This is a genomic window from Pedococcus aerophilus (assembly GCF_039532215.1).
Lineage (GTDB): Bacteria > Actinomycetota > Actinomycetes > Actinomycetales > Dermatophilaceae > Pedococcus > Pedococcus aerophilus.
The window spans coordinates 272539-498930 of sequence record NZ_BAAARN010000001.1 but is presented as its reverse complement, the minus strand read 5'-3'; the positions used below and the strand labels follow the sequence as shown (position 1 = coordinate 498930).

Sequence of the window (226392 nt, the reverse complement as noted above, 5' to 3'; positions counted from 1 at the left end):
TTCTTGAGCCGTACTTCGCATCTCGCCCAGACAAGCGGCAGCTGGGCCATGCGTCGAAGCACACCTGCCGGAGCAGCCGATCCCAACGAAAAGAGGCAACCGAAAGCATTTGCCGGTCCGCCGAACGCTGGTGCGAATAGCCCGAAAGGACTACACGGTGACTATTTCCGGACGAAGTACTTACGGAAGTTTGACTATTTCGTTACCTTCGCGGCATTGGGGGTCCGCACCTCACCACGTAGTAGAGCCCGTTGGAGGCCACCTTGTCCCGAACAGCTACTCGCGCGTCAGCGCTCGCCGCGAGCTGTTTGCTCGTTCTCTTCGCCGGATCCGCTCCGGCTTGGGCAGACGACATCGTCAACAACCTCGACGCCACCATCGACTCAGCCGCGGAGGTGATGAGCCTGACCGTCGGAGGCGCCTCCGGGTCCACCGTCCTTCGTGTGGTCACCACCGACAGCGACGGCAAGAACGGCTGCAACCTTACGGGCCAGACCACTGCCACCTTCACGGTGAGGTCGTCGTCCCCGGCCGTGGCGACGGTGTCCCCCTCGACTGTCACGTTCACGACGTGTGGTGAGACCAAGGCCCTGACGCTGAGCGCCGTGGCTGCTGGTTCCACCTCCGTCAGCCTCGTCCAGACTCAGAACAACAGCCAGGGGACGTTCAACGTCGCCCCGGCGACGTTCACCGTCAACGTCGCCTCAGCCGCTCCGAGCAACACCGCTCCGACGGTCAACGTCGTCGGCGCAGTCTCGGGACAGCACTACACCTGGGGCACGCAACCGTCCCCGACCTGCTCGGTCAACGACAAGGAGGACGGCGCCACAACGTTCGCTGCCACCCTCAACCACCCAGAGAGCACCTGGATCGGCCCGCAGACCGCGACCTGCTCCTACACCGACGCCGGCGGGCTGACCGCCTCCTCGAGCGTCACGTACACCGTGGACAAGGCCCAGGCCGTGATCACGCTCGACTGCCCGACCAGCGTCACGTTCTCCGGCTCGGCGCAGACGCCGTGCACCGCAACGGTGACCGGCACCGGTGGCCTGGATCAGCCCCTGACGGTCACCTACGCGAACAACATCAACGCAGGCACAGCCACAGCCAGTGCCTCCTACGCCGGTGACGCCACGCACACCGCCGTCGGCACACAGTCGACCAGCTTCGCGATCAACAAGGCCGCGTCGCAGACGAAGCTGGACTGCCTGACCGGTGTCGTGTTCTCCGGCACGGCCCAGGACATCTGCACGGCACACGTCACCGGCGTCGCCGGACTCGACCAGTCGGTCCCTGTGGTCTACGCACCGGACAACACCAACGCCACGTCCGCCGGCACCGCGACCGCCACCTTCACCGGCGACGCCAACCACACCGGAAGCAACGCCCAGGCCACCTTCGAGATCGGCAAGGCCACGTCGGTCATCACCATCAGCTGCACCGCCGGTTCGGTGTTCGACACCACCGCCAAGACGCCTTGCACCGCGGTCGTCACCGGCGCCGGCGGCCTCGACCGGCCGGTCGCAGTGAACTACACCGACAACGTCCACGCCGGCCAGGCCACCGTCACCGCCAGCTACGCCGGCGACGACAACCACGGCAGCACCGACGCGACGGACCACTTCGACATCGCGAAGGCTGCGACCACCACCACCCTGACCTGCCCGGAGCAGGTCACCTACGACGGCACCTCACAAACGCCGTGCACAGCACACGTCACCGGTCCCGGCCTTGACTCGGCTCTCGCACCGACCTACTCCGAGGACACCGTCAACGCGGGTGTCGTCCCGGTCACGGCGGACTACGCAGGCGGCAGTGACTACCTGGCCAGCTCCGACGCCGCACAGTTCACCATCGCTCAGGCACCATCCTCGGTCACCGTCAACTGCCCGACCTCGCTGACCTACACCGCAAGCGCGCTCACTCCGTGCACCTCCACCGTCAGCGGAGCCGGGACGTTCGAGACCACCTCCACCACACTGGAGTACGCGAACAACGTCGCCGCCGGCACCGCCACGGTCACCGCCACCTACGGCGGGGACCGCAACCACAGCAGCAGCAACGGCTCAGGCACCTTCACGATCGACAAGGCACCGACCACGACCAAGGTCACCTGCACGCTCCCGGCGACCTACACCGGCAGTCCGCTGACTCCCTGCTCGGCAAAGGTCACCGGTGCAGGCACCCTCGACCAGGCCATGGACGTCAGCTACGTCAACAACATCAACGCTGGAACTGGGACAGCGTCGGCCAGCTACGCAGGCGACGCCAACCACACCGCAAGCATGGACACGGCCACGTTCACCATCGACAGGGCTGCATCAGCGGTCGCAGTCAGCTGCCCCACCTCCGTGGACGCAACCGGCAGCGCCATCACCCCCTGCACCGCCCAAGTGACCGGACCCGGCGCCCTGAACCAGACGTTGCCGGTGTCCTACACCGGCAACACGTTGGCTGGAACAGCCATGGCGACCGCCACCTGGGCCGGCGACGCGAACCACACGGGCTCCACCGGTTCGGCGACCTTCAAGATCAACCCGTTCCGCCTCGGTGGCTTCTACCAACCGGTCGACATGAACGGAGTGCTCAACACGGTCAAGGCCGGGTCGACTGTCCCGCTGAAGTTCGAGCTGTTCTCCGGCTCAACTGAACTCACCAGCACCACCGCGGTCAAGAGCTTCAGCGCGGTGTCGGTGAACTGCTCCACCACGGCAACAGTGGACGACGTGGAGGTCACCACGACCGGCGGCACGAGCCTGCGGTACGACACGACCGGTGGCCAGTTCATCCAGAACTGGCAAACGCCGAAGACGGTCGGCGCCTGCATCAAGGTCACCATGACCGCAGCCGACGGCAGCGCCTTGAATGCACTTTTCAAGCTGAAGTGAGGTCCTGACCGACCGCACGCCCAGAGGTCCGCCCCCACCGGCTACCCGCCGACGGGGGCGGACCTGCTCATTCCAAGGCCTGAGCGTGACCACGCGGGGAGCCCCTACCAGAGCCGCGTGACCTGAGCGCCACGAGCGGGCGCGGTGAGCTCCTCAGCAGCGCGCGAATCCAACCACCCAAACATGTTCGCCCAACGATGCGAGCGGACGGCCGGCGGCAGGGTTCACGCTTGTAGCACTGGGGGATACCAGCCGTGCCGCACGGGACGACGTGGGACTTGGTGGGTGCTCGTCGCTGCGGGCGGCGCGTTCGTGTTCCGCGAAAGGCAGCGGGGCCAAGCTGGCCCGGACCAGCCCCGACTCCACGCGGGGTGGTCTGCCAGCTGTTGGGTGTGGCGTGGTCACGGTCTATGGCAACCGCTGTCGGCGGGAGGGGCAGCTCGATGGTGAAGGTGGAACCACCCCCGGGGGTCGCGGAATGGTGTGCCTGGCCGTCGTGGCGCCAGACCTTCGACCATCAGGCGAAGGGCCTCCGGCAACCTACGACTGAATGACCCGCTCTGCTTCGCCCCTTACACCGCCACCAACCCGGCGGTGCGCGCATATCGCCCCATGCTCAAGGCCATCGGGATGACGTAGGACCGGCGACGGCGACGGCGACGCTGCATGCGACTCACGCGACTGCGTGTGGACAACGGCACGCGATCCGGCGCGACGTGAGTCGCGCACTCGTTACCGGTCAGCGAGGCTGATGACAGCGTCATCGGGTGCGCCGGGAACGTCACATGCTTGGCTCAGCGGTGCCGTCGGCGACAGTTCTTGTCAGCGCATGCGGACGGTGTACGTCGCCACCGTGGTGAAGGACCGGTTGCCGACCGGGTCGACTGCTTCGAACCGGAGCCGCAGCGTCTCGCGTTGTCCGGTGACGACGCCTTGCGCCGCGAGGTAGGCGCGGTCCAGCGTCATCGACCATGTCCCGTCGGCTGCTACGGGTGCTGTCAGCACGACGTCGCCCCGTGTGGTGACGAGCTCGACGTTCGCCCCGGATTCTGCGGTGCCTGTCACCGTCACCGGGGCCGAGCGGATCGTCGCCCCTGACGCTGGGGATAGGACCGTTGGCGGGGCTGGTGCGAGGGTGTCCACGACGACGGATGCACTCACGGACGCGATGGGCGACCCGTCCCACGACATGGTCACGCTGACGACGTGTGGCCCGTCAGCGACGTAGGGGATGGATCCGCCGAAGTGGTCGTAGTAGCAGGTGTCGTCTTGGTACAGGGCGCCGTCGAGTTCGATGCGTAGCTGGGTCCCGGTGAAGCAGCTGCCTTCGTAGTAGATGAAGGTGCCTGATGCGCCGCCGTCGGTGGGTCGGGTGAGTGTCAGCGTGGTGGGGTCGATGGCGAACCTGATGGTGACGCAGTCCCGGTCGCTGGTGCCGTAGATGTCGTTGGAGGTGGCGCAGATGATGTTGTCGCCGTATGTCAGTGGTGCGCCGCCGGACCAGGTGCCGTCTGCGTCGAAGTACGTCTCTCGTGGGTCGCCGCCATTCACCGTCAGCACCACGGGGGTGCTGGGGCTGTTCGACGTCCCGGCGACGTACACGAAGCTCGACGACACCGTCGACGCATCCGCCGGTGTCGTGATGTTCACGTCCACTGCCGGTGGTGCCTTCGTTGAGAACGACCGGGTCACCGTCGACAGCACTCTGCCTTGGTAGGCCAGCGACACCACCACGGAATGGGTTCCTTCGCTGGTCAGGTACTGGCTGTAGTACGAGCCGCCCGAGCAGGACTCCGTGCGCGTCGCGCCGCCGTCCAGCGACACCAGCACGTCCGTGCCGTCCTGGCAGGAACCCTGTACCTGGAACAGCGTTGCCGTCGTGCCACCGGCCAGCGGCCAGTCCACGTCGAACGCTGAGGGGTCGGGCACGACCGTGTAGGTCACGCAGTCCACCGCGAGCTGCACGTCGACGTCGGAGCGGACCTCGGCGCAGATCTGGTGGGTTCCCAACGACAGGTAGAACACGGCCGTGGACCACGTGCCCCGTGAGCCGACTGTGGCCGGGAAGTCTGTCTGGGTTCCGTCCACGCTCAGCAGCACCTGGCCTGTGGGTGCAGTGGCTTTGCCACTGACCGTCGGGGACATCTGCGTCCCGGACGAACCGTCGGCCGGCGACACGATGTCGACGGTGCCGCGGGCTGGTCGCGCAGCTTGGGCCGGCGACGCCGCACCCAACGCCAGGACGAGAGTCACGGCGACACCCAGGGCGCGCCAGAGCGGACGAACTGCGGACATGATGGCCCCCTGCTTGACCGTTGCGAGCAGCCCCTTCGCTGCGCGCTGACGCGAATCATGCACCCGCGCGCCCCACCTGACAAGACCCGTGCAGCCTCCTGACCTGCGCAATCACGCGGGACGGGATGCTTGCGCCAAGTGGTGCGCTGCCGATCGACAGCGTGCAAGATGTCTGTTCGTGCCCGATGAGTCCTTCCCGACGCTGGAGTCCCGTCTGGCGGCGATGGGCTCGGTCGAGCAACGTCGGACGGCGACCCAGCTCGCGTTCGTCGTACTTCCCCTTGGGGAGCTGGGTTCGCTCGCACTTCCCTCGGGCGGGCTTGGTCCTGTCGCGGAGGTGATTGCGGCGAGGACCAGCATCACGTCAGTTGACGAGCCAGGCACGCTCTGTTGGCCATGCCGGAGATGGGCTGGGACGAGGAGCCGCAAGACGTTCCCTCCTGGTATGCGTTCGGAGCGGTCGTCGCGTGGGTCTACGCGGCCGATGCGAACACGACCTCACCGTCGGACGGGGTCGTCCACACCTTCAACCGTGTGTCCGAACTGCTGGACGAGATCGACAACAACCTTGGAGACACCCAGCTGCTGAACGAGCTGCTGGGTGTGATGAACGGCCTGAGCGGTGCAACCAACCCGTGGGCCGCGTTGACCCAGGGCGTGCGGGATGCCGCCGAGCGGCTGCGCGCGTTCGAGGTTGGCCACTCCTTGGAGTGAGGGCGCGAAGCTACTTGGCTGTTTCCGAGTTCTGAGGCGCTCGACCTTCGGGAGCCCCGCAGTCACCCTTCGTGCATCCAAGGCGTGAAGCAGACGCCGACCAGGAGGCCATCAGCAGACTGAAATCGAGCGACTACCTGCTGCCAAGGCTCGGTTCGCGTCTCATGGACGAGGCGGAATCCGCGGTCAACCAGTTCCTGGGCGGCACTCTCGACATCGTCAACCTCGAACTCGATGGTCGCCTGAGGCACCAGATGCGTGTCCGGCCACGTCTGCTGGCCGAAGCACGTCTGTGCCGCCTCGTTGAGGGGCCAGACTCCGAAGTGCTTTGCTCCCGCCACATTCTCCGAATAGACGTACTCGGAGTCCGGGACGCTGACCGGAGGTTGCAGCGGCAAACCGAGGGTCTTGACGAAGAGGTTCTTGTCGAGCGCTGGGTCGGTGGTGATGACGGCAAAGCCCGCGACGAATCGGACGTCCATGCCGCCAGTATCGGCCCACGCTGCCACTGCGGATGGTTTGGCCCGCCGCGCGGAGACCGTCCGGCCTTTCTTGACACGAAGACCCGAAGTGCTGGCATCTGGGCCGTCGGCGCGTGACAAGTGCCATACCGCAGCAGCGAGCGGTGTTCAAGGATGGAAGGCGATTGCTGCGAGACGTCCTGTCCTCCTCTGCCGTAATGCACCGACGCAGCTTGCGACAGCCTTGGGTGCCGGGTTCAGCGTCGGGGGTCGGACACCCGTCGGGTCAGGGCAATCAGCGCGTCGTACAGCGGTGCTGCCGACGGCAGGGCTGCTGTTGCCCGACGGGCCGCTGGAGCCCATCGGTGTGCTGTGTTGGTTGCTGTGACGAACGACGAACGCTCAACGCCAGCGACCTTGCCAAGCTGAACCCCTTGGTCGAGTCCGGGCGTGTTCCCATGCAGGTCGCCGAACCACCAGCCGGTGGCGTCAGGCCGCACGCCATCTCCGGCCGCCCCCGAATTCGCCTTCTTCATGCACACGTCGCAAACATCGCACACGCGCCTGCTCGCTCCGGCGCGAACAAGCGCGCTCTCAGCCAGACGGACAGACTTGCGCGAAACCCGGCCGCGCCTGCCGCCGTTGAAACGCTCAAGTGCGGACCCGTCCCGCCGATGAGGTGGGTGTCGCACCAGCACTCGGAACGCTCGCACCCCCTGCAACGTGAGCCGACCCCGGCTGAGGTGACTCCACCCCAGCCAACGTCGGCGTGGCCGTGTTCAACGGGCCCGGCCCGGCCGGCACAGGTTGCGGGTGCACCATGGGGTAGCAGCGCGCCACCTCCCCGACCCCCTCGGGTTGAGGAGGCGCGCTGCACCTTCGTGCTTGCGAGCCTATGCGTCGATGCTCTCGGGTTACGCGATGGCGGCGAAGGATGGGCACCATGCCCAAGGCATATTCCCAAGAAGTGCCGTCAGTGCGCGATCCGGGTCTACCGCCACTCCGTTTCTTCGGTGGCCCAAGTCGCGAAGGACTTCGGCACCTCGGCGTCGTGTTGGAAGCGGTGGCTGACGATCGATGAGCGCAGAAGCTGGGTCGACGGAGTGGTTATTCCATACTGGCTGCTTGCGCGCAGGGGGCCGAGGGCGCCGGCTGGCGGCATGGGCTAGTCACACGACAGGCAAGAGCGCGGACGCGTCGAGCGTCTTGGCGGGCGAAGTGGCTGCTTGACTAACTGTTTGACAACGAGAGCAAGTCTGGGTGCATGCCGACGCACGTCGGGGACTGGTGTCGAACTCAGATGGACGTCTGGGCGCGCCCGCGGATGGCATGAGAATGCTTGACACGGAAGAGGTCACTGGTTCAAACCCAGTATCGCCCACCAATACGAAACAGCCCCTGACCTGCGGAGACGCAGGTCAGGGGCTGTTTCGTCGTCCCGGTCCGAATGGCCGATCCCGACAATCTCCGTTCAGGGGTCCGGCAACGGTCGGCGGGGAGTCCACTCGTGGGGCAGGTCAAGGAGAACCCGTGACGCCCCCCGGGAGGGGGCCACGAGTGTGTTAGACAGTGGACCCACTCGAAGGGGTACTCGTGCAGCAGCTCAGGCTTGGAATCGTCTCCCGCTCACGCAAGGAGAACGAACGCCGACTTCCCATCCACCCGCGGCACCTCGAACGCCTCGACCCGGAACTGAGGGGTCGGGTCTTCCTCGAGCAGGGGTATGGCGAGAGCTTCGGGATCTCGGACGAGCAGCTGCTCCCGTTCGTCGGCGGGATCCTCTCCCGCCGGCAGCTGGTGGACGAGTGCGAGGTCGTCATGCTGCCCAAGCCGCTCGCGGCCGACGTCGCAGAGCTGCGGGAGGGCCAGGTCCTCTGGGGGTGGCCACACTGCGTCCAAGACGCCGAGATCACCCAGCTGGCCATCGACAAGCGGCTGACGCTCATCGCGTTCGAGGCCATGAACCACTGGCGCCCGGACGGCAGCTTCGGCCTGCACGTGCTGCACAAGAACAACGAGCTCGCCGGCTATGCGTCCGTGCTCCACGCCCTCTCGCTGGTGGGATCGACAGGTGACTACGGGCGTCGACTGAGTGCCGCCGTCATCGGCTTCGGTGCCACGGCTCGTGGCGCAGTGACCGCCCTCAGTGCGCTGGGCCTCAACCAGGTGGACGTCCTCAGCCTGCGCGAGGTCACCGAGATCGCGTCGCCCATCCACTCGGCGAACATCGTCAACTTCGACCGGCCCGACGGTGGGAGCGGCAGCGTCGCCTACACCGAGGACGGACCGGTGCCGTTGGCGGCCTACCTGGCCGAGCACGACATCATCGTCAACTGCGTGCTGCAGGACCCGAACGCGCCGATGGTGTTCCTCCACGAGACGGACCTGCCGACCTTGGCACCCGGCACGCTGGTCATCGACGTCTCGTGCGACGTGGGCATGGGTTTCAGCTGGGCCGTTCCGACGACGTTCGAGGAGCCGATGTTCACCGTGGGCGAGCACGTCCGCTACTACGCCGTCGACCACAGCCCGTCCTACCTCTGGGACTCCGCGACGTGGGAGATCAGCGAGGCGCTCCTTCCCCACGTGGCGACGGTGTTGGCGGGGCCCGGCGCCTGGGACTCGGACGAGACCATCAAGCGCGCCATCGAGATCCGGGATGGCGTGGTACGCAACCCCGCGATCCTCGCCTTCCAGTCCCGCGACGAGGAGTATCCGCACGTCAGGGCCCCGGAGCGGACCTGAGTCACCGTCCCCTTGCGCAACAGGTCACGATTCGGGGTTGCCTGAAGCCAAGGCGGTGCATGCCGCCCACCGCTGGGTACTGTCGGCGGCAGTCAGACGTGGGTCGACCACGTTCACTACCGCCTAGGAGTACCCCGGTGACCACCTCACGCACCCGCCGCGCCAGCGCCCTCGCTGTCGTCGCGCTCACGTCCACCCTGGCCCTCGCTGCGTGCGGTTCCGGTGATGATGCTGCCCCGGCTGCCACGAACTCCAACGGCGTCGCGCTGATCACGGACGGCAAGCTCAAGGCCTGCACCCACCTGTCCTACAAGCCGTTCGAGTTCAAGGAAGGGTCGAAGGTCGTCGGCTTCGACGTCGACCTCATGGACCTCGTCGCCAAGAAGCTGGGCGTCGAGCAGGAGGTCGTCGACATCGAGTTCGCGACCATCACCTCGGGTGCGGCCTTCGCGGCCAAGAAGTGCGACGCAGGCTTCGGCGCGACCACGATCAACGACAAGCGCAAGCAGGCCATCAGCTTCTCGGACCCGTACTTCGACTCGACCGCGGCGCTCATCACCAAGAAGGACTCCGGCGTCACCGACCTCGCCAGCCTCAAGGGCAAGAAGATCGGCGTGCAGACCGACACCACCGGCCAGGAGTTCGCCGAGAAGGAGAAGGCAGCCAACGGCTTCACGCCGGTGGTCTTCGACGACCTGCCGACCCAGCTCGCGGCCGTCCTCGCCGGTCGCGTCGACGCTGCGATCAACGACAACGGTCCCCTCCTGGACTACGTGAAGGACAACCCGACGACCGCGGTCGTCAAGGAGTTCGACACCGGCGAGCAGTACGGCCTGATGTTCAAGAAGGACGCCAACGGCCAGAAGCTGACGGACCTGACGAACGAGGTCCTCAAGGCTGCGGTCGCAGACGGCACCTACAACACGATCTACAAGAAGTGGTTCGGAGTCGACGCCCCGAAGTGATCTTCCGCGTCGTTCGAGGGCGGCGGTACGGTTTCGACCGGCCGCCGCCCCTCGGCGTGGTGACCCTTGACCCCGCAGGTCGGCAGGAGAGCTGATGAGCGACACCACCACCGAAGCCCCACCGAAGAAGAAGCTGTCCCCGCGCAGGCGCGCCCAGCGGATCCGGTGGGTTCAGTACGCAGTCCTTGCCGTCGTGGCACTGGTCGTCGCACTCGTCGCGGACTGGGGCCAGATCCAGCAGCAGTTCTTCCGCAGCGACCTGATCAAGACCACCCTCACCGAGGGAGTCGGGGGTGCCCTCAGGAACACGGTCGTCTACACGGCCGGAGCCTTCGTCATCGGCCTCCTGCTGGGGACGGTGCTGGCCCTCATGCGGCTGTCGTCGGTGGCCCCCTACCGGTGGATCGCGACGGTCTGGATCGAGTTCTTCCGAGGCCTGCCGGCGATCATCGTCTTCATCGCCTTCGGCCTCATGTCACTGGCCTTCGAGGGTTTCGTCATCCCCTACGACCCCTACGGAACGGTGTGGGTCGCCCTCGGCCTCGTCGCCTCCGCCTACATGGCCGAGACGATCCGGGCCGGAATCCAGGCCGTGCCGCCGGGCCAGGTCGAAGCTGCTCGTTCGCTCGGTATGCCGTCCGGCGTCGCCACGCGGAAGATCGTCCTGCCGCAGGCCTTCCGGGTCATCACCCCACCGTTGACGAACGAGCTCATCCTCCTGGTCAAGGACTCCTCGCTCGTCTACGTCCTGGGGCTCTCGGCCTCGGGCTACGAGCTGACCAAGTACGGGCGCCAGCTGTCCAGCGACAACGCCAGCCTGACACCCCTCGTGGTCGCCGGTTTCTGCTACCTGATCATCACCCTCCCGCTGTCCATCGTCGTGCGCCGCATGGAGGCCCGACAGAAGAAGGAGCGCTGAGCCTTGACCGCCCCCACCACGGCCGCTCCCGTCGTCGAGGTCACTGACCTCCACAAGTCGTTCGGTGCCAACCACGTCCTGCAGGGCCTCGACGCCACCATCCACCAGGGCGAGGTCGTCTGCGTCATCGGTCCATCAGGTTCCGGCAAGTCGACGTTCCTGCGCTGCATCAACCTCCTCGAGCAGCCGACGAGCGGGTCGATCAAGGTGGGAGGGGACGAGGTCAACGACCCGGACTGCGACATCGACGCCATCCGTCGCAACATGGGCATGGTCTTCCAGCAGTTCAACCTCTTCCCGCACCTGTCCGTGCTCGAGAACTGCACGATCGCCCAGACCACGGTGCTCAAGCGGAGCAAGGACGAGGCGCGGGCCAAGGCCCGCGAGAACCTCGAGAAGGTCGGCCTCTCCGAGAAGGAGGATGCCTTCCCGGCGCAGCTCTCGGGTGGTCAGCAGCAACGCGTCGCCATCGCCCGGGCGCTGTCGATGGACCCGAAGCTCATGCTGTTCGACGAGCCGACCTCCGCGCTGGACCCCGAGCTGGTGGGGGACGTCCTCTCGGTCATGCGCCGGCTCGCCACCGAGGGGATGACGATGTTCGTCGTGACCCACGAGATGGCCTTCGCACGCGATGTCGCCGATCGCGTGATCTTCATGGACGGGGGCGTCATCGTCGAGGAAGGTGTGCCCGAGCAGGTCATCGGAGCGCCCACCGAGGAGCGGACCAAGGTCTTCCTGCAGCGCGTGCTCGACCCGACGCACGTCGAAGCGGGTGCCGAGGACGCGGCATACGCCAGGCGTCACGTCGGCGAGGCGGCGACGGGCCACGCCGATGAGCGACACGGGAGCACGCACGGTCGTGGCGAGGGCAGCACCGGGCCGGCAAGCTCGTAGACGTCCGTGTCGATGCGGTCCTGCGACCCACCCGCAGGAAGGAGGGTCGCAGGGTGCCCGGACCCCCCACGTCGAGGGGCAGGATGGGCCCATGACCCGACTCCTCGACACGACCTCCCCCCTCGACCTGGAGCCCCTGCCGGACGCCGACGTGCTCCACGGCGCGCCACGGGCAGGGGCGCGGGCGCTCGCGACGTTCGGCACCGTCGAGGTCGGGGTGTGGGAGATGACGGACGGGACGGCGACCGACACCGAGGTCGACGAGGTGTTCGTCGTCATCAGCGGATCGGGGAGCGTCACCTTCGACGACGGCGAGGTCGTCGAGCTCGGCCCCGGGGTCACCGTGCGGCTGCACGCCGGCGACCGCACCACGTGGACGGTCCGTGAGCCGCTGCGCAAGGTCTACGTCGCCGACGCCTGAGACCCCGGACCCGGCCACGACGAGGTATGGGGCGGGCTCCAGGACGGTGCCCGGCGACCCCGTGCCAGTGGCGAAGGCGTGGCCCCGGACGCCCTCCTGTGGTAGCCATCACCCATGAGCCACAACGCCGTGGACACCCTCAGCGATCGCAGGCCGGTCGTCCTCGTCGTGGACGACGACGCCGCGATCCGGACCGTGGTGCGCTGGCAGCTCGACGACGCCGGCTACCGCGTGGTGGAGGCCGACGACGGGGACTCGGCACTGCGACGCATCCGCGACGACCACCCGACGCTCGTGGTCCTCGACCTGTCGCTTCCGCGACTGGGGGGACTCGAGGTCCTTCGCGCCGTCCGCGGTGGCCGGGCCGGGCGGTCCGACACCCCGGTGATCGTTCTGTCCGGACGCAACGGGGAGTCCGACCGGATCGTCGGGCTGGACCTCGGCGCCGACGACTACCTCGTCAAGCCCTTCTCGCCCGGTGAGCTGGCGGCCCGTGTGCGGTCCGTCCTGCGGCGCAGCTCGCCCGAGCTGTCGGTGGAGGCGGTCGTCGTGGGGGACCTGCGGATCGAGCCGGGCAGCCGGCGGGTGCGGCTCGGCGACGGCGACGTCGACCTCACCCCGAAGGAGTTCGACCTGCTGCTCTACCTGGCCACCCACCCCAACCACGTCCACAGCCGCAGCCAGCTCGTGGACAAGGTCTGGAACACCTCCTCGGAGTGGCTCGGTGAGGCGACCGTCACCGAGCACGTCCACCGGTTGCGGCTCAAGCTCGAGCAGGACCCGTCCAGACCCCGGCTGCTGCGCACCGTGCGGGGCGTGGGCTACCAGCTCGTGGACGAGTCATGAGCCTCGACCAGGAGGTCCCGCTCGACGATGCACCGGTGCTGCTGGACCGGCAGGCGGAGGTGCTGGAGCTGATCGCCCGGGCGGCGCCGCTGCCGGAGGTGCTGGCCGAGATCCTCAGCTCCCTCGAGCACCTCATGCCCGGGGCGCATTGCTCGGTGCTGCTGCTCGACCGCGAGCACCGCACCCTGCACCACGGTGCTGCGCCCAGCCTCCCCCAGAGCTACGTCGCCGCGATCGACGGCATGGCGATCGGGGAGCGGGCCGGGTCCTGCGGCACAGCCGCATCGATCAATGCCGCGGTCGTCGCCATGGATGTGCTGACCGACCACCGCTGGGTCGACTTCCGGGACATCGCCGCGGCGGCGGGGGTGCGCAGCTGCTGGTCCACCCCGATCGAGGGGCGCGACGGCCTCCCGGTCGGGACGTTCGCCGTCTACCACCAGGAGCCGCACCGCCCGACACCCCGCGAGCAGCGCCTGGTCGACCGGTTCACCCACCTCACCTCGGTCGCGATCGACCACGCCGGCCTGGTCGCCGACCTCGTGGAGAGCGAGGAGCGCTTCCGTAGGTCCTTCGACGACAACTCGCTCGGCATGGCCATCCTCGGCCCGGACCGCACCATCGCCACCAGCAACACCGCGCTGACCGCCCTGTGCAGCCGCGAGCTCGGCGGCGCCCGCCTCGCGGACGTCCTGCGGCCCAAGGGGCGCTCGCTCGATTCGTGGCTCGACGACCTCAGCCGCAACAGGGCGCGCACCGTGGCGTTCGAGGCGCACGTGCGGCGTGCGGACCACCCGGACGTGGAGGTGGAGGTGACCGTCTCGCTGCTGCGGAGTCGCGACGGTGCCCCCGCGCAGTACGTCGTCAACGTCCTCGACCTCACCGAGCGTCGCGCCGTCGAGCAGGAGCGCCGCACCGTGGAGCGGGAGCGTCGGGCGCGGTCGGAGGCGGAGGCGGCACAGCGCACCGCCGAGGAGCTCTCGCACGCCAAGTCCGAGCTGCTCGCGGCCGTCGGGCACGAGGCACGGACACCCATCCAGGCCATCGTCGGGTTCGCGGAGCTGCTGGGCACGATGGACCTGGGGGAGGACCGCCGTCGCGAGGCGCTCGCCCACATCGACGCCGCTGCAAACCACGTCATGGACCTGCTCGCCGACGTCCTCGACCTGAGCCGGCTCGAGGCCAACGCCCTGCCCCTGGCCCTCGAACCGGTCCGGCTGCGTGACGTGGTGGAGGAGGCGCTGGCGATGCTGGCTGGTGCCGCGAGCCGTCGTGAGGTGGGGCTCGGCCACGACCTGGCGGACGAGGTGGTGCGGGTCGACCGGCGGCGCCTGCGCCAGGTGTTCGTCAACCTCGTCACCAATGCCATCCGGCACGGCTCGGCCGGCGGCCACGTCCGGGTCTGCACCGAACCTGCACCTCGCGAAGGCCAGCCGCAGGAACCCCGGGTGCTGGTGTCCGTGGTCGACGACGGCCCGGGGATACCGGCGGACCTGCTGCCGAGGATCTTCACACCGTTCGCGCGGGCCGACCCCGGGTCACCCACCCTCGACGCGCGGACGGAGGCCGGTCCACCGCACGGCACCTACGACGAGAGCATCGGTCTCGGTCTTGGTCTGGCGCACGGACTGATGCGTGCCATGGGTGGTGACCTCACCGTCGGCGAGTCGGGGCCATCGGGAACCTCGATGCGCCTGATGCTGCCTGCGCCGATCTCGTTGCAGGACAACGAGCTCCGCCCCTGATCGGCACGACCACCGGGAGGGGCGTGGAGGTCAGTCCTCGCTCGCCGCCCACCCGGTGACCGCGACGATGCGGCAGACGAGCACGCGGTGGAAGGGCTTGTCGGCGTACTGCGGCACCGTGCCCGCGAGGCGGTCCGCCAGCTCATCGGTCAGTGACGCGGGTGGGTCCGGCACGTGCTCGAGCTGGGCGCGCACCCACCACAACCTCGACCAGTCCTCGGCGTCCCACCGTTCGATGAGCAGTGAGCCCCGCGGGTCGGCGTCGAGGTTGTCCTCGCGCTGCAGCCGTGAGGACGTCTTGGGCTTGACCTTGTCGATCGGCACACCGACGTGCCCGTCCCCGCTCACGGCATACACGACTGGTTGGGGGTCGGGGCCGCGCCGCGGGTGCAGGGTGCACAGCACCCCGTGGACGTGCTCGCCCAGCCGTGCTCGTGCGGTGTCCTCGTCCAGCTTCATGGCTCAGGCTCCTCCGGGGTGCTCTCGGGCGCGGGGTGCTTGCGTGCGTGCCCTGCCAGCCTCACCCATCCCGGCCGCGCGAACAATCACGCCTTCCTCAACGCTGCCGGGAGGACCTTGACGCACCGACGACCGCCGGAGAGGTTGTCAGCATGAACCTCGCCAGCTGGGTGGAGCGGCACGGACGCGACCTGCGGGACCGACCGGCGATCGCCGTGGGCGACCGGACCCACGCGACGTGGGCAGAGTTCGCCGCCACCGTCGCCGCCGTCGCGACGGGGTTCCGCGAGCAGCTCGGCCTGGAGCCGGGGGACCGGGTCGCCATCGTCATGGCGAACCGTCCGGAGTACCTCGAGGCGATGTATGGGGCGTGGCGCGCCGGGCTGGTCGCCGTGCCCGTCAACGCGCGCCTGCACCGCGACGAGATCGCCTACATCCTCGAGCACAGCGGGACCAGGGCCGTGATCACGGACGAGGCGCACGCCGGTGACGTCGAGTCCCTCGTCTCGCAGGTCGACCGCGTCGAGACCTCGGTGCGGGTCCCCGGCCCGCAGTGGGACGAGCTCACCGGTATGGCGCCGTCGGCGCAGGTGGACCGTGCGCCGGACGACGCGGCGTGGCTCTTCTACACGAGCGGCACCACCGGGCGCCCCAAGGGAGCGACACTCACGCACCGCAACCTCCTCATGGCGTCGTTGAGCTACTTCGCCGACATCGACCCGGTGTCGTCCCGGGACAGCGTCCTGCTCGCGGCGCCCCTGTCGCACGGCGCGGGCCTCTACGGACTGCCGCACGTCGCCCGCGGTGCGGTCAGCGTCTTCCCGACGGAGAGCACCCTCGACGGCGCAGAGCTGGTGTCCCTGCTGACGCGCTGGCCGGGGATGTCCTTCTTCGCCGCGCCCATCATGGTGCGACGGCTCGCGGGCGACCCCTCGGTGGTGGGCGCCGACCTGTCGGGCCTCAAGACCATCGTCTACGGCGGCGCGCCGATGTACCTCACCGACCTCGAGGACGCCCTGACGACCTTCGGGCCGCGCCTGGCCCAGATCTACGGGCAGGGCGAGACCCCGATGACCATCACCGGGCTGTCCAAGGCCGACCACGCCGACCGAGCCCATCCCCGGTGGCACGAACGCCTGCAGAGCGTGGGCTTCCCGCGCACCGACGTGGAGGTGCGCGTCGTGGACGCGGACGACCGCGAGGTGCCGGCGGGGGAGGTGGGCGAGGTGCTCGTCCGGGGCGACGTGGTGATGTCGGGCTACTGGAACCAGCCCGACGAGACCGCCGAGACGCTGCGCGGCGGCTGGCTGCACACCGGTGACATGGGCAGCTTCGACGACGACGGCTACCTCACGCTGCGCGACCGCTCCAAGGACCTCATCATCAGCGGTGGCCTGAACATCTACCCCCGTGAGGTGGAGGAGGCCCTGCTCACCCACCCCGGCGTCCAGGCCGTCGCCGTCGTCGGACGCCAGGACCCGGACTGGGGGGAGGCGGTGGTGGCGTTCGTCGTCGTCGATGGTGACCAGCCGCCGACCGAGGAGCTCGACCGGGCGTGCCTGGACCGCATCGCCAGGTTCAAGCGGCCCAAGGAGTACCACTTCGTCGAGTCGTTGCCGACGAACAACTACGGCAAGGTGCTCAAGCGCGAGCTCCGCTCGCGACTCGCGGAGGACGTCGCCGGGCAGCGTTGAGCAAACCATGAGCAGCGTTGGCCTTGTGGGTCGTTCGGCAGATTCGGTTAGGTCGACACAAGGGCCAGGCCGGGCGTGTCGCCCACTCCCGGTCGCCGCCGGCCGTGACCGCACCCGAGGAGATGTGTGACCGATGAAGCTCGCCCTCTACCTGCCCACCTTCCGCGACCACGTGACGGTCAAGGAGCTCGCCGACCTCACCGACCTGGCCGAGGAGCTCGAGTTCGACTCCGTCTGGACCCTGGACCGGGTCATCGTGCCCGAGGCCTCGGACCGCGGTGAGCTGCAGTACCCGTTCGGGATGATGGAGCAGTTCCCCCTGCAGATGCCGGTGCAGTCCAAGGGCAAGTGGTTCCAGGGCTGGCCGCTGCTGCCATGGCTCGCCGCCCGCACCGAGAAGGTGCGCATCGGCATGAGCATCACGGACACGCCCTACCGGTCCCCGGGCGTCTTCGCCGCGGAGTGCGCGACCATCGACCACCTCTCCAACGGCCGGCTCAACGTCGGGGTGGGTGCGGGGTGGATGCCCGAGGAGTTCGCCGCCGCCAGCGCCACCCACCTGTTCCCGCGCCGGCACGCCCACGTGCGCGAGACGATCGAGATCTGCCAGGGCATCTGGCAGAACGAGATCTTCGAGTACCACGGTGAGTTCGCCGACTTCGGACCGTCCGGCTTCGGCCACCAGCCCGTGCAGAAGCCCGGGCCGCCGATCTTCTTCAGCGGACTCAAGGACCCCAAGCGGTCAGCGCGACGCGTGGCGAAGTACGGCCTGGCCGGCTGGATCGGCATCCAGGACACGCCCCGCGAGCTCGCCGAGTGGCGCGCAGCCATCGCCGAGGAGCTCGAGGCGCTCGGCAAGTCCATCGACGACCTCGAGATGAGCAGCATGATCTGGTTCACCATCACCGACACCGAGGTCGACCAGACCGACAACCGCAAGCTCACCAACATCCTCGTCGGCACCGAGCAGCAGATCACCGACCGGCTCAAGAGCTACAAGGAGGCCGGCCTCACGATGCCGCTCATCTGGCCGCCGTTCGCCGACGTGCCGGTGTCGAAGACGCTCGACGACCTCAAGCGGCTGAAGAACGACATCATGCCCAAGGTCGAGGCCTCCTGAGGCCCACCAGACCCGTCACCAGGTGGCCGGGGCCAGCGCGTCCATGACGCGATCGGCCTCGGCCACCGCCGTGCCTGCGTCGACGTCCGGCGAGCCGACCCGGGGCGAGAAGTTCAGGTCGACGAAGACCTCGGTGACGCCCCGGCCCCGCAGCGCGGCGAGGTCCTCGAGGACCTGGTCCCGCGTGCCGTGGAACGGTCTGCGTCCCGGGCCGGGGTCGACGTCGACGAGGTCCACGAGGGCCCGCACGAGGACCCGCACCGCGTCGGCGTCACGGCCTGCGTCACGGGCGCCCTCGCGCACGAGCTCGATCGACCGGGACACCTGGTCGAGGTCCTGGCGACTGCTGCTGATCCACCCCTGCGCCAGGCGTCCCGCGCGGCGCAGGGCCGCCGGTGCGGAGCCGCCCAGGAGCACGGGCGGATGGGGACTCTGGAGCGGTCTGGGGCCGAACCGCGAACGAGGCACCGTGTAGAACTCGCCGTCGAACTCGACGGGGTCCTGGGTCCACAGTGCGTGCAGGCAGCCCAGGTACTCCTCCATCCGCGGGCCGCGCCGCTCCCGCGGCACTCCCGCGGCGGCATACTCCTCCGGCATCCAGCCGATGCCGAGACCGACGGTGAGCCGCCCACCGGCGAGGTGGTCGAGCGTGGCCATCGCCTTGGCGAGCACCGCCGGCGGGGTGAACGGTGCGCACACCGTCGCCGTGCCGAGCCCGATCCGTGCGGTGTGGCCCGCGACGAGGGCGAGGGGGAGGAGCGGGTCGTGCACGGACCGGTATGCCGCGTCGTCGGCCGGGCGCGCCCCCGGGTTGTTCGCGGCATCGAATGACGGGTCGTGCGGAGCGACCGGTGACAGGACCCGCTGGAACGTCCACAGCGACGCGTAGCCGAGCTCCTCCGCCCGGCGGGCGACGTGCAGCATCGTCGTCGGGGCGGCCCAGCTGCCCGACACCGGCAGCCCGAACCCGAGCAGCGGCATACCCTCGTCCACGCCCTCACCCTGCCACCAGCCGGGTCACCGCGCCCGTGGTTGGATCGCAGCATGCGGATCTTCTTCACCGGCGGCAGCGGCAAGGCCGGTCGGCACGTGGCACCCTTCCTCGCGGCCCAGGGGCACGAGGTCACCAACGCCGACCTCGTCCCGCTCGGTGACCCGACGGTCGCGGACCTCCAGGTCGACCTCACCGACCTCGGCGAGACGTACTCCGCCATGGCGGGCCTCGCGACGATGGACGAGCTGGAGCACCGGGGGACCCCGCGCTACGACGCCGTCGTCCACTTCGCTGCGGTGCCGCGGATCCTGCTCACCTCGGACGCGAAGACCTACGCCACCAACGTGCTCAGCACCTACAACGTCATCGAGGCCGCGACCCGCCTCGGCATCGGCAAGGTCGTGTTCGCGTCGTCCGAGACGACCTACGGCATCTGCTTCGCCCAGGGGGAGCGGCGGCCCGAGTACCTGCCGGTGGACGAGGAGCACCCGACGGTGCCCGAGGACTCGTACGCCATGTCGAAGGTGGCGGGCGAGGTCACGGCGCGGTCGTTCCAGGCCCGCACCGGGGCGGACGTGTACGGCCTGCGGATCAACAACGTCATCGAGCCGCACGAGTACGCCGAGCTGTTCCCCGACTTCCTCGCCGACCCGGCGCTGCGACGACGGAACATCTTCGCCTACATCGATGCCCGTGACCTCGGCCAGATGGTGCAGCGGTGCCTCGAGGTCGACGGGCTGGGGTACGAGGTGTTCAACGTCGCGAACGCCGACCTCTCCGTCGCCGCGACGACCGATGACGTCCGCGCACAGTTCTACGACGGGGTGCCGGTGCGCCGCGAGCTCGGCCGGGACGAGACGTTCTACTCGATCCAAAAGGCCCGGGCGCTGCTCGGCTTCGAGCCCGCGCACTCCTGGCGCGACGTGCTGCCCGACCCGGGACGGGCGTAGCGGTCGAGCCGCGAGCGAGGGGTCGGTGAGCGCGCGGCGGTCGCGGCTCGGCGCGATGAGACGCCTGCTGCCCGAGTTGCCGCCCCTGCCGGCGCCACCAAGGATGGAGCCATGTGGGTTCTCATCAGCCGTCGGCTGCGTCTCTGGGTCATTGCGACCATCGCCGTTCCCGTGATCGGCTGGGCCCTCGGCACCGCCGGTCGCCAGCTCGAGCATCGGCGCGGTCAGTCCCGTGCCTCGCGGCTGCTCCTCAGCGGGAGCGAGCGGCTGCGTCGGCACCGCCGCCGCTGACCCAACTGGGTCTGGACACGCGGCCGGGGACGTCGCACGCTTGAGCCATGAGCTGGTGGATGGTGCTGGCGTGGGTGGCGGTCCTCGTGGGCGTCGTGGGTTTCGCCCTCGGGCTGCGGGACAGTCGTCGCAACGACGACGTCGAACGTGGTCTGGTCGTCTGGATGGCACTCGCGTGGCTCGGGGTCGCCGCTCTCGTGGGGACCGAGATCGCCTGACCCCGCCTGCGCGGCAGGCTCAGGCGGAGACCGGGGTCCGACGGGTCCGTGGTCGGGTCGGCTCGGCGATCACCGGGAGCGAGCGGAGCCGGTCGGTGCTGGCCCGCTGCACGAGGAGCGGGACGTAGTCGCGGACAGGCCCGTCGAACGTCTGGTGGACCTCGTCGACGACCGCGCGCACCATCGCCGGGTCGATGGAGGGGAACTTCGCCAGGAGGCTGTCGATGACCTGCTCGAGCGCGTGTGCCTCGTCGATGGTGGACATGACAGAAGCGTGCTCCTGGGTGGTGCCCTCCGCAAGGGTGGGGAGAGGGATCTCGCCAGTCGGCGCCACCCGGTCCGCGGACCGCGACCCCGCGGGCCGGTAGGCAGGTCAGGCTCCGTCGCTCAGTGGTGGGCGCCGCGGTGCCGGGCCAGCACGTCGAGACCGAAGTCGGACGCGGGGTCGCGCCACACCGAGTGGGCGTGGTTGGCGTCCCGCTGGGTGTTGTCCCACTCGATGAGCAGGCGGGGGCCCTGCACCCGGTAGTAGTGCGGCCGTCCCGGCTCTGTCGGCCCCGCCCACGCGAAGTGCACCTCGTCGAGGGCTGCGTCGTCGTAGTCGGACAGCGGCGAGGCGCTCTCCGGCACGCGGTCGAAGTAGGTGCCGAGCAGCGCGGTCAGCAGCTCGCGCTGCCCGTGGTCGAGGTCGCGCCCGGAGACACCCTTGGGCGCGGTCGTGTACTCCACGGTGCGGTGGTCGTCCGGCGTCAGCCCGGCTGCGTCGTCGATGCGGTCGCTCAGTGCCTGCAGTTTGGCCTGCTCGGTCTCGTCGGAGAAGCGTTCGTCGCGCCAGACACTGGCGAGTGGGATGACCTGGTCACCCTCGGCGACGGTGCTGCGGTTGGCCGTGACGAAGTCCGACGGTGCCTTGTCGAGCAGGACGGCCCGAGCCCGCAGCTCTGCCGGCAGGGAGCGGACCAGCTCGCGGCCGAGGTCCTCCACCCGAGCGAGCGGTCGGGCCACGGCGCCACCGAGCAGCGGTGCGGACGCCGGGTCGGCGCCCATGAAGCACGGGGTGGTCGCGACGAGCTCACCGTCCACGACGAGGTTGTTGAGCGAGACGTGGTGGCCCCCGAATCGCCACCCCCACGGTGCGTCGCCGTCGGGCTCGCCGAAGACGCGCAGGTAGTACAGGCCGGGATCGCGCCCGCGCTCCCGGTCGAACCGGGTCACGAAACCCTCGACCCGGTCGAGGATGTTCTCCAGCCCCATCGTCGTCGCGATGGTGACGTAGCCGGCCATCGAGAGCCCGGTCGCGACCAGCGCCATGGCCGCGCGCTGCTGCGCGGGACGCTGCTCGTGGACCGTGAGGCCACCGTGGTCGGTGGGGGTGTAGAACCAGCGCCGCCGCTCGGCGTCGACCTGGTCGTCGTCGTCCGGGGCGGCCCACTGGGCGACGGCTCGCTGCTCAGAAGTCAATGACCCCAACCAGTTAGACGCGGCCTCGGCCATCTCGGCGGCTGTCTGGTGGCGAGGACCCATAGGACTTATCGTGACTGAACCACCGACCCTCGTCCACCGGGAGAGACCATGACCACGCCCACCGATGACAACCGCGACCTGCTGACGGTCGTCGCGTACATGAGGGCCGCGGAGGGGAAGACCGAGGAGCTCCGAGCGGCGCTGGAGGCCCTGGTCGAGCCGACCAGCAAGGAGGAGGGCTACGTCAACTACGACCTCCACCAAGGGGTCGAGGACCCGAGCTTCTTCACCTTCTACGAGAACTGGCACTCCGGTGAGCACCTCGACGCCCACCTCGGGGCACCCCACCTCGTCGACTTCGCCGGCCGGATGGGCGACCTCCTCGACGAGAACGGCCTGACCGTCAACCGCGTGCGCCGGATTGCCTGAGCCGGTCTCCCGGACCGGTCCCCGCGCAGCGGCGACCGGTCCGGCGGACCTGGTCCTGCGCGACGCACCCCTCTACCGCCGGGGTGCCTGGGACGGCGACCGGGTCGCCGTCCGAGACGGCGTCATCGTCGGTGTGGGCGACGAACGCAGCATCGAGCACCTCGTCGGACCCCGCACCGAGGTGCGGAGCCTGGCGGGTCGCTGGCTGCTGCCCGCCTTCCACGACGCCCACGTCCACCCGGTCGCCGGTGGGCTGGAGATGGGGCAGTGCAACCTCACCGAGGTCACCACCCTCGCCGACTACCAACGGCTCGTCGGGGCGTATGCGGCCGAGCACCCGGACCTCGAGTGGGTCACCGGTGGTGGGTGGTCCATGACGTCGTTCCCGGGCGGGGTGCCACGGGCGGCGGACCTCGACGCGGTCGTCGCCGACCGCCCGGTGTACCTCCCCAACCGCGACCACCACTCGGCGTGGGTCAACAGCCGCGCCCTCGAGCTCGCGGGGATCGACGAGCACACCCCCGATCCCGGCGACGGCCGCATCGAACGTGACGCGCGGGGGCGGCCCACCGGTGCGCTCCACGAGGGAGCCATGGCCCTGGTCGGTCGGCTGGTCCCCGCCCCGACCTCGCACGAGCTGCGCGAGGGCCTGCGCACCGCTCAGCGCCACCTCGCGTCGCTCGGCATCGTCGGCTGGCAGGACGCGCTCGTGGGCGAGGCGCTGGGCATGCAGGACACCCTCGACACCTACGTCGACGCGGTGGCCCGGGGAGAGCTGCACGCCAAGGTGGTGCTGGCGCTGTGGTGGGACCGGTCGCGTGGCCTCGAACAGCTCCCCGACCTGCTGCACCGACGTGAGCTCGCTGCGTCCGCCGGCTTGCGTGCCACGAGCATCAAGATCATGCAGGACGGTGTCTGCGAGACGCACACGGCGGCCTTGCTCGAGTCCTACCTCGGCACCGACGGCCGTCCCACGGGCAACCACGGGCTGTCCTTCATCGACCGCGGTGACCTCGCGGCATACGTCACGGCCTTGGATGCGCAGGACTTCCAGGTGCACCTGCACGCGCTCGGGGACCGGGCCGTCCGGGACAGCCTCGACGCGATCGCCCACGCCGCAGACGTCAACGGACGCAGGGGCAACCGCCACCACCTCGCCCACCTCCAGGTCGTCCACGAGGACGACGTGCCGCGCTTCGCGGACCTCGACGTCACCGCCAACGCCCAGCCGTTGTGGGCCTGCCGCGACGAGGCCGTCGAGGAGCTCACCCTGCCGTTCCTCCCGACGTCGATGTGGGACCGGCAGTACGTCTTCGGCTCGCTGCTGCGGGCCGGTGCCCGGCTGGCCTGCGGCAGCGACTGGCCGATCAGCTCGGCCGACCCGCTCGAGGGGATGCACGTGGCCGTCAACCGCCGTGAGCCCGGCGATCCCGGTGCCGATACGCTCCTGCCAGCGGAGGCACTGACGATCCAGCAGGCCATCGCCGGCTACACCACGGGGGCCGCCCGCGTGAACGGGCTCGAGGACGTGACGGGTCGGATCGAGGTGGGGTACGCCGCAGACCTCGTTGCCCTGGACGGTGACATCCTCGGTGGGGACGGGAGCGCGATCGCGGACCTGAGCGTCACCCACACCTTCGCGGACGGCCGCGAGGTCCACCCAGGGTGACGCCCTGCTCACGATCCGCACCGGCACGGCATGATGGGCGCGCAACGGTGCACGGCGCGGTCAGGACCTCGCCGGAAAGGAGCGCAATGGAGCGTGGACCGATCCCGGTGTTCTTCCTGTCCGACAGCACGGGGATCAGCGCGGAGACGATGGGCAACGCCCTGCTCATCCAGTTCCCCGACCTGATCTTCGAGCGCCGGCTCATCCCCTTCATCGCCACCGCCGAGGAGGCGCGCAAGGTCGTCGCCGTCCTCGACGAGGCCATGGACGGACCGGTGACCCCGCTGGCCTTCACGACCGCCGCGACCGACGAAGTCCGGGAGGTCCTGCGCACGTCGCGGGTCCCGATCATCGACTTCTTCGAGATGCACATGGAGAAGGTCGAGTCGATCCTCGGCGCCTCGGGCGCCCGGGTCGCCGCCCGGCTGCACGGCGTCGGCGACATCAAGCGCTACAACTCCCGCATGCAGGCCATCGAGTTCGCCATCGAGCACGACGACGGCCAGAGCCTGCGTGCGCTCGACCGCGCCGAGGTGATCCTCGTGGCGCCCTCGCGGTGCGGCAAGACCCCGACGACGATGTACCTCGCGCTCCAGCACGGTGTCTTCGTCGCCAACTACCCGCTGCTCGACGAGGACCTCGAGACGACCAACCTGCCCCGGCCCATCGCCGAGCTCGGCGACCGCTGCTTCGGCCTGATCGCCACCCCCGCGCGGCTGAGCGAGGTCCGCCAGCAGCGCCGTCCGAACTCGCCGTACGCGTCGCTCGAGCAGTGCACCAAAGAGCTCCGGCGAGCCGACGCGCTCTACAAGGCGAACGGCATACCCGTCATCAACTCCACCACCCGCTCGGTGGAGGAGATGTCCACCCTCATCCTGCAGACCCTCGGATCTCGCCCCTCCCTCGAAGGAAGTCGCCCATGACCAACGTGCTGTGGTTCTCCACCCTCGGAATGAAGGACATCGACCAGGTGGGCGGCAAGAACGCCTCGCTCGGAGAGATGGTGAGCAACCTGTCGGAGGCAGGCGTGCGCGTGCCGGACGGCTTCGCGACGACCGCGGACGCGTACCGGCGCTTCATCGAGCAGAAGGGCCTCGCGCAGACCATCGTCGGGCTGATGAAGGACCTCGACAGCGAGGACGTCATCGCGCTGTCCGACGTGGGTCGGAAGGTCCGCGAGGCGATCATCGAGCAGGCGCTGCCGGAGGACGTGGAGGCCGACATCCGGGCGGCGTACGACCAGCTCGTGGCCGACAACGACGAGGCGTCCTTCGCCGTGCGCTCGAGCGCCACCGCCGAGGACCTGCCCGACGCGTCGTTCGCCGGCCAGCAGGAGACCTTCCTCAACATCCGCGGGATCGACGCCGTCCTCCAGGCGGTCAAGGAGGTGTATGCGTCGCTGTACAACGACCGCGCCATCGCCTACCGCGTGCACCACGGTTTCGAGCACGAGGACGTGGCCCTGTCTGCCGGTGTGCAGCGCATGGTGCGCTCCGACGTCGGTGCCTCGGGCGTGATGTTCACCATGGACACCGAGTCCGGCTTCGACGACGCCGTCTTCATCACCTCGTCCTACGGTCTCGGTGAGGCCGTCGTCCAGGGCGCGGTCAACCCCGACGAGTTCTACGTCTACAAGCCCGGACTGCGCGCCGGTCGCCCGGCCATCCTCAAACGCGGCGTCGGCGGTAAGGCGACCAAGATGGTCTACACCTCCGACGCGGCGGTGGGGCGCACGACGGAGTTCGTCGACGTGGACCCGGCCGATCAGCCGCTGCTCAGCCTCACCGACGCCGAGGTCGAGGAGCTGGCCCGGCACGCGCTGGTCATCGAGGACCACTACGGCCGGCCCATGGACATCGAGTGGGGCAAGGACGGCACCGACGGCCAGCTCTACATCCTCCAGGCACGCCCGGAGACGGTGAAGTCGCGGCAGTCGGCCACGACGATCTCGCGCTACCGCATCAACGAGAAGGGACCGCTGCTCGTCGAGGGCAGGGCGATCGGGCAGAAGGTCGGCGCCGGGGCCGTGCGAGTGCTCAAGTCGGCGGACCAGATGCGCGACTTCAACGCCGGTGAGGTCCTCGTCGCCGACATGACCGACCCCGACTGGGAGCCGATCATGAAGCGGGCCAGCGCGATCGTCACGAACCGCGGTGGCCGCACCTGCCACGCGGCGATCATCGCGCGTGAGCTCGGGATCCCCGCCGTCGTCGGTGCCGGCAACGCCACCAAGGAGCTCGCCGACGGCCGCGAGGTCACCGTGTCCTGCGCCGAGGGCGACACCGGGTACGTCTACGAGGGCCTGCTCGACTTCGCCGTCGAGGAGACCGACATGCAGGCCATGCCCGAGGTGCCGGTCGGGATCATGATGAACGTCGGGACGCCGGACCAGGCGTTCTCCTTCTCGCGCCTGCCGAACGAGGGCGTCGGCCTGGCCCGGCTGGAGTTCATCATCAACCGCCAGATCGGCATCCACCCCAAGGCGCTGCTCGACCACGAGAAGCTGACGGGTGAGGTGCGCGAGAAGGTCGACGCCGCCGTGGCGCCGTACGCGTCGCCGCGGGAGTACTTCGTCCAGCGGGTCGCCGAGGGCGTGGCCACCATCGCCGCGGCGTTCGCGCCCAAGCCGGTCATCGTGCGCATGTCCGACTTCAAGTCGAACGAGTACGCGAACCTCATCGGGGGCGAGCTCTACGAGCCGCACGAGGAGAACCCGATGATCGGGTACCGCGGTGCCTCGCGGTACCTCTCGGAGGAGTTCCGCGAGTGCTTCGCCATGGAGTGCGAGGCGCTGCGCTTCGTCCGCGACGACATGGGCCTCTCCAACGTCAAGGTGATGATCCCGTTCGTCCGCACCGTCACCGAGGCCGAGGGCGTCATCAACCTGCTGGGGGAGAACGGCCTGGTCCGCGGGGAGAACGACCTGTCGGTGATCATGATGTGCGAGCTGCCGTCCAACGCCGTCATCGCCGACCAGTTCCTCGACCACTTCGACGGGTTCTCCATCGGCTCCAACGACATGACGCAGCTGACCCTCGGCCTGGACCGGGACTCGAGCCTCGTGGCTGCCGGCTTCGACGAACGCGACCCTGCCGTGAAGTTCATGCTCGGCACCGCGATCGCGGCCTGCAAGGCGCGGGGCAAGTACGTCGGCATCTGCGGCCAGGGCCCGAGCGACCACCCCGACCTCGCCGACTGGTTGCTCGAGCAGGGGATCGACACGATGTCGCTCAACCCGGACACCGTCGTCGAGACCTGGACCCGTCTCGGGAAGCTGGCCAAGGAGCGGGCATGAGTCGGATCTTCGGGGTCAGCGTCGCCTCGGTGTACCCCCACTACGTCGCCAAGGCGGAGCGCAAGGGCCGCACCAGGGCGGAGGTGGACCAGGTGATCGAGTGGCTCACGGGCTTCGACGGGTCGTCGCTGCAGCACCACCTCGACTCCGGGACGACCTTCGAGGACTTCTTCGCCCAGGCGCGGCTGAACCCGAACGCCTCGCTGATCACGGGGTCGGTCTGCGGCGTGCGCGTGCAGGACGTCGAGGACCCGCTCATGCAGAAGATCCGCTACCTCGACAAGCTCGTCGACGAGCTGGCCAAGGGGAAGGCGATGGACAAGGTCCTGAGATCCAGCTGAACACTCACCAGAGGAGCAGACATGGCCGGCAAGACCACGGAGACCGACGGCTTCACGGCGCAGGAGCGTGCCGCGATGAAGGAGCGGGCCGCCGAGCTGCGCGCGGAGGGCAGGAAGGGGGCCAAGAAGGCAGACGGGTTGCAGGACCTGCTCGAGAAGATCGCGGCGATGGCCCCGGCGGACCGCGCCCTGGCCGAGCGGGTCCACGTCACGGTGAGCGCCACGGCACCAGAGCTGTCGCCGAAGACCTGGTACGGCATGCCCGCGTACGCCAACGACGAGGGGAAGGTCGTGCTGTTCTTCCAGGACTCCGGGAAGTTCAACTACCGGTACTCCACGTTGGGTTTCCAGGACGCTGCGCACCTCGACGACGGCGACATGTGGGCCGCGTCCTTCGCCCTGCTGCGGTGGAGCCCGGCCGTGGAGGAGAAGGTGGTCGAGCTGGTCCGCGCTGCGGTGTCGTGACGCCGTACCCGTAGGTTGTTCCCCTCGGGGCAGACCGCCCCAGGAGAGGACGGGGTCATGAGGAGTCGGCTGGCCAGGGTGGTGCTGCGGCTCGCGCGGTGGACCGCCGTGGGCGACGTGCCCAGGAGCGGGATCCTCGTGGGCGCGCCGCACACCTCCAACTGGGACTTCGTGATGATGCTGCTCATCATGTGGCGCGGCGGGGTCACCCCACGGGTGCTCATCAAGCACTCCCTCTTCAAGGGCCCCTTCGGGTGGCTGCTCACCCGGCTCGGCGGAGTGTCGCTCGACCGCGACAACCCCGGCGCGGTGGTCCGCGACCTCGTGCGCGAGGCGCGCAGCGGCGAGCCCTTCCTGCTGATCCTCGCCGCCGAGGGCACGCGCACCAAGGGTGAGTACTGGAAGTCCGGGTTCTGGCGGATCGCCCGCGAGGCCCACCTCCCGATCGCCCTCGCGTTCATCGACGGTCCGTCGCGCACCGCCGGCTTCGGTCCGACCATCGAGGCGAGCGCCGACGTCGTGGCCGTCATGGACCAGGTGCGCGACTTCTACCGGGACAAAAGGGGCATCCACCCCGAACGGCGCACCGAGCCCAGGCTGCGCGAGGAACGCCGGTCGGGCGGCGGGACGCCTGCCGTCTGAGGGCCGCACCGGGACCCTCCCCACGGCTCCCTCTTGGTCAGGTCGGGAGTCGTCAAGGAGATGGCAAAGGTCCGGCACAACCGCAGGTGGGAGTGCCTGTGGATGTGCCACCGTCGGTCCATGGAGCTGAGAGTCATGGCCGACTGGGACGCCGACCCGGTCTGGAGCAAGCACGGCATGGTCGACCTCGAGACGCTGCCTCTCTCGCCGCGGCTGACGGCCGACCTGCTGGCCTGGGCGCGGCGCTGGGAACACCTGCACGACAAGGGCTTCCGCATCCGTGAGCAGGACTCGTACGCCGCGTGGGTCACCTCGGGTCGTCGACTGTCCCGCGACCTCCAGCTCGAGCTCGGACCGGCCTACGACGTGGAGTACGCCCACGACCACGAGGGCTGACCTCAGACCTGCGCGGCGACCTCGCCGGCGGTGTCGAGGAAGGTCGTGGCCTCGTCCGGGTACCCGTGCCAAGCGAGGTAGAGCCCGGTGGTGACGCGCTCGACGTAGCCCCAGCGCCAGATCCGTTCGGCGTCGGTCCCGGTCACCTCAGCGAGGAAGGTGCAGGCGTCGCGCAGGAGATCGGCACCGGAGCCGACACCCCCGACCTGGTGCTCGTCCTCGGCCGCGCGGTACTCCCGGCAGGCGTCCCGCACGACCACGCCGAGGTCGTAGGCCCGCTCGCCCACGAACCCGTCGGGGTCGATGAGGGCCCACCCCGGACCACGGCGCAGGACATTGCCGGCGTGCGGGTCGCCGTGACAGACCACCTCGGGCTGTTCGGTCGACGCCAGGTCCTGCGCGTAGGACCGGGCCAGGCGCAGGGCGTCCTCATGGCCCTCCCCGTAGCGAGGGCCGAGTTCGTCGAGGATCGCCACGAGGCCGGATGCCTTGCGCGCCAACGGCTTCCCCGACCCGAGCGGAACCTGCCACGCGTCCCGGAGGAGCGGCGCCACCACCGCGGCCTGCTGGCGGAGGCCGGGGTGCTCGCTCCACAGGTCCCCACCGAGCCGCTCGGTCAGCAGCGCACCGACAGACGGGTCCCACGCGAGGACCTCCGCGTACCCGTGACCCGATGCCGCCACCATGACGCCTGCGGCGGCCTCGAGGCCCGGGGGGAGCGGCGACCTTGAGGACGGCGGCACTGCCGTCCGCGCGCACGACGTCGACCGTCGGCATACCGGCTCCGCCGTCGAACCACCCGCGTGGGGTGAGGCCCCAGGCTTCGCACACCGGGCCCAGGTGGGCGGCGAAGTGGGCCACGTCCCCCGACAGGTCCCGGTCGGACAGCTGCCCGCGTCGTCGCGCCTCGTCGAGGGCGTCAGCGACCACGAGGGCGGGGGTCCGGTCGGTGGTCACGGCGTCAGGCTACTGAGCGACACCGTGCCGACCGCCGCGGCGGCTGGTTGGATGAGCAGATGCCTCCCGTCGTGAAGACCACCGGTGGACTCGTGCGCGGCGCCGCCCGCGACGGTGTCGACGCCTACCTCGGAGTCCCGTATGCCGCGCCGGCCGTCGGCGCCGCGCGGTACCGCCTGCCCGAGCCCGTCGTGCCGTGGGAGGGGGAGCGTGACGCGAGCGTCCACGGACCGACGGCGGCCCAGTCGGCCTACCCCAGCCCCATGGACCAGTTCCTGCCGAGCTCGGTCGACCCAGGCGACGACTACCTCAACGTCAGCATCTGGACCCCGTCCGACCGCGGTGAGGCGCTCCCGGTCATGGTCTGGATCCATGGAGGAGCGTTCGTCCGTGGTGCGAACAGCGTTGCCACGTATGACGGTTCGGGGTTTGCCCGGGACGGGGTGGTCCTGGTCTCGGTCAACTACCGGCTCGGGGCGCCGGGGTTCGCGGCGCTCGACGGCGCCCCGACCAACCTCGGGCTGCGGGACCAGGTCGCCGCGCTGGAGTGGGTGCGCGACAACATCGCGGCCTTCGGTGGCCACCCCAAGGACGTGACGATCTTCGGGGAGTCGGCTGGCGGGATGAGCGTCGCGACGCTCATGGCGTCCCCCGCCGCAACCGGTCTGTTCCACCGCGCCATCGTCCAGTCCGGCGGTGGCACGGCTGTGTGCAGCCTGGAGGACGCGCGCCGCGTGGCAGCCGAGCTCGCCGAGCTCCTCGGCGTGCCTCCCACCGCGGAGGCGTTCTCCGCCCTCGACCCGCAGGTCGTGGCTGCGGCGCAGGGGGCCCTCACCCTCGCTGTCCAGTCCGACCCGGACCCGCAGCGCTGGGGACCCTCGGTGCTGCGCGGCGGGCTGGGGATCATGAGCCTGTTCCCGGTCGTCGACGGCGACCTCGTCCCCGGCGTGCCGGCAGACCGTCTTGCGGACGGGGCCGCCGCCGGGGTGCCACTGCTCATCGGTACGACGACCGAGGAGATGCGTCTGTTCATGGTGCCGACGGGGGTCGCCGCGAAGATCACCGCACCGGCGCTGCCATTCCTCGCGACCCGCTACGGCTGGCCCGCCGGTGTCGTCGAGACATACTCCGCGAACCGCCCGGGTGACGCCGCCGGGGACGTCGCCGCAGCCATCCTCACGGACGCAGGCTTTCGCGCCCCCACAGCGCAGGTCGCCTCGGCTCAGCACGCGCAGGGGGCCAGGGTCCACGTGTACGAGTTCGGTTGGCAGACACGGGTGGCCGATCTCGGCGCGTGTCACGCCCTCGAGCTGCCGTTCGTCTTCGACACCCTCGGCGGCGGGTCCGGCATGGTGGGTGAAGGGGCACCGCAGGACGTGGCCGACACGATGCACCGGGCCTGGGTCGACTTCGCCACCACGGGTGACCCGGGCTGGTCGGCCTGGACGCCGGACGAGCCGGTGGTGATGACCTTCGGGGGTTCGTCCAGAGCCTCGTCCTCGGTGGACGGGTGGCCTCGTCAGGACGAGCTCGCGCTCTGGGGGTGACCTGCTGAGACGGTGTCGTGGAGCGCTGCGGCAGCTCCGGCGGAAGCGGGAGTGGTGTCCGGCGCGGGGCTGCCGGCGGCGACGAGGCGCTGGCCGACCGCCCTGGCGACCTCCTGGAGCTCGGTGCAGCCGACGATCGAGAACGGCACCCGCAGGACGGCGAGCTGCTCGGCATACCACCACGGGTTGCTCGTGCTCCCGACCAGACGGGTGGTGTGGCCGTCGACCTCCTCGAGTCGTCCGAGGGCGCGGGGGAGCCAGTGCTCGGCGGTGGCGAGCGGTGCCTCGATGAGGACGTCGGCGGCATACTCCCAACCGGTCGCGAGGTTCTCCTCGAGGAGGGCCACCGCGTCGAGGTCTGCTGGTGGGGTGAAGGCGGCGTCCAGGACCTCGACGCGGGACACCCGGTCCACGCGGTAGGTCCGCACCGCGGACTCTGCGGTCTCGGGGCGGGCCCGGCACAGGAGGTACCAGCGACCGTGCCGCACCACGACGGCCCACGGGTCCACCTCCACGTCCCAGGTTCTCCCCGACTCCGAGTGGTAGGTCACGCGCACCCGTCGGCGGTCGGCGCTGGCGTTCACCAGGGTCGCAGCGGTGGAGGGGTCGGGTCGAGCCGCTGCCCGGTCCGGCGCGGAAGATGCAGTACGTCGTACCGAATCAGCCTGCGCTGCAACCGACTCGGGAAGCGCGCGCACGATCTTGGCCAAGGCGCTGCCCACGGGGTCCGCAGCGTTGCCGGCGTCGTGGTGACCGTCGAGCACCGCCATGACCAGACCAAGGGCCTCGGCCGAGCTGAACGTCAGGGGAGGCAGCCGCAGCCCTCGTCCGACCCGGTAGCCGCCGTACGGACCCCTCGTGGACTCGACGGGGATGCCGGCCTCGCGCAGGGTGCCCACGTACCGGCGGGCTGCGCGTGAGGTGACGCCGAGCCGTTCCCCGAGGCGATCGGCGGTGATGCCGGGGGAGTCGTGCAGCAGCTCGAGGCACAACAGGGCGCGGGCCGTCGGGTTGGTGGTGTCCACCGGCCCAGATTGGCACACGATGCGGAAGTGATCCGTCCGGAACCGTCCCTACCCTCGACACCATGAGCACCGAAGACAGCACCGGGCAGCCGCCGTTGGAGCGGCCATTGGAGTCGGCCGACTGGGAGCCGCCCGCTTGGGAGCCGCCCGCCTGGGAGCCTCCGATGGCCGGGACCGAGGTCGAGCACCTCACCGGGGCGCTCGAGAGACTCCGGACGACGTTCCGGTGGAAGGCGGGCGGTCTCGACGCCGCCGGCCTCGACACCCGCGTGGGGGCGTCGTCGCTCACCCTGGGCGCGCTCCTCAAGCACCTCGCCGCGTGCGAGGACCACATCTTCTCGACCAAGATGAAGGGCGAGCCGATGGGGTCGCCGTGGACCGAGATGGAGCGCAGCGGCGAGGGGTGGGACTTCACCTCGGCGGCCGACGACTCGCCGCAGGAGCTGTACGCCCTGTGGGACGGGGCGGTCGCCCGGTCGCGGGCGACCCTCGCGGCGGCGGTGGCGGAGGGCGGCCTCGAGCAGGAGGTGCACGTGACAGCGCCGGATGGTCGGCACGCCAGTCTCCGTCGCCTCGTCTTCGACCTCGTGGAGGAGTACGGCCGGCACACCGGCCACGCGGACCTGATCCGCGAGTCCGTGGACGGCCTCGTGGGAGAGGACCCGCCGGACGACTGGCGCCCCTGAGCATGGTGATCGTCGACGGTGCCCATCCTGCTGCGATGGAGCTCGAGCTCACCGGCCCGGTGTGGTTCTGGAGAGGACCTTCGCCGTGGCACTTCGTCACCGTGCCCGAGGAGGAGTGCGGGGCGCTGGAGGCGGTGGCCCCACAGGTGAGCTACGGCTGGGGCATGATCCCCGTGCGCGCCCGGATCGGGCCGACGGCCTGGACCACCTCGCTGTTCCCCAAGGATGGTGCGTATGCGGTGCCGTTGAAGTTCGCGGTCCTGCGCGCCGAGGAGATCGAGGTCGGAGACGTCGTGACGATCCACATCGCCGTCGGGGCGTGAGCAGAGCTCTCCTGACCTGGCAGCGATGACTTCCGGCCCCGGCGGCGGTCTACGCCCGTGAGACCGCCACCGATGGCGTGCCATCCCCACAGCAAGGAGCACCAGATGACCAGCACCACCACCGCAGCAGACACTGCGGCGAACACGGCGACGCACAGCGCTGGGTCGAAGGGCGCCGGCACCATCGCCGAGGTCAACGGGCTGCAGATGTACTACGAGCTGCACGGCGAGGGGTCCCCGGTGGTGCTGCTGCACGGCGGGCTGGGTTCGGGGGAGATGTTCGGACCCGTCCTCACCCTGCTCGCCGAGCAGCACCGCGTCGTGCTCGTGGACCTCCAGGGCCACGGCCGCACCGCTGACATCGACCGACCGCTGGACCTGCACGCGATGGCCGACGACGTCGCGGCTCTGATCGACCACCTCGGGATCGTCGGAGCCGATGTGGTGGGCTACTCGCTGGGTGGGGGTGTGGCGCTCCAGACGGCGGTGCGGCACCCGGAGAAGTTCGGCCGCCTCGTCATGGCCAGCGCCAACATCAACTCCCGGGCCATCTACCCCGAGATGCGCGAGCAGCAGCGGCAGGTCAGCTCGGCCGCGCTGCCGTTCATGAAGGACACCCCGATGTTCGAGCTGTACCAGCGGGTGGCCCCGCGGCCGGAGGACTTCGGGCGGCTGCTCGACAAGGTCGGCGAGGCGATGCTTCCCGAGTTCGACTTCACCGAGCAGGTGCGCGGGCTGCAGGTCCCCACCCTGGTCGTGTGCGCCGACGCCGACATGGCGCCGCCGAGCCACTACGTCGAGGTGTTCACGCTCCTCGACGGAGGACAGCGCGACGGTGGGTGGATGGGCGAGGGGCGCCCGTCCGGCGGTCACGCGCTGGCGATCCTGCCGGGGCTGACGCACTACTCCCTGTGCAGCTCACCGTTGTTCGCGGCCGCCACCCTGGCATTCCTGGGCGACGACCGAGAGCCCGGACAGCCCGGCTGACCCGAGGAGGTCGTTGCGAGGGCCGAGGTCAGACCTCCGGGGTCAGACCTCCGAGGTCAGACCCCGGTGGAGATCTCGGCCCAGACGACCTTGCCGTCGGAGACGGCGTCGCAGCCCCAGCGCTCGGCGACCGCCTCGACGATGCTGACCCCACGCCCGTTCACCTCGGCGTCGGTGGGGCGGCCCTGCTCGAACCACCCGCGCTGGGCGTCGCGCACCGAGAGGTGCAGGACGCCGGGGGAGTGGTGGATGAAGACGCGGAACGGTGAGCCGGCGTGCAGGACCGCGTTGGTCGCCATCTCGGAGACGACGAGCAGGGCGTCGGCGGCGATGTGGTCGAGCTCCCAGTGCTCGAGGGTGGCGCCGACGAAACGGCGTGCTGCGGTGACCGCGGCCGTCGTCGGCACGAACACCTCGGTGCGCTGAGCCGTGGCGAGGTCGGCGACGTGCTCGCCGGGGTCGGCCGGGAGCGGCCGCGTCGACCCGTAGGTCGTGGGCGCCAGCACCTCCGAGTGCAGGGCGCAGGTCTCACGGATCTCGGCGAGCCCGGCGGAGGCGAGCAACGCCGTGGGGTAGCTGCACAGCAGGCCGACGTCGTGGTCGGCGATGACGTCGTTCCAGATGGTCTCGAGGTGCACGGCACCACCGACGTCTCCCTCCTGCCAGAGCAGGGTGACCATCTCGCCGAAGAGGCGCACGCGGCGGCCTCCGCCGGTCGCTGCGCCGACCTCGGTCCGCATCTCGTCCTCGAACCGTTCGAGGTCGAGCCGGCCCTCAGGACGGAAGTCGTCGAGCACGGTCTGGGCGTCCCGCAGGTCCAGCCGACCGCTCTCGACGAGGGCCGCGACGTCGGTGCCCAGGTCCTCGAGCGCGGCACTGATCGCGCTGCGGTGCGCCGGGGTGGCGACGAGCAGGACACCGTCCCCAGCCTGCAGACCCTCGTGCGCGTATGCGGCCACCGCCGAGACGATCTCGGAGTCGTGGTCGTAGAAGATCACCGCGTGGTCATGGGGTGCGGCCACCGGGGTCGCTGGCACTTCTGCACTGTACGCCGGAATGCACGGGCGACGGCAGGTTTCGGACGACTTGTCTCGGCGGTCGGCGAGGTGGACGCCCCACCGCCGACGGCACCAGAATGAGGCGGCGCCGAGCGAGGCGAACCGGCCCACGCCGCGCACGGTCCGGCGCCCGGCGCGCACCTCGTGCGACCAGTCCCGTTCCGTCCCACCGAGAGGCCTTTCCTCGTGCTGCAGACCGACCACTTCATCCGCTTCGAGAAGGTCGGGACGGTCACGGGGACCGACCGCGGGCTGCTGGCCGAGGTGGAGTCGGAGCAGCTGCGCGTCGACCTGGTCAGCGACGACGTGGTGCGCGTCAAGATGAGTCGCGGAGGGGTCTTCGACGAGTCCCCGACGTTCGCGGTCTGCGTCGACCCGATGGCAGGACCGGTCGAGTTCGCGCTGGCCCGGGACGAGGAACGGGTGACGCTCACGACGTCGGCCATGGTCGTGTCGCTGTGGCTCGCACCGTTCCGGCTCGACGTGCACCGCACCGACGGCAGCGCCGTCGTGGAGACCGCCGCCGACGAGCAGGGCCGCTACTGGGCCTACGCCACGCTCAACGACACGTTCACCGTGCGCCGTCGGTGCCGCCAGGAGGACGCGGTCTTCGGCCTCGGCGAGAAGTCGGGGAGGCACAACCGCAAGGGCCGCGACTTCACCATGTGGAACACCGACGTCCTCAGCCCCGACGCCGCCGGCGAGTTCACCGCGGGCAAGGCGGAGGGCGACCCCCGCGGCGACCGGACGAGCGTCGAGTTCGACCCGTTCTACGTGACGATCCCGTTCTTCTACCACCAGACCTACCCCGCCGGTTCGATGGCGGCCTCGTTCATGGACAACGGCTACCGGGGCGAGTACGAGTTCTCGGCGCACGACGAGTACCGCGTGACGTTCCGCGGTGGACAGTGGACCGAGTACATCTTCGCCGGGCCGGACATGCCGCAGATCCTGACGCGGTACACCGCCCTCACCGGGCGAACCCAGCTGCCGCCGCTCTGGTCGTTGGGCTACCACCAGTGCCGCTGGTTCGACTACACCGAGGACGCGGTCGAGGCGCTGGGCAGGCGCCACCGCGACGACGAGATCCCCTGCGACGCACTGTGGCTCGACATCGACTACATGGACGGCTACCGCGTCTTCACCTGGGACACCGAGAAGTTCCCCGATGCCCCGGGGATGCTCGAGCGGCTCTCCGACCAGGGGTTCAAGGTCATCACGATCATCGACCCCGGCGTGAAGTGGGACCCCGGCTACGCCGTCTTCGACGAGGGTGTGGAGCGCGACGTCTTCTGCCGCACCGCCGGGGGCGACACCTACATCGGCCAGGTCTGGCCGGGCAACACCGCGTTCCCGGACTTCGTCACCGAGGAGGCGCGCGAGTGGTGGGGCGGGCTCAACGCCAAGCACGTGCAGTCCGGGATCGCAGGCATCTGGAACGACATGAACGAGCCGGCCACCGGCTCCATCGCCCCCGACGGGATGCGTTTCGGCAGAGGCGAGTTCGCCCATGAGCGCTACCGCAACCAGTACGCCCTGCTCATGGCGATGGGCACGACGCAGGGGCTCCAGGACGCCATGCCGGAGCTGCGGACCTTCATCTTGTCGCGCGCCGGGTTCGCCGGGATCCAGCGGTACGCCGCGAACTGGATGGGGGACAACCTCTCCCGTTGGGACCACCTGTGGCTGAGCATCGCGATGGGTTCGGGCTTCGGGGTGTCCGGGCAGGCCTTCGTCGGCGCCGACGTGGGCGGCTTCGCGGGCAGCTCCGACCCGGAGCTGTTCACGCGGTGGATGCAGTACGGGGTGCTCACGCCGTTCTGCCGCAACCACTCGATGATCGGCAACGTCGACCAGTACGCCTGGGCGTTCGGGCCGGTCGTGGAGGACATCGTCCGCGACGCGATCCGGCTGCGTTACCGACTGATGCCGTACATCTACAGCGCGTTCGTGCGGGCGTCCCTGACCGGGGAGCCGGTGCAGCGGCCGATGGTCTTCGACCACCAGTACGACGGAACGGTCCGCGACATCGACGACCAGTACCTCTTCGGGACCGACCTCCTCGTCGCCCCGGTGACCGAGGCCGGGACGACCTCGCGGCAGGTCCACCTGCCCGACGGTGACTGGTACGACTGGCACTCCGCCGAGCTGCACCGCGGTCGGTCCTTCGTCGTGGCGTCGACCCCGATGGACCGGATCCCGGTGTACGCCCGTGGTGGGGCGGTCATCCCGATGTGGGAGACAGCGCCTGCCTCGACCGACGGGTTCCACCCGGACGCGATCGAGCTGCACGTGTTCGTCCCGCACTCGGACGGTGCGCACACGTCGAGGTTGGTGGAGGACGACGGCCTCACCACCGCCTCCGTCGACGGGGCTGCCTGGCGCACGACCTTCACCCTGACGCGCTCGGGGTCGCAGGTCACGGTCGCGGCACAGGTCGAGGGTGACGGCTACCCGCAGTTCCGTCGGGAGGTCTTCCACCTCGTCGTGCACGGGGCGCAGCCGACCGCGGTGGACCTCGGCGACGTCAGCGTGGCGCCCGGCCCGCAGGCGGGTGGGGCCACCTTCGTGCTGCCCGTCGCCGCAGAGGACTTCACCGCCACCTTCCACGTCTGAGCCAGAGCGCGGCGGGCCAGCGTTGGGCCTCAGTGGGGGCGGAGTCAGGTCTGCGCGTCGCGGTCCCACGTCGCTGCCGTGACCGCCCGGGTGCGCAGCTCCTGCTTGCGCACCTTGGCGGTCGGCGTCCTCGGCAGCTCGGCGAGGATCTCGACGTACCGCGGTCGGGCGAACCGCGGCAGCACCCGGTCGGCATGCCCTGCAACGGCTTCCGGCGTGAGGCAGATCCCGTCCTCGGGGACGACGGCGAGCATCACCTCGTCCTCGGTGCCCTCGGCACCGGCCGGCACGGCATACGCGGCGACCTCGGCGACACCGGCGAGATCGGCGACGGCCGACTCCACCTCGTAGGAGGAGATGTTCTCGCCGCGGCGACGGATGCAGTCCTTGGTGCGGTCCACGAATGTCACCCAACCGTCCTCGTCCATCGTCCCGGAGTCCCCGGTGTGGAACCAGAAGCTGCGCCACGCGGCCACGGTTGCCTCCGGCTGGCCGAGGTAGCCGGACATGAAGCCGGAAGGAATCCGTGGGCGGACCATGATCTCGCCGACATCACCAGTGGCGACGGGGAGGTCGGTGTCGGGCTCGCGGACCGACACCTCGAAGAAGCGGTCGAGGGCGACGCCGGCGGTGCCGGGTCGAGTGGTGCCGAGCCGTCCGTAGAGCGGGATGTTGACCTCGGTCATGCCGTACGCCGTCACGACCTCGGCGACGCCGAACCGCTCGCGCCAGGCGGCCTCGTGGGCGGGTGGGTTGGGGACGGGGCAGATGACGCGCAGGGCGTGGTCGGTGTCGGTGTCCGCGGGCGGTTGGGCGATGACGAACTGCGACATCGCCCCGAGGGTGTTGGTCACCGTGCAGCGGTGCTCGCGGATGTCGGCCAGCCAGGCGCTGGCGCTGAAGCGGGGACGCAGGACCGCGTGCGCCCCGGCGATGAGGGTCGCGTAGAGCTGCATGAACAAGCCGTTGGCGTGGAACAGCGGCATCGTGACGTAGTAGCGGTCCGCGCTCGTGAGCCCCAGCCCTTCGATCGTGCCGCGTCCGAACAGGTAGCAGTGCGCGTGCGGCATCAGGACGCCCTTGGAGGGTCCGGTAGTGCCGGACGTGAAGATGACGCACGCGGTGTCGGACGCCGTCGGCAGCGGCCCGTCCCAGCCCTCCTCGTCACCAGGCTCGTCACCCGGCTCGTCACCCGACTCGTCGAACCCCTCGTGCGTCACCAGCCGGACGCCCGGCAGGTCCGGGAGGACCTCCCGCACGGCCGCCAGTGCGTCGCCGCCGGCGACGACCACGCGGGCCCCGGACTGTCGCAGCTGGTGGGCCAGGAAGTCGCCGGTCAGCGCGGTGTTGACCGGGACGAGGACCGCGCCGAGCCGCCCCAACCCGAGCCACAGCCGGACGAAGTCCAGACCGCTCGGGAGGAGGACGGCCACGGCGTCACCGGGGCGCACGCCGAGGGCGGACCAGCGCGCGGCGACGGATCGCGCCTCACGGGCGGCCGCGGCATACGTGAGCTCGCCCTCACCCAGCACCGTGAGGAAGGTGTCCTCGCCGCGCGCGGCGGCCTGGGCGTCCACCACCTCGGGGAGGGTCCAGTGACGCGGGTCGTCGAGGTGCTCGTACACAGCCGCTACCCCACCACGGCACGGCCGTCGGCTCCGTGTGCGCTACCGCCACTTCCGTGGGCGAGAGGGGTGGGCCACCACCATGGCTCGTCAGCAGGGCGCGGCTAACCTGCTGGACATGAGCCTGCAGGAGAAGTTCGGAACCGATGTCCTGCTCACCGGATGGGGGCACACGCCGTTCGGCCGCCTGGAGGGGGAGAGCGTCGAGTCGCTCGTGGTGACCGCGGCGACGCAGGCCCTCGAGGCCGCCGGCGTGGAGCCGGGCGCGGTGGACGAGATCTACCTGGGCCAGTTCAACTCGGGGATGGTGCCGCTCGGCTTCCCGTCGTCCTTGGCCCTGCAGGTCTCGCCGGACCTCGCCAACACCCCGTCGACCCGGGTCGAGAACGCCTGCGCCTCGGGGTCGGCCGCGTTCCAGCAGGGCGTCAAGGCGCTGCTCGCGGGGACGGCCCGGACCGTGCTGGTCGTCGGGGCCGAGAAGATGACGCACGCCACCCCGGACGTCGTGGGGGCTGCGCTGCTCGGCGCCGACTACGAGCTCGCGGGGACGGCATCCTCGACGGGGTTCGCCGGCATCTTCGCCGAGGTCGCCCGGCACTACGAGAAGCAGTACGGCCCCGTCTCGGACACCCTCGGCCTCATCGCGGCCAAGAACCACCGCAACGGCGTCCGCAACCCCTGGGCGCAGCTGCGCAAGGACCTCGGCGAGGAGTTCTGCCAGACCACGTCCGAGCGCAACCCCGTCGTGGCCGAGCCGTTGCGGCGCACCGACTGCTCGCCGATCTCCGACGGTGCTGCGGCGGTCGTGCTCAGCACCTCGCCGACGGACGGCGCCGCCACAGATCCGGTGCGGCTCAAGGGGTTCGGCCACGCCAACGACTTCCTCCCCACGACCTCACGCGACCCGCTGGAGCTCGCGGGCAGCGTCGCGGCCTGGGCCCGAGCGCTGGAGATGGCCGGGGTCGGGCTGGACGACCTCGACCTCGCCGAGGTGCACGACTGCTTCACCATCGCCGAGCTCGTGCTCTACGAGGTGATGGGGCTGACGCCGCGCGGCGAGGGCCGCCGCGCGCTGGACGAGGGGTGGGTCGTCCCCGGGGGCCGGCTCCCGGTGAACGTCTCCGGTGGGCTCAAGTCCAAGGGCCACCCCGTGGGGGCCACCGGGGTGTCGCAGCACGTGCTTGCCGCGATGCAACTGACCGGCACCGCGGGTGACATGCAGCTGGACTCCCCGCGCATCGCCGCCGTCCACAACATGGGTGGGTTGGCCGTCGCCAACTATGTGAGCGTGCTCGCCGCCGTCTGACGTCAGCGCCATCCCGGGGTGTGCACGGGGCACCGGCCCTCGGTGTGCGTGCTGCGACGGCGTACCGCGGTGCGCACGGCCCAGCGGATCCGCCGACGCGCCAGCACGAGCAGCACCCCCGCCCACAGGGCGATCGCCCACCCCCGCGGCCCGACAGGAGGGTCCGGCACGGGCGGGTAGCCGCCCTCGTCCAGCCCGGCGGACTGCTCGAAGTGGTTCTCGGACACCGGGAACAACGTCTCGTCCACGAGGTAGGCCAGGGGCAGCAGTGCCACGCCGCCGACCAGCGTCAGCACCGCCCACTGGTCGACGTGGCGCGACTCGTGCCGGGCGAGCAGCTCGGCGCGGATCGGGTTCATCCGCGGGGTCGGCGAGGCGAGGAACACCTCCCCGACGACCCCACCGTTGAGGTCCTTGGCCGCCGGGATGAAGACCAGCGTGATCTGGGGGTCGCCCACGCTGCACAGGCCACGCCCCTGGAGCTCGGCGAAGCCGAGAGCGAGACCGCTGGCGGGGGCGGTCAGCAGCGACCGCACCCTGGAGCGCAGTGGGGCCGGTGCAGGCATGAGCGGGTCGGTGACGCTGCGCCCCTCGGCGATGGACGTGGGGGCGAGGCAGGCGGGCAGGGCGCGGGCCCGCTGGGAGACGCGCAGGCCGACGCCGACGACGGAGAGCAGCGCCAGCACGACCATGGCGGCGAGGAGGCGTCGGTGACGGCGCTGGCACAGGTCGCACGCCAGCACCCGTCGAGGCCGCAGGTGTCGGGACCGGGGGAGGACGAGCAGGAGGCCGAGGACGCCGGCGCCCGCGAACGCGACCAGCGCCCACACGACCCGCATCGGGCCGGAGGTGGGCCGTCGTCGCGGTCCTGCGCCGTCGTCCACGAGGCCATTCTGCGGCTCGCGGAGCGGGGTGCGCCAGCGAGTGGAGGGCATCGGGATCCGCTTGTCCCGGTTCGCGCTCAGAAGGCCGATTCGTTCTGGCTCAAGTAGTTTCGAGACATGGCAACCACCGCTGACAAGGCCCGCGAACTCCTCCGACTCCACACCGACCCCGAGCTCCTGCTCGTCGTCAACGTCTGGGACGTCATCACGGCGACGGTCGTCGCGGACACCCCCGGCACCAAGGCGCTGGCCACGGCCAGCCACTCCATCGCCGCCTCCCACGGGTACCCCGACGGCGAGCAGATCCCGCGCGACCTCATGATCGAGGCCGTCGGCCGGATCGCCGCAGCGGTCGACCTCCCCGTGACCGCAGACCTCGAGGGGGGCTACGGCGACGCCGGCGAGACGATCAGCCGGGCGATCGACGTCGGCATCGTCGGGGCGAACCTCGAGGACCAGATGAAGCCGCTCGCCGACTCGGTGAAGGCCGTCGAGGCCGCGGTGGCCGCGGGCGAGAAGGCCGGGATCCCGTTCGTCCTCAACGCCCGCACGGACGCCTACGTCAAGGCCGGTGACCGCGACCCGCAGGACGTCCTGGCCGACGCCATCGAGCGCGGCCGGGCCTACCTCGACGCCGGTGCCTCGACGTTCTTCGTCCCCGGAAAGCTCGACGAGGCTGCCGTCACCGCCCTCGTCGACGCCCTCGGCCCCCAGAAGGTCAACCTCATCGGTGTCCCCGGCTCGCTGCCCCTCGCCAAGCTCCAGGAGCTCGGCGTCGCCCGCGTCTCCTACGGCCCGTGGAGCCAGAACGTCGCGCTCACGGCCCTGGCCACCCTCGCCGAGGACGTCTACGCCGGTGGTGGGCTCCCGGAGGGGACCCGCAAGCTCAACTGATCCCGCGCAGGGTCACCCGCGCCGTACGGCGTCGTGCCCGAGGGAGGCGTGCACGCCCCAGGTCTGGTTGGCGACCTGGGTGACGTGCAGGTCGACCGCGGCGCTCGCCAGGGCCAGCGCCTCGGCGCGGGTGACCTCCAGCAGGACCTCCATCCACGTGACCATGGCATCCAGCGCCGCAGCGGTGGCGGTGTTGAGATCGGGGTCGAACCCCAGGGTGAGCCGGGCCGTCGGCGTGACGGCGTGCACCGAGCGCAGCGGCGGGTCGCTGACGAGGTCGAGGACCATGGTCGTCGTCATCGGGCACTCGATGGCGGTGCCGCCCACCTCGCCGTGGCCCTGCGCCGCGTGGCCGTCCCCGGCGGTGAGCAGGGCGCCGGGGACGTTCACCGGCAGGAACAGCGTCGACCCGGCGACGAGGTCACGGCAGTCGATGTTGCCGCCGCTCTCGGGCCGTGGCGGGACGGTCGACAGCTCCTCGTCGACGTCGCACGCCACCCCGACGACGCCGAGGAACGGAGCCAGCGGCACGGCATACCCGAGGTGGCTGCGGGCGAGGCCCGCAGCGGGGTCGACCTCCCACAGCAGGTGACCACCACGGCCCTCCCCGAGACCGAGCTGGTGGTTGAGCCAGGAGTCGGCGCCACCCGAGGCGGTCCACCCCCACGGGCCGGGCTCGATCGCCGTGAAGTGGACGGACAGCACGTCACCGGGCTCCGCGCCCCGAACGGCCACCGGGCCGGTGAGGCAGTGCCCGCGGCGGGGGCTGAACATCCGGGGTCGCTCCTCGCCGGGCACCTGCTGCCGCTCGAGGTGGCCACCCGAGTCCAACGACTCGAGGACCACCGTGTCGCCGGGCTGCACCGTGAGCACGGGAGTGCTGTCGCGGGAGATCGTCTCGACGACGGTGTGGGGGCTGACGGCCAGCTGGTGGATCACGAGGTTCCTTGGGGTGGCGGGGGACGCACGACGAGGTGACGATGGGGACGAACCCAGCCACCCTCGCACGTGAGGGTGGTCCCTGCAGAGAGGACCCCATGGAGTACGTGAAGCTCGGAGCGACAGGACTGGACGTCTCGCGGATCGTGCTGGGGTGCATGAGCTTCGGGGGGCCGGACCGGGGCAACCACGCCTGGACGCTCGACGAGGACGCCAGCCGGCCGCTGCTCCGGCAGGCCGTCGACGCCGGCATCACGTTCTTCGACACGGCGAACGTGTACTCCGCCGGGAGCAGCGAGGAGATCGTCGGTCGGGCCCTCGCGGAGCACGGGCGGCGGGACGAGTTCGTCATCGCGACCAAGGTGCACGGACGGATGCACGACGGTCCGAACGGGGCGGGCCTGTCCCGCAAGGCGATCCTCGCCGCCATCGATGCGAGCCTGACCCGCCTCGGGACCGACTTCGTCGACCTCTACCAGATCCACCGGTGGGACCCGCACACGCCGATCGAGGAGACGATGGAGGCGCTGCACGACGTCGTCCGCTCCGGCAAGGTCCGCTACCTCGGCGCGTCCTCGATGTGGGCGTGGCAGTTCGCCAAGGCGCAGGAGACCGCGCGGGCGAACGGCTGGACGCCGTTCGTGTCGATGCAGGACCACTACAACCTCCTCAACCGCGAGGAGGAACGCGAGATGCTGCCGCTCTGCGCCGACCAGGGGGTCGGGGTCATCCCGTGGAGCCCGCTCGCGCGGGGCCTGCTCACCCGTGAGTGGGGTGAGCAGACCAGCCGCAGCCAGACCGACGAGTTCGGCGCCACCCTGTACGGCGACGCCGACCGTGCCGTCGTCGACGCCGTCGGTGAGGTGGCCGCGGCCCGGGGGATCCCCCGCGCGCAGGTCGCCCTCGCGTGGGTGCTGCGCAACCCGGCGGTCACCGCGCCGATCGTGGGCGCGACCCGGGCCGGCCACCTCGAGGACGCCGTGGCCGCGCTGGACGTCGAGCTCACCGACGACGAGGTGGCTGCGCTCGAGGCGCCGTACGTGCCGCACGCCCCCGCCGGCTTCTAGTCGCGCGACCCGGCGGGCCCTCGGTCAGGCGGGTACCGGCGACGCGTCGGGCTCGGGCATCAGGCGCTGGAGGATGTCCGGGACGCCGACCACCCCGAGCGCCGGTCCACCGGGCTCGGCGACGACGACGAGCTGGGTGCTCGTCTGCTTCATCCGGGTGAGCGCCTGGTGCACCAGGGCGGCCGGCGGCATGGTCTCGGGTCGACGCATCAGCTCGGTGACCGGTTGCTCCGGCGCGCTGGTGAGGGCGTCACGGACGTGGACCACGCCGCGTACGTGCCGTCCCTCCCGCACGAGCACGCGGAGGTGACCGGTGCGTCGCGAGGTCTCCCACAGGTCGGCTGCGGTCGCGTCGACCCCCACCTCCGTGAGCGTGCGGTCGTCCTCGACGAGGTCGGCCAGCGTCAGGGTCTGCAGGTCGAGGGCGCCGGCGAGCTGTGAGGAGTAGGACGTGTCGAGCGCGCCGACGTTCGTCGAGTGCTCGAGCAGCGAACGAAGGTCCTCCGGGCTGCGACCGGAGGCGACCTGGTCGGTCGGCTCGACACCCACGCGGTGCAGGCACCAGTTCGCCGCAGCGTTGAGCGAGCGCAGCAGCGGCCGGGTCAGGAACATGAAGCCGCGCATCGGCAGGGCCAGCATCGTCGCCGAGCGCTCGGGGTGCGCGATCGCCCACGACTTGGGGGCCATCTCGCCGACCACGAGGTGCAGGAACGTCACGATGACCAGCGCGAGGACGAAGGCGACCACGTCGGCGCCCCACGTCGGCAGGCCGGCGGCCTCGAGCGGGGGCATCAGCCAGTGGTGCACCGCGGGCTTGGTGATCGCACCGAGGGCCAGCGTGCAGACGGTGATGCCGAGCTGGGACCCGGCCAGCAGCAGGGTCAGCTCGTGCGAGCTCCGCAGGGCCGCCCGGGCGGCGCGGCTGGTGTGCGCGGCGTCCTGGAGGCGGTGCCGCTTGGCCGACATGAGCGCGAACTCGATGGCGACGAAGAAGGCGGAGAGCCCGATGATGGCGATGGTGGCAACGATGACCACCCAGGGGCTGCTCACGACTGCTCCTCAAGCTGGTGGCCCGCGGACCGTTCCGCAGGGACCGGGGGTTCGGCCTGGTCGACCCGCAGCCGGACGCTGGCGGGGACGTAGCGTTCGACCTCGAGCACCTCGACGGTCATGACGTACGGCGTGGGCTCACCGTCCTCGGCCAGCTCGGCCGGGTCGATGGGCAGCTCCACGGTGACGACGTCACCGGGGTCGGGCAGGGCGCCGTGGTGGGCGATGACGAACCCGGACACCGTCTCGTAGTCGCCGATCGGCAGCGTGTGGCCCAGCACCCGCTCGGCCTCGTCGAGGGGCAGGTCGCCCGACATCACCCACGAGCCGTCGGCGGCAGGTTCGTGGACGGGTTCGACGACATCGCCGTCGTGCTCGTCGGTGAGCTCGCCGACGAGCTCCTCGGCCATGTCCTCCAGCGTCAGGATGCCGGCGAAGGAGCCGTACTCGTCGATGACGCAGGCGAGCTCGCGCCGGCGGCCGACGAGCTCGCGGACCGCGTCGGGCAGCGCCATCGTCGTCGGCACGACGACCGGCTCCTGCATGAGCTCGGTGACCGACCGGGCCCCGAGACCGGAGGTGGCGAGCACGTCGTAGAGCTCGACGACGCCGAGGACGCTGTTGCCGTCGTCGGCGAGCACGGGGTAGCGCGAGTGGCCGCCGGCCATCAGGGCGCGGACATCGTCGACGGTCTGGCGCGGGTCCACGGTGTCGACCCGCGGACGGGGCACCATCGCGTGCTCCACGTCGCGGCGCGGGAAGTCGAGGATGCGCTCGAGCAGCAGCGAGAGCTCGGGGGAGAGGTCACCGCTGTCGCGGGACTCGGCGACGATGTGCTCGAGGTCGCGGGCGCTCGCCGAGTGCTCGACGTCGTGCACGGGCTCGATGCCCAGGGCCTTGAGCAGGAGGTTGGACGCCCGGTCGAAGACCTGGATCAGCCAGCCGAAGACCTTGAGGTAGATCGTCGTCGAGCGGGACAGCCAGCGGGCGATCGGCTCGGGGCGGGCGATGGCGAGGTTCTTCGGGAAGAGCTCGCCGAACAGCATCTGCACCACCGTCGAGAAGCCGAGGGCGATGACGGTGCCGACGGCCAGGCCCACCCCGGTCGGCACGGGGGTGCCCCCGAGCAGGTCGGAGATCGACTCACCGATGAGGGGCTCGGCGACATAGCCGACGACGAGGCCGGTCACGGTGATGCCGAGCTGGGCGCCGGAGAGCATGAAGGAGGTGCGCCGGGTGACGGCCAGGGCGCGGGCGGCGACGGGGTCGCCGGCCTCGGCGCGGGCGGCGAGGCGGGACCGGTCGACCGCCATGTAGGCGAACTCCTGGGCCACGAAGTAGCCGGTCAGGCCGGTGATGAGCAGGACGACGAGGATTCCGAGCAGGAGGGACAGGACCGCGGTCACGCGTCAGCTCCACCGTGGGTTCGGGTGCGGACGGGCGCGCCGGGCTGTCCCGGCGTACTGGGGGGTTCCATGGTTCTCCGTGGTCGGGTGCTCTGGTGCGGGCAGGATCACTCGTGGTGCGCAACGACGTCGGGGCCCGTGGGGTTCCGACGTCGGCGCACACCATGGTGCCGCACACCGGGCCCAGGCACCCACTCGCGACGAGCCGGAGGTGCCGGGGCGGAACCATCGACGCGAAGCCCTCCGCGGTCGTACCGTGGTCGGGTGCGCCTCACCGACGGCGGCCTCGAGACCTCCCTGATCTTCGGCCAGGGCCTCGACCTGCCGGACTTCGCCGCCTTCCCGCTGCTCGACAACGAGCAGGGCAGGACCGCGATCCGGACCTACTGGGCGCCCTACCTCGAGACGGCCCGCGCCCACGGGGTGCCCTTCCTCGTGGACACCGTCACGTGGCGGGCGAACCCGGACTGGGGCCGGCGGCTGGGTTACGACGCCGCCGCGCTGCGCGACGTCCACACCGAGTCGGTGCAGCTGGCGCGCGAGATCGCGGGCGAGCTGCCTGACGCGACCGTCAACGGTGTGCTGGGCCCTCGCGGCGACGGCTACGTCGTGGGTCACGAGATGACGGCCGCCGAGGCGGCGCAGTACCACCGGCCCCAGGTGGCGGCGCTCGCCGAGGCGGGTGCCGACCAGGTGTCGCTGCTGACCATCACCTATGTCGCCGAGGCGGTCGGGTTCGTCCGCGCTGCGGCCGAGGTCGGGGTCCCGTGCGTGGTGTCGTTCACCGTGGAGACCGACGGCCGGGTGCCGAGCGGGGTCACCCTGCGCGACGCCGTGGAGGTCGTCGACCACGAGACGGACGGGTCGGCTGCCGGGTTCATGGTCAACTGCGCCCATCCCGACCACGTGGCCCCGGCGTTCGACGACGGGGCGTGGGTGCAGCGCGTGGTGGGCTTCCGTGGCAACGCGTCCCGGATGAGCCATGCCGAGCTGGACGCGGCGGAGGAGCTCGACGCCGGTGACCCGGACGAGCTCGCGCAGGGGTATGCCGCGCTGCTGGGTCGGCTGCCCGCCCTCGACGTGGTGGGTGGGTGCTGCGGCACCGACGACCGGCACGTGCGGGCCATCGCGGCTACCGTGCTGGAGCATGGGCGCACCGACCACTGACTTCTACGGGCTCGAGGGCCTCCTCGACGACGACGAGCGGCAGATCCTGCTCGGGATGCGGGAGTTCCTCGCCCGCGAGGTGGCGCCGATCATCACCGACCACTGGGTGCGGGCGACCTTCCCGTTCGAGATCGTCCCCGGGCTGGCCGCGCTGGGCACCGCCGGACTCGCCTTCGACGGACCCGGCGGGGGCAGGCGTCGGTTCCTGCTCGACGGCATGCTCGCCATGGAGATGGCCCGCGTCGACCCGTCCATCGCCACCTTCCACGGCGTGCACAGCGGACTCGCGATGGGTTCGATCCAGCTCTGCGGCTCCGAGGAGCAGAAGGAGCGCTGGCTCCCCGCGATGGCACGGTGGGAGAAGATCGGCGCGTTCGGGCTCACCGAGCCCGACGCCGGGTCCGGGGCGGCCGGGGGACTGACCACCACCGCCACGCGGGACGGGGACGAGTGGGTGCTCGACGGCGAGAAGAAGTGGATCGGCAACGCCACCTTCGCCGATCTCACCATCATCTGGGCCCGCGACACCGCGAGCGACGAGGTTCTCGGCTTCGTCGTGGAGAAGGACACGCCGGGCTTCAGCACCGAGCCCATCGGCGACAAGATCGCGCTGCGCGTCGTCCAGAACGCCCACATCACCCTCGACGGGGTCCGGGTGCCCGAGGCCAACCGCCTCCAGGGCGCCAACTCCTTCGAGGACACCGGCCGGGTGCTGCTCATGACACGCGCCGGGGTGGCGTGGATGGCGGTCGGCTGTGCGCTCGGGGCCTACGAGCACGCGCTCGCGTACGCCACCGAGCGGGAGCAGTTCGGCCAGAAGATCGCCGGGTTCCAGCTCATCCAGGACCTGCTCGTCCAGATGCTCGGCAACACCACGGCCTCTGCCACCCTCTGCGTCCAGCTCAGCCAGCTCCAGGACGCCGGGAAGGCCACCGACGCGCAGGCCTCGCTGGCCAAGGCGTTCTGCACCGTGCGGATGCGCGAGACGGTCGGCTACGCGCGGGAGCTGTTGGGCGGCAACGGGATCCTGCTCGACCACCAGGTCGGGCGGTTCGTCGCGGACGCCGAGGCGATCTACTCCTACGAGGGCACGCGGGAGATCAACACCCTCATCGTGGGCAGGGACATCACCGGCATCGGGGCGTTCGTCTAGGGGCCGGTGAGGCCGACCCCGGCAGACCAGGTGCGACTCGTCAGGAGGTGGCGCCGTCGCCGCCGGCAGGGACGGGGACGCCATGGGTCTGCAGGAGGGGCAGGGTGAGGGTGAACACCGACCCACCCCCGCTGCGTGGGGCGTAGCCGACGTCCCCGTGGTGCGCGTGCGCGATGGAGCTGACGATGGTCAGCCCGAGCCCGGTGCCCTGGATCGCCTCGGCCTGGGCGGTGCTGGAGCGGAAGAAGCGTTCGAAGAGGCGGTGCGCCTCGGCCTCAGGCACTCCCATCCCGCTGTCCTCCACCGCGATCCGGACGACGTCATCCGCGGCGACGGTGACCCGCACCGTCACCCGGCCACCGGCCGGCGTGAACTTCAGCGCGTTCGACCCGAGGTTGAGCAGGGCGCGCTCGAGCTGGGCGAAGTCGCCCGCGACGAGCACCGGGTCGTGCGGAGCGACGACCGTGAGGGTCACCTCGGCGTCGCTGGACATCTTCTCCAAGGCCTCGGCCGCCTGCCACGCGCAGTGCACGACATCGACCTCCGACGCGGTGAACGAGAAGCTGCCGGCGTCCACGCGCGAGACCGCCAGCACGTCCTCGATGAGCGCCAGCAGGCGCTCGGCGTTGCGCTCGACCTTCTCCACCATGCCGCGCTGGAGCCGGTTGAGGTCACCGGCGTCTCCCTCGGTCAGCATCTCGGCGTAGCCGATGACACTGGTGATGGGGGTGCGCAGCTCGTGGCTGATGTTGGAGACGAAGTCGTCCTTGGCCTGGTCGAGCTCGGTCAGCCGCTCGACGGCGCGACGTTCCTTCTCCAGCGCCGACCTCAGCTGGGCCTCGGCCTCGCGGCGCTCGGTGATGTCGACGAGCTGCGCGGTGTAGAGGTCGCCGCCGTACTCCTCCAAGGGGGACAGCGTCACCTCGAGCCAGGCGCGGGAGGGCCGGGCCACCTGGACCTCGCCCTGCCACCCCTGGGCCGGGTCGTCCTCGCGGACGGCCGAGACGGGGGACCCCGGCACCACCCCGTCGACGTCGAGGGCGCTGAGGGGGTCGAGCAGGCCGGACCAGCTCTGGCCGAGCACGTCGCGCTCGGTGCGGCCGTCGCCCCCGGTGAGCAGGCGCAGCGCGACACCGTTGAGCTCGACGATCCGCAGCGCCCCGTGGTCGCGCTGGAGGAGCAGCATCCCGACCCGGGCGCCGTTGAAGCCGTGGCGGAACAACGCCTCGCTGCGCTGGAGCTCGGTCATCGCCTCCTGGCGCTGGCGGATCGCGACCGACAAGGGGAGGACCAGGAGGGCGGAGCAGACGACGAAGGTCTGGACGAGCGCGATGACGACCTCGGGTGGGTACCCGGCCGAGACGTGCGCGAACGGTCCACCCCCGATGGCGCTCAGGAGGGTGACGATCACCCCGGACAGGACGAGCTGGGCGTAGACGGTCCGCTGGCCCATGCGGACCGCACCCCACATGAGCGCCACGAAGGGGACGAACGACAGGGGGAGGCTCTGCCGCGGGCCGAACACCGCAGCCACGACGACGAGCAGGGTCAACCACTGGGCCACCCGCTCGCTAGGTCGCCGTTGCGGCGGTGCCGAGGCGCCGAGGAACCACGGCAGGACGAGCAGGAGTGCTGCGCCGTGCGAGGCCCCGACCGCACGGGCCACGGCCACGAAGTCACCGGTGCCCGTGAGCTGGACGGTGGCCCCCGCACCGACGGCGATCACGACGGCGCCCACGCCACAGGCGCGCAGGAACGCGCCGAGTCCGGCCATGCTCGACAGGGCCGACCGGGCGCCACCGGAGCGCAGCAGCAGGAGGGTGACGACCACCGTCTCGGCGAGGTTCGCCAGGGCGAAGCCCACGGACACGGCGAGCGGACGGTCGCCGACGAGGTTGCCCAGGACCGAGACGGCGAACAGCCCTGCACCGAGGACCCAGCGGTTGCGCCCGCGCATCCACAGCAGCGCCGCGACGGACACCCCGGCGGCCGGCCACCACGCCGCGACGCTCGAGCCGGGCGGTGCGAGGACGACCGACGTCAAGGTCAGCGCGAGCACGGTGAGCAGGACGCCCACGATCGCCACGACCGGTCGCGTCGAGCGGGGCAGCTGCTCGAACCATGCGCGGAGCGCCCCGTCGGGTCCCACCCGCGACGGCGCCGGCTCGGTGTGCGTGCGGGTCGCCCCCGCGCGTGGGTGCCCGTCGGCGGACCGTCGCGGCAGCGGGTCCCGGTGCCTGCCCGTCATGGCGTGGGCAGCCCTGAGGGCAGGCTTCGACCTTCGCGCGCAACGGACACGCGGACACCTGACTCTCGGGCGGGGGGAGGGACGGGGCAATTCTGCACGACGGGGGCCCCGGGTCCGGTCAGCGCGCGCCGACGAACCCCGATCGCCGGTGGGGGACAGGGGTATGGCGCCGGCGCCATACCCCTGTCCGCGGGGGTGCCGCGCCCACTAGGTTCGGTCCCGCACGCGCGGCGTCCGCGCCACCGTCCGTCCACCGTCGCCTTCCAGGAGCATCCCCATGAGCAGCGTCACGGACCACACCGACGGCCCCGGGTCGCCCGACGGGACGGGGCCGGAGGCTGGGGAGGCGACCACGTGGTGGCGCAGCGCCGTGATGTACCAGGTGTACCCGCGCAGCTTCGCCGACGGGAACGGCGACGGCGAGGGTGACCTCCCAGGTCTGCGCACCCGCCTGCCGTACCTCGCCGACCTCGGTGTCGACGGTCTGTGGATCTCGCCGTGGTTCCCGTCGCCGATGGCCGACGGCGGCTACGACGTCAGCGACTTCACCGACATCCACCCGATGTTCGGGACCCTCGAGGACGCCGACGCGGTGCTGCGCGAGGCGCGCGCTCTCGGCCTGCGCGTGATCATCGACCTCGTCCCCAACCACACCTCCGACCAGCACCCGTGGTTCCTCGCGGCGCTCGCAGGCGGCCCGCAGGCGCCGGAGCGGGCGCGGTACTTCTTCCGCGACGGTCGCGGGGAGGGTGGGGACGAACCGCCGAACAACTGGATCAGCGCCTTCGGCGGCCCGGCGTGGAGCCGCGTCACCGAGCCGGACGGGACCCCGGGCCAGTGGTACCTGCACCTCTTCGCCCCGGAGCAGCCGGACCTCGACTGGGGCAACCCCGACGTCCTCGACGACTTCGACGACGTCCTGCGGTTCTGGTTCGACCGCGGGGTCGACGGCCTGCGCATCGACGCCGCTCCGGCCATGGCGAAGAAGGCGGGCCTGCCGGACGCCGACTACGGCGGGGTGCTCCAGTTCCGCACCGTCGACTGGGACGACAACCCGCACTGGGACGTCGAGGCCGTGCACGACATCTTCCGCCGGTGGCGGGCGATCGCCGACACCTACGAGGGGGAGCGGGTCTTCGTGGCCGAGGCGGTGGTGAGCACCCCGGAGCGGCTCAGCAAGTACCTGCGTCCCGACGAGATGCACACCGCGTTCAACTTCCCCTACCTCAAGGGGCCGTGGGAGGCGGGCGCGCTGCGTGCCGTCATCGACGACACCCTGGCGTCCTTCGCCCCGACCGGCACCCCGTCCACGTGGGTGCTCACGAGCCACGACGAGATCCGTCCGGTGACCCGCTACGGCCGGACGACCACCAGCTCGTACTTCATCACCGACGGCGAGGGCGAGGTCCCCGACCTCGAGCTCGGCACCCGACGGGCCCGCGCCGCGGCGATGCTCATGCTGGCGCTGCCCGGGGGTGCGTACATCTACCAGGGCGAGGAGCTCGGGCTGCCCAACGTCGACGACCTGCCCGACGAGGTGCTCCAGGACCCGATGTTCCTGCGCAGCGGCGGGCAGATGCGGGGCCGCGACGGCTGCCGGGTGCCCCTGCCGTGGTCGGGGACCGTGCCGCCGTTCGGCTTCTCGCCGGACGGGGTGCAGCCGTGGCTGCCCCAGCCGTCGACGTGGCGCGACCTCACCGTCGAGGCCGAGCTCGCCGACCCCGACTCGATGCTGTCGCTGCACCGGACGGTCCTGCGCCTGCGCCGGCAGACCCCTGGTCTCGCCGAGGCCGGGCTGGCGTGGCGCAAGTCGGCCGAGTCCGTCCTCGACTTCGACCGCGGGCAGGCGCTGCGCTGCGTCGTGAACCTGTCCGACAACCCGGTGCCGCTCGAGGGTGCGACCGTCCTGGTGTCCAGCGTGCCGCTGGAGGACGGTGCCCTGCCGCCGGACGCCGCGGTGTGGCTCGACCCGCGGTGACCACGGACGGGTGGTGGTCGATAGGGCGCAATACCGGACGGTGCGTCCGCAAATGCCTCCCGGACATCCTGGGACCAGTTCACCGTCGGCTGCTCCGCCGAGGTACTGTCGCCCCGTGGATGCACGCACGGACCATGTAAGCGCAGGTCAGGACCTTGGACTGGCTGTCACCGACGACAGCGCCGAGGACACCGCCGACGTGGCCGCCGTCCCCGCCGTCGATGCTGCCGCCGATGCTGCGGTCGGGTCGCTGGCGACCGTCCGCGACGTGTTCGACCAGCTGAACGTCATGGTCGTCGCCTGGGAGGGGCCGGACCACATCGCCGTCGCCGCCAACGAGGAGTACCGCCGCTACGTCGGTCGTGACGCCTTCATCGGCCAGCCGTGGAACGAGGTGATGCCCGAGATCAAGGGGCAGCAGTTCCTCGAGATCCTCGACCGGGTCTACGCCTCGGGGGAGACCCATGTGGGCACCGAGTGGCGGTTCCAGATCCGTCGCGACGAGACCGACCAGCTCCACGAGATCTTCGTCGACTTCACCGTCACCCCGCGCCGGGACGCCGACGGGGCGACCATCGGGGCGGTCTGCTCCGTCGTCGACGTGACCGACCGCGTGCACGAGCGCCACGAGGCGGCGCTGCGCACCGCGCACGTGCAGGAGAGGTACGAGGCCGTGCACGACGTGGTCGTGGAGCTCCAGCGTGCCCTGCTGTCCATGTCCCTGCCCGTGCTGCCGACCGCGACGGTCGCCGCCCGCTACCTCGTCGCCGCCCACGACCAGGCCGCCGGTGGCGACTGGTTCGACGCCTTCGTCCTCGACGACGGCCGGCTCGCCCTCGTCGTCGGCGACGTGGTCGGCCACGGGGTCGTCGCCTCGGCGGCGATGGGCCAGCTGCGCGCCGTCCTCGAGGAGCTGCTGCGCACCGAACGTGAGCTCGAGACCGTGCTCGCCCGCCTCGACACGTATGCCGCCCACAGCCCGAGCATGCGTGCTGCGACGGTGGTCGTGGTCCTGCTCGACCCCGACACCGGGCAGGTCGTCTACGGCCGCTGCGGCCACCCCGCCCCCTTGGTGCTGTCCGAGGACGGCACCAGCCGCCTGCTCGACGCCGGCGTCGGCGGACCGCTCGGCACCGGCGCGGTCCAGTCCCTCGCCCACACGACCCTCGCCCCCGGCGAGGTCGTCCTGCTCTACAGCGACGGCCTGGTCGAGCGCAGTGGGCACTCCCTCGACGAGGGCGTCCGGGAGCTGGCCAGGGTGGCTGGTGACGCCGTGGCCAACCGCGCTCTCCCCGTCGGTGCAGCGGCCTCTGCCGCAGACCGGGTGGCCGAGCTCACCATGGAGCTCATGACCCGTGCGGGGCACGAGGACGACGTGACGGTGCTGGTCGCCCAGCGGCTGCGCCAGCGGGTCGAGGACCTCGACCTGCGGCTGACCGCGACCCGCGAGAGCCTGCACCAGGTCAATGCGTCCTTCGGTGCCTGGCTGGCTGGTCTGGGTCCGTCGGCCGCAGACCGGTTCGCCCTCGAGCTCGCCGTGACGGAGGCGGTGACCAACGTGATCGAGCACGCCTACCCCGTCGGTCGCCCCGGGGTCCTCAACGTGGTCGCGTCCGTCCTGCCCACCGGGGGCATCTCGGTGCGCATCGGTGACGAGGGGCGCTGGCGGGCACCGGTGCCCGCTGCGACCACCGGTGGCCGCGGCCTTCTGCTGATGTCTCAGGTCGTCGACGAGGCCGAGGTCCTGCACCCGCCGCAGTCGGCGAACGCCCCGGAGGGCGACCGGGGGACCACGGTCGTCCTGCGCCACCGGGCGCACCGCGACGCCGTGATGGCCTCCGGTCGCAGTCTCCTGCACGACGAGACGAAGGAGGGCGACATCCCGGACGCCGACTTCGACGTCTCCGTCGAGGACGACGACTCAGGTCCGCTGGTGCTGCTCACCGGCACCGTCGACCTCGACAGCGCCGAGCGGGCCCGGGCCGCCCTGCTCGGCGCGGCACGCGGTGGTGTCCGGTCCCTCACCATCGACCTCACCGGTGTCACCCAGCTGGCCAGTGCCGGGGTGCGGGCGCTGTTCGAGGTGCGCGAGCAGCTCGTCGCCAACCGCAAGCAGCTCGTTCTCGTGGCCGAGCCGGGCAGCCCGGCGGCGGTGGTGCTCGAGCTGGTCTCGTTGACCTACCACCACCCGGTCGTCGAGCCGCCACCCATCGCCTGACGGCACCGCGCCTGCAGGGCTCCGGCCGTCCCTGCGGTGGTGGCCCGCTGTCCCTGCGGTGGTGGCCCGGCTCGGGTGGTGTGTTCCTGAGCCGGTGGGCCGGGGTCAGGGGGTGCGCTGCGCCAGCAGGACCGTCGCCATCTGGTCCGCCAGCAGCACCGCGGTGCGGCGCTGGTCCCGCGTGGGTCGGGTGACCCTGGAGGCGCTCGTCAGCAGGAACGACCCGAGCACCTCACCCGACACCCTCACCTCGATCGCGACCTCGGTGTCGACCGGGAGGCCGTCGCGGTCGACGTCGTGGCTGCTGCCGCGCCCGACCAGTGCGCCGGCACGGGTCAGCCGGGGCAGCCCGGAGCCGACCGGACCGGCCGCGAAGCGGCAGCGGTCGAGCCCGAGCACCTCCGTGATGCGACGGCAGGTGTCCTCGACGAGCTCCTGCGGCGAGCGGTCGGGACCTTGGGCGGCGTCGGCACTGAGGACGAGGCCGTCGAGGAAGCCCGAGGCGCGGCTGGCCCGGGCCTGCTGGCGTCGCCCCCACAGGGACAGCTCGGTGACCGCCACCCCCACGACCACGAGCAGCGCCATCGCCTCGAGGTCCTCGGGGTCGTGGATCGCGAGCTGCCCGTACGGCGCGGTGAGGACGACGTCGAACCAGACGGCTGACGAGGCCGCCGTGACCAGACCTGCCGAGCGCGACCCGCTGGACGCCGCCGCCACGACGAGGACGACGAGGACGAGGACGGCAGGGGCGTTGCCCACCTCGTCGCGCAGGCCGGACAGGGCCAGGCAGGTCAGCAGGGGCAGCGCCGCAGCACCACACAGGACGACCGGGCGGCGGTGGAGCACGGTGGTGAGGGACATGCCTCCATCACGCCGCGTCGTGGCGCGGCGGTCAAGGTGCCTTGACGCGATCCATACGACGAACTCGCGTGCAGGTGTGCTGGGAGCCGTCGGCGTGGGCTCCTTCCCCGCGTTGCAGGCACCACCAGCGCGTGTGAGTGTGGGGAGATGCCACTAGCCGTCGAAGGATTCGCCCATGTCCGCCTCACCGTCACCGACATCGCCCGCTCCCGGGAGTTCTACGACTCCGTCTTCGGGTGGGACGTCGCCTTCGAGGTCCCCGAGGGAGCCGACGAGCAGACCCGCGAACAGCTCGGGTTCCTCTTCGGTGGCGTGATCTACAAGTTCGGCGGGGGCCTGTTCGGGCTCCGCCCGGTCGCGCCGGGGTCCGACGAGTTCTCGGAGGACCGGGTCGGCCTGGACCACGTGTCCTTCGCGGTCGCGTCGGTGGATGCGCTGACCGCCGCTGCGGCGACGCTGGACTCGCTCGGCGTCGCGCACGAGGAGATCAAGGACCTCGGGGAGATGGCCATCCTGGAGTTCCGTGACCCCGACGGGGTCGCCCTCGAGCTCACCGCACCGACCTCCTGAGGCTCGGCAGCGCCACCTGAGGCTCCCCACGGTCCCGCCGTGGGGAGCCTCCTCATCGGTGGGGCTCAGAGCCGTTCGCGCACCGGTGGCACCGGCAGGTGGAAGCCCTTGTGGTCACGACCTCGACGTGGGTGGTGCTCCGCAGGATCGGGCTCGGGAGGGTGGACCACCGCCACGGGACAGTGCGCCGCCCGGACGATGGCCTGGGACACCGAGCCCTTGACCCAGCCGGAGACGACGCCGCGGCCACGGGTCCCGACGACGAGCAGACAGGCGTTCTCGCTCTGGCGGGCGAGTTCCTCGACGGGGTGTCCCTGCGCCACGTCGCGCCGGACGTCGACCGTCGGGTACTGCTCGCCGAACCCGGCGAGTGCCTCGGCGACGACCGAGCGCTCCTGCTCGCCCACCTGCTCCCAGTCGACGGTCCAGGCCATGGAGGCCGCGGTCCCGTCCACGGCGTCGAGCTGCCAGGTGTGCACCACGGTGAGGCCCACGCCGCGCGACGACGCCTGCTCGAACGCGAAGGCGAGCGCCTCGGTCGAGGTCTGCGTGCCGTCGACGCCGACGACGACGCGCGCACCGGCGACCGAGCGCGTCGGGGCCTCGTGCACCACGACGACCGGGCAGTGGGCGTGGGCGCAGACGTGGGTCGACACCGACCCCAGCAGCATCCCTCGGAACGCGCCGAGACCGCGCGCCCCGACGACGACGAGGGCGGCCTCGCGCGAGGCCCGCACCAGCGCCTCGGCAGGGGAGCCGGCGCCGGTCTGCATCCGCACGTCGAGCTCGGGGTGCGAGGCGCGGACCCGGCCCACGGCCGCGGTGGTCGCCTGGACCGACGACTCACGCACGGAGTCGTCGAGGTCGGTCACGACGGTGCCTCCGGGGACGCCGGCACGGACGGCGGGGTACGTCGGCAGCGAGTAGGTGTGCACGACCAGGAGGTGGCAGCGGCGTCGTGCCGCTTCCTGCGCTGCCCACTCCAGGGCGAGGTCGCTGGTGTCCGACAGGTCGATGCCGACGACGACGGTGCGGGTGCTGGTGTCCATGGTGTGCTCCTGGTGGCTCGGTGCTGTCCACCTCCACGGTTGCCGCGAGATCGCTTCAGGCACAGGGCACTTGGTCCCTGTGCCCCGTGTCGTGCCGCGGCGAGGGTGGGTCCAGGACGTCCGCGACACCGAGGAGTTGCCATGCTGGTCCGCGAGATCATGACGGTGCCTGCCTACAGCCTCCCCACCGGGAGCACCCTCGAGGTCGCCATCCAGCTCCTGGCGAGGGCCAGGCTGTCGGCCCTCCCGGTGGTCGACGCGGACCACCACGTCGTCGGCATCGTCAGCGAGGCGGACGTCCTGCGCCTGCACCTCACCCCCGACCCGAGGGCGCACCTGCGTCCCGTCGAACCGTCGGAGTCGTCGGAGGCGTCGTGGCCTCGGCTCGTCGACGAGGTGATGACCCCGGACCCGGTGACCGTGCTGGAGTCGGCGGACGTCGCCGAGCTCGGTCAGATGCTGGCCGACACCGGGTGGAAGAGCGTGCCGGTGACCCGGGATCGGGTCCTGGTCGGCATCGTCAGCCGCAGCGACATCCTGCGGGCGATGACGACCTCCGACAGCGCCATCCGCCGCCACCTGACGCACGAGTTCGCCTCGCTCGGGCGGGCTGGCTGGTCGGTGAGCGTCACCGAGGGCGAGGTCACCGTCGCTGGGACACGCGGGGGTCGCGAGGCACGCCTCGCCCAGGTGATGGCCTCCGCCGTCCCGGGGGTACGGCGTGTGGTGCTCGCAGGCGCGACGGTGCCGGACGGGGACCCCTCGGTCGTGTCGGTGCCGAGCGAGGCCGTCGACGCGTCCGACTGAGGCGTCGTCAGGAGCTGACCGGCAGCACGCAGAACTCGTTGCCGGACGGGTCGGCGTAGAGGCGCCACGGCAACCCCTCGGCCAGGGGAGGGAGGGCTCGTCCGCCGTGCTCGACGACCTGGGCGCCGACCACGTCGGGGTCGTCACCGGTCTCGAGCCTGACGTCGAGGTGGAGCCGGTTCTTCGGCGAGCCCTTCGCGGCTGCCTCGGGACAGAGCTCGAGGAGGGGGCCCTTGCCGGACGGGTGCCGTAGGACGGTCGGGGAGTCCCCGGGGACCACGGTCCACCCCGTGAGCCAGGCCCAGAACCGAGCATCCCTCCCAGGGTCTGCCGAGTCGAGGGGCAGCGCCGCGATCGGTCCGGTGTCGGAGTAGGCCGCCCGGTCCTCCATCACGCAGAAGGCGTTGCCCTCCGGGTCGGCGAGCACCACCCACGGGACGTCGTCCTGACCGATGTCGAGGTGGCGTGCACCCAGACCGAGGAGCCGCTCGACCACCTCGGCCTGGCGTTCCCCACCCCGGAGGTCGAGGTGGAGCCGCAGCGGGTCGGTCGGGGCGTCTGGGACGCGCTGGAGGCACAGGTCGAGGACGGGTCCACCCTCGAGGCCGAGCCGGGTCTCGAAGCCGTCGGGCTCGTCGGTCAGGCGTTCGCCGCCGAGCGCCGCCTCCCAGAACCGGCCCAGCTCCTGGGGGCGGACGGCATCCAGCACGAGGTTCTCCAGGTACATGTCCCCACCGTAGAGCCGTCTGCCGACACCGAGGGGTGGCCCACGCGAGCCCGTCCCCACCGGATGGTGGGGACGGGCTCGCGTGGGCCACCCGACCGACGGCTACCGGAGCCAGTGGTGGTGGCGCACGACGGACAGACGCTCCCACGTGCTGCCCAGACCGAGGTGGTGGCCGGCACCGGCTCCGAGCAGGACCGCCAGGGCCAGCGCGTAGACGATGTGGTCGTCCATGAAGGGGTTGTTCGCCGGGGGCAGGGCCGCGCTCCACATCATGACCAGCAGGGCAGCGCCGGCCACGGTGGCGATCCGCATCCCGATGCCGAGCATGAGGGCCACACCGATTCCGAGGAGGCCGATCATGAACAGCCAGTCGGCCCAGGCCTGCCCGGCCATGCTGCCGTAGAAGTCCTTGAGCGGGCCGTCGGTGCCGAAGGACAGGAAGCCCTTGGTGGGCGACCCGCCGTTGACCCACGCGGCATCACCGAAGCGGTCCACCACGCCGGTCTCGGCGTCACGGCCGGTGGCGAAGCCCAGGGCGAAGGACTTGTCGAGGAAGGCCCAGAGGAAGACCCACCCCAGCGAGAGGCGCAGGAGTCCGAGAGCCGTGCCGAAACCGTGCGGCCTCGTCGCCTCGAGGGGCGCATCGGAGGTGGTGTCGGCCGATCCGCGGTGGCGCGAGATGGTGGTCATCGTCTTCTCCTTGTCATGCGGTGGTGAGCTCCGGGTCAGGTGGCCCGTTCCCTCAGTGCGATGTCGTCACCGGGGGCTCGACTGCAACGCTAGGCGCGGATTCCTCTGTGCCCCAGTGGCTTTGGTCCCTACTTGCCTGATCATTGCTGGCGCCGGTCCCGTCGCGCGGCACGATGTGGACCGGGCACCGGGCGTGGGCGCTGCAGTAGGCGCCGACCTCGCGGTCGCCTGTCGCGGCCTCGACCCGGTCGCGATCCTCGCCGACGACGAGACCGACGGCCTTGGCGCTGCGGGCGACGAGGACCGCGGCGGGGTCCCCGCCCGGGGACTCGAACGTCGCGCCGCGGTGCCTGCCGTGGCGCAGGGCCCTGAGCCCCGCAGCGAACGTCGCACTCTCCGCCTCGGCCCGCTCGCCCGGGTCGAGGCCCGACGGGACCACCTGCACGAAGTGGACCGAGGCCCCGAGGCTGCCCGCGAGCTCGACACCACGGAGGGCGACGCCCAGCGCCATACCGTCGTTGACCAGGCCCACGACCACCTCCCGGCCGGGGGCGTCGAGGGGGTGGGACCGTGCCGAGTGCGTCATGCACCCCAGTGTCCGCAGGCCGCCGCGTCCCGGCCACGGGCGAAGGTCCCGACCGAGGTCCTGTCGGTCGGCGGCGTCGGGCCCCTATCCTCGGCCCATGGAGCCCGGTGCAGGTCCCGAAGTGCACGTCCGGTCGTCACCCCAGACGGAGGGCCTCCTCGACGCGGTGCTGGCGGTCAGTGCGGGCCTGGAGCTGTCCGAGGTGCTGGCGCGCATCGTCCGCTCCGCCTGCACCCTCGTCGGCGCGCGGTACGGCGCCCTCGGGGTGCTGGCGCCGGACCGCGACCACCTCATGGAGTTCATCACCCACGGCCTGAGCGCCGAGCAGCGGGCGGCGATCGGCGACCCGCCCCGAGGACACGGCGTGCTCGGCCTGCTGATCCGGGACCCGCGCCCCCGGCGCATCGCCGACATCAACGCCCACCCGGACTCGTACGGGTTCCCCCCGAACCACCCGCCGATGACCAGCTTCCTGGGTGCTCCGGTGCGGGTGCGTGACGAGGTGTTCGGCAACCTCTACCTGGCGGTGAAGGAGGGCGCGGCGGAGTTCTCGGACGAGGACCAGGAGCTCGTCGTCGCGCTGGCCGCCGCGGCAGGTGTGGCCATCGAGAACGCGCGCCTGTACGAGCGAAGCCAGGTGCAGCGCCGCTGGGCGCAGGCCGTTGCCGACGTCACCCAGGCGCTGCTCGAAGGCGAGACCGAGGTCGCCGCCCTCGGGGTGATGGCCGAGCAGGTGTGCCGCGTCTCCGGTGCACGGGCCTGCGCGGTCGCCCTGGAGCGCGAGGGGCAGCCTCCCGTCGTCGACGTGGTGCACCGGCGGGACGGCGGCGCCGCGGTGCCGTGGCCGGGGCAGGACGGGTTCGGCGAGCTTGCGGGGCCGCACTGGGAGAGCGTCCGGGACGTGCGCCAACCCCTGCTCCTGATCCCGGGGGAGCAAGAGGGCGCAGTGGCCGAGATCGTCGACGACGTCGTGGCCATCACCGGGGTCGAGAGCTCGGGACCGACGGCGCTCGTGCCGATCGTCGCCGGTGCCACCGCCGTCGGGGCGCTGCTGGTCTGCTGGGAGTCGGCTGACGAGGACGTCGCCTCCGGCGTGCTGGGGCCGCTCCACGAGTTCGCGCAGCACGTGGGTCTGGCTCTGGTCGCCGCCAGCGCCCAGCAGGACCGGGCGGTCGTGGCCCTGCTCGAGGACCGCGAACGCATCGCCCGCGACATGCACGACCACGTGATCCAGCGCCTGTTCGCGACCGGGTTGTCCCTGCAGGCCAGCGGCCGGCTGGCCCAGCACCCGGTCGTGCGTTCGCGGATCGAGGAGGCGGTGGTCGAGCTCGACCTCGCCATCAAGGACATCCGGCAGGCGATCTACCAGCTCACACCGTTGCAGGCGCCGAGCGGCCTGCGCAGCCGGGTCGAGGAGCTCGTCGAGAGCTACTCCGACGTCCTGGGCTTCACCGCGACCCTCGAGCTCTTCGGCGAGGCGACCGGCATCACGGCCGAGCAGGAGCAGGACGTGTTCGCCGTGGTCCGCGAAGGCCTCGCGAACGTCGCCCGGCACGCCCGGGCGACCTCGGCGTCGGTCCGGGTCTCCATGGGACCGCGGATCGAGGTGGTGATCGTCGACGACGGGGTCGGCGCGCCGTCGACGGGTCGCCGCAGCGGCCTGACCAACCTCGCCGAACGAGCTGCTGCCAGGGGTGGTCAGTGCGAGGTCGCGGCGGCGCACCCGAAGGGGACCCGGCTCACGTGGACGGTCCCGACGGGCGGCGGTGCTGCCCCGGCCGGACGAGCGGGGCGGGCGGCGGGACCATGGTCCTCGGACTGAGCCCGCGGTCGTGCCATCGTGGAGCGGCGAGCGTCACCGCCGCCCGGCCCGGAGCCACACCCGAAGGAGCACCATGACGACGATCTTCCTCCTCGACGACCACGAGATCGTCCGACGCGGACTGCGCGAGCTGCTCGAGGGCACACCGGGATTCAGCGTCATCGGGGAGTCCGGGTCCGCGCAGGAGGCCGCCCGCCGCATACCGGCCCTGCGCCCCGACGTCGCGATCTTCGACGCGCGGCTCCCGGACGGGTCCGGCATCGAGGCGTGCCGACAAGTGAGGTCGGTCGACCCCTCCATCGCCGGGCTCATCCTCACCTCCTTCGACGACGACACGGCCCTCACCGCCGCGATCCTCGCGGGGGCGGCCGGGTACCTCCTCAAGGACATCCGCGGCAACGGCCTCGTCGAGGCCATCGCCCGCGTCGCCCGCGGTGAGAACCTGCTGGACCCCGAGCGGGCCCGACGGGTGCGCTCGGACTGGGCCGACGACCGTGACGCCGACCCGCGGATGCGGTCGCTGAGCCCCCAGGAACGCCGGATCCTCGACCACATCGCTGCCGGCCTGACGAACCGGCAGATCGGGGAGGCGATGTCGTTGGCCGAGAAGACCGTGAAGAACTACGTCACCTCGGTCCTGGCCAAGATGGGTATGGAGCGGCGCACCCAGGCGGCGGTGTACGTCGCCACCCACGGCGGGGACGGTCGGGCCGGACGTCCGGTCCCGTAGGCAGCAGGCAGGCTCCGGTCCCCCTCGGCGAGTGGGTCGTCCGACGCTGGGGCCGGGTGGTCGCCGGAGCCGGGTCCGGGTGTCCCGGACCGTGTCCCCGAGGCTCACCGGTCAGCGCGGGAGGATCGCGCGGCCCGTCACCTGGCGGGTCGAGACGCGCACCCACCTCGCGTCCGCGTCCAGCGGCACCCAGGGGCGGCGGGCGGTACCCACGAGGCGGGCCACCTCGTCCTCGTCGGTGACGACCGAGGCGGTCCCGTGGACCAGCACCGACCAACCCGTGCGCGACTCGGCATCCCAGTCGTCGACCTGGAACGACACCGCGTCGCCGTCGACCGCAGCCTGGACCTTCGAGCCACCCGAGGTGCGGAAGCAGACGTCGACCCCGTCGAGGACGTGGTTGACCGGGAGGACGGCGATCTCGCCGTCGAGCGGGAAGGCGAGGCGGCCCACCGGTGCCTCGCCCAGCCGCAGCAGGGACTCGTCCAGACCCATGACGCGCAACCCTGTGTGGTCGGTGGCCGGGACCGGTTCGGTCCTGGCGGTGTCGAGGTCGGGCATGGCGAGCTCCTGGGTGCTGGGTCGGGCGTCGGATCCGGTGCTGGGTGGGGTGCTGGGTTCTGGGTTCTGGTGGTGGTTCTCGGCGGTGGCCGAGGGTGTCGGCTCAGTCGACGGGGCGGTGCGTGGAGGGGACGACCGTCAGGGGGCACCGGGTGTGCGTGATGAGCGAGGCGCTGACCGACCCGAGCAGCAGGCCGGTGAAGCCACCCCGGCCGCGGCTGCCGACGACGAGCAGCTGCCCGTCGCGCGACTCCTCGGCCAGGACCGTCGCGGCGTGACCGCGGACGAGGGTCGTCGAGACCTGCACGTCGGGGTACTTCTCCTGCCACCCGGCGAGCATCTCGGCCACCTCCAGCCGTTGGGTCTCGGCGACGTCGCGCCAGGCACCCTCCCAGTCGCGTCCGGAGAGGAACGGGTCCGGCTCCTCCCACCACCAGGTGTGCACGGCGAGGAGGGCGGTGCCCCGGGCCGAGGCCTCGGCGAACGCCCAGGCGACGGCCGGGACGGAGTGCTCGGACGCGTCGACGCCCACGACCACCGGGCCGTGGGTGCTCCAGTCGCCCGCATGGGGCGTCAGCAGGACGGGGCAGCCGGCGTGGGCCGCCACCGCCCGGCTCGTCGAGCCGAGCAGGATGCCGCTGGCCCGGCCGAGCCCTCCCGCGTCGACCACCACGAGGTCCGCGGTCCGGCTGGCTGCCACGAGGGCTGCCGCAGGGTCGGCGACGACGGTCTCCCGGGTCACCTCGAGATCCGGCGCCGCCTCCCGGGCGCGCTGGGCGGCGGCCTCGGAGACGAGGTCCTGGACCCCGAGCCGTTCGGTGGTCCACGGCACGATCCCCACGCCGGTGGCGTGCAGCACGTGCAGCGGACGGTGCAGTCGACGCGCCTCGTCCACCGCGACGTCCAGGGCCCGGTGCGCCGCCGCCGAACCGTCGACGCCGACAACCACAGCGTGCCGCGGCTGCGTGTCCAACCTCGTCATGACCTGCTCCTCTCGCTGGGTGCTCTCCACCACGGTCGCGCCGGCCGGGCGGGCCGGGGAGGGGCGAAGGTCCCGTCGCCGCGCACCACCCGGGCCGTGCGGACGGGGACGGGACCTTGGCCCCATACGGGGGGCGCACTCAGGGGGGACGCTGCTTCCATGACCACCAGCACGGAACAAGGCACGCACGAGATCCCCCTGCACGAGTGCTGGGCACTCCTGCGGGACGCCGTCGTCGGACGGCTGGCGACGGCCATCGACGGGCATCCGGAGATCTTCCCGGTCAACCACGTGGTCGACCACGCGACGATCGTCATCCGCACCGCCGCCGGGACCAAGCTCGAGAGCGCCGCTGGCCAGCCGGTCGCCTTCGAGGTCGACGGGTACGACGTCGGGTCCGCCTCGGCCTGGAGCGTGGTCGTCAAGGGCCGCGCCACCGAGGTGTCTCAGCTGCACGACGTCCTCGACGCGATGTCCCTGCCGCTCTTCCCCTGGCACGACTCGGTCAAGCCGCACTTCCTGCGCGTCGGCGCGGACGAGGTCACCGGTCGTCGATTCTCCGTCAGCGGAGGAGCCCATCGCCCGCCCATCGACCACGCGCCGACGTCATGAACCGCGAGGACGGCGAGGAGGGACAGGACCGGCCCGCCGCGACGCCCCTCGTGCTCGTGGGGTGCGACGGCTCGTGGGAGTCGATGGAGGCGGTCGACGTCGCCGTCGAGGAGGCGCGGTGGCACGCAGCGCCCCTCGTGCTCGTGACCGTCCAGGACGAGACCGGGCACGGGGCCCGGACCCTCGGTGACTGGACGAGGAACACCGCCGCCGTGGCGGACGAGGCACGGTCGATCGGGGAGCGGTCCCTCGAACGCGTCGGTGGGCGCGTCCCCGACGTCACGGTCCTGTCCGTCCCGTCGACGGCGGCTGCCGAACTTCGCGAGATCGCCTGCAGGGCAACGGTTCTCGTGCTGGGTCGACACGGTGCGTCGGGCCGGGTCGCCTTCACCTCCGGCTCCACGAGCGACCAGCTGACCCGCTTGGTGCGGTGTCCCGTCCTCGTCACCGGATCCCGCGGCTCCTCCGTCCGGGAGCCGGTGCACCTGGCCGCCGGACACCACCGCCCCGCGGTCGTGGTCGGTGTCGACGACTCGCCGGCGGCAGAGGTCGTCCTCTCCGTGGCGGTGCGTGAGGCGCAGCACCGCGGGTGGCCCCTCACCGTCATCCACTCCCTCGGCCACCGGGCGCAGGAGGTGCACGTCGAGGCGGCGGCGATCTGGGCGCGGCACGGCGACCTGCTGCTGGCCGGACGCAGCCCCGACCACTCCCTCGCGCGGGTCGTGGTGGAGGCGGGGCCGCCGGTGGGCGCCCTGCTCGACCACGCCGAGTCGGGCGACCTGCTCGTCGTCGGCACCCGCGGCGAGGGACGGCTGGCTGGTTTCACCCCCGGGTCCGTCGCGCACGGGGTGCTCGAGGCGATGCGGTGCGACGTCCTGGTCGTGCCCCCAGCCGCAGTGACGGTCGCGGTGACGGCCGCTGGCGACCCCGACCGCAGCGACCCCTGGCCGGGGCGGTGACGGACGGGACCTCGCCCTGAGGTGCTCCGGTCGCCCTAGGGCCGGTCGATCTCGGCGAAGACCGGTCGACCGAGGGTCGGCTCGGCCAGCAGGCGGCCGAAGTCGGTGGTGTTGCGTGAGATCGAGATGAGCAGCCTGCCGTCGGCGAGGCGGATGCCGGGGTGGGCCAGGGGGGCGTAGCGCAGCTGGCCCGACGGGTCCCGGAACTGCGCCCGCACCCCGCGCCTCGGCGTCCAGGGCCCGGTGGGGGAGTCGGAGGTCCACGAGTAGACGGTGCTGCCGAGGTCGCCGTCGCGCTTGGAGACGACGACGAACCGTCCGTCCACGACGTCCACCGACAGGGTCTGCGACACCCCGCCCTGCGCGGGGAGCACGGGAGCGGCAGCCTCTGGGGTGCTCGTCCACCGCGAGCCGTCCCAGAACTCCCACGTCCTGCGGTCGCGAGCCTCCGCGGCGGGGGCGCGGGCGACGTGCAGGGACCGTCCGAAGGAGTCGGGGGAGGGCAGCCGGGTGCCGTAGACGTAGATCCACGGCCCGGCCACGGTCATCGCCGAACCCCAGTTGACCTGGGTCGGATCGGGGTCGTCCGGGGTGATGTCCAGCTGGCTGTCCAGACGGGGCGCACCGTCACCCGTCGCGTCGAAAACTGTTGCGCTGCTTCCGAGATAGGTGAAGTCGAACGCTCCCGAGGTCCCGCGTCGGATGCGCGCCGAGATGACGACGAGCACCGTCTGCCCACCCCGCTCGAGGGTGGCCACGGACATCGGCCAGTGCACGGTCCCGTCCGCCCGGTCGGGGATGACCGGTCCGCTGTCCCGGGTCTGCACCTGCGAGGTGCACAACCCGGTCGTGACGAGCATCGAGTTGGCCACCACGCGCGGACGCACGCCGTCCGCGCGGACCGTGTCGCCGAAAACCCAGACGATGCGACCGTCGGGAAGCCTCGTGCTGGCCCCGATGTCGCCGGCCTGCCACAGGGGCAGGTCGAGACCGGCGACGACGCGGTTGAGCTCGGCCACCGTGACGGTCCGGTTCGACGCGACGGCGGGCATGGTCGGGCAGGCCGGGGTGAGCAACGGGTATGCCGCCGCACCGGCCGGTGTGCCCGGCTCCACCGTGGTGCGGCGCTGCGCGCCGGGCCCCGCGCCCTCCCGGGCCGGGCTGCACCCGGCTGCCGCGCCGAGGGCGGTGGTCGCCGCCAGAGCCCAGGCCGCGACGACGCGGCGCGCGCGGCGGGTGGCGACGACGCGGGTCAAGCTGCCGGGGCGCTGGGACAGGGGCACGGGTGAATCGTAGGGACGCGACACGCGGACCCCACATGTGGTGCTGTGCATCCCTGCCACTGCCCGCATATGGTGTGTCTCGCTGGTCCGGGATCTGTGCACACGGGTTCCGGGGCAAGAGGGAACCCGGTGCGATTCCGGGACTGCCCCGCAGCGGTAAGCGGAAACGACAGCCGTCACCAAGCACTGCACGCCTCGGCGTGTGGGAAGCGACGGCCAGTAGGTGTCACCCCGGAGCCACGGCCCGTCCCCGGACGGTCCGCCGGTAGGGACGGGTCCGCGAGTCCGAAGACCTGCCAGCGGCCGCGCACACCGTGCGCGGTTGAGTCGTGGCCTCGAGGGTGGGTCACCCGGCTTCTGCAGTCCCGTGACGGTGCGCCGGCACGGCTGCGTCGTCGTCCCCTCCTTGCGCCCACGGCACCGAATCGCTCGCGAGGAGAGAGCAGGATGACCCAGACCCCCGTGGCCGAACCCTCGGCCACCAGCACCACCACACCGCCCCGTCGCACCACCATGGCCGTGCGGAAGCGCAACGGCGACAGCGAGCCCGTCGACGTGATGAAGATCGTGCGAGCCGTCGAGCGCTGGTGCGACGACCTCGGCGAGGTCGACCCGATGGCGATCGCCACCCGGACCATCAGCGGCCTCTACGACGGGGCGACGACGGCCGAGCTCGACCGCCTGTCGATCCAGACCGCCGCCGAGATGACCGCGGCCGAGCCGGAGTACTCCCGGCTCGCGGCGCGCCTGCTGTCGAACTACATCGACAAGGAGGTGCGCGGTCAGCAGATCGCGTCGTTCAGCCAGGCCGTGCGGCTGGGCCACCTCGAGGGTCTCATCGGTGACGAGACGGCGGCGTTCGTCGAGGCGAACGCCCGCAAGCTCGACCACGCCGTCGACGTGACCAACGACCGGCGCTTCGAGTACTTCGGCCTCCGGACCGTCTACGACCGCTACCTGCTGCGCCACCCCGAGACCCGCAGCGTCATCGAGACCCCGCAGTACTTCCTGCTGCGCGTCGCCTGCGGCCTGTCGCGGACCCCGCAGGAGGCGATCGCCTTCTACCGCCTGATGGCCTCGCTGGCCTACCTGCCCAGCTCGCCGACCCTGTTCAACTCCGGCACGCGGCACACCCAGATGTCGTCGTGCTACCTCGTGGACTCCCCGCAGGACCAGCTCGAGTCGATCTACGACCGCTACGCACAGGTGGCCAAGCTGTCGAAGTTCGCTGGTGGCATCGGCATCTCGTGGTCGCGGGTGCGATCGCGCGGTGCCCTGATCCGTGGCACGAACGGCCACTCCAACGGCATCGTCCCGTGGCTGCGCACCCTCGACTCCTCGGTGTCCGCGGTCAACCAGGGCGGCCGCCGCAAGGGTGCCGCCTGCGTCTACCTCGAGCCGTGGCACCCCGACATCGAGGAGTTCCTCGAGCTGCGCGACAACACCGGCGAGGACGCCCGTCGCACCCACAACCTCAACCTCGCCAACTGGATCCCCGACGAGTTCATGCGACGGGTGGAGGCCGACGAGCAGTGGAGCCTCATCGACCCGGACCAGGTGCCCGAGCTCCCGGACCTGTGGGGCCCCGCGTTCGAGGAGGCGTATGCCGCCGCGGAGCGGGACGGGCGCGTCGTGCGCACCGTCGGTGCGCGTGAGCTCTACGGCAAGATGATGCGGACCCTGGCCCAGACCGGCAACGGCTGGATGACGTTCAAGGACGCCAGCAACCGCACCTGCAACCAGACCAGCGACGAGCAGCGTCCGGGGGCCCCGGTCGTGCACCTGTCGAACCTGTGCACCGAGATCATCGAGGTCTCCAGCAACGACGAGACGGCTGTCTGCAACCTCGGCTCGGTCAACCTCGCCCAGCACCTCACGCCCGGCCGCGACGCCGTCGACTGGGAGAAGCTGCGGGCAACCGTGCGCACCGCCGTGACCTACCTCGACCGGGTCATCGACATCAACTACTACCCGAGCGAGGAGTCGGCAGCCTCCAACCCGCGCTGGCGTCCCGTCGGCCTCGGCGTGATGGGCCTGCAGGACGTCTTCTTCGCGCTGCACCTGCCGTTCGACTCCGACGAGGCCAAGGAGCTGTCGACGCGGATCGCGGAGGAGGTCTACCTCTCGGCCCTGGAGCGGTCGACCGAGCTGGCGTCCGAGCACGGCCCGCACCCGGCATACGAGCAGACCCGGGCCGCGCGCGGCCACCTGCAGCCCGACCTCTGGGACGTCACGCCGACCCAGACCGAGCGTTGGGAGAGCCTCCGGAAGGCCATCGAGGAGAACGGACTCCGCAACTCCCTGCTCATCGCCATCGCGCCGACGGCGACGATCGCCTCGATCGCCGGGGTGTACGAGTGCATCGAGCCGCAGGTGTCGACGCTGTTCAAGCGCGAGACGCTGTCGGGGGAGTTCCTCCAGGTCAACACGGCGCTGGTCCGCGAGCTCAAGGCTCGCGGGCTCTGGACGCCGGAGGTGCGTGAGTCGATCAAGCGCAGCGAGGGCTCGGTGCAGGGGATCGCGGCGATCCCGGCCGACCTGCGGCACCTGTTCCGAACGGCCTGGGAGCTGCCGCAGAAGGCGCTCATCGAGCTGGCTGCAGCGCGACAGCCCTACATCGACCAGAGCCAGTCGCTCAACCTGTTCCTCGCCTCGCCGACCATCGGGAAGCTCAGCTCGATGTACCTCTACGCGTGGAAGGCCGGGCTCAAGACGACGTACTACCTGCGGTCCAGGCCGGCCACCCGCATCCAGCAGGCGACGATCGGCCTGACCGCCGCGACGCCCGCGGCTCCTGACACGATCCCCACCCCCACCGTGACCGACGAGGCCGCCATCGCGTGCTCCCTCGAGAACCCCGAGACCTGCGAGGCCTGCGAATGACGACCACGACCGACACCACCCACACCACCGCGGACGCCGTGCCGACCGCCGAGAAGATGCTGCTCGACCCGGGCATGAACCTCACGCTGCGGCCGATGCGCTACCCGCACTTCTACGAGCGGTACCGCGATGCCATCAAGAACACCTGGACCGTCGAGGAGGTCGACCTGCACAGCGACCTCAAGGACCTCCAGCGGCTGACGGCCGCCGAGCGGCACCTCGTCAGCCGGCTCGTCGCGTTCTTCGCGACCGGCGACACGATCGTCGCGAACAACCTGGTGCTCAACCTCTACCAGCACGTGAACTCCCCGGAGGGGCGGCTCTACCTCAGTCGGCAGCTGTTCGAGGAGGCCGTGCACGTCCAGTTCTACCTGACTCTGCTCGACACCTACGTGCCCGACGAGAAGGAGCGGCACGAGGCCTTCGCCGCCGTCGACAACATCCCGTCGATCAAGGCCAAGGCGGACTTCTGCTTCGAGTGGATCGACTCGGTCTTCGAGCTCGACCGGCTCGAGACCCGTGAGCACCGACGCGCCTTCCTGCTCAACCTGATCTGCTTCGCGGCGTGCATCGAGGGGCTGTTCTTCTACGGCGCCTTCGCCTACGTGTACTTCCTGCGGTCGCGAGGGCTGCTCAACGGCTTGGCCAGTGGCACCAACTGGGTGTTCCGGGACGAGTCGATGCACATGGCGTTCGCCTTCGACGTCGTGGAGACGGTTCGGGCGGAGGAGCCGGACCTGTTCGACGACGAGCTCGCTGCCCAGGTGCGCGCGATGATGCGTGCCGCCGTCGACGCCGAGGCGCTGTTCGCCGAGGACCTGCTGGGCGGGGGAGTCGCGGGCCTGTCCACCGCCGACATGAGGACGTACCTCGAGTCGGTGGCCGACCGCCGGCTCGAGCAGCTCGGTCTCGAGCCGGAGTACGGCTCGAAGAACCCCCTCGCGTTCATGGAGCTCCAGGACGTGCAGGAGCTGTCGAACTTCTTCGAGCGGCGGGTGTCGGCCTACCAGATGGGCGTCAGCGGGGCCGTGGGCTTCGACGAGGACTTCTGAGCCTCGCCCGGCGCAGCGACGGGTCCCCTCCCACGAGGGAGGGGACCCGTCGTGCGTGCCCGGGACGTCAGTCGCCGTAGGGGTTCTGGATCGACACGTGCACGTGGTCGTAGTGACCGCCGGTCACACCCGACCCTCCGGTGTACGTGCGCCAGCCCTCCGAGGACCGGGCGACGCTCCAGATCTTGCCGTCCCAGATCACGTACCGGACCTGGAGGCGGACGGCGTACTGCCGCAGCCAGTTCGCCAGCTTCCACCCCTGGTCCCGCTGGGCCGCGGAGGGGTAGGACCCGATCGCGTTCGAGATGGTGCAGTCCAGCGCGTTGCCGGTGTTGTGGTTGCTCGTCGACGGCTGGTAGTCGCGGTAGCCGCCGACGTAGCACTCACGTTCCCCGGTGAGGCGGGCGATCTCGTCGTCGACGAACTTGGTCCGCGCTGTCGCGTTGGGGGCCACCGTCGTCGCCGAGGGGTACGGGTTGGTGTTCGGCGCGCCATACGTGCCACCCGTGCCGCCACCGGAACCGAACCGGTGCGAAGCATTCTCGTTCTTGAGAGCGGCCTTGAGGTTCACCTTGGCGCCGGCGGCGAAGGTCTGGCTGTCGCCGGCGTACCCGCTGTTGTAGAACACCGTGACCGAGCCGCCCGTGCGGTTCCAGACCGACGCCGCGTTGTTCTTGACGCACTGGCCCTGGCCGGCGCCCGCGCCCTTGAACTCGTAGCACTCGGGCTGAGTGGCACCGTAGTCGTCGATGGAGCCGGCGAAGTCGGACACCGACCCGGCGTGGTCGCTGTTGTAGTAGAGGCAGAACTCCCCGGACTGACAGACGCCGTCGCGGGCGGCGGCCTGCGCCGGTGGCGCCGTGACCAGCAGCGCCGCGGTGATGCCGACGGCGGCCAGCAGGGCCTGGCCGGGGCGCCCAGTGGACCGGATTCGCGTGGTGAGGGTGCTCATCGGACGTTGTACCCCCGGGCCTGCCAGAACGAGTTCGGGTTCGGGTTGTCGAGCACCGGGTCGTTGACGCTCTTGGCCGCCAGCGTCTTGCGGCCCAGGCGCATCTCGACGTGGGTGTGCGTCGCCGAGGTGCCACGGGCGGCCTCGGTCGCGATCTGCTGGCCCTTGCTGATGCTGTCGCCGGTGTCCACGCTGTCGAGCGGGTTGGTGTGCAGGTAGATGATCGTCTTGTCGAAGGTCGCGTTGTAGACGGCGATGGTGGACAAGCTGCTGCCGCCCTCGACGACGTTCGTCACGGTGCCTCCGAGCAGGGCCTTGACCCCCGAGCCGCTGCCCTTGGCGAAGTCGATGCCCTCGTGGCGGCCGGGAGTGCTCTCGTAGCCGTCGAAGCCGGTGGTGAGCCGTCCGCCGCCGCCGGTGTAGAGCGCGTCGGACATGTCGACCTTGGTCGTCGTGCCGCCGCCACCGAGCTGGTGGGAGGCGTTCTCGTTCTTCAGCGTCGCGTTGAGGTTGACCTTGGCGCCGGAGGCGAAGGTCTGGCTGTCGCCGGAGTAGCCGCTGTTGTAGTAGACGGTCACCGAGCCGCTGGTGCGGTTCCAGACCGACGCGGCGTTGTTCTTGACGCACTGGCCCTGGCCGGCGCCCGCGCCCTTGAACTCGTAGCACTCCGGCTGCGTCGCGCCGTAGTCGCTGATCGACCCGGTGAAGTCGGAGACCGACCCGGCGTGGTCGCTGTTGTAATAGAGGCAGAACTCCCCGGACTGACAGATGCCGTCCCGGGCGGCCGCCTGCGCCGTGGGCGCAGCCAGCAGGACGGTGGCACCGAGCACGGCACCGGTGAGCGTGGCGTGGACGAGTTTCCTGGACAAGACAGATCTCCTGATCTCCTGTGGCAGCCCGCCGTCTTCCCCGACGGGCCGTCCCCCTGCGAACGTGTCCGCGCCGTACGGCCCGCCCCCGCGGGTCCTGTGGACATGTCCACCGGCTCGGCCAGTTCGATCTGTCCTGATAGTTCTTGGTCTGAGGTGGTTTGTCCATCTGCGAATGGTCAAGAACTGCACCGGGATTCGTCGGCGCCCCGGTAGGTGGCTCCGTGTTGCACGGTTCGCCGCCGAACGTTCAGTGCGCGTTCATCCGGGTTAGGGTCGATCCATGAAGCCTGTGCGCGTGGCCCTGGGTGCCTTCCTCGTCCTGATCGGGGTGGTCTGGTTCCTCCAGGGCATCGACGTGCTCGGGGGCAGCGTGATGAGCGGGGTGACCCTGTGGGCCGTCATCGGCCCCCTCGTCGCGGTCGTCGGGGCGGTCCTCGCCGCGAGCGGGCTGCGCGGTGGACGCCACCGCCCGCTGGACCAGGACTGACCGACTGACTGACCGACTGACCGACCGACCGACCGACCGGCTCGCGGAGCCGGTCGGCCTGGTGGCGGTTCAGCCCTCGAAGGTGACCTCGAGCGTGATCGGCACCGCCGAGAGTGCCTGGCTCACCGGGCACCCGGCCTTGGCCGCCTGGGCGGCCTCGTCGAACTGCTCGGCGGACAGGCCCGGCACCACGCCGTTGACGGACAGGGCGATCCCCGTGATGCCGGTGCCGGGCTGGAACGTCACCGCTGCCTTGGTGTCGATGGACGTGGCCGGGGTGCCCGCCTGGGCCAGCCCGTGGGACAGCGCCATCGAGAAGCAGGTCGAGTGGGCGGCGGCGATGAGCTCCTCGGGGCTCGTGCGCCCGTTGGCCTCCTCGGCCCGGGAGGGCCAGGTGACGTCGTAGGTCCCGAGGCCCGAGGAGTCGAAGGTGACCTGGCCGGCACCCTCCATGAGGGAGCCTTCCCAGTGGGCAGAGGCGTTGCGGGTGGTGGCCATGGTTTCTCCTGGTGGTGGTGGGGGTGGTGGACGCGGTGGGTGGGGACCGTGGTTCAGAACGCGGTGTAGCCGCCGTCGGCGACCAGGACCGACCCGGTGACGAAGGACGAGGCGTCGCTGGCGAGGAAGACCACGGCGGGGGCGAGCTCCTCGACCGTGCCGTAGCGCTGCATCGGGGCGTCCTCGATCCAGTGCTGGCGGAACTGCGGGTCGTCGACGGGGGACATGTCGGTCTTGATGTAGCCGGGGGCGAGGGCGTTCACGCGCACCCCGTGCGGCGCCCACTCCGCGGCGAGGCTGCGGGTCAGGTGGTGCACCGCAGCCTTCGAGGCGTTGTAGGCGGGCTGCCACTGCGGCCGGTTGACGATGAAGCCCGACATCGAGCCGATGTTGACGATGGACCCCGACCGCTCGGCCACGAAGTGCCGGCCGAAGGTCTGTGAACACGTCCAGACCGCGTCGACGTTCACCGCCATCACCGCACGCCAGTCCTCGGGGGTGACGTCGAGGGCCGGGGCGTGGACGCAGGCACCTGCGTTGTTCACGAGGATGTCGACCTGCCCGAACGTGGACAGGGTCGTGTCGAGGACGCGTTGGACGTCGTCGGCCACGGTGACGTCCGCGGCGATGAACTCGGTCCGGATCCCCTTGGACCGCAGCGTGTCCAGCACACCCTGTGCGGCGTCGACATCACGCCCGACGAGGACGACCGAGGCGCCGGCGTCCCCGAGCGCCTCGGCGAACCCCGCCCCCAGTCCCCGGGTCCCTCCCGTCACGACAGCGACGCGGCCAGCGAGGGAGAAACGCTCCAGTGCACCCATGCGAGCCAATCTAGGGCGCGACGTGCGGCGGGGCGAGGGCTGGCGGGGCCGAAACCTGCGCGACAGCGCCGCGCGGGCGCCATACCCTCGCGGCATGGCGGGACGACCGGAGGGGTTCGCGTTCGAGCAGCGGGGCGAGGACGTGGTGGTGACGCACCACGGCCGCCCGGCCACGGTGCTGCGCGGGCGCCGCGCGGCCGAGTTCCTCGAGGACGTGGAACGCACCGACCCCCAGGAGGTGATGGCGAGGGTGACCGGCAACTACCGACGGGGCAACGAGCGCCAGGCGCGTCAGCACCCCCGGAACCGCGGTCGCTGAGCCACTTCACGCAGGGTTCAGGGCGCGAGGAACTGGACGCGTGTGGCGTCGTTCCACCGCACGACGAGGGTCGCGCTGCCACTGCGGTGCGGGCACGGCGAGAGCTTCTCGGTGCAGGGGACGAGGAACATGCGGTCGCCGTTCTGCACGAGCAGGCGCAGGCCGCGGTACCGGTACCGGAAGGTCTGGCCCTCCTCGAACGGCAGGGCCGTCTCGGTGACGTCCGGGCTGCGCAGGTAGAGCCGCTCCCGGGTGTCGACCACGACGCGGGGCAGGTCCTCGAGGTGGCCGGCCTGCTCCTGGGCCAGCCCGGTGCCGGACCACTGGGCCAAGGTGGCGTTGGCCCAGAACACCGCGGCCGCCACCGTGATCCAGAGCGCGGCGCGCAGGCGCACCGAGGCGGCACGCAACCCGAGTGTGTATGCCGTGAGGCTGCCTCCCAGCGCCATCAGGGATGGCGTGACCAACGGGTAGTAGGTCCAGCCGCCGACCACCGCGTACCCGAGCAGCAGGACGAGCCCGGCGGCCAGCAGGCCGAGCCCGACGCCGAGCGCGACGGCGGCGTGCCGCGTGAGGCGGGGCGCCAGCCAGCGGTGGACCGCGAGGGCGGCGGCGACGAGCAGGACGAGCACGAGCAGGGGCACGAGCAGCGGACCGGGACTGCGCATGACGAAGCCCTGGGTCGACAGGCCGATCGAGTCCACGTCGAGGCCGAAGTAGAGGTACTGCGCCCGCGTCGAGACGTAGCCGAAGTAGAAGAGCAGGGTGGACAGGGCGGTGGCGGGGGCGACGATGTTGCCGGCGACGCTGTAGACGCGGTCCCACGACACCCCGGGTCCCGCGCGCTCCTGCGCCATCACCCGCCTTCGGTGGGCACGGTCGGCGGGTCGGAAGTGGGCTCGGTGGCGGGGTCCGTCGTCGGCTCGGTGGTCGGCTCGGTGGCGGGTTCGGGCGGCGCGGGAACCTCGAGGGTCACCTGTTGCTGCTCCTGGTCCCCGAGGGCCTCGACGAACCGGCGGCACGACTCGGACTGGTCGTCCGGGCAGAACACCAGGCCGCTGAACCCGACCGTGGGCCGGGTGTCCGGCGGCACGTCACCGGTGACGCGGACGGCGAGGTCGCACTGGAGCGCAGACGCCCGGAAGACGTAGCCGAGGCAGCTCGGTCGCTCGGACCCGCAGCCGTCGCCCGAGGTCTCGAAGACCGCGGGGTCGAAGGCGACGCCGATCAGCTCGACACCGGTGCCCTGCGGGATCTCGCCGCCGTTGCTCCCGACCCAGTTCACCTGCGCGCACTGGAGGGTGGGGTCGCCCGGGTCGAGCACGGAGCCGCCGCCGACCGGCAGCCTCGCGACCTGGATGGCGGGGTTGTCGTCGGTGCTCTCGCCCTCGGGCACGTCTGGGGTGGTGGGTTCGGGCTCCGGGTCGGCGAACGTCTCGGTGTCACCGGACGACGACGAGATCGCGGTGTCGCCGTCGCCGCTCGTCGGGGTGCCGTCGCTGGCAGCGCACGCCGTGAGCAGCGACGTGGCGAGCAGCAGCACGAGCAGCAGCCTGCGCACCTCCACCACCTCCGTCGCCCTACGTCACCGGGGCGGTCCAGAGCGCGGACCAGGTCTTGGGTCCCACCTCGCCGTCCACCTCGAGGCCCTTGTCCGCCTGGAACCCGCGCACGACCTTGTCCGTGGCCGGTCCGAAGTCGCCGTCGATGTCGATCGTCCAACCGCGCTCGGCGAGCCGGCGTTGCAGGAGGAGCACCCCGGCCCCGGTGGACCCCTTCTGCAGCTGGCCGGGGAAGGGCGGGGGAGGGCCGACGGCGGCGCGGACCGTGGAGCGGGAGGCCTTCCCGTCCCGGCCACGATCGCGAGCGACGGGCTTGACCGACGGGACGCCACCCGCATAGGTCGGGTAGCCGTACCCGACGATGAACTTCGTGGCGCGCTCGTGGACCCAGACGCCGTCGCTCCTGCCCGGGATCGCGGCGTTGCCCTCGATGGTGCGGACCCGGCCGTTGCCCAGGGGTTCGAGAACGAGCCCGATGTGGTCGATCGCGTCGATGCCGCGACCGCCGTTCCAGTCGAAGAACACCGCGGCACCCGGACGTGGCTCCCGGCCGAACCGTCCTCGTCCCTCCCACCACCGGGCGCAGGCGATGGTCGAGGCGAACTTGCCCAGCAGGTCGTAGTCACCGGCGACCGCGAACCCCACGCGGGACACGAAGATGTTGCACCAGGCGACGCCGTTCCAGCCGTACTGCTCGCCGAACTTCTGCCGGTTGCTCCCCACCGGGTCCTCGATGGTGCCCCGGTGCCGCAGGGCCTCCGCCAGGACCGCGCCGAGCAGACCGGCCCCCTCGTGCGAGCCGGGGGAGGGCGGCTCGACGGCGTCCTGGTCGAGGACCTCGCCGTCACCCTCCTTCGGCCCGTTGTCGGTCTGCGCCGGCTCGGCCTCCGGCTCCCCGAGGCTGTTGGTGTGCGTGTCCCGCCCGTCGTCGGTGGTGGTCATCGAGGTCACCCCGCGTCGGCCCGCAGCGCGTCGATCACGGCGGCTGCGACGTCGGGGTCGGAGAGATAGTCCTGGATGGAGTGTGGGTCGGACGGGTTCTGGGCCCGCTCGTCGCGCATCGCGTCGTCACCGGGGGCGAACAACGGTCCGAGCGGGTGGACGAGCGCGACGACATCGTGCTCGTCATAGGTGTTCAGCCACTTCAGCGAGTCGTGGGCCGGTTCGATCACCCCCGGTATGCCGCGGTTGCCGTCCCCCTCGGGACCGCCCCAAAGGTTCCGCTTCACCACGGCATACCCGTCGGGAGAGCCGGCGGTGACGAGGAGGCGCACGCGCGGGCCGGGTGAGTAGCGCTGCAACGCGTCGTAGGCCACGCAGCTGCCGAGGCTGTGCCCCACGACGACCAGGTCGCTGTGGCCGTCGGCGGCAGCCCGCGCGACGGAGGCGGAGACGACCTCTTGGACCGCGTCCCGCATGGCGTCGTCCTCGAGGTAGTAGGCGACGTCGGCGAGGAACCGCGTGATGATCGCCTCGGGTGCCCCCGTCTTGTCACTGAGGAACCGCAGGGCCGCTCGGACGACCTTGGGCTTGAGGAGGTCGCCCCACGACGCCTCCTCGCCGCTGGCTCGCGCCTTCTCGACGTCGCGCGCGGCGCCGGCCAGCTCGGGGTCGGTCTGCTCGAGCCGGCGCGACGCCACGAAACCGATCTCGGCCGCACCGTCCAGCAGGATGTCGTCGCTGGTGGCGGCGGACTGTGCAGCGACGTCCAGCCCCTCGAGCTGCGGCGCCCTTCCCCCGGCCCGCTCGTGGGCCGCGATCCGGTCGGCGAGGAGGTTCCCGTAGTAGGGCAGGTAGACGGCGTCCGGGTCAGGGGCGGGCCGCCCGGCGAGGACGGCTCCCTTGGCGAGACCGGCCAGCCACTCGCGCTTCTTGCGGGCGACGTAGTCGGCCACGGCGCTCTCGCCGTGGTCGGTCCCCGCGGGCATCTGCTGGCTGCGTCCGTGGATGAGGAGCAGGGCTGTGCTCATATGTTTCCTCCGAGTCCGAGCAGCTGGCCGACGAGGTCCTTGGCCTCGCTGCCGTTGCTCTCGTCGAGGGCCCGCGCACGCAGGTCGGCGACCAGGGCCGAGACGCGGATTCCCTTGTTGGCGACCCAGACCCGTTTCGACTCCGGTGTCTCGTCGGTGGCGAGGTTGCCCTCGGCGTCGACGTACTGGTGCTGCTCGTTGCGCTTCTGCTCGCTCGCGTGGTGCAGGGCGACCAGCTCCCAGGTGTCACTGAGGACGGGGGAGCCGGAGGACCCCGGTTCGGTGTCGGCGCCGTAGAGGACGAACGTCTCGTCGACCACCTCGAGGAGCAGGTTGTTGCGGACGCAGATCTCACGCGTCCGGCCGGAGGGGTGCTGGATGACGTTGACGTTCTGGCCGACGACGATCTTCCCCACGCCGCCGTGCAGGGGGATGGTCCCGAACTCGTCGCCGGGAGCCTTGTCCTCCAAGGGCGCCACGGCCACGACGGTGTAGTCCAGCGCCTCCCGGGGACTGGTCACGAAGCAGCGTTCGGGCTGCAGGGTGAGCTTGCGCGGGCTGATGTTGCCGTCGGCGTCCTCGACGTACCTGAACCAGGCGACGGCCCCGCTGGCCGTGTCGGGGCTGTCGATGACGTGGTTGTTGGTCATGAGCAGCCACGGGGAGACGAGGAACCCGGTGCCGAGCTCGCTCGTGGTGTTGATCCTCGCGACCGCGTCGGCGCGCTGGGCGCCCGTGCTCAGCCAGGCACCGGCGAGGAAGTCGGCGTTCTGGAAGATCCGCTCCAGGGCTGCATCGACGACGGGGGCCGCGGCGTCCTTGGGCATGGGTTCACCCCTGCGGCGGGCGAAGGCCTTCTTCCGGGCGAGCGGCTCGGCCCGCCAGGCCTGGCCCGGGCGGGCGGCGACCGCGCTGATGCGTGCCAGGGTGTCGGCTCCGAGCCGGAGCTCGGGTTCGCTGCGCGCTCCCTGCCGGTCGCCCTCGTTCGGCTCCGGCAGCGCACTGACGACGGCCATTGTTGCCCACCTCCGTTGGTGACCCGGTCCACGGCACGAGTCGGAGGAAATTCGCTGCGGATGATTCAGGGTGCGCCCGGTAGCAGCGCCGGGGCATCAGCAATCTGACGTATCGGAAAGGGCGCGATCGCTGTGCTAGCAGGGCAAAGCGGACGGTCCGGGGCAACCAGCGGACCGTCCGGGGGCGGTGCCGGTCAGCGCGAGACGGTGACCAGCGCGTCGATGAAGGACTGTGCGCCTGCCTTGACTCGTTCGGTGTGCCGGGCCTGGTTCCAGGCGTCCCAACCGATGCGGGCCGTGGCGGTGCCGCCGGCACCGGCGTCGACGACGACACCGATGTCCTGCACCTTCACCCCGACGGGCTCACCGTTCCTGGGCACCACCGCGGTCTTCGAGGAGGGGTCGCCGAGCCCGAGCATGGCCCACGGCAGGCGGAGGGTGAGCGTGCTGCCGTCGAGCTGCCACGTCGACCGGTCGTCGAACGCAGGGGAGGCGGGGTCCCACGAACCGCGCCTGAGCTTCCCGATCTCCAGGAACTCCGCCGGCGTGCGCTGCTGGGTGAGCGGCAGGAGGTAGGAGCGGTTCGTCGTGAGGCGCTGCACGGACCATCCGTCGGGGCCGGCCTCCGGGACGTAGGCCTTGAGGCGATCGAGCTTCACCGGGTCGATCGCACCGTCGACGACCATGGTCGCGGTCTGCTTCGAGGGGTCGACGGTGAGGGCGTAGTCGTTGACGCCACCGGCCTTGCCCGCGCCGGCGGGGAGCGCGAGCCCACCGGGGACGACGTCGAAGCCGACCCGCACCGGCGCCACGGGTGCCCGGTCGAGCGCGATCGTGAGGTGCACCCAGGACTCGTCGTGGTCGACGGTGACCCGCTGCACCCCGGTCCGGCTCTCCCAGGCCACACGCGCACCCGTCCTCGTCGGGTCCTGCGCGACGAGGCCGAAGTGCTGCTCGTTCGTCAGGGCATCGTGCCACAGCGACCGGCGCTCACCGTCGACGACGGCGTGGCGCGGCAGGGTGTTCCAGGTGAACTTGAACCACTCGTCGACCCAGGAGAACAGCAGCCCGCCGGCGAGGCCGATCTCCTTGAACTGCTCGAGCATGGCGGCGTCCATGGCCAGCGCCTCCTGCTCGCTGTGGTCGCCCTGGTCGCGGCCCTTGGTGCCGAGGTGGGCGGAGCCGAGCGAGGAGGGCACACCGAACTCGGTGACCATGAGCGGCATGTGCGGGGCGAAGTGCTTCTTCAGGTCGAGCAGGTAGGCGAGGTAGGGGTCGGCGGCCTTCTTGTAGGAGGGCTGGTGCCGCAGGAAGTCGGGGTAGTACGGGTAGGCGTGGAAGCTCGCGAAGGTGCCGCCGGGCCAGGCCTTGGTCGGCAGGACGTGGTTGGCGTCGACACCGGCGAGGTCCTCGAGGTCCAGCGGCTCGGCCGGATGGCGCAGCGGGTCGGCCGTGGGCCAGTTGACGAACGCGACGGGAGCGCTGAGCCCGCGTCGGGCCTCAGCGCCAGCGAGCTCGTCCATGCGGGCCGCGACCCACCGCTCCGTGGGGCTGGCGTCCGCGGTGTTCGCGAAGTGCTTCCCGCGGTGCAGGGGCTGGTCCGCGTTGCGGGCGTCGGAGGCCTTGACGGCCTCGCCGTCCCACTCGACACCCACGATCCACGCAGCGACCCACTGCGAGACGTCGGCGGTCCAAGTGCCGCTGGAGCGTCCCGTCCTCGGCGCGCGAGTCAGGTCCCCGTGGACGGCGGCGGAGGCGTCCCTGACCTCCTCGACCATGGCCTTGGTCGATTCCGCCTCGAACAGGTCGTGCGTCTCGATGTACGACTCGTCGGGCAGGTAGATGCCCTGGACGAGGTAGATGGGGGCGTCGGGGTGGGCCTCGTTGTGGGCCTTGAGCTCCTCGTACATCACGGGCGAGTGGATCGTGTAGATCCGTAGCGTGTGGATGCCCATCTGGCCCATCTGGGTGAACCAGCGGCGGTACTCCTCACGGCTGATCGCGAGCTCACCCGGGCTGTGGCCCGGCGTGGTGCTGCCGAGGTTGACCCCCGACCAGAAGTCCACGTCGCCGTGCTCGGTGTGCAGGACGAGCTTGCCGTCCTTCTGCTCGGCGATCGTCGACAGCCCGTTGCGCGTCGTCGGCGCCGGCGCCCAGGACCGTGGGTCGGCGGGTGCGGGCTTCCACGACGCGACTGCGGCGCTGCTCGCCGCCGACGCCGCTGCGGGAGTGGCGTCGCCACCGTCGCTGGTGCAGGCGGCCAGGGCGCCGACGGCGACCGCCACCACGAGGGCGAGGGACCGGGACTGCGAACGTCGCAGGGCGGGCGTCATGGTGCGGTTTCCTTCGTGCCGGCAGAAGTGACCCTCAGGCTATGCCGCCCCTGGTGCCGGAACGGTCCGGTCGCCGCCGGGTGCCCCCGTTTCGACCCGTTCGGCTGAGGCTGGGTCCGCGCTCAGCGGGCCAGCAGGTCCTCGAACGGCACGGGGTCGGCCAGCTCGTCGAGCACGGCTCGGGGCGCGGCCGTCGCCACCCGCCCCGTCACCAGGTCGGCCAGCTCGTCGGCAGCGACCTCGATGCGGCTGGACAGACCCTGGGCCGGGTCGCCGCCGCCCCAGTCCTCGGACGCCGCGAAGACCCCCGTCGGGACGGTGACCGCCTTGAGGTAGGCGAACATCGGACGCATCGCGTGCTCGAGGACCAGCGAGTGCCGGGCGGTGCCGGCGGTCGCCGCCATCAGCACGGGCGTCCCGCGCAGGGCGCCCTCGTCGAGGACGTCGAAGAACATCTTGAACAGCCCGCTGTACGACGCCTGGAACACCGGGGTGACCACGACGACGCCGTCCGCCGCGGCGACGGTGTCGACGGCGTCGCGGAGCCCTCCGCTGGGGAATCCGGTGAGCAGCGCGTTGGCCAGCTCGTGGGCGTGCTCACGCAGGTCCACGACCTCGACGGTGGCCTCCTGCCCGCGCTCGAGGAGCGCGTCACGCGTGGCGGCGGCGATGCGGTCGCCGAGCAGCCGGCTCGACGAGGGCTGTCCCAACCCGGCCTGCACGACGACGACCCGTCGCGAATCCCGCTGTCCTGCGGTGTCGTTCGTCATCGGGCCACCTCCAGGGTGCGGGCCGCGGCGAGGCGGCTGGCGTGCGTCGGGGCGTCCGGCACGTGGGCCGGCTTGCGAGCGGCGGCGATCTTGCGCAGCTCCGGCACGACCTGCGTGCCGAGGATCTCGACCTGCTCCATCACGGTCCGGTGGGGGAGGCCTGCGTGGTCGATGAGGAAGAGCTGGCGCTGGTAGTCGCCGACGGAGTCGGCCATGGCGGCATACCGCTCGATGACCTGCTGGGGCGATCCCACGGTGAGCGGGGTCTCCCGGCTGAAGTCCTCCAGCGACGGGCCGTGGCCGTACACGGGCGCGTTGTCGAAGTAGGGCCGGAACTCGCGCACCGCGTCCTGGCTGTTGGCCCGCATGAAGACCTGGCCACCGAGGCCGACGATGGCCTGGTCGGCCGAGCCGTGGCCGTAGTGCTCGAAGCGGCGGCGGTAGAGCGCGACCATCTGCCGGGTGTGGGTCATGGGCCAGAAGATGTTGTTGTGGAAGAAGCCGTCGCCGTAGTAGGCCGCCTGCTCGGCGATCTCGGGGCTGCGGATCGAGCCGTGCCAGACGAACGGCGCGATGCCGTCGAGCGGGCGCGGGGTCGAGGTGAAGGCCTGCAGCGGTGTGCGGTGCTTGCCCTCCCACGTCACGACGTCCTCGGTCCACAGGCGACGCAGCAGGGCGTAGTTCTCGACGGCGAGCGAGATGCCGTCGCGGATGTCCTTGCCGAACCACGGGTAGACCGGGCCGGTGTTGCCGCGACCCATCATCAGGTCGACGCGACCTCCGGAGAGGTGCTGAAGCGTCGCGTAGTCCTCGGCGATCTTCACGGGGTCGTTGGTGGTGATGAGCGTGGTCGACGTCGACAGCAGGAGCTTCGAGGTCTGGGCGGCGATGAAGCCGAGGGTCGTCGTCGGGGACGAGGCCACGAACGGCGGGTTGTGGTGCTCTCCCAGGGCCACGACGTCGAGACCGACCTGCTCGGCGTGCTTCGCCAGCTCGACGGTGTTCGTGATGCGCTCGTGCTCGCTGACGGTGGTGCCCGTGGTGGGGTCGGTGGTCAGGTCGCCGACGGTGAAGATCCCGAACTGCATCAGTCTCGCCTCTCGTGTAGTTAGTTGCGAATTCAACTACATCAACCGGCGGCCTGTCACATCCATTCCCGGAGCAGGCGCGGGGATCAGCTGGGTGCGGCTTCGAGGCCGGTGCAGGCACCCGCCTGCTCCCACAGTCCGGTGAGCCGCTTCGTGTCGGCAGCTCCCGGGCGGCGGGGTATGCCGTCGGTCCCGATGAGCATCGGCGTCCAGGCCGCGGTGCGCACCACGCTGTGGCCGTCGGACCCGGTGCCCCTGGCCTTCTCCACGTCGAGGGAGAGGGTGAGCACCCCGGAGCGCGAGTCCGGCTCCTTGCTGCGCCACCAGACGAAGTTGCCCAGGCCGTAGGCGACGTACGACTTCCCGAGCCACCCGGCGCCGTTGACCCGGTGGGAGTGGCCGCCGACGATGACGTCGGCACCTGCCTCCTCCAGCACCTGGGCCGTCTCGGCCGACAGCGGGTCGGGGCACTTCTGGTAGTCCAGCCCCCAGTGGAGGAAGACCACGACGACGTCGTACTTCTTGGAGGCGGCCGAGACCGCCTTGCGCAGGCGGGTGACGGGGGCCGCGCTGGCGATGCCACCCTTCTCCGGTCCTGCGGAGTAGCGCGACAACGTCATCTCGAAGACCTCGGACGCCCCGAAGACCGCCACCTCGAGCCCCTTGGCGGACAGGATGGCCGGGGCGTAGGCCTCGTCCTCGTCGGCGCCGATGCCCACGATGGGGATCGGGCTGTCCTTCTTGGCGGCGAGGGTGTCCTTGAGCCCGACGGGGCCGTAGTCGACGCCGTGGTTGTTGGCCATGCTCACCACGTCGACACCGGCGCCCTGCACCGTCCTCAGCGCCGAGGCGGGCGCGCGGAAGTGGAACTCCTTGCCGATCTTCGTGCCGCGGGTGGTGATGGCCGTCTCGAGGTTGACCATGGCCAGGTCGGCCGCCCCGAGCGAGTCCTGGAGCTCGGCGAGGCCGTCGGGTCGTGAGGCCAGCGGTGCGAGGTACTCCTCGAAGTGGACGTCGCCGGCGAACGCCATCGTCAGGGTTCCAGGGTCGCTGGGGGCCGCAGTGGCGGTGGTCGACGCCGTCCCCGACGTGGTCGACGGCGCAGGGGTCGTGGAAGGAGTCGATGCGGTCGACGAGGAGGAGCTGGTGGCAGAGGCCGTCGCGGAGGTCGTGCCGCCCTCACCGCTCGCCGTGGCGTCCTCGTCCCGAGCGCCCGCGGAGCAGGAGGCCGTGAGGGTGACGGCGAGGGCGGCGGCGGTGACCGCTGCGAGTGGGCGCATGAGCGCCGAGTGTAGGTCGCCCTAGGATCGCCATCGTGGAGGCGGCCGCATCGGGACACGGGCGGTTCGGGTCGCTCGTCGCGGCCGGGCCCGTCGAGGTGCGCCACGACCTGACCGGGCTCGACGAGCTGGACGGGCTGGGGTCGGGTTTCTGGGCCGTCGTCGCCGACTTCGAGGGCGCTGTGACCGCGGTGCGTTTCGCCCACGTCGAGCGCGACACCGCCCCTGCGCCCGCCGTGGGCTGGACCCCGCTCGACGGGGAGTGGGCCACGAGCCTGGACGAACCGGCCTACCTGGCAGGCGTCCGGGAGATCCGGGAACGCATCGCCGCAGGCACGGTCTACCAGGTGAACCTCTGTCGGGTGCTGTCGCACGAGCTGACCGAGGAGGCCGACCTCGACGGGTTGGCGCAGCTGCTGGCGCGGGGCAATCCCGCGCCGTACGCCTCGCGCATCCAGGTGCCCGACGCCGGACTCGACGTCGTGTGCGCGAGCCCGGAGGCGTTCCTCCTGCGCGCGGCCGGCCGGCTCGAGTCCCGGCCGATCAAGGGCACGGCGACGCACCTCGACGCGATACTCCCCAAGGACTACGCAGAGAACGTCATGATCGTCGACCTCGTCCGCAACGACCTGTCGCACGTCAGCGTCCCCGGCACCGTGCGCGTCGACCACCTCTGCGCGCCGGAGGAGCACCCCGGTCTCGTGCACCTGGTGTCGACGGTGTCCGGGGAGCTGCGGCCGGGGGCCCGCTGGGGCGAGATCATGGCGGCGACGTTCCCGCCCGGCTCGGTGTCAGGTGCGCCGAAACACACTGCCCTGCAAGCGATCTCAGACCTCGAACCCGTGCCACGCGGTCCCTACTGCGGGGCCATCGGCTGGGTCGACGTCGACGCGGGCACCGCAGAGCTGGCCGTGGGCATCCGGACGTTCTGGGCGGAGCGGGGCACCGACGGGCGGCGATGGTTGCGCTTCGGCACCGGGGCCGGCATCACTTGGGGGTCCGACCCCCACGGTGAGTGGGAGGAGACACGGGTCAAGGCTGCCCGGCTGGTCGGGCTCGCATCTGGGAAGGTGGATGCATGAGCAGCGTGAAGGTGTGGGTCAACGGTCGGCTGACAGGGGTGGACGAGCCGTCCATCGCGGCGCTCGACCACGGGGTGACCGTCGGGGACGGGGCCTTCGAGACGGCGAAGGTCGACCGCGGCCAGGTCTTCGCGGCCACGCGCCACGCGCGCCGTCTCGACCGGACCATGGAGGGGCTGGGGCTGCCGCAGGCCGACCACGACTACCTCGCCGAGGGCATCAAGGCGGTCCTGGCGGCGGGTGACCCCATCGAGTTCGGGCGGCTGCGCTACTCGGTGACCGGGGGAGCCGGACCGCTGGGATCGGACCGCGACGACAGCCCGCTCACGTACATCGTCACGGCCGGCGCCCAGCCGCGGCCGCCGGCGAGCGCGTCCGTCGCCGTCACCCCCTGGACGCGCAACGAGCGCTCCGCCGTGGCCGGCCTGAAGACGACCTCGTATGCGGAGAACGTCGTGGCGCTGGCGTACGCCAAGGAGCGCGGGGCGATCGAGGCGGTCTTCGCCAACACCCGGGGCGAGCTGTGCGAGTGCACGGGCTCCAACATCTTCGTCGTCACCGACGGGGTGCTGCGCACGCCGCCGCTGGACTCGGGCTGCCTCGCCGGCATCACCCGCGAGGTCACCCTCGAGTGGTGCCGTGAGGACGGCATGGAGGTCGTCGAGGAGGCGCTGCCGCTCGACGTCCTGCAGTCGGCCGACGAGGTGTTCATCACGAGCAGCACCAAGGACGTCCTGCCGATCCACGCCGTCGACGACCGCACCCTCGAGGTCGGACCGGTGACCCGTCGCGCCGCCGAGGTGTTCGCGCGGCTGTGTCAGGAGAGGATGGACCCGTGACCGACCAGACGCGGGGCCGCACCCCCCAGGCCAGCCAGGACCAGCAGCACGCCCAGACCGGTGCCCAGTCCGACTCGAGGACCGACACGCAGGGTGGACGTCGTCGCGAGGGCGAGAAGGACTGGGAGTGGCGCCGCAAGATCCGCTCGAACCCCCACAGCCACCGGATCTACAAGTGGGTCGTCGGCATCGTCGGCACCATCGTCACGGTCGGGGGTCTCGTGGCCGTGCCGGCCCCCGGGCCGGGCTGGCTCATCGTGTTCGTCGGCATCGGCATCCTCGCCTCGGAGTTCGAGTGGGCCCAACGGCTGCTCGACTGGGGCAAGGCGCGGCTCGAGGACTGGAACGACTGGATCGGCCCGAAGCCACTGTGGGTCAAGGGCCTGGTCGGGCTGGCGACCGCGGCGCTCGTCGCACTGCTGTTCTACGGCCTGTTCCTGCTGACCGGCGTCCCCGGTTTCCTGCCCGACGTCGTCGAGGACTGGCTGGCCACCCTGCCCGGTCTCTGACGGGCGACGGGCGCACCGGCAGACCCCCGGATTTCGCCCATCGCACCCCGTCCCGCTATTCTTCGGCAGGCCCGCAAGGGCACCTGGACGTGTAGCTCAGTTGGTTAGAGCGTTCGCTTCACACGCGAGAGGCCATGGGTTCGAGTCCCTTCACGTCCACCAGGTCGGCCACGGCCGCACAGCGAAGCCCCTCCCCGGAGGGGCTTTCGGCGTTTGGGGGACCGCCCGCGGTGGGCGCGCGCCATACTCGTCCGCACCGCACACGGCGGCGCACGAGTCACGGGGGGAACCATGTCCGAGCCAGGCACGCCCGAAGCCCAGCCCACGCAACCCCAGCAGTCCGAGCCGCCGGTGCGGACGATGGACCTCGGGTCGCCGAAGTCCCCGACGCTGCGCCTCCCGGTCTGGGTGGTGGTCGCGCTCATCCTCATCCTGTTCTCCTCGTGCTCGGCCGCGAACGACGCCAGGAACGCCGCAGACGCCGCTGAGCGGGCGACCGGGGGGAGCGGGTCCGTCGCCTCGGCGGAGGAGGTGCAGGCCATGTGCCGGCTCCTCGGCGCAGTGGCCACCAAGGAGGGGATCGACGTCTCCACGGTCTTCGCGGACGGGAGCTCCAGCGGGACGCAGTGCCAGGAGGAGGCGCTGGCGGCCGCCCGCCCCTGAGCCGTCCCGGGGCATAGCATCGGAAGGGTGAGCGACTCCCCCGACCAGACCGCCCGCCCCGTGCCGGCCACCGTGCAGGGGCTGCACGTCTACCCGGTCAAGGGAGAGCCCGGACGAGACCTCACCGACGTCCTGGTCGAGGCGGAGGGCCTCGAGGGCGACCGCCGCAAGAAGGCCCCGGTCCAGGTGGTCGCTGCGCAGGACGTCCGGGACGACACCCGCGCCAACCTCGTCGTCACCTTGACCTCCGAGGCGCTGGCCCGGTCGGTCGGCGCCGTGCTGCGGGTGGGCGATGTCGAGCTCGACGTCACCGGCCCCGCGGGTGGCTGTCCGGGGGTGTATGCCGCGGTGCGACGACCGGGGACCGTGCGGCTGGGTGACCCGGTCGCGACCGAGACCGATCCCGACTGACGCCGGGACGCCACCGGCCGTACGCCGTCGAGCCCGGCCGCCCGGTCAGGCGTCGGTGCTCTCCTCGCCGATCCGGTGCAGCCACTCCTCGAGGAGCCGGCGCTCGGCCGCGGACAGGGCACTCGAGCGGGGCAGCAGGGCCAGGAGCTGGGTGACGGTCCGAGTCAGGGCAAGGCCATGACCGGCGTCGGGGACCCCACCCGTGTCCACGCCCGTGACCTTCCCGGCTGCTGCGTCTGTCCCGACCAGGGCGACGACGACGGCCTCCCGCGCCAGCACGGAGAGCCCGAGGTCGCGCTCGTCCTCGGGGGTGTGGAGCAGGGACAGGGTCACGCCGCGCCCGGTGGCGAGCACGAGCTGGACCGCGCGGTGCTCGGGGACCCGGAGGAGACCGTGCTCGGCCAGGCGGTGGACGCGGGCAGCGAGGAGGGCGACGGCCTCGGTGGCGGGCTGCGGCGGTGCGGCGTTCGTGCCCTCGCCCTGGGCCAAGGTGTAGAGGCGGGGGTCCGACAGCCCGAACCGCACGTGCGCGTCCCATCCTGCGCGAAGGTCGTCGACCGGGTCGGTGCTGGGTGCCACCGACTGCTGGACCCTCAGGTGGTCGCGGTGCCAGTCGTGGACGACGGCGTCGACGAGCCCCTGCTTGTCCCCGAACAACCGGTAGAGGGTCGGGGTCTGGAGCCCGGCGCGCTGCGCGACCATCCGGGTGGACAGTCCGTGCAGCCCGTCGCGGCTGAGGATCTCGCTCGCCACGGACACGGCACGGGAACGGCGCGGATCGTCCTCCGAGGGCTCATCACTGGTCACCGTAGCGATGTTAACGCTTCGATGTTACCGATGTCCCACCCCGGTGTTAGCGTCGTCGTGCTGCCGGCTCGGGCAGCAGTGGCGCGGGGACTGAGCTGCGGTGATGCCCCGTCATCGACGAATCGGGGACCACGATGCAGATCGACCGACGACAGTTCCTCGGGGGCGTGGCCGCGCTCTCCACCCCGCTGATCCTCGGGGCGTGCAGCGGCTTCTCGACCTCCTCCGGGACGGCGGCCTCCACCGCCTCGGGCACCCTCTCGTTCACGACGTGGGGCACCGACAGCGAGCTCGCCGGCTTCCGTGCGGCCATCGCCGGCTTCGAGAAGGCCAACCCCGGTGCGAAGATCGCGCTCAACGCCGTCCCGTACGAGCAGATGTTCACCAACATCGACGCCCAGATCCAGGCGGGCAACCCCCCGGACGTCTTCCGTGTCCCGTACTACACGTTCGGTGGGTACGCCGGTCGTGGACAGCTCCTCGACCTCACCCCCCACCTCGATGCCGGGTTCGGTGACCGCTTCTCCCCGCAGGCGTGGAAGGCGGTGCAGAACGCGGGCAAGCCGTTCGGCGTCCCGCACCACACCGACACCTCCGTCATCCTCTACAACCGCAAGGTCCTCGAGGACGCCGGTGTCGGCGCGGTCCCCACGCGGCTCGAGGACGCCTGGACCTGGCAGGAGTTCGAGCAGGTCGCCCAGAAGCTGCGGTCCGCCCTGCCGTCCAGCAAGTACCCGTTCGCCTACAACTGGCAGGGCAACGGAGTGACGCGTTGGCTCAGCTGGCTGTTCGAGGCCGACGGCCGGTTCCTCGCCGAGGACCTGACCACACCCGCCATCGACTCGCCCGCAGGCGCCAGGGCCGTCGACTTCACGTCCGGCTTCTTCGACCGCAAGTTCGTCCCGCCGAACAGCTCGGTCAAGTCCACGACGTACGCGAGCGACCTCTGGTACTCCCAGACCGTCGCCATGACCTTCGGGGGAGCGTTCCTCATCCCGGACGCCGACGCCACGCTCGACTTCGAGTGGGGTGCCACGTTCTCGCCACGCCTCGAGCGGTCGGCGGGCGACTTCGGGGGCAACGCCCTCGTCGCGACGGCGGGGACGAAGCAGCCCGAGCTCGCGGCGCGCTTCCTCGACTTCGTCACCGGCGCGCAGCCCATGCGCGAGTTCTGCGCCGGCTCCTCGCTGCTGCCCACCCGGGCGGACCTCATCGACAGCGGCATCGAGTTCAAGGTGCGACCCGAGCTGTCGCCGGTGTTCCTCGGTCAGGCGAGCTCGGTGCTGCCGCAGGACTCCGGGCAGGTCGCCTCACCTGACATGAGCACGATCATCACCGTCCTCAAGGACGAGCTGGAGAAGGCGTTCGTCGGCACGCAGGACACGGCGACGACCCTCGCCGCCCTGGCCAAGGGCATCAAGGCGGCGACCGGTTGACCGCGCTCACCGGGACGGACCGGCAGCAGCCACCACGGTCCGCGCCCGACGGCACGGCCAGGAGGCTGCGACGTCCGAAACCGGGACGGCGGGGTGAGGCGCGCACCGCCTACGGCTTCCTCACCCCCAACCTGCTCCTGCTCTCCGTCTTCGTCTTCCTGCCCCTCGCCGGCGCCGTCGTCATCTCCCTCCAGGAGACCAACGGGTTCGGTGACGGTCGTTTCGTCGGCCTCGACAACTACGCGCGCCTCGTCGCGGACGGCGTGTTCTGGAGGTCGGCGCTCAACACCGCCCTGTTCACCCTGATCGTCACCCCGGTGTCGATGGCCCTGGGCCTCGGCGTCGCGGTCCTGCTCAACTCGGTGCTCCCTGCGCGGGGGGTGTTCAGGTCCATCCTCATCCTCCCGATGGCGGTGTCCGGTGTGGCCACGGCCCTCATCGGCACCCTCGTCTTCGACGAGAACAGCGGCATCCTCGACAAGCTGCTGCGCTTCGTCGGGCTGCCGGCGATCCAGTGGCAGTCCGGCGGGGCCGAGGCGTTCGCGTCGGTCGTCCTCGTCACGCTCTGGTGGCGTGTGGGCTTCAACATGCTCATCTACCTGGCCGGGCTGCAGGGGATCAACCCTCTCCTGCACGAGGCGGCGCGGCTCGACGGGGCGAACGGCTGGCAGCGGTTCCGTCACGTCACCGTGCCGATGCTCGGACCCTCGTCGTTCTTCCTCCTCGTCATGAACGTCATCTACTCGTTCCAGGTCTTCGACATCGTCTTCGTCCTCACCGGGGGCGGTCCCCAGAACGCGACCTCGGTGCTCGTGACCTACGCGTACGACACGGGGTTCGTCACGCGCGACCAGGGGTATGCCGCCGCCATCGGCGTGGTGCTCCTGCTCGTCACCCTGCTCTTCACCGCCGTCCAGTGGCGGGCGAGCCGTTCGAGGGACCTCGTCGAATGAGGGCCTCGAGGACCGCTCGGCTGGCACGCACCGCTGCCGCCACCGTGATCGCCCTGGTGATGCTGGCGCCGCTCTACTGGATGGTCGTGGTCGCCTTCTCCTCGCGGCGCGAGCTGCTCGGTGGCGACCTGAGGGTCTGGCCGCGCGAGCTGACGACGGAGAACTTCGACCGCGTGCTGTCGGCGTTCCCGGTGGTGACGTGGTTCGGCAACTCCTTGGCGATCGCCCTGGTCGCGTCATTGATCACCGTCGTGGTCAGCCTCCTCGGCGGGTATGCCTTCGCGCACCTGCGTTTCCGCGGCTCCACGTTCGTGTTCATCCTGTCGCTGGCCACGCTGATGATCCCGGTGCAGGTGATCATGGTGCCGTTATTCAAGATCGTGACCTCGCTGGGGATCTACGGCAGCTACTGGGCGGTGATCCTGCCCACCGCGGCGTCGGCCTTCGGCGTCTTCCTCGCGCGCCAGTTCATCCTCGCCATCCCGCGCGAGCTCATCGAGGCCGCCCAGATCGACGGGGCGGGCCACCTGCGCACCTTCCTGCAGGTGGTGCTCCCGTTGTGCCGACCCCTGGTCGCCGTGCTCTTCTTCATGAGCCTGCTCCAGACGTGGAACGACTTCGCCTGGCCGCTGATCGCCCTCAAGGACAACGCGCTGTTCACGCTGCCGATCGGGCTGCTGTACCTCCAGGGCCAGTTCGGCTCCGACTACGGCGGCACCATGGCCTTCGCCCTGATCAGCGTGACGCCGATGGTGGTGCTGTTCCTCGTGTTCCAGCGCTACTTCGTCCAGGGTCTGTCGCGCAGCGGGATGCGCTGACCCGCCCCTTCGACGGTCGTCCACACCCGTCGTGACCACGACGTGGTAACCCGCGTGACGGCTGTCCGAGGCGCGGCATAAGGTCGGAACGTGCCTGGGTTCGTGACGGCAGCAGGGCAGGGACGGTCCACACCGCCCCGGTTCGCCGCTGCCGGTCGGGCGAGGACGCCGGGGTCCTGGACGCCGGTCTCGTGGGCCGACCACGAGGCCGCGGTGGCGCGCCTCGAGGCGAGCTACCGCGCCATACCTGACGGGTCGCCGGTGCGCCTGGCCAAGAAGACGTCCAACCTCTTCCGCGCACGGGCCCGGACCGACGTGCCCGGTCTCGACGTCTCGGGCCTCGCCGGCGTGCTGTCCGTGGACCCCGTGGCCCGCACCGCCGACGTGCAGGGCATGTGCACCTACGCCGACGTGGTCGACGCCACCCTGGCGCACGGGCTCGTGCCGTTGGTCGTGCCGCAGCTGCGGACGATCACATTGGGTGGGGCGGTGACGGGCCTGGGCATCGAGTCGACGTCGTTCCGCAACGGCTTGCCGCACGAGTCGGTCGTGGAGATGGACATCCTCACCGGCAGCGGCGAGATCGTCACGGCCCGTCCCGAGGGCGAGCACGCCGACCTGTTCCACGGCTTCCCCAACTCCTACGGCACGCTCGGGTACGCGACCCGGCTGCGCATCACGCTCGAGGAGGTGGACGCTGCCGTGGCGCTGCGACACGTCCGGTTCCACGACGTGCAGTCGCTCGTCGAGGTGATCGGCCGCATCGTCGACACCGGTGAGCACGACGGCGAGGTGGTCGAGCAGCTCGACGGTGTCGTGTTCTCGGCGACCGAGGCGTACCTCACGCTCGGACACCGGGCTCCGCTGACCGGGCCACCGAGCGACTACACCGGCAGCGAGATCTACTACCGCTCCATCCAGCACGATCGCAGCCGTCCCCGGACCGACCTGCTGACCACCCACGACTACCTCTGGCGCTGGGACACCGACTGGTTCTGGTGCAGCAGGGCCTTCGGGGCGCAGCAACCGCTCGTGCGCCGGCTGTGGCCGAAGCGCCTGCGCAACAGCGCCTTCTACTGGAAGCTCATCGCCCTCGACCACCGCTTCGACGTGGCCGACCGGCTCGAGGTCCGGCACGGGCGTCCGCCTCGCGAGCGGGTGGTCCAGGACATCGAGGTGCCGCTGGACCGCACGACCGAGTTCGTCGGGTGGTTCCTGCGCGAGGTGCCGATCGAGCCGATCTGGCTGTGCCCCGTGCGCAGCAGCGGCACCTGGCCGCTCTACCCGCTCCGCCCGGGGGAGACCTACGTCAACGTCGGCTTCTGGTCCAGCGTCCCGCGTGACCCGGGCGACCCCGGCGCGACCAACCGCCTCATCGAGGCCAAGGTCACCGAGCTCGAAGGCCACAAGTCCCTCTACTCCGACTCCTTCTACGACGAGGGTGAGTTCTGGCAGCACTACGGCGGCGACGCGTACGCCGCCCTCAAGGCCAGGTACGACCCCGGATCCCGACTGCTCGATCTCTACTCCAAGGCGGTGCGACGCACGTGACGATCCTCAAGAACCACCGGAACGACTCCGGCCCCCACCACGACCACTCCCCGAAGCTCACGATGGCCCAGATCCTCGACGCCGTCACGACGGGGGAGATGCCGCTGCGCTTCGAGGCGTACGACGGCTCGCGGACGGGTCCGGACGACGCGCAGTTCGGGCTCGACCTGCGGACCCCGCGCGGCGCGAGCTACCTCGCGACGGCTCCCGGCGACCTCGGTATGGCACGCGCCTACGTCGCGGGCGACCTCGACCTGCTGGGCGTGCACCCCGGCGACCCGTACCCCCTGCTCGCGGCGATGGGTGAGGTGCACTTCCAGATGCCTGCGCCGAAAACTGCTGCCACCATTGCGCGTTCGCTCGGCGTCGAGTTGCTCAAGCCGCCGCCACCCCCGCCGCAGGAGTCGCTGCCGCGCTGGCGCCGGGTGGCCGAGGGGCTGCGGCACACCCGCACCCGCGACGCCGAGGCGATCCACCACCACTACGACGTCTCCAACGCCTTCTACGAGCGGGTCCTCGGGCCGTCGATGACCTACACCTGCGCGGCCTACCCCGAGCCGACCTCGACGCTGGAGGAGGCGCAGGAGAACAAGTACCGCCTCGTCTTCGACAAGCTGCGGCTCGAGCCGGGTGACCGGCTGCTCGACATCGGCTGTGGCTGGGGCGGCATGGTCCGGTATGCCGCGCGGCGAGGGGTCCGTGTCATCGGTGCCACCCTGTCGGCCGAGCAGGCGCAGTGGGCCCAGGAGGCGATCGAGCGTGAGGGTCTCGGCCACCTCGCCGAGGTCCGACACACGGACTACCGCGACGTCACAGAAACCGGCTTCGACGCGATCTCGTCGATCGGCCTGACCGAGCACATCGGCGTGCGCAACTACCCGTCCTACTTCCGGTTCATGGAGGACCGGCTGCGCCCCGGCGGGCTGCTGCTCAACCACTGCATCACCCGCCCGGACAACAAGCGGACGTCGACCGGCGCCTTCATCGACCGCTACGTCTTCCCCGACGGCGAGCTCACGGGGTCCGGCACGATCATCGCCGCGATCCAGGACGTCGGTGGGCTCGAGGTGCGCCACGAGGAGAACCTCCGCGAGCACTACGCGCGCACGCTCGCCGGGTGGTGCGTCAACCTCCGCGACAACTGGGACGCCTGCGTCGCCGAGGTCGGTGAGGCGACGGCGAGGGTGTGGGGGCTCTACATGGCGGGGTCGCGACTCGGGTTCGAGCGCAACGTCGTCCAGCTCCACCAGGTGCTCGCGGTCAAGCTGGGCGACAAGGGTGACGCGGGCCTGCCGCTGCGCCCGTGGTGGCAGGGCTGATGGACCAGCGGGTCTCGTTGGTCACCCTCGGCGTGGGCGACCTCGCCCGGGCCGAGGCGTTCTACACCGCCCTCGGCTGGCGTCGTGGCAACGCCGAGGACGAGGTGGCGTTCTTCCAGTGCGGCGGCCTGGTCGTCGCCCTGTGGGACCGTGGACTGCTGGCCGAGGACTCGGCTGTCACCGACTCCGGGGGGTGGGGTGGCGTGACGCTGGCCCTCAACGTCGCCGGCCCTGCCGAGGTCGACGCCGTGCTCGACGAGGCCCGGGCGGCCGGAGCGGTGATCGGTCGCGAGGGGGCCGAGACCGCCTGAGGCGGGTACTCGGGGATCTTCGTCGACCCCGACGGCCGTCCCTGGGAGGTCGCGCACAACCCGTTCTGGTCGGTGACCGAGGACGGTCGCACCCTGCTGCGCAGTCCCTGAGGACGTTCCGCTCAGTCGAGGGGCGCGAGCAGCTCGGTCCCGAGCCACGCCTTCGGGATGCCGAACGCGTCGACGAGGTCCTGGGCGTGCGGTCGCAGCGAGGCGCACAGGTCGTTGACCGCGGCGGTCACCTGCTTGCTGCGGGCCGGCGTGATGCGGCCGTGCTCGAGGTACCAGCCCTTGTCGGCCTCGATCGTGCTCAGCGCGTAGAGGTCGCACACGCTGGAGAGCATCGCGGCCGCAGCGCGGTCCTCGCACGCATCGATCGCCGCGACGAAGGCCTCGAGGATGGTCCGGTCCACGTGGGCCCGGGCAGCGTCGACGACGTGGTCCTGTGCGAGGTTGAACACCTCGAAGAGATCGGCGCCGGGCTTGCCCGCCTTGCGCAGCCGCAGGGCCAGGGTCTCCAGGAGGTGCCGCTCGTGGTCCTCGAACAGCGACAGCTGCCAACCGCGGTCGGTCGGACCCTTCTCGCTGTCGCGTCCCGGTGCCGCCGCGACGAGCCGCTCGATGAGCCCCCGGGCCGCGGTCCGCTCGACGACGGCACCGGCGAGCTGGCGGGCGCCGAAGCGCACCATGCCGAGCGTGTCGAGGTTGCCGAAGCTGTCGCGGTAGTCGGTGAGCAGTCCCTTGGCGACGAGCTGGAGCAGCACCGTGTTGTCGCCCTCGAACGTCGTGAAGACGTCGGTGTCGGCCTTGAGGGCCGGCAGCCGGTTGACCGCGAGGTACCCCGCGCCACCACAGGCTTCCCGGCACATCTGGATCGTCGCGGTGGCGTGCGCCGTCGAGACGGCCTTGATGCCGGCGGCGCGGGCCTCGAGCTCGCGCTGGCGGTGCTCGTCCACCTCGTCACCGGCGCTCTGGATGTCGTGCATGAGCGAGACGAGCTGGTTCTGCGCGAGCTGCAGGGCGTAGGACCTCGCCAGGGCAGGCAGCAGCTTGCGTTGGTGGGCGCGGTAGTCGAGCAGGACGACCTCGTCCTTCGCCCCCGGCGGCGTGAACTGGCGACGGTGGCCGGCGTACGTCACCGCGAGGGTGAGGGCGGTCCGGGTGGCCGCACCCGCGGCGCCCGCCACGCTGACGCGACCACGGACGAGCGTGCCGAGCATGGTGAAGAACCGACGCGTCGAGTTCTCGATGGGCGAGGTGTAGCGCCCCTGCTCGTCGATGTCGCCGTACCGGTTCAGCAGGTTGGTCCGAGGCACGCGGACGTGGTCGAAGGACAGGCGACCGTTGTCCACGCCGGCGAGCCCGGCCTTCGGGCCGCAGTCGCCGATCGTGACGCCGGGCACGGGCGCGCCGTCCTCGTCGCGAATCGGCACGAGGACGCAGTGCACTCCGTGGCTCTCGCCGTCGGTGACCAGCTGCGCGAAGACGGCCGCCAGCCGTCCGTCACGCGCGGCGCCGCCGATGTAGTCCTTGCGGCTTCGGAGGTCGGGCGTGTGCACGACCAGCTCGTCGGTGTCGGGGTCGTAGGTCGCCGTGGTGCCGAGGGACTGCACGTCGGAGCCGTGTCCGGTCTCGGTCATCGCGAAGCAGCCCGGGAGCGTCGCGTCGATGATGCGCGGCAGGTATGTGGCGTGGTGGGCTGCGGTGCCGAGGTTGGCCACCGCGCCGCCGAACAGGCCCCAGTGGACGCCCGCCTTGACCATGACGGACAGGTCGGCGTGACCGAGCATCTCGAACGCGGTGACCGAGCCACCGAGGTCGCCGTTCCCGCCGGCCTCCTTCGGGAAGCCGCGCGCCGGGTGCCCGGTGGCAGCGATCTTGAGGACGGCGTCGGCCACGTGGGCGCGGTACTCCTCCATGGTCAGCTCGGTCTCGGGCGCGGCGAAGTCGCTCGGGGAGAGGTCGGTGCGGGCCTCGTCCTTGATGTGGGCCCAGCGTCCGTCGAGGGTGCGGCGCAGCTCGGTGGCGAGGTCGGTCATGGTGGCTCCCTGTCGGTGGGGCGAGGTGTCAGGACGGGTCCGGCCACGCGGCGGACAGACCGCCCCAGGCCAGGTCGGTGAGATGGGTCGTGAGCTCCGATCGGGTCATCGAGGGGGCGGCCAGCCACTGGTCGGCGGCGGCGCGGACCATGCCCACCACCCCGGCACCCCAGACCGGGGCTGCGGACGGGTTCCGGCCCACCGACGTCAGTGCGGCACCGATGAGGGCCGACATCTGGTCGCCGATGTGGCTCGTGACCGCGAGGGCCGGGTCCCCACCGGACGGGCTGTCCAGCAGGGGAGCGTTGACGACGAACCGGTAGACCTCGGGATCCCGCTCGACCAGCGCGAGGTAGGAGTCGATCGCCGCGGCGATGATCGCCCGGGGCGACCCGCCGGCGGATGCGAGGTCCGGCGCTCCGTCACCCATGGCGGCGGCGAGGTCGCGCAGGATGCGCGCGTCCACGCTCTCCGACACTGCTGCATACAGGCCGGACCGGTCGGTGAAGTGGCGGTAGAACACGGTCTTGCTCGTGCCCGCTGCGGCGGCGATGTCGTCCATGCCGACCCCGGCGCCGTGCTCGCGGATCGCCCGCAGCGTGGCCTCGACGAGCTCCCTGCGCCGGGTGGCGCGGTGCTCGTCCCAGCGCGTGCTGCGCCCGTCGGTGGTGGTGCTCACGTTCTCGACGGTAGCAGGTACCAGGCGTACCTGCTACCGTCAGTATCAGTAACCCTCGACCTCCAGGAGCATCCCGTGGCCGCACCAGCGAAGCCCCGTCGCGCCGCCGTCATCGGCGGCAACCGCATCCCGTTCGCGCGGGCCAACAGCACCTATGCCAAGGCCTCCAACCAGGACATGCTCACCGCGTCGCTCGAGGGCCTCGTGGCCCGGTTCGGCCTCGCGGGCGAGCCGGTCGGTGAGGTCGCCGCGGGGGCGGTCCTCAAGCACAGCCGCGACTTCAACCTCACCCGTGAGGCGGTGCTCGGCTCCAGCCTGGCGCCGACGACGCCGGCCTACGACGTGCAGCAGGCCTGCGGCACCGGTCTCGAGGCGACGATCCTCGTCGCCAACAAGATCGCCCTCGGCCAGGTCGAGTCCGGCATCGCCGGTGGCACCGACACGGCGTCCGACGCCCCCATCGCGGTCAACGAGGGGTTGCGCGATGCGCTGCTCGCGCTCAACCGTGCCAAGACCCCCGGCCAGCGGCTCAAGGCGGTCGCCCGCCTGCGGCCCGGACAGGTCGTGCCCGAGATCCCCCGCAACGTCGAGCCGCGCACCGGCCTGTCGATGGGGGAGCACATGGCCCAGACGGCTGCCCAGTGGGGCATCACCCGCGAGGCCCAGGACGAGCTCGCGGTCAACAGCCACCGCAACCTCGCGGCCGCCTACGACCGGGGCTTCTTCGACGACCTGCTCACCCCCTACCTTGGGCTCACCCGCGACCAGAACCTGCGCGCCGACTCCTCGGTCGACAAGCTCGCCAAGCTCAAGCCGGTCTTCGGTCGCGGCAACGACGCGACCATGACGGCAGCCAACTCGACCCCGCTGACCGACGGCGCGTCGGTCGTGCTGCTCGGGAGCGACGCGTGGGCGGCCGAGCGCGGCCTGCCCGTGCTGGCCCACCTCGTCGACGCCCAGACCGCTGCGGTCGACTACGTCACCGGCAACGAGGGGCTGCTGATGGCGCCGGCGTACGCGTTGCCGCGGCTGCTCGAGCGCCACGGCATGAAGCTCCAGGACTTCGACCTCGTCGAGATCCACGAGGCGTTCGCGGCCACCGTGCTCTGCACGCTTGCGGCGTGGGAGAGCGAGTCGTTCTGCCGCGACCGGCTCGGCCTCGACGCGCCGATCGGGGCGCTGGACCGCAGCAAGCTCAACGTCAACGGTTCGTCGCTCGCAGCGGGTCACCCGTTCGCCGCCACCGGTGGGCGCATCGTGGCCTCTCTTGCCAAGTCGTTGCAGGAGAAGGGATCTGGCGCACGCGGCCTGATCTCCATCTGCGCGGCCGGCGGCCAGGGCGTCATGGCCATCCTCGAGGCGGCCTGACATGGCCGGCGCGTACGCAGGATTCGTCAACAGTGCCGTCGGCACCAGGCTGGCCAGGCAGCTGGGCCTCCCGCGGCCCGTCCGCCTGCGCCGGTATGCCGCGGACGCACCTCTCGTCGAAGGTCCCGTCCTCGTCGCCGGGCTCGCCGACGCACCGGTCGCTGCCCACGTGCGGAGGCTGTTGGCCGGCGAGGACATCGACGTGGTGGACGCGGTGGCGGACGGGACGAGGATCGGTGCGGTCGTGCTCGACCTCACCGCTGTCGCCGAGCCGGGTGACCTGGACCTGGTGCGGGTGGTGCTCGCGCCCGCGGTCAAGGCCCTGCGGGCCTCCGGTCGCGTCATCATCATCGGCGCCGATCCGTCGTCGGCGACCACGGTCGCGCAGTCGGCGGCGCGTCGCGCCCTCGAGGGGATCGCGCGCTCGGTCGGCAAGGAACTGCGTGCCGGAGCCACCGCGAACCTCGTGCTCGTCGCGGACGGCGCGGAGGCCAACGCCGACGCGGCGGTGCGTTTCCTGCTGTCCGGCCGCTCGGCATACGTCGACGGTCAGGTGGTCCGGGTGGGGGCCGGTGCCCCGAGCGAGCCTGCCGACTGGGCCCGCCCGCTGGACGGCAAGGTCGCCGTCGTGACCGGTGCCGCACGCGGCATCGGTGCGGCCATCGCCGAGGTGCTCGCCCGTGACGGGGCCCACGTGGTCTGCGTGGACATCCCGGCCGCGGGGGAGTCCTTGGCCCGCACCGCGAACAGGATCGGGGGCACGGCCGTGCAGGTCGACGTCACGGCAGCCGACGCCGGGCAGCGCATCCTCGACGCCGCCGCTCGACACGGTGGCCTAGACATCGTCGTGCACAACGCGGGGATCACCCGCGACAAGCTGCTGGCCAACATGGACGAGTCGCGCTGGACGTCCGTCCTGGACGTGAACCTCGGGTCGATCCTGCGGATGAACGAGATCCTGTTGGGGGAGAACGGCATCCGCGACGGTGGTCACGTCGTGCTGGTCTCCTCCATCGCCGGGATCGCCGGCAACCGTGGCCAGACCAACTACGCCGCCTCGAAGGCTGGGGTCATCGGGCTCGTCGACGCCCTGTCCGTGACCGAGGGCCTCGTCCGTCGCCGGATCACCGTGAACGCCGTGGCACCGGGGTTCATCGAGACCGAGATGACGGCACGGGTTCCGTTCGCCACTCGAGAGGTCGGCAGGTTGCTCAACTCGCTGAGCCAGGGTGGGCTGCCCGTGGACGTCGCCGAGACCATCGCGTGGTTCAGCCAGGACGCGAACGCCGGGGTCACCGGCAACGTCGTGCGCGTCTGCGGCCAGAGCCTGCTGGGGGCCTGACGTGGAGCTGCGTGAGCTGGCCTCCGCCCCCGCCCTCGGTCCCTTGTTCGCCCGGGCCGCCGTCACCCAGCGCGGACGCGGCGGCGACCTCCCCGGGCACGGCCTGCGGCTGGCCGGGGTCGAGGTCGACCGCGCCCACCTGCTCGACTACCAGCACCTGTGCCGGTTCGCCGGGGGAGACGTGCTGCCGCACACCTATCCGCACGTGATCGGTTTCCCCCTGCAGGTCGCGTTGATGGCCGACCGCTCCTTCCCCCTGCCGCTGCCCGGCCTGGTCCACCTCGAGAACCGCATCACCGTGCACCGCCGCCTCACCGCGGACGACCGCATCGACCTGACGGTCCACTCGGCCGACCTGCGCCCGCACCCCAAGGGGACGCTGGTCGACCTCGTCACCGAGGTCGACGTCGCGGGGGAGCGGGTGTGGGAGGGACGCAGCACCTACCTGCGTCGCGGGCACGGCGCCGCAGGCGCCCCCGCCCCCGTGACCGGTCCTGCGGTGCCCGACGGCCCGCCGGCCGGTGTCCTGCGCCTCCCTGAAGGGCTGGGCCGGGCGTATGCCGCGGTGTCCGGGGACGTGAACCCGATCCACCTCCATGCCGTCACTGCGAAGGCCATGGGCTTCCCGCGTGCCATCGCCCACGGGATGTGGACGGCCGCCCGGACGCTGGCCGTCGTGGGTCCCGTGACCAGCGGTCCTTCGACCTCGACGGTGTGGTTCCGCAAGCCGGTGCTGCTCCCGTCGACGGTCGAGCTCGCCGTCGACGACAGTGCCGACGTCCTGGTGGCCGGGCTGCGGTCCGGGCGCGAGACGGTGCGCGAGCACCTGGTGCTGACCCTGGAGTCCTGAGTCCCGACCGTCTCACTCGGCGGGCGTTGCATCTCGGTGGCCGGTACCGGCCGGGCCATTCGTCCGGGTTGGTGTCGACCTGTGCTGCGCTGGACTGGTGGGCCCGGACCGGCCCACCTAGGGTCAGTCCGATGGAGTCTTCACCGCGGGCCGAGCCCTCGAGCCCCTGGACCGCCGCTCGGGCGACGGCCTCCGGGTGGTGGCGGGCAGCCGTGCAGGCGGTTCGCGTCGCCGGCCCCCAGCGTGACGCCGCCCTGCTCATGGCGAAGGCCGCCCTGGCGACGGTGATCGCGTGGCAGTTCGCCGTGCGGGTCCTGCAGAGCCCGGCACCGTTCTACGCCCCGATGGCTGCCCTGCTCGTCGTCGACAAGACGATGGTCCGATCCTTGGGCGCCAGTGCCCAGAGGGTCGTCGGCGTCGTCGTCGGCATGAGTGCTGCCTGGCTGGTCGGCACCACGCTGGGCGTGCACTGGTGGAGCATGCTGCCGGTCATCTACCTCGCCCTGCTCATCGCCCGCTGGCGACGCCTCGGCGACCACGGCATCCAGGTGCCCACCATGGTGCTGCTGTCCCTGCTCACCGTCGGTGGCACCGACGTGGAGTTCACGTACCTCACCATCGTCGAGACGGTGGCCGGAGGCGTGATCGGTGTCGCGACGAATGCCATCGTCCTGGCGCCGCTGCACGTGCAGCAGCCGCGGGAGCAGATCCGGTCGCTGACGGTCCGGGTGTGCATCCTGCTCAACGACATCGCGGCTGGGCTCCGCGAGGGCTGGGACACCGAGATGGCGCGGGCCTGGTACGACGACAGCACGGAGATCATCGAGCTCGCTCCGACCATCCAGGAGGAGATCGAGACCGGGCGCGAGAGCATGCGGTTCAACCCCCGGGACAACCTGCGCGGGTTGGAGGTCGACTGGGTGGGCTACGCCAAGACCGTCGAAGCCATCGGACGCGCGCAGTGGCAGCTGTCGGGCATCGCCCGCACCCTGGTCGATGCCGCTGACGAGGACGAGAGCCAGCCGACCCCCACCAAGCACTTCCTCGAGTGCTACGCCGAGGCCCTGGACAAGATCGCCGGCGGTATCAGCCACTTCGGGCTGGCGGGGGACGACGAGGTCAGCGCCGTCACCGACTACCTCGGCTCGGCCGGCGACATCCTCGACCAGCTGGGCCGCGAGGTCCGCGAGACCGATCTCGAGGACCCGCGGGCCTGGCCCGCCTATGGCTCCCTCCTGCTGGACGCGCAGCGCCTCATCCGCGAGCTGGAGATGGCCAGCCGGCAGGCGGTCATGCCCACCGACAGCGGCCCGATCCGCAAACCCGGTCGCCGCGTCATCGGCCGCTGACTCCTGCACCAATTACGTTGCAGCCCAGTGGTTCTGGGCCTGTGGGTGACGACAGGCATTGTCAGTGGTCGCCGATAGTGTCTCTCGTATGTCGACCACTCCCAGTCCGCCCTCCACCGCCTCGTTCGGTGGCGAAGGGCGTCCCGTGCTGGGCCCCGCGGGCGTCGCGCTGGAGGCATTGGGCCGGTCCGGGACGGACCGGCTCTGGGTGCTGGGCGACGAGGAGGTCGCTGCAGCCCTCAGGGTGCTGAGCGAGGTCGTGGCCGGCGCACGGGCGCAGTTCGTGGCGGTGCTCGCCGAGGCCAAGAGCCGCGGTCTGGGTGCCGGCCAGGGATGGGGTGCGGTGGACTGGGTGCGCGCCGTGGCACCGTCGACACCGACACGGGACGTGCTCGATGCGGACGTCGTGGCGTCGGTCGTGTCGGACTCGGCGCGTCCGACCGGCGCGGACCACCGTCTGGACGAGGTGGTCGACGCGGTCGCGGCGGCCGCCTCGGGGTGCCCCACATCGAGGGCGGACGCGTTGTCCGTCGGGAAGGCCGCGCAGATCTGCCGCTTCCACCGCGGGGTCCGCGGGATGGCGGAGCCGGACGCCTTGGCCGGCGCCACGACCACGCTGGTCTCCGCTGCCCGTGGAGGCGGTGGGCTGACCGAGACGAAGCTCGCGGTCGCGATCCGGCACGCCGGAGAGGTGGCCCGCCCCGACGGTGCGGTCGAGCGCGACGCGCAGGTCCGCCGCGACCACCGGTCCCTGGTCAAGGGTAGGGGTCCCGTGGGGATGAGCAGGTACACGCTCGTCCTGGACGAGGAGGGCTCCGCGATCGTCGACGCTGCGGTCGACGCCCTCGCACGGCCCCGACGCGACGAGGACACCGGGGAGCTCGATACCCGCACCCCCGCTGCTCGGAGGGCAGACGCCTTGCTGGATCTCGTGACGCGGGCTGTGTCGGCCCCGGACGGCGCGCCACGGCAGGCCAAGACATCCCTGGTGGTCACGGTTCCGTTGGACGTGCTCACCGGGAACGCGCGGGGTGCCGGTGCCACGATGGACGACGGGCTGCTCACGGTCGGGGCGGTGCGCAGGCTGGCCTGCGACGCACAGGTCATCCCGGTCGTGCTCGGCACCCACGGCGAGGTCCTCGACCAGGGCATGGCCAGACGGCTGTTCGACCGTGCCCAGGTGCGCCACCTGTGGCTCAGGGACAGGCACTGCACGTTCCCAGGATGCTCTAAGCCTGCCGCGTGGGCGGATGCGCATCACCTGGTCCACTGGGTCGACGACGGCCCGACCGACATCGACAACGCCGCCTTGCTCTGCCGGGCGCACCACACGGTGGTCCACACCTACCGATACGGCGGACGCCTCGTGCGCGACGGCGGCAGACCTCGGATCGAGTGGGACCTGACCCCGGGCTCCTACGACTCCGCGCTCAAGGACTTCCGTGACCGGCGGCGAAGACTGCCCCGCCTCCTGCCCGCCACTGCCTGAGCGGGCGATGGAGGGTGCCCCCGACCGACCATTCGTCGAGGGCCAGAGTGCCGTCCTCGTTCTTCCAGGCACGCGGGCCGTTTTGCGCCGGGTGGCTGCGAATGCTCAGAGGTGCTTGGCGTAGCAGCGGGAGAGCTCGGAGTCGGCATAGTGGCCGAAGTCGATCGTCCGCTCATACCCGGCCGACTCGTACAACGCGATCGCGTCCTGCTGGAGCGTGCCGGTCTCGAGGACGAGGAGCTCGACCCCGGCAGCAGCGGCGCTGCGCTCCAGGTGGGCGACGACGAGACGCGAGATGCCGCGCCTGCGCGCCCGCGGGGTGACGTACATCCGCTTGATCTCAGCCACAGGCACCTCGAACTTCTCAATCAGGTCGGGGCGTCGTCGCCACCCACCCATGGCGACGGGCCCGGTGCGGTCGCTCGCAAGGACGAAGGCGCCATCGGGACTCGCGAACTCGCCGTCGACGATGGGGGAGTTGTCGGGACTGCCGTAGATCGAGACGTAGTAGGCCTGCACCTCTTCGACGAGGTGCTGGACGTCGGGGTGGTCGAACGAGACGACCTGGAGCCAGACGTCCGAATCCCGTTCAGGCACAGGCAGATCTGTCATGGGGAGGTTCCGTGGGACAGGGGCGAGTGGCTTCAGGAGCCCAGCGCTGCAACAGCATCGGCGACCGGGACGTTGCCCGAGACGAGCTCGAGCGTCTGGCCGACACCGGTGTCGGTGGACAGGAGCTCGGCCAGCACCGCAGCGACATCGGCACGGGGGATCTCGCCGCGCGCGACGGACGGGGCGACCTCGACCCGCCCTGTCGGCGCGTCGTCGGTGAGCCGTCCCGGGCGCACGATCGTCCAGTCGAGCTCCGTGCGGGCGCGCAGGTCGGCATCGGCCGCACCCTTGGCCCGCAGGTACACCTGGAACACGTCGTCGGAGTCGGGGTCGGCCGAGTCGGCGCCCATCGAGGACACCATGACGTAGCGACCGACCTCCGCCGCGACGGCGGCGTCCGCGAGCAGCACGGCTGCACCGCGGTCCACCGTCTCCTTGCGGGCAGCGCCGCTGCTCGGGCCTGCGCCCGCGGCGAAGACGACCGCGTCGGCACCGGCGATGGCGGCCGAGAGCGCCTCCACCGTCGTGTGCTCGAGGTCGACGACCTCGGCGCGGGCGCCCTGCTTCTCGACGTCGGCGACATGGTCGGGATTGCGGACCAGGGCGATGGCCTCGTGGCCGCGCGCGGTCAGCTCCTTCTCGAGCAGCAGGGCGATCTGTCCGTGTCCTCCGGCGATGGCAACGATCATGGTCCCTGTCTACAACCTCGGCGGTGTCGGCGCGCGTCCGGGGCAGTGAGAACCGCTCGGGGCCGTGAGCCCGTCCGGGTATGGCGCACCCCCCGTACGGCGCGGCGCCATACGGGGGGTGCGTGGTGAGGCGGGACCGACGTCAGGCGACGTCGAACCGGTCGAGCTCCATGACCTTGGTCCAGGCCGCGACGAACTCGTCGACGAACTGGTCCTTCGCGTCGTCGCTGGCGTAGACCTCGGCGAGGGCGCGCAGCTCGGAGTTCGAGCCGAACACGAGGTCGGCGCGGGTGCCGGTCCAGCGGACCTGACCCGAGTCGTCGCGCGCCTCGAACGTGGAGGAGTCCTCCGACGTCGGGGCCCACTGCGTGCCCAGGTCGAGCAGGTTGACGAAGAAGTCGTTCGTCAGCGTGCCGGGGGCGTCGGTGAGGACACCGTGGGCCGAGCCGTCGTAGTTCGTGCCGAGGACGCGCAGACCCCCGACGAGCACGGTCATCTCCGGGGCGCTCAGCGTGAGCAGGTTGGCGCGGTCGACGAGCTGGTACTCGGCGCCGAGCCGGTGGCCCTTGCCCGGGTAGTTGCGGAACCCGTCGGCGCGCGGCTCGAGCCACGCGAACGACTCCACGTCGGTCTGCTCCTGGCTGGCGTCGACACGACCCGGCGTGAACGGCACCTCGATGTCGCGACCGGCTGCCTTGGCGGCCTGCTCGACACCCACGCCACCGGCGAGGACGACGAGGTCGGCCAGCGAGACCTGGCGTCCGCCCTGGGCGTTGAACGACTCCTGCACGCCCTCGAGCGCACGGAGCACGCCCGCGAGCTGGGCCGGGTTGTTGACCTCCCAGCCGTTCTGCGGGGCGAGGCGGATGCGCGCGCCGTTGGCGCCACCCCGCTTGTCGCTGCCGCGGAAGGACGAGGCTGCGGCCCACGCGGTGGAGACGAGCTGCGACACCGAGAGACCGGTGTCGGCAATCGCCGACTTGAGCGCGGCGACGTCCTCGCTCGTGATCTGCTCACCCGACGCGGCGGGCAACGGGTCCTGCCAGAGGAGCTCCTCCGAGGGGACCTCGGGGCCGAGGTAGCGGGCGACCGGGCCCATGTCGCGGTGGGTCAGCTTGAACCACGCGCGGGCGAAGGCGTCGGCGAACTCGGCGGGGTTCTCCAGGAAGCGGCGCGAGATCTTCTCGTAGACCGGGTCGACACGCAGGGCGAGGTCGGTGGTGAGGAAGTTCGGCGCGATCTTCTTCGTGGCGTCGTGGGCGTGGGGGACCGTGCCCTCACCGGCGCCGTCCTTGGGCTTCCACTGGTGGGCGCCGGCGGGGCTCTTGGTCAGCTCCCACTCGTACCCGAACAGGTTCTCGAAGAAGTTGTTGCTCCACTGGATCGGCGTGGTGGTCCACGTGACCTCGATGCCGCTGGTGATGGTGTCGGCGCCCTTGCCGGTGCCGAAGCTGTTCTTCCAGCCCAGGCCCTGCTGCTCGATGCCGGCGCCCTCGGGCTCGTCCGAGACGAACTCGTCGGGGTTCGCGGCGCCGTGCGTCTTGCCGAAGGTGTGACCACCGGCGATGAGCGCGACGGTCTCCTCGTCGTTCATCGCCATCCGGCCGAACGTGTCGCGGATGTCGCGGGCCGACCGCAGCGGGTCGGGCTCGCCGTCGGGGCCCTCGGGGTTGACGTAGATCAGGCCCATCTGGACCGCGGCGAGCGGGTTCTCGAGCTCGCGGTCACCGGTGTAGCGCTCGGCGCCGAGCCACTCGGTCTCCGGACCCCAGTAGACGTCCTCGTCCGGCTCCCACACGTCGGCGCGGCCACCGGCGAAGCCGAAGGTCTCGAAGCCCATCGTCTCGAGGGCGACGTTGCCGGTGAGGATCATCAGGTCGGCCCACGAGAGGTTGCGGCCGTACTTCTTCTTGACCGGCCACAGCAGGCGACGGGCCTTGTCGAGGTTGGCGTTGTCGGGCCAGCTGTTGAGCGGGGCGAACCGCTGCTGCCCGGCTCCGGCGCCACCGCGACCGTCCTGCACGCGGTACGTGCCGGCGCTGTGCCACGCCATACGGATCATGAACGGGCCGTAGTGGCCGAAGTCCGCCGGCCACCAGTCCTGGGAGGTGGTCAGGACCTCGGCGATGTCCTTCTTGACCTCGGCGAGGTCGAGGGACAGGAACGCCTGGCCGTAGTCGAAGTCCTCACCGAGCGGGTTCGCGACAGCGGGGTTCTTGGCGAGGATCTTGACGTTGAGGCGCTCGGGCCACCAGCCGCGGTTGCCACCACCCTGAGCGGGCTCCGGCGCGCGGTTGTGGACGACCGGGCACTTCCGGTCGCTCTCGTTCATCTCCCCGACGCGGGTCTCGTGGCCCTCGGCGTTGGTGTTGCTCTCGTGGTTGTGCTCGGACATGGCTTCCTTCCGGACGGTGTGGATGGACGGGTATGGCGTGTGGATCAGGGGGTGGGCGCGGCGGCGCAGTCGGGGCACAGGCCGCGGTAGACGACCTCGGCCTCGTCGATGGTGAAGCCGTGGTCGTCCGAGGCCGTGAGGCACGGCGCGTGGCCGACGGCGCAGTCGACGTCGGCGATGGCCCCGCAGGACCGGCACACGACGTGGTGGTGGTTGTCGCCGATCCGCGACTCGTACCTCGCCACCGACCCCGGCGGCTGGATCCGGCGCACGAGCCCCGACCGGGTGAGGGCGCCGAGGCAGTCGTAGACGGTCTGGTGGGACACCTCAGGCACCTCGCGACGGGCGGCGGCGATGAGCGAGTCCGTGTCGGCGTGCGGGTGCGCGTTGACCGCGGCGAGGACCGCGACCCTGGGGCGGGTCACCCGCAGGCCCCCCTCGCGCAGCAGCTGCGCCAAGGCGTCGGGGTGCCCGGCTGACGTCGTGGTCATGGGCTCCACTCTTCCGTCTGTTCTGGAACGAGTCAAGATTCGACACGGCTCCTGAGATGACGGCCGGGTGAACGTCCCGTGCCGGTATCTCGCGCGCGGTGGCCGCGGCCCGGCCGATAGCATCGGTGCGCTGCCCGCGGAGCTCCGCAGGCGGCATGCCCAGGCGTCCGGTGCATCCACCGGACCCGTCCCCGAACCAAGGAGAGCGCACCGTGTCTGCCCAGATCACCGTCACCATCGCCGGGAGCGAGCGACAGGTGCCGGAGCAGACGACTGCCGCCGACCTGTTCGAAGGTGACCGGGCGGTCCTCGTCGCCCGCGTCAACGGCGAGCTGCGCGACCTCGCCCACGTCGTGGCCGACGGCGACGTCGTCGAACCCGTGACCGCCCAGGAGCAGGACGGGCTGGACGTGCTGCGGCACAGCGCCGCCCACGTCCTCGCCCAGGCCGTCCAGGAGGTCAACCCCAAGGCGAAGCTCGGCATCGGGCCGCCCGTCCGCGACGGCTTCTACTACGACTTCGACGTCGACGAGGCGTTCACCCCCGAGGACCTCAAGGCCCTCGAGAAGGTCATGCAGCGCATCGTCAACGAGGGCCAGACCTTCGTGCGCCGCGAGGTCAGCGACGAGGCGGCGGCGGTCGAGCTCGCCGACGAGCCCTACAAGATCGAGCTCATAGGCCTCAAGGGCGGTGCCGCCGGCGACGCGGCCGAGGGTGCGGATGTCGAGGTGGGCGGCGCGCAGCTGACCATCTACGACAACGTCAAGCGTGACGGCAGCCGGGCCTGGGGCGACCTGTGCCGCGGGCCGCACGTGCCCACCACCAAGGTGCTCGGCAACGCGTTCAAGCTGATGCGCAGCGGTGGCGCCTACTGGCGTGGCAGCGAGAAGAACCCGCAGCTCCAGCGCGTCTACGGCACCGCGTGGGCGACCAAGGACGAGCTCAAGGCCTACCTCGACCGCCTCGCCGAGGCCGAGAAGCGCGACCACCGCAAGATCGGTGCGGAGCAGGACCTGTTCAGCTTCCCCGACGAGCTTGGCTCCGGCCTGCCCGTGTTCCACCCCAAGGGTGGGGTCATCAAGCGGGAGATGGAGGACTACGTCCGCCTGCGCCACATCGAGGAGGGCTTCGAGTACGTCGGTACCCCGCACATCTCGAAGGAGCAGCTCTTCCACACCTCGGGGCACCTGCCCTACTACGCCGAGGGCATGTTCGCGCCGTTCGACGTGGACGGCACCGACTACCGCCTCAAGGCGATGAACTGCCCGATGCACAACCTCATCTACCGCTCCCGTGGCCGCTCGTACCGCGAGCTGCCGTTGCGGTTGTTCGAGTTCGGGCACGTCTACCGCAACGAGAAGTCCGGGGTGGTCCACGGCCTGACCCGCGTCCGCGGGTTCGCCCAGGACGACTCGCACTCCTACGTCACCGCCGAGCAGGCGCCGGGCGAGATCAAGCACCTGCTCGACTTCGTGCTGTCCCTGCTGCGCGACTTCGGCATGGACGACTACTACCTCGAGCTGTCGACCCGCGAGACCGAGGGCGACAAGAAGGACAAGTTCATCGGCTCCGACGACCAGTGGGAGCTCGCTACCGAGGTCCTGCGGGACGTCGCGACCGAGTCGGGTCTCGAGCTCGTCATGGACCCGGGCGGCGCGGCCTACTACGGCCCGAAGATCTCCGTCCAGGCCCGCGACGCGATCGGTCGCACCTGGCAGATGTCGACGATCCAGTACGACTTCAACCAGCCCGAGCGCTTCGGGCTGGAGTACCAGGCTGCTGACGGCTCGCGCCAGCAGCCGGTGATGATCCACTCGGCCAAGTTCGGGTCGATCGAGCGCTTCCTCGGTGTCCTCGTCGAGCACTACGCCGGTGCGTTCCCGCCGTGGCTCTCGCCGGTCCAGGTGCTCGCGGTGCCGGTCGCGGAGGAGTACTCCGAGTACCTGCACGACGTCGCGAAGCAGCTGCGCCGCAAGGGGATCCGCGTCGAGATCGACGACAGCGACGACCGCTTCCCGAAGAAGATCCGCAACGCGAGCAAGTCGCGGGTGCCGTTCACCCTGATCGCCGGCGAGGAGGACCGCTCGGCCGGTGCCGTCTCGTTCCGCTACCGCAACGGTGAGCAGAAGAACGGTGTGCCGATCGCGGACGCCATCGCCGAGGTCGTGGCGGCCGTCGAGGCCCGCACCCAGGTCTGAGGCGTGGTCTGAGCGGCCTCACCGCCTCAGTGAGCGCGAAGTGTCGGAATGCTCGTCGCATACCGGCACTTCGCGCTCACCGAGCCGATCAGTCAGGGGTATGGCGCCCGCGCCCCTCGCGCGGCCGCCAGACCATACGGACGTCGGGAGCACCCTCCTCGTTGTCACCCTCGGTCCACTCGACCGGGACGAAGCCGTGGCGCTCGTAGAACCGCAGTGCCTCGGTGTTCGACTGGAAGGCCCACAGCGACAGGCCGCCGGGGAAGCGCTCCTTGGCGACGTCGAGGAAGCGCGCCCCGAGTCCGTGACCGGTGTGACCGCGGTCGACGTAGAGGTGTCCGAGCTCGTCCGGCTCGGTCAGGGCGAGGAACCCCACGAGGTCGTCACCGTCCTCGGCGACCCACACCTCGCCATCGGCCAGCAGGACGTGCTCGACGAACGGCTGCACGCTCTCGCGGGGGTGGACGATCATCGGGATCGCGGGCACCGACTCGCTGCGCACCCGCCAGAACAGCTCGGCGACGGCGGGGGCGTCGGCCGCGCCGGCACGCCGCAGGGTCGGGGGAAGAACGGGGAGAGCCTCGGTCACGGGCGTTCATCATGCCGACCGCGGGCCGGTCCGGGCTGCATAGGATCGGGGGCATGAGCGACGCACCCGAGCCGGACACCGACTTCGCGAGCGTCCAGGACGGGTTCCAGCGGCTGTGGACCCCGCACCGGATGGCCTACATCACGGGGGAGCGGCCGAGCGAGGACGCCGGTGACGGGTGCCCGTTCTGCGCGGCGCCCGGTCGCGGCGACGCCGAGGGCCTGGTCGTCCACCGGGGCGAGCACTGCTACGTCGTGATGAACCTCTTCCCCTACAACCCCGGCCACGTGCTCGTCTGCCCCTACCGCCACGTCTCGCTCTACGTCGACCTGACCGACGAGGAGACGTTGGAGTTCGGACGGCTGACCAAGCAGGCCATCGCCGCCCTCGACGCGACGTCCGGCCCGTCGGGCTACAACATCGGGATGAACCAGGGCGCCGTGGCCGGCGCCGGCGTCCAGGCGCACCTGCACCAGCACGTCGTCCCGCGCTGGGGCGGCGACATGAACTTCCTGCCGATCATCGGGCAGACGAAAGCTCTTCCGATGCTGCTGGAGGACGTCCGCGGTCGCCTGGCCGGGGCCTGGCCGACCGCCTGACCGACCGCGTGGCCGAACCGGGCCGCCGGACCCGGTCCCACGGACGGGTCGCCCACCACGGGGCGAGCCGTTCCAGCGGCAGGAAGCTGAGCAGGCAGACCACGAGTGGCAGGAAGTGGATCTTGAGCATCAGGTAGGTGCTCAGGTGGAAGCCGCCCCAGAAGAGGAGCGCGCCATACAGGGCTCTGCCTCGCAGCCACAGCAGGATCGGTGAGCAGAACTCCGCGACCAGCACGACCCACTGCAGGGCGTGGGTGAGCGCCGGCTGGGAACCCACCCACGGGCCGATCCCGTTGGGGCGGCGGGTGAGCGCCCAGATCAGGGTCGCGCCGTTGGCCCAGCCCCAGCCGCCGAAGCGCATCTTCGCGCTGGCGGACAGGAAGTAGATGCAGACGGCTCCGATCTGGACCATCCGGATCGCCCAGCCGGCGGCCTGCGACCGCACGTCGACGTCGGACACCCGGGCCCGCCCCACCGTCGGCAGGACGAACAGCGCCACGATGAGCGCGAAGTGGTCGTGGTCGACCTTGGAGTACGCGAACGCGTTGCTCACCCAGTCGAGCATCCCGACGGCGCAGACCCACCCGGCGAGCCGGGGGAGCCGCCCTGTGGCGGCGACGAGCGCACTGACGACGATGACGCCGAGCAGCACGCGGACGTAGAGGTGCGACGGGGCCGGCAGGTGCAGCAGGTCGCGGACGACCAAGCCGCGGTAGAGGGACGCCGGCACGTCGCCGTGCGGGACCGGGTCGGTGACGATCCACAGGACGTCGAGCAGGACGAACGGGTAGATGACGTGCCGCAGCCACGCCACGCGCGCGAGGGGGAGGGGCGGCGAGAGGAACCGCTCGACCGCGTTCACCGCGAGTCCCGCCCGCCGGGGAGACCGCTGGGCTCCGGGTCCATGGGGTCGCGCACCTGCCAGGTGGCCAGCGTGTGGACGGTCGCGTTTCCGGTCGGGATGCTCGTCGATGTGTTGCGCAGCCAGATGGTGACGTACGGCGTCTCCTGCGGGAGGCGTCGCCGGTGCAGCACCGCGATGTCCTGGAGGAGCTCCGGGGTGCGGATGATCCGCGGTGCCTGGCCCTCGATCTCCGCGCGCTCGATGCCGATCATCTCCTTGGAGAGGGGCACCCTGACCACCTCGCCGTCGGTGGTGAGCGCGTCCATCGTCAGGGAGTTGATGACACCGTTGTTCTGGACCGAGAAGGCGTACTGCGACATCGGCGCGAACGGCCACCACTCGTCGTCGCCGACCCAGGTGCCGAGGCAGACCGTGGTCACGACGACCGCGGTCGTGGCCAGTCGCCACAGGACGGAGTACGGCCCGAGCCGCTCCGTGGTGCCGCCCCGACGCCCCCTCATGGCCGTCATGGTGCCACGCGGGTGAGAGACTTCGGCCATGGACACCGCCCCGGACAGCGCCCTCAGGGAGCGCGGCCTGCTCATCTTCGACGGTGACTGCGGCTTCTGCACGACCAGCGCCCGCTTCCTGTCGCGCTGGGTCGACCGCCACCAGCGCTACGACGTGCAGCCCTGGCAGCAGCTCGAGCTGGCCCCGCTCGGCGTGACCGAGGCCGACTGCATCGAGGCTGCGCAGTTCGTGCGCCGGGACGGGTCGGTCGTGGCGGGTCACCTCGCCATCGCCGAGGGTCTCAAGCACGGCGCCCCCGCGTGGCGCCCCCTCGGGCACCTCATCACGCTGCCCGGGATCTCCTGGCTCGCGGCCCGCGCCTACACCTGGGTCGCCGACCACCGGTACGCACTTCCCGGCGGCACCCCGGCGTGCGCGCCCAAGGTTCCCGCCCAGCCTCAGTAGGCTGCGACCACCATGCTCAACAAGTACGCGCGCGCGCTCTTCACCACGATCTTCACCCCCGTGGCCCGGCTGTTCCTCAAGCTCGGCATCAGCCCCGACGTGGTGACCGTCGTCGGCACCATCGGCGTCTGCGTCGGTGCCCTCGCCTTCTACCCCCGCCACGAGTTCTTCTGGGGCACGATCGTCATCACCCTCTTCGTGTTCTCCGACACCGTCGACGGCGTGATGGCGCGCATGTCCGGTCGTTCGGGCAAGTGGGGCGCCTACCTCGACTCCACCCTCGACCGGGTCGGCGACGCGGCGATCTTCGGTGGCCTCGTGCTCTGGTACGCCGGCCGCGGCGACAACTTCCTCATGGCCGGGCTCGCGCTCGCCTGCCTCATCCTCGGCAGCGTCGTCTCCTACGCCAAGGCTCGCGCCGAGGGCCTGGGCTTCTCCGCCGACGTGGGCATCGCCGAGCGGGCCGACCGCCTCGTCGTGGTGCTCGCCACCACCGGACTGGTCGGCATCGGCCTGCCCGAGGTCGTGCTGACCGTGGTGCTGGCGCTGCTCGCCGTGGCCAGCCTCATCACCGTGGTCCAGCGGATGCTCATGGTGCGCCGCCAGGCGCTCGCCGCAGCTCCGTGAGCCGCCTCGGCGACGTCCTCGCCGTGACCGGCTACCGGCTCGGATGGGGCACCGTCCGACGACTCCCCGAGCGGACCGCGTATGCCGCGTTCGACCGCATCGCCGACCTGACCGTCGCGCGCGGCGGCAAGGGCGTCCAGCGGCTGCGGTCCAACTACGCCAAGGCGCGGCCCGAGCTCGACGAAGCCGCCCTCGATGCGCTGGTGCGGGCGGGGATGCGGTCCTACCTGCGCTACTACTGCGAGGCGTTCCGGCTGCCCGACCGCTCGGCGGCCGACGTCGCCGCGCAGGTCCGCGTCGTCGGCGACGACGCGGTCCGCGCCGAGCTCGGGGCCGGGCGTCCCGTCGTCTGCTTCCTGGGCCACCTGGGCAACTGGGACCTCGCCGGCGCGTGGGGCACCAAGGCCCTGGGTCACGTCGTCACCGTGGCGGAGCGGCTAAAGCCCGAGGAGGTGTATGCCGAGTTCCTCGAGTTCCGCGAGTCGCTCGGCATGACGATCCTGCCGCTCACCGGTGGGGGAGACGTCTTCGCGCAGCTCCGTGGCCACCTGGCCTCACCCGTTCTCATGCCGCTGCTCGCCGACCGCGACCTGACCGACCGCGGCATCGAGGTCGACCTGCTGGGCCACCGTTCGAAGATGGCCGCCGGACCCGCTGCGCTCGCGCTCGGCAGCGGCGCCGCCCTCCACCCGGTGTCGATCCACTACGAACCCGTGCCGGGCTCCTGGCGGCACGGCCTCGTCATCACCTTCCACGACCGGGTGCAGGTGCCGACGACCGGGGCGACCAGGGCCAAGGCCGTGGCCATGACGCAGCAGTGCGCCGACGCACTGGGTGACGCCATCCGTGAGCACACGCAGGACTGGCACATGCTCCAGCGGGTCTTCCTCGACGACCTCGAGCCGCGTGCCGACCGCCCCGCCGGCGCAGGAGCGACGTCGTGAGGATCGGCATCGTCTGCCCCTACTCGTTCGACGTGCCCGGGGGAGTGCAGTTCCACGTGCGCGACCTCGCCGAGCACTTCCTCGGCCAGGGCCACCACGCCTCGGTGCTGGCGCCGGCCGACGAGGACACCCCGTTGCCGGACTACGTCGAGTCCGTGGGCCGGGCGGTCCCCGTCCGGTACAACGGTTCGGTGGCTCGCCTCAACTTCGGCCCCGTGACGGCAGCACGCGTCGGCCGCTGGCTGGAGCGCGGCGAGTTCGACGTGCTCCACATCCATGAACCCGTCACCCCGAGCATCGCCCTGCTCGCGCTCTGGTCCGCCGAGGGGCCGGTCGTGGCCACGTTCCACACCTCCAACCTGCGCTCGCGGGCCATGCAGGCGGCATACCCGCTGCTGCGCCCCAGCCTCGAGAAGATCAACGGCCGCATCGCCGTCTCCGAGGACGCGCGTCGCACCGTCACGACCCACCTCGGGGGTGACGCCGTCGTCATCCCCAACGGCGTCAACGTCAACCGGTTCGCCGATGCGCAGCCGAACCCCGCATGGGTCGGCACCGAGCAGGCGCCGACCCTGGCCTTCCTCGGGCGCATCGACGAGCCCCGCAAGGGCCTGCCCGTGCTGGCCGCCGCGCTGCCGGCAGTGCTCGCGAAGCACCCCGGCACGCGGGTGCTCGTGGCCGGACCCGGTGACGTCGAGGCCGCCCGCGAACGGATGGACCCGGCCGTCGCCGCGGCCACCGAGTTCCTCGGGATGGTCAGCGACGAGGACAAGGCGGCGCTGCTGTCCTCGGTCGACGCGTACGTCGCCCCGCACACCGGCGGAGAGAGCTTCGGCATCGTGCTCGTCGAGGCGATGAGTGCCGGTGCGCCGGTGGTGGCCAGCGACCTCGCGGCCTTCGTCCGGGTGCTCGACTCGGGCCGCTGCGGCGCGATGTTCGCCAACGAGGACCCTGCCGATCTCGCGCGCCAGCTGCTGCGCCTGCTCGGGGACCCGGCCGAGCGCCAGCGGCTGCGGGCCGAGGGCAGCAGGCGGGCGCAGGTCTTCGACTGGGCGGTCGTCGTCGAGGACGTGATGGCCGTCTACGAGACGGTCACGCACGGCGTCGACGACTGGCGCGAGGACCACCCCGACCGGGTCGACCCGGCCGACACGAGGTGGACCCGCCTGCTGCGCGGCCGACGAGGAGGCGAGGACTGATGGAGACGATCACCTGGACCGCGGTCGCCGTGGCCGTCCTGCTGGGCGTCGCCTGGTACCTGTCCTACAACGCCGCCCGGCTCGACCGCCTGCACACCCGCGCCGAGGGCGCGCTGTCGGCGCTCGACGCCCAGCTCGTCCGCCGGTCCGAGGCCACCCTCGAGCTCGCGAACTCCGGGGCGCTGGACCCGGCGAGCGCCCTGATGCTGGCAGGCGCCGCGTCAGAGGCGCTCGAGGCGCACAACGAGCGGGCCCTCGAGGAGGACTTCCTCGAGGGGCAGAGCTTCGGGCAGCGCGAGGTGCTCGAGAGCGACCTCACCGCGGCGCTGATGGCTGCCCTGAGCGCCGACGTCGTCGCGGAGATCCGCCACGACGACAACCTTGGCGCGCTCGCCCTCCAGCGGGTCGAGGCAGCCGGGGTGCGGGTGCAGCTGGCCCGGCGGTTCCACAACGACGCGGTCACCGACGTGCGCCGGGTCCGTCGCAAGTCGGTCGTGCGCCTGTTCCGGCTGGCCGGCCACGCCGACCTGCCGCGCACGGTCGAGTTCGACGACGAGCTGCCCCCCGCCGTCCGGGACTGACCTGTCGAGCACCGCCGGAGGGTCGGTCGGGGCACCGTGGCGCACCAACTAGCATTGATCCCGAAGCGCGTCCCCTGCGCTGCGCCCTGAACAGATCTGGAGCTCGTCGTCATGTCCGCCGACACCACCACCCCCGCCTCGCAGTCCTCGTCGCAGCCCGCCACCGGCACGTCCCGCGTCAAGCGCGGCATGGCCGAGATGCTCAAGGGCGGCGTCATCATGGACGTCGTCAACGTCGAGCAGGCCAAGATCGCCGAGGACGCCGGCGCCGTCGCCGTCATGGCGCTCGAGCGCGTGCCCGCCGACATCCGCGCCCAGGGTGGCGTCTCCCGGATGTCCGACCCCGACATGATCGACGGCATCATCGAGGCCGTCTCGATCCCGGTCATGGCCAAGGCCCGCATCGGCCACTTCGTCGAGGCCCAGGTGCTGCAGTCCCTCGGTGTCGACTACATCGACGAGTCCGAGGTGCTGACCCCGGCCGACTACGCCAACCACATCGACAAGTGGAACTTCACGGTGCCCTTCGTCTGCGGCTCGACCAACCTCGGCGAGGCCCTGCGCCGCATCACCGAGGGCGCGGCGATGATCCGCTCCAAGGGAGAGGCCGGCACCGGCGACGTCTCCAACGCCACCACCCACATGCGCAAGATGCGCGACCAGCTCCGCTGGCTCCAGAACCTCCCCGAGGACGAGCTGTACGTCGCGGCCAAGGAGCTCCAGGCGCCGTACGACCTCGTCAAGGAGGTCGCCGAGGCCGGCAAGCTGCCCGTTGTCCTCTTCACCGCCGGTGGCATCGCCACCCCCGCCGACGCCGCGATGATGATGCAGCTCGGCGCCGAGGGCGTCTTCGTCGGGTCCGGCATCTTCAAGTCCGGCAACCCCGCCCAGCGCGCCGAGGCCATCGTCAAGGCCACGACGTTCTTCGACGACCCCGACGTCATCGCCAAGGTCTCGCGTGGCCTCGGCGAGGCCATGGTCGGCCTCAACGTCGACGAGATTCCCGAGCCGCACCGCCTGGCCGAGCGCGGCTGGTGAGCCGAACCTGACGGCGGGGCTCAGGCCCCGTCGTCGGGCAGCACCATGAGCAGGACCGGGCGGTGGGTGTCCGGCAGCCAGGGTGGCCTGGTCTCGCCGACCACCTGCCAGCCCCGACGCTCGTACAGGCGGACGGCGTTCTCGGTCTCCTGCACTACGTCGAGCACCGGCACGCACCCGCGCCCGCGGATGAACTCCACCGCCGTGCTCAGCAGCGACGAGCCCACGCCGCGCCCCACCGTCGTGTGGTCGACGAAGAGGACCGCCACCTCCGCGAGCTGGTCCAGCGGGCGGCCGGTACCCGCGCTCCACACGTCTCCCATCTCGCCGGGCACCACGGCCGCGGCGGCGACGTGCCCCACCACCGACCCGTCGAGCTCGGCAACCCACGCCTCGAGCTGCGCCGGTCGGTCGAGGAACTCCTCCACGGGGAAGGGCAGCGGCCACCGCTGCGGGTACCCCGTGCGGGACTGCTGGGCCGCCAGCACCTCAGCCAGCGCGGGCAGGTCCTCCGGGCGTCGCAGACGGATGGTCACCTCGGTGCTCATCCCCCCACGCTAGGGCCGCCGACGCCGCCCGTAGCATTCGCGTCGTGACAGCCCAGCCGACCATCGGGGTCCTCGCCGTCCAGGGAGACGTGCGCGAGCACCTGCATGCCGTGCAGCAGGCGGGTGCCCAGGGCACCACCGTGCGCCGGCCGCGCGAGCTGGCCGAGGTGGACGCCCTCATCATCCCCGGCGGGGAGTCGACGACGATGGACAAGCTGGTCCGCGCCTTCGACCTCCACGGCCCGTTGCGGGAGCGGCTCGCCGCCGGCATGCCTGCCTACGGGTCGTGCGCCGGGATGATCATGCTGGCCGACCGCATCGCCGACGCCCGCCCTGACCAGCAGACGCTCGGCGGCCTCGACATCACGGTGCGGCGCAACGCGTTCGGGCGGCAGGTCGACTCCTTCGAGGAGGACATCCACTTCGCCGGCGTCGACGGCACCGTGCGTGCGATCTTCATCCGTGCGCCGTGGGTCGAGGAGGCCAGCGAGTCGGTCGAGGTGCTGGCCCGTGTGGAGGAAGGACCGGCCGCCGGTAGGATCGTCGCCGTTCGTCAAGGACCCCTGCTGGCCACCTCCTTCCACCCGGAGGTGAGTGGTGACCACCGGGTCCACGGACTGTTCGTCGAGATCGTGCGGAACTACCTGGTGGAGGGCAAGCAATGAGTGGCCACAGCAAATGGGCGACCACGAAGCACAAGAAGGCTGCCATCGATGCCAAGCGCGGCAAGCTCTTCGCCAAGCTGATCAAGAACATCGAGGTCGCGGCTCGTGGCGGTGGCGGTGACGTCACCGGCAACCCGACGCTCTACGACGCCATCCAGAAGGCCAAGAAGTCGTCGGTCCCCAACAACAACATCGACAACGCGGTCAAGCGCGGGTCCGGCGCGACGGCCGGTGGCTCCGACTGGGAGACCATCACCTACGAGGGCTACGCGCCCGGCGGTGTAGCGGTCCTCATCGAGTGCCTCACCGACAACCGCAACCGCGCAGCCGCGGAGGTCCGCACCGCGCTGACCCGCAACGGTGGCCAGCTCGCAGACCCCGGCTCGGTCTCCTACGTCTTCGACCGCAAGGGCGTCGTCGTGGTGCCCAAGGGCGACAAGACCGAGGACGACATCCTCGAGGTGGTCCTCGAGGCCGGCGCCGACGAGGTCAACGACCTCGGCGACAGCTACCAGATCATCTCCGAGGCGACCGACTTCGTGGCCGTGCGGAAGGCGATCCAGGACGCCGGGATCGACTACGACTCCGCAGAGGCCTCCTGGGTGCCGAACCTCCAGGTGCCCCTCGACGCCGACGGCGCCCGCAAGATGATCCGCGTCATCGAGGCCCTCGAGGACTCCGACGACGTCCAGGACGTCTTCGCCAACGGCGACATCAGCGACGAGGTCCTCGCCGAGCTCGACGACGACGAGGACTGACCCCTCGGGCGGCCCTGCCCCTGCCGCGACCGATCGACACGGACGCCCTGTCTCCCCGCGTGTTGCTGCGGGGGAGGCGGGGCGTCCGGCGTGTAGCGTTCACCCGAACACGTGTTCGGACGACCAGCGACGCGAACGTCGCACCAGAGGGAGCAGTGGAGTGCGCGTACTCGGTGTCGACCCCGGCCTCACGCGGTGTGGTCTCGGGGTCGTCGACAGTGGCCGCGGCAACCGGCTCACCATGGTCGCCGTCGGTGTCGTGCGGACCCCCGGCGATCGCGACACGGGGGAGCGCCTGGTCTACCTCCAGGACCAGATGGACGCCTGGCTGGACCGGTTCCAGCCCGATGCCATCGCCCTCGAGCGCGTGTACGCCGCGGACCACGTCCCGACCGTGATGACGACGGCCCAGGCGTCGGCCCTCGCGCTCGTCGCCGCCGCCCGTCGCGGCCTGCCGCTCACCACGCACACCCCGACCGAGGTCAAGGCCGCCGTGACCGGCTCGGGCCGGGCCGACAAGGCCCAGGTGACCGCGATGGTGACCCGGATCCTCGAGCTCGAGGTCGCGCCCAAGCCGGCCGACGCCGCCGACGCCCTCGCGCTGGCCATCTGCCACCACTGGCGCGGGGGTGGTGACCATCGGCTCGCCCTGGCCGCCGCGTCCGAGCGTGCCCGCCTCAAGGCCGTCGCCGCGCGCGCAGCCGAGTCCGCGCCGCGGGGCCGGGCCACGAGCAGGGCGGTGGCCCGGTGATCGCCTCGGTCCGCGGCACGGTGCAGCACATCGGCCTCGACCGCGTGGTCGTCGAGGTCGGTGGGGTGGGGATGCTCCTGCACACCACTCCTGCCACGGCGTCGGCCCAGCACCTCGGCCACGAGGCGACCCTCGCGACGACCCTCGTGGTCCGCGAGGACTCCCTCACCCTCTACGGCTTCGGCTCGGACGACGAGCGCGACATCTTCGAGCAGGTCCAGACCGTCTCCGGCGTGGGGCCGCGCCTCGCCCTGGCGATGCTGTCGGTGCTGGCCCCCGACCGCCTGCGCGCAGCGGTCACGGGATCGGACCTGGCCACCCTCACCAAGGTGCCCGGCATCGGCAAGAAGGGCGCCGAGCGCATCGTCCTCGAGCTCCGCGACAAGATCGGTATGGCGTCCGCTCCCGCGGGCGCGACGCCCGCCGCCCCGGCGGCCTCGGGTCCCTCCTGGCGCGACCAGGTCACCGAGGCGCTCACGGGTCTCGGCTACTCGGCCAAGCAGGCCGAGGACGCCGTGTCCTCGGTGGCGGCCTCGGCCCCGGTGGAGGCCGACGTCTCCGAGATGCTGCGCGCCGCGCTCCGCGAGCTGGGGCGCTAGCCGTGGCAGACGGCTTCTCCTCCGAGATGTACGAGGACTCCTCGCTCGACGCGACCGCCCGGATCGTCAACCCGGTCGGCGACACCGACGAGCGCACCGTCGAGATGGCGCTGCGGCCCCGACGCCTCAGCGAGTTCACCGGCCAGACCCGGGTGCGCGACCAGCTGTCCCTCGTCCTCGAGGCAGCCCGCCGACGCGGCACGCCTCCGGACCACGTCCTGCTCTCCGGCCCGCCCGGGCTCGGCAAGACGACGCTGGCCATGCTCATCGGCACCGAGCTCGAGCGCCCGATCCGCATCACCAGCGGCCCGGCCATCCAGCACGCCGGCGACCTGGCCGCGGTGCTGTCATCCCTCACCGAGGGGGAGGTGCTCTTCCTCGACGAGATCCACCGGATGTCCCGGTCGGCCGAGGAGATGCTCTACCTCGCGATGGAGGACTTCCGTGTCGACGTCATCGTCGGCAAGGGCCCCGGGGCCACGGCGATCCCGCTCGAGCTGCCGCCGTTCACCGTGGTGGGGGCGACGACCCGTGCCGGCCTGCTCCCGGCGCCGCTGCGCGACCGGTTCGGCTTCACCGGCCACCTCGACTTCTACGCCACCGACGACCTCGAGGCGATCCTGCACCGCTCGGCCAGGCTGCTCGAGGTGTCTGCCGACGCGCGAGGGATCGAGGAGATCGCCCGCCGGTCCCGCGGTACGCCCCGGATCGCCAACCGGCTCCTCCGTCGGGTGCGCGACTGGGCCCAGGTGCACGGGCAGGACGTCGTCGACGAGGAGGCCGCCCACGCGGCGCTGGCGCTGTTCGACGTGGACGACCGCGGCCTGGACCGTCTCGACCGCGCCGTCCTCGACGCCCTGTGCCGCCGCTTCGGCGGGGGACCCGTGGGCCTGTCGACCCTCGCGGTCGCCGTCGGCGAGGAGGCCGACACCGTCGAGACCGTGGCCGAGCCCTTCCTCGTCCGCGAGGGGTTCATCACCCGGACCCCACGGGGCCGGGCGGCGTCGTCGCTCGCGTGGGACCACCTCGGTCTCGCAGCTCCGGCCGGGGTGGACCGCCAGCCCGCCCTGCCGCTCGACACCGGCGAGGGACGCTTCGGCTCCTGACGCCCGCGCGCGGCGGTGAGCACGCGCCATACGGGTGGCGGCGGTGGTCGCCGCGCTGCTGGGACGGCTCGCGAAATGGTCACAATTGGAACGCGACCACGGTGGGGCACGTTGGTCGGTATGCCGTGCGTCACCTACACTCGGGCGGTCACCCGGCCAGTGCCGGGGACTCGTGCGTGCCCGACGATCCGGCTGCGCGCACCACCAGCCAACCGTGAAGGGATCCTCCATGTCGAATGGCGGCTCGCCCATAGCCAGCCTGCTGATCTTCGCCCTGCCCGTGCTCCTCATCATCTTCATGGTGTTCAGCCAGCGGCGGCGTCAGCGCGAGGTCCAGTCCCTCCAGGCCGGTCTGGCGGTGGGTGACGAGGTCTGCACGACCTCGGGTCTGTTCGGCACGGTCCGCTCCCTCGAGGACTCCGTGGTCACCCTCGAGGTGGCCCCCGGCGTCGTCCTGAAGTTCGACCGTCGGGCCATCGGCCTCAAGGCCCCCGTCACCGCGGCGTCCGAGCAGCCGGGCACCCCCGGCACCACCGAGTAGAGGTCACCACCCGTGGCAATCAACCCGTACCACCGCAAGCCGCTGAAGGTCCTGTCGGCGCTGGCGGCGATCACGATCGGCCTCTACGGCCTGCTCTTCGCCGCCGCGACCTGGGGTGAGGCGCAGTTCTCGCCCAAGCTCGGCCTCGACCTCGCCGGCGGCACGCAGCTGATCCTGGCCCCGCGCCTCGTCGGCAACACCCAGCCGACCACCGAGCAGCTCAACCAGGCTCGCGACATCATCGTGCAGCGCGTCGACTCCAACGGTGTCGCCGGCGCCGAGGTCACCACCAGCGGTGGCCGCAACATCGTGGTGAGCATGCCGGGCACCCCGCCCAAGGCCACCGAGGACGCCATCCGCCGTTCCTCGCAGATGCAGTTCCGCCCGGTCCTGGCAGCCGCCCCCGGCACCAACGTCCCGGTCCCGACCGGAACCGGTACCGCGACGGGCACCGCCACCGGCACGGCGACGGGGACCGCCACCGGCACGGCCACGACCAAGCCGGCCGCCACGGCCACGGGCGCCGCGACCACCGCCAAGAGCGGACTCCCGGGCGCCTTCGTCAAGAGCACGACCGCGCCGCAGCCGAGCGCGACGACCGGTGCAACGCCGACGACCGGGGCCACGGGCAGCACCACAGGCCCGGTGGACGCCAGCGACCTGGCGCAGATCACCCCTGAGCTCACCACCGCGTTCCAGGACCTCGACTGCGCCAAGCCCGGCGTGCTCGACGGCATCGTCGACGACCCGGACAAGCCGCTCGTCACCTGCTCCGACACCGGTGACGAGAAGTACATCCTCGGCAAGGTCGAGGTCCGCGGCGACCAGATCAAGGACGCCGTCGCCGGCTACCAGCCGCTGCCCAACGGCCAGCCGTCGAGCACCGTGGAGATCCGGCTGTCGTTCAACGGCAGCGGCACCACCGCCTTCGGCAACGTCACCAAGCGCCTCGTCAACCTCGAGGACCCGCGCAACCGCTTCGCCGTGACCCTGGACTCCCAGGTGCTCACCGCCCCGACGGCGCAGGCCGCCATCCTCGACGGGCAGGCCAGCATCACCGGCCAGTTCACCATCGACACGGCTCGCGACCTGGCCAACCAGCTCAAGTTCGGTGCGCTGCCCCTGTCCTTCGACCTGCAGACCCGCGACCAGATCAGCCCGACCCTCGGTGGCGAGCAGCTGCGGATGGGACTCGTCGCCGGCATCATCGGCTTCGCACTGGTGTTCCTCTACTCCTTGGCGCAGTACCGCGCGCTGGGCCTGGTCACGGTGGCGTCGATCATCATCGCGGCGCTGCTCACCTACGTGGCCATCGCGCTGCTGGGGTGGTCGCAGAACTTCCGGCTCGACATGGCCGGTGTCACCGGCCTCATCGTGGCCATCGGTGTCACCGCGGACTCCTTCATCGTCTACTTCGAACGCATCCGGGACGAGGTCCGCGAGGGCCGCCCGCTGCGCGCCGCCGTCGACACCGGGTGGCGCCGAGCACGACGCACCATCCTCGCGGCCGACGGCGTCAACTTCCTCGCCGCCTTCGTCCTCTACCTGCTGGCGTCGTCCAACGTGCGCGGGTTCGCGTTCACCCTCGGGCTCACCACGCTCATCGACCTCCTCGTCGTGGTCATGTTCACCCACCCGGTCGTGGCCCTGCTCGCGAACACGAAGTTCTTCGGCGGCGGCCACCGCTGGTCCGGCCTGGATCCCCAGCGCCTGGGCGTCAAGGCCACCAAGCCCCGGTACGCCGGACGAGGACGGATCGCGATGCCCGCCATGAACAAGACCGCTTCGGCCACGAGCGACGGGACCGCGCTGTGATCAACTTCGCCGCACTCGGCAACGACCTCTACACGGGCAAGCGCTCGATCGACTTCGTCGGTCGCTACAAGCGCTGGTACGGCCTCTCGGGCGTGTTCGTCCTCATCGCTGCCCTCGGCCTGATCTTCCAGGGCCTCAACCTCAGCCTCGAGTTCTCGGGTGGCTCGGAGTTCCGGGTCCCCGGGGTGTCGGTCAACGAGAGCACCTACGAGCAGACCGCCAAGGATGCGGTGACCTCCGTGGCTGCCGCGGGTGCGCCCGAGGTCACGACCATCGGCTCCGGCACGGTGCGCGTGCAGACCGAGAAGCTCAACGACGCGGAGATCCGCGACGTCCAGGCCGCGCTGGCCAAGGCGTTCGACGTGCAGGCGAACACCATCTCGGCGTCGTTCGTCGGGCCGTCGTGGGGCGCCTCGGTCAGCCAGAAGGCCCTCCAGGCGCTGGCCGTCTTCCTCGCGCTGGTCGCGGCCGTCATGGCGATCTACTTCCGCACCTGGAAGATGGCCGTCGCCGGCCTCGCGGCCCTGATCCACGACCTGTTCATCACGGTCGGGATCTACGCCCTCGCCGGCTTCGAGGTGTCGCCCGCGACGATGATCGGCTTCCTGACGATCCTCGGCTACTCCCTCTACGACACCGTCGTCGTCTTCGACAAGGTCCGGGAGAACACCACCGAGGCCCGCGGGAACTTCCGGATGTCGTACGCCCAGGCGGCCAACCTCGCGGTGAACCAGACCCTGGTGCGCTCGATCAACACCACGGTCGTGGCCCTGCTGCCGATCGCGGCGATCCTCGTCATCGGGTTCCTGTTCCTCGGCCCGGGCACCCTGCTCGACCTCGCCCTGGCCCTGTTCGTCGGCATCGCCGTCGGTGCCTACTCCTCGATCTTCATCGCCACCCCGCTCCTGGTGCACATGCGCAACAAGGAGCCGGAGATGGTGGAGCTGACGAAGAAGGCCGAGCGCTACCAGCAGCGCCACGGTGGCAAGGTCCTCGCGTCCGACGCGGCCCCGGTCGACCACGGTGTCGACGACACTGCTGACGACGACCGCGAGACGGCTGCCGTCGGCGGTCGTGGCGCCGCCACCCCGAGCGCGGTGCGCGAGACGCACAAGTACGCCCAGACCGGACCGCGCAACCAGCCCAAGCGCCCGCCGAAGTCGCGTCGCTGACCATGACGACCGCTGCCACCGCGTCGCTCGTCGCGCTCATCGAGAGCCGGCTGCGCGACATCCCGGACTTCCCGAGCGCCGGGGTGGTCTTCAAGGACGTCACGCCGTTGCTCGCGGACGCCGAGGCCTTCGGAGCCGTCGTCCGGGACATGGCGGACCGGCGCCGCGGTGCCGTCGACCTCGTGGTCGGCATCGAGGCGCGCGGGTTCATCTTCGGTGCGGCCCTGGCCCACGAGCTCGGGATCGGGTTCGTGCCGGTGCGCAAGGCGGGCAAGCTGCCGGGCAAGACGGTCGGGGTCTCCTACGACCTCGAGTACGGCAGCGCCACGATCGAGATCCACGAGGACTCGTTCGTCGGCGGGGAGCGCGTGCTCGTCGTCGACGACGTCCTGGCGACGGGCGGGACCGCCGAGGCGGCCTGCCGGCTGCTCGAGGACGCGGGTGCGGTCGTGGTGGCCTTCGAGGCCCCGATCGAGCTCGAGTTCCTGCACGGACGGGACCGGCTGCAGGGCCGCGAGGTGCACACCAGCCTCGTGGTCCGAGGCGACTGATCCGGCCCTCCCGCATCACGTAGGCTCAGCCCATGAGTGAGGACGTCGTCACCGGTCCGGTGCCCACCGGCGCGTCGTCCGCGAGCCGTGTACGGGCCCGCCTGGCGCGCTTCGGCAGCCGGGGCGGGCCCACCAACCCGGTCCTCGAACCACTGCTCCAGACGGTGCGGGCGACCCACCCCAAGGCGGACCTGACCGTCATCGAGCGGGCCTACGTCGTCGCCGAGGAGGCCCACCGGGGCCAGAAGCGCAAGTCCGGCGACGCCTACATCACCCACCCGTTGGCCGTCACGACGATCCTGGCCGAGCTCGGCATGACGCCCGCCACCCTCGCGGCGGCGCTCCTGCACGACACGGTGGAGGACACGGCCTACAGCCTCTCCCAGCTGGAGAAGGACTTCGGGCGCGAGGTCGCGATGCTCGTCGACGGCGTCACCAAGCTCGACAAGGTGACGTACGGCGACGCGGCCCAGGCCGAGACGGTCCGCAAGATGGTCGTGGCCATGGCTCGCGACATCCGCGTCCTGGTCATCAAGCTCGCCGACCGCCTCCACAACGCGCGCACCTGGCGCTACGTCTCGGTCGAGTCGGCCCAGCGCAAGGCCCGCGAGACGCTCGAGATCTACGCGCCGCTGGCCCACCGGCTCGGCATGAACACCATCAAGTGGGAGCTCGAGGACCTGTCGTTCGCGACGCTCTACCCCAAGGTGTACGACGAGATCGTGCGGCTCGTCGCCGAGCGGGCGCCCGCGCGCGAGGAGTTCCTCTCCGGCGTGCGCGACCAGGTGAGCGAGGACCTGCGCGGCGCCAAGATCAAGGCGACCGTCACCGGCCGCCCGAAGCACTACTACTCCGTCTACCAGAAGATGATCGTCCGCGGCCGCGACTTCGAGGACATCTACGACCTCGTCGCGGTGCGGGTCCTCGTCGACTCGGTGCGCGACTGCTACGCCGCGCTCGGTGCCCTGCACGCCCGCTGGAACCCCCTGCCCGGGCGGTTCAAGGACTACATCGCGATGCCCAAGTTCAACATGTACCAGTCGTTGCACACGACGGTCATCGGGCCGCAGGGCAAGCCCGTGGAGATCCAGATCCGGACGCACACCATGCACCGCCGGGCGGAGTACGGCGTCGCAGCGCACTGGAAGTACAAGGAGGACGGCACCGCGCCGCCCGCAGGCACCCGCGACGGCGAGACCGGCCCGATCAACGACATGGCGTGGCTGCGCCAGCTGCTCGACTGGCAGAAGGAGACCGCCGACCCGGGGGAGTTCCTCGACTCGCTGCGGTTCGAGATCAACGCCCGCGAGGTCTACGTCTTCACGCCCAAGGGCGAGGTCGTGGCCCTTCCCGCCGGGGCCACCCCGGTCGACTTCGCCTACGCCGTCCACACCGAGGTCGGACACCACTGCATCGGCGGCCGCGTCAACGGACGGCTCGTGCCACTGGAGTCCACCCTCGAGAACGGTGACGTCGTCGAGGTGCTCACCTCCAAGGCCGACGGCGCCGGCCCTTCGCGCGACTGGCTGACGTTCGTCAAGTCACCGCGGGCGCGCAACAAGATCAAGCAGTGGTTCTCCAAGGAACGCCGTGAGGAGGCGATCGAGACCGGCAAGGACGCGATCGCCAAGGCGATGCGCAAGGAGGGCCTGCCGCTGCAGCGCCTGCTCACCGTGGAGACCCTCACGGGCCTCGCCTCCGAGCTGCGCTACCAGGACATCGACGCCCTGTATGCCGCCGTCGGCGAGGGGCACGTGTCCGCCCAGCACGTGGTGGGCCGCCTCGTCGTCTCCCTCGGTGGCGAGGAGGGTGCGTCCGAGGACCTCGCGGAGGCCACCACCCCGACCCGCTCCATGCGCCGCCGGTCCGGCGACCCCGGCGTGGTCGTCGTCGGCACCGCCGACGTGTGGGTCAAGCTCGCCCGGTGCTGCACCCCGGTGCCCGGTGACCCAATCATGGGTTTCATCACCCGCGGCAACGGCGTCTCGGTCCACCGCACCGACTGCACCAACGCGGAATCGCTCCTGTCGCAACCAGATCGGATGATCGAGGTCGAGTGGGCGCCCTCGTCGGCGTCGGTCTTCCTCGTCCAGCTCCAGGTCGAGGCGCTCGACCGCAACCGGCTGCTCTCCGATGTCACCCGCGTGCTGTCCGACCAGCACGTCAACATCTTGTCGGCCTCGGTGCAGACCTCGCGAGACCGGGTGGCCATCTCGAAGTTCACGTTCGAGATGGGGGATCCGAGCCACCTCGACCACGTGATGAAGGCGGTGCGTCGCATCGACGGCGTCTTCGACGTCTACCGGATCACCGGCACCAAGGCGACGGCCGCCAAGGCCTAGCTAGCGCCTCGTCGCTGCGATGACGGCGCCGACTGCCGCCACCAGCGCCCCGGCTGCGCGAACCCTGTCGGCGAACAGGAGGCGGTGGATCGCGTTACGGGTCTTGCCGTTTCGGCCCAGGTGGCTGTGGGTCGGGGCGGCGACGAATGCGGTCGTCGCGAAGGTGAGAACCGTCCCGGCCGTCGCGAGGAGGAGTCCCGCGCTGGTCGGGGCGGTGAGCCAGGACCAGGTGAGGGTGGCGAGCAGGGCGCCATACGTCAGGACGACGAGGGGGACGATCGCGCGACTGTGGGCGTCGTGCGCCCTGGACCACTGCGTCTCGTCGGTGCGCGCGAGGGCGGGGTAGACGAGGCAGGTGACGGTGAGCTGGAAGCCGAGGTGCAGCATCGCCGCGGCGAGGAGCGCCACGAGGGCGGGGGAGTCGCTCACGTCAGCCAGGGCGTCGCGCGGCGGTGGGCGCGCCGGTCACCACGGGTGACGCGACGCGGCCCACCGCTGACGTCAGCCGCCGAACTCGTCGAGGTTGCCGCGGGCCTGGGCGAGCCACAGCTCCTGCGCCTCGAGCTTGGACCGGGCGTCCTTGACCTTCTTCTCGTTGCCGGAGGCCTGGGCCTTCTCGACATCGGCCTTGAGGGCCGCGACCGAGGACTCGAGCTGGTCGACCATGCTCTGGGCGCGCGCAGCGACCTCGGGATTGGTCTTGTGCCAACGCTTCTCGTCGGCCTCGCGAACGGCCGACTCGATGCGGCGCATCCCCTTCTCCATCCGGTCCACGTCACCTCGCGGCACCTTGCCGGCTGCCTCCCAGCGGTCCTGCACGCTGCGCAGCGCGGTCTTGGCGGCATCGAGGTCGGTGACCGGGAGGATCGCCTCGGCCTCCTTGAGCAGCTCCTCCTTGACGGCGAGGTTGCCCCGGAACTCCTCGTCCTCCTTGGCCGCCTCGGCGTCCTTGGCGGTGAAGAAGGCGTCCTGTGCGGCCTTGAAGCGCGCCCACAGGGCGTCGTCGTCGGAGCGCGAGGCGCGACCGGCCTGGCGCCAGCGGTCCATCAGGCGCTTGAACGCCCCGGCAGTGGCACCCCAGTCGGTGCTGGTGGCCAGCGCCTCTGCCTCCTTGACGAGGTCCTGCTTGGCCGCCTTGGCCTCGCTCTGGGTGCTCTCGAGCTGGGCGAAGTGGATGCGACGAGCCTTGTCGAAGGAGTTGCGGGCCTGGCTGAACCGCTGCCACAGGGCGCCCTCGGTCTCCCGGTCGAGGCGGGTGCCGGCACGCTGGTGCTTCTTCCACTCCTCGAGGAGCTCGCGCATCCGGGCGCCGCTGCTCTTCCACTGGATCTTGTTCTCGGGCTGGCCGGCGATGTGCTCTGCCTCGGCCACGATGGCCTCGCGCTCGGTGGCGGCCACGGCACGGGCGGCGTTGCGCTCCGCGGTCTCGGTCTTCTTCCGGGCGGTGACGGCCTCGGCGATCTCGGCGATCTTCGCCTCGAGGGCCGCGAGGTCCCCGACGACGCCGGCCTCGGCCGCGTGCTCCCGCAGCTTGGTCAGGCCCTCGGCCGCGTCCTTGGCCGACAGGTCGGTGGTGGTGACGCGCTGCTGGAGCAGGTCCGCGGAGGCGAAGAGCTCGTCGTACTTGCGCGCGAAGTAGTGCAGCGCCTCGTCGGCGGTCGCGCCGGGGTAGGCGCCGACCTCCTTCTCGCCGTCGTCGGTGCGGACGAAGACCGTGCCGTCCTCGGCCACGCGACCGAAGGTCTCGGCCGGGGGACCAGTGGGGGCCGCCGCAGTCAGCGTCGGGAGCGGGTGCGCGACCTTGCGGACGGCAGCCGGCGAGGGCACGGCCGACGGCTTCGGGACGGGACGGGGCTTGGCGGCCGGGGTCGGCGCAGCCGGGGCAGCAGCCGCCTCGGGCTCGGCCGCCAGCGCAGTGGCTGCCTCGGGCTCGGCAGCGGGCGCCTCGGGCTCGGCAGCCGGCGCAGTGGCTGCCTCGGGTTCAGCGGCGGGTGCCTCGGCCTCGGCAGCCGGCGCAGTGGCCGCCTCGGGTTCAGCGGCGGGTGCCTCGGGTTCTGCGGCGGGTGCCTCGGCCGCGGTCTCGGACTCCGGGGCGGGTGCGTCGGCCTCGGGGGCTTGCGTCACGGGGGCGCTGGCGGGTGCGGTCTCTTCCGCGGCCTGCTCCTCGTGAGCCTGCGGCTCGGTGGGGGCTGCCGGGGGCGTCTGCTCGGTCACGTCAGGCCTTCTTCTCGGTCACAGCAACCTTGAGGATGCTGATGGGTGCTGCCGGGGGACCATCGGTGGCCCCGCCACTCACACCTGCTGCGGCGATCTTCTCGACAATATCCATTCCACCGGTCACCGTGCCGAAGATGGAGTACCCCTCGGGCACGCTGCTCAGGTCGGTGTCGTCGTACACGATGAAGAACTGGTCGGCGTTGGAGTTGACGTCGTTGGTGCGTGCCATGGCCAGCGTCCCCTTGGGGTACTTGCCGTCGGCGGGCGTGTTCTCCAGGCCGTAGGCGTACCCCGGGCCGGATCCGGTGCCGCCGAGCGGGTCGCCGCACTGGAGCACGAAGATGCCCTGCGTGGTGAGGCGGTGGCACGGGGCCCCGTCGAAGTAGCTGCTCTTCGACAGCGCCACGAACGACGCGACGGTCTGGGGTGCCTTGGCTCCGTCGAGCTGCAGCGTGATGTCACCGCAGTTGGTCGTCACCACGGCGGTGAAGGTCTTGCCCGCGGCGGTCGCCTTGTCGGGAAGACCCTGGGTCTTGATCGCGGTGGGGGTGGCCGGGGGAGCCTCGCAGCCCTCGACCGCAGCGGTCGAGGCGCTGGCGCTGGGCGTGTCCGAGGCGCTGGGGGCGGCCGCCGGGGTGGAGTCGCCACCGAGCTTGGTGGCGAGGACGACGAAGGCCACCACGACGACGAGGACGGCGGCGACGACCACCGCGACCTGACGGTTCCTCGCGGCATCACGCTCGCGCTGGACCGCCTTGGCGTCCAGCTTCTCCTGACGACGATGGGCCCTGGCTCGTTCCTGCTCCTTGGTCACGCGCGCCAGTCTAGGCAGGAGGACCCGGTGGTTAGGCTGCCACCCGTGCTGACCGTCGCATTTCCTGCCACCGCCTTCGACACGAACTGCTACGTCCTGGCCCCGGCGCCGGGGGAGGAGTGCGTCGTGGTCGACCCCGGCATCGGGATCGAGGAGACCCTGCGGGCCGTCCTCACCGAGCACCGGCTCCGACCGGCCGCGGTCCTGCTCACCCACGGGCACCTCGACCACGTCTACTCGGTGACGCCGGTCTGCGGCGCCGACACGGCGGCATACATCCACGCGAACGACCGCTATCGGCTCGTGGACCTGCTCGGGCAGTCCAACCCCGGCCTGGTCGCAATGCTCGAGCAGCAGTTCGGCACCAGGGCCACGTGGACCGAGCCGTCCAACGTCGTCGAGATCGGCGACCGGACCCACCTCGACCTCGCCGGGCTCGGCTTCGACGTCCTGCACGCCCCCGGCCACACGGAGGGGTCGGTGATGTTCGCCGTGGACGCCGTCCCGGACGGGATCGCCGACCAGGTCGACGTCGACCGGACGGTGCTCAGCGGGGACGTGCTGTTCGCCGGGTCGATCGGTCGGACCGACCTGCCCGGCGGCGACGCGGCCGCCATGCACCGCTCGCTGCGCGACGTCGTCCTGCCGCTGCCGGACACGACGCTCGTGCTCCCGGGGCACTACGGCGCCTCGACGATGGAGCGGGAGCGGGCGACCAACCCCCACCTGCAAGGATTGGGCGCGTGAAGATCTCCCCGATCAGCGGATTCCCCGAGTACCTGCCCTCCGAGCGCCTCGTCGAGCAGCACTTCCTCGACGTCATCCGCGAGACCTTCGAGCTGCACGGGTTCGGGTCGATCGAGACCCGGGCGGTCGAGCCGGTCGAGCGGCTGCTCGGCAAGGGCGGCGACGCCGACAAGGAGATCTACGGCGTGAGCCGCCTGGCCGGTGAGGAGACCGCGGACGCCGAGCTCGGCCTGCACTTCGACCTCACCGTGCCCTTCGCCCGGTACGTGCTCGAGAACGCCGGCCACCTCGCCTTCCCGTTCCGTCGCCACCAGATCCAGAAGGTGTGGCGCGGCGAGCGCCCCCAGGAGGGTCGCTACCGCGAGTTCACCCAGGCCGACATCGACGTCGTCGACGTCGGCGAGCTGGCCCCGCACTTCGAGGCCGAGGTCCCGCTGGTCATGGCGGAGGTGTTCTCGAAGCTCCCGATCGGGCAGATGGTCATCCAGGTCAACAACCGCAAGATCCCCGAGGGCTTCTACCTCGGCATCGGCGTGAGCGATGTCGTGGGGACGCTGCGCATCGTCGACAAGCTCGACAAGATCGGTCCCGCGAAGGTCGCCGAATTGCTCGTCGACGCAGGACTCACCCGCGAGCAGGCCGACCAGTGCCTGGCCCTCGCCGCCATCCGCACCGAGGACCTGTCGTTCGTCGACCGCGTCCGGGCGCTCGGCGTCAGCCACCCGACTCTCGACGAGGGCCTCGACGCGCTCGCGGCCGTCATCCGTGCCGGCATGGAGAACGCCCCCGGCGCGCTGGTCGCCGACCTGCGGATCGCCCGAGGGCTCGACTACTACACCGGCACCGTCTACGAGACCCAGCTCGTCGGGCACGAGTCGTGGGGCTCGTTCTGCTCCGGCGGACGCTACGACTCGCTCGCCTCGGACGGGAAGACGACCTACCCGGGCGTCGGCATCTCGATCGGGGTGTCCCGCCTGCTCGGCCTGCTCCTGGGCCAGAAGCTCCTCACCGCCAGCCGGTCCACCCCCGCCTGCGTCCTCGTCGCCGTGAACGACGAGGAGAGCCGGCCCACCTCGACCAGGGCCGCGACCGCGCTGCGCGCCCGCGGCATCCCCTGCGAGGTGGCCCCCAAGCCGGCCAAGTTCGGCAAGCAGATCCGGTACGCCGAGCGGCGGGGGATCCCCTACGTCTGGTTCCCGGCCGCTGGGCAGCCGGCCGCCGAGGTCGGTGACGGCCGCGACACCACCAACGCCGTCGGCGTGCGCTCGGACCAGGTCAAGGACATCCGGTCCGGCGAGCAGGTCGACGCCGACGCGAGCGCCTGGCAGCCACCCGCGGCCGACCTGCACCCCCAGATCCTGCGCGCAGAGAGCTGACCACCATGGACTCGACCCAGCCGCTGACCGACTCCCGCGCCAGCGGGGTCCAGCTGCACATCACGTCCCTGCCCGGCGGTCGCCTCGGCCAGCCCGCACGCGACTTCGTCGACTGGCTCGCCGAGGCGGGGCAGTCGGTCTGGCAGGTGCTGCCCGTCTCGGTGCCCGACCAGCACCGTTCGCCGTACAAGTCGCCGTCCGCGTTCGCCGCCTCCGCAGCCCTCCTCGAGGAGCCGGACGCCCCGGTCAGCCGGGCCGAGCTCGACGCCTTCGCCGAGCGCGAGGCCTACTGGGTCGGGTCGTGGACGAGCTTCGGCGGCGACCTCTCCGACCAGGTGCGCTTCGACCGCGAGTGGTCGGCCCTGCGCGACTACGCCCGCGGGCGCGGGATCCAGATCCTCGGCGACGTCCCGATCTACGTCGCCCCCGACGGTGCCGACGAGCGGGCCTGGCCGCAGTTCTTCCGCGCCGACGCCGTGGCCGGGTGCCCGCCCGACGCGTATGCCGCCACCGGCCAGCTCTGGGGCAACCCGCTCTACCGATGGGACGTCCTCGCCGACGACGGCTACCGGTGGTGGATCGAGCGTCTGCGCCGCACGTTCGCGCTGTTCGACCTCGTCCGGGTCGACCACTTCCGCGGCTTCGCCGCGTACTGGGCCATCCCCGCCGGTGACGAGACCGCGCTGAACGGGCAGTGGGAGACCGGTCCGGGTCGGGCCGTGTTCGACGCGGCCTGCGCCGCGCTCGGCGACCTCCCGGTCCTCGCCGAGGACCTCGGCGACATCGACCAGCCGGTCATCGACCTGCGCAAGGCCCTCGGGTTCCCCGGCATGGCGGTGCTGCAGTTCGGGTTCGAGCCGGCCTACGACTACAACACGCACGACCTCGTGAACCTCGCCGCCGACCAGGTGGTCTACACCGGCACCCACGACAACGACACCGTCGTGGGCTGGTGGGCCGAGCTGCCCGAGCACCGTCGCGACCTCGTGCGCGCCGCGTGGCGTGAGCAGGGCGTGCGGGCCGACGGTGACGAGGAGCCGAGCTGGGCGATGATCGAGCTCGCCCTCGCGACCCCGTGCGGGCTGGCCATGATGCAGGCCCAGGACGTCCTGGGCCTGGGGGCGTCCGCCCGGATGAACGCCCCGGGCATCGAGGGCGGCTGGTCCTGGCAGATGGAGCCCGGAGCCCTGACGTCCGAGCACGCCGCCCGGCTGCGCGCCCTCACTCAGGCCTCGGGCCGGGTGGCCCGCTAGACCTTCCGGAGCGGACACGCCGCATCGCCTACAGGCGGGGCCACCTCGGTCAGGCGCCGCCTACACTCGCGTGCGTGCCCACCCCCAGCGCGATGGACCGCGCGGTCCGCAGCTGGCTGGGCCACCTCGACGTCGAGCGGGGGATGGCGACCAACACGCTGAAGTCCTACCGCCGTGACCTCGACCGCTACACCGCATACCTCGACGCCCACGGGGTCCGGGAGCCCGCGGAGGTGACCGAGGCCCACGTCACCGACTTCCTCGCCACCCTGCGCGAGGGCAGCGCCGACCACCCGCCGCTGGCGGCCTCGTCGGCGGCGCGCACCTTGGTCGCGGTGCGCGGCTTCCACAAGTTCCTCGCGCTCGAGGGCGAGGTGGAGACCGACCCCGCCGGTGCGGTGAGTCCGCCGAAGCCGCCGACGCGGCTGCCCAAGGCGATCGCCGTCGATGAGGTGGAGCGGCTGCTCGAGGCCGCGAGCGTGGGGGACACGCCGGCCTCCCTGCGTGACCGGGCGCTGCTCGAGGTGCTGTACGGCGCCGGCGCCCGGATCTCGGAGGCAGTGGGCCTCGACCTCGACGACATCGACACGCAGGAGGGTGTGGTCCGGCTCTTCGGCAAGGGCAGCAAAGAGCGGCTCGTCCCGCTGGGCTCGTACGCGGCCGAGGCACTCGGCGCGTACCTCGTCCGCGGGCGCCCGGCGTTCGCCGGCAAGGGGCGGGGGACCCCCGCGGTCTTCCTCAACCAGCGCGGCGGGCGGCTCTCCCGCCAGTCGGCGTGGGCGGTGCTGCGGGCCGCGGCCGAGCGGGCCCGGCTCTCGGGTCACGTCTCACCCCACACCCTGCGGCACTCCTTCGCCACGCACCTGCTCGACGGCGGGGCGGACGTCCGCGTCGTCCAGGAGCTGCTCGGCCACGCCTCGGTGACGACGACCCAGATCTACACGCTGGTGACGGTGCAGCGGCTGCGCGAGGTGTACGCACAGAGCCACCCCCGCGCCCGCTGATAGGGTCGTCCCGATCAGCGAGAGGCTGACCGCCGTACGCCAACGCACCGGGAGTGAAACGCCTGTGGAACCTGAGGTGACCACGCAGTCGCAACCATCCGACCAGCGCACCCCGGAGCCGTCCGAGAACACCACCGAGCGCCACCACGCGCGGCTCCCGGGCACGGAGGCGGTGGGTGCCGGCCTGGTCGGTCCGACCGGACGCCCCATGCCGGACTTCCCCGAGCCCGCCCCGCTCACCAGCCACGGCCCGGCGCGCATCATCGCGATGTGCAACCAGAAGGGTGGCGTCGGCAAGACCACGACGACCATCAACCTCGGTGCCGCGCTCGCCGAGGTCGGCCGCAAGGTGCTGCTAGTCGACTTCGACCCGCAGGGCGCGCTGTCCGTGGGCCTGGGCGTCCGGGCCAACGAGCTCGACGTCACGATCTACAACCTGCTCGTCGAGCGCGGCCACGACGTGCGGGACGTCATCCAGACTACGGCGACCCCCAACCTCGACGTGATCCCCGCCAACATCGACCTGTCGGCCGCCGAGGTCCAGCTCGTCGGTGAGGTGGCCCGCGAGCAGATCTTGGCCCGGGTGCTGCGCCCCGTCATGGACGACTACGACGTCATCATGATCGACTGCCAGCCCTCGCTCGGGCTGCTGACCGTCAACGCCCTCACCGCCGCGCACGGCGTGGTCATCCCGCTCGAGTGCGAGTTCTTCGCGATGCGCGGCGTCGCCCTGCTCGTGGAGACGATCGACAAGATCACCGACCGGCTCAACCCGCGCCTGCAGGTGGACGGCATCCTCGCGACGATGTTCGACTCGCGCACCCTGCACAGCAAGGAGGTCGTCCGCAGCGTCGTCGACCACTTCGACGACCAGGTCTTCCACACGGTGATCAGCCGCACCGTGAAGTTCCCGGACGCGACGCTGGCGGCCGAGCCGATCACGACGTACGCCTCGACGCACGGTGCCGCCGCGGCCTACCGCCAGCTGGCCCGCGAGCTGATCGCCCGTGGTGGGGCGGCCTGACGCGGTGACGCAGGAGGCCGTCACCGAGTCCGTGGATGAGCCCGTCACCGAGTCGCTCACCAAGGCCCCCGCCGATGCCACGCTCCCGATCAGCACCCCCGAGCCGGCGAACCCCGACCGGGCGACCCCCGGTGGTGTCATCACCCGCCGTGGTGGCGTGCCGTTCGAGGTGCACCTCGACGTGTTCTCCGGGCCGTTCGACCTGCTGCTGGGGCTGATCAGCAAGCACAAGCTCGACATCACCGAGATCGCGCTGGCCAAGGTCACCGACGAGTTCATCGAGCACATCAAGGCCGCCCGCAGGACCGACGTCGAGTGGGACCTGGGGCAGGCCTCGGAGTTCCTGCTCATCGCCGCGACGCTGCTCGACCTCAAGTCGGCGCGCCTGCTGCCGCAGAGCGGCCCTCAGGACGAGGAGGACCTCGCCCTCATCGAGGCCCGGGACCTGCTGTTCGCACGCCTGCTGCAGTACCGCGCGTTCAAGGACATCGCGTTCACCTTCGCCGAGCGAATGGCCACCGCGGGACGGATGACGCCGCGCCAGGCCGGGATCGAGCCGCAGTTCGCCAAGCTGCTGCCGGAGCTCGTCATGGGCATCACCCCCGAGCAGCTCGCCATGATCGCCGCCCGTGCCATGACGCCGAAGATCGCCCCCACCGTGGGCCTGGAGCACCTGCACGCGCCGCAGGTCAGCGTCCGCGAGCAGGCCGGGATCATCGGGGTGCGCCTGCGCGCGGAGCGGGTCTGCTCCTTCCGGTCGCTGGTGGCGGACGCCGACTCCACGCTGGTCATCGTGGCGAGGTTCCTCGCCCTGCTCGAGCTGTTTCGCGAGGCGGCCATCGCCTTCGAGCAGGCCGAGGCCCTGGGAGAGCTCACGGTGCGCTGGACGGGGACCGACGACGGCGACATCAGGGTCAGTGACGAGTTCGACGAGTTCGACGACGCGGACCAGACCGAGGACGATGGGGACGACGGCACCGGCGAGGCGCCGACCCCTGTCGCGAACGCGGTGCCCGACGCGGTGCCGAACCCCATGACGAACGAGGAGCGCAGTGCCGATGAGTGACACCGAGCAGGAGGCTCCGGTCGCGGTCGACTCGGTGGACGCGGTGGACGTGGTGGACGCCGCCGAGGCGGTCGTCGAGGAGGAGCAGTTCGCCTTCGACGTGAACGACTTCCCCGGCGGGGCACGCAGCGCCATCGAGGCCGTCCTCATGGTCGTCGACGAACCCATCACCGAGATGGCCTTGGCGTCGGCGCTCGAGATGCCCGTCGACGACGTGCGTGCCCACCTCGAGGAGCTGGAGCAGGAGTACGCCGACCAGCAGCGCGGTTTCACCCTGCGTTCGGTCGCCGGCGGCTGGCGGGTCTACAGCCGCTCCGACTACGCGCCCGTCGTCGAGAAGTTCCTCCTCGACGGCCAGCAGGCCAAGCTCACCCAGGCGTCCCTCGAGACGCTCGCCGTGATCGCCTACCGCCAGCCGATCTCGCGCTCGCGGGTGTCGGCCGTGCGTGGCGTCAACGTCGACGGCGTGGTCCGCACGCTGCTCAACCGTGGGCTGATCGAGGAGCTGGGCGCCGAGACCGAGAGCGGGGCCGTCCTCTACGGCACCACCACCTACTTCCTCCAACGTCTGGGCCTGGGCAGCCTGGACGACCTCCCGGCGCTCGCGCCGTACCTGCCCGAAATAGATGTGCTCGACGAGATAGCAGAACAGGGACGCGGATGACACCCCCACGCAGCAGAGACGGCTCAGCCGGAGCAGGACGAGGCGGCGGTCGCCCCGCCGGCGGCAGGGGCGGTGCCGGACAGGGCGGATCGGGCGCGTCCGGAGGGCGCGGCTACGGCGGGTCCGGTCGCGGTTCGTCCGGTGGCGGCCAGGGTGGTCGCCCCGGTCCGCGCGGTGGCGCGGCAGGTGGTCGACCCGAGCGCCCGGAGCGTCCGCAGCGCGGCAGCTCGGGCACGACGAAGAAGAGCCAGCCGACCCGCGTCCCGCGAGAACGGAACGAGCCCGACGTCGACATGCACGACCCCGACGGCATCCGGCTGCAGAAGCTGCTGGCCGCCGCCGGCGTCGGTTCGCGGCGGGTGTGCGAGAACCTCATCTCCGACGGCCGGGTCGAGGTGGACGGCCACATCGTGCGCGAGCTCGGCGTCCGCATCCGTCCCGATCAGACGGTCCACGTCGACGGCGTGAAGGTCCAGCTCGACGAGAGCCGCGTGTACTTCGCGTTCAACAAGCCGCTCAACGTCGTCACCACGATGAACGACGAGCTCGGCCGGATCAACATCGGCGACTACGTGAAGGACCGCACGGACCGGTTGTTCCACGTCGGTCGCCTCGACGCCGACACCGAGGGCCTGCTGCTGCTCACCAACGACGGCGAGCTCGCGCACCGCCTCCAGCACCCGCAGTACGGCGTCCTCAAGACCTACCTCGCCCAGATCCGTGGCCCGGTGCCGCGCGACATGGGCAAGCAGCTGCGCGAGGGCGTGCAGCTCGAGGACGGACTGGCCTCGGTCGACTCGTTCCGCGTGGTCGACTCCCAGCCCGGCAAGGCCCTCGTCGAGGTGGTCCTGCACGAGGGGCGCAAGCACATCGTGCGTCGCCTGCTCGACGCCGTCGGCCACCCGGTGCTCAGCCTCGTGCGCGTGCAGGTGGGCCCGATCCACCTGGGCGACACCAAGCCCGGCAAGATGCGCAAGCTCACCAAGGACGAGGTCGGCAAGCTGTACACCGCTGCTGGACTCTGACCACGTGGCTCACGGCGCGTCGGTAGCCTTCGCGTCGTGACCCCACGCGTCAGGATCGTCGGCACCGGCCTCATCGGCACGAGCCTGGGCATCGCCCTGAGCCGTGCCGGGTATGCCGTCGTGCTCAGCGACCCCTCGCCGACCGCCGCCGCGCTGGCGCGCGATCTCGGCGCGGGTTCGCTTGCGGCGCAGGGCGATCCGGCGCCGGACCTCGTGGTCGTGGCTGCGCCCCCCGATGTCGCCGGGCAGGTCGTGGCGCACGAGCTCACGCAGTGGCCGACGGCAGTCGTCACCGACGTCGCGTCCGTCAAGGTCGCCGTGCTCGACCACGTCCGCGCCCTCGGGGGCGACCTCGCGCGGTACGTGGGGTCCCACCCCATGGCCGGGCGCGAGCGCTCCGGCGCGGTGGCCGCGCGTGGCGACCTCTTCGACGGCCGGGCCTGGGTCGTCGTGCCAGGCCCCGAGTCGTCACCGTCGGCCGTGGAGTCCGTGCGTGCGATGGCCGCCGCGGCGGGGGGCACCGTCAGCACGATGAGTCCCACCGACCACGACGCCGCCGTCGCCGCCGTCTCGCACGTCCCGCAGCTCGCGTCCTCCCTGGTGGCCGGACGACTGCGGGACCTCTCCGACCCTGCGGTGGCCCTGTCCGGGCAGGGCATCCGCGACGTCACCCGGGTCGCCGCGAGCGACCCGCAGCTGTGGACCCAGATCCTGGCCGGCAACGCCACAGCGGTCCGCGACGTCCTGGCGCACGTCCACACCGAGCTCGGCGAGGTCATCTCCGCCCTGGACTCCCTGGCCGAGGGTGACGGGGTCGGCGCGCGCGAGGTGCTGGCCCGGATCGTGGCCCAGGGCAACGCCGGCCACGCACGGATCCCTGGCAAGCACGGTGCCGCGCCGACGGCATACGCGGTCGTCACGGTGCTCGTCCCGGACGAACCGGGCGAGCTGGCGCGGCTGCTGCACGACGTGGGTGACGCCGGCGTCAACCTCGAGGACCTGCACCTCGAGCACGGCCTCGGGCAGCCCTTCGGGCTGGCGGAGGTGTCGGTGCTGCCGGCGGTCGCCGAGCGGCTCGGTGACGAGCTCGTCGCCCGGGGCTGGCGCCTGCACGGCTGACGGCCTTGCCGTGCAGCCCGGGCCAGCCGGGCCTGCGCCACCACCACGGACAGGCGTCGCGGCGGTGTCGGCGCTGCCCATAGGCTTGTCGCCCATGAGCAGCCAGCACCTCGTCGTCGCGATCGACGGGCCCTCCGGGTCCGGCAAGTCCAGCGTCTCCCGCGCCGTCGCCCGGGAGCTGGGCATCGGCTACCTCGACACGGGGGCGATGTACCGCGCCGTCACCTGGTGGTGCCTGGAGGAGGGCGTCGACCTCGCGGACGCCGCTGCGGTCGAGCAGGCCGCGCGCGAGATCCCACTGGTGATGGGCACCGACCCCAGCCGCGCGAGCGTCCAGGTCAGCGGCCGCGAGATCGAGGACGACATCCGCACCACCCGGGTCAGCGAGGTCGTGTCCAAGGTGGCGACCAACACCGGTGTCCGGCCCGTCCTCCAGCAGTTCCAGCGCGACCTCATCGACCAGGTCGCCACGCAGACCGGGGGAGTCGTGGCCGAGGGCCGCGACATCACCACCGTGGTCGCCCCCGACGCCGACGTCCGGGTGCTGCTGACGGCCAGCGTGGAGGCGCGGCTGCGTCGCCGGTCCACCGAGCTGCACGGGCACGCGGCCGACCACGCGGTCGAGGCGACGCGCGACCAGATCGTCCGCCGGGACGCCGACGACTCGACCGTCTCGGAGTTCACCGAGGCCGCGGACGGCGTGCACCTCGTCGACACCTCCGACCTCGACTTCGAGCAGAGCATCGCCGCCGTCATCGACGTCGTGCGACGCGAGGCGCCGGCCAAGGTCGACGCCTGACGGGGCTGGTGTCCCGGCCGCACCGAAAAGTGCGCGACAATGTGGGGCGGCCCCGCGCCATACCGCGCGCCGTGGCCCGAACACAGACCAACGCAAGGATTTCCCGTGAGTGAGCACCTGACCGACGACTCGACTGTCGAGCGCGCCCTGCGCGTGGGGTTGGAGGACTTCGACCTCACCGAGGAGGACCGTTCCCTCATCGACGGTGAGGTCGACGAGGACGGCTTCGTCGTCGGCAGCGGGCCGCTGCCCGTCGTGGCCGTCGTCGGCCGCCCGAACGTCGGCAAGTCGACCCTGGTCAACCGCATCCTCGGCCGCCGTGAGGCCGTCGTCGAGGACGTGCCCGGCGTGACCCGTGACCGCGTCGCCTACGACGCCGACTGGGCCGGTCGCCGGTTCACCCTCGTCGACACCGGCGGCTGGGAGATCGACGCCACCGGCATCCACCTGCGCGTGGCCGAGCAGGCCGAGGTGGCTGTCGACCTTGCCGACGTCGTCATGTTCGTCGTGGACGCCACCGTCGGCGCCACCGACGACGACGAGGCCGTCGTCAAGCTGCTGCGCCGCTCCGGCAAGCCCGTCGTGCTCGTCGCCAACAAGGTCGACGACCAGCGCACCGAGGCCGACGCCGCCGCCCTGTGGAACCTCGGCCTCGGTCAGCCGTGGCCCGTCTCGGCGCTGCACGGTCGTGGCAGCGGCGACGTCCTCGACGCCGTCCTCGCCGTGCTGCCGTCGGTCGCCGCCAACTCCGACGCGTACCAGCGCGGGGGCCCGCGCCGCGTGGCGCTCATCGGACGCCCCAACGTCGGCAAGTCCTCGCTGCTCAACAAGCTCGCCGGTGAGGACCGCGTCGTCGTCGACAACGTCGCCGGCACCACCCGTGACCCGGTGGACGAGTTCATCGAGCTCGGCGGCAAGACCTGGCGCTTCGTCGACACCGCGGGCATCCGCCGTCGCGTGCACCAGACGCGCGGCGCCGACTTCTACGCCTCGCTGCGCACCCAGACCGCGCTCGAGAAGGCCGAGGTCGCCGTCGTCCTCATCGACGCCGAGCAGCAGATCGCCGAGCAGGACATCCGTGTCGTGCAGCAGGTCATCGACGCCGGCCGTTCGCTCGTCGTCGCCTACAACAAGTGGGACACCCTCGACGAGGAGCGCCGCTACTACCTCGAGCGCGAGATCGAGCGCGAGCTCGTGCAGATCCCGTGGGCGCCGCGCGTCAACATCTCCGCCAAGACCGGTCGCTCGGTCGAGAAGCTCGTGCCCGCGCTCGAGAAGGCGTTGGACTCGTGGGACTTCCGCGTGCCGACGGGTCGCCTGAACGCGTTCTTCGGCGAGATCGTCGCCTCCAACCCGCACCCGGTCCGTGGCGGCAAGCAGCCGCGCATCCTGTTCGCCACCCAGGCCTCGACGCGCCCGCCGCGGTTCGTCATCTTCGCCTCCGGCTTCCTCGAGGCCGGCTACCGCCGCTTCCTCGAGCGTCGTCTGCGCGAGGAGTTCGGCTTCGAGGGCACGCCGATCGAGGTCTCGGTCCGCGTCCGCGAGAAGCGCAAGCGCAAGTAGCCGTCGCGTCGTGCGGCGCAGGTGTCGCGCGGCGCCGGCCGCACGGCATACCGATTTCAAGCAGCGGTGTGCCGTGCGCTAGTGTTTCGTTCGCTCCCGCGGTCCTGCTTCGGCTGGATTTCGCATGGGCGACAACTCAACAACGGGCTGTAGCGCAGCTTGGTAGCGCACTTGACTGGGGGTCAAGGGGTCGCAGGTTCAAATCCTGTCAGCCCGACCGATCGGGGTCCGATCTGCTTCGGCAGGTCGGGCCCCGTTGTCGTGCGGAGGTGACGACGCGCTCGACCTTTGCGCCATGCCCCGTGCTGCGTCGGTGCGAGCTCGCGCTGGATGCGCTCAGGCGCTGAGCGCCTCGCCCAGGATCCGGGCTCCGGCAGCGAACCGTGAGGGATCGGGACCCGAGTAGTTGAGCCGCAGGAACGGGCCGGTCGGCTCCGCCGGGAACCACTCGTCGCCGGGTGCGACGACCAGGCCGCGACGTTCGCAGTCCTGGACGAGGCGGGCGAGGTCGGTCCCGTCGGGGAGCCGGGCCCAGAGGTTCAGCCCCCCGGGTGGCACGTGCTCGACGTGCGCCGACGGGGCGTGCTCCAGCAGGCTGTCGAGCATCAGGTCGCGTCGGGCGCGGAGCTGCTCACGGACCCCCTTGAGGTGCGACTGCCACGACGGCTGGGTGACGACGTCGAGGGTGGCCGTCTGGAGCAGCCCGCTGACGTACATGGACTCGGCGCTGCGGTCGGCGAGGATGCGTTCGCGTGCCGGACCCCGTGCCACGACTGCCGCGACCCGCAGGGCGGGGGAGACGCTCTTGGTCAACGAGCGCAGGTAGACCACGTGCCCGGAGTCGTCGAGGGCGGCGACGGGGCGTGGCTGCGTCGTGATGCCGAAGTCGTGCGCCCAGTCGTCCTCCACCAGGAACGCACCGCGCGAGCGGACCACGTCCAGCACCGCGGCGGCGCGCTCGGGCGACCACTGGGTCCCGGTGGGGTTCGCGTAGGTGGGTTGGGCGTAGAACACGCGGGCGCCGCTGTCGGCGAAGGCGCGGTCGAGCTCCTCGGGGTCGGGTCCGTCGGGGCCTGACGGCACGGGTATGGCGCGGACGCCGGCCTGCGCGGCGGCGCTGATGGCTCCCCAGTACGTCGGGGACTCCATGAGCACAGGTCCCCCGCGCGTGGCCAGCACGCGGAACAGGGTGCTCAGGCCGCTCTGGCTGCCCGGCAGGACGATCACGTCGCTCGCGCCTGGGGTGCTGACGCCCGCGGGGCACAGCGCCCCGAGCTCGTGGGCGAACCACGCCTGCAGCTCGGGCAGTCCGGCCACGGGCGGGCGGGTGAGCGCCGCGTCCGCGCGGGTGGCGCGTCCGAGCGCAGCGCGGACGAGGCGCTGGGGGAGCAGCTCACGGTCCGGGTACCCCGAGTGCAGCGCGATGGCGTCGTTCGGGGCCGTGCGGAGGGCGGTCGAGACACCCCGACCCGGTGCCTCGGGCGCGCCGAGAGCGGCGCTCTGCCAGCCGTAGTCCGCAGGCCGGGTCGTCCGCACCGAGCGGACGAAGGTGCCCACGCCCGGCCTGATCTCGACCAGACCGGCTCGGGTGAGCTCGTGCAGGGCCCGCTGCACCGTCACCGGGCTGGCTCGGTGCTCGGACACCAGCGAGCGGGAGGACGGCAGTCGCGCGCCCGGGGGAGCGTCCGCGATCCAGGCCCGCAGCGCCGTGGCGATCCGCGAACTGCTATCGTCATTCATGACACAGGACAGTAGCGCTACTCTGCCTCTGCGCCCGGTGGTACCGCCGATCGCGGTCGCTGGACACGATGGTTCGGGGATGACCACCAGCCACCCGAGCGGTGGCGTCGGCTGGGGACTGCTGGGAGTCGTGGCGTTCTCGTTCACGGTCCCCTTCACCCGCGTGGCGGTCGACGGTCTGTCGCCGCTGTTCATCGGGTCCGGCCGAGCGGTCATCGCCGCGGTGCTTGCCGGCTTCTCCCTGGTCCTGACCCGCCAACGACCTCCGCGACGTCGGCAGTGGGCGCGACTCGCCGTCGTCGGTGCCGGCGTCGTGGTGGGGTTCCCGCTCCTGACGTCGTACGCCCTCACCACGGCCCCGGCGAGCCACGGTGCCGTCGTGATCGCGCTACTCCCTGCGGCGACGGCGGCGATGTCCGTCCTGCGTGGTCGCGAGCGGCCGCCGACGCGGTTCTGGGTGGCGGCAGGGATCGGCGCCGTGGCGGCGGTGGGCTTCGCCTCGGCGCAGTGGGGTGGCTTCGGCGAGCTGCACCGGGCGGACCTGCTGCTCTTCGGTGCCGTGGTGGCCGCGGCGGTCGGGTATGCCGAGGGAGGACTGCTCGCGCGGGAGATCGGTGCCTGGCAGACCGTCTCGTGGGCGCTGGTCCTCTTCGCCCCGTTAATGGTCCTGCTCACGGCCCGATCGGTCCTCGCGAACCCACCGCAGGCCTCGCTGGAGCAGTGGGCGGCCTTCGGCTACCTCGGTGTCGTCAGCATGTTCCTCGGCTTCTTCGCCTGGTACCGCGGGCTGGCGATCGGGCCCATGTCCCGGGTGAGCCAGGTGCAGCTCGTGCAGCCGGTGCTGTCCATCGCCTGGGCCGGTCTGCTGCTCGGGGAGCACCTCACCCCGGGCACCGTCCTCGGTGGTCTGGTCGTCATCCTCTGCGCCGCCTCAGCCCTCCGGTCGCGCCTGGCCAGACGAGCGCGCTGAGCAGATCGAGGAGTATGGGGTCCATGTACGTGCCGCACTTCAACGCCATGTCCGACGAGGCCCAGCTGCGAGGCCTCGTCCATGAGGTGGCCACCGGCCAGCTCGTCACGGTGGGCGCCGACGGCTTCCCCGTCGCGACCCTCCTGCCCATCCTCTGGGAAGGTGACACGGTCGTCGCCCACATGGCGCGGGCCAACCCGCACTGGCAGCAGATCCGGGACGGGGCCCCGGCGCTCGTGGTCGTCACCGGGGCCGACGCCTACGTCTCGCCGTCCTGGTACGCGAGCAAGGCCGAGCACGGTCGGGTGGTGCCGACCTGGAACTACTCGGCGGTCGAGCTCGCCGGTCGTGCCCACGTGCACGACGACCCAGCCTGGCTGCGCACTGCCGTCGACGCCCTGGTGCACCGGCACGAGGCACACCGGCCGGCACCGTGGAGCAGTGCGGACGCACCGCCGAAGTACGTCGACGGCCAGCTCCGGGCCATCGTCGGCATCGAGGTGAGGGTGGAGCGTGCCCAGGGGAAGGCCAAGCTGAGCCAGAACCGTTCCGATGCCGACCGCGAGGGCGTCGTGACCGGTCTGCGCGCCGAGGGCACTGCCGGAGGTGCCGCCGTCGCCGCAGCCATGGAGTCGGCACGCTGACCCCACCTGCACTGTTGCCCTTCGCCCGTCGCCACAGGAGCCCACAGATGTCGGCTGGACCGTGTCGTTGCCGCATCGCGGGTCCACCGGCCCTGCTGCGTGGTTCAATCTCGGCGTGGACCTGACCAAGGAGTTCAGCGCCGACGAGTACGCCGGCGCGCTCGAGTCGTGGGACTGGCTCGACCTCACCGGCGCGGTGCCGGTGCTGGCCACGCTGTTCGGCGACATCATCCTGCAGGTGCCTCAGGGGTTCGCCTTCCTCGACACGGTGGAGGGCGCCCTCACGGTCGCCTGGCCCGACCGCGATTCGGTCGAGGTCTCGCTCCAGACCCAGGACGGCCAGGACCGCTACCTCATGGGTGAGCTCGCGCTCGCGGCAGCGGAGCAGGGCATCGTCCCCGGACCCGAGCAGGTGCTGAGCTTCACCCACCCGCCGGTCCTCGGCGGCGCACTGACCGTGGACAACCTCGAGGTGCAGGACTTCGTCGTGGCGACGAACATCGCTGGCCAGATCCACCAGCAGGTGCTGGACCTGCCGCCGGGCACCCCCATCGCCGGCGTCGCGATCGAGGGCTGAGCCCGTCGTCCGGCCCCGTCGGGTCTGTTCGGGTCGGGTCTCTTCGGGTCGGTCAGCTCGGGTCGGGTCGGCCGGTCGCGGCCGGTCGGCTCGGCACCCGGGCGCACACGCACCACGACTGCGCCGCCACCGTGAACGGGGCCGTGGGCACGGTCTCGCGGCAGGCCTGCTCGAGGCGCTCGCGGGCTTCCGGGCCGAGACCGGCGACGTACTGCCCGGCCGGTCCCACGCCGAGCGTGTACGGCTCCCACCACTGCTCGAACGAGTCGAACGGCACGTGGACGGTCAGGACCGACTCGGACAGGTCCGGCAGGCCGGCGCCGCGGAACAACGCCGCGAGGTCGCCCTCGTGGACACCGGCGTAGTCGTCCTCACCCTCCTCCTGGGGGTCGACGGCGCGGACCGCCTCCCAGAACAACGACAGCGGACCCGACCCCGAGGCGTGGTTCCAGACCGTCGCGCCCACGACTCCGCCCGCCCGGGTGACCCGCGCCATCTCGGTGAGGCCCGCGACGGGGTCGGTCATGAAGTGCACGACCAGCGACGCGAGCGTTGCATCGAAGGTGTCGTCGGCGAACGCGAGGGACTCGGCACGCCCCTGCTGCACGTCGACCCCCGGCAGGGCTTCCCGGGCCGCCGCCACGAAGGTCTCCGACGGGTCCACGGCGCTGACGGCCGCAGGTCCCAGGACCTCGACGAGCCGTGTCGTGAGAGCTCCCGGGCCGCAGCCGACGTCGAGCGCTCGCTGGCCCGGTTCCAGCCCGGCCACCCCCAGGAACTGCTCTGCCAGGGGTTCGGAGAACCGTCCCATGAACCTGCCGTACGCCTGGGCCGGGACGAGGAAGCTCATGCTCGGACTGTAGGCCTGCCACGAGCGACGCGACAGGGGCCGCGGGCCTAGTCCTCGACGGCCACGTGCTCGAGGACCCACTCGGTCAGCGGACGCAGCTCGCGCCAGGCCGCACGGACCTCGTCAAGGGCCTGTGGGGTGGCCAACCAGTCGGGCGCCCCGAAGCGACGCAGGGCCATGATCTCCTTGCGCCGCAACAGCTCAAGCCGTGGATGGTCGGCGTCGTACCCCTTCGGTCGCGTCTTCAGGGAGTCGCCCTCGAGGGTGAACCCCGAGCCCGCCAGCTCTGCGACGAGGCGCTCGAGGAGCAGCCCGGACGACGGCGCGTCCACGGCGGCGCGAAATCGCGCGGTGTCGGCGGGGGAGTGGGCCCGGAATCCGCCGCCGACGACCAGGCCGTCACCGCCGAGCTGGACGTACCAGCCGGCGCCCTTCTCCCGCCCTGCCAGTGCCGCCTGATGGGTCTTGTACGGCGACTTGTCGGCGCTGAAGCGCAGGTTCCGGTTGGGCCGGAACAGCTTGGCCGGGCCGAACTCGTCCTCGAGCTCGTCGGCGAGGGCACGCATCGGGTCGCGGACGTCCTGCTGCCAGCGCGGCTTGTGGGCCGTCCAGAACTCGCGGGTGTTGTCCTCCTCGAGGTCCTGGTAGAACTCCACGCCCCAGTGCGGAAAGCCTGCGAAGGCACCGTTGTCAGCCATCCGGCCACTGTGCCACGGGCCCACGGGCCCACGGGGCCCGGCTGCGCTGCATACTCTCCGCATGAGGTTCACGGCCGAGCTCCAGCAGACGGGTGGGACGACCACGGGGTTCGAGGTGCCGCAGGAGGTGGTCGACGCCCTCGGTGGTGGCAGGCGCCCGAAGGTCACGGTGACCGTCAACGGCGTGACCTACCGCGGCAGCATCGCGCCGATGGGGGGCAGATCCTGGGTCGGGGTGAGCGCGGAGAACCGCGGGCTCACCGGCACCACCGGGGGCCGGACGTATGACGTGGACCTCGAGCTGGACACCGCGCCGCGTGTCGTCGAGGTCCCGGCCGAGCTCGCGAAGGCCCTGGCCGACGACCCTGACGCGACGTCGGCCTGGGCACGGCTCTCCTACTCCCACCAGCGTCAGCACGCCCTGGCCATCGAGGGTGCCAAGGCCGCAGAGACCCGCGCGCGGCGGGTCGAGAAGACGTTGGCGGCCCTGCGCGGCGAGGATTAGCACGGCGGACGCCGGCAGCCCGTCATCTCCCTGGTCGTCCGACGGCCATGCCTGCGGTCGGCGGGTGGAGGCAGCCCGTTAGGCTGCGGGCGTGGCAGCTGAGGGTGGTCGGGGGACGGGGGCAGGGGTGGCCCCGGTGTCCGACCGTGTGCTGACCCTCCCGAACGTCCTGTCGCTGCTGCGGCTGCTCGGCGTGCCCGTGTTCCTGTGGGCGATCCTGACCGAGCACGACGCCATCGCGCTGATCACGCTGACGCTGTCCGGGCTCAGCGACTACCTCGATGGCAAGATCGCCCGGCGCTACGGGCTGGAGTCCCGGCTCGGCCAGCTGCTCGACCCCTTCGCCGACCGCCTCTACATCGCCACGACCCTGTTCGGCCTGGCGGTGCGCGACGTCATCCCGTGGTGGCTGGTGTGGGCGCTCGTGGCGCGCGAGGTGCTCCTGGCCGGTGTCCTGTGGTGGGTGAAGCGGCACGGCCAGACCGGTCTGCCCGTGCACTTCGTCGGCAAGGCCGCGACCTTCAACCTCCTCTACGCCTTCCCGCTCCTCCTGCTGGGGCAGGGCGACAGCTCCTTCGCCGCCTGGGCCCTGCCCATCGGCTGGGCCTTCGCTTGGTGGGGCACGGCCCTGTACTGGATCGCCGGCGTCATGTACATCGTCCAGGCCCGCCAGGTGGTGGCCGCTGACGTGGCCGCCACCCGCTGAGGCGACCCATGGGACCCACCTCGCACCGCACGGCCACCCCGAACCCGACCCCGTCGGGACGGCGTCCCGACGAGTCGATGACGTTGCTCACCTCGATGATGGAACGGCCCCTCGACCCCGGGTACGCGGCAGCGGCCGAGCGGCGGGTCGCCGAGGGACTGCCCTCGAGCACAGGCACCAGGACGGCCACGGTGGCGGTCGCTGCGGTCGTGACCGGACTGCTGCTCACGCTCGGCGCGGTCGCCCTGCGGGCGCCGTCGACGTCGGCCGCCGAGGCCAAGGTCCAGCTCGTGTCCCAGGTGGAGAGCCGGCGATCGGCCGTGGAGCGGCAGGAGGCCAACCTGCGCACCCTGCAGGAGCAGGTCGACCAGCTGCGCGGCCGGGCGCTGGGCCAGACGTCCTCGTCGCTGCAGACCCGGCTGGCGGCCCTGGACGTCGCCTCGGGCGCCCAGTCCATGCAGGGCAAGGGCCTCGTCGTCGTCCTCGACAACGCACCGGGAGCCGACGGCACCAGCGCCGACGGCAACCCCCGCACGTCGAGCGAGGACTCCGACGGGATCCTGTACTCGCGGGACATGCAGGTCGTCGTCAACGGGTTGTGGGAGGCCGGCGCAGAGGCGATCTCCGTCAACGGCCAACGGCTGACCTCGCGCTCGGCGATCCGCTTCGCGGGTGACGCGATCCTCGTCAACTACCGTCCGCTGGCGCGGCCGTACACGATCACCGTGCTCGGCGACCCGGACGGGCTGCAGGTCGAGTTCGCGGAGACCGCCGGCGGTGCGTACGCGCGCGCCCTCAAGGACAACTACGGCATCCGTGTTTCCATGGACGCCCGCGACGACCTCACCGTCCCGGCCGCCACCTCGCTCACCGTGCGGGAGGCCACCGTCCCGGCTCCGGCGTCCAGCGCACCGACCCCCTCGACCAGCAGCAGCGCGAACAGCAGCACCGCGACCAGCACCGACTCCACCAGTCCCGAACCCACCTCGGAGAACTCACCGTGATACCCCTGCTCGGCCTCGTCGGCGGAGTGCTCATCGGGCTCCTCTGGGGTCCCGAGGTGCCACTCGTGCTGCAGCCCTACCTCCCGATCGCCGTCATCGCTGCCCTCGACGCGGTCTTCGGGGCCGTCCGGGCCGTGCTCGACGGGATCTTCAACGACAAGGTCTTCGTCGTGTCGTTCCTCGCGAACGTCGTGGTCGCTGCCTTCATCGTCTTCCTGGGGGACCAGCTCGGGGTCGGTTCGCAGCTGAGCACCGGTGTCGTGGTCGTCCTCGGGGTCCGGATCTTCTCCAACGTCGCCTCCATCCGCCGGCACCTGTTCAAGGCATGACCTCGACGTCGTCCGCCCCCGGTCCCGAGGAGAAGCCCTCGGGGTCGTCGCCGACCCCTCGTGCGGCCGCCAGGAACGACGCCTCCTCCAACGCGTGGGTCACGCTGCTGCGTATGGCGCGTCCGCGCGCCACCCGCGCGAACGCCTTCGCCGCGCTGCTGGCCATCGCCCTGGGGTTCGCCATCGCCACGCAGGTCCAGCAGACCGACCAGAGCGGGCTGGAGCAGCTGCGCGAGGACGAGCTCGTCCGCATCCTCGACGACGTCAGCCAGGAGCAGGGCAGGCTCGCCAGCGACACCCGCGAGCTCGAGAGCAGCCGCGACACCCTGCTCTCCGGCGTCGACTCGAGCGCCGAGGCGCTGAAGTCGGCCCAGGAACGGCTCGACACGCTGGGCATCCTCAGCGGCACCGCGCCGGCCACCGGCCCCGGTGTCGTCATCACCATCAACGACCCCGACCGCAAGGTCAGTGCCGCACGCCTCCTCGACGCCCTCCAGGAGCTGCGCGACGCAGGTGCCGAGGCCGTGCAGATCGGCGACGTCCGGGTCGTCGCGAACACCTGGTTCGCCGACGCCAACGGCGGGGTGGAGATCAGCGGACGGCGGGTCGACCCGCCGTACTCCATCAAGGCGATCGGGGACCCGGCCACCATGGCCTCGGCGATGGACATCCCCGGCGGCGTCTCGGAGTCGGTGCGTGGCGACGGTGCGACGTCGACCGTGCGCCAGGCCGACTCGATCGAGATCACCGCATTGCACTCCCTTCAGGACCCTCGTTACGCTCGGCCCGTCCCGGCGCCGTCGAAGTAGCCGGGGGACCGCAGCACCCGCCGGACCGCACCACCACCCCCGCCGGTCGACGTCCCACCCCGGTCGGACACACTGTCGGCCGACAGCGTTCAGCCCCACCGTCAGTCACGCGCCAGAGGAGCAGCATGAGCGAGCTGGAGTACCCCCAGGACCTGCGTTACACCGCCGAGCACGAGTGGGTGCGCTCCGGCGATGACGGCACCGTGCGCATCGGGATCACCTCCTTCGCCCAGGACGCCCTCGGCGACGTCGTCTACGTCAGCCTCCCGAGCGTCGGCGACACCGTCGCCACAGGTGACGCCTGCGGCGAGGTCGAGTCGACCAAGTCCGTCAGCGACCTCTACGCCCCGCTGGCCGGCGAGATCACCGCGGTGAACGAGTCCCTCGACGCCACGCCCGAGCTCGTCAACACCGACCCCTACGGCGAGGGCTGGATGTACGAGATCCGTCCCTCGGACGCAGCCGCCGTCGACGCCCTCCTGGACCCCGCGGCATACCAGGGCCAGCTCGGCTGACCACCTGCTCGACGGGGCGCCCGACACGCGCCCGGCACCCCGCCGGAATCCGCTGCGCACTGTCAGCGGCGTCACCTAGGGTGTGTGCTTTGCTAGAGGGGCTTGACGACAACAGAGGAGCGCAGCACCGATGAACGGCAGCGAGATGGACGAGCAGGCCTCGCACCCGCACGAGCCGACGACCATGCGTCTCCCCGGCATCTCGGGCCTCGAGCAGGTCGACACGTCGGCCGAGACCGAGGTCTCGCTCAGCAAGGCCGACCAGGCCACCGTCGACGCGCTGCGTCCCGGCACCGCCCTGCTCGTCGTGCTGCGCGGTCCCAACACCGGTGCGCGGTTCCTGCTGGACGACGACGAGGTCAACTCCGGCCGTCACCCCGACAGCGACATCTTCCTCGACGACGTCACCGTCTCGCGCAAGCACGCCAACTTCCGGCGCGAGGGCGAGACGTTCGTCGTCCGCGACGTGGGCTCCCTCAACGGCACCTACGTCAACCGTGAGCGGATCGACGAGGTCACCCTGCACACCGGTGACGAGGTCCAGATCGGCAAGTTCCGCCTGGTGTTCTACGCCGGCAGGGCCTGACCAAGGCACCTGTGACCGCTCGCACCCCTCGGCAGTCCATGGCGATCGGGGCGGTCCTCGCGGCGTTGCGTGAGGACTTCCCGGACGTCACCATCTCCAAGATCCGCTTCCTCGAGGCGGAGGGTCTGGTCACCCCGGCACGGACCGGCTCCGGCTACCGCACCTACACCGCTGCCGACGTGGACCGGCTCCGGTACGTCCTCACCGCCCAGCGCGACCACTTCTGGCCGCTCAAGGTCATCCGCGACGCCCTCGACGCCCTCGACCGCGGCCTGACCCCGGAGCGCGGCTCGTCCTCCGGTATGCCGCGGCCTTCGGTCCCCGCGCCGGTCACCGACCCCGACGTGCCCGCCGCCGACGCCCTCACGGAGCAGGGCACCCTGCGACTGACCCGGGACGAGCTCGCAGCAGCAGCAGGCCTGGACCCCGCCACGATGGACGCGCTGGAGACCTTCGGGCTGGTGCGCCCGGACGCCGGTGGGCACTACGGCGACGCGGCGCTGAGCATCGCCCACACCGCCGGCGCCCTCGCTGCATACGGGGTCGAGCCGCGTCACCTGCGCCCGTTCCGGACCGCCGCCGACCGAGAGATCGGGCTGGTCCAGCAGGTCGTCACCCCGTTGCGGGCAGCCTCCGGGCGGACCGGTCGTGGCGGTGCTGCCACGGACCCGACAGGAGACGTGCTGCGCCTCTGCGTCGCCCTGCACACCGCCCTCGTCAAGGACGGACTGCACCGCGGCTGAACCGGGGTACGGTGGAGGTGTGAAGGAGCTCGAGGTTCTCGGCGTCCGGGTGGAGATGCCCACCAACCACCCCATCGTGCTGCTGCGGGAGCGTGACGGCGACCGCTACCTGCCGATCTGGATCGGCGCGGCCGAGGCCACGGCCATCGCGTACGCCCAGCAGGGCATCGAGCCGCCCCGGCCGTTGACCCACGACCTGATGAAGAACGTCATCGAGGGCCTCGGTCACACCCTCACCGAGGTCCGCATCGTCGAGCTGAGGGACGGGGTCTTCCACGCCGCCCTCGTCCTCGACGGCACCACCGAGATCTCCTCGCGGTCCTCCGACGCGATCGCCCTCGCGCTGCGCACCGGGACCACGATCGTCGCGGGGGAGGCGCTCCTCGAGGAGGCCGGCGTCGCGATGAGCGGCGAGGAGGACAAGGACGACGAGGTCGAGCGTTTCCGCGAGTTCCTCGACCACGTGTCTGCCGAGGACTTTGAGACCAAACCGGGCGAAACCGGACCCCAGGCCTGACCTCCCGGCCACTCCGCGTGCTCAGACCCTCAATCTCAACTCAACATCGAGAGTCGACCTCGACGGCGCGACACGCCGAAACCCCGAGGTCGAGTGGTTGTTGACGTTGCATTCTGTGCGGCCGTACGGTCAGCCCAGACCACGAATACGATCCATGTAGTTCCCCATGTAGTTCGACCCGGTAGTTCGACCAGGAGGTGAGCGTCGTGAACACGAGCAGTGAGGCTGGCCACGGCCACACGAGTGTGCCCAGTGCGGCACAGGGGCTTTTGTTCACGGACGACCTCCCCGAGCTGAGCGAGGACATCGGCTACCGCGGCCCGACGGCCTGCAAGGCAGCCGGGATCACCTACCGCCAGCTCGACTACTGGGCCCGGACCGGGCTCGTCGAGCCCTCGGTGCGCGGCGCCACGGGCTCGGGCACGCAGCGCCTCTACGGCTTCCGCGACATCCTCGTCCTCAAGGTCGTCAAGCGGCTCCTGGACACCGGGGTGTCCCTCCAGCAGATCCGGGTCGCGATCACCCACCTGCGTGAGCGCGGGGTCGAGGACCTCGCCCAGATCACGCTGATGAGCGACGGCGCCTCGGTCTACGAGTGCACGTCCGCAGACGAGGTCATCGACCTCGTGCAGGGTGGCCAGGGAGTCTTCGGCATCGCCGTCGGCCGGGTCTGGCGCGAGGTCGAGGGTGAGCTCGCCGAGCTGCCCAGCGAGCGCACCGACGACGAGGCGCCCGCCGACCACCCCGGCGACGAGCTGCGCGTGCGCCGTCAGGCCCGTCTCGCCTGACCTGCCACCACCGACTGTCCGGCACGGGCCGTCGCTCCTTCGGGAGCGGCGGCCCGTGCTGTAGATTGGGCCGCGCTGAACATCCCGTGCGGGAGAGTCCCCGCGTTGGCCCCGTGAGAACGACGGCGAGGTCCACGGCGGGGCGCCGAAGGGGCAAACTCCCCGGAACCTCTCAGGCGCCAGGACTGCATGGGACAGGCACCTCTGGAGCGGTCAAGCCGTGACAGATGGGGAGGCGATCCGAGCAGTCCGACGTTCAGGAGCCTCATGTCCGCCCAGCAGTCCAGCACGCCGACCGATGCCACCGACCGCTCCCGCGAGGGCGAGCCGCTGGTGACCCGCCTGCCGGAGTTCGTCGGTCGCCACATCGGCCCCTCCCCGGACGACGTCACGGTGATGCTGCAGGCGGTGGGTCACGACAGCCTCGAGTCGCTCGTCGACGCGGCGCTGCCCGGCACGATCCGGTCCGACGCCCCGCTGCGCGTCGAGCCCAGCGCGTCCGAGGCGGCTGTCGTCGAAGAGCTGCGCGGGCTGGCCCGGCGCAACCAGGTGATGACGTCGATGATCGGCCTGGGCTACTACGGCACCATCACGCCGGCCGTGATCCAGCGCAACGTGCTGGAGAACCCCGCGTGGTACACGGCCTACACGCCCTACCAGCCGGAGATCTCCCAGGGCCGCCTCGAGGCCCTCATCAACTTCCAGACCGTGGTCAGCGACCTCACCGGTCTGTCGACCTCCGGCGCCTCCCTGCTCGACGAGGGCACCGCTGCGGCCGAGGCGATGACCCTGATGCGTCGCTCGAGCAAGGCGGGGGCCGACGCCGTCCTGGTCGTGGACCGCCACCTGTTCCCGCAGACGCTGGCTGTCATGCAGACGCGAGCCGTGCCGCTCGGCATCGGTGTCGTCGTCGCCGACCTCGACGACGTGGCCACGGTCGAGGCGCTGCGCGCCGCCGCGGGCGACCGTGACGTCTTCGGTGTCATGGTCCAGTACCCCGGCGCCGACGGCGAGGTCCGCGACTGGCGCGGCCTGGCTTCCGCCGCGCACGAGGCCGGTGCGCTGGTCACCGCCGCCGCCGACCTGCTCGCCCTCACCCTGGCCACGTCCCCGGGGGAGTGGGGCGCCGACGTGGCGGTGGGCACGACCCAGCGCTTCGGGGTGCCGATGGGCTTCGGTGGCCCGCACGCCGGGTACATGAGCGTCCGCGCCGGCCTCGAGCGTTCACTGCCCGGTCGCCTCGTCGGCGTCAGCGTCGACACCGAGGGTGCACCGGCCTACCGTCTCGCCCTCCAGACCCGCGAGCAGCACATCCGCCGCGAGAAGGCCACGTCCAACATCTGCACCGCCCAGGTGCTGCTGGCCGTCATGGCGTCGATGTACGCCGTCTACCACGGCCCCGACGGGCTGGCGGCGATCGCCCGCCGCGTCCACGGCCACGCCCGTGCCCTCGTCGAGGGGTTGCAGGCGAGCGGGGTCGAGGTCCTGACCAAGGACTACTTCGACACCGTGACCGTCGCCGTGCCCGGCCGGGCCGACGAGGTCGTCAGCGAGGCGGCGCACCGCGGTGTCAACGTCTGGCGGGTCGACGCCGACCGCGTGTCGCTCAGCGTCGACGAGACCACCGACCTGCGGAACCTCGACGCGGTGTGGGCGGCCTTCGGTGCCACCGGCACCACGTCGGTGCAGCTCGACGCGCCCGCCTGGTCCCCTGAGCTCGTGCGCGCGAGCGAGTACCTCACCCACCCGGTGTTCCACAGCCACCGCAGCGAGACCTCCATGCTGCGCTACCTGCGGCGCCTGTCCGACCGCGACTTCGCCCTGGACCGAGGCATGATCCCGCTCGGCTCCTGCACCATGAAGCTCAATGCGACGACCGAGATGGTGGCGGTCACCTGGCCCGAGTTCGCCCACCTGCACCCGTTCGCCCCGGCGCACCAGACCGAGGGCATCCGTTCGCTCATCAGCGACCTCTCCGCATGGTTGTGCGAGATCACCGGGTATGACGCGGTGTCGCTCCAGCCGAACGCCGGCTCGCAGGGCGAGTTCGCCGGGCTCCTCGCGATCCACGCGTACCACGAGGCGAACGGCCAGTCCCAGCGCCGGATCTGCCTGATCCCGGCCAGCGCCCACGGCACCAACGCCGCCAGCGCGGTCATGGCCGGCATGAAGGTCGTCGTCGTGAAGACCGCCGCTGGCGGCGACATCGACATGGACGACCTGCGCGCCAAGGTCGACCAGCACCGCGACGACCTCGCGGCGATCATGGTCACCTACCCGTCGACGCACGGCGTCTTCGAGGACACCATCACCGAGCTCTGCGGCCTGGTGCACGACGCCGGTGGCCAGGTCTACGTCGACGGCGCCAACCTCAACGCCCTCGTCGGACTGGCCAAGCCGGGCAAGTTCGGTGCGGACGTCTCGCACCTCAACCTGCACAAGACCTTCTGCATCCCGCACGGCGGTGGCGGTCCGGGCGTGGGTCCGGTCGCGGTGCGTGCCCACCTGGCCCCGCACCTGCCCAACCACCCGCTCTCGGCGGAGGCCGGTCCGTCGACCGGTGTCGGCCCGATCTCGGCGGCGCCGTTCGGCTCGGCCAGCATCCTGCCGATCTCGTGGGCCTACGTGCGCCTCATGGGTGGGGCCGGGCTCACCCGCGCCACGCAGGTCGCGATCCTCAACGCGAACTACATCGCGACCCGGCTGCGTGAGCACTACCCGGTGCTGTACTCGGGCCACGACGGAATCGTCGCCCACGAGTGCATCCTCGACCTGCGCGACCTCACCAAGCGCAGCGGGGTCACGGTGGACGACGTGGCCAAGCGCCTCATCGACTACGGCTTTCACGCCCCGACGATGTCGTTCCCGGTCGCCGGGACGCTGATGGTCGAGCCGACCGAGAGCGAGGACCGCGGCGAGATCGACCGGTTCTGCGACGCGATGATCGCGATCCGCCACGAGATCGCCGCCGTCGAGGCGGGCGAGGTCGCGGTCGTCGACAGCATGCTGCGCAACGCGCCGCACACGGCCAAGGCCCTCGCCGGCAAGTGGGAGTACCCCTACGAGCGCTCCGACGCGGCCTTCCCCGTCGGCGTGCACGCCCCGGACAAGTACTGGCCGCCAGTGGCCCGCATCGACGGCGCGTACGGCGACCGCAACCTCGTGTGCAGCTGCCCGCCGCCCGAGGCGTTCGAGAGCTGACCGACCCTCCACGGTGCGCGGAGTCGACTACGCGCACCGTGGCACGTCTCCGCGCCCCCCACGGGTGACCCGAGTCGTCCTGGCCCGGGCGAGGTACCCGACCCGCTCAGGCTGCAGGGGCCGCGTCGGTGGCGATGCCGGTGCGGACCGTCGAGCCGCGCTCGGTCTTGATGACGACCACCTGGCTCGAGATGCGGGTGCGCAGCTCGGCGACGTGGCTCACCACCCCGACGGCGCGGCCGCCCTCGCGCAGGTCGTCGAGCACCGCCATCACCTGCTCGAGGCTCTCGTCGTCGAGCGTGCCGAAACCCTCGTCGACGAACAGCGTCTGCAGGTCGAAGCCCCCGGACTCCTCTCGCACCGCATCGGCGAGGCCGAGGGCCAGGGCGAGCGAGGCCATGAACGACTCGCCACCGGACAACGAGCTGGTGTCCCGGGCCTGACCGGTCCAGAGGTCGAGCACCTCGAGTCCCAGGCCGCTGCGTGCTCCCCGTGCTGCCAGTCCGTCGGTGTGGCGCAGCTGGTACCTGCCCTCACCCATCGTCGCGAGCCGCTCGTTCGCCAGGGTCGCGACCTTCTCCAGGCGGGCGGCGAGGACGAAGGCGGACAGCCGCATCCGCAAGGTGTTGGAGGCCGAGGTGCCTGCGACGGCGTCGGCCAGCTCGCGCAGCACCTCGTGGTGCGCTGCGGCGGTCGTCAGGGCGTGGCCGCGATCGGCGACGCTGGCACGGACCCGCTCGACCCCGGCGTGGGTGCGCCGGACGAGGGTGTCGGTGGCCAGGGCTGCGGTGTACGCCTGGCGGGCAGCGTCCGAGGCCGTCGTCAGGGTCTCGAGGTCGGGGGCGACGCCCTCGAGGGCGGCCACCACCTCCGGGTCCTCCAGCACGGTCGTCGCCTGCACCAGCGCCGTCTCGTGCGTGCTGACGGTGGCCTGCAGCGCGGCGACCTGCGCCGGCGCGAGCACCGCGGTGCGGGCCGTGTGAGCGTCGCCGAAGCCCGCTTCAGCCAGGGCCGCTTGCGTCAGGGTCAGCACCTCGACCCGCGTCGTCCGAGCCGCCTCCAGGTCGAGCATGGCCGCATGGTGCTGCTCGAGTGACTGGGCCGCGGCGTCGTGGTGACGGCGCACCGCGGCCAGGGAGTCGAGCAGCCCGGCCGTGTCGTCCGGGCTGCTCGCCGCCAAGGGCGCACCGGGTGCACAGGGGCAGGCCCGTGCATGTCGGTCGAGGTCCTCGCGCACCGTCGCAGCATCGCCGGCCAGGTCGGACTCCAGCGCGCCCAGCGTGGTGCGTGCTGCGGTCAGGCCGTCGCGCAGGTCGGCAGCCTGCTCCGCGAGGGATGCGATCTCCGCCTCGGCTGTCTCCACGAGGGTGCGGGCGCGCTCGAGCGAGGCTGCCCGCTGCACGAGGTCGGCGTGGGCGGACCGCGCCTCGGAGACGGCCTCGGCCAGCGCGTCGGCGTCGCGCTGCTCCTCGCCGAGCTGGGCGAGTCGCTCGGCTCGGGCGGCCTGGAGCGAGGCGTGCCGGGTCTGGGCGGCCGACAGCCGGGCCGACGCAGCCTGCCACCGACGCTCTGCCGCCTCGACCGCCTCCGGCGTGGCGGCGCCCCCGCTCGTCGCCGGGACGGGGTGGTCGGGGGATCCGCAGACCGGGCACGGGTGGTCGTCGTCGAGCTGGGCGGCGAGCTCGGCCGCCATGCCATCGAGCCGCGACTGACGCAGGTCCTGGTAGGCGTCGCGCAGGTCCTGGGCTGCGGTGCGGCACTGCGCCACCGCCACGTCGGCAGCGGCCAGCTCGAGGTCACCGGTCTCCACCGCAACACGCGTCTGGTGCAGGCTGACGAGCTCCTTCACCCGGGCGGCGGCCACGTCGACGGCACCGGCGGCCTGCGTGGTTTCGGCGAGCTCGCGCTGGGCTGCGACGGCGGCATCACGGCGAGCAGCCATCCGGGCCTCGACCTGGGCCCGGGCGACCTGCACCTGTCGCGACTGCTCGGCCAGCACCGCGTGCTCGCGCGTGCGTTCGTGCCAGGTCCGTCGGTGCCGCTCGGCGTCGTCGAGGACAGCGGTGGCCTCGCTCATGCGGTCGACGAGCTCGTGGAGATGGGCGCGGGCCCCGTCGCCGGTGTCGTGCCCGGTGTCATCCTGGCTGCTGTCCTCGCGACCGACACCGGGCCAATCCACCCGCGAGGAGGTGACGGCGAGCCGCTCCTGCGCCCGGGCGACCGCGTCGTCCGCACGGCTCAGGGCCGCGAGGTCGCCCGAGACCGATCGGGCGCGGACCGCTGCATCGATCCGTGCCGCCGCGTCGTCGACGGCCTGCTGCTCGCCCGCGAGTCGAGCTAGGGACTCGGTGGCCCGGGTGCCCCGCTCGCGCCTGGCGCTGACCTCGCGGGCGCCGTGCAGGGCGGTGGCAGCGATCGAGTCGGCTGACCTCGCGGCGTCGACGGCCGCGAGGGCCTGGACGGAGGCGGCCTCCAGACCCGCCACGATGGCGTCGAGGGCCGCGGGGAGCTGGTCGAGCGGCAGGGCCGACCAGTCGTGGGCCGCAAGGTCCTCGAGGGTGTCTGGGGTTTCTGGGGTCTCGGTGGTGCCCAGCGCGGCGGCGACCAGCCCGGCCGGGGCATCGGCCAAGACGTCTGCGAGCACCGCCAGGTCGGACCGCAGCGCGGCGTGGTGCGCCTCGACGCGGGCCGTCGACTCCTTGCGCTGCGTGGCGAACCACTCCTCGACGCCGGCGTACGTCGACACGTCGAACAGCTTCTCGAGCAGGCCTCGTCGCTCCTCGGGGGTGGCGCGCAGGAAGGCGGCGAAGTCACCCTGGGGGAGCAGCACGACCTTGTTGAACTGCTCCAGTCCCATCCCCAGGACGTCCTTGACGACATCGGCGATCTCGTCGTGGCGGGTGCTCAGGGCCTCCCATCCCGATGCGCGCTGCTCCCACAGGACCGCCTTGGCCTGGACCTTGGTCTCCCCGGTGCCGCGGGACTTGGGTCGGAAGAACTCGGGTGAGCGCTCGATCCGGAACCGCCGTCCCACGGCGGTGAACTCGAGCGTCACCGTCGGGACGGACCCCCGGTCGGCGTGGTCGCTGTGCAGGCCCTTCTTCGATCGGGAGCCTGGCACGTCGGCATACAGGGCGAAGGCGATGGCGTCGAGCAGGCTGGTCTTGCCGGCTCCGGTGGCCCCACGGATGAGGAACAGGCCGCCGGCCGCGACCTCGTCGAGGTCGACCTCGACGCTGCCGGCGAACGGACCGAACGCGGTGACCGTGAGGTGGTGCAGCCTCACGCCGCCCCCACCCGCCGACGGGTGGCCGCGAGCTGTCCCTCGTCGTCGCGGGTCGCGTGGCCGGTGCGCACGGACTCGACAGCCGTCGCGAGGACGGCCCGCTCCGCGTCGGTGGGAGCCTGCCCCCCACGCACGTGGTCGAGGAAGTTGCAGCAGACGTCGAGCGGCTGCTCCGCGGTGGCGCGCTGCGCGTACGACCGGACCGGGACGGGGGCCCCCTGCGGGTCGAACTGGAGGACCAGCGTGTGCGGGAACCGGCGTCGCAGCTGTTCCATCGCGGCAGCGGGTCGCACGGCGTCGGTCAGGGTCACCTGGCACCAGGCGCCCTCGGCGTGGGCGTGGCGAGGGTCGGCGAGCAGGTCCTCGAGGTCGCCGCGGAGGACGGCCAGGGGCCGCCCGACGGGGGCGTCGACCGCCTCGACGTGGACACCGGTGTCGTCGAGGTCGACCAGCCAGGCGCCCTTGGTCTGCCGGTGCTCGCTGAACGACAGGGGCACCGGCGAGCCGCTGTAGCGGACCGTGTCGCTGACCTGCTGGCGGCCGTGCAGGTGGCCGAGGGCGACGTAGTCGTGCCCGGCGAACGTGCGCGGGTGGACCGCTCCCACACCGCCGACGGAGATGTCGCGCTCGGAGTCGCTCGTCGCGCCACCGGTGACGAAGGCGTGGCCCATGACGACCGAGCGGCCACCGCGCGCGACCCGGTCGGCGTTGACCCGGGCCATGGCTGCGCCGAGGACGCCTGCATGGGTGCGCTCGGTGGTGCCGAGGGGGTCGGCGGCGACAGCCGGCTCGAGGTAGGGCAGCGGGTGGACGGCGACGTCGCCGACCATGACCGGGGTGCCGATCGAGTCGAGGGAGGAACGGATGTGCAGGCCGGTCCTCGCGAGCAGCTCGCTGGCGAACCCGAGGCGGATGGCCGAGTCGTGGTTGCCGCTGGAGAGCACGACGACGGTGCCCGCGGCGACCAGACGGGTGACCGTCTCCGAGAGCAGCGCGACGGTGTCGGGGGCGGGCATCGCCCGGTCGTAGACGTCGCCCGAGACGAGGACGGCGTCGACCGACTCGCTCCGCACGGTCTCCACGAGGTGGTCGAGGTACTGCGCCTGGGCGTCGAGCAGCCCCACCTGGTGGAACGAGCGTCCCAGGTGCCAGTCGGAGGTGTGGAGCAGGCGCACCCCTGCAGGCTACGAGCGGGGGCTGACAGCCGTTGGCAGGCGCGCCCTGCGCATGGTTAGGTCATCACGGCGTCATGTCGTCACGGCGTCCGCACACGAGGTGGCCCACCGGCATACCGGATGCACCGTCAAGGGAGGTCCCCCGTGGGGGAGGAAGTCACCGCGCAGAGCTACACGCGCGAGCAGCGCCAGCAGTACCGCGAGAAGGTTCGTCAGAACCTCGACGTGTTCGAGCGGATGCTGGCCCAGAGCGTGTTCGAGTTCGACCGGCCGATGACCGGCATGGAGATCGAGCTCAACCTCGTGGACGACGCCTACCAGCCCAAGTTCGCCAACGCGGAGGTGCTCGAGGCGATCGCCGACCCGGGGTACCAGACCGAGCTGGCGCAGTACAACATCGAGCTCAACGTGCCCCCGCGTCCGCTGCCGGGTGACTCGGCCATCGAGCTCGAGGACGAGATGCGGACCTCGCTCAACGCCGCGTCCTCGGCCGCCGACAAGCGGGGCGCGCACATCGTCGCCGTCGGCATCCTCCCGACGATCATGCCGCAGCACTTCGAGGGGGAGTGGATCAGCGCCAACAACCGCTACACCGCCCTCAACGACTCGATCTTCTACGCCCGCGGCGAGGACATCTACCTCGACATCGAGGGACCGACGGGGGAGCGGGTCGCCACCTACTGCAACTCCATCGCCCCCGAGTCGGCCTGCACCAGCGTCCAGCTCCACCTCCAGGTCGCCCCGCAGGACTTCGCGGCCCACTGGAACGCCGCCCAGGCCCTCGTCGCCCCGCAGATCGCGCTCGCGGCGAACTCTCCGTTCTTCTTCGGGCAGCGGCTGCACGCCGAGACCCGCATCGAGCTGTTCAGCCAGGCCACTGACACGCGCAGCATCGAGCTGAAGAACCAGGGTGTCCGACCCCGCGTCTTCTTCGGCGAGCGCTGGATCACCTCGATCTTCGACCTGTTCGAGGAGAACGTCCGCTACTTCCCTGCCCTGCTCGCCGAGGTGAGCGACGAGGACCCCGTGGCCAAGCTGGAAGCCGGTGAGGCGCCGTCGCTGTCCGAGCTGCGGCTGCACAACGGCACGGTCTACCGCTGGAACCGGCCCATCTACGACATCGTCGGCGGCACCCCGCACCTGCGGGTGGAGAACCGTGTCCTCCCGGCCGGCCCGACCCTCATCGACGTCATGGCCAACGCGGCGTTCTACTACGGCGTCATCCGCAAGCTCGCCTCGGACGACCGGCCGATCTGGAGCAAGATGAGCTTCGCCGCCGCGGAGCAGAACTTCCACAACGCCGCGCGTGACGGCATCGAGTCCCGGCTCTACTGGCCGGGCTTCGGTGAGGTCAGCGCCGAGGAGCTGGTGCTGCGCCACCTCCTGCCGATGGCGCACGAGGGGCTCGCCGACTGGGGGGTCTCCTCCGCCGTGCGTGACCGGTTCCTGTCCGTGATCGAGGGTCGTGCGACGACCGGAACCAACGGCGCCACGTGGCAGACCGATGCCGTCGCGAGGCTCCAGGAGGGCGGGCTGGACCGCCAGAGCGCCCTCGCGAAGATGCTCGAGCACTACGTCACCAACATGCACAGCAACGAGCCCGTGCACACGTGGCCCCTGCCCTAGTGGTCCCCGTGGGTCGATGGAGTATGCCGCGGGCCCACCTTTGCCGGAACGGCAAGTTTCCTTGCCCCCTGGGGGACCCCCGGGGAGGCTGAAGCCATGACGACCGCAGCCGACCACGGCCATTCCCACGACCACGGCCACTCGCAGGGCCACGCGCACGACCACCAGCACGGCCACGACCTCCCCCAGGGGATGCCCCAGGGACTCGGGCCCGGCAACGACGACTGGGACGAGCGGTACAGCGCGTCCGAGCAGATCTGGAGCGGTCAGCCCAACGGTGCCCTCGTGGCCGGCGTGACCCACCTGGCCCCGGGACGGGCGCTCGACGTCGGGTGCGGCGAGGGCGCGGATGCCGTCTGGTTGGCGAAGGCCGGCTGGGACGTGACGGCGCTGGACGTCTCCGGTGTCGCGCTGGCGCGGGCAGCCAGGCACGCGAACGACGCCGGGGTGGAGGTCGCGTGGGTGCACGACGGACTGGTCGAGGCCGGGCTGGCAGCGGGGTCGTTCGACCTCGTGAGCGCCCAGTACCCCGTGCTGGCCCGGACGTCCGACCACCGGGCCGAGCAGGTGCTCCAGGACCTCGTCGCTCCCGGGGGCACCCTGCTGGTCGTGCACCACTCCGCGGCGGACATGGCCCATGCCCGCGAGCAGGGGTGGAACCCGGACGAGTTCGTCTTCCCTGCCGACGTGGCCGCGGTGCTCGGCGAGGACTGGGAGGTCGAGGAGGATGCCACCAGACCCCGCGAGGTGCCCCTCAGCGGTGGCGGCACGCACCACACCCAGGACGTGGTGCTCCGCGCGCGTCGGCGCACCTGAGTCGGCGCTCTTGGGTCGGCGCTCCTGGATCGATGTCCGGACGGTGTCGGACCCGGAGCCTAGGGTGGCATCATTGACCTTGACGCCCTTGACGTCATCCCGAGGCTCCGGAGGCCACTGCCATGACACCCCGCACCCGCACCACGACACCGGTGGACGCGCTCACCGAGGCGCTGCGTGAGCGGATCGACGCCCGCGTGGAGGACCTGCGGGCCCAGGGCCGCACCCTCGACCTCGGCGACGTCGAGGAGCTCGCCGAGCGGATGATGGCGGCGCTGCCGACCGTGCACCCGCTCGACCAGCCGCTGGGTCCCTTCTACGACACGGCCGGCCTGGTCTCCTGGCTGGGCATCTCGCGCCAGGCGTTGTTCGACCGCGTCCGGCGGGGGACCGTGCTGGCCTGCCGCACCGCCGACGGCCACCTCGTCTACCCGTCCCTGCAGTTCGGCCGCAACGGGGCCGTGCGGCCCGGCGTGGTGGAGGCCGTCGGTGCGTTCACCCGGAGAGGTGTCGACGGGTGGTCCATCGGCGCGTGGCTGACGACCCCGACGCCGGTGTTCGGGGGGCAGAGCGCGATCGACCACCTCGTGCTCCACCGCTCGTCCGCTGCTGCGGTCCGCGCGGTCGCCGACCGCGCTGCGTCCGACGCCGCAGCCTGGGCTGCATGAGCGACCGGGAACAGGTGGCGCAGGGACCGCCCAGCACCTCGCTCGAAGGCTTCCCGACCCACGTGGTCGCGCCCACCACCGACCTCTTCCGGGCCCATGCCGCAGCCTTCGGGCCCTGGTGGTTCGGCAACGAGGGCGGCGGACGCTTCGACCTCCCTTCTCCCCGGGGCACCTGCTACACGGCGCTCGACCCGGGCAGCGCGGTGCGCGAACGCGTGGGACCGGTCCTCGGCGGCGCTGCCGCCGTGCCGGAGAGCCTCCTCGAGGACGTCGTGGTGTCACGGTTGCGGCTGCCCGAGGGACGCGTCGTCGCCGACCTGCAGTCATCTGCTGCAGGGGACCACGGCGTGACGCGTGAGCTCGAGACGATGGTCCCGTATGCCGTGCCCCAGGTGTGGGCGCAGGCGTTCGACCGCGCGGGGCACGCCGGCGTGAGGTACGGGCCGCGGTTCACACCGGGGGAGCGCAGCGCGGTGGCGCTGTTCGACGACGAGGGCGCCAAGGCGTGGCCGGCGGACCCGGAGCCGGTGCGGGCCGCCACCGCTCCCGGGGCGCCGGCCGTCCTCCCGACGCCCCGGCGCCGTGACCTCACCGTCGTGCGTCCGCCGCGGACCCGCGTCCCCCGGTCCTGAACCCTCGGTCCCGGACCCTCGGTCGAGGCCGCGGACCCGCGTCCCCCGGTCCTGAACCCTCGGTCCCGGACCCTCGGTCGAGGCCGCGCGCCTGACCTCCGCGGACCTGGACCTGCGCCGTCGGACCGGCGACGCGCCATACCGCCGGAGCGGAAAGCCTCAGGCGGGCTGACCCGGGGTCTTCGCGACGGCCGGGCCGTGGTTCCACACGCGGATGGCGGGGCGCTCGCGTTCGTACTGCAGGACGCTGACGGAACCGGCGTCGAGCAGCAGCTGCGCGCCCAGCCGGGGTTCCCGACGCAGGAACACCGACGCGAGCACGCGCAGGTAGTGGCCGTGGCCGACGAGGGCGACGTCGCCGTGCGCCATCGCTGCGACGGCGCGCTGCACCACCCGTGACGCGCGGGCGGCGACCTCCTCGACGGTCTCCCCGGGAGTGTCGCCGGACGGGACGCCGTGCTCGAAGACGGTCCAGTCGTAGCCCACCTGCTCGCGGATCTCGGGTGTGGTCAGGCCCTCGTAGGCGCCGTAGTCCCACTCCATCAGGTCGTCGGTGACCTCGGGCTCTAGACCGGCCAGCTCTGCGGTCCGCAGGGCGCGCTGCATCGGCGAGGCGAGCACGAGCGAGAACTCCCGCCCCTGGAGGAGCTCGCCGGCGGCGCGGGCCAGCTCCTCGCCGTGGGCCGTGAGCGGGATGTCGGTGCGACCGGTGTGCTGCCCCGAGAGCGACCACTCGGTCTCCCCGTGGCGCAGGAGGACGAGTCGTCCGGAGGGTGGGCTGGGCGGGTTCGCAACGCTGCTCGACACCGGGCCAGCATGACAGAGTGGTCGCATGCGCCTGACCTACCGGTTGCTCAACGTCTTCGCCCGCGCCGGGGACCCGTTCTCGGGCAACCCGCTCTGTGTCGTCGAAGAGGCTCAGGACCTCACCGACGACCAGATGCAAGGCCTGGCAAGGCAGTTCAACCTGTCCGAGACGACCTTCCTCGTGCCGGCCGCTGACGGAACCGACTCCGGAACCGACTCCAGAACCGACTCAAGGCCGGACGCCGGGGTGCGCATCTTCACCCCGAACTACGAGATGGCGTTCGCCGGACACCCCACCCTCGGCACCGCGCACGTCGTCCGCTCGCTGGGGCTCGGTGGGGACACCCTCTCGCTGTCGATGCCCGCCGGCACCATCCCCGTCTCCGCGGAGAGAGACACCTGGACGCTGACGGCCAACCCCGGGGTGGTGCACGCCGAGTACCAGGTGGACGAGATCGCGTCGTGCGTCGGGCTCGGCCCCCAGGACCTCGTCGGTCCCGTGCAGCAGGTCAGCACCGGCAGCGCCCAGGTGATCGCCCAGGCGAGCTCGGTGGACGCGGTGCGACGTGCCGTCGGTGACGCCGCCCTGATGCGCCAGTTCGCCGGGATGGGGACGCGCGGCGGCGAGACGCTGGTCTACCTCTGGTGCGAGACCGGGGCCGGTGAGATCGAGGCGCGGGCGCTGTTCACCCAGGGCTCGGCCGCGATCGAGGACCCGGCCACAGGGTCGGCATGTTCCAACCTCGGTGCCTGGCTGGCCGACAAGGGCCGCTCCGGCACCTGGGTGGTGAGCCAGGGCGCCCAGGCCGGCCGGCCCTCGACGCTGCTGCTGTCCGTCGACGACGGCACCGTCCGGGTCGGTGGGCTCGTCCATGCCCTGGGCGAGGGGACCGTCGAGCTGTGAGCACGTCGGTGTCGACCACGGTCCGCGACGCCGTGGACGAACTGGCGGCCGGCACCATGGACGACCGCGTCGGCGACGGTGCGCACGAGCACACGGACGACCCCGCCCACGCGGGCGGTGCGGTGCGCTGGGCGGTGCACGTCGTCGACCCCGGGACCGGAGACATCCTGGCCAGCGTCGACGCCGACCGTGTCCAGCGCACCGCGAGCCTCGGCAAGGTGCTGCTGCTCATCGAGGTCGCCCGGCTGCTGCACTCCGGTGAGCTCGACGGCAGCCAGCAGCTCGTACCCCGCGCCGAGGACCTCGTCGCCGACTCAGGCCTCTGGCGCCACCTGGCCACCGCGTCGCTGGAGGTCCTCGACTGCGCCGCCCTGGTGGGCGCGTTCAGCGACAACCTCGCGACCAACGTCCTGCTCCACCGCGTCGGTGGGGCGCACGCGGTCGCCGCCGCCGCTGCGGCTGCCGGCATCGACGCGGTCGCCCTGCACGGTCCGGTGCTCGACCACCGGGGTCCGGAAGACCCGCCCACCCTGTCGACGGCCAGCGCCGCAGGGCTCGCCACCCTGGTCGGTCGCCTGCACCGCGGCGAGGTGGTCTCCCGGGCGGTGTCCGAGCAGGTGGTGGGCTGGCTCTCGCTCAACGCCGACCTGTCGATGGTGGCCTCCGCGTTCGGCCTGGACCCGCTGTGCCACGGCGACCCCGACCGTGGGGTGCGCCTGTGGAACAAGACGGGCACGATCGCCGACGTCCGCGGTGACACGGGCGTCGTGACCGGGCCCAGGGGGTGCGTCGCCTATGCCGTCCTTGCCGAGTGGGACGACCGCACGTCACCAGCAGCCCGAGAGATTGCGCTGGCCGGCATGGCGCACGTCGGTACCGCCCTGCGGCGCGTCGTGGAAGGTGGTTGAGCATGCCCAGGCACGTGGTCTTCCTGAGGGCGGTGAACGTCGGCGGTCGCAAGCTGACCATGGCCGATGCGCGAAAGGTGTTGGAGGACAACGGCTTCAGTGAGGTGGAGTCACACATCCAGACCGGCAACTTCCTCGTGGTCTCGCCGATGCGCACCAGCGCGAAGGTGGAGCAGGTGGTGGGGGAGGTCCTCGGTGAGCACGCCGGGTACGACATCGTCGCGATCGCCCGCAGCCCCGGGGACCTGACCTCGCTCGTCGAGACCGTCGACGCCGTGCCGGTGTCGCTCGAGGGCGAGCAGTCGCGCTACGTGAGCTTCTGCACGAAGGCACCGACGGCTGCGCGCGCTGCTGAGCTCGAGGCGTGGGACACCCCGGGGGAACGGGCCCTCGTGATGGGTAAGGATGTCCTCCTGGAGTTCGCGCTGGCGTTCCACACGGCCAAGCTCACCGGACCCCGGATCGAGAAGGTCCTCGGTGTGCCGGGGACGGCTCGCAACATGACCGTCGTGCGCGCACTGGCGCAGAAATGGGGTACGTGATGGCGCAGGAGACCGGCGGCACCGGACTGGGGCACCGCTCGATCAGCATGGAGCGGGTCGAGAAGGGTGTCTTCGAGGTGACGAACGTCCGCGGCGGCACGATGCGCATCGGGGGAGGGGACAGCGCCGACTTCACGCCGGTCGAGCTGCTCCTCACCGCGATCGCCGGGTGCAGCGCGGTCGACGTCGACTTCATCACGGTGAAGCGCGCGGAGCCCGAGTCGTTCGTCGTGGAGGCATCGGGGGACAAGGTGCGTGACGACGACGGCAACCACATGGACGGGCTGCAGGTCCGCTTCTCGGTGACCTTCCCCGAGGGGGAGGCGGGCGACAAGGCCCGCGAGATGCTGCCGAAGGCCATCGCGATGTCGCACGACCGGTTGTGCACCGTCAGCCGCACCGTGGTGCTAGGGAGCCCCATCGACAGCGGTGTCGCCGAGGCGTAGCCGGCCGCAGCGCCCGGGAACGGGCGGTGCCGCGAGCGGCGGTCCGCCTCAGGCGACCTTGTCCCTCGCGGCGACGAACGCGGCGACGCAGGCCCTGACGTCCTCCTCGGAGTGCCCGGCCGACAGCTGCACGCGGATGCGTGCCTTGCCGGCAGGGACGACGGGATAGGAGAAGGCGATGACGTAGACGCCCTCGTCGAGCATGGCCTCGGCGATCTGGGCCGCCTTTCGTGCACCGTCCTCGCCCGGGAACATCACCGGGGTGATCGGGTGCTCGCCCGGGAGCAGGTCGAACCCCGCCTGGGTCATCAGCGAACGGAACAGCTCGGTGTTGCGCGTGAGCTGCGCCCGCGCCTCGGCGGACTCGGCAGCGATCTGCAGGGCCTTGAGGGAGCCGGCGGCCACGCTCGGGGCGACGGCGTTCGAGAACAGGTAGGGCCGGGACCGCTGGCGCAGCAGGTCGACGATCTCCTGGTGCGCAGCGACGTAGCCGCCGGACGCACCGCCGAGGGCCTTGCCCAGCGTCCCGGTGATGATGTCGACCCGGTCCATGACGCCGAACCGCTCCGGGGTGCCGCGACCACCGTCCCCGACGAAGCCCACGGCGTGGCTGTCGTCGACGAGCACCATCGCGCCGAACTCGTCGGCCAGGTCGCAGATCTGGTCCAGCGGCGCGAGGAACCCGTCCATCGAGAAGACGCCGTCTGTGACGACGACGGTGCGGCGCGCCCCGGCAGCTGCCGCGGCCTCGAGCTGTGCGCGCAGGTCGGTCATGTCGGCGTTCTTGTAGCGGAAGCGCTTGGCCTTCGAGAGCCGGATGCCGTCGATGATCGAGGCGTGGTTGAGCTCGTCGCTGATGATGGCGTCCTCGGCGCCGAACAAGACCTCGAAGACACCGCCGTTCGCGTCGAAGCACGACGAGTAGAGGATCGTGTCCTCGGTCTGCAGGAAGTCGGAGATGGCTCGCTCGAGCTGCTTGTGCAGCTCCTGCGTCCCACAGATGAAGCGCACGCTCGCCATGCCGAATCCCCAGTCCTGCAACGCCTTTGCCGCAGCGGCCTCGACGTCGGGGTGGTCCGCGAGACCGAGGTAGTTGTTGGCGCAGAAGTTGAGCGCGCCGGCCTTGGCCGTGGTGATGTGGGCCGACTGCGGTGAGGTCAGCTCGCGCTCACGCTTGTAGAGCCCGGCGTCCTCGATCTCGCGCAGGGTGGTGGCCAGCTCGTCCTTGACGGTGCCGTACATCGGTCAGCTCCAATCCATGATGACTTTGCCGCACTGACCCGACCGGGCCGCGGCGAACGCGTCCTGCCACTGCTCCGCGGGGAAGCGGTGGGTGATGACCGAGGAGATGCGCTCCTGGAGGAGGGGAGAGGCGCCGAGCATCGAGCTCATCGCGTACCAGGTGTCGTACATCTCGCGGCCGTAGATCCCCTTGATGGTGATCATGTGGGTGATGACTCGGCCCCAGTCGATGGCGAACCGGTCCTTGGGCAGGCCCAGCATCGCGACGCGGCCACCGTGGTTCATGTGGGCGAGCATGTCCTCGACGGCGCTCGGCACCCCCGACATCTCCAGGCCCACGTCGAAGCCCTCCTTCATGCCCAGCTCGTCCATCGCCGCGCGCAGGTTCGAGGTCGCGGCGTTGACGACGAGGTCGGCCCCGGCGTTCTTCGCCAGCTCGAGGCGGTAGTCGCTGATGTCGGTGACGACCACGTGGCGGGCGCCGACGTGGCGCGCCAGGGCCGCGGCCATGACCCCGATCGGCCCGGCGCCGGTGATGACGACGTCCTCGCCGGCCATGGGGAAGGACAGGGCGGTGTGGGTGGCGTTGCCCAGGGGGTCGAAGACGGCGGCCAGGTCGGGGTCGAGGTCGTCGGGCTGCACCCAGACGTTGGTGGCGGGGATGACGACGAAGTCGGCGAACGCCCCGTCGCGGTTCACGCCGATCCCCTTGGTGTGGATGCACATGTGGCGGCGACCTGCACGGCAGTTGCGACAGGTGCCGCACACGATGTGTCCCTCACCGGACGCCCGCTGGCCCACGCGGATGTTGGTGACGTCCTCACCGACCTCGACGACCTCGCCGTAGAACTCGTGGCCGATCGTCATGGGCGGGGCCACGGTCGACGCGGCCCAGTCGTCCCACTGCTCGAGGTGCAGGTCGGTGCCGCACAGGCCCGCCCGCAGCACCCGGATCTTCACGTCGGTGGGGCCGGTGACGGGCTCGGGGACGTCCATGAGCTCCAGCCCCGGACCGGCAGTGGTCTTCACGAGTGCGCGCACCGGGCCAACCTACCGGGCTGCGAGGACGGGGTATGCCGCGCGGTCCGGGCCGCGCGGCATACAGTCAACGCATGGCGAGGTATCTGGACGTGCACCCGGTGGACCCCCAACCCCGGGCGATCACGCAGGCGGTGCAGCTGATCCGCGACGGTGGGTTGGTGGCCTACCCGACCGACTCGGGGTACGCGCTCGGGTGCGCGCTGGGCAACCAGGAGGGCAAGGACCGCATCGTCCGGATCCGGCACCTGAACGACAAGCACCACTTCACGCTGGTGTGCGCCGACTTCGCGCAGCTCGGGCAGCTCGTGCACATCGACAACTCGGTGTTCCGGGCCATCAAGGCGGCGACACCCGGCAGCTACACGTTCATCCTGCCCGGCACCAAGGAGGTGCCCCGTCGTCTCCTGCACCCCAAGAAGAAGACCGTCGGCGTCCGCATCCCCGACAACCGGCTCGTGCAGGCGCTGCTCGCCGAGCTCGGCGAACCGATGTTGTCGAGCACGCTGATCCTGCCCGACGAGACCGACCCGATGACCGAGGGCTGGCTCGTCAAGGAGGAGCTCGACCACCAGGTCGACGCGGTGATCGACACGGGGGAGTGTGGCACCGAGCCCACCACCGTCGTGGACTTCTCCGACGGGGCGCCCGAGGTCGTGCGTGTCGGTGCCGGGGACCCCTCGCCGTTCGAGTGAGTGGGGTTTGCCCTACATCTCCTCGTGGGTGTCGGGGTCACCGTCGAACAGCCGACCGTCGGGGCGTCCGAGGGCGGTGATGGCCGCCACCTCGTCGTCGGTGAGCTCGAACCCGAAGACGTCGAGGTTGTCCCGCTGACGGCTTGCCGTCGCGGACTTGGGCAACGGCATCGCGCCGAGCTGGAGGTGCCAGCGCAGGATGACCTGGCCGGGGGTGACGCCATGGGTGGCGGCGGCATCGGCCACCGGGGGCTCCGCGAACGGGGCGTTCCGCTTGCCCATCGGGCTCCACGCCTGGGTGAGGATGCCCAGCTCGGCGTGCACGGTCCGCATCTGCTCCTGCGGGAAGTAGGGGTGCAGCTCGACCTGGTTGACTGCGGGCGTCACCCCGGACTCGTCGATGATCCTCGCGAGGTGGGCCTCGGTGAAGTTGCTGACGCCGATGGAGCGCACGAGGCCCTCCTGCTGCGCCTGCACCAACGCCTGCCAGGCCTGCGGGTAGAGGTCGCGGCTCGGGTTGGGCCAGTGGATGAGCGCCAGGTCGAGCTGCTCCAGGCCGAGCCGGGCGGCCGAGTCGCGCAGCGACTGCAGGGCCAGGTCCAGCTCGTGGAACCGCCCGGGGATCTTCGTGGCGACGACGACCTCTTCGCGCGGGATCCCGCTGCGGCGCAGGGCTTCCCCGACCTCGGTCTCGTTCTCGTAGTTCACCGCGGTGTCGAGGTGGCGGTAGCCGTTCTCGAGGGCGCCGACCATCGCCTCGATACCGTCCTCGCCCTTGAGCGGGTACGTGCCGAAGCCGATCGCGGGGACGGTCGTGCCGTCGTTGAGGGTCAGGGTGGTGGGGGTGCTCGACATGCCTCCACCGTAGCCGGGGCCGGGATGAGCGGCCCGGGGCGACTCAGCTCCCGTCGCCCACCGGGGCCAGCACGGCATGGGCGGCGCTGGCGAGGTCGTGGGCGCGGGTGACGGTGACGGAACGACCGGCGGCCGGGAGCTTCTCGGGCCAGCCGGGCCCACCCAGGACCACGGTCAGGGGCCAGTGGACCCCGGCCAGGACGGTCCAGAGCGCCTCGTCGGCGTTGCGCTGGATCGAGGCCCACAGGAACAGCCGGCTCGGGTGGCGCGACATCAGCAGGTCGGACAGGGCCGTGGTCGGCACACGCGCACCGAGGCAGATCGCGCCGAGCCCGTGGCGGGCCAGCTCGGCCTCGAGGGCGAGCAGCGGGAGGTAGTGCTGCTCCTCGTCGGCGCTGGCCAGGATGACGTCGGGGTCGACCGTGCGGGGGCGGTTTCCGCGGATGACCGCGCGGAGCTCGGTGACGAGCACCTCGCTGGCGAGGTGCTCGGACTCCACACCGAGGGCGCCCTTGCCCCACTGCTCACCGATGCTGCGCAGCGAGGGCGCGAAGACGTCGTTCCACGCGCTGACCAGGTCCCGCTCGCGCAGGGTCCGCTGGTAGATCCGGGAGAGGGCGCCGGGGTCGAGGGACAGCGCGGCGGACACGACGGCCGAGACGGTGCCGTGGTCGTCACCGAGCGGCGGGGACACCTCTGTCTCGGAGCCCGTCTCGATCATCAGGCGCTCGGAGTCCATCGACAGGGCGACGCGGGCGGCGCTCTGGGCGGGGACACCTCGTGCGGTGAAGCGGGCCATCACGCGGACCCGGCGGATGTCCTCCTCGGTGTAGCGGCGGTGGCCACCCTCGGTGCGCTGCGACGGGCCGATGCCGTAGCGCCGGTCCCAGGTGCGCAGCGTCGCCGGGGCCACGCCGAGCCGTTCCGACACCGAGCCCACCGCCCACTCGACGGTGGTGCGCTCGGTGTCCGAGGCCTCGGAGAGCGTGTCGTCGGACCCCTCCGCGGGGTCGCCAAAGGCGCGCCGCGTACCGGATTCGCTGTCCATGACCTCACGGTTCCTATCACGTTGGTGCCCGTTGGCTCGACGACGGGTGGAGGTTCTCCGCCGTCGACCCCTGCCCGGGCATGAACAACTATAGAACTTCTTCAGGAATGTTGCGCGATGAACAAGTTCTGCATAGGTTGTGAACCACTTCGGTACGCGCCTCGAGGAAAGAGACCCCCATGAGCAGCATCAAGCGCCTTCCCCGACCGTTGCTGAGCTCCTACGAGTGGCAGACCGACGGGGCCTGCAGGACCACCGACCCCGACGAGTTCTTCCCCCACGACGCCGAGCGCGGCAACCGCCGCCTCAACCGTGAGCAGCGCGCCAAGGCCCTGTGCGCCACCTGCCCGGTCATCCAGCAGTGCTTCGAGCACGCGATGGCCGTGCGTGAGCCGTATGGCGTGTGGGGTGGCACCACCCCCGAGGAGCGCCTCGCGATGCAGCGCGGCGTGGCCGTCTGACCTGCTGGTCGGACCGACCGGCGCCATGGCGTAGGCGCTCGCCCCACCGGTAGTTCGCACCACCTCCCTGCGTGGAGGACCCCCGAGACCCTGTCCGACGCGGACGGGGTCTCGTCGTGTCCGCGACGAGGGGGCGCGGACGGGGGAGCCACGGCTTCCGGCGAGTCGGCCGGGGGAGTGGAGGCCTCGGGCTGTCGGTGGGTGGTCGTAGCGTCGCCGACATGAGCACCTTCACCGACCGCAGCGCCACCGCTCTCGTCGTCATCGACGTCCAGAAGGGTGTCGTCGCCGGCGCCCACCGTCGCGACGAGGTCGTCGCGAACATCGTGTCCCTGGTCGACCGGGCTCGGACGGCCGGAACGCCGGTCGTGTGGGTCCAGCACTCGAGCGAGCACCTGGCGCGGGGGAGTGCCGAGTGGGAGTACGTCGCCGAGCTCGCGCCCGAATCGTCGGAACCGTTGGTGCACAAGCGGTTCGGCGACTCCTTCGAGGACACCGACCTCGAGTCCGTCCTGGCCGCCGCCGGTGTCGGGAGCCTCGTCGTGACCGGCGCCCAGACCGACGCGTGCATCCGGTCGACGATCCACGGGGCCTTCGTCCGCGGGTATGACGTCACGCTGGTCGCAGACGCCCACACGACCGAGGACCTGACGGACTGGGGTGCACCAGCGCCCGAGCAGGTCGTCGCGCACACGAACCTGTACTGGCAGCACCAGTCGGCACCGGGACGCACCGCTGCCGTCCTGCAGTCGGCCGAGGTCGAGTTCGCCCGTTGACCACGGCGCTGTCGCAGTGACCGGCGCCGTCGCAGTGCCGGCGTGACGTGACTGCTTGTCGTCAGGCCGGTCGTCGAGGGGAGGGCGACTGCTCTCTGGAAATCGTTAGAGTGACATAATGTCGATTATCGGCGTTATTACCGATGGTCGCCGGGACCGCGGGCTGCGGTCCTACTCTGTCTGCCGTGTCGCGACCGGTCCTGCGCACCAGCGTGTGTCGTGCGTGGCAGTGGGCTGAGGGGGAATCTGTCGAGCACTGCGACGTTCCGCGTCCTTCCGTGTCCAACGTATAGCGCACAGGGGGCCTTGCGGCAAGACCCCGGTGGTACCCCAGACTTCCCGGTCGATGGGACGGCGACCAGCGACGACGGGGGCAGGAATGGGTGCAGTGGCGAGGCGCGGGGCGCGGACGAGCCGGGACGAGGAGGGCGACGACAGCGGCACGAACGGGACCGGTGTGTTCGACCTCCCGGACCGCCTCGCCGCCAAGGCCGACCCGGCCCTGGTCGCCGGCGACGAGCGGCACTTCGCAGAGCTGACCGCGAGCCTCGCGACGACGGTCGCCGAGCTGTCCGGACGGCTCGACGAAGCGAGACGGGCTCCGGGAGGTGGCGGCACCCACGCGCTCGAGCGTGATCTAGAGGTGCACCGACTGACGGCGCGTCTGCGTGCGCTGCGGCGCTTCGGAGCTGACCTGTGCCTGGGCCACATGGTCGGGGCCGACGGCGACGTCGTCTACGTGGGACGGCTGGGCCTCACCGACGACGAGGGGCGGCGGATCCTGGTGGACTGGCGCTCCCCCGCCGCCGAACCGTTCTTCGGCGCCACCCACGCCGATCCGATGGGGCTGGTGAGCCGGCGGCGCTACCGCTGGTCCCGAGGGCGCATCACGGACTACTGGGACGAGGTGTTCTCCCCCGACGTGCTCCAGGGGCGAACAGCCCTCGACGACCAGTCGGCGTTCATCGCCAGCCTGGGCGTCGACCGCTCGGCCCGGATGCGCGACGTCCTGGGCACGATCGCCGCTGACCAGGACGCCATCATCCGAGCGGGGTCCCGCGGGGCCCTGGTGGTCGACGGTGGTCCCGGGACGGGCAAGACCGTCGTTGCCCTGCACCGCACGGCGTACCTGCTCCACGCCGATCCCCGCCTCGGGCACCGCAGGGGCGGCGTGCTGTTCGTCGGCCCCCATGAGCCCTACCTGGCCTACGTCTCCGACGTCCTGCCGAGCCTCGGCGAGGAAGGGGTGCAGACCTGCACCGTGCGCGACCTCGTGCCCGAGGGAGCCGGGGCGCCTCCCGAGCGTGACCCCCGGGTGGCTCAGCTCAAGGCCTCGGCCGACGTCGTCACCGTGGTCGACGCGGCGGTCAGGTTCTACGAGGACCTGCCCGCAGGCCGGTCCACCATCCCCACACCGTGGTCCGACCTGACGCTGGGCCGGGCCGACTGGGAGGCTGCCTTCGCCGCGCCCGATCCCGGGACGCCGCACAACGAGGCCCGCGAGCAGGTGCTCGACGAGCTGCTGACGATCCTCACGGACCAGCTCACGGACGGGTTCCGGGACGAGGACGAGGGTGGTGACCTCTCCCCCGCGCTGGTGCGAAAGTCGTTGCAGCACAACCGAGACCTGCTGGCGTCGCTCAACACCGCCTGGCCGCTGATCGAGCCCGAGGACCTGGTGCGAGACCTCTGGTCGGTGCCTGCGTACCTGCGGCTGTGCGCACCGTGGCTCGCCCCCGAGGACGTCCGGGCGTTGCAGCGGCAGGATCCGCGCGCCTGGACCGAGTCCGACCTCCCCTTCCTCGATGTCGCCCGACGGCGCCTGGGTGATCCGGGAGCCGCGCGGCGCAGGAGGCAGCAGGAGGCCGCCGCGGCGGCCGAGCGCGACCAGATGGGCAGGGTGATCGACGACCTCATCGCCGCGGACGACGACTCCGAGGGGCTGGTGACGATGCTGCGTCACCCGGACCTGCGGGAGAACTTCGTCGACGAGGCGGCGGCGCCTCGTCCTGTTCCGGACCTCCTGGCCGGGCCCTTCGCCCACATCGTGGTGGACGAGGCGCAGGAGCTGACCGACGCGCAGTGGCAGATGCTGGTCCAGCGCTGCCCGTCACGGAGCTTCACCATCGTCGGCGACCGGGCTCAGGCCCGGCGGGGGTTCGCCGAGTCGTGGCAGGAGCGCCTCGCACGGGTGGGACTGGACCGCAACGACGTGGCCTCGCTGCGGATCAACTACCGCACGCCGGCCGAGGTCATGGCCGAGGCAGAACCCGTGATCCGGGCGGCGCTGCCCGACGCCAACGTCCCCACCTCCGTCCGCAGCAGCGGGATCCCGGTGCAGCGTGGTCTGCTGCCAGACCTCGGCGTGGTGCTCGGCACCTGGCTCGGCGACCATCGCGAGGGTGTCGCCTGCGTCATCGCAGCAGCGCTGACCCTCCCGGAGCTGCGAGCGGCGGCGACCCCGACGTCCGACGACGCGGCGCGGGTGCAGTGGTTGTCGCCCGAGCTCGCCAAGGGGCTGGAGTTCGACCTCGTCGTCCTCGTCGACCCCGCCGCGCTCGGGGTGGGCACCACGGGGGCGGTGGACCGCTACGTCGCGATGACCCGGGCGACGCAGCAGCTCGTGGTCCTGGAGCGTCCGTGAGCGCGAGCCCTCAGCGGCGCGTCCAGGACGCGGCGGTTCACCTCAGCTCACCTCACCCGGGCCAGGCTCGGCTTGCGGACCACGGCCACGCGGCGGGCCTCCACCTCGTACCTGCTCACCGTCGCTGCCCCGGCCCGGAAGAAGCGGCGCCGTAGGGCGCCGTCGACCTCCACCACCGAGTCGGGCGCGAGCCGCATCGCGCTGCGCCTGGAGCGAGCCGTCCAGCAGGCCACGTCGATGGTGTCCACCCGCCCGGAGCCGTGGTCGGTCCCCGCCCGGGGCACGACCACGCGCAGCTGGACCACCACGTCGCCGCTGGGCAGCTCGCGCTCCTCGCCTGCCCCGCTCACCCGTCCGACGAGGCGGACCTCGTTGACCCACTCCTCCGTGCCTGCCATGCCTGCGATGTCTTCCATGTCCCGAGGATGGCCGGGCCGGCCTGTCTGCGGACCCCGCGGCGGCCGGACCTGTGGACAGCCGCCGCCGCACCTCGTCGTTGTGGACACGACCGGCGCGAACCGGTCTGCCCCGGACGGCGAGGCGCAGCCGGGTGGGGCTGCGCCTCGCGAGCGCTCCCCCGCCGCGGCGGGGACCTGCGGCCTACGGCAGGTAGTACGTCGGGTTGGGGAGCTTGACCGCCCGGTCGGCGCTGCCGCCGATGAGGTCGCTGTACTGGTCGCCGAAGTTGGCGATGACGTCGTAGCCCTGGTCGACGACGTGGCGTCGGGTGGTGGACTTGTACTCGATCGTCGTGCACTTGGGCCAGGCCAAGCAGTCCGCCGGGGTGATGTAGGCCGGGGGCTGCTCGCTGCTCGTCCACTTCGTGTAGTAGTTGGCCGCCGTGAAACCGGTGTAGCCGACCTTGGCGAGGTTGCCGAGGGTGGCGTCCCGCTGGGTGCTGTTGCGGCCCGTCAGGCCCACGATGGTGCAGCCGGCGTCGGACGCGGCGTTCGCGAACGAGACCATGGCCGGGGTCGCCGGGAACCGCTGCGGCTGGACCCACTGCTGGTCCTGGACCACCGGGTCGAAGACGAAGTGCATCGCCGCAACCTCCATGTCGTAGGTCCACAAGGTCGTGTCGTCGGCGTCGAGGACGATCGCCGGGTGCGTTCCTCGGCGTGCGCCGGTGGCGCACTGCTGGAGCAGGGTGCGGCTGCGGCGGGCGACCAGGGCTCGCATCTCGCTGATGTACGGGGAGGACGCCTTGTCCGAGGTGCCGGTGCCCGTGTCGCCGTAGTAGACAGCGATGGTCTTCTTGACGACGTCGATGTTGGGTATGCCTTCGCCACCCTGGGTCGCACCGCTGGAGCCGTCGGCGGACATGGTGAACCGTGTGCGGGGCGCCAGCCGGGGCTCGGAGACCCCGGGCAGGTTCGGCGACGGGAGGTAGTACGTCGGGTTGGGCAGCTTGAGCGAGTGCTCGGCATACCCGCCCTGCAGGTCGGAGAACTGGTCGCCGACGTTCAGCACGATGTCGTAGCCGAGGTCCCGTTCGATGTGGCGGCGAGTCCCGGCCTTGTACTCCACGGTCGTGCACTTGGGGTAGGCGGTGCACCACGAGGGGGGCAGGTAGGACGGCGGGGTGGTGCCGGAGTCGTACTTGGTGAAGAAACGGTTCGCGGGGAACGCGGTGTAGCCGACCTTGGCCAGGTTGGACACCGTGTGGGCCTTCTGGCTGTCACCACGGCCGGTGAGGCCGAACACGGTGAAGCCCATCTTCTCGGCGTCGTTGACGAAGTCGACCATCCCGGGCACGGCGGGGAACTTCTCACCGTCGACGAACGGCCCCTGGGCGGCGGGGGTGAACACGAACTTCATCGCGCCCACCTCCATCTGGTACGTCCACAGGGTGGTGTCGTCGGCGTCGAAGACGATGGCCGGCTTGGTGTGGTGGCGCTGTGCATCGGCGAGCAGGCGGGGCAGCTGGCGGCGCTGCGTGCGCAGGATCGAGGACATCTCGGAGACGTAGGGCGAGGAGGTCGGGTTCGCGTCCCCGGTGCCGTTCGGGTCGCCGTAGTACGTGTAGATCGTCTTCTTCACCGAGTCGATGTTCGGGATCCCCTCGCCACCCTGCGTCGCACCGCTGGACCCGTCGTCCTTCATCGTGAAGTGGGTGCGGGGGGTCAGCCGCCGGTCGGAGGAGTGCTCCGAGGAGGCGTGGCCATCGTGGTGTCGGTGCGCCCCGTGCGCGCTGGCCGCGGTGGTCCCGTCGGCGGTGACGACGACGACGGCGACCAACGCGGCGCCTGCCCCCACCGCCATGCGTCGGGCGCGGCCGGCCCGCGCGGGCAGTGCAGGGCTGGTCGGGTGGGCGGAACGGCGCATACGAACACTCCAGGGGGTGGTGGGAGCGGGGAGGTGGACGGACCAGGGCCGGCGCGCCGGATGGGGCGGGACCCTGACCGCCGCACGGTATGCAGGACCGCGGCACCGGACCCGTGACAGATGTCACGGGGTGGCAGACTCAACGGTCATGGACCGCTCCGCCCTGCTCCGACCCATCGCCGACGCGGACGTCCCGGCTGTCCTGGACCTGAACCAGCGGCACGTGCAGCTCTTGTCTCCGTTGGACGCCGACCGCCTCGAGCTCCTGCGCGGGTGGGCGTCCCGGGCCGACGTCATCCTGTGCGACGGCCAGGTCGCAGGATTCGTCCTCGTCTTCTCTCCCGGCAGCGACTACGACTCCGAGAACTACCGCTGGTTCGCCCGGGAGTACGGCGAGGACTTCGACTACCTCGACCGCATCGTGCTCGACGACGCCTTCCGACGACGCGGACTGGCGTCGGCCGTCTACGACGCGGTGGAGGCTGCCTCCGCCCCACGGGGTCGGCTGGTGCTCGAGGTGAACATCGACCCGCCGAACGAGCCGTCGCTGGCGTTCCACCACGGGCGGGGCTACCGCGAGGTGCACCAACTGGGGGCAACCGGACACGTCGTCAGCCTCATGGAGCGAGGGACTCGGTCGAACGGTTGATCTTCTCGACAGAACGACCGAGGCGGCGGGGACGACCTGGTGGTTAGGGTCGTTGAGGAAGATTGGCGCGCCTGACCTCGGCCGCGCGAGGACGAGAGTTGGGACAGATCGTGGTTGGGCTCGGCATGCGCGCCGGACTCACCGGGACCGCACTGGCGGTCGTGGTGATGGCTGGTGGGACCTCGGCTCAGGCGTCGGGAACGACGCCCCCGTCGTCGACACCGACCACGGGTTCCGTCGTCGTCACCGGTAGTGCCGCAGCCGCGAAGGACAAAGCCGGTCAGGCCGAGGCCACCAAGGACAAGGCCAAGGCGGCCAAGGACAAGGCGGCCAAGGCTGCCGAGAAGACCCTCAGCCCGGCCCAGGTGGCCGCGCAGGTCGCACAGGCCGATGCCCTCGCCGCTGACCTGACCCGGTCCAATGCCGCCATCGCCGCGTCGGCGACCAAGCTCGACCGATACGCCAAGCAGGCCAACACCCTCCTGCAGCAGTACTCCGAGGCCCGTACGGCGGAGCAGACCGCCGTCGCCGAGGCCAACCGCAACGTCGCGCTCTACCAGAGCCTGAGCACCAAGCTGGGCGAGGACCGCAAGGCCCTGGGTCAGTGGGCCTACCAGGCGTACGCCGGTGGCGGTGGATCCCTGGGTGACGTCAGCCTCCTGTTCGAGGCCCTCGGGAAGGACGCCAGCGAGGCCAGCGATGCCGCCGCCCAGCTGTCCTACCTGAGTGACCAGCGGACCTGGGCCTTCACCAAGGTCGAGGACCACACGGCGCTCCAGCAGGCAGCAGCGGTCCAGGCCGTCGAGGCGCGCTCACGGGCGCAGGAGGCCTCCACGACTGCCGCCGCGGCCAAGAAGAAGCTCGATGCCGCCATCGCCGAGCAGAAGTCGCAGCTCGAGGCCACCCGCGCGCTGCACGCTGCCCAGGTCAGCAAGATCGGTCCCATCGCCGGCCTGCTGCTCGGCAGCGAGACCGAAGCAGGCAAGGCCGCCACCGCCCGGCTCCGCAAGGCCATGGTGATCCCCGGCGTCAAGGCCGACGGCTCGGTCAAGGCCTGCAGCACCAACGAGCAGGCCTACCCCAACGGCACCATCCCCGTCGCCGGACTGTGCCCGCTCTACGCCGACCCGACCGAGAGCCTGCGCCCCGGTGCGGCCGCAGCCTTCAACGCGATGAGCATCGCCTACGAGAAGGACACCGGGTCGCCGATCTGCATCACCGACTCCTACCGGTCGTACGCCGAGCAGGTCTCGGTCAAGGCCGACCGGGGCAAGTGGGCAGCCACCCCCGGCACGAGCGAGCACGGGCTCGGACGTGCGGTCGACCTGTGCGGCGGCATCCAGAGCTTCGGCTCATCGGCGCACCTGTGGATGAAGCAGAACGCGCCGCTCTACGGGTGGTTCCACCCGTCCTGGGCCGAGCCGGACGGTTCCCTGCCCGAGCCGTGGCACTGGGAGTACGCGGGCTAGTCCGCTCCCCGCCGGGGCCGACTCGCGGCCCGCTCTGGGTAGCAATACGCATCTGTGACGCACGTCGCTGTGCCACCCTTCACGCATGACAACAGCGGCGGTCGAGCAGCAGCCGACCTGGGTGGGGAACGAGCACTACCGCAAGTCCTGGTACTGGTACGACTGGGCGAACTCCGCCTACGTCACCACCACCGCGACCGTCCTCTTCACGCCATACCTCACGGCCGTGGCCGAGAGTGCCGCCTGCCCCGACCTCGCCGACGGGGAGGTGTGCCGCACCAACCTCCAGGTCCTGGGGATCGGCATCTCTCCCGGCTCGCTCGCCCCGTTCACCGTCACGGTGGCCACCATCGTCTCGGCGATCGCGCTGATCTTCGTGGGAGCCATCGCGGACCGCTCCCCCCGCCCCGCCCGCCTCCTGGGTGCCTTCGCCGGGGTGGGCGCGCTGGCGGCCTGCCTGATGTCCCTGGTCCGGGGGACCAACTGGCAGCTCGGAGTCGTCCTGCTCATCGTGGCCACCCTGAGCCTGGGAGCCTCACTGGTCGTCTACGACGCGATCTTGTGCCGGATCGCCAGTCCCGACGACCGCGACAAGGTCTCCTCGCGGGGATGGGCGCTGGGCTACCTCGGTGGTGGGCTGCTGCTCGCCGTGAACTTCCTCATGCTGAGCAACCCCGAGCGGCTGGGGCTGGACCGCGGCGGCGCGGTGCGGGTGAGCATGCTCATGGCCGGCCTGTGGTGGGCGGCGTTCACCCTCGTCCCGGTCATCGGCATGTGGCGGTTGCGGGGGGTCGAACGCCCCGAGGTCGCCCGGACTGCGGGGATCGTCGGCGGCAGCCTGCGTCAGCTGGCCTCGACGTTCCGCGAGCTGCGGCTGCTCCCCCAGACGATGTTGTTCCTCGTGGCCTACCTGTTCTTCAACGACGGCATCCAGACGGTCATCGGCCAGTCCAGCCTCTACGGGCAGCGGGAGCTCGGCTTCCCCGAGACCACGATGCTCACGCTGTTCCTCATGGTGCAGTTCGTCGGCATCGGTGGCGCCCTGCTGTTCGGCCTCCTGGCTCGTCGGTTCGGTGCGTGGCGCTGCGTCCTGGGTGGCCTGGTGCTGTGGAGCGGTGTGGTCGTGTTCGCCTTCTTCCTCCCCGAGGAGACCCTCCCCCCGTTGTTCGCCCTCGGGGTCGCGATCGGCCTCGTCCTCGGCGGCACCCAGGCGCTGAGCCGCTCGCTCTACAGCCAGCTGGTCCCCAAGAACCGTGAGGCGGAGTTCTTCAGCCTCTACCAGGCCATGGAGCGTGGGACGAGCTGGTTCGGGACGCTCACCTTCGGCATCGTCTACCAGCTCACCGACTCCTACCGCCCGGCCATCGTGGCGCTCGTGGTGTTCTTCCTCATCGGCGGTGTGCTGCTGTCCCGGGTCGACATGAGGCAGGGCATCCTCGACGCGGGCAACGAGGTGCCGGAGGTCGTCTGACCTGCGGCGACCACCCGTGCTGTGACCTGAGTCACAGCACGCCAACCGTGCGACGCGCCGGGGCGTCGGAACATTGCAGGGGTCGATGTCGTTATCCCTGACGAATCCCGAGCCCCCGACAGAGCGGGCTGGGAACCACGCACGTTGGGAGAACCCACCATGGCAGAGCGCACCCTCCGCGGTAGCCGAATGGTTTCACACAGCCTCGAGACCGACGACCACGTCGTCCCGAGCGAGCGTCAGATCACGGCATACGTGTGCCCGCAGGGGCACCGGACCGAGCTGCCGTTCTCGATCGAGGCGGAGATCCCGCCGACCTGGGAGTGCCGTTGCGGCGAGGAGGCCCGTCTCGTCGACGGACCCGAGCCCGAGGCCAAGCAGGTCAAGCACGTCCGCACCCACTGGGACATGCTGCTCGAGCGTCGCTCCATCCCCGAGCTCGAGGAGCTCCTCGAGGAGCGACTGACGCTCCTGCGCGAGTCCCGCGGTGAGAAGCCGCGTCGCAAGCGCACCGCCTGANGCGGGTCCTCCCTTCGTCGTGCATCTGGACAGTGGTCCTCAGAGGACCTCGCCGTCGACGACGTCGGGCCCCCGGCCGGTCCCACCCGGTCCCCTCGTACCGCCCGGACCCATGGGGCCAGCACCCGTGCCTCCGGGCCCGCTCCCCCACCGGCTGCTGAAGCCGCCGAGGAGGCGCTTGGCCACCGCGGCCTCGAGCAGCGTGCGCGCGAACGGGCGGGTGAAGGGCAGGATGAAGAAGAAGCCGACGACGTCGGTGAGGAAGCCAGGAGCGAGCAGCAGCGTGCCGCCCACGAGGACGAGGGCCGCGTCGGACAGCTGGCGGCTGGGCATCTGACCGGTGCGCAGGGCCGTGTTGAGCGCCGCCCAGGCGCGGGCACCCTCGCGGCGCACGAGCCAGGCGCCGAGCGCCGACTCCACGAGCAGGAGCAGGAGCGTCTGCCAGCCGCCGATCGCCTTGCCCACGGCGATGATGGCCGCGATCTCCAGGACCGGGACCACCAGCAGGGCCACGAACACCACGACGAGCCAGCGAGGACGGCGTGGCCGCCCCGCAGCCGCGTATGGCGTCCGGCCTACAGCTCGTGCCACGTGGGCTCCCTGCGACGGGACAGGCCGCGCAGCTGGTCCGCGCGGTGGTGCACGCCCCAGGACGTGATCCGCTGGAGCGACTCGCGCATGATGTCGCCACTCATCTTGGAGTCACCGATCTCGCGCTCGACGAACGTGATCGGCACCTCGGTGACCCGCAGCCCGAGGCGCACGGCCCGGCGGGTGAGGTCGACCTGGAAGCAGTAGCCCTGGGAGGCGACCTGGCTCAGGCCCATCGTGCGGAGCGCGTCCGCACGGTAGGCGCGGAAGCCGGCGGTGGCGTCGTGCACGGGCATCCCGAGCAGCGCGCGGGTGTAGAGGTTGCCGCCGACGCTGAGCGCCTTGCGGTGGATCGGCCAGTTCACGACCGAGCCGCCGCGCACCCAGCGGGAGCCGATGACGAGGTCGGCGTCCCCGAGCGCCTCGAGCAGCCGGTGCAGCTGCTCGGGCTGGTGCGACCCGTCGGCATCCATCTCGACGATCGCGTCGTAGCCGCGGTCCAGCCCCCAGTGGAAGCCGGCGAGGTAGGCCATGCCCAGTCCCTGCTTGCCGGCACGGTGCAGCACCTGGACCTGGTCGTCGCGGGCCGCGAGCTCGTCGGCCACGTCGCCGGTGCCGTCGGGCGAGTTGTCGTCGAGGACGAGGACGTCGGCGGTGGGCACGGCGGCGCGGATGCGGCGCACGACGAGCGGCAGGTTCTCCCGCTCGTTGTAGGTCGGGATGCAGACGAGCACCCGATCGATCTGGTCAGACAACGACGCTGTCCCTTCGTGACTCGGCCGGCCCCGCGGCATCGGTGGCGGCGGCATCGACCCTAGCGTCCCGGCGACGCTGCCAACGCCCGACGGCGAGCAGCGCCACGAGGGCCAGGGCAGCTGCATACTCGGGCACCGGACCGAGCCGGTCGGCGATGGTGACCTCGGTGCGGACCACGGGTGACCCGAACTCGGCCGCCGGGGTGAACAACGCGGTCTTGTCGACGTAGGTTCCGTCCGGGTTGATGAAGCCGCTGACGCCGACGGTGGACACGTGCACGACCGAGCGACCGTGCTCGATGGCGCGGATCCGGCTGATCGCGAACTGCTGCTCGGACTCCGCGGTGTAGCCGAAGGTCGCGTTGTTGGTCTGCACGGCGAGGATGTTCTCCTGCTTGCCGGCCTGGAGCGTCGAGTCGCGCATGAGGTCGTCGTAGGCGACCTCGAAGCAGATCGTCGGCACGACCCAGTACGGGTCCTGGCCCTTGACGGGCACTTCGAAGGCGCCTGCCCGGTCGCCCTTGGCGAAGTCGCGGGTGACCAGGTCGACCTTGTCGCTGAAGTTCCGGAAGAAGCTGCGGTAGGGGATGTACTCGGCGAACGGCACGGGGTGCTGCTTGACGTAGCGCTGCGGCTCATTGCTGCCGGGCAGGTAGAACAGGCTGGCGTTGGAGACGTACTCCCCCGGACCGATGAGGACGGCACCGAGCAGCAGCGGGGCCTTGATCGTCTCGACCGCCAGGCGGACGTCCGCAGCGGCGTCGAGGTTGCGCAGCGGGTCGATGTCGGAGGCGTTCTCGGGCCAGACGACCAGGCTCGGCGGCTCGGGGTTGCGGGTGGCGGCGGCGAGGGTGCCCTGGACGTGGTTGTCGAGGACCTTGCGGCGCTCGGAGTTGAAGTCGAGCCCCGGCTTCGGGACGTTGCCCTGCACGAACAGCACCGACACCCTGCGTCCGTCGGTGGGCGGGGTGGTGGCCAGGGCCAGTCCCAGCGGAGCCAGGGCGAGCGCGACGAGTACGGCGCCGAGCACCGGCTGCGCCGCCGGCAGCACCGCGGTGGGGCTGCTGCCCTGCCGCTGCGTCGATCGCGCCGCGAGGACCCGTCGGACCACGGTCGCGACCGCGACGTGCAGCAGGACGCCGAGAGCCGCGACCGCGAAGGTCAGGCCCGGGGCCCCCCCGAAGCGGGCGAACGGGGCCAGCGGGCTGTCGGCCTGGCTGAAGGCGAGCCGGGCCCAGGGGAAGCCCCCGAAGGGGGTGGTGCCACGGGCCCACTCCTGGAGCACCCAGGCCAGGGGGACGACGGCATGCGCCAGGGGACGCAGGCGGGTGTGCGCGAGGGGGCGCTGGACGACCGCGGTGACCGCGCACATCGCGGCGATGTAGAGGGCCTCCAACGTCGACAGGGCGATCCACGGCAGGTTGCCGACGTAGATCCCCGACCAGGACAGCGTGGGCAGGAAGAAGCCGAGTCCGTGGGCGAGTCCGGCGAGGGCGGCCAGGCGCCACCCGCGGCCCACGGTGGCCGCGGAGAGCAGGGCGACACCGACCGGCGCGAGCCACCAGACGTCGTGCGTCGGGAAGGCGTAGGCGGTGGCGAGGCCGGAGACCGCGGCGAGCACCAGCACCAGGACGGAGGTGACCCGTGAGCGGGAGGACGTCGGCACCACACCACGGTAGGACACGGCACGGCCCGTGCTGCCGTTGGGACCAGCAGGGGGTCGGCTGGATGCCGACAACCTGCTGTTGTCTACTAGGCGCACGGGCCGTGCCGCCGTCCCCCACCGCCTCGAGTCGGGCCCCTGCTCGAGTCAGGACCTCACTGCTGGCTGGCGGTGGCTGCGCGCGCTAGCCACCGGTCAGTGAGTCCATCCCCTGCGCGGATTCCCCCTCGCGGACGGCTCGTCGGGTGGACGACCGTGGGCAAACCTACCGGCGTCAGAAGGACTGTCAAGACACCGTTCGTGGCGGGAAGTCGCCATTGCGCAGGTCAGCCCGCACGGCGAGAACTGTTCGTGGAGTAGCGAATCGACGAGCGGTCGGCGTGTCGCGCGAGACACGCCGACACGGGTCTCAGCTGTCGGTCGGTGACGGGGGCACGACGACCACACCGCGGGCGGTGGTGGCCACCAGTGGAGGGTCGAGGACGTCGGCGCTGGACTCGCCGCGCTCGGGAGCGCCCCGGCCCACGACCCGGACCTCGAAGTCCATCTCGCGGCTGCGGGTGCCGACCCGGACGAGGCGGGCCTCGATCTCGATGACGTCACCGGCGCGGACCGGCGCCCTGAACTGCACGTCGGAGTAGGAGGCGAACAGGCCCTCGTCGCCGTCGGTGACGATGCACATCTCGGTGGCGACGTCACCGAACGCGGCGAGCGAGTACGCGCCGTCGACGAGGTTCCCGGCGTAGTGCGCGTGGCTGTACGGGACGTAGCGACGGTGGGTGACGGTGCGGCCGACCGTGGCGCCGGTGGTCTGGGGCGTGGTCATGGCTTCTCCTTGCGCGACGACGGCTGGGCGAGGGCGTGGACGAGGTAGCTGGCCACCTCGCCGGGGGTGGTGCCGCGGCCGAAGATGCGGTCGACCCCGAGCGTGGGCGCCGATCCCTCCTCGAAGCGCGGGCCGCCGACGACGAGCAGCGGCACCTGACCCGCGGGGTAGGCCTCGCGGAACGCGGCACTCATCGTCGTCGTGTTGTGGATGTGGGCGTCGCGCTGGGTCACGACCTGGCTGACCATGACGGCGTCGGCCTTCTCGGCGCGGGCGCGCTCGACGAGCTCGGGGACGAGGACCTGCGCGCCGAGGTTCACGACCTTGACCTCGCGGTAGTACTCCAGGCCCTTCTCCCCCGCGAAGCCCTTGATGTTGAGGATCGCGTCGATGCCGACCGTGTGGGCGTCGGTGCCGATGCAGGCGCCGACGACCACGAGCTTGCGGCGCAGGCGGGACTTGATCGCCTTGTTGACCTCGGTAGGGCTGAGCAGCGGGAACTCGCGCTCGACGACGGTCACGTCCCGCAGGTCGACGAGGTGGGTGACGCTGCCGTAGACGACGAAGAAGGTGAAGTCGGGACCCATCGCCTTGGCGTGGACGAGCAGGGCCGGCTTGAGGCCCATCTTCTCGGCGAGCTGCAGGGCCGCACCCTCGGCCCGCTTGTCGTGCGGAACGGGCAGGGTGAAGGACACCTGGACCATGCCGTCGCCGGTGGTGTCGCCGTAGGGGCGGACGATGTCGGGCTGCTTCTTGGCCTTGCCGGCGGCCGCGCGCGTCGCGTCGGGCATGGGCTCGAGCGGCATGGCGCTGTCGGTGGTGGACGCACTCATCGGTTCGAGCCCTCCTCGAGCATCGTGCTGGCCGGGTTGTCGTAGTCGTCTGCCCGGACGACCACGCCGTCGAGGCCCTTGCCCCGGTCGGCCGGGCGCTTCATCAGGCCGAAGGTGCCGTCGGCGATGGCCTCGAGCAGCGGCGCCCTGCCGGGCTCGGCGGTGATGTCGGTGAGCAGGTCGATCGCGTCGCCGAGCACCTGCCTGGCCCGGGTCTGGATGAACCCGTCGCGCGGCGGGTGGAAGTCCTCGGTCAGGCCTCCGGCGGCGTTGAGGACGTAGCGGACGTTCTGCAGAGCGAGGTCACGGTCGGACAGGAACGGCGTGACGACCGCCTCGGTCATCATGCCGACGAGCAGGATGCCCTGACCGGTCATGGCGCCGACGAGGTTGAAGAACCCGTCGAGCAGGTACCCGCGGAAGACGTCGCCGGTCATGTGCTTGGTCGGCGGCATCCACTTCAGCGGTGCGTCAGGGAAGAGCTGGCGCGCGAGCAGGGCGTGGGCGAGCTCCATACGGAAGGAGTCGGGGAGCTCGGGGTTGATCTCGAAGGCGTGGCCGAGGCCGAGCTGCCAGTCCTCGAGCCCGGCCTCCTTGGCGAAGTACTCGTTGAGCAGCTGGCTCACCGTGACGGTGTGCGCGGCCTCGACGGCGTCGGCTGTGGTGAGGTAGTTGTCCTCGCCGGTGTTGATGATGATCCCGGCGCGGGCGTGGATCTGGCGGCTGAACCGCTGGTCGACGAACGTGCGGATCGGGTTGATGTCGCGGAAGAGGATCCCGTACATCGAGTCGTTGAGCATCATGTCGAGCCGCTCGAGCCCGGCGAGCGTGGCGATCTCGGGCATGCACAGACCGGACGCGTAGTTGGTGAGCCGGATGTAGCGGCCGAGCTCCTTGGAGGTCTCGTCCAGGGCGGCGCGCATCAGGCGGAAGTTCTCCTGCGTGGCGTACGTGCCGGCATACCCCTCGCGGGTGGCGCCCTCGGGGACGTAGTCGAGCAGCGACTGCCCCGTGGAGCGGATCACCGCGATGATGTCGGCCCCCTCGCGTGCGGCGTTCTGCGCCTGCGGGATGTCCTCGTAGATGTCGCCGGTGGCGACGATGAGGTAGATCCACGGGCGCTGCTCGGGGTCGCCGTGGCGCTTGATCAGCCGGTCCCGGTTGGCGCGCTGCTTGTCGATGGTGCGTATGCCGCGGCTCACCTCGCGTCGCGCGAGGGCCTGGGCGCGGGTGGTCTCACGGCCCTCCGGGAGCCGGAACTGCACCGAGCCGCTGGCCGCCTTCTGGGCCAGGGTCAGCAGGTCGGGCGCCTCTCCCCTGCGCAGCGCGTCGTAGACCGGGGTGGTGACCCCGTGCTCGAGGCCGACCTCGGCCCGGACGGCGTCGACGAGGTGGTTGACCCACGGAACCCGCTCGTGGTCGGCACCCGAGAGGCCGGCGAGGCGCAGCGTGGCGCGCTCGACCGACACGGTCGTGTGGCTCTGGGCCAGCTTGACCACGGGCCGGCCGGCCTTGCGCGCGAGGGCGCGGGCCTGGCGGACGGTGGCGGGGTCGAGGTCCAGCAGGGGCTTGGCACGTGAAGACACGGCGCAAATCTAGCAGCGGAGCGCAGGATCTCCGGCCACATACGGGCACAGCCGGAAATCCTGCTGTTGCCCGGATCTTTGCGTGGTCTGACGGGTCCTGGTCCGCCGGACCGCTCAAAGACTACGGGCTGTGGGCTCCGGGCTGCGGCCTCTCAGGCGGGGAAGGCGCCGGCGTCGAAGACCGTGCGGCCGCGGACGACGGTGCGCAGGCACTGGGGCGCAGCCTCGCCGGGAGACAGGTCCGGCAGGCCGGGCGTGCCCGAACGCGGGTCGGTGCTCCAGGTCTGGATGCGGTCGTCGGGGGCCTGCACGACGAGGTCGCCGACCTTCCAGATCGCGAACGTCGCCGGCAGGCCGAGGTCGAGGTAGCCGCGGTCGTCGAAGCCGGCCGCGCGCCAGCCACCCCGGGTGTGCGCGAGGAAGGCCGAGCGGGCCGAGATGCGCTGGCGCTCGTCGTGGTGGGCGATGCAGGCGCGGACGGCCTCCCACGGGGCGAACGGCGTGACCGGCGAGTCCGATCCGAAGGCCACGGTCATCCCCGCCGCGAGCATGGAGGCGAAGGGATTCATCGGGGCGTCACCGACGACGCGGTCGGCACCCAGCCGCGCTGCATACATGGCGTCCGTGCCGCCCCAGAAGGCGTCGAACGCGGGCTGGACGCTCGCGCCCACGCCGAGCCGCACGAGTCGGGCGATCTGGGCCGGGTCGACCATCTCGAGGTGCTCGAGGCGGTGGCGGGACCGTGCCACGACGGGTGCGCCGACGAGCTCGGCGGCGGCCTCGAACCCCTCGACGACGGTGTCGACCCCGGCGTCGCCGATGACGTGGAACCCGGCCTGGAGGCCAGCGAGCGAGCAGGCGGCGACGTGGTCGCGGACCTGGGCGACGGACAGGTAGGCGTTGCCGGTGTGGCCCGCGAGGTCGGTGTAGTCGGACCGCAGGTGGGCCGTGCGCGAGCCGATCGAGCCGTCGATGTTGAGGTCGCCGGCGAGGCCGTGGGCGCCGTGCAGGGTCGCGAGGTCGCGGGCCTGCTGCTCGTCGGCGACCAGCTCGGCCCAGTAGCCGAGCGTCTGCGGTCCGTCGCCCCGCTCCCCCGCCGCCAGCACGTCGGCGAAGTCGTCGGCGCTGGACAGGACCGGGCCGCCGTTCTCCTGCACGAGGCCGATGCCCGCAGCAGCCGCGGTCTGCAGGGCGAGGTCGATGTCGGCGCGGCGCTGCGCGGGGGTGACGGCGTCGGCGAACGCCACCCGGGCGGCGTGGTGCGCCTCGCGGGTGACGAGCCCGTCGCCCTCCCAGCCGGGCAGGTCGCGAGCGCCGGAGGCGGCCGCGAGGGACGAGGAGATGACGGCGGAGTGGCCGTCGATGCGGGGTGAGTAGACGGCTCCCCCGTAGGTGGCGCGGTCGAGCTCGGCACCGGTGACGGCGCGGCGTTCGGCCCACCGGCCCTGGTCCCAGTTGGGGGCGTAGACGGGGCGGCCCTGCTGGCGCCGGGCGGCGTCCTCGATGCGCGACAGGGCCTCGGCGACGCTGCGGGTGGTGCCGAGGTCGACGCCGCGCAGGCCCGCCCCCGTCTGGGAGAGGTGGGCGTGGGAGTCCACGAACGCCGGCGTCACCAGGGCGCCGTCGAGCTCCACGACCCGGTCCACCGCGTCACCGTGGACGGCCGAGGCGTCGTCGCCGCCGATCCAGGCGATGGTGCCCGTCGCGTCGTCGACGACCATCGCGTTGGCGAAGGGGTCGATGGGTGAGTAGACGAAGCCGCCGCGGTAGAGAGTGCTCACGCGAGCACCCTATGCGTGGGCGGCATCAGGCCCGCTCGTCCCCCAGGACGGACAGGCAGGCCCGCGCGATCTCGAGCTCCTCGTCGGTCGGCACGACCCAGGCGGCGACCCGGCTGCCGTCCGTCGTCACCCGCCGCTCGCGTTCGCCATGGGAGTTCGCGTCGGTGTCCAGCTCGACGCCCAGCACCCCCAGGCCCTCGAGCACGGCGGCCCGGACGCCGGCGCTGTTCTCGCCGATGCCACCGGTGAAGGCGATGGCGTCGACGTGGCCGAGGGCGACGGCATACGCCCCGACGTACTTGCGCAGCCGGTAGACCATGACGTCGAAGGCGAGAGCGGCATCGGGGTCGCCCGCCTCCCGGCGCGCGTCGAGCTCGCGCAGGTCGGCGATCCCGGCCAGCCCCAGCAGGCCGCTGGCCTTGTTCAGTGCCTCGTCGTATGCCGCCGCGTCCAGTCCCGCGACCCGCTCCAGGTAGGCGCCCAGCGCCGGGTCCACGTCGCCGGACCGCGTCCCCATGACCAGGCCCTCGAGCGGGGACAGGCCCATGGAGGTGTCGATGCTCCGGCCGGCCTCGACCGCGCAGGCGCTCGCACCGTTGCCGAGGTGCAGCACGATGACGGCGCAGTCCGCAGGGTCCTTGCCGAGGAGCTCGGCGGTGCGGCGGGAGACGAAGCGGTGGGACGTGCCGTGGAAGCCGTAGCGGCGCACCCGGTGCTCGTCGCGCCAGGCGGCGGGCACGGCATACGTGAACGCCTCGGGCGGCAGGGTCTGGTGGAAGGCGGTGTCGAAGACGGCCACCTGCGGGACGCCGGGGAAGGACTTCCGGGCGCTGCGGATGCCCTCGAGGTTGGCCGGGTTGTGCAGCGGGGCGAGCGGGACGAGCTCCTCGATCGCGTCGATGACGTCGTCGTCGATGACGACCGGCTCGGTGAAGCGGGGCCCGCCGTGGACGACGCGGTGCCCCACGGCGAACAGGCCGACGGCGTCGAGGTCGGGGCCGTGCTCGCGCAACGCCGACCGGGCTGCCACGAGCGCCTCGCGATGGTCGCCTGCGATGACGTCCTGCTCGTGCGTCTGCCCGTCGTGGGTGTGGCCCAGGTGGGCGGCGCCACCGATGCGTTCGACGATCCCGGTCGCCGCCGTTGCGCCGGTGACGGCGTCGAGCACCTGGTACTTCAGGGAGGACGACCCGGCGTTGACGACCAGCACCGTGCGGGTGCCGGTCACCGGGCACCGGCCTGGATCGCGGTGATGGCGATGGTGTTGACGATGTCGCGGACCAGGGCGCCCCGGGACAGGTCGTTGACCGGCTGGTTGAGCCCCTGCATGACCGGGCCGATCGCGACGGCGGACGCGCTGCGCTGGACCGCCTTGTACGTGTTGTTGCCGGTGTTGAGGTCGGGGAAGACCAGCACCGTGGCCCGTCCGGCCACCGGGCTGTCCTTGAGCTTGGTCGCGGCGACGGCCAGGTCGACGGCGGCGTCGTACTGGATCGGGCCCTCGACGAGCAGCTCGGGCGCCCGCTCGTGGACCAGGGCCGTCGCCGCGCGAACCTTGTCGACGTCTGCGCCGCTGCCCGACTCCCCCGTCGAGTAGGACAGCATCGCGACGCGAGGCTCGATCCCGAACTGCTGGGCCGTCCGCGCCGAGGAGATGGCGATGTCGGCGAGCTGCTCCGCCGTCGGGTCCGGGTTGACCGCGCAGTCGCCGTAGACGAGGACGCGGTCGGCCAGGCACATGAGGAAGACGCTCGACACCACCGAGACGTCGGGAGCGGTGCGGACGATCTCCAGCGCGGGCCGGATGGTGTGGGCCGTGGTCGTGATGCAGCCCGAGACCATGCCGTCGGCCAACCCCTGGTGGACCATCATCGTGCCGAAGTACGACGGGTCCACGACACGGTCGCGGGCCTGGTCGAGGGTGACGCCCTTGTGCGCGCGCAGGCGGGCGTAGTCGGCCGCGAACCCCTCGCGCAGGCTGCTGCTGCCGGGGTCGACGATGTCGGCGGCGCCGATGTCGACACCGAGGCGGGCAGCATTGGCCCGGATCGTCTCCTCGTCGCCCAGCAACGTGATCCGGGCGATCCCCCGCCCCAGCACGGTGTCGGCCGCCAGCAGGATGCGGTCCTCGGCGCCCTCGGGCAGGACGATGTGGGCGTGGGCAGCCCGGGCCTCGTCCACGAGTCGGTGCTCGAACATCAGCGGGGTCACCGTTCCAGCGCCGGCCGCGGCGACCGGGCCGAGCAGCGCCTCGGCGTCGAGGCCGCGCTCGACCATCGCGACGGCGGCCTCGAGCTTGCGGGTCGACTCCGGCGTGAGCCGCCCGCGGGCGGCGCCGAGCCGGGTGGCGGTCGTCATCGTGCCGCCGTCCGTGGCGATGACCGGCAGCACGACGTCCAGCCCCTCGATCAGCCGCTGCACCTGGGGGGTCAGGGGGAAGCCACCGTTGAGGACGATGCCGGACAGCGTCGGGAAGGTCTTCGACCGGTGGGCCAGCAGGACACCGAGGACGACGTCCTCCCGGTCCCCCGGGACGATGACGACGCCACCGTCGACCAGGCGGTCGAGGACGTGCGGCATGGTCATCGCCGCCACGACGAGGCCGGTGCACTCACGGTCGAGGAAGGCCGCCTCGCCGTGGACGAGGCGCCCGGAGCAGGCGTCCATGAGGTCCTTGACCGTGGGTGCCCGCAGCAGCGGGGTCTCCGGCAGCGCCTGGACGGGCACCCCCACCCGGTCCGAGACGGCCGATGCCGTCGCTTCGAGGTGGGCTGGGTCGACCTGGTTGGCGACCACCCCCGTGACGTGGGCGTGCGCCTCCCGCGCCGCGGTCACCGCCATCTCGGCGGTCGTGGCCACCTCCCCGGCATCGTGCCCCTGGGCAGGGACGACGAGGAGCAACCGGGAGCCGAGGTTGGCCGCGACGGCGGCGTTGACCGAGAACTCGGTGGGCGCCGACACGTCCGTGAAGTCGGAGCCCACGACGAGGACGACGTCGAGGTCGCGGGCCACCTCGTGGAACCGGTCCACGATGGTGCCCATCGCACGGTCGGGCGAGGCGTGCAGGTCGTCATACGTGACGCCGCAGGCCTGCCCGACCGTCAGGTCCCCCGGCAGCTGGGACAGCAGGGTCCGGACCAGCTCGTCCGGCACGCCGGCGCGGACGATGGGCCGGAACACCCCGACCCGCCCCGCGCGACGACTGAGCTGGTCGAGCAGCCCGACGGCCACCGCCGACTTGCCGGACTGGGCTTCGGTGCCGGCGATGTAGATGCTGGTGGCCACGGCTCGAAACTACCGGCCGGGCTGCTCCGCCGCCCCGTTGTCGGCACGCTCCTTCCAGGTCCACTCCGCGATGTCGGGCAGGTCCGCGAGGTGCTCGCGGATCCAGGTGGCGTGCTCGGCGAGCCGGTCGTCGCACAGGCGGGTCAGCCGGTCCCAGCCGTCGGGGCGACGGTCGGCCCGCCGGAGCGCCTCCTTCGCCAGGTGGAACCGGCTCATGCCGTTGAGCACCACCATGTCGAACGGTGTCGTCGTCGTGCCCTGCTCGTTGAACCCACGGACGTGGAACCGTCCCGGGTTGCTGCGGCCGTGGACGAGCTGGTGGACCGCCCGCGGGTAGCCGTGGAACGCGAACACCACGTGCTTGTCCTTCGTGAACAGGTCGTCGAACTGGCTGTCGGAGAACCCGTGCGGGTGGTCGTTCTCCGGCAGCAGCGCCATGAGGTCGACGACGTTGACGAACCGCACGCGCAGGTCCGGCACGTGCTCGTGCAGCAGCTCGGCGGCCGCGAGCGCCTCCTGCGTCGGGACGTCGCCGGCGCAGGCCAGGACGATGTCGGGCTCCTCGTCGTCGCGGCCGGTGCTCGCCCAGTCCCAGACACCGGCACCTGCGGCGCAGTGGCGGTGCGCCTCCTCGAGCGAGAGGTACTGCAGGTGCTTCTGCTTGTCGACGACGATGAGGTTGACGTGGTTGGTGCTGCGCAGGCAGTGGTCGGTGATCGACAGCGCCGTGTTGGCGTCCGGCGGGAACCACACGCGCACGACGTCCGGCGCGAGCGGGATGAGGCAGTCGATCAGCCCCGGCCCCTGGTGGGAGAACCCGTTGTGGTCGTTGCGCCAGCAGGTCGAGGTCAGCAGGACGTTGAGGGACGACACGTCCGCGCGCCAGGAAAGGTCCTTGGCGTGCTGGAGCCACTTGACGTGCTGGACCGCCATCGACGCCGACACCATGGCGAACGCCTCGTAGGTCGCGAAGACGCCGTGCCGCCCGCTGAGGACGTACCCCTCGAGCCAGCCCTGGCACAGGTGCTCGCTGAGGACCTCCATGACCCGCCCGTCCGGCCCCAGGTGGTCGTCGGTGTCGAGCAGCGGGCCCATGAAGTTGCGGTCGGTCACCTCGAAGACCGACTGCAACCGGTTGCTCGCCGTCTCGTCCGGCGAGAACAGGCGGAAGGTGCCGCCGCCGTCGGGGCGGGCCGTCGCGGCATACAGGTCACGCATGAGGCCACCGGAGGACAGCGTGTTCTCGACCCACGTCGTCCCTCGTGAGGGCAACGGCACCTCGTGGGCGGCGAGGTCCACCGGAGGGAGCTCAGCGCGCAGCCGTCCACCGTTGGCGTAGGGCGTGGCGGACATCCGCAGGTCGGCGTCGGGTGCGAGCGCGCGCAGCTCGGGGGCGAGGCGGCCGGTGGTGTCGAAGAGCTCGTCGGGCTGGTAGGTCCGCAGCCACTCCTCGAGGAGCCGCAGGTGCTCGGGGTTCTCGGCGAGGCCGGAGAGCGGCACCTGGTGCGAGCGGTTCGTCCCCTGGACCTGCACGCCGTCGACGACGTCGGGACCGGTCCAGCCCTTGGGGGTGCGCAGGATGATGGCGGGCCAGCGGTGGCGCACCGGCTCGCTCGGTCCCTCGCCGGACCTGGCCGCGGCCTGGAGGGCCCTGATCTGTTCATGGGCGCGGCTGAGCGCGTCGAAGAGGGCGGGGAACACGAGGTCAGGGTCGTCACCGGAGACGGTGACCGGGTCCCAGCCCTGGCTGCGCAGGTAGGCCTCGACGTCCTCGTCACTGGCCCGGCCCAGGACGGTCGGTCCGGCGATCTTGTAGCCGTTGAGGTGCAGGATCGGCAGGACCGCCCCGTCACGGCGGGGGTTGAGGAACGTCGGCAGCCGCCAGGAGGCGCTGAGGGGCCCGGTCTCGGCCTCGCCGTCACCGACGACGCACGCCACGGTGAGGTCGGGGTGGTCGAACGCCGCGCCGGCCGCGTGGACCAGGGCGTACCCGAGCTCGCCGCCCTCGTGGATGCTCCCCGGGGTCTGGACGCTGACGTGGCTGGGGATGCCGCCGGGCGAGGAGAACTGGCGGAACAGGTCGCGCACCCCGTCACCGTCGGCGGCGATGTGCGGGTACACCTCGCTGTAGGTCCCCTCAAGCCAGGCTGCGGCCACGAGTGCCGGACCGCCGTGGCCGGGGCCGGTGACGTAGAGCCAGTCGGTCGCGGTGCGCCTGATGATGCGGTTGACGAGGGCGTAGACCATCGACAGGCCGGGACTGGTCCCCCAGTGGCCGAGCAGCCGCGGCTTGGTGTGCTCGAGGCGCAACGGTTCGCGCAGGAGGGCGTTGTCGCGCAGGTAGATCTGGCCGACCGTGAGGTAGTTCGCCGCCGCCCACCAGCGCAGGTCCAGCGCGAGCTCGTCGGGCGTGTAGTCGGCGTGACCGGACGTGCTGGGTGCGTCGGAGGGGTGGGCCGGGAAGGGGGCGACGGTCGTCATGGCCCGAGCCGACCACGGCTGCGTGGGGTGAGGGCGGGCCCTTGGTCCCTACGGTTGCGACGTGCAGTGCCCTGACTCGGTCGCGAGGCCCCGCTGCGCGGGCACCGGCCGGGCGACCCAATGCACGTCGCAGCCGGTCACTCCTCGAGGCGGCCCTCGAAGAGGGAGCGCACCGCGGCGTTGCCGCGCACCAGCTCGAGGGCGTATGCCGCGTGGCCGGGCACGTACCCGTTGCCCACCAGCATGCGCACGTCGGCTGCCACCCCCTCGGCACCCAGGGCCGCCGCGGCGAAGTTGGTCGCCATGGAGAAGAAGATGATGGTGCCGCCCTGGGCGGTCGACAGGATGGCGGGCTGCTCGCACCCGGGCACGTCCACGCACACCACGGTCACGTCGGCCGGTCCACCGGCCGCGGCCACCGCCTCCGACAGGCCGAGCGGGCTCCGGGCATCGGCGACGACGACCTCGTCGGCCAGCCCGCTGGCGCGCAGCAGCTCGGCCTCGCGCTCGTGCGGGACGACACCGAGGGTCCGCGACGCGCCGGCCTCCGTGGCTGCCGCGAGGGACAGCGACCCGGACTTCCCGGCCCCGCCGAGCACGGCGACGACGGGGCTGACCCCGCGCGCGGCATACTCCCCCACCACCCGTGAGACGAGGGCTGGCGCACCGCACACGTCCATGACCATGAGCGCCAGGTCGGGGCTGAGGTCGTCGGGGAGCTGGGCAGCGATGGAGCGGCCGAAGAGGATCGCGTGACCCTCGGCAGGGACCCGCTCGGAGCGGCCGTCCCACCGGGCCAGGCCGTCGGTGATGACCAGCGGGGTGAGGGACAGCGACACCAGGGTGGCAACGCGGTCACCGACCGACAGGCCGAGGGTCGACCCAGGTCCGACCTCCTCGACCGTCCCGATGAGCATGCCGCCGGAACCGGTAACGGGGTTCTGCATCTTGCCGCGGGTCGCGACGATGTCGAGGACCTCGGCGCGGACCGCCTCGCCGTCGCCGGAGTGCTTCTCCGACAGCTGGCGGTAGGACGCCGCGTCGAGGTTGAGCGTCTCGATGCTGATCCGGACCTCGTCGTCCCAGAGCTGCGGCGACGCATCGAGTCGTCGCGCCGCCTGCGGCAGGGACGCGCCGACCGGGTCGAGGACCCGGTGCAGACCGACCGGTGAGGACGGTGTCGAGCGGTTCTCGGCAGCGATGGACACAGAATCTCCCTGAAAGGACGACACGAGGTGAAGATCTTGCGGTGAAGGTGCGCGATCAGTGCAACCTGTCCCGTATCCTGCCACGTATGAGCACCTCGATCGAGCAGCCCTACGTCTACCGGCACCGCGAGCTGGTCGAGCCCGACTGGACCCGGTTCCCCGGCTGGAAGGACGTCACCGCCGCCGACTGGGCCAGCGCCCAGTGGCAGCGCGTCCACTGCATCAAGAACCTCAAGCAGCTCCGCGAGCTCATGGGCGACCTGCTCACCGAGGCGTTCTACGCCGACCTCGAGCGCGACCAGGCCGAACGCGCGACGATGTCGATGCTCGTGCCGCCGCAGATGATGAACACGATGGTCAGCGAGCAGACCTGGGCCGACGGCTCGATGCCCGCCGCCGGCACCGAGTTCACCCGCGCCTTCTACGCCGACCCGGTGCGCCGCTACATGCTCCCGGTGTTCTCCGACCGGCGCACCGACTGGCCGAGCCACCCGCACGCCACCCGCGACAGCCTCCACGAGCACGACATGTGGGCCGTCGAGGGGCTGACCCACCGCTACCCCACCAAGGTCCTGGCCGAGATGCTGCCGACCTGCCCGCAGTACTGCGGCCACTGCACCCGCATGGACCTCGTCGGCAACTCCACCGCCGTCATCGACAAGCTCAAGCTCACCGGCAAGCCGGTCGACCGGTATGCCGCGATGCTCGACTACCTCCAGCGCACCCCGCAGGTGCGCGACGTCGTCGTCTCCGGCGGCGACGTGGCCAACATGCCCTGGAAGAACCTCGAGGGGTTCCTCGACAAGCTGCTCGACGTCGAGAACATCCGCGACATCCGCCTCGCCACCAAGGCACTCATGGGACTGCCGCAGCACTGGCTCCAGGACGACGTGGTCGAGGGCGTGGCCCGCGTGTCGGCCAAGGCCCGCTCGCGCGGCGTCTCGCTGGCGATCCACACCCACGTCAACAGCGCCCAGTCGGTCACCCCGCTGGTCGCCGACGCCGCGAAGGCGATGCTCCAGGCCGGCGTCCGCGACGTCCGCAACCAGGGTGTCCTCATGCGTGGCGTCAACGACACGACCGAGCAGCTGCTCGACCTCTGCTTCGCCCTGCAGGACGACGCGATGATCACGCCGTACTACTTCTACATGTGCGACATGATCCCGTTCAGCGAGCACTGGCGGGTCTCGCTCGCCGAGGCCCAGCACCTCCAGCACTCGATGATGGGCTACCTGCCCGGGTTCGCCACGCCGCGCATCGTCTGCGACGTCCCGTTCGTCGGGAAGCGCTGGGTGCACCAGGTCGACAGCTACGACACCGAGCGCGGGATGTCGTTCTGGCGCAAGAACTACCGCACCTCGATCGAGGGCGCCGACACCGACGCCCTGTCGCGTGACTACGTCTACTACGACCCGATCCACACCCTCCCCGAGGCCGGCCAGCAGTGGTGGCGCGAGCAGGGCGACCACGAGGCCGCCCACGCCGTCGCCGTCGAGCAGGCCGCGGCCAGCCGGGAGGCGTCCGAGCGCGACATCGCCCTGGTCTGACCGGGGGGTCCTCCCGAGTGGTGTCGACACCGTCGCCCCCGTGCCGCCCGGCACGGGGGCGGCGTGCTGTCCGCACCGTGCCGTCCGCGACCTGCTCACCCGCCCCGTCCACCCGACCCTGCGGCGTGCACTCCCGCGTGCGACGCGCCGTTGTGACGTGGTCGACGTGAGACGTCGGTATGCCGCGGCGCGCGGCTTCGCTAGGTTGCTCCCGTGACTGCTATCGCCCTCCCCCGCAAGCGTGTCCTCGCCGACTACGTCCCCGCCGTCGCCGGCGTCCCGGCCACTGCCGGTGTGCTGGCCCGAGACCTGGCCCTGGTCGCTGCCGGCGCCGGGTTCATCGGCCTGCTGGCCCAGTGGAGCGTGCCGCTGCCCGGCACCCCCGTCCCCCTGACCCTCGGCACGTTCGCGGTGCTGCTGACCGGTGCCTCCCTCGGCGGGATCCGTGCGCTGCTCAGCCTTGCCACCTACCTCGTCGCGGGCGGCCTCGGAGTCAACTGGTTCGCCGGTCACGGTGAGGGCTTCGGCGGCGCCACGTTCGGTTACGTCGTCGGCTACCTGTTGGCAGCCACCCTCGTCGGTGCGCTCGCGCAGCGTGGCGGCGACCGGACGGTGGCCAGGACCGCGATGACGATGGTCGTGGGCAACATCCTCATCTACGCCGCCGGTGTCCCGTGGCTGATGGAGGCCACGGGCATGGACTTCGGGACCGCCCTGGCGAAGGGTGTCGTGCCCTTCCTCATCGGTGACGGCCTCAAGGTGCTCGCGGCGGCAGGGCTCTTCCCCGCGGTCTGGGCGCTCGTGAAGCGCATCGAGAAGCGCTGACCCCAGCCGCTTCCCGGACCCGACCGCGCGCCATACCCGCACCGCTACCCACACATCCCCATGGGCAAGCGTCGTGAGAGCGGTGCCGGTACGCCGGCGACGACCGCGCTGACCCGCCTCGGGGTGTCCTTCGGCGTCCACCCCTACGAGCACGACCCGGCCGCGGCCTCCTACGGACTGGAGGCCGCGGCCGCGCTGTCGGTGCCGCCCGGGCAGGTGTTCAAGACCCTGCTCGTCGAGGGCGAGCGCGGGCTGGCCGTCGGGGTCGTGCCGGTCGACCGCAGCCTCGACCTCAAGGCCGTCGCCGCGGCGCTGGGGTGGAAGAAGGTCGCCATGGCCGACCCTGCGGCAGCAGAGCGCAGCACGGGGTACGTCGTCGGAGGCATCTCCCCCATCGGCCAGAAGAAGGCCCTGCCGACCGTCCTCGACGAGAGCGCGAGCGCGTTCGACGTCGTCTACGTCTCCGGCGGGCACCGGGGCCTCGACCTCTCGCTCGCACCAGCGGACCTCGTCGAGGCGACCCGGGCGACCGTCGCGGCCATCGCCCGCTGAGGCAGGCCGGACCGTCCGTCCGCAGGGTGGGCGCCCCTTGGAAATGTCGGCGACTTCGCCCGATCTGCCGTCGGCGCGAACTAGCGTGGGCGCCGAGCCCGACCGCAGCGGTCGGCCGACGAGTCGGAGGGGTGCGACGTGCGGCGACGGTTCGTGGTGCCGGTGGTCCTCGCCGTCGCGGCCCTGGTCGGTGGCGCAGCCGCTGGCCCGAAGGCCATGCCGCCCGAGGAGAAGCTCATCACCGCCCCGGGCTACCGCGCAGCCCCCGCGTACGCCGACAACGGCCAGGAGAACGCCGACCGTCGCTGGGTGGAGACCGGCACCGTCCCGGGCGCCGACACCGCCTGGGCGGACATGTCGCGCTGGGCCCTCGTCGACGTCAAGGCGCACCTCGAGGCGAACGGCACCGTGTCGGCTGGTCCGGGTGGGCCCTGGGGCTACTTCTGGCCCCGTGACGGGTCGTTCGCCGCGGTCGCCCTGAGCCGCACCGGCCACGCCTCCGACGCGGCCTCGGTGCTGGACCGTATGGCGCGACTGGAGTTCGACCCTGCGGTCGGGTTCCAGGCGAGGTACGCCCTCGATGGAACGCCGCTGACCGACCGCCCGCGCCAGTCCGATGGCTGCGGGTGGGTGCTGTGGGCACTGGCCGAGGTCCGTCGCGACAGCCCTGCCGGGGTGCCGCCTTCCGCGGCCGAGCTGCGTGACCGGTGCGTCCGCACCCTGACCCGTCTCGTCGACGGCGGTGACGATCTGCCCCCGCCCTCCCCCGACTACTGGGAGGTGCGTGTCAGCCGGACCTCCCTCGGGACGGTGGCGCCGATGCTCGCCGGGCTGGCCGCGGCGAGCCGTGACTACGTCGCGACCGGTGACCTGGGGCCGTCGCAGCGGGTGCGGGCCACCGTGGCCCGGCTCGCAGGGACGGTGCAGCGCGAGATGGGTCCGGTGTACGAACGGTTCGGCGACTCCGGCGGGCTCGACGCCGCCGTCGTCATGCTGCTGCCCCCCTTCACGGCCGAGGCCGACCTGCCTGAGTCGATGACCCGGGCGGTCCGGACTGCGGTGGGGCGCTACCAGCGTGAGGCCGCCCAGCCCGCCGGTGGCGTGGCCCCGGGGGTGCAGTGGGTCAAGAAGGGCGGGGCCTCGTGGACCCCGCAGACCGCCCTCCTCGCGCTGTCCGCCGCGGCGTCCGGTCGCGACCGTGCCGCGCACGCGAGGCTCGACTGGCTGGAGGCCCACCGGACGCCATACGGGTCGCTGCCGGAGAAGGTGACCCGCAGCGGTGCGCCTGCCGGCCCGGCCCCGCTGGTCTGGACCGCGAGCCTGGTGGTGCTCACCCTGGCTGAGCTCGAGGCGCCGACCTCCTAGCCGTCGTCCTTGGCCCCGGCCGACCTCGCCCGCGGCTTGGCGCGCACGTGCATGCGCTCGCCCTGCGGTCCGAAGATGCTCAGCATCTCGACCGGCTGGTCGTCGGCGCAGCCGAACCAGTGCGGCACCCGCGTGTCGAACTCCGCGACCTCTCCCGGGCCGAGCACCACGTCGTGCTCGCCGAGGACGAGGCGCAGCCGGCCGTCGAGGACGTAGAGCCACTCGTAGCCCTCGTGGGTGTTGGCGTCGGGGACCGAGCGCGTGGCCGGGCGGATCACGTGCTTGAACGCGCGCACTCCCCCGGGCCGGTTGGTCAGCGGGACGATGGTGCCGCCGTAGGCCTCGATCGGCTTGGCGTGGATGCGCGGGTCCCCGGTGGCGGGGGCGTCGACGAGCTCGTCCAGGGTGACGCCGTAGACGCGAGCCAGCGGCAGCAGGAGCTCCAGGGTCGCCCGGCGCCCACCGGACTCGAGCCGCGACAGCGTGCTGACGGACAGCCCCGTCTCGTCGCCGACCTGGGACAGGGTGAGGTCGCGCGCGGTCCGCAGCCGCCGGAGCCGAGGTCCGAGATCGGCCAGGGGGTCGTTTGCCATGTCGGCAACATACCTTGTCGTTTCCGTCGGTGGCTCGGCATGGTGGATGTCATGGAAACGAACCACGACGTCATCATCATCGGCGGCGGCCCGGCAGGTCTCGCCGCCGCCACGACCTTCGCCCGCGCCCGTAGGGACGTCCTCGTGCTCGACACCGGCGAGCCGCGCAACGCCCCGGCTCACGGCGTCCATTCTTTCCTGTCCCGCGACGGCATGGCGCCGCGCGAGCTGCTCGCGATCGCCCGGGGCGAGCTGCTCGGGTTCGGCGGCCGGTTCCGGCTCGAGGGTGCGCAGGGGGCGCGCGCCGTCGAGGGTGGCTTCGAGGTCACCCTCTCCGGTGGGGACGTGCTCACGGCCCGGCGGCTGCTCGTCACGACCGGCCTCGTCGACGAGCTCCCTCCCATCGAGGGCCTTCGCGAGCACTGGGGCACCTCGGCCATCCACTGCCCGTACTGCCACGGCTACGAGGTGCGCGACAAGGCGCTGGTCGTGCTGGCCACGAACCCGATGTCGGCGCACCAGGCCCTGCACTTCACCCAGTGGTCGGACGATGTGACGCTGGTGCTCGACGGGCAGGCGGCACCGGAGGCGGCAGAGGCAGCTCGCCTGGCTGCGGTCGGGGTCCGGGTGGTGGCGGGACCGGTGCGCCGCCTGGTGTCCGAGGAGGGTCGACTGACCGGTGTCGAGGTGGGTGAGGCGGACTCGGATGCCGTCGTCGTGCCCTGCGAGGCGGTCGTCCTCGCACCGCGGTTCACCGCGCGGTCGGCGGTCCTGGAGTCGCTCGGCGTCGAGCCGGTGGACTTCCTCATGGGCGAGACCGTCGTCGGGCGACACGTCCCCGGCGACCCCATGGGTGGTCAGACCTCGGTGCCCGGCGTCCACGTCGCCGGCAACGTCACCGACCCGATGGCCCAGGTGATCCACGCGGCCGGCGCCGGGGTGCGGGCCGCAGCCATGATGAACATGGCCCTCATCGTCGAGGACGCCGACCGCGCCGTGGCCGCAGCCTCCTGACCCCGGGGCGTCCCGGTGAGCAAGGCTGCACACCGGTCCTGCGTCGACCAGCCGACGACACACCGAGGCGGGGTGCGCAGTCTCCTGAGCACGGGGCGCGTGGTGCCGACACGGGGCTTGTCGCCGACTGGTCGCCTCCCCTCGCCGCCCTAGGGTGGGCGGGTGATGACCGAGGGTGAGGAGCTGCTGGCCGGGGGCAACGCGTCGGGGCGGGTCGTGCGCATCGGGGACACCGTCCGCAAGCCGTGGCTGCCGACGAGCGGACGCACGGTCGAGTACCTGCAGGCGTTGCGGGCCAAGGGGATCGACGTGCCGGAGGTCCATGGTCGTGACGATCAGGGGCGACTGGTGCTGGAGCACGTCCCCGGGCAGCTGGCCATGGACCTCGGCCCACTGGACCCGGATCTCGTCCGCTCGGTGGGTCGGCTGCTGCGGTCCATCCACGACGCCAGCGAGGGCCTGGAGGTGCCGCCGGACTGGCCGGTGCTGCTGCCGGCGACGGACCCGGACCTGGTGTGCCACAACGACTGTGCTGCCTGGAACCTCGTCATCGACGGTGACCGCATCGTGTTCATCGACTGGGACGGAGCGGGGCCCTCGACGCGGCTGTGGGACCTCGCCTACGCCACCATCTCGTTCGGCCACCTCTTCCCGGACGCCGACGTGGCGCTGGCGGCTGACCGGGTGGTGGCGTTCCTCGACGGGTATGGCGCGGACGCGGGCCTGCGGGCCCGCCTGCCGGCCACCTTGGTCCGGAGGGCCGAGGCGATGCACGACCTGCTCCTGCGTTCCCACCGGAACGGTGGCGAACCCTGGGCCTCGATGTACGTCGCGGGTCACGGTGGGCACTGGCGCACCACCACCGACTTCATCGCCGCAAACAAGGACACCTGGCGGGAAGCCTGCCGCCGGACGACCAGCCCAGCTGATCGGTGACCGCGCCGAGCACGAGCTGAGCGGGTCGGAGGCAGAGGTGGTCGTCGGCCGGTCGCCAGGTGGGCCGCGACGACGCGCAGCACCGGGGAGGCTCGCTACTCCCAGGGGGTGGAGAGGACGACGGTGGTACGGGTCGCGACGTTGGCGGCCGCGCGGACGCGGGCCAGCAGGACCTCGAGGTCACCGGGGGTGCGCACACGCGCCTTGAGGATGTAGTTCTCCTCCCCCGCGACCGAGTGGCAGGCCTCGAGCTCACCGATGTCGCGCAGCCGGTCGGGGATGTCGTCGGGCGCGGCCGGGTCGAGCGGGCTGATGGAGATGAACGCCGTGAGCGGCAGGTCGAGCGCGGTGTGGTCGACGATCGCGGTGTAGCCCTTGATCACGCCGCGCTCCTCCAGACGCCGCACCCGCTGGTGCACGGCGGACGTCGAGAGGCCCATCGCCTTGCCGAGGTCGGTGTAGCTCATCCGACCGTCCGAGCGCAGCAGGGTGACGATGCGTCGATCGAGGTCTTCCACGGAGGCAGCCTACTGAGGCAGACCCCCTCGTGGTGGCAGCATGGGCCGCATGACCTCTGCGCCGACCGGACGCCTCATGCTGCTCGACTCCGCCTCGCTCTACTTCCGCGCGTTCTTCGGCGTGCCGGACCAGCGCAAGGACGACTCGGAGCCGCCCACCAACGCGATCCGCGGCTTCCTCGACATGATCGCCTCGCTCATCGGCACCCACCAGCCGACCCACTTCGTCGCCTGCTGGGACAACGACTGGCGGCCGGCGTTCCGGGTCGACGCCATCCCGACGTACAAGGCGCACCGGCTCGTCGACGGCTCGCTCGCCGAGGAGGAGTCCCCCGAGCTGCTGACCCCCCAGGTGCCCGTCATCCGGGATGCGTTGCAGGCGCTGGGTTTCCCGCGGCTGGGCGCGGACGGCTTCGAGGCGGACGACGTCATCGGCACCCTCACCGCCCGGCACAAGGGCACGATGGCGATCGACGTCGTCACCGGTGACCGCGACCTGTTCCAGCTCGTCGACGACGCGGCGAACGTGCGCGTCATCTACACCGCGCGCGGTGGCGTGCGGGACCCCGACCTCGTCGACGAGGCGTTCCTGCAGACCAAGTACGCCGTGGCCAACGGTCCTGCGTACGCGGACATGGCGGTGCTGCGCGGCGACACCAGCGACGGCCTGCCCGGCGTGGCTGGGATCGGCGAGAAGACCGCCGCCAAGCTCATCGAGAAGTACGGGACGCTCGTGGCGCTGCGTGCGGCCGTCGACAGCGGTGACCCCGAGATCAAGGGCGCCCAGCGGGCCCGCCTCGAGGCCGGCGCGGCCTACCTCGACGTCGCGCCCAAGGTGGTCCAGGTGGCCCCCGACGCCCCGGTCGAGGAGGTCGACATGGCCCTGCCGACCCAGGTGGCCGACCCGGTCCTGATGAGCCGCGTGGCGTCGGAGTTCGGGGTGACCAGCTCGTTCAACCGCGTGCTCTCCGCGCTGCGGATCGAGTGACCTGACCTCGGCGCACCGGATGGCGCGTGGTCCGCTACGCGGCCACCTCGCCGTTCGCCCGGCGACGGAGCCAGACGTCGGCGAGGCTGGCCACCAGCGACAGCACGACCAGACCTGTGGCGACCCGCAGCGACAGCGCCGCGCCTGACGCCCCACCGTCCTTCGCCGCGGCGAAGAACACCGTCCCGACCAGCGCGATGCCGGCGGCGGTGCCGATGCGCTGACCGGTCTGCAGCACGCCACCGGCGGTCCCCGCCCGCTCGACCGGCACGTCCGCGAGGGTGAGGGTGATGTTCGGGGAGATCACCATCCCGCTGCCCAGGCCGGCGAGCAGCAGCGGCAGCGCGGCATACCACCCGGTGCGAGGGCCCTCCACGGTGGACAGGACGACATCGGTCGCGACCAGGCCCACCACGACGAGGACCAGTCCCCACGTGACGAGCGAACGCCCGAACCGGGGCACCAGGCGCCCACCCACCGCCGACATGACCGCGGACCCGGCGGCGAACGGGGTGACGGCCAGGCCGGCCAGCAGGGCGGAGTACCCCAGTCCCTGCTGGAGGTAGATCGTCAGGACGAAGAAGATCCCGGTGAAGCCGGAGAAGTAGACGGTCGCCACGATGGCGCCGGAGGCGTAGCCCGGCAGGCGGAACAGGCGCAGGTCCACGAGCGGGGTGTGGCCGCGCGCGGTGTACCGGCGCTCCCACAGCACGAACACCGCGAGCAGGGCGGCACCCACGGCAGCCACCCACCCGGGCACGGCCGCTGAGGCGGCGCCACGGCCGCTCTCGACCAGGGGCAGCAGCAGGGCGAGGACCCCGGCACCGAGCAGGAGGACGCCCACGGGGTCGAGGTCCTGGCGCCTGCGGGCACCTTCGCGCGCCTCGGCGGCCGGGATCCATCGCAGGGCGAGGACGACGGCGGCCACGGCGACGGGCAGGTTGACGAAGAAGATCCAGCGCCAGCCCGCGTCGGCCCCGAGCAGGCTGAGGATGACGCCTCCGGCGATGGGGCCGACGGCGGTGGAGATGCCGATCGTCGCCCCGAGCATGCCGAACGCCCGCGCGCGCTCGGAACCCCGGAACAACGTCTGGATGAGCCCCGACACCTGCGGGTTGAGCAGGCCGCCGCCGATGCCCTGGAGCAGGCGCGCGGCGACTAGCAGGGCGCTGCTCGTCGCGAGCCCGCACAGGAGGCTGGCGACACCGAACACGACGACCCCGGCGACGAACATCCGCCGTCGACCGGTCGCGTCACCGAGACGCCCCGCGGGCACGAGCACCAGCCCGAACGTCAGGGCATACCCCGACACCACCCACTGCAGGTCGCTCGACGAGGCGGACAGCCCCTGCTCGATGCTCGGCAGGGCGACGTTGACGATGCTCACGTCGAGCAGGGTCATGAACCCGGCCACGAGGCAGACGGCCAGCGCCTTCCAGCGTCGGGGGTCCGGGGTGTCGGTGTCGTCGGCGCCGACGGTGCTGCGCTGCGACGGTGGGGAGGCGGGGTGGGTCACCCCGCCATCCTCACCCCGCCCCGCCGCGAGTGCCCTGTCGGGTCCCACCCGGCGGTATGGCGCGTGCGTCAGTCGAGCCGGTCCGCCGCCACGACACCGCGCATCACCGCGTCGATCGCCTTGCGGGCGGTGGCGCGCAGCTGCGGCTCCGGCGCGGCGTCGGAGATCTGGCCCAGCAGGTCGACGACCTGCTTGCACCGGCGGACGAAGTCACCCGCGGCCATGTCCTGCCCGCGCAGGACGTAGTCGAGCTTCTGGCCCGAGGCCCAGCGGTGCATCATCCAGGCCATCCCGGCGTCGGGGTCGCCGGTGAGGGGCAGACCGAGGTCGCGCTCACGGTCCTCGAGCACCGACCAGAGCCGGTTCATCTCGGTGACCGCCTCGGCGACGTCGTCACCGGGCATGCGCGGAGACGGGTCGGACTCGTCGCGACGGGGCTCGTGGACGAGGACCGAGACGATGGCGGCCAGACCTGCCGGGTCGAGACGCTTCCAGACGCCGAGGCGCAGGCACTCGGCGGCGAGCAGGTCCTTCTCGGTGTAGAGGCGTCGCAGGTTCTCGCCCTGGGGCGTGACGGCCGTGCCGCCCTCCGCGAGGTAGCCCATCTCGGTGAGGAGCTCGCAGATCCGGTCGAAGGTGCGTGCCACCGAGTTGGTGCGGCCCTCGACCTTGCGTTGCAGGCCCACAGTCTCCCGCTTGAGCCGCCACCACCGCTCGGCCCAGCGCGCGTGGTCCTCGCGGTCGGGACACTGGTGGCACGGGTGCGCCTTGAGCTGGCGGCGCAGCTCGGCGACCTTCTCGTCCTCGCCCGGCTGCGACTCCGCGCGCCGCTTCGGCGGCGGGTCGTGCGGGACGGCGATGCGCAGCGACGTGGCCAGGTCGCGCCGTGCCTTGGGGCTCTTGGCGTTGAAGTGCGGCGGCACCTTGACGTGGGCGATCGCCTCCACCGGCTCGGGCACGTCGACGGTGGTGAGCTTGCGCAGCTGCTTGTCCTCGGTGACCACGGTCGGTGCCGGCGCCTCGCCGCGGTAGGACTTCGAGGGCTGGACGACGACCGCGTAGCCGGCGTTGCGCCCCGACGGCACCTTGATGACGTCGCCGATGCGCAGGGCCTCGAGCGAGACCGCAGCCTCGGCGCGCCTGCTCGCCGAACGCGCCTTGGCGCCGTCCTTCTCGAGCCGGGCGATCTCGTGGCGGATGGCGGCGTACTCGCTGAAGTCGCCGAGGTGGCAGGCCATCCCCTCGGAGTAGCCCTCCAGGCCCTCCTCGTTGCGCCGCACGGCGCGCGCGATCCCGACGACGGCCCGGTCGGCCTGGAACTGCGCGAAGGAGGTCTCGAGGATCTCGCGGGCCGTCTCGCGACCGACCTGGGCGACGAGGTTGACCGCCATGTTGTAGGTCGGCCGGAAGCTCGAGCGCAGCGGGTAGGTGCGTGTCGACGCCAGGCCCGCGACGGACAGCGGGTCCAGGCCGCGGTTCCACAGGACGAGGGCGTGGCCCTCGATGTCGATGCCGCGCCGACCGGCGCGGCCGGTCAGCTGGGTGTACTCGGCCGGGGTGATGTCGGCGTGCGTCTCGCCGTTGAACTTCACGAGCTTCTCGAGCACGACGGTGCGGGCCGGCATGTTGATGCCCAGGGCCAGGGTCTCGGTGGCGAACACCGCGCGGATCCGGCCGGCGGTGAACAGCTCCTCGACGATCTCCCGGAAGGTCGGCAGCATGCCGGCGTGGTGGGCGGCGAAGCCCCGGGACAGGCCCTCGACGAAGTCCCAGTAGCCCAGCACCCCGAGATCCTCCTCGGCAAGGCCCTGGATCCGCTCCTCGACCGTGCGGCGGATGCGGTCGCCCTCGGCCTCGGGGATGAGGTGGACGCCATCGCGCAGGAGCTGCTGGACCGCACCCTCGCAGCCGACCCGGCTGAAGATGAAGGTGATCGCCGGCAGGAGCCCCTCGCGGTCGAGCCTGGCGACGACCTCCGAACGGGTCGCTCCCCCGCCGGGCCGCCCACCACCGGCGGGCCCGCCACCGGCGCCGCCTCGCGCCATACCTCGTCCTCCGGGACCACCCCCGGGACCGCGGGGGGCGCCGCGCCCCCGGTGCGGGAGCCGACCACCACGACCGCCGCCGCGGTGGCCCGAGTCGTCCCAGCGGCCACGCTGCTCGGTCGTGCGGATGGCCTGGAGCAGCTCGGGATTCACCCGCGTGGCGTCGGCGCCGGTGGTCGGGGCGGCCAGCTCGTCGACGAACAGGTCGTAGACGCCCTGGCCGACCATGACGTGCTGCCACAGCGGGACCGGGCGGTGCTCGGAGACGATGACCTCGTGGTTGCCGCGGACCGTGGCGAGCCAGGCCCCGAACTCCTCGGCGTTGCTCACCGTCGCGGAGAGGGACACCACCTGGACGTCCTCGGCGAGGTGGATGATGACCTCTTCCCAGACGGCGCCGCGGAAGCGGTCGGCGAGGTAGTGCACCTCGTCCATGACGACGAACCCGAGCCCGCGCAGGGTGGTCGACCCGGCGTACATCATGTTGCGCAGCACCTCGGTCGTCATGACGACGACGGGCGCCTCGCCGTTGATCGAGGAGTCGCCGGTGAGCAGGCCGACGTTGGCGGCGCCGTGGCGACGGACGAGGTCGGCGTACTTCTGGTTGGACAGGGCCTTGATGGGCGTCGTGTAGAACGCCTTGCGGCCGGTGGCCAGGGCCAGGTGGACCGCGAACTCGCCGACGATCGTCTTGCCCGCCCCCGTCGGCGCGGCGACGAGGACGCCCTTGCCGGCCTCCACGGCACGGCAGGCCTGCTCCTGGAAGTCGTCGAGCGGGAACTCCAGCGACGCCGTGAAGGCCTCGAGCTGGGGGTTGCGGGCGGGCGATCGCGCGGCGGAGGCAGCGAACCGCTCGGCAGGGGTCGACATGGTGCCGAGGCTACGTCAGCGGCCGGGCCGGCGCGGGGAGGGTGCCAGCACGGTGACCGCGCCGGGCACCACCTCGACCGTCAGGGGCAGCGGGGCGAAGCGTTCGCCGTCCGCGTAGGCCACGATCCCGGCCGCCTCCAGGGTCACCTCGCGGCCCCGGAGGACCTCGACCGCCGGGTGGCTGGTGTGGGCGCCCTTGAAGACCTTCGGGAACACCTTGAGGAACTCGGGCGTGCTGATCTCGTGCAGCACCAGGACGTCGAGCAGGCCGTCGTCCATCCGGGCGTCGGGCAGGACCTGCATCCCGCCGCCGTAGCTCGGGCCGTTGCCGACGGCGACGAGCATCGCCCGGGTCTCGTGGCGGACCCCGTCGACGGTCACGGCGTACGGGATCGCCCTGAACAGGGGCAGCTCGCGCAGGATCGCCAGGTTGTAGCGCATCTGGCCCCTGGGCCAGGGCCAGGTGTTGGCGCGCTCGTTGACGAGCGAGTCGAACCCGGCCCCCAGCACTCCCCCGAACCAGCGCGGCTGGCCGTGCGCGTCGACGTGGCGGACGGCGTCGATGGTCCGCGGCACCCCCGTCGTGACGAGGTCCGCCGCGTGCACCGGGTCGTGGACGGGCAGGCCCAGGCCGCGGGCGATGTCGTTGCCCGTCCCCGCGGCGATGAGCGCCAGGGGGACGGTCGTACCCGCCACGAGGTCGATGCCGAGGTGCGCCATCCCGTCGCCACCGACGACGGCCAGGACGTCGATCCCCTGCGCGATGGCGCCGAGCGCACGGTCCCGCGCGGCGGCATACGACTCGTCGGAGAGGTCGAGGACCTCGTGGCCGGCGGCGCGCAGCCGGTGCGCCACCTCCAGGCCCAGGCTCATGCCGCGGTTCTTGCCCGAGGTGGGGTTCACGACGAGGCCGATGCGCTTGCTCACGCGCGGAGGCTACCGCCGTGGAGGGCTAGAGCGTGGACGCCTCGTCGTCGGAGAGCTCCTGCTCGGCCCACTCCGGGCGGTCCTTCGCGCGGCGCCGGTCGAGCAGGGTCGAGACACCGAGGGCGGCGAGGTAGAGCACGCACAGCGGGATCGCGAGCAGGAACATCGTGAACGGGTCGGGCGTCGGCGTCGCGATGGCGGCGAACACGAAGATCACGACGAACGCAGGGCGCCACGTCCGGCGCATCACGGAGGCGGGCAGCACGCGCACGACGTTGAGCGCGACGAGGAAGACGGGCATGAGGAACGCGCCGCCGAAGACGAGGATGAACCGCGTGACGAAGCTGAAGTAGAGCGCCGCCTCGGGGTAGTTGACCGCGCCGTCCGGGGTGAAGCTGATGAGCAGCTGCACCGCCTTGGGCAGCGTCTGGTAGGCGAACCAGCACCCGCCGAGGAACAGCGGCACCGTCGCCGCGATGAACGCCAGCGAGATGTTGCGTTCCTTCTTGGTCAGCCCGGGGACGACGAAGGCCCACAGCTGGAACAGCCACACCGGGCTCGAGACGATGACGCCGACGAAGATGGCGATGCTCACCCGCTGGGAGAACGCGGCCGTCAGCCCGGCGAAGTTGAGCGCGATCGAGTTGCCGTCACCGCGTTCGGTGGCGATCTCGACGAGCGGACGGGTGAGGTGCTCGTACACCGGGTCGTAGAGGTACCAGCCGCCGATGGCCCCGATGACCAGGGCGATGGCGGCGATGAGCAGCCGGCGCCGCAGCTCGCGCAGGTGGTCGCCCAGCGTCATCCGCCCGTCGGGGTTGCGGACGCGCCGGAACGCCATCTTCGGTTTCAGGAGCTCGGGTCGTTCTGCGAGTAGGGGCTAGGCGCTCAGAGACCGGTGGAGTTGTCGGTGCGCGGGCTGTTGTCCTCGCGGATGGCCGACGTGCCGGTCGTGCCGGGGGTGGTCCCCGAGGTGGTGCCGGCTGCACCGGGCGCGTTGGTGTCGCGCACGGTCTCGCCGGGGACGGTCTCGCTGCTCGCGGAGCTCTTGCCGTCGTTCTTCATCTCGTTGACCTCGGACTTGAAGACACGCATCGAGCGGCCGAGGCTGCGGGCGGCGTCGGGAAGGCGCTTCCACCCCAGGATGAGGATGAGCAGCACCGCGATGATGATGATCTCGGGTGCACCGATGTTGCGAAGCATGAGGAACTGCCTTTCGAACGCTGAGGTCGTGCTAGGAGTCTAGATGCCGGGCCCACGCGGGACGGCGAGTTGCCTGACGGGCGCGCCGCTGCTGCTTCAACGAGGCGCGGGTGACCTCGCGTTCCCTGCGCAGCTGACGTGGGTCGCCGAAGATGGCGGCCTGCGGCGCAGGAGCGGGGTCCCCGAGGCGGTCGGTCTGGGCCTGCAGCGCCGACACCGTCTCGGACGCCCGGCCGATCTCGGCGTTGAGCTCCTTGACCTGCCCCCACACGCCCCACACACGGGTCGCGAGGTACGCCAGCGCGATCAGCACCAGCAGCACCCAGATCAGAACCCACCACCACATGCGTCCGACCCTACCCGTCCGTCCCGGGAGCGGCGGCTTCGATGCCGTATGCCGCGAGGGCAGCGGTGGCCCCGCTGGTCACCGCCTGCGCGAGCTCGGCCGGTGCCACCACGGTGGCGTGCCCACCGAGGCGCAGCACCAGGCGACGCAGCCACAGGGTGTCGGCAGTGCGCAGCGTGACCGTGAGGGACCCCTCCGGTCCCGGCTCGACCGTCTCGACGGGGTAGTAGTCGGCGACCCACGCGGCGCCCCGCGCGAGGTGCAGCGTGACGAGGGTGTCGTCGGGTCGCGGGGTGAAGGTGCCGGCGTCGAGGTCGCGCAGCTGGGCCTGCTCCGGGGGCGTCCCGTCGACGTCGAGGACCTCGAGGGACTCGATGCGGTCCATCCGGAAGAGCCGGGTGTCCTGGGCGCGGTGGCACCAGCCCTCGAGGTACCACCGGGCGTCGAGGTTGACCACGCGCATGGGGTCGACGTCGCGCTCGGTGGACTCGTCGCGGCTCGGCACGAGGTAGTGCAGGTGGATCCGGCGGTGGCCCTCGACCGCTCGGCGGGCGTCGGCGAGCAGGTCTGCCTCGACCCCCTCGCTGATGGCGACCTCGACCCGCGAGGCCGCCTCGGCGCTGGCGCCGGTCGCCTCCTCGAGCTTGGCCATGGCCCGCTCGATGGCGTCGCGCTCCCCCAGTCCCGGGACCGAGGCGAGGGCGCGCAGGCCCACCATGAGGGTGAGTGCCTCGTCGCGACCGAGGCGCAGCGGGCGGGCGATGGTGTCGGCGTTCGTCACGAAGACCCGGCCGTTCTCCCACTGCGCGTCGATGAGCTCGTCGGGCATCTGGCCGTACCCGCACAGGTAGAGCAGGCGCAGGTCGGCGTCGAGCTGCTCGACGGTGATCCCGAGCTCGGCGGCTGCCTGTTCGGTGTCGATGCCCTGGCGGTTCACCAGCCAGGGCACCATGGTCAGCAGCCGGGTCAGGCGGGCGGTCGCGGTCTCGGGCGCGCTCATGCGGTGCCTCCCGTGGCGGCGTGGGCGGCGACCGCACCCTTCAGCCGTTCGACGACGAGGTCGCGCACCTCGGTGGGGGCGTCGACCACGACGTCCGCGCCGTACCCGCTCACCTCGTCGGCGAAGGCGTAGGGATCGGTGAAGGGGACGGCGAGGGTGGTCCACTCCCCCCGGTCAGCAGGGGCGGCCTCGGAGGTGGCCTCGGCGAGCGCTGTCTCGGTCCCGAGGTCGGTGGTGGGCGTCCCCCGACGGCGCAGCGACTGGCCGCGCCCGTCGCGGACGCGCAGGACCGCGCTGCGGGGCGCCTGCTCGCCCACGGTGGTGCGGATCATCTCCTGCGCCCGGTGGTCGGCCGGCACGACGTAGGGCTCGGCCCTGCGGACGACGGACACGGCTCCGTCGATGCGCGAGAGGCGGAAGACGCGCGGTGCCTCGCGGTCGAGGTCGAAGCCGGTGAGGTACCAGCGCCCGTGCCACGAGGCGAGGCCCCACGGCTGCACGGTGCGGGTGTTGACCTCGCCCTGGCCGCCGGTGCGGTAGCCGAAGGAGATCGTCTGCTGGCCGACGACGGCGTTCTTCACCGGCTCGAAGGCCGGCTCGCTCGTGCCGAGCCGCGGCTCGATCCCGATGAGGGAGTCGCCGTCGCGCTCGATGCCGGCGGCCTTGAGCTTGCGCAGCGCCTGGGCGGCCGGTCCGGCGAGCGAGGCGTGCGCCCACGTGCGGCTGGCGAGGCCGAGGACGGCGAGCTCGTCGGGCTCGAACTCGATGTCCGGCAGGGCGTACTCGCGCTGGTCGATGCGGTAGCCCACCTCGTCGTCCCACACGCCGCCGATCTCGGCGGTGACGAGCGGGATGCCGAGCTCGCGCAGCTCGTCCTTGTCGCGCTCGAACATCCGGTCGAAGGCCTCGTCGCTGGCGGCGTCGCCGTACTGCGGCACGATGTCGCGGATCTTGGACTTCGGCAGCGGCCGACGGGTGTAGAGCAGGCAGAGCACGAGGTTGAGCAGGCGCTCGGTCTTGGCCGCCGGGCCGGTGGGTGAACTCACCCGCACGACGCTACCGGAGTGGTGGGCGGCGTCCGTGACTACTCTGCGTGTCGTGATGCAGTGGCGCGAGGGCACGGTCCAGCAGGTGCGCGGCCGGTGGCCGGGCGCCGTCGAGTATGCGGTGCAGCTGGCCGGCGGCGACGGTGACGTCGTGCGCGCCCTGGCCTACACGGCCCTCGTCGGCGAGCCCGAGGTCGGGGACCGGGTCCTGCTCAACGCGTCGGCGCTGCTGCGCGGACTGGGCACCGGCGGGCTGGCCTTCGTCGTCGCCGTCCCCGAGCGGCTGCCTGCCGACCCGCCCTCGGGGCAGGGCCACATCGTCAAGGCGCGGTACACGCCGCAGCAGCAGATGTTCATGGCCGTCGACGAGCAGGACAGCCCCCACCACGCGGCGCTGACCTCGGGCGCGGCCGACGCCGGCGACCTGCTCGGGATGCCGGTCGTCGTCGCCGACCTCCACTCCGCCCTTCCGGCCGTCCTCGCCGGGCTGCTCGCCGAGCGCCCGGACGCCCGCGTGGTCTACCTCATGACCGACGGCGGGGCGCTGCCGATCGCCTTCTCGCGGGCGGTCGCCGGCCTGCTCGAGGCGGGCTGGTTGCACGGCACCGTGACGGTGGGACAGGCGTACGGCGGTGAGCACGAGGCCGTCACCCTGCACTCCGGCCTGCTGGCCGCCCGGCACGTCCTGGGTGCCGACGTCGCGGTCGTCATCCAGGGGCCGGGCAACGTCGGCACCGGCACGACGTGGGGCTACACCGGTGTCGCCGCCGGAGAGGCCCTCAACGCCGCGTCCACCCTGCACGGTCGTGGGGTCGCGGCCCTGCGCGTCTCGGAGGCCGATGCCCGCGAGCGGCACCGCGGCATCTCCCACCACAGCCGCACGGCCTACGGACGCATCTGCCTGGTCCCGGCGGCCCTGGTCGCCACCCACCCGACCGGGGAGCTGGGCGAGCTGGTCCTGCGACAGGCCCAGGAGCTGGCCGCCGGGGCGACCGGCACGCTGACCGTCGAGCAGGTCGAGGAGGACGGGCTGGACGCGGCGCTGCGCGGCAGCCCCGTGCGGCTGTCGACGATGGGCCGCGGCCTGGACGAGGACCGTGCCGCCTTCCTCTACAGCGCAGCAGCCGGGCGGTATGCCGCCCGGCTGCTGGAAGGTGCTGCCGGCTGAGGACCGGCCGGTGGTCCGTTGCGGACCGTCGAGGGGTCCGCGCTCAGCGGACGTCCACGAGGTCGACCACGAAGATCAGGGTCTCGCCGGGCTTGATCGCGCCGCCCGCACCGCGGTCGCCGTACGCGAGGTGCGCGGGGATGACGAGCTTGCGGCGTCCGCCGACCTTCATGCCGACGATGCCCTCGTCCCAGCCGCGGATGACCTGGCCCACGCCGAGGCGGAAGTCCAGGGGCGCGCCGCGGTTCCACGAGGCGTCGAACTCCTCGCCGGTGGAGTGGGCCACGCCGACGTAGTGGGCCGAGATGGTGTCGCCGGCGCCGGCCTCCTGGCCGTCACCCTCGGTGATGTCCTCGATGACGAGCTCGGTGGGAGCCGCGTCGCCGGGGAAGTCGATCTCGGGCTTGGTGGTCTTGGGGTCGAAACCCATCTGGTGCTCCTTCGGTGGGGGTGGTGCGGCCGGAAGGGCCGCGACGGGTGCAGCCCGATGGCTGCGACGGGTGCGGCCCTGGGCCGCGGTGGCTCAGTACGCCGCGAGGATGTCGACGACGAACACCAGGGTGTCGGTGCCGCTGATCTTGGGCGGGCTGCCGGCCGCGCCGTAGCCGTCGGCCGGGGGGACGACCATGAGGACACGGCTGCCGACGGTCTTGCCGACGAGCTGGGCGTCCCAGGCCTTGATGACCTGCTGCTTGCCGATGACGGTCTCGAAGTAGCCCTGCGGGGAGCTGGCGGAGGAGTCGAAGACCTTCCCGTCCTTCCAGAGCGCACCGGTGTAGGTGACGCGGATGGTCTGGCCGGCCTCGACCTTGGCACCGGCACCCTCGATGAGGTTGGCGCCGACGGTCTTGGTCGGGGCCTTCTCACCCTTGGGGATGGTGATGGTGGCGGGCTTGCCGCTCTCGACCTTGACCGCGGGGAGGTTCGCGGCCGGCTTGACGGCCTTGCCCTCGGCGCTGGCCAGCGGCTTGGTCACGGACACGACGTCCATGAGGAAGACGACGGTGTCGGTGCCACCGACCTTGATGTCGGTGTTGCCCTGCTCGCCGAAGGCGTCCTTCGGCGGGACGGCGACGAGCACGCGGGAGCCGACCTTCTGGTTGGCCAGGCCCTTCTTCAGGCCGGGGAGCAGCGTCTCGGTGCCGAGGCTCAGCCCGAGGTTCTGCTTGCCGAAGTTGGTGTCGAGCACCGAGGAGTCCTTGGCGTTGAGCAGGACGTACTTGACGCTGACGATCTCGTCGTTCTTCACGACGGGGCCGTCACCGGCCTTGACGACGCGGGTCGTGGTCTCGGTGACGGACAACGGCTTCGGGGTGATGGCCACGGTGGGCGCGGTGGTGTCGTTGCCCCCCGTCACCGTGATGCCGTCCAGCGGCGAGGCCTTCTCGGAGTCGTCGGAGTTGCCACAGGCCGTCAGGGCCAGGAGAGCGGTCAGCCCTGCAGCCATCGCCGTCAGACGGCGGCTGGGGCGGGCAGAAGTGGGACGTACAGACACGGTGAGGGACTTTCGCTGGGGGCGGTGGACCAAGCGACCACCCTAACCTCGCAGTCTGGCAAAGCCCGAAACGCCCGCTGTGTGCCACCTGACCGGCGTCAGCCGCGCATGCCCTCGATCAGCCGCTCGACCCGCGCGTCGACCGCGGCGAAGGGGTCCTTGCACAGCACGGTGCGCTGGGCCTGGTCGTTGAGCTTGAGGTGCACCCAGTCGACGGTGAAGTCGCGGCGGTGCTCCTGGGCGGCCTTGATGAAGTCGCCGCGCAGCTTGGCGCGCGTCGTCTGCGGCGGCACCGTCTTGGCCTCGAACACCTCGGGGTCGGTGCACAGCCGTGCTGCCCGGCCGTGCTTCTGCAGCAGGTAGAACACCCCGCGCTGGCGGTTGACGTCGTGGTAGGCGAGGTCGAGCTGGGCGATGCGGGGGTGCTCCATCGGCAGGTCGTGCTTGGCCATGTACCCGGTGATGAGCTTGTGCTTGATGACCCAGTCGATCTCGGTGTCGACGAGCGACAGGTTGCCGGTGTCGACCGCGGTCAGGGTGCGCTCCCACAGGTCGAGGACCTGCTTGTGGATCGGGTCCTCGAGGCCCTCGCGGTCGGCATACGCCTGCGCCCGCTCGAGGTACTCGGACTGGATCTGGAGCGCGGACAGCTCGCGACCGTTGGACAGCCGCACGGTCTTGCGGCCGGTCATGTCGTGGCTCATCTCGCGGATGGCGCGGATGGGGTTCTCCAGAGTCAGGTCGCGCACCACCAACCCGGCCTCGATCATCCGCAGCACGAGGTCGGCCGACCCGACCTTGAGCATCGTCGTCGTCTCGCTCATGTTGGAGTCGCCGACGATGACGTGCAGGCGGCGGTACTTCTCGGCGTCGGCGTGCGGCTCGTCGCGGGTGTTGATGATCGGGCGCGAGCGGGTGGTCGCGGAGGAGACGCCCTCCCAGATGTGGTCGGCCCGCTGGCTCACGCAGTACGTCGCGCCCTTGGACGTCGTCACGACCTTGCCCGCGCCGCTGGTGATCTGGCGGCTGACGAGGAACGGGATCAGCACGTCCGACAGCTGCTGGAACTCCCCCGCCCGGCCGACGAGGAAGTTCTCGTGGCAGCCGTAGGAGTTGCCCGCGGAGTCGGTGTTGTTCTTGAAGACGTAGATCTCGCCCTCGATGCCCTCCTCGGTGAGGCGCTCCTGGGCGTCGGCCACCAGGCCCTCGATGATCCGCTCCCCCGCCTTGTCGTGGATGACGAGCTGGCGGACGTGGTCGCACTCGGGGGTGGCGTACTCCGGGTGCGAACCGACGTCGAGGTAGAGCCGGGACCCGTTGGAGAGGAAGACGTTGGAGGACCGGCCCCACGAGACGACCTTGCGGAAGAGGTAGCGCGCGACCTCGTCGGGCGTCAGCCTGCGCTGCCCCTCGAACGTGCACGTGATGCCGTACTCGTTCTCGATCCCGAAGATCCGGCGGTCCATGGACCCACTCTAGGCACGAAGTCCGCGAGGACCGCGGCGAACGCCCTCGACAGCGGGCTGTCGGCACTGCTTCGGTGGAGCCATGAAGCTGCTGGTGCTCGGTGGGACGGCGTGGCTGGGTCGAGAGTTGGCGGCACACGCCGTGGCGCAGGGGCACGACGTGACCGCCCTGGCCCGTGGCACGTCGGGGGCGGTGCCCGACGGCGTCGACCTCGTCCGGGCGGACCGCGATGCCCCCGGGGCCTACGACCACGTGGCGGACCGCGAGTGGGACGCCGTCGTCGACCTCACCCGTCAGCCGAGCCACGTCCGTGGAGCCCTCGCGGCGCTCGCCGAGCGGACCGCGTCGTGGGTGTTCGTGTCCTCGGTGTCCGTCTACGCCTCCCACGAGCACCCGGGGACGGACGAGTCGGCTGCGGTGCTCGACCCGGTGACCGAGGACGACGAGGACCCGGAGACGTATGGCGCGCGGAAGGTGGCGTGCGAGCAGGCCGTGCTCCGCGCCGTACCGGACCGAGCCCTGGTGGCCCGCTCCGGACTGGTCGCCGGCCCGGGCGACCACACCGACCGCACCGGCTACTGGCCGTTGCGCTTCGCGCACCCGGCGTCGCCCGACGGAGCCGTGCTGGTGCCCGACTCCCCCATCGGCACGCAGGTGGTCGACGTGCGTGACCTCGCGGCGTGGTTGGTGGACTGCGCCCGCGACGGCCGGGCGGGTGTCGTCGACGCGGTCGGTCCCGTTGTGCCGCTCCTGCGCCACCTCGAGACCGCCCGGCAGGTCGCCGGGCACGACGGTGAGCTCGTCGCGGTGTCGCCCGAGTGGCTCACCTGGCACGGTGTCGTGCCGTGGTCCGGTGAGCGGTCGCTGCCGCTGTGGCTCCCGCTGCCGGACCACGCCGGGATGATGGCGCACCCCGGTACCCGGGCGCGTGACCTCGGCCTGCGTCCCAGGCCGCTCGCCCGCACGCTCGAGGACACCCTGGCGTGGGAGCTGGCGTCCGGCCCGGGCCGTCGGCGCCGGGCGGGGCTGGCGCCGACCGACGAGGTCGCGCTGCTCGCTGCCGCCCGCGACGGTCGCTGAGACGGCGGGCGGACACACTCTCCGACGCCGGATGTGGCGCCCGGTGCCATAGGGAGCCAGCGGGTGGATGCGTAGCGTCGGGTCCTGAGCACGACGGCCGGGCACCACCCGGCCGTCTCCGTCCGGGAACGCCGGGAGCCGCGTCCTCGCGGTGGCGTCGAGAGGGGATCCAGCGTGGGACCGCTGACCGAGCAGGTGCCTGTCGACGGCGGGAGCCTCACCGTCCACCGCCTCACCGAGGCCCCCGAGGGCGCCCCGGCCGTCGTCGCCCTGCACAGCATCTCTTCCAACGCGCTCGCCTGGGTGCCCGTGGCCGATCGCCTCGACGGGCGGGTGCACGTCCTCGCCCCGGACATGCGGGGGCGAGCCGAGAGCTCGCACCTGCGCTCCACCGGGCTGGCCGACCACGTCGCCGACGTCCACGCGCTCATCGACTGGTTCGGCCTCGACCGGCCCGTCCTCGCGGGGCACGACATGGGCGCGTTCGTCGCCGCCCTCGCCGCCGCCACGCACCCCCAGGACGTCGGCGCCGTCGTGCTGGTCGACGGTGGCCTGGCGTTCCCCTCCCCCGGGTCGTTCGACGTGGACGAGGTCCTGCACAGCATCATCGGCCCGGCCATGGACCGGCTGTCGATGACCTTCGAGGACCAGGCGGCCTACCTCGACCACTGGGGGCGGCACCCGGCGCTGGGCCCGCACCTGGACGGCCCCTCGGGAGGCGCGCTGGCGGCATACCTCCTGCACGACCTGGCCGGGGAGCCCGGGGCGATGCGGTCCACGTCGAGCCTGGAGTGCGTGCGCGCCGACTGGGCGGACCTGATGTCGGACCCGGCCACGCTCAGCGCCATCCACACCATGCAGTGCCCGGCGACGCTGCTGCACGCCCGGCGCGGACCACTCGCGCAGCCCGAGGGGCTCTACACCGCCGACCGCGTCACGGCCGCGCACCTGCCCCCCGACGTCGCGGTCGCGCTGCTCGAGTCGGAC

At 71.5% G+C, this 226392-nt stretch carries 215 protein-coding genes, 2 tRNA genes and 2 riboswitches (1 of these 219 only partly in view); of the genes, 131 read left to right on the top strand and 86 right to left on the bottom strand.

Annotated elements, in window-relative coordinates; genetic code table 11:
- Positions 1-263: 263 nt before the first annotated feature.
- Positions 264-2888, top strand: a complete 2625-nt coding sequence (locus tag ABD286_RS02335; RefSeq protein WP_344189892.1) for a PxKF domain-containing protein — start codon at positions 264-266, stop codon at positions 2886-2888.
- Between the two features lie 822 nt (positions 2889-3710).
- On the opposite strand, the gene ABD286_RS02330 is transcribed toward ABD286_RS02335, so the two are convergent.
- Positions 3711-5183, bottom strand: a complete 1473-nt coding sequence (locus tag ABD286_RS02330) for an Ig-like domain-containing protein (RefSeq protein ID WP_344189890.1) — start codon at positions 5181-5183, stop codon at positions 3711-3713.
- A 396-nt stretch (positions 5184-5579) separates the two neighbouring features.
- Between ABD286_RS02330 and ABD286_RS02325 the strand changes: the two genes are divergently transcribed.
- Positions 5580-5897, top strand: a complete 318-nt coding sequence (locus tag ABD286_RS02325) for a hypothetical protein (protein WP_344189888.1) — start codon at positions 5580-5582, stop codon at positions 5895-5897.
- Positions 5898-5959: 62 nt separating this feature from the next.
- On the opposite strand, the gene ABD286_RS02320 is transcribed toward ABD286_RS02325, so the two are convergent.
- Positions 5960-6379, bottom strand: coding sequence for a VOC family protein (locus ABD286_RS02320; protein ID WP_344189885.1), 420 nt, complete (start codon positions 6377-6379; stop codon positions 5960-5962).
- Positions 6380-7951: 1572 nt separating this feature from the next.
- Between ABD286_RS02320 and ABD286_RS02315 the strand changes: the two genes are divergently transcribed.
- From ABD286_RS02315 to ABD286_RS02285, 7 genes are all read left to right on the top strand, one after another.
- Positions 7952-9103 carry a N(5)-(carboxyethyl)ornithine synthase gene (locus tag ABD286_RS02315; protein WP_344189883.1) on the top strand — a complete coding sequence of 384 codons (1152 nt, stop codon included), beginning with the start codon at positions 7952-7954 and terminating at the stop codon, positions 9101-9103.
- Positions 9104-9240: 137 nt separating this feature from the next.
- On the top strand, positions 9241-10068 hold the full coding sequence (locus ABD286_RS02310; RefSeq protein WP_344189881.1) for an ABC transporter substrate-binding protein: 828 nt from the start codon (positions 9241-9243) through the stop codon (positions 10066-10068).
- A 94-nt stretch (positions 10069-10162) separates the two neighbouring features.
- Positions 10163-10987 carry an amino acid ABC transporter permease gene (locus ABD286_RS02305; RefSeq protein WP_344189879.1) on the top strand — a complete coding sequence of 275 codons (825 nt, stop codon included), beginning with the start codon at positions 10163-10165 and terminating at the stop codon, positions 10985-10987.
- Between the two features lie 3 nt (positions 10988-10990).
- Positions 10991-11881 (top strand): amino acid ABC transporter ATP-binding protein, encoded by an 891-nt coding sequence (locus tag ABD286_RS02300; RefSeq protein WP_344189877.1) that lies wholly within the window; start codon positions 10991-10993, stop codon positions 11879-11881.
- Between the two features lie 91 nt (positions 11882-11972).
- On the top strand, positions 11973-12302 hold the full coding sequence (locus ABD286_RS02295; protein ID WP_344189875.1) for a cupin domain-containing protein: 330 nt from the start codon (positions 11973-11975) through the stop codon (positions 12300-12302).
- Between the two features lie 114 nt (positions 12303-12416).
- Positions 12417-13148 carry a response regulator gene (locus ABD286_RS02290; protein WP_344189873.1) on the top strand — a complete coding sequence of 244 codons (732 nt, stop codon included), beginning with the start codon at positions 12417-12419 and terminating at the stop codon, positions 13146-13148.
- On the top strand, positions 13145-14893 hold the full coding sequence (locus ABD286_RS02285; protein ID WP_344189871.1) for a sensor histidine kinase: 1749 nt from the start codon (positions 13145-13147) through the stop codon (positions 14891-14893). The genes ABD286_RS02290 and ABD286_RS02285 overlap by 4 nt, the downstream gene beginning before the upstream one ends.
- Before the next feature lie 30 nt (positions 14894-14923).
- On the opposite strand, the gene ABD286_RS02280 is transcribed toward ABD286_RS02285, so the two are convergent.
- Positions 14924-15352: a PNPOx family protein gene (locus ABD286_RS02280; RefSeq protein ID WP_344189869.1), complete on the bottom strand. Its 429-nt coding sequence runs from the start codon at positions 15350-15352 to the stop codon at positions 14924-14926.
- Positions 15353-15504: 152 nt separating this feature from the next.
- Here ABD286_RS02280 and ABD286_RS02275 point away from each other — a divergent pair, with 152 nt between their 5' ends.
- Both ABD286_RS02275 and ABD286_RS02270 read left to right on the top strand, forming a co-directional pair.
- Entirely contained in the window at positions 15505-17046 is a 1542-nt protein-coding gene (locus tag ABD286_RS02275) for an AMP-binding protein (RefSeq protein WP_344189867.1), read from the top strand.
- A 133-nt stretch (positions 17047-17179) separates the two neighbouring features.
- Positions 17180-18166, top strand: coding sequence for an LLM class flavin-dependent oxidoreductase (locus tag ABD286_RS02270; RefSeq protein WP_344189865.1), 987 nt, complete (start codon positions 17180-17182; stop codon positions 18164-18166).
- Positions 18167-18181: 15 nt separating this feature from the next.
- On the opposite strand, the gene ABD286_RS02265 is transcribed toward ABD286_RS02270, so the two are convergent.
- A complete protein-coding gene (locus tag ABD286_RS02265) occupies positions 18182-19159 on the bottom strand; it encodes a TIGR03619 family F420-dependent LLM class oxidoreductase (protein WP_344189863.1) in 978 nt (325 codons plus the stop codon).
- 51 nt (positions 19160-19210) lie between these two features.
- Between ABD286_RS02265 and ABD286_RS02260 the strand changes: the two genes are divergently transcribed.
- From ABD286_RS02260 to ABD286_RS02250, 3 genes are all read left to right on the top strand, one after another.
- A complete protein-coding gene (locus ABD286_RS02260; RefSeq protein ID WP_344189861.1) occupies positions 19211-20110 on the top strand; it encodes an NAD-dependent epimerase/dehydratase family protein in 900 nt (299 codons plus the stop codon).
- A gap of 111 nt (positions 20111-20221) precedes the next feature.
- On the top strand, positions 20222-20401 hold the full coding sequence (locus tag ABD286_RS02255; RefSeq protein ID WP_344189859.1) for a hypothetical protein: 180 nt from the start codon (positions 20222-20224) through the stop codon (positions 20399-20401).
- 47 nt (positions 20402-20448) lie between these two features.
- Positions 20449-20619 carry a hypothetical protein gene (locus ABD286_RS02250; RefSeq protein WP_344189857.1) on the top strand — a complete coding sequence of 57 codons (171 nt, stop codon included), beginning with the start codon at positions 20449-20451 and terminating at the stop codon, positions 20617-20619.
- 19 nt (positions 20620-20638) lie between these two features.
- Here the strand turns inward: ABD286_RS02250 and ABD286_RS02245 are convergent, their stop codons facing one another.
- Together ABD286_RS02245 and ABD286_RS02240 are read right to left on the bottom strand one after the other, a co-directional pair.
- A complete protein-coding gene (locus ABD286_RS02245) occupies positions 20639-20884 on the bottom strand; it encodes a three-helix bundle dimerization domain-containing protein (protein WP_344189855.1) in 246 nt (81 codons plus the stop codon).
- A 122-nt stretch (positions 20885-21006) separates the two neighbouring features.
- Positions 21007-22143, bottom strand: a complete 1137-nt coding sequence (locus tag ABD286_RS02240; protein WP_344189853.1) for a DUF3500 domain-containing protein — start codon at positions 22141-22143, stop codon at positions 21007-21009.
- 48 nt (positions 22144-22191) lie between these two features.
- Here ABD286_RS02240 and ABD286_RS02235 point away from each other — a divergent pair, with 48 nt between their 5' ends.
- From ABD286_RS02235 to ABD286_RS02200, 8 genes are all read left to right on the top strand, one after another.
- A complete protein-coding gene (locus ABD286_RS02235) occupies positions 22192-22512 on the top strand; it encodes a putative quinol monooxygenase (RefSeq protein WP_344189851.1) in 321 nt (106 codons plus the stop codon).
- On the top strand, positions 22505-24181 hold the full coding sequence (locus tag ABD286_RS02230) for an amidohydrolase (RefSeq protein ID WP_344189849.1): 1677 nt from the start codon (positions 22505-22507) through the stop codon (positions 24179-24181). Before ABD286_RS02235 ends, ABD286_RS02230 begins: the two co-directional genes overlap by 8 nt.
- Positions 24182-24267: 86 nt before the next feature.
- Positions 24268-25104, top strand: a complete 837-nt coding sequence (locus ABD286_RS02225) for a pyruvate, water dikinase regulatory protein (RefSeq protein ID WP_344189847.1) — start codon at positions 24268-24270, stop codon at positions 25102-25104.
- The gene (ppsA, locus tag ABD286_RS02220) at positions 25101-27476 is read left to right on the top strand and encodes a phosphoenolpyruvate synthase (RefSeq protein WP_344189845.1); all 2376 of its coding nucleotides are present in this window, start codon (positions 25101-25103) and stop codon (positions 27474-27476) included. The genes ABD286_RS02225 and ppsA overlap by 4 nt, the downstream gene beginning before the upstream one ends.
- Positions 27473-27817 carry a DUF2200 domain-containing protein gene (locus ABD286_RS02215; RefSeq protein WP_344189843.1) on the top strand — a complete coding sequence of 115 codons (345 nt, stop codon included), beginning with the start codon at positions 27473-27475 and terminating at the stop codon, positions 27815-27817. Before ppsA ends, ABD286_RS02215 begins: the two co-directional genes overlap by 4 nt.
- Before the next feature lie 21 nt (positions 27818-27838).
- On the top strand, positions 27839-28282 hold the full coding sequence (locus ABD286_RS02210) for an iron chaperone (RefSeq protein ID WP_344189841.1): 444 nt from the start codon (positions 27839-27841) through the stop codon (positions 28280-28282).
- Between the two features lie 57 nt (positions 28283-28339).
- A complete protein-coding gene (locus ABD286_RS02205; protein ID WP_344189839.1) occupies positions 28340-28924 on the top strand; it encodes a 1-acyl-sn-glycerol-3-phosphate acyltransferase in 585 nt (194 codons plus the stop codon).
- Between the two features lie 120 nt (positions 28925-29044).
- Positions 29045-29320 carry a hypothetical protein gene (locus ABD286_RS02200; RefSeq protein ID WP_344189837.1) on the top strand — a complete coding sequence of 92 codons (276 nt, stop codon included), beginning with the start codon at positions 29045-29047 and terminating at the stop codon, positions 29318-29320.
- A gap of 2 nt (positions 29321-29322) precedes the next feature.
- Here the strand turns inward: ABD286_RS02200 and ABD286_RS02195 are convergent, their stop codons facing one another.
- Complete coding sequence (locus tag ABD286_RS02195; protein WP_344189835.1) at positions 29323-30006, bottom strand: aminoglycoside phosphotransferase family protein; 684 nt, start codon at positions 30004-30006, stop codon at positions 29323-29325.
- A 330-nt stretch (positions 30007-30336) separates the two neighbouring features.
- On the opposite strand from ABD286_RS02195, the gene ABD286_RS02190 reads away from it, so the two are divergent.
- The gene (locus ABD286_RS02190; protein ID WP_344189833.1) at positions 30337-31824 is read left to right on the top strand and encodes a carboxylesterase/lipase family protein; all 1488 of its coding nucleotides are present in this window, start codon (positions 30337-30339) and stop codon (positions 31822-31824) included.
- On the opposite strand, the gene ABD286_RS02185 is transcribed toward ABD286_RS02190, so the two are convergent.
- Positions 31797-32849, bottom strand: coding sequence for a helix-turn-helix transcriptional regulator (locus ABD286_RS02185; RefSeq protein ID WP_344189831.1), 1053 nt, complete (start codon positions 32847-32849; stop codon positions 31797-31799). The two genes, ABD286_RS02190 and ABD286_RS02185, sit on opposite strands and share 28 nt — an antisense overlap.
- Before the next feature lie 62 nt (positions 32850-32911).
- Between ABD286_RS02185 and ABD286_RS02180 the strand changes: the two genes are divergently transcribed.
- The 3 genes from ABD286_RS02180 to ABD286_RS02170 all read left to right on the top strand — a co-directional run bounded on the left by ABD286_RS02180 (position 32912) and on the right by ABD286_RS02170 (position 34845).
- Positions 32912-33535: a mycothiol transferase gene (locus ABD286_RS02180; RefSeq protein ID WP_344189829.1), complete on the top strand. Its 624-nt coding sequence runs from the start codon at positions 32912-32914 to the stop codon at positions 33533-33535.
- A gap of 35 nt (positions 33536-33570) precedes the next feature.
- Positions 33571-33858, top strand: a complete 288-nt coding sequence (locus tag ABD286_RS02175) for a DUF1905 domain-containing protein (RefSeq protein ID WP_344189827.1) — start codon at positions 33571-33573, stop codon at positions 33856-33858.
- A gap of 105 nt (positions 33859-33963) precedes the next feature.
- Positions 33964-34845, top strand: coding sequence for an alpha/beta fold hydrolase (locus tag ABD286_RS02170; RefSeq protein WP_344189825.1), 882 nt, complete (start codon positions 33964-33966; stop codon positions 34843-34845).
- Between the two features lie 56 nt (positions 34846-34901).
- Here the strand turns inward: ABD286_RS02170 and ABD286_RS02165 are convergent, their stop codons facing one another.
- Complete coding sequence (locus tag ABD286_RS02165) at positions 34902-35882, bottom strand: MEDS domain-containing protein (RefSeq protein ID WP_344189823.1); 981 nt, start codon at positions 35880-35882, stop codon at positions 34902-34904.
- A 207-nt stretch (positions 35883-36089) separates the two neighbouring features.
- Between ABD286_RS02165 and ABD286_RS02160 the strand changes: the two genes are divergently transcribed.
- The gene (locus ABD286_RS02160) at positions 36090-38519 is read left to right on the top strand and encodes a glycoside hydrolase family 31 protein (protein WP_344189821.1); all 2430 of its coding nucleotides are present in this window, start codon (positions 36090-36092) and stop codon (positions 38517-38519) included.
- A 44-nt stretch (positions 38520-38563) separates the two neighbouring features.
- Here the strand turns inward: ABD286_RS02160 and ABD286_RS02155 are convergent, their stop codons facing one another.
- Positions 38564-40144: an AMP-binding protein gene (locus tag ABD286_RS02155; protein WP_344189819.1), complete on the bottom strand. Its 1581-nt coding sequence runs from the start codon at positions 40142-40144 to the stop codon at positions 38564-38566.
- A gap of 118 nt (positions 40145-40262) precedes the next feature.
- Between ABD286_RS02155 and ABD286_RS02150 the strand changes: the two genes are divergently transcribed.
- Entirely contained in the window at positions 40263-41450 is a 1188-nt protein-coding gene (locus tag ABD286_RS02150) for an acetyl-CoA acetyltransferase (protein WP_344189817.1), read from the top strand.
- Between the two features lie 2 nt (positions 41451-41452).
- Here the strand turns inward: ABD286_RS02150 and ABD286_RS02145 are convergent, their stop codons facing one another.
- Positions 41453-42385 (bottom strand): hypothetical protein, encoded by a 933-nt coding sequence (locus ABD286_RS02145; protein ID WP_344189815.1) that lies wholly within the window; start codon positions 42383-42385, stop codon positions 41453-41455.
- 66 nt (positions 42386-42451) lie between these two features.
- On the opposite strand from ABD286_RS02145, the gene ABD286_RS02140 reads away from it, so the two are divergent.
- Complete coding sequence (locus ABD286_RS02140; protein WP_344189813.1) at positions 42452-43228, top strand: isocitrate lyase/PEP mutase family protein; 777 nt, start codon at positions 42452-42454, stop codon at positions 43226-43228.
- A gap of 12 nt (positions 43229-43240) precedes the next feature.
- Here ABD286_RS02140 and ABD286_RS02135 read toward each other — a convergent pair whose 3' ends face one another.
- Positions 43241-44167: an acetamidase/formamidase family protein gene (locus ABD286_RS02135; RefSeq protein ID WP_344189811.1), complete on the bottom strand. Its 927-nt coding sequence runs from the start codon at positions 44165-44167 to the stop codon at positions 43241-43243.
- Between the two features lie 98 nt (positions 44168-44265).
- Between ABD286_RS02135 and ABD286_RS02130 the strand changes: the two genes are divergently transcribed.
- Positions 44266-45234, top strand: coding sequence for an aldo/keto reductase (locus tag ABD286_RS02130; protein ID WP_344189809.1), 969 nt, complete (start codon positions 44266-44268; stop codon positions 45232-45234).
- Between the two features lie 24 nt (positions 45235-45258).
- Here ABD286_RS02130 and ABD286_RS02125 read toward each other — a convergent pair whose 3' ends face one another.
- Both ABD286_RS02125 and ABD286_RS02120 read right to left on the bottom strand, forming a co-directional pair.
- Entirely contained in the window at positions 45259-46284 is a 1026-nt protein-coding gene (locus ABD286_RS02125) for a hemolysin family protein (RefSeq protein ID WP_344189807.1), read from the bottom strand.
- Positions 46281-47690: a hemolysin family protein gene (locus tag ABD286_RS02120; protein WP_344189805.1), complete on the bottom strand. Its 1410-nt coding sequence runs from the start codon at positions 47688-47690 to the stop codon at positions 46281-46283. The genes ABD286_RS02125 and ABD286_RS02120 overlap by 4 nt, the downstream gene beginning before the upstream one ends.
- Before the next feature lie 264 nt (positions 47691-47954).
- Here ABD286_RS02120 and ABD286_RS02115 point away from each other — a divergent pair, with 264 nt between their 5' ends.
- Together ABD286_RS02115 and ABD286_RS02110 are read left to right on the top strand one after the other, a co-directional pair.
- The gene (locus tag ABD286_RS02115; RefSeq protein WP_344189803.1) at positions 47955-48857 is read left to right on the top strand and encodes a homocysteine S-methyltransferase family protein; all 903 of its coding nucleotides are present in this window, start codon (positions 47955-47957) and stop codon (positions 48855-48857) included.
- The gene (locus ABD286_RS02110; protein ID WP_344189801.1) at positions 48838-50010 is read left to right on the top strand and encodes an acyl-CoA dehydrogenase family protein; all 1173 of its coding nucleotides are present in this window, start codon (positions 48838-48840) and stop codon (positions 50008-50010) included. The genes ABD286_RS02115 and ABD286_RS02110 overlap by 20 nt, the downstream gene beginning before the upstream one ends.
- Positions 50011-50050: 40 nt before the next feature.
- Here ABD286_RS02110 and ABD286_RS02105 read toward each other — a convergent pair whose 3' ends face one another.
- Positions 50051-52096, bottom strand: a complete 2046-nt coding sequence (locus ABD286_RS02105; RefSeq protein ID WP_344189799.1) for an ATP-binding protein — start codon at positions 52094-52096, stop codon at positions 50051-50053.
- Between the two features lie 439 nt (positions 52097-52535).
- Here ABD286_RS02105 and ABD286_RS02100 point away from each other — a divergent pair, with 439 nt between their 5' ends.
- Positions 52536-54236, top strand: coding sequence for a glycoside hydrolase family 13 protein (locus ABD286_RS02100; RefSeq protein WP_425565302.1), 1701 nt, complete (start codon positions 52536-52538; stop codon positions 54234-54236).
- 115 nt (positions 54237-54351) lie between these two features.
- Positions 54352-56454, top strand: a complete 2103-nt coding sequence (locus ABD286_RS02095) for a SpoIIE family protein phosphatase (RefSeq protein WP_344189797.1) — start codon at positions 54352-54354, stop codon at positions 56452-56454.
- Positions 56455-56559: 105 nt separating this feature from the next.
- On the opposite strand, the gene ABD286_RS02090 is transcribed toward ABD286_RS02095, so the two are convergent.
- Positions 56560-57315 carry a DUF4118 domain-containing protein gene (locus ABD286_RS02090; RefSeq protein WP_344189794.1) on the bottom strand — a complete coding sequence of 252 codons (756 nt, stop codon included), beginning with the start codon at positions 57313-57315 and terminating at the stop codon, positions 56560-56562.
- Positions 57316-57462: 147 nt separating this feature from the next.
- Between ABD286_RS02090 and ABD286_RS02085 the strand changes: the two genes are divergently transcribed.
- On the top strand, positions 57463-57885 hold the full coding sequence (locus ABD286_RS02085) for a VOC family protein (protein ID WP_344189792.1): 423 nt from the start codon (positions 57463-57465) through the stop codon (positions 57883-57885).
- Between the two features lie 65 nt (positions 57886-57950).
- Here ABD286_RS02085 and ABD286_RS02080 read toward each other — a convergent pair whose 3' ends face one another.
- A complete protein-coding gene (locus ABD286_RS02080) occupies positions 57951-58934 on the bottom strand; it encodes a universal stress protein (RefSeq protein WP_344189790.1) in 984 nt (327 codons plus the stop codon).
- Positions 58935-59075: 141 nt separating this feature from the next.
- Here ABD286_RS02080 and ABD286_RS02075 point away from each other — a divergent pair, with 141 nt between their 5' ends.
- Positions 59076-59741, top strand: coding sequence for a CBS domain-containing protein (locus ABD286_RS02075; protein ID WP_344189788.1), 666 nt, complete (start codon positions 59076-59078; stop codon positions 59739-59741).
- 7 nt (positions 59742-59748) lie between these two features.
- Here ABD286_RS02075 and ABD286_RS02070 read toward each other — a convergent pair whose 3' ends face one another.
- The 3 genes from ABD286_RS02070 to ABD286_RS02060 all read right to left on the bottom strand — a co-directional run bounded on the left by ABD286_RS02070 (position 59749) and on the right by ABD286_RS02060 (position 61744).
- Entirely contained in the window at positions 59749-60468 is a 720-nt protein-coding gene (locus tag ABD286_RS02070) for a VOC family protein (RefSeq protein ID WP_344189786.1), read from the bottom strand.
- A 102-nt stretch (positions 60469-60570) separates the two neighbouring features.
- Entirely contained in the window at positions 60571-61158 is a 588-nt protein-coding gene (locus ABD286_RS02065) for a hypothetical protein (protein ID WP_344189784.1), read from the bottom strand.
- Positions 61159-61210: 52 nt separating this feature from the next.
- Complete coding sequence (locus ABD286_RS02060; RefSeq protein WP_344189782.1) at positions 61211-61744, bottom strand: universal stress protein; 534 nt, start codon at positions 61742-61744, stop codon at positions 61211-61213.
- 97 nt (positions 61745-61841) lie between these two features.
- Here ABD286_RS02060 and ABD286_RS02055 point away from each other — a divergent pair, with 97 nt between their 5' ends.
- A complete protein-coding gene (locus ABD286_RS02055) occupies positions 61842-63566 on the top strand; it encodes a GAF domain-containing sensor histidine kinase (protein ID WP_344189780.1) in 1725 nt (574 codons plus the stop codon).
- 73 nt (positions 63567-63639) lie between these two features.
- Positions 63640-64296 (top strand): response regulator, encoded by a 657-nt coding sequence (locus ABD286_RS02050; RefSeq protein WP_344189778.1) that lies wholly within the window; start codon positions 63640-63642, stop codon positions 64294-64296.
- Between the two features lie 111 nt (positions 64297-64407).
- Here ABD286_RS02050 and ABD286_RS02045 read toward each other — a convergent pair whose 3' ends face one another.
- The gene (locus ABD286_RS02045) at positions 64408-64857 is read right to left on the bottom strand and encodes a pyridoxamine 5'-phosphate oxidase family protein (RefSeq protein ID WP_344189776.1); all 450 of its coding nucleotides are present in this window, start codon (positions 64855-64857) and stop codon (positions 64408-64410) included.
- 103 nt (positions 64858-64960) lie between these two features.
- On the bottom strand, positions 64961-65839 hold the full coding sequence (locus tag ABD286_RS02040) for a universal stress protein (protein WP_344189773.1): 879 nt from the start codon (positions 65837-65839) through the stop codon (positions 64961-64963).
- A gap of 159 nt (positions 65840-65998) precedes the next feature.
- Between ABD286_RS02040 and ABD286_RS02035 the strand changes: the two genes are divergently transcribed.
- Together ABD286_RS02035 and ABD286_RS02030 are read left to right on the top strand one after the other, a co-directional pair.
- Entirely contained in the window at positions 65999-66451 is a 453-nt protein-coding gene (locus tag ABD286_RS02035) for a pyridoxamine 5'-phosphate oxidase family protein (protein WP_344189771.1), read from the top strand.
- The gene (locus ABD286_RS02030; protein ID WP_344189769.1) at positions 66448-67410 is read left to right on the top strand and encodes a universal stress protein; all 963 of its coding nucleotides are present in this window, start codon (positions 66448-66450) and stop codon (positions 67408-67410) included. Before ABD286_RS02035 ends, ABD286_RS02030 begins: the two co-directional genes overlap by 4 nt.
- A gap of 35 nt (positions 67411-67445) precedes the next feature.
- On the opposite strand, the gene ABD286_RS02025 is transcribed toward ABD286_RS02030, so the two are convergent.
- A complete protein-coding gene (locus tag ABD286_RS02025; RefSeq protein WP_344189767.1) occupies positions 67446-68693 on the bottom strand; it encodes a DUF4185 domain-containing protein in 1248 nt (415 codons plus the stop codon).
- Between the two features lie 66 nt (positions 68694-68759).
- A riboswitch (cobalamin riboswitch) is annotated at positions 68760-69009 on the top strand.
- 131 nt (positions 69010-69140) lie between these two features.
- On the opposite strand from ABD286_RS02025, the gene ABD286_RS02020 reads away from it, so the two are divergent.
- The gene (locus ABD286_RS02020) at positions 69141-71576 is read left to right on the top strand and encodes a ribonucleoside-diphosphate reductase subunit alpha (RefSeq protein ID WP_344189765.1); all 2436 of its coding nucleotides are present in this window, start codon (positions 69141-69143) and stop codon (positions 71574-71576) included.
- Positions 71573-72628, top strand: coding sequence for a ribonucleotide-diphosphate reductase subunit beta (locus ABD286_RS02015; RefSeq protein WP_344189763.1), 1056 nt, complete (start codon positions 71573-71575; stop codon positions 72626-72628). The genes ABD286_RS02020 and ABD286_RS02015 overlap by 4 nt, the downstream gene beginning before the upstream one ends.
- Positions 72629-72695: 67 nt before the next feature.
- Here the strand turns inward: ABD286_RS02015 and ABD286_RS02010 are convergent, their stop codons facing one another.
- Positions 72696-73580 carry a peptidase inhibitor family I36 protein gene (locus ABD286_RS02010; RefSeq protein ID WP_344189761.1) on the bottom strand — a complete coding sequence of 295 codons (885 nt, stop codon included), beginning with the start codon at positions 73578-73580 and terminating at the stop codon, positions 72696-72698.
- Positions 73577-74449, bottom strand: a complete 873-nt coding sequence (locus ABD286_RS02005) for a peptidase inhibitor family I36 protein (RefSeq protein WP_344189759.1) — start codon at positions 74447-74449, stop codon at positions 73577-73579. The genes ABD286_RS02010 and ABD286_RS02005 overlap by 4 nt, the downstream gene beginning before the upstream one ends.
- Before the next feature lie 283 nt (positions 74450-74732).
- Between ABD286_RS02005 and ABD286_RS02000 the strand changes: the two genes are divergently transcribed.
- A complete protein-coding gene (locus ABD286_RS02000) occupies positions 74733-74939 on the top strand; it encodes a hypothetical protein (protein ID WP_344189757.1) in 207 nt (68 codons plus the stop codon).
- A 69-nt stretch (positions 74940-75008) separates the two neighbouring features.
- On the opposite strand, the gene ABD286_RS01995 is transcribed toward ABD286_RS02000, so the two are convergent.
- Together ABD286_RS01995 and ABD286_RS01990 are read right to left on the bottom strand one after the other, a co-directional pair.
- Positions 75009-75437, bottom strand: a complete 429-nt coding sequence (locus ABD286_RS01995; protein ID WP_344189755.1) for an OsmC family protein — start codon at positions 75435-75437, stop codon at positions 75009-75011.
- Positions 75438-75490: 53 nt separating this feature from the next.
- On the bottom strand, positions 75491-76258 hold the full coding sequence (locus tag ABD286_RS01990) for an SDR family NAD(P)-dependent oxidoreductase (protein WP_344189753.1): 768 nt from the start codon (positions 76256-76258) through the stop codon (positions 75491-75493).
- A gap of 94 nt (positions 76259-76352) precedes the next feature.
- Between ABD286_RS01990 and ABD286_RS01985 the strand changes: the two genes are divergently transcribed.
- Positions 76353-76577, top strand: a complete 225-nt coding sequence (locus ABD286_RS01985; RefSeq protein ID WP_344189751.1) for a hypothetical protein — start codon at positions 76353-76355, stop codon at positions 76575-76577.
- A 17-nt stretch (positions 76578-76594) separates the two neighbouring features.
- Here ABD286_RS01985 and ABD286_RS01980 read toward each other — a convergent pair whose 3' ends face one another.
- From ABD286_RS01980 to ABD286_RS01940, 9 genes are all read right to left on the bottom strand, one after another.
- Positions 76595-77434, bottom strand: a complete 840-nt coding sequence (locus ABD286_RS01980) for a hypothetical protein (protein ID WP_344189749.1) — start codon at positions 77432-77434, stop codon at positions 76595-76597.
- The gene (locus ABD286_RS01975; protein WP_344189747.1) at positions 77434-78138 is read right to left on the bottom strand and encodes a hypothetical protein; all 705 of its coding nucleotides are present in this window, start codon (positions 78136-78138) and stop codon (positions 77434-77436) included. The genes ABD286_RS01980 and ABD286_RS01975 overlap by 1 nt, the downstream gene beginning before the upstream one ends.
- A gap of 19 nt (positions 78139-78157) precedes the next feature.
- Positions 78158-79081, bottom strand: a complete 924-nt coding sequence (locus ABD286_RS01970) for a peptidoglycan-binding protein (protein ID WP_344189745.1) — start codon at positions 79079-79081, stop codon at positions 78158-78160.
- Between the two features lie 5 nt (positions 79082-79086).
- Positions 79087-80109, bottom strand: coding sequence for a lipase family protein (locus ABD286_RS01965; protein ID WP_344189743.1), 1023 nt, complete (start codon positions 80107-80109; stop codon positions 79087-79089).
- Positions 80106-81125 carry a trypsin-like serine peptidase gene (locus tag ABD286_RS01960; RefSeq protein ID WP_344189741.1) on the bottom strand — a complete coding sequence of 340 codons (1020 nt, stop codon included), beginning with the start codon at positions 81123-81125 and terminating at the stop codon, positions 80106-80108. Before ABD286_RS01960 ends, ABD286_RS01965 begins: the two co-directional genes overlap by 4 nt.
- Before the next feature lie 194 nt (positions 81126-81319).
- Complete coding sequence (locus ABD286_RS01955; protein WP_344189739.1) at positions 81320-83458, bottom strand: hypothetical protein; 2139 nt, start codon at positions 83456-83458, stop codon at positions 81320-81322.
- 122 nt (positions 83459-83580) lie between these two features.
- Positions 83581-84228, bottom strand: coding sequence for an FMN reductase (locus ABD286_RS01950; RefSeq protein WP_344189737.1), 648 nt, complete (start codon positions 84226-84228; stop codon positions 83581-83583).
- A complete protein-coding gene (locus tag ABD286_RS01945; protein WP_344189735.1) occupies positions 84225-85316 on the bottom strand; it encodes an LLM class flavin-dependent oxidoreductase in 1092 nt (363 codons plus the stop codon). Before ABD286_RS01945 ends, ABD286_RS01950 begins: the two co-directional genes overlap by 4 nt.
- Positions 85317-85402: 86 nt before the next feature.
- Complete coding sequence (locus tag ABD286_RS01940; protein WP_344189733.1) at positions 85403-86596, bottom strand: CapA family protein; 1194 nt, start codon at positions 86594-86596, stop codon at positions 85403-85405.
- A 35-nt stretch (positions 86597-86631) separates the two neighbouring features.
- Here ABD286_RS01940 and ABD286_RS01935 point away from each other — a divergent pair, with 35 nt between their 5' ends.
- The 6 genes from ABD286_RS01935 to ABD286_RS01910 all read left to right on the top strand — a co-directional run bounded on the left by ABD286_RS01935 (position 86632) and on the right by ABD286_RS01910 (position 90100).
- Entirely contained in the window at positions 86632-87678 is a 1047-nt protein-coding gene (locus ABD286_RS01935) for a chorismate-binding protein (RefSeq protein ID WP_344189731.1), read from the top strand.
- Entirely contained in the window at positions 87675-88517 is an 843-nt protein-coding gene (locus tag ABD286_RS01930; RefSeq protein ID WP_344189729.1) for an aminotransferase class IV, read from the top strand. Before ABD286_RS01935 ends, ABD286_RS01930 begins: the two co-directional genes overlap by 4 nt.
- Positions 88514-89026, top strand: coding sequence for a TIGR02611 family protein (locus ABD286_RS01925; RefSeq protein ID WP_344189727.1), 513 nt, complete (start codon positions 88514-88516; stop codon positions 89024-89026). The genes ABD286_RS01930 and ABD286_RS01925 overlap by 4 nt, the downstream gene beginning before the upstream one ends.
- 85 nt (positions 89027-89111) lie before the next feature.
- Positions 89112-89188 (top strand) — tRNA-Val (locus ABD286_RS01920).
- A 129-nt stretch (positions 89189-89317) separates the two neighbouring features.
- The gene (locus ABD286_RS01915) at positions 89318-89689 is read left to right on the top strand and encodes a hypothetical protein (protein WP_344189725.1); all 372 of its coding nucleotides are present in this window, start codon (positions 89318-89320) and stop codon (positions 89687-89689) included.
- Between the two features lie 27 nt (positions 89690-89716).
- The gene (locus ABD286_RS01910) at positions 89717-90100 is read left to right on the top strand and encodes a hypothetical protein (RefSeq protein ID WP_344189723.1); all 384 of its coding nucleotides are present in this window, start codon (positions 89717-89719) and stop codon (positions 90098-90100) included.
- 45 nt (positions 90101-90145) lie between these two features.
- Here the strand turns inward: ABD286_RS01910 and ABD286_RS01905 are convergent, their stop codons facing one another.
- Positions 90146-90907, bottom strand: a complete 762-nt coding sequence (locus ABD286_RS01905; RefSeq protein WP_344189721.1) for a TetR/AcrR family transcriptional regulator — start codon at positions 90905-90907, stop codon at positions 90146-90148.
- Between the two features lie 134 nt (positions 90908-91041).
- Here ABD286_RS01905 and ABD286_RS01900 point away from each other — a divergent pair, with 134 nt between their 5' ends.
- The 6 genes from ABD286_RS01900 (at position 91042) to ABD286_RS01875 (ending at position 97295) form a co-directional block, all read left to right on the top strand.
- Entirely contained in the window at positions 91042-92343 is a 1302-nt protein-coding gene (locus tag ABD286_RS01900) for an ABC transporter substrate-binding protein (RefSeq protein ID WP_344189719.1), read from the top strand.
- The gene (locus ABD286_RS01895) at positions 92340-93296 is read left to right on the top strand and encodes a carbohydrate ABC transporter permease (RefSeq protein WP_344189717.1); all 957 of its coding nucleotides are present in this window, start codon (positions 92340-92342) and stop codon (positions 93294-93296) included. The genes ABD286_RS01900 and ABD286_RS01895 overlap by 4 nt, the downstream gene beginning before the upstream one ends.
- Positions 93293-94114: a carbohydrate ABC transporter permease gene (locus tag ABD286_RS01890; protein ID WP_344189715.1), complete on the top strand. Its 822-nt coding sequence runs from the start codon at positions 93293-93295 to the stop codon at positions 94112-94114. The genes ABD286_RS01895 and ABD286_RS01890 overlap by 4 nt, the downstream gene beginning before the upstream one ends.
- Positions 94115-94204: 90 nt before the next feature.
- Complete coding sequence (locus ABD286_RS01885; protein WP_344189713.1) at positions 94205-95665, top strand: FAD-binding oxidoreductase; 1461 nt, start codon at positions 94205-94207, stop codon at positions 95663-95665.
- Complete coding sequence (locus ABD286_RS01880; protein WP_344189711.1) at positions 95662-96984, top strand: class I SAM-dependent methyltransferase; 1323 nt, start codon at positions 95662-95664, stop codon at positions 96982-96984. The genes ABD286_RS01885 and ABD286_RS01880 overlap by 4 nt, the downstream gene beginning before the upstream one ends.
- Positions 96984-97295, top strand: a complete 312-nt coding sequence (locus ABD286_RS01875) for a VOC family protein (protein ID WP_344189709.1) — start codon at positions 96984-96986, stop codon at positions 97293-97295. The genes ABD286_RS01880 and ABD286_RS01875 overlap by 1 nt, the downstream gene beginning before the upstream one ends.
- A gap of 122 nt (positions 97296-97417) precedes the next feature.
- Here ABD286_RS01875 and ABD286_RS01870 read toward each other — a convergent pair whose 3' ends face one another.
- Positions 97418-99334, bottom strand: a complete 1917-nt coding sequence (locus tag ABD286_RS01870) for an acyl-CoA dehydrogenase family protein (RefSeq protein WP_344189707.1) — start codon at positions 99332-99334, stop codon at positions 97418-97420.
- A 28-nt stretch (positions 99335-99362) separates the two neighbouring features.
- Positions 99363-100013, bottom strand: a complete 651-nt coding sequence (locus tag ABD286_RS01865; protein ID WP_344189705.1) for a TetR family transcriptional regulator — start codon at positions 100011-100013, stop codon at positions 99363-99365.
- A gap of 75 nt (positions 100014-100088) precedes the next feature.
- Between ABD286_RS01865 and ABD286_RS01860 the strand changes: the two genes are divergently transcribed.
- From ABD286_RS01860 to ABD286_RS01840, 5 genes are all read left to right on the top strand, one after another.
- Positions 100089-101381 carry an acetyl-CoA C-acetyltransferase gene (locus tag ABD286_RS01860; RefSeq protein WP_344189703.1) on the top strand — a complete coding sequence of 431 codons (1293 nt, stop codon included), beginning with the start codon at positions 100089-100091 and terminating at the stop codon, positions 101379-101381.
- Between the two features lies 1 nt (position 101382).
- A complete protein-coding gene (locus ABD286_RS01855) occupies positions 101383-102723 on the top strand; it encodes a 3-oxoacyl-ACP reductase (protein WP_344189701.1) in 1341 nt (446 codons plus the stop codon).
- Between the two features lies 1 nt (position 102724).
- Positions 102725-103573 carry a MaoC/PaaZ C-terminal domain-containing protein gene (locus ABD286_RS01850; RefSeq protein ID WP_344189699.1) on the top strand — a complete coding sequence of 283 codons (849 nt, stop codon included), beginning with the start codon at positions 102725-102727 and terminating at the stop codon, positions 103571-103573.
- A gap of 131 nt (positions 103574-103704) precedes the next feature.
- Positions 103705-104922 (top strand): FUSC family protein, encoded by a 1218-nt coding sequence (locus ABD286_RS01845; protein WP_344189697.1) that lies wholly within the window; start codon positions 103705-103707, stop codon positions 104920-104922.
- Positions 104923-105010: 88 nt separating this feature from the next.
- A complete protein-coding gene (locus ABD286_RS01840; protein ID WP_344189695.1) occupies positions 105011-106411 on the top strand; it encodes an HNH endonuclease signature motif containing protein in 1401 nt (466 codons plus the stop codon).
- A 105-nt stretch (positions 106412-106516) separates the two neighbouring features.
- On the opposite strand, the gene ABD286_RS01835 is transcribed toward ABD286_RS01840, so the two are convergent.
- From ABD286_RS01835 to ABD286_RS01820, 4 genes are all read right to left on the bottom strand, one after another.
- Positions 106517-107008, bottom strand: coding sequence for a GNAT family N-acetyltransferase (locus ABD286_RS01835; RefSeq protein ID WP_344189693.1), 492 nt, complete (start codon positions 107006-107008; stop codon positions 106517-106519).
- A gap of 47 nt (positions 107009-107055) precedes the next feature.
- Positions 107056-107712 (bottom strand): SDR family oxidoreductase, encoded by a 657-nt coding sequence (locus ABD286_RS01830; protein ID WP_344189691.1) that lies wholly within the window; start codon positions 107710-107712, stop codon positions 107056-107058.
- Between the two features lie 142 nt (positions 107713-107854).
- Positions 107855-110107: a catalase/peroxidase HPI gene (gene katG / locus ABD286_RS01825; RefSeq protein WP_425565300.1), complete on the bottom strand. Its 2253-nt coding sequence runs from the start codon at positions 110105-110107 to the stop codon at positions 107855-107857.
- 44 nt (positions 110108-110151) lie between these two features.
- Positions 110152-110598 (bottom strand): Fur family transcriptional regulator, encoded by a 447-nt coding sequence (locus tag ABD286_RS01820; RefSeq protein ID WP_344189689.1) that lies wholly within the window; start codon positions 110596-110598, stop codon positions 110152-110154.
- A 212-nt stretch (positions 110599-110810) separates the two neighbouring features.
- Between ABD286_RS01820 and thrS the strand changes: the two genes are divergently transcribed.
- Positions 110811-112796, top strand: coding sequence for a threonine--tRNA ligase (gene thrS, locus ABD286_RS01815; protein ID WP_344189687.1), 1986 nt, complete (start codon positions 110811-110813; stop codon positions 112794-112796).
- An 88-nt stretch (positions 112797-112884) separates the two neighbouring features.
- Here the strand turns inward: thrS and ABD286_RS01810 are convergent, their stop codons facing one another.
- Positions 112885-113385, bottom strand: coding sequence for a GNAT family N-acetyltransferase (locus tag ABD286_RS01810; protein WP_344189685.1), 501 nt, complete (start codon positions 113383-113385; stop codon positions 112885-112887).
- Between the two features lie 53 nt (positions 113386-113438).
- Here ABD286_RS01810 and ABD286_RS01805 point away from each other — a divergent pair, with 53 nt between their 5' ends.
- Entirely contained in the window at positions 113439-113984 is a 546-nt protein-coding gene (locus tag ABD286_RS01805; protein ID WP_344189683.1) for an HIT family protein, read from the top strand.
- Here ABD286_RS01805 and ABD286_RS01800 read toward each other — a convergent pair.
- Entirely contained in the window at positions 113905-114846 is a 942-nt protein-coding gene (locus tag ABD286_RS01800; RefSeq protein WP_344189681.1) for a hypothetical protein, read from the bottom strand. The genes ABD286_RS01805 and ABD286_RS01800 overlap by 80 nt on opposite strands.
- Entirely contained in the window at positions 114843-115349 is a 507-nt protein-coding gene (locus ABD286_RS01795) for a hypothetical protein (RefSeq protein WP_344189679.1), read from the bottom strand. Before ABD286_RS01795 ends, ABD286_RS01800 begins: the two co-directional genes overlap by 4 nt.
- 37 nt (positions 115350-115386) lie before the next feature.
- Here ABD286_RS01795 and ABD286_RS01790 point away from each other — a divergent pair, with 37 nt between their 5' ends.
- From ABD286_RS01790 to pdxS, 6 genes are all read left to right on the top strand, one after another.
- Positions 115387-115803, top strand: coding sequence for a thiol-disulfide oxidoreductase DCC family protein (locus ABD286_RS01790; protein WP_344189677.1), 417 nt, complete (start codon positions 115387-115389; stop codon positions 115801-115803).
- A 12-nt stretch (positions 115804-115815) separates the two neighbouring features.
- Entirely contained in the window at positions 115816-116430 is a 615-nt protein-coding gene (pgsA, locus tag ABD286_RS01785; protein WP_344189675.1) for a phosphatidylinositol phosphate synthase, read from the top strand.
- A complete protein-coding gene (locus ABD286_RS01780; protein ID WP_344189673.1) occupies positions 116427-117374 on the top strand; it encodes a phosphatidylinositol mannoside acyltransferase in 948 nt (315 codons plus the stop codon). The genes pgsA and ABD286_RS01780 overlap by 4 nt, the downstream gene beginning before the upstream one ends.
- On the top strand, positions 117371-118573 hold the full coding sequence (locus ABD286_RS01775; protein WP_344189671.1) for a glycosyltransferase family 4 protein: 1203 nt from the start codon (positions 117371-117373) through the stop codon (positions 118571-118573). The genes ABD286_RS01780 and ABD286_RS01775 overlap by 4 nt, the downstream gene beginning before the upstream one ends.
- Entirely contained in the window at positions 118573-119154 is a 582-nt protein-coding gene (locus ABD286_RS01770) for a hypothetical protein (protein ID WP_344189669.1), read from the top strand. The genes ABD286_RS01775 and ABD286_RS01770 overlap by 1 nt, the downstream gene beginning before the upstream one ends.
- Positions 119155-119265: 111 nt before the next feature.
- Entirely contained in the window at positions 119266-120192 is a 927-nt protein-coding gene (gene pdxS, locus ABD286_RS01765; RefSeq protein WP_344189667.1) for a pyridoxal 5'-phosphate synthase lyase subunit PdxS, read from the top strand.
- 20 nt (positions 120193-120212) lie between these two features.
- Here the strand turns inward: pdxS and ABD286_RS01760 are convergent, their stop codons facing one another.
- Positions 120213-120740 (bottom strand): GNAT family N-acetyltransferase, encoded by a 528-nt coding sequence (locus ABD286_RS01760; RefSeq protein ID WP_344189665.1) that lies wholly within the window; start codon positions 120738-120740, stop codon positions 120213-120215.
- A gap of 35 nt (positions 120741-120775) precedes the next feature.
- Here ABD286_RS01760 and pdxT point away from each other — a divergent pair, with 35 nt between their 5' ends.
- From pdxT to ABD286_RS01710, 10 genes are all read left to right on the top strand, one after another.
- Positions 120776-121405 (top strand): pyridoxal 5'-phosphate synthase glutaminase subunit PdxT, encoded by a 630-nt coding sequence (gene pdxT, locus ABD286_RS01755; RefSeq protein ID WP_344193221.1) that lies wholly within the window; start codon positions 120776-120778, stop codon positions 121403-121405.
- On the top strand, positions 121402-122163 hold the full coding sequence (locus ABD286_RS01750; protein WP_344189663.1) for a YebC/PmpR family DNA-binding transcriptional regulator: 762 nt from the start codon (positions 121402-121404) through the stop codon (positions 122161-122163). The genes pdxT and ABD286_RS01750 overlap by 4 nt, the downstream gene beginning before the upstream one ends.
- Positions 122164-122323: 160 nt before the next feature.
- On the top strand, positions 122324-122914 hold the full coding sequence (ruvC, locus tag ABD286_RS01745; protein WP_344189661.1) for a crossover junction endodeoxyribonuclease RuvC: 591 nt from the start codon (positions 122324-122326) through the stop codon (positions 122912-122914).
- Entirely contained in the window at positions 122911-123513 is a 603-nt protein-coding gene (gene ruvA, locus ABD286_RS01740; protein WP_344189660.1) for a Holliday junction branch migration protein RuvA, read from the top strand. The genes ruvC and ruvA overlap by 4 nt, the downstream gene beginning before the upstream one ends.
- A 26-nt stretch (positions 123514-123539) precedes the next feature.
- Positions 123540-124619, top strand: coding sequence for a Holliday junction branch migration DNA helicase RuvB (gene ruvB / locus ABD286_RS01735; protein WP_344193218.1), 1080 nt, complete (start codon positions 123540-123542; stop codon positions 124617-124619).
- A gap of 229 nt (positions 124620-124848) precedes the next feature.
- On the top strand, positions 124849-125160 hold the full coding sequence (yajC, locus tag ABD286_RS01730) for a preprotein translocase subunit YajC (RefSeq protein WP_344189658.1): 312 nt from the start codon (positions 124849-124851) through the stop codon (positions 125158-125160).
- A gap of 12 nt (positions 125161-125172) precedes the next feature.
- Positions 125173-126975 carry a protein translocase subunit SecD gene (gene secD, locus ABD286_RS01725; RefSeq protein WP_344189656.1) on the top strand — a complete coding sequence of 601 codons (1803 nt, stop codon included), beginning with the start codon at positions 125173-125175 and terminating at the stop codon, positions 126973-126975.
- Positions 126972-128147: a protein translocase subunit SecF gene (gene secF, locus ABD286_RS01720; protein WP_344189654.1), complete on the top strand. Its 1176-nt coding sequence runs from the start codon at positions 126972-126974 to the stop codon at positions 128145-128147. The genes secD and secF overlap by 4 nt, the downstream gene beginning before the upstream one ends.
- Before the next feature lie 2 nt (positions 128148-128149).
- Positions 128150-128698: an adenine phosphoribosyltransferase gene (locus ABD286_RS01715; RefSeq protein WP_344189652.1), complete on the top strand. Its 549-nt coding sequence runs from the start codon at positions 128150-128152 to the stop codon at positions 128696-128698.
- Positions 128699-128730: 32 nt separating this feature from the next.
- Positions 128731-131040: a RelA/SpoT family protein gene (locus ABD286_RS01710; protein ID WP_344189650.1), complete on the top strand. Its 2310-nt coding sequence runs from the start codon at positions 128731-128733 to the stop codon at positions 131038-131040.
- Here the strand turns inward: ABD286_RS01710 and ABD286_RS01705 are convergent, their stop codons facing one another.
- From ABD286_RS01705 to ABD286_RS01695, 3 genes are all read right to left on the bottom strand, one after another.
- On the bottom strand, positions 131041-131469 hold the full coding sequence (locus ABD286_RS01705) for a hypothetical protein (protein ID WP_344189648.1): 429 nt from the start codon (positions 131467-131469) through the stop codon (positions 131041-131043).
- A 72-nt stretch (positions 131470-131541) separates the two neighbouring features.
- A complete protein-coding gene (locus ABD286_RS01700; RefSeq protein ID WP_344189646.1) occupies positions 131542-133254 on the bottom strand; it encodes a DUF349 domain-containing protein in 1713 nt (570 codons plus the stop codon).
- A gap of 1 nt (position 133255) precedes the next feature.
- Positions 133256-134071 (bottom strand): peptidylprolyl isomerase, encoded by an 816-nt coding sequence (locus tag ABD286_RS01695; RefSeq protein ID WP_344189644.1) that lies wholly within the window; start codon positions 134069-134071, stop codon positions 133256-133258.
- 45 nt (positions 134072-134116) lie between these two features.
- Here ABD286_RS01695 and ABD286_RS01690 point away from each other — a divergent pair, with 45 nt between their 5' ends.
- From ABD286_RS01690 to ABD286_RS01635, 12 genes are all read left to right on the top strand, one after another.
- Positions 134117-134818: an MBL fold metallo-hydrolase gene (locus ABD286_RS01690; RefSeq protein WP_344189642.1), complete on the top strand. Its 702-nt coding sequence runs from the start codon at positions 134117-134119 to the stop codon at positions 134816-134818.
- Positions 134806-136194, top strand: a complete 1389-nt coding sequence (gene hisS, locus ABD286_RS01685; RefSeq protein WP_344193216.1) for a histidine--tRNA ligase — start codon at positions 134806-134808, stop codon at positions 136192-136194. Before ABD286_RS01690 ends, hisS begins: the two co-directional genes overlap by 13 nt.
- Positions 136195-136199: 5 nt before the next feature.
- On the top strand, positions 136200-137447 hold the full coding sequence (locus tag ABD286_RS01680) for a 4-alpha-glucanotransferase (protein ID WP_344189640.1): 1248 nt from the start codon (positions 136200-136202) through the stop codon (positions 137445-137447).
- 92 nt (positions 137448-137539) lie between these two features.
- Complete coding sequence (gene xerD / locus ABD286_RS01675; RefSeq protein WP_344193214.1) at positions 137540-138451, top strand: site-specific tyrosine recombinase XerD; 912 nt, start codon at positions 137540-137542, stop codon at positions 138449-138451.
- Positions 138452-138659: 208 nt separating this feature from the next.
- Positions 138660-139475: a ParA family protein gene (locus ABD286_RS01670; RefSeq protein ID WP_344193212.1), complete on the top strand. Its 816-nt coding sequence runs from the start codon at positions 138660-138662 to the stop codon at positions 139473-139475.
- Positions 139476-139563: 88 nt separating this feature from the next.
- The gene (locus ABD286_RS01665; RefSeq protein WP_425565349.1) at positions 139564-140541 is read left to right on the top strand and encodes a segregation and condensation protein A; all 978 of its coding nucleotides are present in this window, start codon (positions 139564-139566) and stop codon (positions 140539-140541) included.
- The gene (scpB, locus tag ABD286_RS01660) at positions 140534-141205 is read left to right on the top strand and encodes an SMC-Scp complex subunit ScpB (RefSeq protein WP_344189638.1); all 672 of its coding nucleotides are present in this window, start codon (positions 140534-140536) and stop codon (positions 141203-141205) included. The genes ABD286_RS01665 and scpB overlap by 8 nt, the downstream gene beginning before the upstream one ends.
- Positions 141202-142230, top strand: a complete 1029-nt coding sequence (locus ABD286_RS01655; RefSeq protein WP_344189636.1) for a pseudouridine synthase — start codon at positions 141202-141204, stop codon at positions 142228-142230. Before scpB ends, ABD286_RS01655 begins: the two co-directional genes overlap by 4 nt.
- A 36-nt stretch (positions 142231-142266) precedes the next feature.
- Complete coding sequence (locus tag ABD286_RS01650) at positions 142267-143349, top strand: prephenate dehydrogenase (RefSeq protein ID WP_344189634.1); 1083 nt, start codon at positions 142267-142269, stop codon at positions 143347-143349.
- A gap of 94 nt (positions 143350-143443) precedes the next feature.
- Positions 143444-144148 carry a (d)CMP kinase gene (cmk, locus tag ABD286_RS01645; RefSeq protein ID WP_344189632.1) on the top strand — a complete coding sequence of 235 codons (705 nt, stop codon included), beginning with the start codon at positions 143444-143446 and terminating at the stop codon, positions 144146-144148.
- A gap of 39 nt (positions 144149-144187) precedes the next feature.
- Positions 144188-145711, top strand: coding sequence for a ribosome biogenesis GTPase Der (gene der, locus ABD286_RS01640; RefSeq protein ID WP_344189630.1), 1524 nt, complete (start codon positions 144188-144190; stop codon positions 145709-145711).
- A 143-nt stretch (positions 145712-145854) separates the two neighbouring features.
- Positions 145855-145928: transfer RNA gene (locus ABD286_RS01635), tRNA-Pro, on the top strand.
- Between the two features lie 119 nt (positions 145929-146047).
- Here the strand turns inward: ABD286_RS01635 and ABD286_RS01630 are convergent.
- Entirely contained in the window at positions 146048-147451 is a 1404-nt protein-coding gene (locus ABD286_RS01630; protein WP_344189627.1) for an aminotransferase-like domain-containing protein, read from the bottom strand.
- Positions 147452-147530: 79 nt separating this feature from the next.
- Here ABD286_RS01630 and ABD286_RS01625 point away from each other — a divergent pair, with 79 nt between their 5' ends.
- The 3 genes from ABD286_RS01625 (at position 147531) to ABD286_RS01615 (ending at position 149642) form a co-directional block, all read left to right on the top strand.
- On the top strand, positions 147531-148421 hold the full coding sequence (locus tag ABD286_RS01625) for a DMT family transporter (protein ID WP_344189625.1): 891 nt from the start codon (positions 147531-147533) through the stop codon (positions 148419-148421).
- A 23-nt stretch (positions 148422-148444) separates the two neighbouring features.
- Positions 148445-149065 carry an FMN-binding negative transcriptional regulator gene (locus tag ABD286_RS01620; RefSeq protein WP_344189623.1) on the top strand — a complete coding sequence of 207 codons (621 nt, stop codon included), beginning with the start codon at positions 148445-148447 and terminating at the stop codon, positions 149063-149065.
- Positions 149066-149180: 115 nt separating this feature from the next.
- Positions 149181-149642: a T6SS immunity protein Tdi1 domain-containing protein gene (locus ABD286_RS01615; RefSeq protein WP_344189621.1), complete on the top strand. Its 462-nt coding sequence runs from the start codon at positions 149181-149183 to the stop codon at positions 149640-149642.
- 52 nt (positions 149643-149694) lie between these two features.
- Here the strand turns inward: ABD286_RS01615 and ABD286_RS01610 are convergent, their stop codons facing one another.
- On the bottom strand, positions 149695-150492 hold the full coding sequence (locus ABD286_RS01610; protein WP_344189619.1) for a class I SAM-dependent methyltransferase: 798 nt from the start codon (positions 150490-150492) through the stop codon (positions 149695-149697).
- 47 nt (positions 150493-150539) lie between these two features.
- On the bottom strand, positions 150540-151190 hold the full coding sequence (locus ABD286_RS01605; RefSeq protein WP_344189617.1) for a DUF2461 domain-containing protein: 651 nt from the start codon (positions 151188-151190) through the stop codon (positions 150540-150542).
- Between the two features lie 61 nt (positions 151191-151251).
- Here ABD286_RS01605 and ABD286_RS01600 point away from each other — a divergent pair, with 61 nt between their 5' ends.
- The 11 genes from ABD286_RS01600 to gcvP all read left to right on the top strand — a co-directional run bounded on the left by ABD286_RS01600 (position 151252) and on the right by gcvP (position 160893).
- Positions 151252-151695: a YdeI/OmpD-associated family protein gene (locus ABD286_RS01600; protein WP_344189616.1), complete on the top strand. Its 444-nt coding sequence runs from the start codon at positions 151252-151254 to the stop codon at positions 151693-151695.
- Positions 151696-151786: 91 nt separating this feature from the next.
- Positions 151787-152401 carry a cardiolipin synthase ClsA gene (gene clsA / locus ABD286_RS01595; protein WP_344189615.1) on the top strand — a complete coding sequence of 205 codons (615 nt, stop codon included), beginning with the start codon at positions 151787-151789 and terminating at the stop codon, positions 152399-152401.
- A gap of 8 nt (positions 152402-152409) precedes the next feature.
- Positions 152410-153405: a DUF881 domain-containing protein gene (locus tag ABD286_RS01590; protein WP_344189614.1), complete on the top strand. Its 996-nt coding sequence runs from the start codon at positions 152410-152412 to the stop codon at positions 153403-153405.
- Positions 153402-153734 (top strand): small basic family protein, encoded by a 333-nt coding sequence (locus ABD286_RS01585; protein ID WP_344189613.1) that lies wholly within the window; start codon positions 153402-153404, stop codon positions 153732-153734. Before ABD286_RS01590 ends, ABD286_RS01585 begins: the two co-directional genes overlap by 4 nt.
- 113 nt (positions 153735-153847) lie before the next feature.
- On the top strand, positions 153848-154543 hold the full coding sequence (locus ABD286_RS01580; RefSeq protein WP_344189611.1) for a DUF881 domain-containing protein: 696 nt from the start codon (positions 153848-153850) through the stop codon (positions 154541-154543).
- A gap of 125 nt (positions 154544-154668) precedes the next feature.
- Positions 154669-155058 (top strand): glycine cleavage system protein GcvH, encoded by a 390-nt coding sequence (gene gcvH, locus ABD286_RS01575; protein ID WP_344189609.1) that lies wholly within the window; start codon positions 154669-154671, stop codon positions 155056-155058.
- A gap of 130 nt (positions 155059-155188) precedes the next feature.
- Complete coding sequence (locus ABD286_RS01570; RefSeq protein WP_344189607.1) at positions 155189-155644, top strand: FHA domain-containing protein; 456 nt, start codon at positions 155189-155191, stop codon at positions 155642-155644.
- An 11-nt stretch (positions 155645-155655) separates the two neighbouring features.
- Positions 155656-156387 (top strand): transcriptional regulator FtsR, encoded by a 732-nt coding sequence (ftsR, locus tag ABD286_RS01565; RefSeq protein WP_344189605.1) that lies wholly within the window; start codon positions 155656-155658, stop codon positions 156385-156387.
- 19 nt (positions 156388-156406) lie between these two features.
- On the top strand, positions 156407-156904 hold the full coding sequence (locus ABD286_RS01560; protein ID WP_344189603.1) for a bifunctional nuclease family protein: 498 nt from the start codon (positions 156407-156409) through the stop codon (positions 156902-156904).
- A 206-nt stretch (positions 156905-157110) separates the two neighbouring features.
- Positions 157111-157692, top strand: a complete 582-nt coding sequence (locus tag ABD286_RS01555; protein ID WP_344189601.1) for a MerR family transcriptional regulator — start codon at positions 157111-157113, stop codon at positions 157690-157692.
- Positions 157693-157771: 79 nt separating this feature from the next.
- Positions 157772-157890: riboswitch (glycine riboswitch) on the top strand.
- 69 nt (positions 157891-157959) lie between these two features.
- The gene (gene gcvP, locus ABD286_RS01550) at positions 157960-160893 is read left to right on the top strand and encodes an aminomethyl-transferring glycine dehydrogenase (RefSeq protein WP_344189599.1); all 2934 of its coding nucleotides are present in this window, start codon (positions 157960-157962) and stop codon (positions 160891-160893) included.
- 106 nt (positions 160894-160999) lie between these two features.
- Here the strand turns inward: gcvP and ABD286_RS01545 are convergent, their stop codons facing one another.
- Entirely contained in the window at positions 161000-164179 is a 3180-nt protein-coding gene (locus ABD286_RS01545) for an AAA family ATPase (protein WP_344189597.1), read from the bottom strand.
- Positions 164176-165354, bottom strand: coding sequence for an exonuclease SbcCD subunit D (locus tag ABD286_RS01540; protein ID WP_344189595.1), 1179 nt, complete (start codon positions 165352-165354; stop codon positions 164176-164178). The genes ABD286_RS01545 and ABD286_RS01540 overlap by 4 nt, the downstream gene beginning before the upstream one ends.
- A gap of 144 nt (positions 165355-165498) precedes the next feature.
- On the opposite strand from ABD286_RS01540, the gene ABD286_RS01535 reads away from it, so the two are divergent.
- The 4 genes from ABD286_RS01535 (at position 165499) to ABD286_RS01520 (ending at position 169096) form a co-directional block, all read left to right on the top strand.
- Positions 165499-166980 carry a glutamate-cysteine ligase family protein gene (locus ABD286_RS01535; protein WP_344189593.1) on the top strand — a complete coding sequence of 494 codons (1482 nt, stop codon included), beginning with the start codon at positions 165499-165501 and terminating at the stop codon, positions 166978-166980.
- A 96-nt stretch (positions 166981-167076) separates the two neighbouring features.
- The gene (locus tag ABD286_RS01530; RefSeq protein WP_344189591.1) at positions 167077-167796 is read left to right on the top strand and encodes a class I SAM-dependent methyltransferase; all 720 of its coding nucleotides are present in this window, start codon (positions 167077-167079) and stop codon (positions 167794-167796) included.
- 122 nt (positions 167797-167918) lie between these two features.
- A complete protein-coding gene (locus ABD286_RS01525) occupies positions 167919-168464 on the top strand; it encodes a hypothetical protein (protein ID WP_344189589.1) in 546 nt (181 codons plus the stop codon).
- Positions 168461-169096 carry an RES family NAD+ phosphorylase gene (locus ABD286_RS01520; RefSeq protein WP_344189587.1) on the top strand — a complete coding sequence of 212 codons (636 nt, stop codon included), beginning with the start codon at positions 168461-168463 and terminating at the stop codon, positions 169094-169096. The genes ABD286_RS01525 and ABD286_RS01520 overlap by 4 nt, the downstream gene beginning before the upstream one ends.
- A gap of 159 nt (positions 169097-169255) precedes the next feature.
- On the opposite strand, the gene ABD286_RS01515 is transcribed toward ABD286_RS01520, so the two are convergent.
- Entirely contained in the window at positions 169256-169903 is a 648-nt protein-coding gene (locus ABD286_RS01515) for a histidine phosphatase family protein (RefSeq protein ID WP_344189585.1), read from the bottom strand.
- Positions 169904-169928: 25 nt separating this feature from the next.
- Between ABD286_RS01515 and ABD286_RS01510 the strand changes: the two genes are divergently transcribed.
- The 4 genes from ABD286_RS01510 to ABD286_RS01495 are packed head-to-tail and all read left to right on the top strand — an operon-like array spanning position 169929 to position 172703.
- Positions 169929-170807, top strand: a complete 879-nt coding sequence (locus ABD286_RS01510) for a PhzF family phenazine biosynthesis protein (RefSeq protein WP_344189583.1) — start codon at positions 169929-169931, stop codon at positions 170805-170807.
- Positions 170804-171715 (top strand): serine hydrolase, encoded by a 912-nt coding sequence (locus tag ABD286_RS01505; protein WP_344189581.1) that lies wholly within the window; start codon positions 170804-170806, stop codon positions 171713-171715. Before ABD286_RS01510 ends, ABD286_RS01505 begins: the two co-directional genes overlap by 4 nt.
- Before the next feature lie 2 nt (positions 171716-171717).
- A complete protein-coding gene (locus ABD286_RS01500) occupies positions 171718-172257 on the top strand; it encodes a DUF1697 domain-containing protein (RefSeq protein ID WP_344189579.1) in 540 nt (179 codons plus the stop codon).
- Positions 172257-172703: an OsmC family protein gene (locus ABD286_RS01495; RefSeq protein ID WP_344189577.1), complete on the top strand. Its 447-nt coding sequence runs from the start codon at positions 172257-172259 to the stop codon at positions 172701-172703. The genes ABD286_RS01500 and ABD286_RS01495 overlap by 1 nt, the downstream gene beginning before the upstream one ends.
- A gap of 48 nt (positions 172704-172751) precedes the next feature.
- On the opposite strand, the gene ABD286_RS01490 is transcribed toward ABD286_RS01495, so the two are convergent.
- Together ABD286_RS01490 and tdh are read right to left on the bottom strand one after the other, a co-directional pair.
- The gene (locus ABD286_RS01490; protein WP_344189575.1) at positions 172752-173945 is read right to left on the bottom strand and encodes a glycine C-acetyltransferase; all 1194 of its coding nucleotides are present in this window, start codon (positions 173943-173945) and stop codon (positions 172752-172754) included.
- 3 nt (positions 173946-173948) lie between these two features.
- Complete coding sequence (tdh, locus tag ABD286_RS01485) at positions 173949-174986, bottom strand: L-threonine 3-dehydrogenase (RefSeq protein WP_344189573.1); 1038 nt, start codon at positions 174984-174986, stop codon at positions 173949-173951.
- Between the two features lie 71 nt (positions 174987-175057).
- On the opposite strand from tdh, the gene ABD286_RS01480 reads away from it, so the two are divergent.
- On the top strand, positions 175058-175678 hold the full coding sequence (locus ABD286_RS01480; protein WP_344189571.1) for an L-threonylcarbamoyladenylate synthase: 621 nt from the start codon (positions 175058-175060) through the stop codon (positions 175676-175678).
- A gap of 12 nt (positions 175679-175690) precedes the next feature.
- On the opposite strand, the gene ABD286_RS01475 is transcribed toward ABD286_RS01480, so the two are convergent.
- On the bottom strand, positions 175691-176533 hold the full coding sequence (locus ABD286_RS01475) for an aldo/keto reductase (protein WP_344189569.1): 843 nt from the start codon (positions 176531-176533) through the stop codon (positions 175691-175693).
- Between the two features lie 43 nt (positions 176534-176576).
- Positions 176577-177581, bottom strand: coding sequence for a MerR family transcriptional regulator (locus ABD286_RS01470; RefSeq protein WP_344189567.1), 1005 nt, complete (start codon positions 177579-177581; stop codon positions 176577-176579).
- 179 nt (positions 177582-177760) lie between these two features.
- On the opposite strand from ABD286_RS01470, the gene ABD286_RS01465 reads away from it, so the two are divergent.
- From ABD286_RS01465 to helR, 3 genes are all read left to right on the top strand, one after another.
- Complete coding sequence (locus ABD286_RS01465) at positions 177761-178042, top strand: WhiB family transcriptional regulator (protein WP_344189565.1); 282 nt, start codon at positions 177761-177763, stop codon at positions 178040-178042.
- 221 nt (positions 178043-178263) lie between these two features.
- On the top strand, positions 178264-178818 hold the full coding sequence (locus tag ABD286_RS01460) for a cysteine hydrolase family protein (protein WP_344189563.1): 555 nt from the start codon (positions 178264-178266) through the stop codon (positions 178816-178818).
- Positions 178819-179275: 457 nt separating this feature from the next.
- Positions 179276-181462, top strand: coding sequence for an RNA polymerase recycling motor ATPase HelR (gene helR / locus ABD286_RS01455; protein ID WP_344193207.1), 2187 nt, complete (start codon positions 179276-179278; stop codon positions 181460-181462).
- A 47-nt stretch (positions 181463-181509) separates the two neighbouring features.
- Here helR and ABD286_RS01450 read toward each other — a convergent pair whose 3' ends face one another.
- Positions 181510-181878, bottom strand: coding sequence for a single-stranded DNA-binding protein (locus ABD286_RS01450; protein WP_344189561.1), 369 nt, complete (start codon positions 181876-181878; stop codon positions 181510-181512).
- A 184-nt stretch (positions 181879-182062) separates the two neighbouring features.
- Positions 182063-183787: an HAD family acid phosphatase gene (locus ABD286_RS01445; protein ID WP_344189559.1), complete on the bottom strand. Its 1725-nt coding sequence runs from the start codon at positions 183785-183787 to the stop codon at positions 182063-182065.
- A 148-nt stretch (positions 183788-183935) separates the two neighbouring features.
- On the opposite strand from ABD286_RS01445, the gene ABD286_RS01440 reads away from it, so the two are divergent.
- The 4 genes from ABD286_RS01440 (at position 183936) to ABD286_RS01425 (ending at position 187895) form a co-directional block, all read left to right on the top strand.
- Positions 183936-184436 (top strand): GNAT family N-acetyltransferase, encoded by a 501-nt coding sequence (locus tag ABD286_RS01440; protein WP_344189557.1) that lies wholly within the window; start codon positions 183936-183938, stop codon positions 184434-184436.
- A gap of 125 nt (positions 184437-184561) precedes the next feature.
- The gene (locus ABD286_RS01435; RefSeq protein ID WP_344189555.1) at positions 184562-185905 is read left to right on the top strand and encodes a M15 family metallopeptidase; all 1344 of its coding nucleotides are present in this window, start codon (positions 184562-184564) and stop codon (positions 185903-185905) included.
- Between the two features lie 85 nt (positions 185906-185990).
- Entirely contained in the window at positions 185991-187376 is a 1386-nt protein-coding gene (locus ABD286_RS01430) for an MFS transporter (protein ID WP_344189553.1), read from the top strand.
- A 159-nt stretch (positions 187377-187535) separates the two neighbouring features.
- The gene (locus ABD286_RS01425) at positions 187536-187895 is read left to right on the top strand and encodes an RNA polymerase-binding protein RbpA (RefSeq protein ID WP_091782338.1); all 360 of its coding nucleotides are present in this window, start codon (positions 187536-187538) and stop codon (positions 187893-187895) included.
- Positions 187896-187934: 39 nt separating this feature from the next.
- Here the strand turns inward: ABD286_RS01425 and ABD286_RS01420 are convergent, their stop codons facing one another.
- The 11 genes from ABD286_RS01420 to kdd form a co-directional block, all read right to left on the bottom strand.
- A complete protein-coding gene (locus tag ABD286_RS01420) occupies positions 187935-188486 on the bottom strand; it encodes an FxsA family protein (protein ID WP_344189550.1) in 552 nt (183 codons plus the stop codon).
- Positions 188471-189280: a polyprenol monophosphomannose synthase gene (locus ABD286_RS01415; protein ID WP_425565348.1), complete on the bottom strand. Its 810-nt coding sequence runs from the start codon at positions 189278-189280 to the stop codon at positions 188471-188473. Before ABD286_RS01415 ends, ABD286_RS01420 begins: the two co-directional genes overlap by 16 nt.
- A complete protein-coding gene (lnt, locus tag ABD286_RS01410) occupies positions 189234-190907 on the bottom strand; it encodes an apolipoprotein N-acyltransferase (protein WP_344189546.1) in 1674 nt (557 codons plus the stop codon). Before lnt ends, ABD286_RS01415 begins: the two co-directional genes overlap by 47 nt.
- A 406-nt stretch (positions 190908-191313) precedes the next feature.
- Entirely contained in the window at positions 191314-191730 is a 417-nt protein-coding gene (gene kal / locus ABD286_RS01405) for a 3-aminobutyryl-CoA ammonia lyase (protein WP_344189544.1), read from the bottom strand.
- Positions 191727-192563: a lysine 5,6-aminomutase subunit beta gene (gene kamE, locus ABD286_RS01400; protein ID WP_344189542.1), complete on the bottom strand. Its 837-nt coding sequence runs from the start codon at positions 192561-192563 to the stop codon at positions 191727-191729. The genes kal and kamE overlap by 4 nt, the downstream gene beginning before the upstream one ends.
- Positions 192560-194149 (bottom strand): lysine 5,6-aminomutase subunit alpha, encoded by a 1590-nt coding sequence (gene kamD, locus ABD286_RS01395; protein ID WP_344189540.1) that lies wholly within the window; start codon positions 194147-194149, stop codon positions 192560-192562. Before kamD ends, kamE begins: the two co-directional genes overlap by 4 nt.
- Before the next feature lie 152 nt (positions 194150-194301).
- A complete protein-coding gene (locus ABD286_RS01390; RefSeq protein ID WP_344189538.1) occupies positions 194302-195930 on the bottom strand; it encodes an amidohydrolase in 1629 nt (542 codons plus the stop codon).
- Between the two features lie 25 nt (positions 195931-195955).
- A complete protein-coding gene (locus ABD286_RS01385; RefSeq protein ID WP_344189536.1) occupies positions 195956-197158 on the bottom strand; it encodes an acetate/propionate family kinase in 1203 nt (400 codons plus the stop codon).
- Positions 197155-199215: a phosphate acetyltransferase gene (gene pta / locus ABD286_RS01380; protein ID WP_344189534.1), complete on the bottom strand. Its 2061-nt coding sequence runs from the start codon at positions 199213-199215 to the stop codon at positions 197155-197157. Before pta ends, ABD286_RS01385 begins: the two co-directional genes overlap by 4 nt.
- Before the next feature lie 9 nt (positions 199216-199224).
- A complete protein-coding gene (locus ABD286_RS01375) occupies positions 199225-201696 on the bottom strand; it encodes a phosphoketolase family protein (RefSeq protein WP_344189532.1) in 2472 nt (823 codons plus the stop codon).
- 137 nt (positions 201697-201833) lie between these two features.
- The gene (gene kdd / locus ABD286_RS01370) at positions 201834-202904 is read right to left on the bottom strand and encodes an L-erythro-3,5-diaminohexanoate dehydrogenase (RefSeq protein ID WP_344189529.1); all 1071 of its coding nucleotides are present in this window, start codon (positions 202902-202904) and stop codon (positions 201834-201836) included.
- 86 nt (positions 202905-202990) lie between these two features.
- Between kdd and ABD286_RS01365 the strand changes: the two genes are divergently transcribed.
- The 4 genes from ABD286_RS01365 to ABD286_RS01350 all read left to right on the top strand — a co-directional run bounded on the left by ABD286_RS01365 (position 202991) and on the right by ABD286_RS01350 (position 207193).
- Positions 202991-204451: a KamA family radical SAM protein gene (locus tag ABD286_RS01365; RefSeq protein WP_344189527.1), complete on the top strand. Its 1461-nt coding sequence runs from the start codon at positions 202991-202993 to the stop codon at positions 204449-204451.
- A 213-nt stretch (positions 204452-204664) separates the two neighbouring features.
- Complete coding sequence (locus ABD286_RS01360) at positions 204665-205276, top strand: biotin transporter BioY (RefSeq protein ID WP_344189525.1); 612 nt, start codon at positions 204665-204667, stop codon at positions 205274-205276.
- Positions 205277-205336: 60 nt separating this feature from the next.
- Entirely contained in the window at positions 205337-205828 is a 492-nt protein-coding gene (gene ybaK, locus ABD286_RS01355; RefSeq protein ID WP_344189523.1) for a Cys-tRNA(Pro) deacylase, read from the top strand.
- A gap of 138 nt (positions 205829-205966) precedes the next feature.
- A complete protein-coding gene (locus ABD286_RS01350; protein WP_344189521.1) occupies positions 205967-207193 on the top strand; it encodes a glycoside hydrolase family 15 protein in 1227 nt (408 codons plus the stop codon).
- Here the strand turns inward: ABD286_RS01350 and ABD286_RS01345 are convergent.
- Complete coding sequence (locus tag ABD286_RS01345; RefSeq protein ID WP_344189519.1) at positions 207190-207786, bottom strand: helix-turn-helix domain-containing protein; 597 nt, start codon at positions 207784-207786, stop codon at positions 207190-207192. The two genes, ABD286_RS01350 and ABD286_RS01345, sit on opposite strands and share 4 nt — an antisense overlap.
- A gap of 51 nt (positions 207787-207837) precedes the next feature.
- Between ABD286_RS01345 and ABD286_RS01340 the strand changes: the two genes are divergently transcribed.
- Positions 207838-208800: an NAD(P)/FAD-dependent oxidoreductase gene (locus ABD286_RS01340; protein ID WP_344189517.1), complete on the top strand. Its 963-nt coding sequence runs from the start codon at positions 207838-207840 to the stop codon at positions 208798-208800.
- Positions 208801-208965: 165 nt separating this feature from the next.
- Positions 208966-209736 (top strand): phosphotransferase, encoded by a 771-nt coding sequence (locus tag ABD286_RS01335; protein ID WP_344189515.1) that lies wholly within the window; start codon positions 208966-208968, stop codon positions 209734-209736.
- A gap of 95 nt (positions 209737-209831) precedes the next feature.
- Here ABD286_RS01335 and ABD286_RS01330 read toward each other — a convergent pair whose 3' ends face one another.
- Complete coding sequence (locus tag ABD286_RS01330; protein WP_344189513.1) at positions 209832-210254, bottom strand: Lrp/AsnC family transcriptional regulator; 423 nt, start codon at positions 210252-210254, stop codon at positions 209832-209834.
- Positions 210255-210303: 49 nt separating this feature from the next.
- Here ABD286_RS01330 and ABD286_RS01325 point away from each other — a divergent pair, with 49 nt between their 5' ends.
- A complete protein-coding gene (locus ABD286_RS01325) occupies positions 210304-211242 on the top strand; it encodes a 5'-3' exonuclease (protein ID WP_344189511.1) in 939 nt (312 codons plus the stop codon).
- Positions 211243-211276: 34 nt separating this feature from the next.
- On the opposite strand, the gene ABD286_RS01320 is transcribed toward ABD286_RS01325, so the two are convergent.
- From ABD286_RS01320 to ABD286_RS01285, 8 genes are all read right to left on the bottom strand, one after another.
- Positions 211277-212758 (bottom strand): MFS transporter, encoded by a 1482-nt coding sequence (locus ABD286_RS01320; RefSeq protein ID WP_344189509.1) that lies wholly within the window; start codon positions 212756-212758, stop codon positions 211277-211279.
- Between the two features lie 68 nt (positions 212759-212826).
- Complete coding sequence (locus tag ABD286_RS01315) at positions 212827-215673, bottom strand: DEAD/DEAH box helicase (RefSeq protein ID WP_344189507.1); 2847 nt, start codon at positions 215671-215673, stop codon at positions 212827-212829.
- Positions 215674-215688: 15 nt separating this feature from the next.
- On the bottom strand, positions 215689-216600 hold the full coding sequence (locus ABD286_RS01310) for a diacylglycerol/lipid kinase family protein (RefSeq protein ID WP_344189505.1): 912 nt from the start codon (positions 216598-216600) through the stop codon (positions 215689-215691).
- A 25-nt stretch (positions 216601-216625) separates the two neighbouring features.
- Positions 216626-217441 (bottom strand): twin-arginine translocase subunit TatC, encoded by an 816-nt coding sequence (tatC, locus tag ABD286_RS01305; RefSeq protein ID WP_344189503.1) that lies wholly within the window; start codon positions 217439-217441, stop codon positions 216626-216628.
- Positions 217442-217488: 47 nt separating this feature from the next.
- Complete coding sequence (tatA, locus tag ABD286_RS01300; RefSeq protein ID WP_344189500.1) at positions 217489-217803, bottom strand: Sec-independent protein translocase subunit TatA; 315 nt, start codon at positions 217801-217803, stop codon at positions 217489-217491.
- Positions 217804-217834: 31 nt separating this feature from the next.
- Positions 217835-218149: a hypothetical protein gene (locus ABD286_RS01295; RefSeq protein ID WP_344189498.1), complete on the bottom strand. Its 315-nt coding sequence runs from the start codon at positions 218147-218149 to the stop codon at positions 217835-217837.
- A 10-nt stretch (positions 218150-218159) separates the two neighbouring features.
- Positions 218160-219149, bottom strand: coding sequence for a helix-turn-helix transcriptional regulator (locus ABD286_RS01290; protein ID WP_344189496.1), 990 nt, complete (start codon positions 219147-219149; stop codon positions 218160-218162).
- The gene (locus ABD286_RS01285; protein WP_344189494.1) at positions 219146-220195 is read right to left on the bottom strand and encodes a helix-turn-helix transcriptional regulator; all 1050 of its coding nucleotides are present in this window, start codon (positions 220193-220195) and stop codon (positions 219146-219148) included. The genes ABD286_RS01290 and ABD286_RS01285 overlap by 4 nt, the downstream gene beginning before the upstream one ends.
- 52 nt (positions 220196-220247) lie before the next feature.
- Between ABD286_RS01285 and ABD286_RS01280 the strand changes: the two genes are divergently transcribed.
- Positions 220248-221363 carry a DUF3866 family protein gene (locus ABD286_RS01280; protein WP_425565347.1) on the top strand — a complete coding sequence of 372 codons (1116 nt, stop codon included), beginning with the start codon at positions 220248-220250 and terminating at the stop codon, positions 221361-221363.
- A 43-nt stretch (positions 221364-221406) separates the two neighbouring features.
- On the opposite strand, the gene ABD286_RS01275 is transcribed toward ABD286_RS01280, so the two are convergent.
- The 3 genes from ABD286_RS01275 to pafA form a co-directional block, all read right to left on the bottom strand.
- On the bottom strand, positions 221407-221793 hold the full coding sequence (locus tag ABD286_RS01275; RefSeq protein ID WP_344189492.1) for an FKBP-type peptidyl-prolyl cis-trans isomerase: 387 nt from the start codon (positions 221791-221793) through the stop codon (positions 221407-221409).
- A gap of 93 nt (positions 221794-221886) precedes the next feature.
- Positions 221887-222810, bottom strand: coding sequence for an FKBP-type peptidyl-prolyl cis-trans isomerase (locus ABD286_RS01270; protein WP_344189490.1), 924 nt, complete (start codon positions 222808-222810; stop codon positions 221887-221889).
- Positions 222811-222956: 146 nt separating this feature from the next.
- Entirely contained in the window at positions 222957-224324 is a 1368-nt protein-coding gene (pafA, locus tag ABD286_RS01265; RefSeq protein ID WP_344189488.1) for a Pup--protein ligase, read from the bottom strand.
- Positions 224325-224406: 82 nt separating this feature from the next.
- Here pafA and ABD286_RS01260 point away from each other — a divergent pair, with 82 nt between their 5' ends.
- Both ABD286_RS01260 and ABD286_RS01255 read left to right on the top strand, forming a co-directional pair.
- Positions 224407-225405, top strand: coding sequence for an NAD-dependent epimerase/dehydratase family protein (locus ABD286_RS01260; protein ID WP_344189486.1), 999 nt, complete (start codon positions 224407-224409; stop codon positions 225403-225405).
- A 174-nt stretch (positions 225406-225579) separates the two neighbouring features.
- Positions 225580-226392, top strand: partial view of an alpha/beta fold hydrolase gene (locus ABD286_RS01255; protein WP_344189484.1) — the 5' portion only. 108 nt of this gene lie beyond the right edge of the window; only the first 813 of its 921 coding nucleotides appear in the window; the start codon lies at positions 225580-225582; its stop codon lies off the right edge, out of view.

Coding starts and splice junctions, on each gene's coding strand:
- pdxS (WP_344189667.1), top strand. CDS start 119,266: ATGTCCGCCGACACCACCACCCCCGCCTCGCAGTCCTCGTCGCAGCCC.
- ABD286_RS01335 (WP_344189515.1), top strand. CDS start 208,966: ATGACCGAGGGTGAGGAGCTGCTGGCCGGGGGCAACGCGTCGGGGCGG.
- ABD286_RS02015 (WP_344189763.1), top strand. CDS start 71,573: ATGACGACCACGACCGACACCACCCACACCACCGCGGACGCCGTGCCG.
- ABD286_RS01290 (WP_344189496.1), bottom strand. CDS start 219,149: ATGAGCGCGCCCGAGACCGCGACCGCCCGCCTGACCCGGCTGCTGACC.
- ABD286_RS02100 (WP_425565302.1), top strand. CDS start 52,536: ATGAGCAGCGTCACGGACCACACCGACGGCCCCGGGTCGCCCGACGGG.
- ABD286_RS01960 (WP_344189741.1), bottom strand. CDS start 81,125: ATGGCCGTCGTCAGTGCGCTGCCGGAGCCGAACGAGGGCGACCGGCAG.
- der (WP_344189630.1), top strand. CDS start 144,188: ATGTGGGGCGGCCCCGCGCCATACCGCGCGCCGTGGCCCGAACACAGA.
- ABD286_RS01500 (WP_344189579.1), top strand. CDS start 171,718: ATGCCCAGGCACGTGGTCTTCCTGAGGGCGGTGAACGTCGGCGGTCGC.
- ABD286_RS01480 (WP_344189571.1), top strand. CDS start 175,058: ATGGCGAGGTATCTGGACGTGCACCCGGTGGACCCCCAACCCCGGGCG.
- ABD286_RS02320 (WP_344189885.1), bottom strand. CDS start 6,379: ATGGACGTCCGATTCGTCGCGGGCTTTGCCGTCATCACCACCGACCCA.
- ABD286_RS01710 (WP_344189650.1), top strand. CDS start 128,731: ATGAGTGAGGACGTCGTCACCGGTCCGGTGCCCACCGGCGCGTCGTCC.
- ABD286_RS02035 (WP_344189771.1), top strand. CDS start 65,999: ATGACCACCAGCACGGAACAAGGCACGCACGAGATCCCCCTGCACGAG.
- ABD286_RS01900 (WP_344189719.1), top strand. CDS start 91,042: ATGCAGATCGACCGACGACAGTTCCTCGGGGGCGTGGCCGCGCTCTCC.
- ABD286_RS02060 (WP_344189782.1), bottom strand. CDS start 61,744: ATGACGCACTCGGCACGGTCCCACCCCCTCGACGCCCCCGGCCGGGAG.
- ABD286_RS01760 (WP_344189665.1), bottom strand. CDS start 120,740: ATGAGCACCGAGGTGACCATCCGTCTGCGACGCCCGGAGGACCTGCCC.
- ABD286_RS02170 (WP_344189825.1), top strand. CDS start 33,964: ATGACCAGCACCACCACCGCAGCAGACACTGCGGCGAACACGGCGACG.
- ABD286_RS02070 (WP_344189786.1), bottom strand. CDS start 60,468: ATGTACCTGGAGAACCTCGTGCTGGATGCCGTCCGCCCCCAGGAGCTG.
- ABD286_RS02045 (WP_344189776.1), bottom strand. CDS start 64,857: ATGCCCGACCTCGACACCGCCAGGACCGAACCGGTCCCGGCCACCGAC.
- ABD286_RS01985 (WP_344189751.1), top strand. CDS start 76,353: ATGGCGGGACGACCGGAGGGGTTCGCGTTCGAGCAGCGGGGCGAGGAC.
- ABD286_RS01345 (WP_344189519.1), bottom strand. CDS start 207,786: ATGGCAAACGACCCCCTGGCCGATCTCGGACCTCGGCTCCGGCGGCTG.
- ABD286_RS01655 (WP_344189636.1), top strand. CDS start 141,202: ATGACACCCCCACGCAGCAGAGACGGCTCAGCCGGAGCAGGACGAGGC.
- ABD286_RS01475 (WP_344189569.1), bottom strand. CDS start 176,533: ATGTCGAGCACCCCCACCACCCTGACCCTCAACGACGGCACGACCGTC.
- ABD286_RS01875 (WP_344189709.1), top strand. CDS start 96,984: ATGGACCAGCGGGTCTCGTTGGTCACCCTCGGCGTGGGCGACCTCGCC.
- ABD286_RS01830 (WP_344189691.1), bottom strand. CDS start 107,712: ATGATCGTTGCCATCGCCGGAGGACACGGACAGATCGCCCTGCTGCTC.
- ABD286_RS02225 (WP_344189847.1), top strand. CDS start 24,268: ATGGAGCGTGGACCGATCCCGGTGTTCTTCCTGTCCGACAGCACGGGG.
- ABD286_RS01870 (WP_344189707.1), bottom strand. CDS start 99,334: ATGACCGACCTCGCCACCGAGCTGCGCCGCACCCTCGACGGACGCTGG.
- ABD286_RS01625 (WP_344189625.1), top strand. CDS start 147,531: ATGACCACCAGCCACCCGAGCGGTGGCGTCGGCTGGGGACTGCTGGGA.
- ABD286_RS02020 (WP_344189765.1), top strand. CDS start 69,141: ATGACCCAGACCCCCGTGGCCGAACCCTCGGCCACCAGCACCACCACA.
- kamE (WP_344189542.1), bottom strand. CDS start 192,563: ATGAGTGCGTCCACCACCGACAGCGCCATGCCGCTCGAGCCCATGCCC.
- ABD286_RS01450 (WP_344189561.1), bottom strand. CDS start 181,878: ATGGAAGACATCGCAGGCATGGCAGGCACGGAGGAGTGGGTCAACGAG.
- pafA (WP_344189488.1), bottom strand. CDS start 224,324: ATGGACCGCCGGATCTTCGGGATCGAGAACGAGTACGGCATCACGTGC.
- ABD286_RS01425 (WP_091782338.1), top strand. CDS start 187,536: ATGGCAGAGCGCACCCTCCGCGGTAGCCGAATGGTTTCACACAGCCTC.
- ABD286_RS02330 (WP_344189890.1), bottom strand. CDS start 5,183: ATGTCCGCAGTTCGTCCGCTCTGGCGCGCCCTGGGTGTCGCCGTGACT.
- ABD286_RS01600 (WP_344189616.1), top strand. CDS start 151,252: ATGAGGTTCACGGCCGAGCTCCAGCAGACGGGTGGGACGACCACGGGG.
- ABD286_RS01915 (WP_344189725.1), top strand. CDS start 89,318: ATGTCCGAGCCAGGCACGCCCGAAGCCCAGCCCACGCAACCCCAGCAG.
- ABD286_RS01490 (WP_344189575.1), bottom strand. CDS start 173,945: ATGTACGGCACCGTCAAGGACGAGCTGGCCACCACCCTGCGCGAGATC.
- ABD286_RS01325 (WP_344189511.1), top strand. CDS start 210,304: ATGACCTCTGCGCCGACCGGACGCCTCATGCTGCTCGACTCCGCCTCG.
- ruvB (WP_344193218.1), top strand. CDS start 123,540: ATGTACGAGGACTCCTCGCTCGACGCGACCGCCCGGATCGTCAACCCG.
- ABD286_RS01795 (WP_344189679.1), bottom strand. CDS start 115,349: ATGAGGGGGCGTCGGGGCGGCACCACGGAGCGGCTCGGGCCGTACTCC.
- ABD286_RS01680 (WP_344189640.1), top strand. CDS start 136,200: ATGGACTCGACCCAGCCGCTGACCGACTCCCGCGCCAGCGGGGTCCAG.
- ABD286_RS02235 (WP_344189851.1), top strand. CDS start 22,192: ATGACCACGCCCACCGATGACAACCGCGACCTGCTGACGGTCGTCGCG.
- xerD (WP_344193214.1), top strand. CDS start 137,540: ATGGACCGCGCGGTCCGCAGCTGGCTGGGCCACCTCGACGTCGAGCGG.
- ABD286_RS02250 (WP_344189857.1), top strand. CDS start 20,449: ATGAGCTGGTGGATGGTGCTGGCGTGGGTGGCGGTCCTCGTGGGCGTC.
- ABD286_RS02050 (WP_344189778.1), top strand. CDS start 63,640: ATGACGACGATCTTCCTCCTCGACGACCACGAGATCGTCCGACGCGGA.
- ABD286_RS02110 (WP_344189801.1), top strand. CDS start 48,838: ATGGGCGCACCGACCACTGACTTCTACGGGCTCGAGGGCCTCCTCGAC.
- ABD286_RS01520 (WP_344189587.1), top strand. CDS start 168,461: ATGAGCGACCGGGAACAGGTGGCGCAGGGACCGCCCAGCACCTCGCTC.
- gcvH (WP_344189609.1), top strand. CDS start 154,669: ATGAGCGAGCTGGAGTACCCCCAGGACCTGCGTTACACCGCCGAGCAC.
- ABD286_RS02240 (WP_344189853.1), bottom strand. CDS start 22,143: ATGGGTCCTCGCCACCAGACAGCCGCCGAGATGGCCGAGGCCGCGTCT.
- ABD286_RS02195 (WP_344189835.1), bottom strand. CDS start 30,006: ATGGTGGCGGCATCGGGTCACGGGTACGCGGAGGTCCTCGCGTGGGAC.
- ABD286_RS01605 (WP_344189617.1), bottom strand. CDS start 151,190: ATGGCTGACAACGGTGCCTTCGCAGGCTTTCCGCACTGGGGCGTGGAG.
- ABD286_RS01620 (WP_344189623.1), top strand. CDS start 148,445: ATGTACGTGCCGCACTTCAACGCCATGTCCGACGAGGCCCAGCTGCGA.
- ABD286_RS01580 (WP_344189611.1), top strand. CDS start 153,848: ATGGCGCGTCCGCGCGCCACCCGCGCGAACGCCTTCGCCGCGCTGCTG.
- ABD286_RS02180 (WP_344189829.1), top strand. CDS start 32,912: ATGAGCACCGAAGACAGCACCGGGCAGCCGCCGTTGGAGCGGCCATTG.
- ABD286_RS01995 (WP_344189755.1), bottom strand. CDS start 75,437: ATGGCCACCACCCGCAACGCCTCTGCCCACTGGGAAGGCTCCCTCATG.
- ABD286_RS01570 (WP_344189607.1), top strand. CDS start 155,189: ATGAACGGCAGCGAGATGGACGAGCAGGCCTCGCACCCGCACGAGCCG.
- ABD286_RS01855 (WP_344189701.1), top strand. CDS start 101,383: ATGGCCGGCGCGTACGCAGGATTCGTCAACAGTGCCGTCGGCACCAGG.
- pgsA (WP_344189675.1), top strand. CDS start 115,816: ATGCTCAACAAGTACGCGCGCGCGCTCTTCACCACGATCTTCACCCCC.
- ABD286_RS01260 (WP_344189486.1), top strand. CDS start 224,407: ATGAAGCTGCTGGTGCTCGGTGGGACGGCGTGGCTGGGTCGAGAGTTG.
- ABD286_RS01770 (WP_344189669.1), top strand. CDS start 118,573: ATGGAGACGATCACCTGGACCGCGGTCGCCGTGGCCGTCCTGCTGGGC.
- ABD286_RS01430 (WP_344189553.1), top strand. CDS start 185,991: ATGACAACAGCGGCGGTCGAGCAGCAGCCGACCTGGGTGGGGAACGAG.
- ABD286_RS02130 (WP_344189809.1), top strand. CDS start 44,266: ATGGAGTACGTGAAGCTCGGAGCGACAGGACTGGACGTCTCGCGGATC.
- ABD286_RS01590 (WP_344189614.1), top strand. CDS start 152,410: ATGGGACCCACCTCGCACCGCACGGCCACCCCGAACCCGACCCCGTCG.
- ABD286_RS01950 (WP_344189737.1), bottom strand. CDS start 84,228: ATGACGAACGACACCGCAGGACAGCGGGATTCGCGACGGGTCGTCGTC.
- ABD286_RS02085 (WP_344189792.1), top strand. CDS start 57,463: ATGCCACTAGCCGTCGAAGGATTCGCCCATGTCCGCCTCACCGTCACC.
- ABD286_RS02245 (WP_344189855.1), bottom strand. CDS start 20,884: ATGTCCACCATCGACGAGGCACACGCGCTCGAGCAGGTCATCGACAGC.
- ABD286_RS01295 (WP_344189498.1), bottom strand. CDS start 218,149: ATGTGGTGGTGGGTTCTGATCTGGGTGCTGCTGGTGCTGATCGCGCTG.
- ABD286_RS01315 (WP_344189507.1), bottom strand. CDS start 215,673: ATGTCGACCCCTGCCGAGCGGTTCGCTGCCTCCGCCGCGCGATCGCCC.
- ABD286_RS01510 (WP_344189583.1), top strand. CDS start 169,929: ATGCGCCTGACCTACCGGTTGCTCAACGTCTTCGCCCGCGCCGGGGAC.
- ABD286_RS01460 (WP_344189563.1), top strand. CDS start 178,264: ATGAGCACCTTCACCGACCGCAGCGCCACCGCTCTCGTCGTCATCGAC.
- ABD286_RS01440 (WP_344189557.1), top strand. CDS start 183,936: ATGGACCGCTCCGCCCTGCTCCGACCCATCGCCGACGCGGACGTCCCG.
- tatA (WP_344189500.1), bottom strand. CDS start 217,803: ATGCTTCGCAACATCGGTGCACCCGAGATCATCATCATCGCGGTGCTG.
- ABD286_RS02090 (WP_344189794.1), bottom strand. CDS start 57,315: ATGTCCCTCACCACCGTGCTCCACCGCCGCCCGGTCGTCCTGTGTGGT.
- yajC (WP_344189658.1), top strand. CDS start 124,849: ATGTCGAATGGCGGCTCGCCCATAGCCAGCCTGCTGATCTTCGCCCTG.
- ABD286_RS01750 (WP_344189663.1), top strand. CDS start 121,402: ATGAGTGGCCACAGCAAATGGGCGACCACGAAGCACAAGAAGGCTGCC.
- ABD286_RS02290 (WP_344189873.1), top strand. CDS start 12,417: ATGAGCCACAACGCCGTGGACACCCTCAGCGATCGCAGGCCGGTCGTC.
- ABD286_RS01715 (WP_344189652.1), top strand. CDS start 128,150: ATGACGACCGCTGCCACCGCGTCGCTCGTCGCGCTCATCGAGAGCCGG.
- ABD286_RS01415 (WP_425565348.1), bottom strand. CDS start 189,280: ATGCCGCGGGGCCGGCCGAGTCACGAAGGGACAGCGTCGTTGTCTGAC.
- ABD286_RS02150 (WP_344189817.1), top strand. CDS start 40,263: ATGAGCCTGCAGGAGAAGTTCGGAACCGATGTCCTGCTCACCGGATGG.
- ABD286_RS01805 (WP_344189683.1), top strand. CDS start 113,439: ATGAGCGACGCACCCGAGCCGGACACCGACTTCGCGAGCGTCCAGGAC.
- ABD286_RS02210 (WP_344189841.1), top strand. CDS start 27,839: ATGGCCGGCAAGACCACGGAGACCGACGGCTTCACGGCGCAGGAGCGT.
- ABD286_RS02270 (WP_344189865.1), top strand. CDS start 17,180: ATGAAGCTCGCCCTCTACCTGCCCACCTTCCGCGACCACGTGACGGTC.
- ABD286_RS01445 (WP_344189559.1), bottom strand. CDS start 183,787: ATGCGCCGTTCCGCCCACCCGACCAGCCCTGCACTGCCCGCGCGGGCC.
- ABD286_RS01530 (WP_344189591.1), top strand. CDS start 167,077: ATGACGACCGCAGCCGACCACGGCCATTCCCACGACCACGGCCACTCG.
- ABD286_RS02075 (WP_344189788.1), top strand. CDS start 59,076: ATGCTGGTCCGCGAGATCATGACGGTGCCTGCCTACAGCCTCCCCACC.
- ABD286_RS01990 (WP_344189753.1), bottom strand. CDS start 76,258: ATGGGTGCACTGGAGCGTTTCTCCCTCGCTGGCCGCGTCGCTGTCGTG.
- ABD286_RS02305 (WP_344189879.1), top strand. CDS start 10,163: ATGAGCGACACCACCACCGAAGCCCCACCGAAGAAGAAGCTGTCCCCG.
- ABD286_RS01435 (WP_344189555.1), top strand. CDS start 184,562: ATGCGCGCCGGACTCACCGGGACCGCACTGGCGGTCGTGGTGATGGCT.
- ABD286_RS01630 (WP_344189627.1), bottom strand. CDS start 147,451: ATGAATGACGATAGCAGTTCGCGGATCGCCACGGCGCTGCGGGCCTGG.
- ABD286_RS01840 (WP_344189695.1), top strand. CDS start 105,011: ATGTCGACCACTCCCAGTCCGCCCTCCACCGCCTCGTTCGGTGGCGAA.
- ABD286_RS02010 (WP_344189761.1), bottom strand. CDS start 73,580: ATGAGCACCCTCACCACGCGAATCCGGTCCACTGGGCGCCCCGGCCAG.
- ABD286_RS01940 (WP_344189733.1), bottom strand. CDS start 86,596: ATGCGCCCACTCGCAGCGGTCACCGCCGCCGCCCTCGCCGTCACCCTC.
- ABD286_RS02215 (WP_344189843.1), top strand. CDS start 27,473: ATGAGTCGGATCTTCGGGGTCAGCGTCGCCTCGGTGTACCCCCACTAC.
- ABD286_RS02295 (WP_344189875.1), top strand. CDS start 11,973: ATGACCCGACTCCTCGACACGACCTCCCCCCTCGACCTGGAGCCCCTG.
- scpB (WP_344189638.1), top strand. CDS start 140,534: ATGAGTGACACCGAGCAGGAGGCTCCGGTCGCGGTCGACTCGGTGGAC.
- ABD286_RS01790 (WP_344189677.1), top strand. CDS start 115,387: ATGGACACCGCCCCGGACAGCGCCCTCAGGGAGCGCGGCCTGCTCATC.
- ABD286_RS02000 (WP_344189757.1), top strand. CDS start 74,733: ATGAAGCCTGTGCGCGTGGCCCTGGGTGCCTTCCTCGTCCTGATCGGG.
- ABD286_RS01945 (WP_344189735.1), bottom strand. CDS start 85,316: ATGCAGTTCGGGATCTTCACCGTCGGCGACCTGACCACCGACCCCACC.
- gcvP (WP_344189599.1), top strand. CDS start 157,960: ATGTCCGCCCAGCAGTCCAGCACGCCGACCGATGCCACCGACCGCTCC.
- ABD286_RS01965 (WP_344189743.1), bottom strand. CDS start 80,109: ATGAGCACAGCCCTGCTCCTCATCCACGGACGCAGCCAGCAGATGCCC.
- ABD286_RS02190 (WP_344189833.1), top strand. CDS start 30,337: ATGCCTCCCGTCGTGAAGACCACCGGTGGACTCGTGCGCGGCGCCGCC.
- ABD286_RS01495 (WP_344189577.1), top strand. CDS start 172,257: ATGGCGCAGGAGACCGGCGGCACCGGACTGGGGCACCGCTCGATCAGC.
- ABD286_RS02055 (WP_344189780.1), top strand. CDS start 61,842: ATGGAGCCCGGTGCAGGTCCCGAAGTGCACGTCCGGTCGTCACCCCAG.
- ABD286_RS02200 (WP_344189837.1), top strand. CDS start 29,045: ATGGAGCTGAGAGTCATGGCCGACTGGGACGCCGACCCGGTCTGGAGC.
- ABD286_RS01465 (WP_344189565.1), top strand. CDS start 177,761: ATGAGCAGCATCAAGCGCCTTCCCCGACCGTTGCTGAGCTCCTACGAG.
- ABD286_RS01270 (WP_344189490.1), bottom strand. CDS start 222,810: ATGGCTGCAGGGCTGACCGCTCTCCTGGCCCTGACGGCCTGTGGCAAC.
- ABD286_RS02255 (WP_344189859.1), top strand. CDS start 20,222: ATGTGGGTTCTCATCAGCCGTCGGCTGCGTCTCTGGGTCATTGCGACC.
- ybaK (WP_344189523.1), top strand. CDS start 205,337: ATGGGCAAGCGTCGTGAGAGCGGTGCCGGTACGCCGGCGACGACCGCG.
- ABD286_RS01340 (WP_344189517.1), top strand. CDS start 207,838: ATGGAAACGAACCACGACGTCATCATCATCGGCGGCGGCCCGGCAGGT.
- tatC (WP_344189503.1), bottom strand. CDS start 217,441: ATGGCGTTCCGGCGCGTCCGCAACCCCGACGGGCGGATGACGCTGGGC.
- ABD286_RS01980 (WP_344189749.1), bottom strand. CDS start 77,434: ATGGCGCAGGAGCGCGCGGGACCCGGGGTGTCGTGGGACCGCGTCTAC.
- ABD286_RS01670 (WP_344193212.1), top strand. CDS start 138,660: ATGCCGGACTTCCCCGAGCCCGCCCCGCTCACCAGCCACGGCCCGGCG.
- ABD286_RS02205 (WP_344189839.1), top strand. CDS start 28,340: ATGAGGAGTCGGCTGGCCAGGGTGGTGCTGCGGCTCGCGCGGTGGACC.
- kal (WP_344189544.1), bottom strand. CDS start 191,730: ATGACCACGCCCCAGACCACCGGCGCCACGGTCGGCCGCACCGTCACC.
- ABD286_RS01275 (WP_344189492.1), bottom strand. CDS start 221,793: ATGGGTTTCGACCCCAAGACCACCAAGCCCGAGATCGACTTCCCCGGC.
- ABD286_RS01955 (WP_344189739.1), bottom strand. CDS start 83,458: ATGACGCCCGCCCTGCGACGTTCGCAGTCCCGGTCCCTCGCCCTCGTG.
- ABD286_RS02285 (WP_344189871.1), top strand. CDS start 13,145: ATGAGCCTCGACCAGGAGGTCCCGCTCGACGATGCACCGGTGCTGCTG.
- ABD286_RS02030 (WP_344189769.1), top strand. CDS start 66,448: ATGAACCGCGAGGACGGCGAGGAGGGACAGGACCGGCCCGCCGCGACG.
- ABD286_RS01610 (WP_344189619.1), bottom strand. CDS start 150,492: ATGAGCTTCCTCGTCCCGGCCCAGGCGTACGGCAGGTTCATGGGACGG.
- ABD286_RS01470 (WP_344189567.1), bottom strand. CDS start 177,581: ATGGACAGCGAATCCGGTACGCGGCGCGCCTTTGGCGACCCCGCGGAG.
- ABD286_RS02325 (WP_344189888.1), top strand. CDS start 5,580: ATGCCGGAGATGGGCTGGGACGAGGAGCCGCAAGACGTTCCCTCCTGG.
- ABD286_RS02275 (WP_344189867.1), top strand. CDS start 15,505: ATGAACCTCGCCAGCTGGGTGGAGCGGCACGGACGCGACCTGCGGGAC.
- ABD286_RS02065 (WP_344189784.1), bottom strand. CDS start 61,158: ATGACCACCATCTCGCGCCACCGCGGATCGGCCGACACCACCTCCGAT.
- ABD286_RS01930 (WP_344189729.1), top strand. CDS start 87,675: ATGAGCAGCGTGAAGGTGTGGGTCAACGGTCGGCTGACAGGGGTGGAC.
- ABD286_RS01820 (WP_344189689.1), bottom strand. CDS start 110,598: ATGACCACGACGTCAGCCGGGCACCCCGACGCCTTGGCGCAGCTGCTG.
- ABD286_RS01890 (WP_344189715.1), top strand. CDS start 93,293: ATGAGGGCCTCGAGGACCGCTCGGCTGGCACGCACCGCTGCCGCCACC.
- ppsA (WP_344189845.1), top strand. CDS start 25,101: ATGACCAACGTGCTGTGGTTCTCCACCCTCGGAATGAAGGACATCGAC.
- ABD286_RS01525 (WP_344189589.1), top strand. CDS start 167,919: ATGACACCCCGCACCCGCACCACGACACCGGTGGACGCGCTCACCGAG.
- ABD286_RS02140 (WP_344189813.1), top strand. CDS start 42,452: ATGGCAACCACCGCTGACAAGGCCCGCGAACTCCTCCGACTCCACACC.
- ABD286_RS02080 (WP_344189790.1), bottom strand. CDS start 58,934: ATGGACACCAGCACCCGCACCGTCGTCGTCGGCATCGACCTGTCGGAC.
- ABD286_RS02175 (WP_344189827.1), top strand. CDS start 33,571: ATGGAGCTCGAGCTCACCGGCCCGGTGTGGTTCTGGAGAGGACCTTCG.
- ABD286_RS01375 (WP_344189532.1), bottom strand. CDS start 201,696: ATGACGACCGTCGCCCCCTTCCCGGCCCACCCCTCCGACGCACCCAGC.
- ABD286_RS02040 (WP_344189773.1), bottom strand. CDS start 65,839: ATGACGAGGTTGGACACGCAGCCGCGGCACGCTGTGGTTGTCGGCGTC.
- ABD286_RS02145 (WP_344189815.1), bottom strand. CDS start 42,385: ATGCCCTCCACTCGCTGGCGCACCCCGCTCCGCGAGCCGCAGAATGGC.
- ABD286_RS02260 (WP_344189861.1), top strand. CDS start 19,211: ATGCGGATCTTCTTCACCGGCGGCAGCGGCAAGGCCGGTCGGCACGTG.
- ABD286_RS01970 (WP_344189745.1), bottom strand. CDS start 79,081: ATGACCACCACCGACGACGGGCGGGACACGCACACCAACAGCCTCGGG.
- ABD286_RS01845 (WP_344189697.1), top strand. CDS start 103,705: ATGGAGTCTTCACCGCGGGCCGAGCCCTCGAGCCCCTGGACCGCCGCT.
- ABD286_RS02280 (WP_344189869.1), bottom strand. CDS start 15,352: ATGAAGCTGGACGAGGACACCGCACGAGCACGGCTGGGCGAGCACGTC.
- cmk (WP_344189632.1), top strand. CDS start 143,444: ATGAGCAGCCAGCACCTCGTCGTCGCGATCGACGGGCCCTCCGGGTCC.
- ABD286_RS01365 (WP_344189527.1), top strand. CDS start 202,991: ATGAGCACCTCGATCGAGCAGCCCTACGTCTACCGGCACCGCGAGCTG.
- katG (WP_425565300.1), bottom strand. CDS start 110,107: ATGTCCGAGCACAACCACGAGAGCAACACCAACGCCGAGGGCCACGAG.